Origin of the sequence: Kaistia adipata DSM 17808, from assembly GCF_000423225.1 — a bacterium.
Taxonomy (GTDB): Bacteria; Pseudomonadota; Alphaproteobacteria; order Rhizobiales; family Kaistiaceae; genus Kaistia; species Kaistia adipata.
Genome location: NZ_KE383992.1, coordinates 2,971 through 232,055, shown reverse-complemented (window position 1 = coordinate 232,055; position 229,085 = coordinate 2,971). Strand labels below are relative to the sequence as shown.

The 229,085-nt window shown below is 67.3% G+C and carries 193 protein-coding genes, 1 tRNA gene and 1 other RNA gene (1 of these 195 running past the window's edge); 82 read left to right on the top strand and 113 right to left on the bottom strand.

The window, feature by feature from the left end:
• The 4 genes from G539_RS0121290 to G539_RS0121275 all read right to left on the bottom strand — a co-directional run.
• On the bottom strand, positions 1–1,052 hold the 5' portion of the coding sequence (locus G539_RS0121290; RefSeq protein ID WP_029076999.1) for a URC4/urg3 family protein. The gene continues 172 nt to the left of window position 1, outside the view; the window shows 1,052 of its 1,224 coding nt (coding positions 1–1,052); it begins with the start codon at positions 1,050–1,052; the stop codon falls past the left edge of the window.
• Positions 1,053–1,238: 186 nt separating this feature from the next.
• A complete protein-coding gene (locus tag G539_RS0121285; protein WP_029076998.1) occupies positions 1,239–2,498 on the bottom strand; it encodes a GTP cyclohydrolase II in 1,260 nt (419 codons plus the stop codon).
• A 237-nt stretch (positions 2,499–2,735) separates the two neighbouring features.
• Complete coding sequence (locus G539_RS0121280) at positions 2,736–3,749, bottom strand: aldose epimerase family protein (RefSeq protein WP_029076997.1); 1,014 nt, start codon at positions 3,747–3,749, stop codon at positions 2,736–2,738.
• A 239-nt stretch (positions 3,750–3,988) separates the two neighbouring features.
• Entirely contained in the window at positions 3,989–5,488 is a 1,500-nt protein-coding gene (locus G539_RS0121275; RefSeq protein ID WP_029076996.1) for a phosphomannomutase/phosphoglucomutase, read from the bottom strand.
• 280 nt (positions 5,489–5,768) lie between these two features.
• Between G539_RS0121275 and G539_RS0121270 the strand changes: the two genes are divergently transcribed.
• The gene (locus G539_RS0121270) at positions 5,769–6,728 is read left to right on the top strand and encodes a nucleoside hydrolase (RefSeq protein ID WP_029076995.1); all 960 of its coding nucleotides are present in this window, start codon (positions 5,769–5,771) and stop codon (positions 6,726–6,728) included.
• Positions 6,729–7,041: 313 nt separating this feature from the next.
• Entirely contained in the window at positions 7,042–7,920 is an 879-nt protein-coding gene (locus G539_RS0121260) for an FkbM family methyltransferase (protein WP_029076994.1), read from the top strand.
• A gap of 106 nt (positions 7,921–8,026) precedes the next feature.
• On the opposite strand, the gene G539_RS25725 is transcribed toward G539_RS0121260, so the two are convergent.
• The 9 genes from G539_RS25725 to G539_RS25720 form a co-directional block, all read right to left on the bottom strand.
• The gene (locus G539_RS25725) at positions 8,027–9,697 is read right to left on the bottom strand and encodes a thiourocanate hydratase (protein ID WP_035832227.1); all 1,671 of its coding nucleotides are present in this window, start codon (positions 9,695–9,697) and stop codon (positions 8,027–8,029) included.
• A complete protein-coding gene (locus tag G539_RS0121250) occupies positions 9,697–10,833 on the bottom strand; it encodes a thiohydantoin desulfurase (protein WP_029076993.1) in 1,137 nt (378 codons plus the stop codon). Before G539_RS0121250 ends, G539_RS25725 begins: the two co-directional genes overlap by 1 nt.
• Before the next feature lie 50 nt (positions 10,834–10,883).
• Positions 10,884–12,140, bottom strand: a complete 1,257-nt coding sequence (locus tag G539_RS0121245; protein WP_029076992.1) for a Zn-dependent hydrolase — start codon at positions 12,138–12,140, stop codon at positions 10,884–10,886.
• 8 nt (positions 12,141–12,148) lie between these two features.
• A complete protein-coding gene (locus tag G539_RS0121240; protein ID WP_029076991.1) occupies positions 12,149–13,522 on the bottom strand; it encodes a dihydroorotase in 1,374 nt (457 codons plus the stop codon).
• Positions 13,523–14,036: 514 nt separating this feature from the next.
• On the bottom strand, positions 14,037–14,795 hold the full coding sequence (locus G539_RS0121235) for an ABC transporter permease (RefSeq protein WP_029076990.1): 759 nt from the start codon (positions 14,793–14,795) through the stop codon (positions 14,037–14,039).
• Complete coding sequence (locus G539_RS0121230) at positions 14,792–15,730, bottom strand: ABC transporter ATP-binding protein (protein WP_029076989.1); 939 nt, start codon at positions 15,728–15,730, stop codon at positions 14,792–14,794. Before G539_RS0121230 ends, G539_RS0121235 begins: the two co-directional genes overlap by 4 nt.
• Positions 15,727–16,917: an ABC transporter permease gene (locus G539_RS0121225; RefSeq protein ID WP_156912092.1), complete on the bottom strand. Its 1,191-nt coding sequence runs from the start codon at positions 16,915–16,917 to the stop codon at positions 15,727–15,729. The genes G539_RS0121230 and G539_RS0121225 overlap by 4 nt, the downstream gene beginning before the upstream one ends.
• 213 nt (positions 16,918–17,130) lie before the next feature.
• Positions 17,131–18,042 (bottom strand): glycine betaine ABC transporter substrate-binding protein OsmF, encoded by a 912-nt coding sequence (gene osmF, locus G539_RS0121220; RefSeq protein WP_029076987.1) that lies wholly within the window; start codon positions 18,040–18,042, stop codon positions 17,131–17,133.
• A gap of 60 nt (positions 18,043–18,102) precedes the next feature.
• Positions 18,103–19,671, bottom strand: a complete 1,569-nt coding sequence (locus tag G539_RS25720) for an aromatic amino acid lyase (protein ID WP_051231884.1) — start codon at positions 19,669–19,671, stop codon at positions 18,103–18,105.
• Between the two features lie 187 nt (positions 19,672–19,858).
• Between G539_RS25720 and G539_RS0121205 the strand changes: the two genes are divergently transcribed.
• From G539_RS0121205 to G539_RS0121190, 4 genes are all read left to right on the top strand, one after another.
• Positions 19,859–21,244 (top strand): leucyl aminopeptidase family protein, encoded by a 1,386-nt coding sequence (locus G539_RS0121205; RefSeq protein WP_084640216.1) that lies wholly within the window; start codon positions 19,859–19,861, stop codon positions 21,242–21,244.
• An 88-nt stretch (positions 21,245–21,332) separates the two neighbouring features.
• Positions 21,333–21,683 carry a MarR family winged helix-turn-helix transcriptional regulator gene (locus G539_RS0121200; RefSeq protein ID WP_029076985.1) on the top strand — a complete coding sequence of 117 codons (351 nt, stop codon included), beginning with the start codon at positions 21,333–21,335 and terminating at the stop codon, positions 21,681–21,683.
• The gene (locus G539_RS0121195) at positions 21,680–22,543 is read left to right on the top strand and encodes a C40 family peptidase (RefSeq protein ID WP_029076984.1); all 864 of its coding nucleotides are present in this window, start codon (positions 21,680–21,682) and stop codon (positions 22,541–22,543) included. The genes G539_RS0121200 and G539_RS0121195 overlap by 4 nt, the downstream gene beginning before the upstream one ends.
• A 156-nt stretch (positions 22,544–22,699) precedes the next feature.
• Positions 22,700–22,888 carry a hypothetical protein gene (locus tag G539_RS0121190; RefSeq protein ID WP_156912091.1) on the top strand — a complete coding sequence of 63 codons (189 nt, stop codon included), beginning with the start codon at positions 22,700–22,702 and terminating at the stop codon, positions 22,886–22,888.
• A 3-nt stretch (positions 22,889–22,891) separates the two neighbouring features.
• Here G539_RS0121190 and G539_RS0121185 read toward each other — a convergent pair whose 3' ends face one another.
• The 7 genes from G539_RS0121185 to G539_RS0121155 all read right to left on the bottom strand — a co-directional run bounded on the left by G539_RS0121185 (position 22,892) and on the right by G539_RS0121155 (position 32,470).
• Positions 22,892–23,851: a 2-hydroxyacid dehydrogenase gene (locus G539_RS0121185; protein WP_029076982.1), complete on the bottom strand. Its 960-nt coding sequence runs from the start codon at positions 23,849–23,851 to the stop codon at positions 22,892–22,894.
• The gene (locus G539_RS0121180; RefSeq protein WP_084640162.1) at positions 23,848–25,512 is read right to left on the bottom strand and encodes an ABC transporter ATP-binding protein; all 1,665 of its coding nucleotides are present in this window, start codon (positions 25,510–25,512) and stop codon (positions 23,848–23,850) included. The genes G539_RS0121185 and G539_RS0121180 overlap by 4 nt, the downstream gene beginning before the upstream one ends.
• Position 25,513: 1 nt before the next feature.
• On the bottom strand, positions 25,514–26,662 hold the full coding sequence (locus G539_RS0121175; RefSeq protein WP_029076980.1) for an ABC transporter permease: 1,149 nt from the start codon (positions 26,660–26,662) through the stop codon (positions 25,514–25,516).
• Positions 26,655–27,767, bottom strand: coding sequence for a microcin C ABC transporter permease YejB (locus tag G539_RS0121170; RefSeq protein WP_029076979.1), 1,113 nt, complete (start codon positions 27,765–27,767; stop codon positions 26,655–26,657). The genes G539_RS0121175 and G539_RS0121170 overlap by 8 nt, the downstream gene beginning before the upstream one ends.
• An 8-nt stretch (positions 27,768–27,775) precedes the next feature.
• The gene (locus G539_RS0121165) at positions 27,776–29,689 is read right to left on the bottom strand and encodes an extracellular solute-binding protein (RefSeq protein ID WP_342665081.1); all 1,914 of its coding nucleotides are present in this window, start codon (positions 29,687–29,689) and stop codon (positions 27,776–27,778) included.
• The gene (locus tag G539_RS0121160; RefSeq protein ID WP_084640160.1) at positions 29,686–31,569 is read right to left on the bottom strand and encodes an extracellular solute-binding protein; all 1,884 of its coding nucleotides are present in this window, start codon (positions 31,567–31,569) and stop codon (positions 29,686–29,688) included. Before G539_RS0121160 ends, G539_RS0121165 begins: the two co-directional genes overlap by 4 nt.
• 148 nt (positions 31,570–31,717) lie before the next feature.
• Positions 31,718–32,470, bottom strand: a complete 753-nt coding sequence (locus tag G539_RS0121155; RefSeq protein ID WP_029076976.1) for a c-type cytochrome — start codon at positions 32,468–32,470, stop codon at positions 31,718–31,720.
• A 183-nt stretch (positions 32,471–32,653) separates the two neighbouring features.
• Here G539_RS0121155 and G539_RS0121150 point away from each other — a divergent pair, with 183 nt between their 5' ends.
• Together G539_RS0121150 and G539_RS0121145 are read left to right on the top strand one after the other, a co-directional pair.
• Positions 32,654–33,409, top strand: a complete 756-nt coding sequence (locus G539_RS0121150) for a 3-deoxy-manno-octulosonate cytidylyltransferase (protein ID WP_029076975.1) — start codon at positions 32,654–32,656, stop codon at positions 33,407–33,409.
• Positions 33,410–33,442: 33 nt separating this feature from the next.
• Positions 33,443–34,294 carry a prephenate dehydratase gene (locus G539_RS0121145; RefSeq protein WP_029076974.1) on the top strand — a complete coding sequence of 284 codons (852 nt, stop codon included), beginning with the start codon at positions 33,443–33,445 and terminating at the stop codon, positions 34,292–34,294.
• Positions 34,295–34,383: 89 nt separating this feature from the next.
• Here G539_RS0121145 and nudC read toward each other — a convergent pair whose 3' ends face one another.
• Positions 34,384–35,349, bottom strand: coding sequence for an NAD(+) diphosphatase (nudC, locus tag G539_RS0121140; RefSeq protein ID WP_029076973.1), 966 nt, complete (start codon positions 35,347–35,349; stop codon positions 34,384–34,386).
• Positions 35,350–35,499: 150 nt separating this feature from the next.
• Here nudC and ffs point away from each other — a divergent pair.
• The 5 genes from ffs to G539_RS0121120 all read left to right on the top strand — a co-directional run bounded on the left by ffs (position 35,500) and on the right by G539_RS0121120 (position 39,169).
• Positions 35,500–35,590: signal recognition particle sRNA small type (gene ffs, locus G539_RS26835), an RNA gene on the top strand.
• 126 nt (positions 35,591–35,716) lie between these two features.
• Positions 35,717–37,534 carry a DNA polymerase III subunit gamma/tau gene (locus G539_RS0121135; protein ID WP_029076972.1) on the top strand — a complete coding sequence of 606 codons (1,818 nt, stop codon included), beginning with the start codon at positions 35,717–35,719 and terminating at the stop codon, positions 37,532–37,534.
• A 37-nt stretch (positions 37,535–37,571) separates the two neighbouring features.
• A complete protein-coding gene (locus G539_RS0121130; protein ID WP_029076971.1) occupies positions 37,572–37,895 on the top strand; it encodes a YbaB/EbfC family nucleoid-associated protein in 324 nt (107 codons plus the stop codon).
• Between the two features lie 32 nt (positions 37,896–37,927).
• The gene (recR, locus tag G539_RS0121125; protein WP_029076970.1) at positions 37,928–38,533 is read left to right on the top strand and encodes a recombination mediator RecR; all 606 of its coding nucleotides are present in this window, start codon (positions 37,928–37,930) and stop codon (positions 38,531–38,533) included.
• Between the two features lie 27 nt (positions 38,534–38,560).
• Positions 38,561–39,169: a DUF924 family protein gene (locus G539_RS0121120; protein ID WP_051231882.1), complete on the top strand. Its 609-nt coding sequence runs from the start codon at positions 38,561–38,563 to the stop codon at positions 39,167–39,169.
• On the opposite strand, the gene G539_RS26425 is transcribed toward G539_RS0121120, so the two are convergent.
• Both G539_RS26425 and G539_RS0121110 read right to left on the bottom strand, forming a co-directional pair.
• Positions 39,147–39,560 (bottom strand): hypothetical protein, encoded by a 414-nt coding sequence (locus G539_RS26425; RefSeq protein WP_051231880.1) that lies wholly within the window; start codon positions 39,558–39,560, stop codon positions 39,147–39,149. The two genes, G539_RS0121120 and G539_RS26425, sit on opposite strands and share 23 nt — an antisense overlap.
• Positions 39,561–39,565: 5 nt before the next feature.
• Positions 39,566–40,732, bottom strand: coding sequence for a DNA recombination protein RmuC (locus G539_RS0121110; RefSeq protein ID WP_029076968.1), 1,167 nt, complete (start codon positions 40,730–40,732; stop codon positions 39,566–39,568).
• 140 nt (positions 40,733–40,872) lie between these two features.
• Between G539_RS0121110 and def the strand changes: the two genes are divergently transcribed.
• The 3 genes from def to truA all read left to right on the top strand — a co-directional run bounded on the left by def (position 40,873) and on the right by truA (position 43,263).
• The gene (def, locus tag G539_RS0121105) at positions 40,873–41,427 is read left to right on the top strand and encodes a peptide deformylase (protein WP_029076967.1); all 555 of its coding nucleotides are present in this window, start codon (positions 40,873–40,875) and stop codon (positions 41,425–41,427) included.
• Positions 41,428–41,434: 7 nt separating this feature from the next.
• Entirely contained in the window at positions 41,435–42,367 is a 933-nt protein-coding gene (gene fmt / locus G539_RS0121100; RefSeq protein WP_029076966.1) for a methionyl-tRNA formyltransferase, read from the top strand.
• 110 nt (positions 42,368–42,477) lie between these two features.
• Positions 42,478–43,263, top strand: coding sequence for a tRNA pseudouridine(38-40) synthase TruA (gene truA, locus G539_RS0121095; RefSeq protein ID WP_029076965.1), 786 nt, complete (start codon positions 42,478–42,480; stop codon positions 43,261–43,263).
• Here truA and G539_RS26420 read toward each other — a convergent pair.
• The 9 genes from G539_RS26420 to rpmH form a co-directional block, all read right to left on the bottom strand.
• A complete protein-coding gene (locus G539_RS26420) occupies positions 43,216–43,800 on the bottom strand; it encodes a hypothetical protein (RefSeq protein WP_051231878.1) in 585 nt (194 codons plus the stop codon). The genes truA and G539_RS26420 overlap by 48 nt on opposite strands.
• 12 nt (positions 43,801–43,812) lie before the next feature.
• Positions 43,813–44,967 (bottom strand): succinyl-diaminopimelate desuccinylase, encoded by a 1,155-nt coding sequence (gene dapE, locus G539_RS0121085; RefSeq protein WP_029076964.1) that lies wholly within the window; start codon positions 44,965–44,967, stop codon positions 43,813–43,815.
• Between the two features lie 16 nt (positions 44,968–44,983).
• Positions 44,984–45,835 carry a 2,3,4,5-tetrahydropyridine-2,6-dicarboxylate N-succinyltransferase gene (gene dapD / locus G539_RS0121080; protein ID WP_029076963.1) on the bottom strand — a complete coding sequence of 284 codons (852 nt, stop codon included), beginning with the start codon at positions 45,833–45,835 and terminating at the stop codon, positions 44,984–44,986.
• Positions 45,836–46,101: 266 nt separating this feature from the next.
• The gene (locus G539_RS0121075; RefSeq protein ID WP_156912090.1) at positions 46,102–46,827 is read right to left on the bottom strand and encodes a pyrimidine 5'-nucleotidase; all 726 of its coding nucleotides are present in this window, start codon (positions 46,825–46,827) and stop codon (positions 46,102–46,104) included.
• Positions 46,827–47,729 (bottom strand): acetylglutamate kinase, encoded by a 903-nt coding sequence (gene argB / locus G539_RS0121070; protein ID WP_029076961.1) that lies wholly within the window; start codon positions 47,727–47,729, stop codon positions 46,827–46,829. The genes G539_RS0121075 and argB overlap by 1 nt, the downstream gene beginning before the upstream one ends.
• 101 nt (positions 47,730–47,830) lie before the next feature.
• Positions 47,831–48,472, bottom strand: coding sequence for a ribosome biogenesis GTP-binding protein YihA/YsxC (yihA, locus tag G539_RS0121065; RefSeq protein ID WP_029076960.1), 642 nt, complete (start codon positions 48,470–48,472; stop codon positions 47,831–47,833).
• 21 nt (positions 48,473–48,493) lie between these two features.
• Positions 48,494–50,317, bottom strand: a complete 1,824-nt coding sequence (gene yidC / locus G539_RS0121060; RefSeq protein ID WP_029076959.1) for a membrane protein insertase YidC — start codon at positions 50,315–50,317, stop codon at positions 48,494–48,496.
• On the bottom strand, positions 50,307–50,750 hold the full coding sequence (rnpA, locus tag G539_RS25705; RefSeq protein WP_245576934.1) for a ribonuclease P protein component: 444 nt from the start codon (positions 50,748–50,750) through the stop codon (positions 50,307–50,309). Before rnpA ends, yidC begins: the two co-directional genes overlap by 11 nt.
• Positions 50,751–50,791: 41 nt before the next feature.
• Positions 50,792–50,926 (bottom strand): 50S ribosomal protein L34, encoded by a 135-nt coding sequence (gene rpmH, locus G539_RS0121050; protein WP_018184825.1) that lies wholly within the window; start codon positions 50,924–50,926, stop codon positions 50,792–50,794.
• 323 nt (positions 50,927–51,249) lie between these two features.
• Between rpmH and G539_RS0121045 the strand changes: the two genes are divergently transcribed.
• A complete protein-coding gene (locus G539_RS0121045) occupies positions 51,250–52,770 on the top strand; it encodes a sensor histidine kinase (RefSeq protein WP_029076958.1) in 1,521 nt (506 codons plus the stop codon).
• A 140-nt stretch (positions 52,771–52,910) separates the two neighbouring features.
• Positions 52,911–52,987, top strand: a tRNA-Arg gene (locus G539_RS0121040).
• Positions 52,988–53,053: 66 nt separating this feature from the next.
• Here the strand turns inward: G539_RS0121040 and G539_RS25700 are convergent.
• Positions 53,054–53,797 carry a site-specific integrase gene (locus G539_RS25700; RefSeq protein ID WP_051231877.1) on the bottom strand — a complete coding sequence of 248 codons (744 nt, stop codon included), beginning with the start codon at positions 53,795–53,797 and terminating at the stop codon, positions 53,054–53,056.
• A gap of 473 nt (positions 53,798–54,270) precedes the next feature.
• Here G539_RS25700 and G539_RS0121030 point away from each other — a divergent pair, with 473 nt between their 5' ends.
• Positions 54,271–54,612 (top strand): DUF982 domain-containing protein, encoded by a 342-nt coding sequence (locus G539_RS0121030; RefSeq protein ID WP_035832220.1) that lies wholly within the window; start codon positions 54,271–54,273, stop codon positions 54,610–54,612.
• A gap of 278 nt (positions 54,613–54,890) precedes the next feature.
• Here G539_RS0121030 and G539_RS26830 read toward each other — a convergent pair whose 3' ends face one another.
• A complete protein-coding gene (locus G539_RS26830) occupies positions 54,891–58,190 on the bottom strand; it encodes a glycosyltransferase (RefSeq protein WP_084640158.1) in 3,300 nt (1,099 codons plus the stop codon).
• Between the two features lie 327 nt (positions 58,191–58,517).
• On the opposite strand from G539_RS26830, the gene G539_RS0121020 reads away from it, so the two are divergent.
• From G539_RS0121020 to G539_RS25690, 4 genes are all read left to right on the top strand, one after another.
• Positions 58,518–58,919, top strand: coding sequence for a hypothetical protein (locus G539_RS0121020; RefSeq protein ID WP_156912088.1), 402 nt, complete (start codon positions 58,518–58,520; stop codon positions 58,917–58,919).
• 70 nt (positions 58,920–58,989) lie between these two features.
• Positions 58,990–60,492, top strand: a complete 1,503-nt coding sequence (locus tag G539_RS0121015) for a multicopper oxidase family protein (protein WP_029076954.1) — start codon at positions 58,990–58,992, stop codon at positions 60,490–60,492.
• Complete coding sequence (locus tag G539_RS0121010; RefSeq protein WP_029076953.1) at positions 60,489–60,941, top strand: c-type cytochrome; 453 nt, start codon at positions 60,489–60,491, stop codon at positions 60,939–60,941. The genes G539_RS0121015 and G539_RS0121010 overlap by 4 nt, the downstream gene beginning before the upstream one ends.
• Before the next feature lie 109 nt (positions 60,942–61,050).
• Complete coding sequence (locus G539_RS25690) at positions 61,051–61,422, top strand: DoxX family protein (RefSeq protein WP_051231874.1); 372 nt, start codon at positions 61,051–61,053, stop codon at positions 61,420–61,422.
• A gap of 66 nt (positions 61,423–61,488) precedes the next feature.
• On the opposite strand, the gene G539_RS0121000 is transcribed toward G539_RS25690, so the two are convergent.
• The 4 genes from G539_RS0121000 to G539_RS0120985 form a co-directional block, all read right to left on the bottom strand.
• Positions 61,489–61,833 carry a DMT family transporter gene (locus tag G539_RS0121000; protein WP_029076952.1) on the bottom strand — a complete coding sequence of 115 codons (345 nt, stop codon included), beginning with the start codon at positions 61,831–61,833 and terminating at the stop codon, positions 61,489–61,491.
• Positions 61,830–62,405, bottom strand: coding sequence for a TetR/AcrR family transcriptional regulator (locus tag G539_RS0120995; protein ID WP_029076951.1), 576 nt, complete (start codon positions 62,403–62,405; stop codon positions 61,830–61,832). Before G539_RS0120995 ends, G539_RS0121000 begins: the two co-directional genes overlap by 4 nt.
• A 245-nt stretch (positions 62,406–62,650) precedes the next feature.
• The gene (locus G539_RS0120990; RefSeq protein WP_029076950.1) at positions 62,651–63,151 is read right to left on the bottom strand and encodes a DUF2165 family protein; all 501 of its coding nucleotides are present in this window, start codon (positions 63,149–63,151) and stop codon (positions 62,651–62,653) included.
• 169 nt (positions 63,152–63,320) lie between these two features.
• Positions 63,321–64,235 (bottom strand): SDR family oxidoreductase, encoded by a 915-nt coding sequence (locus G539_RS0120985; protein WP_029076949.1) that lies wholly within the window; start codon positions 64,233–64,235, stop codon positions 63,321–63,323.
• A gap of 73 nt (positions 64,236–64,308) precedes the next feature.
• On the opposite strand from G539_RS0120985, the gene G539_RS0120980 reads away from it, so the two are divergent.
• Positions 64,309–64,881, top strand: a complete 573-nt coding sequence (locus G539_RS0120980; RefSeq protein ID WP_035832218.1) for a TetR/AcrR family transcriptional regulator — start codon at positions 64,309–64,311, stop codon at positions 64,879–64,881.
• A gap of 134 nt (positions 64,882–65,015) precedes the next feature.
• Positions 65,016–65,810: an SDR family NAD(P)-dependent oxidoreductase gene (locus G539_RS0120975; RefSeq protein ID WP_029076947.1), complete on the top strand. Its 795-nt coding sequence runs from the start codon at positions 65,016–65,018 to the stop codon at positions 65,808–65,810.
• A 73-nt stretch (positions 65,811–65,883) separates the two neighbouring features.
• Here the strand turns inward: G539_RS0120975 and G539_RS0120970 are convergent, their stop codons facing one another.
• Positions 65,884–66,078 (bottom strand): hypothetical protein, encoded by a 195-nt coding sequence (locus G539_RS0120970; RefSeq protein ID WP_029076946.1) that lies wholly within the window; start codon positions 66,076–66,078, stop codon positions 65,884–65,886.
• 85 nt (positions 66,079–66,163) lie between these two features.
• Complete coding sequence (locus G539_RS0120965; RefSeq protein ID WP_035832216.1) at positions 66,164–68,212, bottom strand: M3 family metallopeptidase; 2,049 nt, start codon at positions 68,210–68,212, stop codon at positions 66,164–66,166.
• A gap of 128 nt (positions 68,213–68,340) precedes the next feature.
• Between G539_RS0120965 and G539_RS25685 the strand changes: the two genes are divergently transcribed.
• Positions 68,341–69,300, top strand: coding sequence for a carbohydrate kinase family protein (locus G539_RS25685; RefSeq protein ID WP_035832213.1), 960 nt, complete (start codon positions 68,341–68,343; stop codon positions 69,298–69,300).
• Here G539_RS25685 and G539_RS0120955 read toward each other — a convergent pair.
• From G539_RS0120955 to G539_RS0120930, 6 genes are all read right to left on the bottom strand, one after another.
• Positions 69,297–70,178 (bottom strand): N-acyl homoserine lactonase family protein, encoded by an 882-nt coding sequence (locus G539_RS0120955; protein ID WP_029076944.1) that lies wholly within the window; start codon positions 70,176–70,178, stop codon positions 69,297–69,299. The two genes, G539_RS25685 and G539_RS0120955, sit on opposite strands and share 4 nt — an antisense overlap.
• Before the next feature lie 19 nt (positions 70,179–70,197).
• A complete protein-coding gene (locus G539_RS0120950; protein ID WP_029076943.1) occupies positions 70,198–70,689 on the bottom strand; it encodes a hypothetical protein in 492 nt (163 codons plus the stop codon).
• 135 nt (positions 70,690–70,824) lie between these two features.
• Positions 70,825–73,218: an aldehyde dehydrogenase family protein gene (locus G539_RS0120945; RefSeq protein WP_029076942.1), complete on the bottom strand. Its 2,394-nt coding sequence runs from the start codon at positions 73,216–73,218 to the stop codon at positions 70,825–70,827.
• Between the two features lie 11 nt (positions 73,219–73,229).
• Positions 73,230–74,222, bottom strand: a complete 993-nt coding sequence (gene deoC, locus G539_RS0120940; RefSeq protein ID WP_029076941.1) for a deoxyribose-phosphate aldolase — start codon at positions 74,220–74,222, stop codon at positions 73,230–73,232.
• A complete protein-coding gene (locus tag G539_RS25680) occupies positions 74,212–75,216 on the bottom strand; it encodes a sugar-binding transcriptional regulator (RefSeq protein ID WP_035832211.1) in 1,005 nt (334 codons plus the stop codon). Before G539_RS25680 ends, deoC begins: the two co-directional genes overlap by 11 nt.
• Positions 75,217–75,752: 536 nt before the next feature.
• Positions 75,753–76,754 (bottom strand): nucleoside hydrolase, encoded by a 1,002-nt coding sequence (locus tag G539_RS0120930; RefSeq protein ID WP_035832208.1) that lies wholly within the window; start codon positions 76,752–76,754, stop codon positions 75,753–75,755.
• Between the two features lie 240 nt (positions 76,755–76,994).
• On the opposite strand from G539_RS0120930, the gene G539_RS0120925 reads away from it, so the two are divergent.
• The 9 genes from G539_RS0120925 (at position 76,995) to G539_RS0120885 (ending at position 86,807) form a co-directional block, all read left to right on the top strand.
• Positions 76,995–78,755, top strand: a complete 1,761-nt coding sequence (locus tag G539_RS0120925) for a substrate-binding domain-containing protein (protein WP_169516678.1) — start codon at positions 76,995–76,997, stop codon at positions 78,753–78,755.
• Positions 78,756–78,809: 54 nt separating this feature from the next.
• Positions 78,810–80,027 carry an ABC transporter substrate-binding protein gene (locus G539_RS0120920; RefSeq protein WP_029076938.1) on the top strand — a complete coding sequence of 406 codons (1,218 nt, stop codon included), beginning with the start codon at positions 78,810–78,812 and terminating at the stop codon, positions 80,025–80,027.
• A 182-nt stretch (positions 80,028–80,209) separates the two neighbouring features.
• Positions 80,210–81,091, top strand: coding sequence for a carbohydrate ABC transporter permease (locus tag G539_RS0120915; RefSeq protein WP_029076937.1), 882 nt, complete (start codon positions 80,210–80,212; stop codon positions 81,089–81,091).
• On the top strand, positions 81,088–81,915 hold the full coding sequence (locus G539_RS0120910) for a carbohydrate ABC transporter permease (RefSeq protein ID WP_029076936.1): 828 nt from the start codon (positions 81,088–81,090) through the stop codon (positions 81,913–81,915). Before G539_RS0120915 ends, G539_RS0120910 begins: the two co-directional genes overlap by 4 nt.
• A 5-nt stretch (positions 81,916–81,920) precedes the next feature.
• Positions 81,921–82,706 (top strand): enoyl-CoA hydratase/isomerase family protein, encoded by a 786-nt coding sequence (locus G539_RS0120905; protein ID WP_029076935.1) that lies wholly within the window; start codon positions 81,921–81,923, stop codon positions 82,704–82,706.
• Between the two features lie 2 nt (positions 82,707–82,708).
• A complete protein-coding gene (locus G539_RS0120900; RefSeq protein ID WP_029076934.1) occupies positions 82,709–83,485 on the top strand; it encodes an SDR family NAD(P)-dependent oxidoreductase in 777 nt (258 codons plus the stop codon).
• A 31-nt stretch (positions 83,486–83,516) separates the two neighbouring features.
• The gene (locus tag G539_RS0120895; protein ID WP_029076933.1) at positions 83,517–84,632 is read left to right on the top strand and encodes a hypothetical protein; all 1,116 of its coding nucleotides are present in this window, start codon (positions 83,517–83,519) and stop codon (positions 84,630–84,632) included.
• The gene (locus G539_RS0120890) at positions 84,629–85,543 is read left to right on the top strand and encodes an SMP-30/gluconolactonase/LRE family protein (protein ID WP_245576933.1); all 915 of its coding nucleotides are present in this window, start codon (positions 84,629–84,631) and stop codon (positions 85,541–85,543) included. Before G539_RS0120895 ends, G539_RS0120890 begins: the two co-directional genes overlap by 4 nt.
• A gap of 58 nt (positions 85,544–85,601) precedes the next feature.
• Entirely contained in the window at positions 85,602–86,807 is a 1,206-nt protein-coding gene (locus G539_RS0120885; RefSeq protein ID WP_029076931.1) for a CaiB/BaiF CoA transferase family protein, read from the top strand.
• A gap of 228 nt (positions 86,808–87,035) precedes the next feature.
• Here the strand turns inward: G539_RS0120885 and G539_RS0120880 are convergent, their stop codons facing one another.
• From G539_RS0120880 to G539_RS0120860, 5 genes are all read right to left on the bottom strand, one after another.
• The gene (locus G539_RS0120880) at positions 87,036–87,848 is read right to left on the bottom strand and encodes a carbohydrate ABC transporter permease (RefSeq protein ID WP_029076930.1); all 813 of its coding nucleotides are present in this window, start codon (positions 87,846–87,848) and stop codon (positions 87,036–87,038) included.
• 12 nt (positions 87,849–87,860) lie between these two features.
• Complete coding sequence (locus G539_RS0120875; protein WP_029076929.1) at positions 87,861–88,763, bottom strand: carbohydrate ABC transporter permease; 903 nt, start codon at positions 88,761–88,763, stop codon at positions 87,861–87,863.
• 142 nt (positions 88,764–88,905) lie between these two features.
• Positions 88,906–90,129, bottom strand: a complete 1,224-nt coding sequence (locus tag G539_RS0120870; RefSeq protein ID WP_051231964.1) for an ABC transporter substrate-binding protein — start codon at positions 90,127–90,129, stop codon at positions 88,906–88,908.
• A 115-nt stretch (positions 90,130–90,244) separates the two neighbouring features.
• Positions 90,245–91,153, bottom strand: a complete 909-nt coding sequence (locus tag G539_RS0120865) for a sugar phosphate isomerase/epimerase family protein (protein ID WP_029076927.1) — start codon at positions 91,151–91,153, stop codon at positions 90,245–90,247.
• A 12-nt stretch (positions 91,154–91,165) separates the two neighbouring features.
• Positions 91,166–92,188, bottom strand: a complete 1,023-nt coding sequence (locus tag G539_RS0120860; RefSeq protein ID WP_029076926.1) for a Gfo/Idh/MocA family protein — start codon at positions 92,186–92,188, stop codon at positions 91,166–91,168.
• Positions 92,189–92,415: 227 nt separating this feature from the next.
• Between G539_RS0120860 and G539_RS0120855 the strand changes: the two genes are divergently transcribed.
• Positions 92,416–93,450: a LacI family DNA-binding transcriptional regulator gene (locus G539_RS0120855; protein ID WP_029076925.1), complete on the top strand. Its 1,035-nt coding sequence runs from the start codon at positions 92,416–92,418 to the stop codon at positions 93,448–93,450.
• A 51-nt stretch (positions 93,451–93,501) separates the two neighbouring features.
• Here G539_RS0120855 and G539_RS0120850 read toward each other — a convergent pair whose 3' ends face one another.
• The 7 genes from G539_RS0120850 to G539_RS26405 form a co-directional block, all read right to left on the bottom strand.
• Positions 93,502–94,278: an SDR family NAD(P)-dependent oxidoreductase gene (locus G539_RS0120850; RefSeq protein WP_029076924.1), complete on the bottom strand. Its 777-nt coding sequence runs from the start codon at positions 94,276–94,278 to the stop codon at positions 93,502–93,504.
• 125 nt (positions 94,279–94,403) lie between these two features.
• Entirely contained in the window at positions 94,404–95,396 is a 993-nt protein-coding gene (locus G539_RS25675; RefSeq protein ID WP_084640154.1) for a GntR family transcriptional regulator, read from the bottom strand.
• A gap of 60 nt (positions 95,397–95,456) precedes the next feature.
• Positions 95,457–96,983 (bottom strand): sugar ABC transporter ATP-binding protein, encoded by a 1,527-nt coding sequence (locus G539_RS0120840; RefSeq protein ID WP_029076923.1) that lies wholly within the window; start codon positions 96,981–96,983, stop codon positions 95,457–95,459.
• Positions 96,984–96,985: 2 nt separating this feature from the next.
• Positions 96,986–97,951 (bottom strand): ABC transporter permease, encoded by a 966-nt coding sequence (locus G539_RS0120835; RefSeq protein WP_029076922.1) that lies wholly within the window; start codon positions 97,949–97,951, stop codon positions 96,986–96,988.
• The gene (locus G539_RS0120830; RefSeq protein WP_029076921.1) at positions 97,948–98,967 is read right to left on the bottom strand and encodes an ABC transporter permease; all 1,020 of its coding nucleotides are present in this window, start codon (positions 98,965–98,967) and stop codon (positions 97,948–97,950) included. Before G539_RS0120830 ends, G539_RS0120835 begins: the two co-directional genes overlap by 4 nt.
• Before the next feature lie 217 nt (positions 98,968–99,184).
• Complete coding sequence (locus G539_RS0120825) at positions 99,185–100,231, bottom strand: substrate-binding domain-containing protein (protein ID WP_035832204.1); 1,047 nt, start codon at positions 100,229–100,231, stop codon at positions 99,185–99,187.
• A 233-nt stretch (positions 100,232–100,464) separates the two neighbouring features.
• The gene (locus G539_RS26405) at positions 100,465–101,133 is read right to left on the bottom strand and encodes a hypothetical protein (RefSeq protein ID WP_051231868.1); all 669 of its coding nucleotides are present in this window, start codon (positions 101,131–101,133) and stop codon (positions 100,465–100,467) included.
• A 243-nt stretch (positions 101,134–101,376) separates the two neighbouring features.
• Here G539_RS26405 and G539_RS0120815 point away from each other — a divergent pair, with 243 nt between their 5' ends.
• From G539_RS0120815 to G539_RS0120805, 3 genes are all read left to right on the top strand, one after another.
• Complete coding sequence (locus G539_RS0120815; protein ID WP_029076919.1) at positions 101,377–102,102, top strand: response regulator; 726 nt, start codon at positions 101,377–101,379, stop codon at positions 102,100–102,102.
• Positions 102,099–103,391, top strand: coding sequence for an ATP-binding protein (locus tag G539_RS0120810; RefSeq protein ID WP_029076918.1), 1,293 nt, complete (start codon positions 102,099–102,101; stop codon positions 103,389–103,391). The genes G539_RS0120815 and G539_RS0120810 overlap by 4 nt, the downstream gene beginning before the upstream one ends.
• 113 nt (positions 103,392–103,504) lie before the next feature.
• Positions 103,505–104,326 carry an inositol monophosphatase family protein gene (locus tag G539_RS0120805; RefSeq protein WP_245576932.1) on the top strand — a complete coding sequence of 274 codons (822 nt, stop codon included), beginning with the start codon at positions 103,505–103,507 and terminating at the stop codon, positions 104,324–104,326.
• A gap of 393 nt (positions 104,327–104,719) precedes the next feature.
• On the opposite strand, the gene G539_RS0120800 is transcribed toward G539_RS0120805, so the two are convergent.
• The 7 genes from G539_RS0120800 to G539_RS25665 all read right to left on the bottom strand — a co-directional run bounded on the left by G539_RS0120800 (position 104,720) and on the right by G539_RS25665 (position 113,536).
• A complete protein-coding gene (locus G539_RS0120800) occupies positions 104,720–107,161 on the bottom strand; it encodes a transketolase-like TK C-terminal-containing protein (protein ID WP_029076916.1) in 2,442 nt (813 codons plus the stop codon).
• Between the two features lie 88 nt (positions 107,162–107,249).
• Positions 107,250–108,326, bottom strand: a complete 1,077-nt coding sequence (locus G539_RS0120795) for an ABC transporter ATP-binding protein (RefSeq protein WP_029076915.1) — start codon at positions 108,324–108,326, stop codon at positions 107,250–107,252.
• Positions 108,327–108,338: 12 nt separating this feature from the next.
• On the bottom strand, positions 108,339–109,172 hold the full coding sequence (locus G539_RS0120790) for a carbohydrate ABC transporter permease (RefSeq protein WP_029076914.1): 834 nt from the start codon (positions 109,170–109,172) through the stop codon (positions 108,339–108,341).
• 4 nt (positions 109,173–109,176) lie between these two features.
• Positions 109,177–110,112: a carbohydrate ABC transporter permease gene (locus tag G539_RS0120785; RefSeq protein WP_029076913.1), complete on the bottom strand. Its 936-nt coding sequence runs from the start codon at positions 110,110–110,112 to the stop codon at positions 109,177–109,179.
• Positions 110,113–110,323: 211 nt separating this feature from the next.
• Positions 110,324–111,586: an ABC transporter substrate-binding protein gene (locus G539_RS0120780; protein ID WP_029076912.1), complete on the bottom strand. Its 1,263-nt coding sequence runs from the start codon at positions 111,584–111,586 to the stop codon at positions 110,324–110,326.
• 31 nt (positions 111,587–111,617) lie between these two features.
• Entirely contained in the window at positions 111,618–112,793 is a 1,176-nt protein-coding gene (locus G539_RS0120775; RefSeq protein WP_029076911.1) for a PLP-dependent transferase, read from the bottom strand.
• On the bottom strand, positions 112,790–113,536 hold the full coding sequence (locus G539_RS25665; RefSeq protein WP_051231866.1) for a FadR/GntR family transcriptional regulator: 747 nt from the start codon (positions 113,534–113,536) through the stop codon (positions 112,790–112,792). The genes G539_RS0120775 and G539_RS25665 overlap by 4 nt, the downstream gene beginning before the upstream one ends.
• Positions 113,537–113,871: 335 nt before the next feature.
• Between G539_RS25665 and G539_RS0120765 the strand changes: the two genes are divergently transcribed.
• The 4 genes from G539_RS0120765 to G539_RS0120750 all read left to right on the top strand — a co-directional run bounded on the left by G539_RS0120765 (position 113,872) and on the right by G539_RS0120750 (position 122,012).
• On the top strand, positions 113,872–114,150 hold the full coding sequence (locus G539_RS0120765; protein WP_029076910.1) for a GNAT family N-acetyltransferase: 279 nt from the start codon (positions 113,872–113,874) through the stop codon (positions 114,148–114,150).
• 28 nt (positions 114,151–114,178) lie between these two features.
• Positions 114,179–115,561: an FAD-containing oxidoreductase gene (locus G539_RS0120760; protein ID WP_425402373.1), complete on the top strand. Its 1,383-nt coding sequence runs from the start codon at positions 114,179–114,181 to the stop codon at positions 115,559–115,561.
• Between the two features lie 257 nt (positions 115,562–115,818).
• Positions 115,819–117,699 (top strand): autotransporter assembly complex protein TamA, encoded by a 1,881-nt coding sequence (locus G539_RS0120755; RefSeq protein WP_245576931.1) that lies wholly within the window; start codon positions 115,819–115,821, stop codon positions 117,697–117,699.
• Positions 117,699–122,012, top strand: coding sequence for a translocation/assembly module TamB domain-containing protein (locus tag G539_RS0120750; protein ID WP_029076907.1), 4,314 nt, complete (start codon positions 117,699–117,701; stop codon positions 122,010–122,012). Before G539_RS0120755 ends, G539_RS0120750 begins: the two co-directional genes overlap by 1 nt.
• Positions 122,013–122,274: 262 nt before the next feature.
• Here the strand turns inward: G539_RS0120750 and G539_RS0120745 are convergent, their stop codons facing one another.
• From G539_RS0120745 to G539_RS0120715, 7 genes are all read right to left on the bottom strand, one after another.
• The gene (locus G539_RS0120745; RefSeq protein ID WP_029076906.1) at positions 122,275–123,084 is read right to left on the bottom strand and encodes an SDR family NAD(P)-dependent oxidoreductase; all 810 of its coding nucleotides are present in this window, start codon (positions 123,082–123,084) and stop codon (positions 122,275–122,277) included.
• Between the two features lie 175 nt (positions 123,085–123,259).
• The gene (locus G539_RS0120740) at positions 123,260–124,243 is read right to left on the bottom strand and encodes a sugar phosphate isomerase/epimerase family protein (RefSeq protein WP_029076905.1); all 984 of its coding nucleotides are present in this window, start codon (positions 124,241–124,243) and stop codon (positions 123,260–123,262) included.
• Between the two features lie 42 nt (positions 124,244–124,285).
• Entirely contained in the window at positions 124,286–125,050 is a 765-nt protein-coding gene (locus G539_RS0120735; RefSeq protein ID WP_029076904.1) for an SDR family NAD(P)-dependent oxidoreductase, read from the bottom strand.
• Between the two features lie 42 nt (positions 125,051–125,092).
• Positions 125,093–126,199: an ABC transporter ATP-binding protein gene (locus G539_RS0120730; protein WP_029076903.1), complete on the bottom strand. Its 1,107-nt coding sequence runs from the start codon at positions 126,197–126,199 to the stop codon at positions 125,093–125,095.
• 25 nt (positions 126,200–126,224) lie between these two features.
• Positions 126,225–127,127 (bottom strand): carbohydrate ABC transporter permease, encoded by a 903-nt coding sequence (locus G539_RS0120725; protein WP_156912087.1) that lies wholly within the window; start codon positions 127,125–127,127, stop codon positions 126,225–126,227.
• Positions 127,120–128,067, bottom strand: a complete 948-nt coding sequence (locus tag G539_RS0120720) for a carbohydrate ABC transporter permease (RefSeq protein WP_029076901.1) — start codon at positions 128,065–128,067, stop codon at positions 127,120–127,122. Before G539_RS0120720 ends, G539_RS0120725 begins: the two co-directional genes overlap by 8 nt.
• A 68-nt stretch (positions 128,068–128,135) precedes the next feature.
• Positions 128,136–129,401: an ABC transporter substrate-binding protein gene (locus G539_RS0120715; protein ID WP_029076900.1), complete on the bottom strand. Its 1,266-nt coding sequence runs from the start codon at positions 129,399–129,401 to the stop codon at positions 128,136–128,138.
• A 389-nt stretch (positions 129,402–129,790) separates the two neighbouring features.
• Here G539_RS0120715 and G539_RS0120710 point away from each other — a divergent pair, with 389 nt between their 5' ends.
• Positions 129,791–130,951: an ROK family transcriptional regulator gene (locus tag G539_RS0120710; protein WP_084640152.1), complete on the top strand. Its 1,161-nt coding sequence runs from the start codon at positions 129,791–129,793 to the stop codon at positions 130,949–130,951.
• On the opposite strand, the gene G539_RS0120705 is transcribed toward G539_RS0120710, so the two are convergent.
• From G539_RS0120705 to G539_RS25660, 6 genes are all read right to left on the bottom strand, one after another.
• Entirely contained in the window at positions 130,923–132,218 is a 1,296-nt protein-coding gene (locus G539_RS0120705) for an ROK family transcriptional regulator (RefSeq protein ID WP_051231864.1), read from the bottom strand. The two genes, G539_RS0120710 and G539_RS0120705, sit on opposite strands and share 29 nt — an antisense overlap.
• A 62-nt stretch (positions 132,219–132,280) precedes the next feature.
• Positions 132,281–135,304 (bottom strand): alpha-mannosidase, encoded by a 3,024-nt coding sequence (locus G539_RS0120700; protein WP_029076897.1) that lies wholly within the window; start codon positions 135,302–135,304, stop codon positions 132,281–132,283.
• Between the two features lie 54 nt (positions 135,305–135,358).
• Positions 135,359–136,201: a carbohydrate ABC transporter permease gene (locus tag G539_RS0120695; protein WP_029076896.1), complete on the bottom strand. Its 843-nt coding sequence runs from the start codon at positions 136,199–136,201 to the stop codon at positions 135,359–135,361.
• The gene (locus G539_RS0120690) at positions 136,198–137,115 is read right to left on the bottom strand and encodes a carbohydrate ABC transporter permease (RefSeq protein WP_035832350.1); all 918 of its coding nucleotides are present in this window, start codon (positions 137,113–137,115) and stop codon (positions 136,198–136,200) included. The genes G539_RS0120695 and G539_RS0120690 overlap by 4 nt, the downstream gene beginning before the upstream one ends.
• Before the next feature lie 105 nt (positions 137,116–137,220).
• Entirely contained in the window at positions 137,221–138,519 is a 1,299-nt protein-coding gene (locus G539_RS0120685; RefSeq protein WP_029076894.1) for a type 2 periplasmic-binding domain-containing protein, read from the bottom strand.
• A gap of 374 nt (positions 138,520–138,893) precedes the next feature.
• The gene (locus G539_RS25660) at positions 138,894–139,733 is read right to left on the bottom strand and encodes an SDR family NAD(P)-dependent oxidoreductase (RefSeq protein WP_051231862.1); all 840 of its coding nucleotides are present in this window, start codon (positions 139,731–139,733) and stop codon (positions 138,894–138,896) included.
• A 176-nt stretch (positions 139,734–139,909) separates the two neighbouring features.
• On the opposite strand from G539_RS25660, the gene G539_RS0120675 reads away from it, so the two are divergent.
• From G539_RS0120675 to G539_RS0120650, 6 genes are all read left to right on the top strand, one after another.
• Positions 139,910–140,923, top strand: a complete 1,014-nt coding sequence (locus G539_RS0120675) for a BMP family ABC transporter substrate-binding protein (RefSeq protein ID WP_051231962.1) — start codon at positions 139,910–139,912, stop codon at positions 140,921–140,923.
• A 173-nt stretch (positions 140,924–141,096) separates the two neighbouring features.
• The gene (locus G539_RS0120670) at positions 141,097–142,638 is read left to right on the top strand and encodes an ABC transporter ATP-binding protein (protein ID WP_029076892.1); all 1,542 of its coding nucleotides are present in this window, start codon (positions 141,097–141,099) and stop codon (positions 142,636–142,638) included.
• Positions 142,635–143,663, top strand: coding sequence for an ABC transporter permease (locus G539_RS0120665; protein WP_029076891.1), 1,029 nt, complete (start codon positions 142,635–142,637; stop codon positions 143,661–143,663). The genes G539_RS0120670 and G539_RS0120665 overlap by 4 nt, the downstream gene beginning before the upstream one ends.
• The gene (locus G539_RS0120660; protein ID WP_029076890.1) at positions 143,660–144,589 is read left to right on the top strand and encodes an ABC transporter permease; all 930 of its coding nucleotides are present in this window, start codon (positions 143,660–143,662) and stop codon (positions 144,587–144,589) included. Before G539_RS0120665 ends, G539_RS0120660 begins: the two co-directional genes overlap by 4 nt.
• A gap of 31 nt (positions 144,590–144,620) precedes the next feature.
• Positions 144,621–145,574: a nucleoside hydrolase gene (locus G539_RS0120655; protein WP_035832200.1), complete on the top strand. Its 954-nt coding sequence runs from the start codon at positions 144,621–144,623 to the stop codon at positions 145,572–145,574.
• Between the two features lie 172 nt (positions 145,575–145,746).
• The gene (locus tag G539_RS0120650) at positions 145,747–147,723 is read left to right on the top strand and encodes a BCCT family transporter (RefSeq protein ID WP_029076888.1); all 1,977 of its coding nucleotides are present in this window, start codon (positions 145,747–145,749) and stop codon (positions 147,721–147,723) included.
• A 105-nt stretch (positions 147,724–147,828) separates the two neighbouring features.
• On the opposite strand, the gene G539_RS0120645 is transcribed toward G539_RS0120650, so the two are convergent.
• On the bottom strand, positions 147,829–149,457 hold the full coding sequence (locus tag G539_RS0120645) for a GMC family oxidoreductase (protein WP_029076887.1): 1,629 nt from the start codon (positions 149,455–149,457) through the stop codon (positions 147,829–147,831).
• 384 nt (positions 149,458–149,841) lie between these two features.
• Between G539_RS0120645 and G539_RS0120635 the strand changes: the two genes are divergently transcribed.
• From G539_RS0120635 to G539_RS0120610, 6 genes are all read left to right on the top strand, one after another.
• Positions 149,842–150,705, top strand: coding sequence for an amidohydrolase family protein (locus G539_RS0120635; RefSeq protein ID WP_029076886.1), 864 nt, complete (start codon positions 149,842–149,844; stop codon positions 150,703–150,705).
• Entirely contained in the window at positions 150,702–152,228 is a 1,527-nt protein-coding gene (locus tag G539_RS0120630) for a sugar ABC transporter ATP-binding protein (protein WP_029076885.1), read from the top strand. The genes G539_RS0120635 and G539_RS0120630 overlap by 4 nt, the downstream gene beginning before the upstream one ends.
• Positions 152,225–153,211 carry an ABC transporter permease gene (locus tag G539_RS0120625; protein ID WP_029076884.1) on the top strand — a complete coding sequence of 329 codons (987 nt, stop codon included), beginning with the start codon at positions 152,225–152,227 and terminating at the stop codon, positions 153,209–153,211. The genes G539_RS0120630 and G539_RS0120625 overlap by 4 nt, the downstream gene beginning before the upstream one ends.
• Positions 153,208–154,227 (top strand): ABC transporter permease, encoded by a 1,020-nt coding sequence (locus G539_RS25655; protein WP_051231858.1) that lies wholly within the window; start codon positions 153,208–153,210, stop codon positions 154,225–154,227. Before G539_RS0120625 ends, G539_RS25655 begins: the two co-directional genes overlap by 4 nt.
• 134 nt (positions 154,228–154,361) lie before the next feature.
• Positions 154,362–155,363, top strand: a complete 1,002-nt coding sequence (locus G539_RS25650) for a substrate-binding domain-containing protein (RefSeq protein ID WP_084640148.1) — start codon at positions 154,362–154,364, stop codon at positions 155,361–155,363.
• A 104-nt stretch (positions 155,364–155,467) separates the two neighbouring features.
• Entirely contained in the window at positions 155,468–156,217 is a 750-nt protein-coding gene (locus tag G539_RS0120610; protein ID WP_029076883.1) for an SDR family NAD(P)-dependent oxidoreductase, read from the top strand.
• A gap of 62 nt (positions 156,218–156,279) precedes the next feature.
• On the opposite strand, the gene G539_RS0120605 is transcribed toward G539_RS0120610, so the two are convergent.
• Complete coding sequence (locus G539_RS0120605; protein ID WP_029076882.1) at positions 156,280–157,305, bottom strand: aldo/keto reductase; 1,026 nt, start codon at positions 157,303–157,305, stop codon at positions 156,280–156,282.
• Between the two features lie 272 nt (positions 157,306–157,577).
• On the opposite strand from G539_RS0120605, the gene G539_RS0120600 reads away from it, so the two are divergent.
• Together G539_RS0120600 and G539_RS0120595 are read left to right on the top strand one after the other, a co-directional pair.
• A complete protein-coding gene (locus tag G539_RS0120600; RefSeq protein WP_029076881.1) occupies positions 157,578–158,624 on the top strand; it encodes a LacI family DNA-binding transcriptional regulator in 1,047 nt (348 codons plus the stop codon).
• 76 nt (positions 158,625–158,700) lie between these two features.
• Positions 158,701–160,230, top strand: coding sequence for a glycosyltransferase (locus G539_RS0120595; protein WP_029076880.1), 1,530 nt, complete (start codon positions 158,701–158,703; stop codon positions 160,228–160,230).
• 85 nt (positions 160,231–160,315) lie between these two features.
• On the opposite strand, the gene G539_RS0120590 is transcribed toward G539_RS0120595, so the two are convergent.
• Positions 160,316–163,459, bottom strand: a complete 3,144-nt coding sequence (locus G539_RS0120590) for an efflux RND transporter permease subunit (protein WP_029076879.1) — start codon at positions 163,457–163,459, stop codon at positions 160,316–160,318.
• A complete protein-coding gene (locus G539_RS25645; RefSeq protein WP_051231852.1) occupies positions 163,456–164,619 on the bottom strand; it encodes an efflux RND transporter periplasmic adaptor subunit in 1,164 nt (387 codons plus the stop codon). The genes G539_RS0120590 and G539_RS25645 overlap by 4 nt, the downstream gene beginning before the upstream one ends.
• 88 nt (positions 164,620–164,707) lie before the next feature.
• Here G539_RS25645 and G539_RS0120580 point away from each other — a divergent pair, with 88 nt between their 5' ends.
• Positions 164,708–165,337 carry a TetR family transcriptional regulator gene (locus tag G539_RS0120580; protein ID WP_029076878.1) on the top strand — a complete coding sequence of 210 codons (630 nt, stop codon included), beginning with the start codon at positions 164,708–164,710 and terminating at the stop codon, positions 165,335–165,337.
• 374 nt (positions 165,338–165,711) lie between these two features.
• Here G539_RS0120580 and G539_RS0120575 read toward each other — a convergent pair whose 3' ends face one another.
• Positions 165,712–165,891, bottom strand: coding sequence for a hypothetical protein (locus tag G539_RS0120575; protein ID WP_156912085.1), 180 nt, complete (start codon positions 165,889–165,891; stop codon positions 165,712–165,714).
• A gap of 111 nt (positions 165,892–166,002) precedes the next feature.
• Between G539_RS0120575 and G539_RS25640 the strand changes: the two genes are divergently transcribed.
• Entirely contained in the window at positions 166,003–166,716 is a 714-nt protein-coding gene (locus G539_RS25640) for a sugar transferase (protein ID WP_210162840.1), read from the top strand.
• Here G539_RS25640 and G539_RS0120565 read toward each other — a convergent pair.
• Genes G539_RS0120565 through G539_RS0120550 form a run of 4 tightly spaced genes read right to left on the bottom strand, consistent with a single transcriptional unit; the run spans position 166,710 to position 171,194 of the window.
• Positions 166,710–167,828, bottom strand: a complete 1,119-nt coding sequence (locus tag G539_RS0120565) for a glycosyltransferase family 4 protein (RefSeq protein WP_029076876.1) — start codon at positions 167,826–167,828, stop codon at positions 166,710–166,712. The genes G539_RS25640 and G539_RS0120565 overlap by 7 nt on opposite strands.
• On the bottom strand, positions 167,825–169,132 hold the full coding sequence (locus G539_RS0120560; protein WP_029076875.1) for a lipopolysaccharide biosynthesis protein: 1,308 nt from the start codon (positions 169,130–169,132) through the stop codon (positions 167,825–167,827). The genes G539_RS0120565 and G539_RS0120560 overlap by 4 nt, the downstream gene beginning before the upstream one ends.
• A complete protein-coding gene (locus G539_RS0120555) occupies positions 169,129–170,220 on the bottom strand; it encodes a glycosyltransferase family 4 protein (protein WP_029076874.1) in 1,092 nt (363 codons plus the stop codon). The genes G539_RS0120560 and G539_RS0120555 overlap by 4 nt, the downstream gene beginning before the upstream one ends.
• On the bottom strand, positions 170,220–171,194 hold the full coding sequence (locus G539_RS0120550) for an NAD-dependent epimerase/dehydratase family protein (protein WP_029076873.1): 975 nt from the start codon (positions 171,192–171,194) through the stop codon (positions 170,220–170,222). The genes G539_RS0120555 and G539_RS0120550 overlap by 1 nt, the downstream gene beginning before the upstream one ends.
• A 591-nt stretch (positions 171,195–171,785) precedes the next feature.
• Here G539_RS0120550 and G539_RS0120545 point away from each other — a divergent pair.
• From G539_RS0120545 to G539_RS25635, 4 genes are all read left to right on the top strand, one after another.
• Complete coding sequence (locus G539_RS0120545) at positions 171,786–172,439, top strand: outer membrane protein (protein WP_029076872.1); 654 nt, start codon at positions 171,786–171,788, stop codon at positions 172,437–172,439.
• Between the two features lie 212 nt (positions 172,440–172,651).
• Positions 172,652–173,383 carry a DUF4198 domain-containing protein gene (locus G539_RS0120540; protein ID WP_029076871.1) on the top strand — a complete coding sequence of 244 codons (732 nt, stop codon included), beginning with the start codon at positions 172,652–172,654 and terminating at the stop codon, positions 173,381–173,383.
• A gap of 66 nt (positions 173,384–173,449) precedes the next feature.
• Entirely contained in the window at positions 173,450–174,673 is a 1,224-nt protein-coding gene (zigA, locus tag G539_RS0120535) for a zinc metallochaperone GTPase ZigA (protein ID WP_035832197.1), read from the top strand.
• A gap of 5 nt (positions 174,674–174,678) precedes the next feature.
• On the top strand, positions 174,679–174,966 hold the full coding sequence (locus tag G539_RS25635; protein ID WP_051231845.1) for a hypothetical protein: 288 nt from the start codon (positions 174,679–174,681) through the stop codon (positions 174,964–174,966).
• Here the strand turns inward: G539_RS25635 and G539_RS25630 are convergent.
• The 3 genes from G539_RS25630 to dsbD form a co-directional block, all read right to left on the bottom strand.
• Positions 174,963–175,727: a L,D-transpeptidase gene (locus tag G539_RS25630; protein ID WP_156912084.1), complete on the bottom strand. Its 765-nt coding sequence runs from the start codon at positions 175,725–175,727 to the stop codon at positions 174,963–174,965. The two genes, G539_RS25635 and G539_RS25630, sit on opposite strands and share 4 nt — an antisense overlap.
• A gap of 71 nt (positions 175,728–175,798) precedes the next feature.
• Positions 175,799–176,431 (bottom strand): DsbA family protein, encoded by a 633-nt coding sequence (locus G539_RS0120520; protein WP_029076869.1) that lies wholly within the window; start codon positions 176,429–176,431, stop codon positions 175,799–175,801.
• Between the two features lie 33 nt (positions 176,432–176,464).
• Positions 176,465–178,348, bottom strand: coding sequence for a protein-disulfide reductase DsbD (gene dsbD, locus G539_RS0120515; protein WP_029076868.1), 1,884 nt, complete (start codon positions 178,346–178,348; stop codon positions 176,465–176,467).
• Between the two features lie 133 nt (positions 178,349–178,481).
• Between dsbD and G539_RS0120510 the strand changes: the two genes are divergently transcribed.
• From G539_RS0120510 to G539_RS0120490, 5 genes are all read left to right on the top strand, one after another.
• Positions 178,482–179,144: a response regulator transcription factor gene (locus G539_RS0120510; protein WP_029076867.1), complete on the top strand. Its 663-nt coding sequence runs from the start codon at positions 178,482–178,484 to the stop codon at positions 179,142–179,144.
• Complete coding sequence (locus tag G539_RS0120505; RefSeq protein ID WP_029076866.1) at positions 179,141–180,475, top strand: ATP-binding protein; 1,335 nt, start codon at positions 179,141–179,143, stop codon at positions 180,473–180,475. Before G539_RS0120510 ends, G539_RS0120505 begins: the two co-directional genes overlap by 4 nt.
• Before the next feature lie 184 nt (positions 180,476–180,659).
• Positions 180,660–182,078: a GumC family protein gene (locus G539_RS0120500; protein ID WP_029076865.1), complete on the top strand. Its 1,419-nt coding sequence runs from the start codon at positions 180,660–180,662 to the stop codon at positions 182,076–182,078.
• Positions 182,078–183,547: an oligosaccharide flippase family protein gene (locus G539_RS0120495; protein WP_245576929.1), complete on the top strand. Its 1,470-nt coding sequence runs from the start codon at positions 182,078–182,080 to the stop codon at positions 183,545–183,547. Before G539_RS0120500 ends, G539_RS0120495 begins: the two co-directional genes overlap by 1 nt.
• A gap of 3 nt (positions 183,548–183,550) precedes the next feature.
• A complete protein-coding gene (locus tag G539_RS0120490; protein ID WP_029076863.1) occupies positions 183,551–184,555 on the top strand; it encodes an NAD-dependent epimerase/dehydratase family protein in 1,005 nt (334 codons plus the stop codon).
• Positions 184,556–184,561: 6 nt separating this feature from the next.
• Here G539_RS0120490 and G539_RS0120485 read toward each other — a convergent pair whose 3' ends face one another.
• Together G539_RS0120485 and G539_RS0120480 are read right to left on the bottom strand one after the other, a co-directional pair.
• Positions 184,562–186,214 carry a glycoside hydrolase family 44 protein gene (locus G539_RS0120485; RefSeq protein WP_029076862.1) on the bottom strand — a complete coding sequence of 551 codons (1,653 nt, stop codon included), beginning with the start codon at positions 186,212–186,214 and terminating at the stop codon, positions 184,562–184,564.
• A complete protein-coding gene (locus G539_RS0120480) occupies positions 186,211–187,140 on the bottom strand; it encodes a glycosyltransferase family 2 protein (protein ID WP_029076861.1) in 930 nt (309 codons plus the stop codon). The genes G539_RS0120485 and G539_RS0120480 overlap by 4 nt, the downstream gene beginning before the upstream one ends.
• A gap of 166 nt (positions 187,141–187,306) precedes the next feature.
• On the opposite strand from G539_RS0120480, the gene G539_RS0120475 reads away from it, so the two are divergent.
• Positions 187,307–188,665 (top strand): O-antigen ligase family protein, encoded by a 1,359-nt coding sequence (locus G539_RS0120475; RefSeq protein WP_245576928.1) that lies wholly within the window; start codon positions 187,307–187,309, stop codon positions 188,663–188,665.
• A 94-nt stretch (positions 188,666–188,759) separates the two neighbouring features.
• On the top strand, positions 188,760–189,797 hold the full coding sequence (locus G539_RS0120470; RefSeq protein WP_156912082.1) for a glycosyltransferase family 2 protein: 1,038 nt from the start codon (positions 188,760–188,762) through the stop codon (positions 189,795–189,797).
• Here the strand turns inward: G539_RS0120470 and G539_RS0120465 are convergent.
• The 9 genes from G539_RS0120465 to G539_RS0120425 all read right to left on the bottom strand — a co-directional run bounded on the left by G539_RS0120465 (position 189,758) and on the right by G539_RS0120425 (position 200,462).
• Positions 189,758–190,717 (bottom strand): DUF6492 family protein, encoded by a 960-nt coding sequence (locus tag G539_RS0120465; RefSeq protein ID WP_029076858.1) that lies wholly within the window; start codon positions 190,715–190,717, stop codon positions 189,758–189,760. The two genes, G539_RS0120470 and G539_RS0120465, sit on opposite strands and share 40 nt — an antisense overlap.
• On the bottom strand, positions 190,714–191,871 hold the full coding sequence (locus G539_RS0120460) for a Gfo/Idh/MocA family protein (protein ID WP_029076857.1): 1,158 nt from the start codon (positions 191,869–191,871) through the stop codon (positions 190,714–190,716). Before G539_RS0120460 ends, G539_RS0120465 begins: the two co-directional genes overlap by 4 nt.
• A 99-nt stretch (positions 191,872–191,970) precedes the next feature.
• Complete coding sequence (locus G539_RS0120455) at positions 191,971–193,023, bottom strand: lactonase family protein (RefSeq protein ID WP_029076856.1); 1,053 nt, start codon at positions 193,021–193,023, stop codon at positions 191,971–191,973.
• Between the two features lie 234 nt (positions 193,024–193,257).
• Positions 193,258–194,409: an alanine racemase gene (locus tag G539_RS0120450; RefSeq protein ID WP_051231843.1), complete on the bottom strand. Its 1,152-nt coding sequence runs from the start codon at positions 194,407–194,409 to the stop codon at positions 193,258–193,260.
• Positions 194,410–194,439: 30 nt separating this feature from the next.
• Complete coding sequence (locus G539_RS0120445; protein WP_051231841.1) at positions 194,440–196,041, bottom strand: N-acyl-D-amino-acid deacylase family protein; 1,602 nt, start codon at positions 196,039–196,041, stop codon at positions 194,440–194,442.
• Positions 196,038–197,090, bottom strand: coding sequence for a Gfo/Idh/MocA family protein (locus G539_RS26400; protein ID WP_051231839.1), 1,053 nt, complete (start codon positions 197,088–197,090; stop codon positions 196,038–196,040). Before G539_RS26400 ends, G539_RS0120445 begins: the two co-directional genes overlap by 4 nt.
• A complete protein-coding gene (locus tag G539_RS0120435) occupies positions 197,087–198,007 on the bottom strand; it encodes a carbohydrate ABC transporter permease (protein WP_029076853.1) in 921 nt (306 codons plus the stop codon). Before G539_RS0120435 ends, G539_RS26400 begins: the two co-directional genes overlap by 4 nt.
• Positions 198,004–198,918 (bottom strand): carbohydrate ABC transporter permease, encoded by a 915-nt coding sequence (locus G539_RS25620; RefSeq protein WP_245576927.1) that lies wholly within the window; start codon positions 198,916–198,918, stop codon positions 198,004–198,006. The genes G539_RS0120435 and G539_RS25620 overlap by 4 nt, the downstream gene beginning before the upstream one ends.
• 206 nt (positions 198,919–199,124) lie before the next feature.
• Positions 199,125–200,462 carry an ABC transporter substrate-binding protein gene (locus G539_RS0120425; protein ID WP_029076852.1) on the bottom strand — a complete coding sequence of 446 codons (1,338 nt, stop codon included), beginning with the start codon at positions 200,460–200,462 and terminating at the stop codon, positions 199,125–199,127.
• A 681-nt stretch (positions 200,463–201,143) separates the two neighbouring features.
• Between G539_RS0120425 and G539_RS0120420 the strand changes: the two genes are divergently transcribed.
• A complete protein-coding gene (locus tag G539_RS0120420) occupies positions 201,144–201,575 on the top strand; it encodes an SAM-dependent methyltransferase (RefSeq protein WP_029076851.1) in 432 nt (143 codons plus the stop codon).
• Between the two features lie 16 nt (positions 201,576–201,591).
• Here the strand turns inward: G539_RS0120420 and G539_RS0120415 are convergent, their stop codons facing one another.
• Positions 201,592–202,314, bottom strand: a complete 723-nt coding sequence (locus G539_RS0120415; protein ID WP_029076850.1) for a GntR family transcriptional regulator — start codon at positions 202,312–202,314, stop codon at positions 201,592–201,594.
• A gap of 196 nt (positions 202,315–202,510) precedes the next feature.
• Here G539_RS0120415 and G539_RS0120410 point away from each other — a divergent pair, with 196 nt between their 5' ends.
• From G539_RS0120410 to G539_RS0120390, 5 genes are all read left to right on the top strand, one after another.
• A complete protein-coding gene (locus tag G539_RS0120410) occupies positions 202,511–203,473 on the top strand; it encodes a dihydrodipicolinate synthase family protein (protein WP_029076849.1) in 963 nt (320 codons plus the stop codon).
• A gap of 342 nt (positions 203,474–203,815) precedes the next feature.
• Positions 203,816–205,069 (top strand): ABC transporter substrate-binding protein, encoded by a 1,254-nt coding sequence (locus tag G539_RS25615; protein ID WP_051231838.1) that lies wholly within the window; start codon positions 203,816–203,818, stop codon positions 205,067–205,069.
• Positions 205,070–205,166: 97 nt separating this feature from the next.
• Complete coding sequence (locus G539_RS0120400) at positions 205,167–206,075, top strand: carbohydrate ABC transporter permease (protein WP_051231836.1); 909 nt, start codon at positions 205,167–205,169, stop codon at positions 206,073–206,075.
• Positions 206,072–206,938: a carbohydrate ABC transporter permease gene (locus G539_RS0120395; RefSeq protein WP_051231834.1), complete on the top strand. Its 867-nt coding sequence runs from the start codon at positions 206,072–206,074 to the stop codon at positions 206,936–206,938. Before G539_RS0120400 ends, G539_RS0120395 begins: the two co-directional genes overlap by 4 nt.
• Positions 206,939–206,952: 14 nt before the next feature.
• The gene (locus G539_RS0120390; RefSeq protein WP_029076846.1) at positions 206,953–208,167 is read left to right on the top strand and encodes a trans-sulfuration enzyme family protein; all 1,215 of its coding nucleotides are present in this window, start codon (positions 206,953–206,955) and stop codon (positions 208,165–208,167) included.
• Between the two features lie 424 nt (positions 208,168–208,591).
• Here the strand turns inward: G539_RS0120390 and G539_RS0120385 are convergent, their stop codons facing one another.
• The 4 genes from G539_RS0120385 to G539_RS0120370 all read right to left on the bottom strand — a co-directional run bounded on the left by G539_RS0120385 (position 208,592) and on the right by G539_RS0120370 (position 216,676).
• Complete coding sequence (locus G539_RS0120385) at positions 208,592–210,061, bottom strand: mannitol dehydrogenase family protein (RefSeq protein ID WP_029076845.1); 1,470 nt, start codon at positions 210,059–210,061, stop codon at positions 208,592–208,594.
• Between the two features lie 257 nt (positions 210,062–210,318).
• Positions 210,319–211,449, bottom strand: coding sequence for a helix-turn-helix domain-containing protein (locus G539_RS0120380; RefSeq protein WP_029076844.1), 1,131 nt, complete (start codon positions 211,447–211,449; stop codon positions 210,319–210,321).
• Positions 211,450–211,566: 117 nt separating this feature from the next.
• Positions 211,567–215,226: an autotransporter outer membrane beta-barrel domain-containing protein gene (locus G539_RS0120375; RefSeq protein ID WP_245576926.1), complete on the bottom strand. Its 3,660-nt coding sequence runs from the start codon at positions 215,224–215,226 to the stop codon at positions 211,567–211,569.
• Between the two features lie 736 nt (positions 215,227–215,962).
• Complete coding sequence (locus tag G539_RS0120370) at positions 215,963–216,676, bottom strand: response regulator transcription factor (RefSeq protein WP_029076842.1); 714 nt, start codon at positions 216,674–216,676, stop codon at positions 215,963–215,965.
• 14 nt (positions 216,677–216,690) lie between these two features.
• On the opposite strand from G539_RS0120370, the gene G539_RS27435 reads away from it, so the two are divergent.
• Positions 216,691–216,990 carry a hypothetical protein gene (locus tag G539_RS27435; protein ID WP_156912081.1) on the top strand — a complete coding sequence of 100 codons (300 nt, stop codon included), beginning with the start codon at positions 216,691–216,693 and terminating at the stop codon, positions 216,988–216,990.
• On the top strand, positions 216,981–219,032 hold the full coding sequence (locus G539_RS26395) for a sensor histidine kinase (protein WP_245576925.1): 2,052 nt from the start codon (positions 216,981–216,983) through the stop codon (positions 219,030–219,032). Before G539_RS27435 ends, G539_RS26395 begins: the two co-directional genes overlap by 10 nt.
• A 412-nt stretch (positions 219,033–219,444) precedes the next feature.
• Here G539_RS26395 and G539_RS0120360 read toward each other — a convergent pair whose 3' ends face one another.
• The 6 genes from G539_RS0120360 to G539_RS0120340 all read right to left on the bottom strand — a co-directional run bounded on the left by G539_RS0120360 (position 219,445) and on the right by G539_RS0120340 (position 226,449).
• The gene (locus G539_RS0120360) at positions 219,445–220,161 is read right to left on the bottom strand and encodes a toll/interleukin-1 receptor domain-containing protein (RefSeq protein WP_029076841.1); all 717 of its coding nucleotides are present in this window, start codon (positions 220,159–220,161) and stop codon (positions 219,445–219,447) included.
• Between the two features lie 62 nt (positions 220,162–220,223).
• On the bottom strand, positions 220,224–221,261 hold the full coding sequence (locus G539_RS0120355) for a hypothetical protein (RefSeq protein WP_139208202.1): 1,038 nt from the start codon (positions 221,259–221,261) through the stop codon (positions 220,224–220,226).
• Positions 221,262–221,515: 254 nt separating this feature from the next.
• Complete coding sequence (locus tag G539_RS0120350) at positions 221,516–223,207, bottom strand: hypothetical protein (RefSeq protein WP_029076839.1); 1,692 nt, start codon at positions 223,205–223,207, stop codon at positions 221,516–221,518.
• Positions 223,204–223,782 carry a hypothetical protein gene (locus G539_RS27240; protein WP_156912080.1) on the bottom strand — a complete coding sequence of 193 codons (579 nt, stop codon included), beginning with the start codon at positions 223,780–223,782 and terminating at the stop codon, positions 223,204–223,206. Before G539_RS27240 ends, G539_RS0120350 begins: the two co-directional genes overlap by 4 nt.
• Positions 223,782–224,864 carry a UvrD-helicase domain-containing protein gene (locus tag G539_RS0120345; RefSeq protein ID WP_029076838.1) on the bottom strand — a complete coding sequence of 361 codons (1,083 nt, stop codon included), beginning with the start codon at positions 224,862–224,864 and terminating at the stop codon, positions 223,782–223,784. Before G539_RS0120345 ends, G539_RS27240 begins: the two co-directional genes overlap by 1 nt.
• Positions 224,851–226,449, bottom strand: a complete 1,599-nt coding sequence (locus G539_RS0120340) for an ATP-dependent nuclease (protein ID WP_029076837.1) — start codon at positions 226,447–226,449, stop codon at positions 224,851–224,853. The genes G539_RS0120345 and G539_RS0120340 overlap by 14 nt, the downstream gene beginning before the upstream one ends.
• Before the next feature lie 641 nt (positions 226,450–227,090).
• Here G539_RS0120340 and G539_RS0120335 point away from each other — a divergent pair.
• From G539_RS0120335 to G539_RS0120330, 3 genes are all read left to right on the top strand, one after another.
• Complete coding sequence (locus G539_RS0120335) at positions 227,091–227,618, top strand: antirestriction protein ArdA (RefSeq protein WP_029076836.1); 528 nt, start codon at positions 227,091–227,093, stop codon at positions 227,616–227,618.
• Positions 227,619–227,709: 91 nt separating this feature from the next.
• Positions 227,710–228,030 carry a transcriptional regulator domain-containing protein gene (locus G539_RS27635; protein ID WP_342665076.1) on the top strand — a complete coding sequence of 107 codons (321 nt, stop codon included), beginning with the start codon at positions 227,710–227,712 and terminating at the stop codon, positions 228,028–228,030.
• Between the two features lie 46 nt (positions 228,031–228,076).
• On the top strand, positions 228,077–228,598 hold the full coding sequence (locus tag G539_RS0120330; RefSeq protein WP_029076835.1) for a DUF2285 domain-containing protein: 522 nt from the start codon (positions 228,077–228,079) through the stop codon (positions 228,596–228,598).
• 18 nt (positions 228,599–228,616) lie between these two features.
• On the opposite strand, the gene G539_RS0120325 is transcribed toward G539_RS0120330, so the two are convergent.
• Positions 228,617–228,904 carry a DNA -binding domain-containing protein gene (locus G539_RS0120325; protein WP_029076834.1) on the bottom strand — a complete coding sequence of 96 codons (288 nt, stop codon included), beginning with the start codon at positions 228,902–228,904 and terminating at the stop codon, positions 228,617–228,619.
• Between the last annotated feature and the right edge of the window lie 181 nt (positions 228,905–229,085).

Sequence of the window (229,085 nt, the reverse complement as noted above, 5' to 3'; positions counted from 1 at the left end):
AGCAGGGCCACCGTCAGCGCCCGCCATTCGACGATGAACTCGTCCTCTGCCTTCCAGCGCCGCTTCGTCGCGCCAGCCTCCTTCGGCACCAGCACGCCGAGATCGAGGAAGAGCCCGCCATTGCGGTATTCCGGCAGGCCGGTCAGCCCGTCGAGGTCGACCACCTCGACGCCGGTCCAGATGAGCGGCTCGATCAGCGAATAGGTCAGCCACTGCGACAGCTTGTGGAACGGCATTAGGCCGCTGGTGGCGTCGTCGGTCGTGAGCTTCCGGTGCTCCCAGGTGTCGCCGAGCGCCACGCCGTCGCGCAGCAGCCGGCTCGGCCAGATCGGCCCGAACGCCTCCAGCACCAGCTCCAGGATCTTGGGCGCCGAGACCCGGCCGTCCTCGTCGGCGCTGGCGAGCACCGTGTCGAACAGGCCGCCGGGGCGCGCCTCCCCGGTTCCGAACAGGTCGGCGCGGTCGGCGACGACGCGGCCGAGCGCGTTCAGAAGCTTCGCGCGGCCTTCCAGCCCGACCATCGGGTTCTCGGGTGTGACCTGGAATCCCTCGGCGAGCTCGCTCGCCTCCAGCACGGCGAGCGCCGCCGCGTCGGCGCGGAGCGGGTCGGCCGGGTCCTGCGAGAACAGGCCCGAGGTGAACATGGCGAAGCTCGCCACGCCGAGCCCCTCCGAGCGCGAAAACGTCTCGCCGGTGGCCGCCTCGCGGTAGCGCCAGTCCGGCCCGGCGCCGGCGTCGAGCAGCACCGAGACGATGGCGAGGTCATAGGCCGCGCGGCCGAAGACGAGCGGGTCGGTGATGCCGGCGGCGTCCACCAGCCCGCCGAAGCGGTCGATCTGCCCCGCCTCGAAATGGCGCCAGCGCGAATGGAACGGGATCGCGAGATCCGGATAGGTTTCCCGCGCCGTCTCGATGACGTAGTCGGCCACCGCCGGCAGTTTTGTCAGATCGACGGTGAAATGGTCGAGTTTCCCGGCGATGCCGAGCTCGAGCAGCCGATCGGCGCGCTCGCGCACGGCGCTGGCGGTGAGGAGGGAGGGGATCGAGGCCAAGGGGAAGCTCCGTGGTCAGGGGGACGCGATTGCCTCGCTCCGATTCCCTCCCCCTTGTGGGGAGGCTAGGGAGGGGGTACTCGCGCCGTCCTCTCAGATGAATGCAAGGGGGGCGTTGTCGCCCGATACAGAGCCGGTACCCCCACCCCGGCCCTCCCCGCAAGGGGGAGGGGGAAGAATGAGCCCTCAGTACTTCTCCAGCGGGCGGCCGACGGTGCGGGCGAGGTCGTCGGCGGTCGGCGGCGCGTCGGCGCTGAAATAGCCGGCCGCCTTCTTCGCCTCCATCTCGACCCGTGCGTCGATCGGGATCAGCGCCTCGGGAATCGGCACGCGTTCTCCGATCGTGATGCCGGAGCCGGTGATGGCGTCGTATTTCATGTCCGACATCGACACGAAGCGGTCGATCCGGGGGATCCCGAGCCAGTGCAGCACGTCGGGCATCAATTGCTGGAAGCGGGCGTCCTGCACGCCGGCGACGCATTCGGTGCGCTCGAAATAGGTTGCCGCCTGGTCGCCGCCCTGCTGCCGCTTGCGGGCGTTGTAGACGAGGAATTTCGTCACCTCGCCGAGAGCCCTTCCTTCCTTGCGGTTGTAGACGATCAGCCCGACGCCGCCCTTCTGCGCCTCCTTCACCGCCTCCTCGATGCCGTGGATCAGATAGGGCCGGCAGGTGCAGATGTCGGAGCCGAACACGTCCGAGCCGTTGCATTCGTCATGCACGCGGCAGGCGAGCGTGCGCTTCGGGTCCGCGATCGCGTCGGCGTCGCCGAAGATGTAGAGCGTCATGCCGCCGATCGGCGGCAGGAACAGGTCGAGGTCCGGCCGCGTCACCAGCTCGGGATACATGCCGCCGGTCTGCTCGAACAGGGTGCGGCGCAATTGCTCCTCGCCGACGCCGAAGCGCGCCGCGATGCCCGGCAGGTGCCAGACCGGGTCGATCGCCGCCTTGGTGACGGCGACGTCGCCATTGTCGTGCACGACCGTTCCGTCGATCGGGATGCGCTTCAGCCGGATCGCCTCGTGTATTTCCAGCATGGTGAGCCGCGCCCGGGTGACGGCGATGGTCGGGCGGATGTCGACGCCCTCGGCGATGCGATCGGAGAAGATGTCCGCCGCCAGATGGCCGAACGGGTCGAGCGAGACGATTTTCCCGGGCTCCGACCATTGCGGATGCGGGCCGATGGTGGCCGCCGGGGCGGTGTTGCGGAAATCCGGCCGCTGGATCGGGTTCAGCGCGCCGGACGAGACGGCGAGCGCGCGATAGAGCGAATAGGAGCCGCCATGCGTGCCGATGGTGTTGCGGTCGGCCGGGTTCGAGACCGTGCCGACGACCGGGCCGCGGCGGCGGGGATCGGGATCGCCCCAGTGGATCGGGAAGCGGACCGGCGCCTGGGCGCCCGGATGCGAGGTGAGACGGATATGCGTCGAGCGGTTGATCGTCGTCATGATGCTCCAGCGAACTGGCCTTGAGCAGCAAGAATGATCCGCGACGCTACGGAAGGGAAGGGAAATCGCGTGGTTGGCCTCGCCGTCATCCCCGCGAAGGCGGGGATCCATGCATCAGCAGCTTCGGGCGCTTCGCCGACCAGCAACCCGGCTGAATGGATCCCGGGTCAAGCCCGGGATGACGGAGAGGGTGGGACGATGCCACCGCCTCTCCGGCAAGTCAGGATAGGCCCGCTATCACCCCGTGCGGCTGAAGGCGAACAGCGTCTCCTGGCGATAGGTCTCGCCGGGGCGGAGGATCGCGTTCGGGAAATCCTTCTGGTTCGGCGCGTCGGGGAAGAGCTGCGCCTCGAGGCAGAGGCCGGAATTGGCGCCGTAGACCTCGCCGTTGAGGCCGGGATCCTGCGCCTTGGTCATCTGGCCGCCATAGAACTGCACGCCCGGCTCGGTCGAGCTGACGTCGAGCGCCACGCCGCCCTTCGGCGAAACGAGGCGGGCGATCGGATGCGGCGTCGCGCTCTTCTCGCGGGCGACGACGAGGTTGTGGTCATAGGTGTCGACGACCCCCGTCACGCCCTCGCCGACGCGACGGCCGGCGCGGAAGTCGAAGGGCGTGCCCTCGACCGGACGGAACTCGCCGGTCGGGATCTTGCCGGCGTCGACCGGCAGGTAGGTCTCGGCCGGGATGGTCAGCACGTGGTCGCGGATCGTGCCGGCGCCGTCGAGGTTGAAATAGCTGTGCTGCGCCAGGTTGAGCGGCGTCGGCTTGTCGGTGGTGGCGCGGATCGAGGTCTTGAGCGTCGCCGGCGTCTCGATCGAATAGGTCAGCTCGACCTCGACCTTGCCCGGATAGCCTTCCTCGCCGTCCTCGCCCGTGATGCCGAGCGTCACGCTCGACGCATCGGCGCGGAGAAGCTTCCACACCCGCGTGCCAAAGCCCTTGAAGCCGCCATGCAGGTGGTTCGGCGCCTCGTTCGGCGAGACCTGGTAGGCGTTGCCGTCGATCTCGAAGCGGCCACCGGCGATGCGGTTGGCGAAGCGGCCGGCGACGGCGCCGAAATAGTTGGGATTGCGCAGATAGCCCTCGATCGTGTCGTAGCCGAGCACGAGCGGATGCGGCACGCCGGCGAGGCGGACGTCCTGGATCACCGCGCCATAGGTGATGATTGTCGCCGTGAGGTCGCCATTCGAGATCGTGACGGCTTCGACGGGCGTGCCGTCGGGAAGGGCGCCGAAGGAGCGGGAAGGCATGGGGGCATCTCCGGAAGTGCGTTGCGTCTGTCTCGCGATGTGTCTGGCTCTTCACCTCTCCCTGAGGGAGAGGTCGGACCGCCAGGTCCGGGTGAGGGTTTAGGGAACCCTCCGGTGAGGCCGTAAACCCTCACCCGCCGGCCTGCGGCCGTCGACCTCTCCCTCAGGGAGAGGTGCAAAGGCGTTCTGGCGCTTCAAGGATACATCCTGTTTCGGCGGAGAGGGCTCAAGCGGCATCGTCAGATCGTCTGGTTGTAGGCGCCGACCTCGGGGTTCTCGCGCAGCACACCGTCGACCGCCTTGAAGATCTCGTGCATGCGCGCCTCGGAGACCGGGCTCTCGACCACGACCACCAGCTCCGGCTTATTGGACGAGGCGCGGACGAGGCCCCAGGTGCCGTCCTCGGTGACGACGCGCACGCCGTTGACCGTGACGAGGTCGATGATCTTCTGGCCGGCGACGGGCTCGCCCCTGGCGCGCATCTCCTCGAAGCGCTTCACCACCTTGTCGATGACGCCGTATTTCTTCTCGTCGTCGCAATGCGGCGACATGGTCGGCGAGCCCCAGGTCTTGGGCAGCGCGTTCTTGAGATCCGCCATGGTCTTGCCGGGGTTGCGATCGAGCATGTCGAGGATCGCCAGCGCCGAGACGAGGCCGTCGTCATAGCCGCGGCCGATCGGCTGGTTGAAGAAATAGTGGCCCGACTTCTCGAAGCCGGCGAGCGCGTTCAGCGCGTTGACGCGGCGCTTGATGTAGGAGTGGCCGGTCTTCCAGTAATCGGCCTTGACGCCATTGGCGATCAGCACCGGATCGGTGGCGAACAGGCCGGTCGACTTCACGTCGACGACGAAGGTGGCGTTCGGGTGCAGCGCCGACAGGTCGCGCGCCAGCATTACGCCGACCTTGTCGGCGAAGATCTCCTCGCCCTCATTGTCGACCACGCCGCAGCGGTCGCCGTCGCCGTCGAAGCCGAGGCCAACCGCCGCGCCATGCTCCAGCACCGCGTCGCGGATCGCGTGCAGCATTTTGAGGTCTTCGGGGTTCGGGTTGTAGCGCGGGAAGGTGAAGTCGAGTTCGGCATCCATCGGGATGACGTCGGCGCCGATCATCTCCAGCACCTTGGGCGCGAAGGCGCCGGCCGTACCATTGCCGCAGGCGGCGATCACCTTGATCGGGTGCTTCAGCTTCGGCCGGTTGGTGATGTCGGCCATGTAGCGGGCCGGGAAATTCTCGTGGAAGACGTAGGAGCCGCCGCCGCGCAGGTCGAAGGCGGCGGTGAGCACGATCTCCTTCAGCCTGGTCATCTCGTCCGGGCCGAAGGTCAGCGGCCGCGCCGCGCCCATCTTCACGCCGGTCCAGCCATTCTCGTTGTGCGAGGCGGTGACCATGGCGACGGCCGGCACGTCGAGATCAAACTGGGCGAAATAGGCCATCGGCGTCACGGCGAGGCCGATGTCGTGCACCCTGACGCCGGATGCCATCAGGCCGGTCGTAAGCGCCAGCTTGATTGAGGCGGAATAGGAGCGGAAGTCGTGGCCGGTGACCAGCTCGCGCTTGACGCCAAGCTCGCCGAGCAGCGTGCCGAGGCCCATGCCGAGCGCCTGCACGCCCATCAGATTGATCTCGTCGCCGAACAGCCAGCGCGCGTCATATTCACGGAAGCCCGTCGGCTTCACCATCGGCTTCGACTCGAAGTCGTAGGTGTTGGGAACGAGCTTCGGAACCGGCGTCGGAAACATGGGGAACTCCCGTCAAGAATGTCGGAACGGAGATTGGCGCGGAAATCGTTGCCAAAGCAACACCATGGCCGGCGACGCCGGGGGAATGCGCGGTGGCGCGAGGCGAAACGGCCGGCGAAGCGACCCGGGCGGCAAGGGTGACCGGCCGGACAAGGGGGTAAACCCGCCCGTCCCGACACGGTTCCGTCTCGGGGCGCGGGCGCGCCGCCCACCTTGACGCTTCACCGGGCGCCCCCCTAACGTCCGGCCTCCTTATTCCCTCGCCCATGGAGTGCCGCGCGTGGCCCAGAAGCTCATTCTCGACGTCGATACCGGAACCGACGACGCCGTCGCCATCATGCTGGCGGCGCTGCATCCGGAAATCGAGCTGGTTGGCGTCACCACGGTGAACGGCAATGTCGAGGTCAAGTTCTGCACCGACAACACGCTGCGCGTGCTCGACCATATCGGCCGCTCCGACATCCCGGTCTACGAAGGCTCGAACCGGCCCTTCGTGCGCGACAATTTCCCGGTCGCCCGCGGCGTCACCGACCAGGCCTCGAAGTTTCATGTCGAGACGCTGCCCGTTCCGGCGGCGAAGTCGAAGAAGGCCGACAAGGGCGCCGTCGACTATCTCGTCGAGACCTATCGCAACGCCAAGGATCCGATCACGCTGATGCCGGTCGGCCCGCTTACCAACATCGCCGCCGCGCTCGCCGCCGATCCGGATTTCGCCAGGCGCGTGCCGGAGCTGATCATCATGGGCGGCGGCCACGAGATCGGCAACATGACGCCCTCGGCCGAGTTCAACATCTGGGCCGATCCGGAAGCGGCGGCGCGCGTGCTGAACGCCGGCTTCGAGAAGGTGACGCTGGTGACGCTCGACGCGACGCATCGGGCGCTGGTCTCTTATGCCGATTGCGACCGCCTCGCCGCGCTGGGCACTCCGGCCGGCCAGGCGACGTCGGACATCGTCCGCTTCCGCATCGAGATGCACGACATCGCCCAGAAGATGGACGTGCTCGGCACCGCGCCGGTGCATGACGCGGTCTGCGTCGCCTATCTCGTCGATCGCGCGATCCTGACCACCCGCCGCCATCACGTCGACGTCGAGACCGGCGGCGCGCTCACCGTCGGCCGCACCGTCATCGACACCCATTTCCGGGGCAATCGCGAGCCCAACGCCGACGTCGCCTTCGACGCCGATCCGAAGCGCTTCGTCGACATGCTGGCCGAGATCTTCGCCCGCCCGCACGGGTAAGGCCTGGCCACCCTCCGAATCGAGCGGCGGCGCCGTCCGCGCTGCCGCCGCTCTCCCGCGTTTCGGCGCAGGCCCGAGCTCCGGCGTACGCCCACGCTCCGCCGTCATCCCCGCGAAGGCGGGGATCCATGGATTCGCTGCCGGAGCTCCAGCCGAACCGCGCCATTGCCGTCCACGGCCTGGCGACCGGCCTCCTCCTTGCGGCGTAGCCGGCCCCCGACCTATTGCCGTGCCGGCCTCGCCTCTCGGCGGAACGACAGCCGCCGCCGGCCTGCTAATCTCGTCCTCCCCGACATCGAGGGCTGGACGGCCGATGGGTGCGCTGCGCGTTCTGAAAGGGATCCTCAATCATCCGCTCAACCGGCCGGCGCGTGGCGCGGCGCTGGCCCGGCTGATCCGCTGGCAGATCGCCGCGCGCGCGATGCCCGCCGGCATCGCCTTGCCCTTCGTCGACGATACGGTACTGCTGACGCGCCATGGCATGACCGGCGCCACCGGCAACTGGTATTGCGGGCTGCACGAACCTGCCGAGATGGCCTTCGTGCTGCACATGCTGCGGCCGGGCGCGCTGTTCGTCGATGTCGGCGCCAATATCGGTAGCTACACGATCCTGGCGGCGGCGACGGGCGCCGACGTCGTGGCGATCGAGCCGATCCCCGCCACCTTTTTCCGCCTCGCCGCCAATATCGACCTGAACGGCTTCGGCGACCGCGTCGCGCGCTTTCATGGCGGCGTCGGTGATCAGGCGGGGACGCTGCGCTTCACCGCCGCGCACGACACCATGAACCACGTCGTCGAGGACGAGGCAGGCGAGTCGTCCATCGCGGTCGAGGTGAAACCGCTCGATACCATCCTCGACGGAAGGCGGCCGCAGCTGATCAAGATCGACGTCGAGGGCTACGAATTGCCGGTGCTGCGCGGCGCGTCGGCGGCGGCCTTGGCCGACCCGGACCTGCTGGCGCTGGTGGTAGAAACCAACGGATCGGGCGCACGCTACGGCGTCGACGGGCGCGAGATCTTCGCGTTTCTCGAGCGCTTCGGCTTCGTGCCGGCCGGTTATGACCCGTTTGCGCGCCGCCTCGGCAAAGCCGGATCCGGTGGCGACAACACGATTTTCGTGCGCGACGCCGAACGGGTCGCCGCGCTCTGCGCGAGCGCGCCGCGCTACCGGCTGGTGAACGGCACGATCTAGCGCGTTTTCAAGCGAAGTGGATACCGGTTCGCGTCAAAAAAAACGCGACAACGCAAATAGTTAGAGCTTTCGTCGTTTCCATGAAACGATGAAAGGCTCTAGCGCCTCAGCCCCGGCGGACCACCGGCTCGGACGGCACGTCGAAGCGCTGGATGCCCTTCCTTTCCGCTTCGTCGAGCGCGTCCGCGTAGCCGGCATCGGCGTAGCGCATGACGCCGAGCGAGGTGTCGTTGGTGAGCGCCCGCTCCAGACGTTCGGCGGCTTCCGGCGTGCCGTCGGCGACGAGCGTGACGCCGGCCGAGGTCATGTAGCCGGCATAGCCGCCGCCGCCCGAATGCACCGTGACCAGGTCGGCGCCGGAGGCGGAGAGCGCCATGGCGTCGAGCAGCGGCCAGTCGGCGATGGCGTCGGAGCCGTCGTGGAGATTCTCCGTCATGATGTTCGGATGCGCCATCGCGCCGGCGTCGAGGTGATCGCGCGAAAACGCGATCGGCCCGGTGAGCTCGCCCGACGCCACCATTTCGTTGACGGCGAGTGCCAGTTCCGTCCGCGCGCCATGGCCGAGCCAGGCGATGCGGGCCGGCAGCCCCTCGAACGGCACGTTCTGGCGCGCCAGGCGGATCCAGTTGGCGACGATGCGGTCGTCGGGAAAGAGGTTCAGCACGCGCTCGTCGATGCGGCGGATGTCCTCGGGATCGTTGGTGAGCGCCATCCAGCGGAACGGCCCGATGGCGCGGGCGAACAGCGGCCGCAGATACGCCTCGGTGAAGATCGGGATGTCGAAGGCGTTCGCGACGCCGGCCGCCTTCGCCTGGGTGCGGATCAGGTTGCCATTGTCGAACACCACCGAGCCGTGGCGCTGGAAATCGAGCATCGCCTCGACATGCGGGACGATCGACGCGCGCGACAGCGCCATCAGCCTGGCCGGGTCCGACTGGCGCAGCGCCCGCACCTCGGCGAGCGGCAACCCGGCCGGCACATAGCCATAGACGAGGTCGTGCGCCGAGGTCTGGTCGGTGACGATGTCGGGATAGATGCCGCGCCGGACGATCTCGGGGTAGATCTCGGCGGCGTTGCCGACGAGGGCGACGGAGAGCGCCTCGCGGTGGTGGCGGGCGTGCGCAATCCGCTGCAGCGCCGTGTCGAGGTCGGGCGCGATCTCGTCGACATAGCCGATCGCCTTGCGCTTCGCCGCCCGCTCCGGATCGACGTCGACGACGAGGATGGCGGCGTTGGCCATGCGGCCGGCGAGCGGCTGCGAGCCGCCCATGCCGCCGAGCCCGGCCGAGAGGATGAAGCGCCCGGCGAGATCGCCGCCAAAGTGCCGTTCGGCGATTCGCATGAAGATCTCGTAGGTGCCCTGGATGACGCCCTGGCTGCCGATATATTGCCAGGCGCCGGCCGTCAGCCCGCCCCAGCAGATCAGCCCCTTCTTCTCCAGCTCGTAGAAATATTCCGCCTTCGCCCATTGGCCGACGATGTTGCAGTTGGCCATGATGACGATGGGCGCCTGCACCTGCGTCCTCAGCAGTCCGATCGGCTTGCCGGACTGGACGACCAGCGTCTCGTCCTCGTCCATCGTCATCAGCGCGTCGACGATCGCGTCATGCGCCGCCCAGTTGCGCGCCGCCTTGCCGAGGGCTGCGTAGACGACGAGCCCGTCCGGGTCCTCGCCGACCGAGAGCACGTTTTCCAGAAGCCGCAGCAGCCCCTCCTGCCGCCAGCCCTTGCAGCGGAGCGTCGTGCCGGAGGTGACGGGATAGCGCGGGTGCTGCATCACTTCTTGCCCTTCCGCTTCTTCTTCGTCGCTTCCTCGAAGATATAGCGGGCGATCTCGATGCCCATCGCCGCCTCGACCGGCGGGTAGACGGAGGGATCGAGCACGCCGGCCGAGAGCGGGATGATCGCCTTCGGCACATGCAGCACATGCACCGTCATGCCGACATGGAGCTGCCCGACCGAGAGCGGCTCGCCGTCCTTGTCGAGCGTGGTGATCACGTCCGGGAAGGTGGCGAGGCGGCCGCCGTCGGCGTCGTCGATCGCCATGTATTCGTTCATGACGTGCAGCGTCGTTGCCTTGGCGCCGCTGCCGATCACCACCTGACCAATGTCGAAGGCGGAGTTGGTGTAGACGACGTCCTTTTTCGCGATCCGGCCCGAGACGGCGATTGTCCCGCCCGTCACCCTGCAGATCGCGTCGATCACGGCGCTCGCCGACCCCTTGCCGGCGCCCTTGCCCTCCGCCGCGAGGATCGCCTCGCCGAGCGCCAGCGCCATCGAGATGCCGCCGAGCGCCGCGTTCTTCTTCACATAGCTGGCGCGGACCGGGTTGCGGGCCGAGGCGATGAAGCCGCCCGACATGTCGGAAGCCGTCCGGAGCACGGGCGAGACCTTGGCGGTGGCGCCGCGCACCACCAGCTCGATGTAGCGGTTCTCGGCCCTGTTTCCCCCGACCGCCGTCTGGATGGTCGCCTCCGGCGAGGCGGCGAGGCCGATCGAGCCCATGTCACCGGTCGGATGGGCGCGCACGTCGCCGACCGCGTCGAGCACCTTGGTGCCGAGGACGGCCGAGGGCAGCCAGCCGTTCAGCGTCGAGGAGCGGCCGTTCTGGCCGACCATCAGCGCCGCGATCGGCTCGCCCAGCGCCTCCTGCAGCAGCCGCACGGCGTGGACATAGTCGACGCCCTGCATCTCCCACGCCGTGGTGCCGGCCGGCGCGCCGATCGCCGCCGCCGTCGCCACCCAGTCGTCCTTTTCCAGTTCCTCGATCGAGACCAGCTCGGGCCGGCCGATGCGGACCGCGGCGAGGCCGAGCATGCGGCCATGGTCGGCCCAACCGCCGCCGCCCGCCGCATAGACCGAGCCACCCCGCACGGCGGCCTCGACGTCCCTCTCGGTCAGTATGCGGCCCATGATGGCGGTTCCTTTCAGGAGCGGTTCGAGCGAGGCATTCCGGTTCGGTCTCAGGCGAGCATCGTGTCGAGCCGCAGCAGCGCCTCGTGCAGCACGGCGGCGCCGGCGGCGATCTCGCCGGGCTCCGACCATTCCTCCGGCGTGTGGCTGCGGCCGTCCTTCGATGGAATGAAGATCATCGCCGCCGGCGCGATGCGCGAGAACCAGGCCATGTCGTGGCCGGCGCCGGACGCCATGCGCATCGCGTCGAGGCCGAGCGTGTCGCTCGCGCCTTCCAGCACGTCGAGCAGCATCGGATCGGAGAGCGCCGGCAGCGCGTCGGAGATGACGCGGAAATCGGCCAGCCGCGTGCCCGTGCCGCCGAGCGCCCGCTGCAGCAGCGGCGGCAGCTCGGTGACGAAGCCCTCGAGGAAGCCGCGCTCCTCGGCGCGCGCGTCGACGAGCATGGTGACCCGGCCCGGCACCACATTGGCCGCGTTCGGCTCGATCCGGAATTCGCCCACCGTGGCGACGAAATGGCCATGGCCGGCGGCGGCGCGGCGGCGCGCATCCTTGGCGATGGCGGTGACGACGGCGGCGCCGCCGGCGAGCGCGTCCTGGCGGAGCGTCATCGGCGTCGTGCCGGCGTGGTCGGCGCGGCCCTCGACGGTGATCTCGATCCGCGTGATGCCGGCGATCGCCGTGACGATGCCGATGTCGCGGCGCTGGTCGGCGAGCACCGGCCCCTGCTCGATATGCAGCTCCAGATAGGCGGCGATGTCGGTGCGCCGCGCCTCGCCGAGATGGTCGATGCTGCCGCCCATCCGCTCGATCGCGGCGGCCAGCCGTTCGCCGGTCGGCTCCTGCCGGTTCAGCTGTTCCGCCGACAGCGCGCCGGCGACGGCGCGGCTGCCGATGCAGGACAGGCCGAAGATCGAGACCTCCTCGGCCAGGCAGTCGATGATCTCGACGGCGTGGTCCAGTTCCCGGCCGTCCCGGGCCAGGCTGCGGGCGACGGCGATGCCGGCCATCACGCCGGCGGTGCCGTCGAAGCGGCCGCCATCCGGCACGGTGTCGCTGTGCGAGCCGATCACGATCGCCCGCGCATCCGCCCGGCGCCCCTCGCGGCGACCGATCAGGTTGCCGGCGGGATCGATGCGGACGGCGAGGCCGGCCTCGCGCATGCGCGCGGCGACGAAGGCGCGACCCTCGAGGAACATTGGCGAGAAGGCGCGCCGGGTCCAGGGCCGGTCGGGTTCGGTCCGCGCGGCGAGCGCCATCAGATCGTCCCAGAGCCCGGTCTCGTCGATGGGCAGATTGGTGCGCATGATGCGGTTCAGCGTCCGATCGGCAGGGTGACCGGCGGCCGGACGAAGCGGCCCGATCCCGGCTCGGCCAGCACGTGTCGTCCGTCGAAGGCCTTGATCCCGCGCAGGAACGTTCTGCTCACGCGCCAGGGGAGCGTCATGCCGTTATAGGGGCTCCAACCCACGACATTATGCCCACTTGCCGCTGCGTCATAGAGGAGCGGCTCCGGCGTCAGTACGACGATGTCGGCGTCCTTGCCGACCTCGAGCGCGCCCTTCTCGTGGTCGATGCGGAAATGCCTGGCCGGGTTTGCCGCCATCAGGCGCGCGGCGGCGGTGAGCGGGATGCCGCGCTCCAGCGCGCCCTTGACGAACAGCGGCACCATCACCTCGAGCCCCGGCACGCCCGAGGCATTGTCGAGCATGGCGGGCCTGGTCTTGCGGTCCTCCGACCAGGAGACATGGTCGGTCGAGACGAGGGTGACATGGCCGAGCGCGACCTGGCGCCAGAGCGCCTCGACCTCCGCGCGCGAGCGAATCGGCGGGTTTATCTTCGCCTTGCCGCCGAGACGGCGGACGTCGTTCTCCTCGTCGAGCGTCAGGTAGTGGATGCAGACCTCGACGGTCGTCGCGAAGCCCTCGGCGCGGTAGCGCGCCGCGAGCTCGGCCCCGCGCGCCAGCGACGAATGCACGACATGCGCGGGGCAGCCGGTGAGCGCGCCGGTCTCGTAGATTTCGACATCGGCGAGCAGCTCGGTCAGCGGTGGCCGCGACAGGCCATGCGCGCGCCAGTCGGTGACGCCGGAGGCGCGGAGGCGGACCATATGGGCGTCGACCGCTTCGTGGATCTCGTTGTGCACGCCGGCCGTGAGCCCGGTCGGTGCGATTGCGGCGAAGCAGTCGGCGAGCAGGGCCGGCGCGATGCGGGGAAAGCGCTTCGGATCCGTGCCGAAGGTCGAGAACTTGAACGCCGCGACGCCGGCCGCGACCATTTCGGCGATGCGTGCCGGGCCTTCCTCGGGATCGATGGTGCCGTAGAGCGCGAAGTCGACGCGCGCCTGCGGGCCGGCATGGGCCACCTTTCTCGCGACCGCCTCGGCGGAGCAGACGAGGTTGCCCTCGTCATAGGGCATGTCGACGATGGTGGTGACGCCGCCGGCGGCGGCCGAGCGGGTCGACCAGACGAAATCCTCCTGGTCCCTCTGGCTCAGCGAATGCACCTGCGCGTCGATCGCGCCGGGCAGGATCAGCGCCTCGCCCAGAAGGTGCCGCTCGCGCGCCGCCGGCGCCACACCCTGGCCGACGAGCGCGATCTTGCCGTCGCGCGCGGCGACGAAGCCGCCGGCAAGGACGCGGTCGGCGGTGACGACGGTGCCGGAGAGAACGAGGTCGAAATCGCTCATGGCGTCACCCGGGGGCTATATCGAGACGAGCGCGTGCTTCGAGACGCGGCCGTCGGCCGCTCCTCAGCATGTTGAGGTTTGTGTTTTCTGACTTCGCAAGGCCGATATGGATCCCCGCTCTCAACATCCTGAGGAGCGCCCGAAGGGCCGTCTCGAAGGACGCACGGCGCTTCCCATGCACCCGTCGCCCCGGCGAAGGCCGGGGCCCATGAACACCGTCCGAGGTGGTTGGCTTCCGGCCGATGGATCCCGGCCTTCGCCGGGATGACGGATTGTGCGTTTGGAATGGCCCTCACCCCAACCTTCTCCCGCGGGCGGGAGAGGGAGTTTGCTCCGGCTCCTTCACCTCTCCCATGGGGAGAGGTCGGAGCGAAGCTCCGGGTGAGGGGGTAGGGAACTCTCCGGTGAGGCCACAACCCCTCACCCGCCGGCCTGCGGCCGTCGACCTCTCCCCATGGGAGAGGGGAAGGGACGGCGCCTGAGACCTCCAGGGATGACGGTTCGGCGAACGAAGTCATCCCGCCACCTCCGCCAGCCGGCCGGTGCGCTTGGCGATGCGGTTCTCGAGGATGGACAGCGCGTCGTAGAGCAGCACGGCGAGCAGCGCGACGATGATGCCGCCCTGCAGGATGAAGGCGGTGTTGGAGGTCAGCAGCCCGGCGATGATCACCTCGCCAAGGCCCTTGGCCGCCACCGTCGAGCCGATCGTCGCCGTGCCCATGTTGATGACGACCGAGAGGCGGATGCCGGCGAGGATGACGGGCAGCGCCAGCGGCAGCTCGACGCGAAAGAGCTGCTGCTGCGGCGACAGGCCCATGCCGCGCGCCGCCTCGACGACGTTTTCCGGCACTTCCTTCAAACCGGTGATCGTGTTCTCGAAGATCGGCAGCAGTCCGTAGAGCACGAGCGCGATCAGGGTCGGCTTCAATCCGAAGCCAACGACCGGCACGGCGAGCGCCAGCACGGCGACCGGCGGAAAGGTCTGGCCGATATTGACGAGGCTCCTCGACAGCGGCAGGAACTCCGCCCCCATCGGTCGGGTCACGAACACGCCCATGACGAGCGCCAGCGCCGTGCCGATGACGCTCGCCACAGCGACGAGGCCGAGATGGGCGAGCGTCAGGCTGAGCAGGCTCGACTGCGTATAGATCGCCGGTGCGTTGTTCTCGGTGAACGGTTTCAGGATCGGCTCGAACCAGTCCGGCCGCAGCACGAGCGCCAGCAGCAGGGCGAGCGCCGAGAGCCGCGCCGCCGGGCCGATGAGGCGGCTCACGCCGCCCCTCCCGCATGGGCGACGAGGTTGCTGAGCGAGATCTTTCCGCGCGTGCTGCCGTCGGCGGCGGTGACGGGCAGTGCGTCGCGCCGGTGCCAGAGCAGCTCGGACAGCGCGTCGCGGAGCGTCGCCGTCTCGAGGATGGGCGGCCCCTCGGCCGTGCCCGGCTCGACGATGGACGAGACCGGCGCCAGCGACAGCAGCCGGAACGGCCGGTCGGCGCCGTCGACCAGCTTTGCGACGAAGCCGGGCGCGGGCTTGGCGAGGATCTCGGCCGGCGGCGCGTATTGCAGCAGCTTGCCGCCGTCCATCACGGCGATCCGGTCGCCGAGATGGATCGCCTCCTCCATGTCGTGCGTGACGAGGACGACGGTGATGCCGAGCCGCCGCTGCACGGCGAGCAGGTCCTCCTGCGCCTTGGCGCGGATGATCGGGTCGAGCGCGCCGAACGGTTCGTCCATCAGCAAGAGGCCGGGCTCGGCCGCGAGCGCGCGGGCCACGCCGACGCGCTGCTGCTCGCCGCCCGAGAGCTGATGCGGGAATTTTTCCCGGAAATCCTCCGGCTTCATGCTGAAGAGCGCGAGAAGCTCGTCGACGCGCCGGGCGATCTTCGCGGAATCCCAGCCGAGCAGGGTCGGCACGGTGGCGATGTTGCGGGCGACCGTCCAGTGCGGGAACAGGCCGTTGCCCTGGATGACATAGCCGATGCCGCGCCGCAGTTCCTCGCCGGAGACGGCGGTCGTGTCCTTGCCGTCGATGGTGATCGTGCCGGAAGTCGGCTCGATCAGCCGGTTGATCATCCGGAGCGTCGTCGACTTGCCGGAGCCCGACGTGCCGACGATTACCGTGATGGTGCCGCGCTCGACGGCGAACGAGACGTCGTCGACGGCGAGCTGCTCGCCGAAGCGGCGGCTGACATGGTCGAGTTCGATCAAAGCCGGCGCCTTTCGGTAAGTTCGATGACGGCGTCGAGGAGGACGGCTGCGGTGAAGGCGAGCGCGATGGTCGGCACCGCGCCGAGCAGGACGAGGTCGGTCGCCGCCTGGCCGATGCCCTGGAAGACGAAGGTGCCGAAGCCGCCGCCGCCGATCAGCGCGGCGATGGTGACGAGGCCGATATTCTGCACCAGCACGATGCGGATGCCGGTCAGGATGACGGGCAGCGCCAGCGGCAGCTCGACCTGCATCAGGCGCTGGTGCTTGGTCATGCCCATGCCCTCGGCTGCCTCGACCACCGAGCGCCGCACCTCGGCGAGGCCGACCACGGTGTTGGCGACGACGGGAAGCAGCGAATAGAGGAACAGCGCGATCAGCGCCGGCGCCGTGCCGATGCCGCGGATGCCGAGCTGGGCCGCGATCGGGAACGAGGCGGCGAACAGGCCGAGCGGCACGATCATCAGCCCGTACATCGCCATCGACGGCACGGTCTGGATGATGTTGAGGACCGGCAGCGTGACGCCGCGCAAGGTCGCGTGGCGGTGGCAGGCGATGCCGAGCGGCAGGCCGACGACGATCGCCGCGGCGAGCGAGGCGACGGCGAGCAGGATGTGCTGCCGTCCCTCGCGCCAGAACTTGTCGGCGTTGGTGGCGTATTCCTTCAGGATCGACAGCCCGTCCCAATGGCCGGAGCCGAGGATCAGCGCCGTGGCGGCGATGGCCGCCGCCAGCAGGAGCAGCCGGGCGAGGGGGCCGAGCTTCAGCTTGGCGATGGCGTCGGTGGTCAGCACCGCGAAGGCGAGCGCCATCAGCCAGAAGCCGGCGCCCGGCGAGACGCGGGCGAAGCTGTTGTCCGGCGGCACCACATGCGCCGGCACCAGGCCGATCAGCAGCGCGAGCATGAGCAGCGAGACGATTCCGGTGGCGAGCCGCAGCCGCGCGCCGGTGCGCAGCACGGCGAGGATGGTGGCGAGCGACAGGATGCCGATGCCGATCGCCGCCCAGAACGTCGGCAGCGCCGAGCCGAGGCCGAGCCCCTGGCCGGAGACCAGCCGGTTCGGCTTCAGCGTCGCGAAGGGCTGCCAGTCCATGCCGACGATGGCGATCAGCGCCACCACGACCCCGACCCGGTCGAGGCGGGCGGAGAGGGGGACCGGGGCAGCGGCGGTCTGGCTGGCGTCCGTCAAGCCGGTTGATCCCTTCTTTGGCAGGAGCCGGGGCCGCGTGGCGCGCCATCCGGGCGGTCCGGCGCGAACTCGGAGCTTAGGACGAAATTCCCCTGCCGCAAGGTGATATTGGCTAACGGGAGGTTAACGCATGGCTGCGTCGTTAACCCGGTGCGGCGACGCTGCGCCGCCGCGCCGGTTTCACGTGAAGCATGGCCGGCGGAAGGCGGCGTTCTACTTCAGGAAGCCCTTTTGGGTCAGCCAGCTCTTGGCGACCTCCTTGGCCGGCTCGCCGCCGACCTGGATGCGGCCGTTCAGGTCCTGCAGCGTCTTCAGATCAAGCTCAGCGAACACCGGCTGCAGCACCTCGGCTATCTTGGGGAACTTCTTCAACACCGCCTCGCGGACGATCGGCGCGGGCGCATAGACCGGCTGCACGGCCTTGTCGTCGTCGAGCACGACGAGGCCGGCGGCCGAGATCGCGCCGTCCGTGCCATACACCATGGCGGCGTTGACGCCGTCGGTCTGCTCCGCCGCCGCCTTGATCGTCGCGGCGGTGTCGCCGCCCGAGAGCACCAGCAGCTGCTCCGGCTTCAGCGTGAAGCCATAGGCGGTCTGGAAGGCCGGCAGCGCCGCGGCGGAGTTGACGAACTCGGCCGAGCCGGCCAGCTTCACCGTGCCGCCATCCGTCACCCACTTGCCGAAATCGGTGAGCGATTTCAGCTTGTTGGCTTCGGCCGCCTCGCCACGCAGGGCGATCGCCCAGGTGTTGTTGGCGGGCGAGGGTGCCAGCCAGACGATCTTGTTGGCGTCGTAGTCGAGCTTCTTCGCTTCCTCGTATCCCTTGGCCGCGTCCTTCCAGAGCGGATCGTCGGCCTTGTTGAAGAAGAAGGCGGCGTTGCCGGTATATTCGGGATAGATGTCGACCTCGCCGGCCGTGATCGCCTTGCGCACCACCGGCGTGCCGCCGAGCGAGATCCGGTCCTCGACGGAGATGCCGTTCGCCGCGAGCACCTGCGCGATGACGTTGCCGAGCAGCGTTCCCTCGGTGTCGATCTTCGAGGAGACGACGACATCGGCCGCCTGCGCGGCGCCGACGGATGCGAGGATCGTGGCCGCGGCCACGATGGTCTTCAAGGCTTTCATGGCTGAATTCCTCTTCAGTCGCTGGTTCAGGTCCCGATTGTTCTTAGGGTGACGCAAACGTCAACGCGAGAAAATGAGTTCGTCCGTGGTGATGGATTCGTAGAAATTCCTGACCGTTTCCAGGAGCGCCGGCTGGAAAAGGTTGCGCTCGATGGTTTCGATGTCGAGCGACAGCGCCCGGTCCTTGTCGAGGAAGGTGACTTCCGAGCGCACGCAGGCGTGCACGATGGCGACCAGCCCCGTCGGCTTCAACCCCTGCATGTCGAGCCCCTGCGCCGCCAGCAGCGCCTCGATCGCCGTCATCATCTTCAGCGCCGCGACCTGCCGGTTCAGCCGTTCGACGATCAAGGGCGCGAACATCGCCTCGTCCTCCATGCCGCCGGCGATCAGCAGCGGCATGGCGGAAACGGGCGCGAGCTCGCCCATGACGCGGCTGGCGAGATCGCCGGCGAGCTTCACCAGCGGGCCGAATCCGGTGGCGTCGGTCTCCTCCGAGACGAGGTTGGTGGGCAGCACGCCGCGGCCGCCATTGGCGATCAGCACGATGCGGTTCAAGATGTTGCGGGCGAGATGGGCGAGGCCCGGCCCGACCGATTGCAAGGTGAGCGCGAGCTCGAGCGGCAGCGAGCCGCCGGAGGTCATCGGGATGCCCTCGATGACGACCGGATTGTCGTCGGGCCGCGCCGTTGCCGCCTCGACCGCCGCGGCCGCGAAGGCGACGACGCCGGCCGAGGCGCCGAAGATCTGCGCCATCATGCGGATCGAGAGCGGGTCGTGCAGATGCGTCGCGGGAGTCCAGGGGAAGGCCTCGGCCACGGCCGTGAGCACGGTGCCGGCGGCTGCCTCGCGCGGGGAGCCGATCTTCATGGCGACGCGCCACGGTTCCGGCGACGCGCGCAGCGCGGCGGCCGCGCTCGATCCCGTGGCCATGGCGACGCGCACCATCTGCGCCGCCTCGATCAGCGTGGCGCCGGCGCTCGCCACCGTCAGCGCGTTGGTGCTGACGGCCGAGAGCGCGTCCTTGAGGCGGAAGACATGCGGCGTCAGCCCGGCCTCGCGCAGCGCTTCCTCTGCCGGCTTGAGCACGCCGCGGTGGAAGACCTGGCCCTCGCCGGCGAGGGCCGTCGCCACCTGGCTCATCAGGCCGATATCGGCGGCGCCGATCGAGCCGAGCCGGCGGACCACCGGCACGATGTCGGCGTCGAGCGCGGCCACATAGGCGCGGATCAGCTCGGGACTGCAGCCGACCAGGCCGGAAAGCGCGGTGTTGACGCGGATGGCGATGCCGGCGCGGACGATTTCCGGCGCCAGCGGCTCGCCGACGCCGAAATGATGCGCGCGCACGAGGTCGGTGCGGTCCGCAGCGGAGGCCAGCGCCACCGCGCGGTCCTTGATCGCGCCGACGCCGGTCGTCACGCCATAGAGCGGGCGGCCGCCCTCGACGGCGCCGCGTACCGCCTCATAGGCCTCGCCGACATGGACGAGGCAGGCCTCGCAGGGGGTGACGTGCAGCAGGCCGCGGCCGATCAGCGACAGCGTCGACAGGCGGAGGGCGGATCCGTTCAGCACCGCCGTGTCGCGCTGCGACCCGGCAGCATCTCCCGGCAGGATTTCGGCGGCAGGCGGCATGATGACCCTGGGCTGGGGTAGATGCTCCAGCTTAGCTCAAAAATGTGGCATCGCATCCCCGTTCAGGCGCGTGCCATCGCGCGGGCGAGGTCGCCCCGGACGTCGGTCGCCATGGAATTGATCCCGGCGAGGCGCGGGGCCATGATCGTGGACCCACTCGAATCGAGTTCCGAGGACCAACACCGTGATCGACAGCCTGATCGACAGTTCCGATGTCGCCATCCCGATTAATGCCGTCGATCCGGACGGCCTGGAGAAGCTGCTCGATTCCCTCGGCGAGACCGAGGCCGCCTGGGCGCGCTCGACCGGCTTCGACGCGGCCGCCGGCGCCGTCACGATCATCGCCGACGCGAAGGGCGTGATCGGCCGGGTGCTGTTCGGGCTTGGCCGCGCCAATGGCCGCCGCGCCGCGCTGATCACCGGCAAGTTGCCGGCGATCCTGCCGCAGGGCGACTACCAGTTCGTCACGGACCTGCCGGATCCCGCGCTCGGCGCGCTGGGCTGGGCGCTCGGCAATTATCGCTTCGAGCGCTACAAGACCAACCCGTCGCCGGTTCCCAGGCTGGTCGTTCCGGCCGGCGTCGATGCGCCGCGCGCGCGCAGCATGGCGCGGGCGATCTACATGGTGCGCGATCTCGTCAACACGCCGGCGAACGATCTCGGCCCGGCGGAAATCTCGGAAGCCATCCACACGCTCGGCGCGCGCTTCGGCGCGACGGTCAGCGAGATCGTCGGGCGCGATCTCCTCTCCGCCAGCCTGCCGATGATCCATGCTGTCGGCCGCGCCGCCGACGTTGATCGCGCGCCTCGCCTCGTCGATCTGGTCTGGGGCGACCCCGCCCATCCCAAGGTGACGCTGGTCGGCAAGGGCGTCACCTTCGATACGGGCGGCCTCGACATCAAGCCTTCGAGCAGCATGCTGCTGATGAAGAAGGACATGGGCGGCGCCGCCAATCTCATGGGGCTCGCCCACATGATCATGGAGGCGAAGCTGCCCGTGCGGCTGCGCCTGCTCGTGCCCACCGTCGAGAACGCCATTGCCGGCTCTGCCTTCCGGCCGGGCGATGTCCTGCGCTCGCGGGCCGGCGTCACGGTCGAGATCGGCAACACCGATGCCGAGGGGCGCTTGATCCTCGCCGACGCGCTGGCGCTGGCGGCGGAGGAGAATCCGGCCCTGCTCGTCGATCTCGCGACGCTGACCGGCGCCGCCCGCGTGGCGCTCGGCCCGGAGATCCCGGCCGTCTTCACCCATGACGAGGGCCTCGCCGCCGATCTCGCCCGCCATGCCGAGGAGCGCGCCGACCCGCTCTGGCGGCTGCCGCTCTGGGCGCCCTATGAATCGATGATCGATTCCAAGATCGCCGACATCAACAATGCCGGCACCGGAGGCTTCGCGGGCTCGATCACGGCGGCGCTGTTCCTCGATCGTTTCGTGCCGAAATCGATCCCCTGGATCCATGGCGACATCTATGCCTGGAACCCCTCCGGCAAGCCGGGCCGGCCGGAAGGCGGCGAGGCGCAGACCATCCGCGCCCTGTTCGCGCTGATCCAGGAGCGATTCGGCGCGGTGTGAGCCCGTTTCGGCCGATCGGCCCTTGCGGCGGGCTCGGCGCGGCGGTTAAATAAAACGGCTCCGAAACGATTAGGTCGAGGAACCGTTTATGCCCGCCGAACTGCGGCCGACCCAGGCGCTGCGCCTCTGGCATGACGTCACGCTCGATCTCGTGCGCGACGGCGAGCACGACCTGTCGGCGCGCCAGATGGCGGTGCTGCTCACGGTCTATCTGGAAATGCCGCCGCACACCGTGCGCGGCCTCGCCGCCAAGCTCGGCGTGACCAAGCCGGCGATCACACGCGCGCTCGACACGATGGGTCGGCTCGGCCTCGTCAGCCGTCACCGCGATCCCAAGGATCGCCGCAATGTGGTGGTGCAAAGGACCGTCGCCGGCGCGCTCGCCGTCGAGCGCCTGGGCGACGTCGTCATCGCCCGCCACAGGGAGCTGCCGCTGTGACGCTGGATCCACGCCTCAACGCCTTCCGCCCCGACCTCGCCGATGCGCGGCTCGCGGGCCAGGTACAGGCGGCGCGCTTCGTCGCCGGCGAGCGGCAGCGGATCGTGGCGCCGGTGGCGGCCGTTCGTCATGCCCCGCGTGCCGACGCGGCGATCGACAGCGAGGTGCTGCTGGGCGAGACGGTCCGCGTGTTCGAGGCGACCGCCGAGGGCTGGTGCTGGGTGCAGCTCGAGGCGGACGGTTATGTCGGCTTCGTCGCGGCCGAGGCGGTCGGTCCGCTCGACGGGGAGCCGATGCACCAGGTGACGGCGCTACGCACCTTCGTCTATCCAGCGGCCGACATGAAGCTGCCGCCCATCGCCACCCTGTCGTTCGGCAGTCGACTGGCGCTCGGTGACAAGGCCGAGACGCGCGGAACGCTCTATTTCCAGCTGGCGGACCGCAGCGGCGCCGTCGTCGCCCGCCATGTCGCGCCACTGGATGCGCCGCCGCAGGCCGATTTCGTCGCGGTCGCCGAACGCTTCCTGGAAACGCCCTATCTCTGGGGCGGCCGCTCGGCCTTCGGCATCGACTGTTCGGGGTTGGTGCAGCTTTCGCTCGCGACCGCCGGCATTCCGGTTCCGCGCGATACCGACCAGCAGGAGCGGGCGATCGGCACGTCCGTCGCAGACGGCATCAAGGGCAAGCTCCGGCGCGGCGACCTGCTGTTCTGGAAGGGGCATGTCGGCATTCTGTGCGACGCGGCGACGCTCCTGCATGCGAGCGGCTACCACATGGCGGTGGTTTCCGAGCCCCTCTCCGAAGCCCTGGATCGCTACGGCCGCTCGGGTCTCGACGTGACGGCCGTACGCCGGCCCTAGAGAAACGCTCCAGCCTCCCGGGGGCGTCTACTTCATTTGGGGTATGTCGGCTTCCGTCGTCCTGTCTAGTCTGCGGAGCGTAGAGGCAGTGCCTTCGTTCGATTGGAGCCAATTTCGCGCCCATCGGCGGAGAAATCGGCAAGGATGGGGGCGGTAATGCAGGAAACAGCCCGGTACATCGAAGACCTATCAGAGCAGCTGAGCGACCTCGCCGAGCAGTGCGAGTTCCATGATCTCGCCTTTCTGCTGAAGATGGCGTCGGAAGAGGCGCGGGACGCCGCTAGGGCGCATGCGCCACCGACCGTGCATCTCGAATGCTCGGTCACGTATCTGCCGTCGCCATAGCGCTCAGTATCCGCGGGAAACGTCGACCAGGTTGGGCAATGCCTCGCCGGCCTCGAAGGCGAGGATCTGGCGGTGGATGCCGTTCGCCAGCACGCTCGCCTCGCTGGAGGCCGCGACATGCGGCGTCACGACGACGCGTGGATGATCCCAGAACGGGCTGTCGGCGGAAAGCGGCTCGGGATCGAACACGTCGAGGCTGGCGCCGATCAGGCGACCGTCGTCGAGCGCCGCGAGGATGTCGGCGTCGACCTGCAGGCCGCCGCGCCCGGCATTGATGACGACCGGGCCGCCCAGCGCGCCGTCCTTGGCAAGACGATCGAACACGGAAGCATTCAGGATGCCCCGCGTGTCGGGCGTCAGCGGCACCAGGGCGACCAGGATGTCGGTGCGACCGAGGAAGGCGGTGAGTCCGTCCTCGCCATGGAAGGTCTCGATCCCCGGGATCTGCTTCGGCGAGCGGCTCCAGCCGGCAACCTGGAAGCCGAGCCGGGCGAGCACCTCGGCCGCGTCGCGGCCGAGCTCGCCGAGACCCATGATGCCGACGCGCACGTCATGGGCGACCGGCTGGCGCAGTTCGTGCCAGACATGGGTCGCCTGCTGGCGCGCATAGGCGAGGTGCTGGCGGTGATGCAGCAGCACCTGCAGCGTCACCCATTCGGTCATCCGGGTGGTGAGGTCCGGGTCGACGACGCGGACGATCGGCACGTCGGGCAGCGCCGCGTTGCCGACGACATGGTCGACGCCGGCGCCGAGCGAGAACACCGCCTTCAGGTTCGGCAGATCCGCGAACGCCTCCGCCGGCGGCCGCCAGGCGAGCACATAATGGATCGCGGCGCGGTCCGGTACATCGGGCCAGATCGCCAGCGGCCGCTCCGGTTCCGCGGCGAAGGGCACGGCCCAGGGCTCCGGCGCCCAATTGCCGGAAGCAATCAGGACGCCAGGCAGAACAGACGTGTCGGTCATTGCGAAACGATACCTTCGGGGGCCGTCTCGATCGAGAAGGCGGCTGCGATGAGGGCGCGGGTGTAGTCGGTCTCCGGCGCCGTGAAGATCTTTTCGGACGTGCCGCGCTCGACCACCTTGCCGCCGCGCATGACGATCACCTCGTTGGCGAGCGCGCGAACGACCTTTAGATCGTGGCTGATGAAGAGGTAGGCGAGGCCGTGCCGCTGCTGCAGGTCGCGCAGGAGGTCGACCACCTGCGCCTGCACCGACATGTCGAGCGCCGAGGTCGGTTCGTCGAGCATGACGAATTGCGGCTGCAGCACCATGGCGCGGGCGATCGCGATGCGCTGGCGCTGGCCGCCGGAGAATTCGTGCGGATAGCGGTGCCGCGTCGCCGGGTCGAGGCCGACTTCCTCGAGCCCCTGCGCGACGCGCTTCTCGCGTTCGGCGAAGGAAAGCTGCGGCTCGTGCACGCGCAGGCCCTCGGCGATGATCTCGCCGACCGACATGCGCGGGCTCAGCGAGCCGAACGGATCCTGGAAGACGATCTGCATGTGGCGGCGCAGCGGCCGCATCGCCTGGAAGCCGCGGCCGTCGATGCGCTCGCCCTTGAAGTCGATCGCTCCCTTGGAGCCGATCAGGCGCATGATGGCGAGGCCAAGCGTCGTCTTGCCGGAGCCGGATTCGCCGACGACGCCGAGCGTCTGCCCGCGCCGCACGGCGACGTCGATGCCGTCCACCGCCTTGACGTGGTCGACGGTCCGGCGCATCAGCCCGCGCTTGATCGGGAACCAGACCTTGAGGTCCTCGGTCTTGACGATGACGGGCGCCGTCTCGTCGGCCGGCGGCGGCGCGCCCTTCGGCTCGGCGGCGAGCAGGTGCCTGGTGTAGCTGTGCTGCGGGTGGTCGAAGATGGCCTTGGTCGGACCCTGCTCGACGATCTTGCCCTTGGTCATCACGCAGACCCGGTCGGCGATCTTGCGCACGATGCCGAGGTCGTGGGTGATGAACAGCATCGCCATGCCGGTGCGCTGCTGGATCTCCTTCAGGAGCTTCAGGATCTGCGCCTGCACGGTGACATCGAGCGCCGTGGTCGGCTCGTCGGCGATCAAGAGGTCCGGCTCGTTGGCGAGCGCCATGGCGATCATGACGCGCTGGCGCTGGCCGCCGGAAAGCTGGTGCGGATAGGCGGTGAGGCGCTTCTCCGCGTCGCGGATGCCGACTTCGGCGAGCAGCTCGAGGATGCGCTTCTCGGCCGCCTTGCCGGAGAGGCCGCGATGGATCTTCAGGATCTCGCCGATCTGCTGCTCGATCGTGTGCAGCGGATTGAGCGAGCTCATCGGCTCCTGGAAGATCATCGTCACGTCGTTGCCGCGCACCTTGCGCAGTTCGCGGTCGCTGACCTTCAGCAGGTCCTTGCCGTCGAGCAGGATTCGGCCGGTCGGGTGCTCGGCCGAGGGGTAGGGCAGGAGCTTCAGCACGGAGAGCGCCGTGACCGACTTGCCCGAGCCGGATTCGCCGACGAGGGCGACGGTCTCGCCGCGCCCGACGGAAAACGAGATCCGGTCGACGGCGACGGTGCGGTTCTCGCCCTGCAGGAAGTGGACGGACAGGTCGTCGACGGCGAGCAGCGGCTTCGCGGTCGGTTCGGCGGTCATGGTCTCAGTCTGGTCCGTCATGTCAGCCGAACGTCTTTCTGGGGTCGAAGGCGTCGCGCACCGCCTCGCCGATGAAGACGAGCAGGCTCAGGATCACCGAGATGACGACGAAGCCGGTCAGGCCCAGCCAGGGTGCCTGGAGGTTGTTCTTGCCCTGCGCCAGGAGTTCGCCGAGCGACGGCGAGCCGGGCGGCAGGCCGAAGCCGAGGAAATCGAGCGAGGTCAGCGTCGTGATCGAGCCGTTCAGGATGAAGGGCAGGAAGGTTAGCGTCGCCACCATGGCGTTGGGCAGCACGTGGCGGACGATGATGGTGCGGTTCCTGACGCCGAGCGCCCGCGCCGCGCGCACATATTCGAAGTTTCGGGCCCTGAGGAATTCGGCGCGCACCAGGCCGACCAGCCGGACCCAGGAGAAGAGCAGCAGGATGCCGAGCAGCACCCAGAAGCTCGGCACCAGGATCGAGGCCATGATCAGCAGGATGTAGAGCTCGGGCAGCGAGGTCCAGATGTCGATGAAGCGCTGGAAGATCAGGTCGAGCCAGCCGCCGAAATAGCCCTGAACGGCGCCGGCGAGGATGCCGACCGCCGAGGAGACGATGGTCAGCACCAGGCCAAAGAGGACCGAGAGGCGCACGCCGTACAGCAGGCGCGCGACCACGTCGCGGCCCTGGTCGTCGGTGCCCATCCAGTTGAAATTGCCGAGCGTGCAGTTCGGGTCTTCGTCGCCGAGCGGATAGGCGCGGCAGCGCTCCTCCTTCGGGATCATCCACCAAGGCGGCGCCGGCGCCGGCGTCGCCATCTCGTTGTTGACCGTATCGAACGAGTAGCGGATCGGCGGCCAGATCATCCAGCCATTGGCGTTGATCTCTTCCTGGATGAAGGGGTCGCGGAAATTGGTGGTCGCGAGGAAGCCGCCGAACTTCTCTTCCGGATAGTCGTTGAAGACCGGCAGCAGCAATTCGCCCTTGTAGGAGGCGACCAGCGGCCGGTCATTGGCGATGAAGTTGGAGCCGAGCGTCAGGGCGAACAGCGCCAGGAAGATCCAGAGCGACCAGTAACCGCGCTTGTGGGCGCGGAAATTTCGCCAGCGGCGCAGGTTCAGCGGCGAGAGCCAGGGGCGGCGCGGCTCGACGGTGGGGGCGTGGGCTGCGATATCGGTCACGTCAGACATCCCGCCGTTCGAAATCGATGCGCGGATCGATCCAGGTGTAGGTCAGGTCGGAGAGCAGGCCGATCACGAGGCCCATCAGCGAGAAGATGAACAGCGTCGCGAACACGACCGGATAGTCGCGGCCGACGACGGATTCGAAGCCGAGCAGGCCGAGCCCGTCGAGCGAGAAGATCGTTTCGATCAACAGCGAGCCGGCGAAGAAGGCCGAGATGAAGGCGCCGGGGAAGCCGGCGATGACGATCAGCATCGCGTTGCGGAACACGTGGCCATAGAGCACCTTGCGCTCCGACAGGCCCTTCGCCCTCGCCGTGACGACGTATTGCTTGCGGATCTCGTCGAGGAACGAGTTCTTGGTCAGAAGCGTCGTCGTCGCGAAGGCCGAGAGTGACATGGCGGTGATCGGCAGAGCGATGTGCCAGAAATAGTCGACGATCTTGCCGCCGAGCGACAGGCTGGAGAAATTGTCGGAGGTCAGCCCGCGCAAGGGGAACCAGTCGAAGAAGCTGCCGCCGGCGAACAGGACGACCAGCAGGATGGCGAACAGGAAGCCGGGGATCGCGTAGCCGACCACGATTACCGCCGAAGTCCAGATGTCGAAGCGGGCGCCGTCGCGCACGGCCTTGGCGACGCCGAGCGGAATCGAGATTCCGTAGGAGATCAGCGTCATCCAGAGCCCGAGCGAGATCGAGACCGGCATCTTCTCCTTGATCAGCTCGATGACGCTGATGTCGCGGAAATAGCTCTGGCCGAAATCGAAGCGCATGTAGTTCCAGAGCATCAGGCCGAAGCGCTCGAGCGGCGGCTTGTCGAAGCCGAACTGCTTTTCGAGCTTGGCGATGAACTCCGGGTCGAGCCCCTGCGCGCCGCGATATTTCGACGAGACCGGAGCACTTCCGAGTGTTCGGTCGGTGCCGCCCATGCCGGCATCGGCGCCGCCACCGCCGCCGATGCGGCTGGTCGCGGAGACGTCGTTGCCCTGCAACTGGGCGATGACGCGCTCGACGGGCCCGCCGGGCGCGAACTGCACGATGATGAAGCTGATCGCCATGATGCCGAAGATCGTCGGGATCATCAGCAGGATGCGTCGGAGGATATAGGCTGCCATCTCTTTCCCTAGCCGGCCTTGCCGATGGCGGCGGCGCGCGCGGCGTCCTGCCACCAGGTCATTTCCGGCGCGAAGCCGTAGTCAGGTTTGGTCTCCGGCCAGCCGAACTTGTCCCAGACCGCGACGCGGTGCGCCTCGGAAAGCCAGGCCGGAAACCAGATATGAAGGGATCGGAGCACGCGGTCGAGGCTGCGCATGACCGTGACCAGCTCGGCCCGGCTCTGCACATTGGCGGCCCTGGCGATCAGCGCGTCGACGACGGGGTTCTTCAGGCCGGCGAGGTTGGAGCCGCTCGGAATATCGGCCGCGGCCGAGCCGAAGATCTGCTCGATGCCGTCGAGCGGCGTCGCGTCGAACATGATGCGCGAGGCCATGATGTCGTAGTCGAAGTCGTTCTTGCGGCTCTGGTACTGCGCGGCGTCGACCAGCCGCATCGAGGCGTTGATGCCGATCGCCTTCAGATTGGCGATCAGCGGCGACAGCACGCGCTCGAAGGCCTGCGACTGGATCAGGAACTCGATCGTCAGCCGCTCGCCGCCCGCATTGACCAGGTCGTTGCCCTGGCGCTGCCAGCCCGCTTCGGCGAGCAGCGTCGTCGCCTGGCGCAGCAGCTTGCGGTCGCGACCGCTGCCATCGGCCTCCGGCGGCATCACCGCTTCGCCGAACGCCTCTGCGGGAAGCTGGTCGCGATAGGGCTCGAGCAGCGCCAGCTCGTCGGCGGCGGGAAGGCCACTCGCGGCGAAATCGGAGAACTGGAAGAACGAGGTCGCGCGCACATAGAGGCCGAAGAACAGGTTCTTGTTGGTCCAGGGATAGTCGAGCGCCATGCCGATCGCCTGGCGGGTGCGCGGATCGGCGAACTTGGCGCGGCGCAGGTTGAAGAACCAGCCATACATGTCCGGCCGCCGCTCGGCCGCGAAGGAGGGCTTGATCACCCGGCCGTCGCGCGCGGCGGGGAAGTCGTAGGCCGTCGCCCACATCTTGGAGGAGACTTCCTCGCGGAAGGTGAGCTCGCCCTTGGCGAAGGCCTGAAACTGCACGTCGTCGTCCTGGTAGAACTCGACGCGGATGCGGTCGAAATTGGCGGTGCCGACCGCGACCGGCAGGTCCTTGGCCCAGTAGTCCTCGACGCGCTCATATTCGATCGAACGGCCGGCGTTGACGTGGCCGACCTTGTAGGGGCCGGAGCCGAGCGGTGGTTCGAGCGTCGAGGCTTCGAAATCGCGGCCGGCGTAATAGGCCTTGGAGAAGATCGGCAGCGACGCGGCCACGAGGAGCGGCACCTTGCGGTTCTGCTTGCCGGAATAGGTCACGGTGACGGCGTGCGGCCCGTCCGCGACGACGGAGGTCATGTCCCGCAGCGGCTGCGAGATGTCCGGATGGCCCTTTTCCTTCAGGGTCTCGAAGGAGAAGACGACGTCCTCGGCGGTGAGTTGCGAGCCGTCGTGGAAGAGCGCCGAAGGCCGGAGCTGGAAGCGATAGCGGTTGCCGTCTTCCGACACGGTGACGGTTTCGGCGACGAGGCCGTAGACCGAATCCGGCTCGTCCGCCGCGCCTGTCATCAGCGTGCTGAAAGTCAGCTCGATGCGCGGCGGCGCGTCGCCGCGGAAGGTGAACCCGTTCAGCGTGTTGAAGGTGTAGGCGTTCTGGTTGTAGTACCAGCTTGGTGCCGAGAAGACGAAGCTGCCGCCCTTCGGCGCGGCCGGGTTCAGATAGGCGAAATGCTTGAAATCCGGACCGTATTTGAGGTCGCCGAACACCGAGAGCCCATGGCGCGGCTCGTCGCCGCCGGTCTCTTCGGCAGCCATCGCTGAAGGACCCGTCCCGACCAGCGGCAGCATCGCACCCGCCGCCGCACCCTTCATCAGGGCGCGACGCGTCAGGACCAGGCAATGGGGCGAGCGGGTAGCCGCGCCGCTCAAGGCTTGGCCCCCAGGGCCTTTTCCTTCGCCGGTTCGACCCACCAGGATTCGGTGTCGATGCCGACATATTCGGGCTGCTTCTCGGGAATGCCGAACTTGTTCCAGTAGGCGACGTTGATCGTGTCGCTGAACCATTGCGGCACGACGTAGTAGTTCCACAGCAGTACCCGGTCGAGCGCGTGGGTAGCGGCGACCAGTTCCTCGCGATCCCCAGCGAACACCACGCGGTCGATCAGCGTGTCGACGGCCGGATTCTTGATGCCCATCAGGTTGCGGCTGCCGGGCGTGTCGGCCGCGGCCGATCCCCACATCTCGCGCTGCTCGTTGCCGGGCGACTGCGACTGGGCGATCACCGTCGAGACGACGTCGAAGTCGAAATCGTTCACGCGCGCCACATATTGCGCCGTATCGACGACACGCAGTCGCGCGTCGATGCCGATGCGCTTCAGGTTCTGGATATAGGGGGCGACGACGCGCTCGAAGGAGGGGTCGCTCTCCAGGAACTCCATGGTGAAGGGCTCGCCGGTCTTGGCGTTCACCAGCTTGTTGCCCTTCAGCTCCCATCCGGCTTCCTGCATCAGCGCCAGCGCCTTGCGGAGGTTGTCGCGGAACGCCTGCGGGTTGCCGTTGACGGGCAGCTTGAATTCCTCGGTGAACACCTCGGGCGGCACCTGGTCGCGCACGGTCTCGAGGATTTCCAGTTCCTTGCCCTCGGGCAGGCCGCTGGAGGCGAGGTCGATGCCGGCGTAGTAGCTCTGGATGCGCTTGTACTTGTCGAAGAACAGCGTGCGGTTCATCGTCTCGAAGTCGAAGACATAGTTCAGCGCCTCGCGGACGCGCGGATCCCTGAACTTGTCGCGGCGCTGGTTGAGCACATAGCCCTGCATGCGGCCGGCGGCGGCATAGGGGAAGGAGTGCTGGATGACCTTGCCGCTCTTCACGGCGTCGAAATCATACTCCGTCATCCAGCGGCCGATGCGGTTCTCCAGCCGGTAGTCGTCGAGGCCGCCCTTCTTGAAGGCTTCCCAGGCCGAGTTCGGATCGCGGTAGTAGTCGACCTTGATGCGATCGAAATTGTGCCGGCCGACCTGGGTCGGCAGGTCCTTGGCCCAATAGTCGGGCACGCGTGACCAGATGATCTGGCGGCCGGGGCTGATCGATTCGACCTTGTAGGGACCGGAGCCGAGCGGAATCTCGAGCGTCGATTTCGAGATGTCGCGCTTCTTGCCGCTCGCATCGGTGCCTTCCCACCAGTGCTTCGGCAGCACGGCGAGGTCGCCCATGATGTTCGGCAGTTCGCGATTGCCCGGCTTGTCGAAGGTGAAGGTCACCTCGCGCTCGCCCGTCGCCTCGGCCTTGGCGACGTTGGCGTAGTACTTGTTGTACATCGGGCTCTGCGCCTTCAGCGTCTCGAACGACCAGAGCACATCCTCCGGCGTGATCGGCTTGCCGTCATGCCAGCGCGCGGCGGGGTTCAGCCGGAACTTCACCCAGGCGAAGTCCTCCGGATAGCTGATCGCCTCGGCGATGAGGCCGTAATTCGTGCCGGCCTGCTCCGTCGCCTGCTCCATCAGCGTGCCGTAGAGCAGGCCGCCGCCGAATGCCGCGAAGCCCGAGGCCGGGGTGCCCTGCACGATATAGGGATTGAGGCTGTCGAAGGTGCCGACGGCGGCGCTGTTCAGCGTGCCGCCCTTCGGCGCATCGGGGTTCACATAGTCGTAGTGCTTGAAGCCGTCCGGGTATTTCGGCTCGCCGATCAGCGAGGTGGCGTGCCGCCACGGTGCCGCGTCGGGGGCCGTCGTCGGCTCGCTCGCCATCGCGTCGGTCGCGGCGGCGAGCGCGAGCGACAGGCTGAGCAGGGCGGCGGCGGCGAGCTTCATGGACGCGATTCTCCGGCTGGGAATTCACATTACTAAGGCGGATTGCACGCAGGGCAACTCCCGCGTGATCCGCGGCAACCGACATCGCAACGAAAAAAGGCCGGAGAATGATCTCCGGCCTTTCTGAATTGTCGCAGTTTTGCGCGGCTCAGGGCGTAGCGGGCTGCTGGGCCGGGGCTTCCGGAGCCGGCGTCGCCGGAGCGGCGGGCGCCTCGGGGGCAGCGGGAGCGGCCTCGGTCGCGGCGGGCGCCGGAGCCGCCTCGGGTGCTGCGGGAGCCGGAGCTGCCTCGGCAGCCGGAGCGGCGGGGGCCTCGCCGGCGGCGGGTGCGGCCTCGGCGGGCGCGGCGGCCTCCGGTGCGGGCAGCGGAACCGGGCTGTGCGACAGCGTGCGCAGATAGGCGATCAGGTTGGCGCGATCCTCGGACTTCGAGATACCGGCGAAGCCCATGGCCGTGCCCGGCATGTCGGTCTTCGGGTTCTTCAGGAAGGTGTAGAGGTGCTCGTAGGTCCACTTCTTGCCGTCGGCATGCGCGGTCTGCATCACGCCGGAATACTTGAAGCCTTCGGCCGAGCCGATCGGACGGTCGATGATGTTGTAGAGGTCCGGACCGACCTTCGAGCCGGCGCCCTCGACGAAATTGTGGCAGGCGGCGCACTTCTTGGCGACGGCCTCGCCGGCATCGACCTTGGCGCTGGCGAGCAGGACGGCGATCGGCGTCTCCGCGGCGGCGGCGGCACCGCCTTCGCCACCGGCCGGCGCCTCGGCCACCTCGATGATGAAGCCCGGCTTCTCCGGCACCGCCGGAGCATAGATCTCGCCGGCGAAGATGCTCAGCGACATCACGACCAGGAGCGTGAACAAGACCGCGCCGAGAATCTTGTTAAGTTCGAATGAATCCATCGGTCTTGGCCCCAGGCGATTCAATTAGGCTATGGGACCGGCTGCCCCGCGGCGCCATGCCCCCCTCATGTGGCGCGGAAACTACAAGCTTTCCAGTGTGGGGCGCAATACGTATGAACGTCTGCTGATTGAGACGTTTTGACACCGTCATGTCGTCATGGTGGTGAAATCAAGGAAAATCCGATGAGTTCTGCCGCCGAGGCCCTCGTCCTTATCCCCGCCCGCATGGCCGCGACGCGGCTGCCGGGCAAGCCGCTTGCTGGCATCAACGGCGTGCCGATGATCGTGCATGTCTGGCGGCGCGCGACCGAGGCGCGGATCGGACCGGTGGTTGTGGCGACGGATGATGCCGCCATCGCGGAGGCCGTTCGCGGCGCCGGCGGCGAGGCGGTGATGACGCGCGCCGACCATGCCAATGGCTCGTCGCGCATCCACGAGGCGGTGCGGCTGCTCGATTCGGCCGGCCGCTACGACGTCATCGTCAACGTGCAGGGCGACCTGCCGACGATCGAGCCGGCCTCGGTCGCCGCCTGCTTCGCGCCGCTCGCCGATCCCGCCGTCGACATCGCGACCATCGCGGCGGTGATCGATCGCGACGAGGACCGCACCAACGAGAACGTCGTCAAGGTGGTCGGCACGCCGCTCGCGGCGGACCGGCTGCGCGCCCTCTATTTCACCCGCGCCACCGCGCCCTGGGGACCAGGGCCGCTGCTGCACCATATCGGGCTCTACGCCTATCGCCGCGCCGCTCTCGACCGCTATGTCGCCCTGCCGCCCTCGGCCCTGGAGCAGCGCGAGAAGCTCGAGCAGTTGCGCGCGCTGGAAGCCGGCATGCGAATCGACGTCGCGCTCGTTGACGCCGTGCCGCTCGGTGTCGATACTCCCGCCGACCTTGAAAGGGCGCGCAGTCTGCTCGCCGCCCCGCGTCACGCCGGCTGACCGGCGGCGAACCTGAACAGAAGTCTCAGCCCCATGAAGAAGATCGTGTTCCAGGGCGAACCTGGCGCCAATTCCCACATCGCCTGCGCCGACGTCTATCCCGAGTACGAGGCCGTCCCGGCCCCGACCTTCGAGGATTGCTTCCAGGCCATGGCGCGCGGCGAGGTCGACCTCGCCATGATCCCGATCGAGAATTCGCTCGCGGGCCGCGTCGCCGACATCCATCACCTGCTGCCGGATTCCGGCCTCAACATCATCGGCGAGTACTTCCTGCCGATTCGCTTCCAGCTGATGGCGCTGAAGGGCGCGACGCTGCAGTCGATCAAGACGGTGGAGAGCCATGTCCACGCGCTCGGCCAGTGCCGCCGCATCATGCGCGAGCATGGCTATCGGGCGATCGTCGCCGGCGACACGGCGGGCGCCGCGCGCATCATCTCCGAATCGGGCGACCTGACGCGGGCCGCGCTCGCGCCGCGCTTCGCCGCCGAGATCTACGGGCTCGACATCCTTGCCGAGAATGTCGAGGACGCCGCCCACAACACCACGCGCTTCGTCATCCTGTCGCGCGAGCCGCAGCCGGCCGCGCATGGCGCCGGGCCGGTGGTCACGACCTTCGTCTTCCGGGTGCGCAACATTCCGGCGGCGCTCTACAAGGCGCTCGGCGGCTTCGCCACCAACGGCATCAACATGACCAAGCTCGAGAGCTACCAGCTCGACGGCCGCTTCTCGGCGACGCAGTTCTATGTCGACGTCGAGGGGCATCCGCAGGATGCGGGCCTCGCGCATGCGCTCGAGGAGCTCGCCTTCTTCTCGGCAGAACTGCGGATCCTCGGCGTCTATCCCGCCGCGGCCTTCCGCGCCGGCATCGTCGAGCCGCGCGACTGAGGCAAGGGTGGCCGGCGCTGGAGCGTTTTCGAGCGAAGTGGGTACCGGTTCGCGTGAAGAAAACCCGACCAACCGAATCGCTAAATGCTCTAGCCGGCCTCCGCCCAGGCGCGGATCAGCGTGTGGGCGATCGCCATGCGCGGCGGCGTCGACAGCCCGTCCGGATGCTCGCCGTCGAGCATGGCGAGCGTCTCCTCGCGCGAGAACCAGCGGCAGTCCTCGAGTTCTTCCGTATCGGGCACGATCTCGGTCGAGGTCGCCTCGGCGATGCAGCCGATCATCAGCGACATCGGGAACGGCCAGGGCTGGCTGGCGTGATAGGCGACCCGGCCGACCTTGATGCCGGCCTCTTCCTGGATCTCGCGGCGGACCGCGTCCTCGATCGTCTCGCCCGGCTCGACGAAGCCGGCGAGGCAGGAATAGGTGCCGGGCGCGAATCGCGCCTGCCGGCCCATCAGGCAGCGATCGCCGTCGACGGCCAGCATGATCGCCACCGGATCGGTGCGCGGAAACGCCTGCATTTCGCAGTTCGGGCAATCGCGCCGATAGCCGCCCAGCGCCATGCTGGAGCGGGTGCCGCAGCGGCCGCAGAAACGGTTCGCCGCATGCCAGTGCAGGAGGGCGCGGGCCTGTGCCAGCGCGCCGAGCGCCGCGGGCTCGACCGTATCGGAGAGGATGCCGCCCGAGAAGGCGTTGATCGCCAGCGTCCGGAGCGGCACGGCGTGGAAGGCGTCGACGTCGAAGGAGGTGTCGCTGCCGACGAGGGCCGCGATACGGGGCGCCGAACCCTCCCAGCCGAGCAGGATGGCGTCGTCCATCGCCGCGCCGAGCGCCCTCGCTTCCTTCAGCGTGAACAGGCTTTCCGTTACGCCGCCCGCCCGCATCATCGCCTCGTCGCCGCGCAGCAGAAGGACGCGCGCGCTCGGATCGGCGACGGCCGCGGCAAAGGTGGATTCGTTGCGCGCCTCGCTGCGCCGGTCGAGCAGATTGCCGGAAAAGCCGACGGTCGTGCTGGGCTCGACGGATGGCAAGCGATCGAAAAAGGTACGGGCCATGGTGCTGCTGCGGTGTGCGGTGAAGGCGGCCGGCGGGCGCCGACTCGAAGGGAATCCGTTGATTACGCCACAGAGGCCCCGGTCGCGATAGCCCCGATCGCGCTTCGGGCTTGCCATTTCGATCGGGAACGACGATATGTCTCCGCGGGAGGTTGGTGGTGGACGAGCCACTCGCCAACCGGGTCAGGTCCGGAAGGAAGCAGCCCCAACGAGCCACGGCACGGGTCGCGTGCCAGCCTCCCACCTTTTCCCCAGCCCCTGGATGTCGAGCCGGGCGCGCCCCGCAGGGTGTGCTAAGGTCGCCGGGGCTTGCCCGCGAGGGCGCGGGTTGGGCGCGAAACGGTACAGGGACGGCAGCGGGATACGCATGGACGGCGGCGAAGTTTCCAGCACCCCCGGCGGCGGCGCGAACGGCGCCTACCGCGTTCTGGCGCGCAAATACCGGCCCCGGAGCTTCGACGACCTCGTCGGCCAGGAGCCGATGGTCCGTACCCTCAAGAACGCCTTCGAGACTGGCCGCATCGCGCAGGCCTACATGCTCACCGGCGTCCGCGGCGTCGGCAAGACGACGACGGCGCGCATTCTCGCGCGCGGCCTCAACTATTCGATCCCCGGCAAGATCGACCGACCGACCATCGACATGCCGGAGCTCGGCGTGCATTGCGCCGAGATCATGGAAGGGCGCCATGTCGACGTGCTCGAGATGGACGCGGCGTCGAACAACGGCATCGACAATATCCGCGAGATCATCGAGGCCGTGCGCTACAAGCCGGTTTCGGCGCGCTACAAGGTCTACATCCTCGACGAAGTGCACATGCTGTCCGGCGCGGCCTTCAACGGCCTGCTGAAGACGCTCGAGGAGCCGCCCGAGCATGTGAAGTTCATCTTCGCGACGACCGAGATCCGCAAGGTTCCGGTCACCGTGCTGTCGCGCTGCCAGCGCTTCGACCTCCGGCGCATCGAATCCGACCGGCTGATCGGCCTGTTGCGCTCGATCACTGAGCGCGAGCAGGTGGCGATCGGCGACGACGCGCTCGCCATGATCGCCCGCGCCGCCGAGGGGTCTGCGCGCGATTCGCTCTCGCTGCTCGACCAGGCGATCGCGCATGGCGCCGGCACGATCACGGCCGAGGACGTGCGCGGCATGCTGGGCCTCGCGGATCGCGCCCGCGTCATCGACCTGTTCGAGGCGGTGATGGGCGGCCGTATCGCCGACGCGCTCGCCCTGCTCAAGGAACAATACGACATCGGCGCGGATCCGGCCGTGGTGCTGCAGGATCTCGCCGCCTTCACCCATGCCGTGACCCGCTTCAAGGTCGTGCCGGATTCCGGCGAGGACGCCGCCCTGCCGCAGGACGAGCGGACGCGGGGCAGGGCGCTTGCCGAGACCGTGCCGCTCCGGGTGCTGGCGCGCGCCTGGCAGATGCTCTTGAAGGGCATCGAGGAAGTATCGAGCTCCAACCGGCCGCTCGCCGCCGCCGACATGGTGCTGATCCGTATCGCCCACACCGCCGACCTGCCGACGCCGGACGAGGCGCTGCGCCTCCTGAAGAGCGGCAATTTCGCCGGCGGATCCGCAGGCGGCGGCGCGCCGCAGATTTCCGGCCCGTCGGGTTCGTCGCAGCCCCAGGCGATTCAGGGCGCTGGCCCCGTCGGCCAGATGCGCACCACGATGAGTGCGGCCTCGGCGCCGATGATGATGGCGCAGCCGGCCGGCGTGCCGCTTGCCAAGGCAGAGCCGGCGGTCCGCTTCCAGCGTTTCGAGGATCTCGTCGCCTATGTCGGGCTGAAGCGCGACATCCCGCTGAAGCTCTCGCTCGAGCAGCAGGTGAAGCCGATCCGTTTCGAGCCCGGCGTCCTGGAGTTCGAGCCGACCTCCGATGCGCCGCGCACGCTGGCGCAGGAGCTCGGGCGCAAGCTGTCCGACTGGACCGGCGAGCGTTGGGTGGTTGCGCTCGGCAAGGGCGCGACCGAGCCGACCATTGCCGAGGCGCGCACCATGGCACGCGACAAGGCGCGCTCGGACGCAGCGGCCGATCCGCTGGTTGCCGCCGTGCTGACGCGCTTCCCCGGCGCCAAGATCGTCGACATCCAGATCCGCGGCGGCGAGGAAGACCTCGGCCTGCCGCCAGCTTCCGTGCCCGTCGAGAATCCCGACGAAGCGCCCGATCCCGACGAAGACTGATTATTCGCAACGATTTCCGAACTGAAGGAGCAATCCCATGCGCGACATTCTCGGCATGATGAGCAAGGCCAAGGAACTGCAGTCGAAGATGCAGGACATGCAGGCCGAAGTCGCCAATATCGAGGTCGAGGGTTCGTCGGGCGCGGGCCTCGTCAAGGTCGTGATGACCGCCAAGGGCGACCTGCGCAAGCTTTCCATCGATCCCTCGCTCCTGAAGCCGGAAGATGTCGAGATCCTCGAGGACCTGATCACCGCCGCCCATGCCGATGCGCGCGCCAAGGCCGAGCGCACCATGGCGGAGAAGATGCAGGAAATGACGAGCGGCCTCGGCCTGCCGGCCGGCCTGAAGCTGCCGTTCTAAAAAAGCGCGCCGCAGCAACATAGAGAGTGTCGATGGCCCGCAGCACTGCCGGTCCCGAAATCGAACGCCTGATCCAGCTGCTCGCGCGGTTGCCCGGGCTCGGGCCGCGTTCGGCCCGGCGCGCCGCGCTGGCGCTGGTCAAGAAGAAGGACCAGCTGCTGGTGCCGCTCGCCGGCGCGATGACGGTGGCGGCCGAGCGGATCCTGACCTGCTCGACCTGCGGCAACATCGATACCTCGGATCCCTGCACCATCTGCTGCGATCCGGCGCGCGACGCGAAGACGATCGTCGTCGTCGAGGACGTGTCGGATCTCTGGGCGCTGGAGCGGGCCGGCGCGATCAAGGCGCGCTACCACGTGCTCGGCGGCACGCTGTCGCCGCTCGACGGCGTCGGTCCGGAGGACCTGAACATCGACAGCCTGGTCGCGCGCTGCTCGACTGGCGAGGTGGCCGAGGTGATCCTCGCGGTCAACGCCACCGTCGATGGCCAGACCACCGCGCATGTCATCACCGACCGCTTGACCGGCACGCCGGTCAAGGTCTCGCGCCTTGCCCATGGCGTGCCCGTGGGCGGTGAACTCGATTATCTCGACGAGGGGACCTTGGCGGCCGCGATCCGCGCCCGCACGCCCTTCTGATCCAGTCCGTACGGAGAGCCTTTGTCGATGGAACAGCCAGCCGCCACGATTCTTCTGGATGCCCACCGCTTCTGGTTCCAGGAACTGATCGCCGGCATCGACGCGCCGGCGGAGCAGGTGAGGGTCTGGTTCTCGCGCCATGACGGCACTGACGAGGCCTGCCGCGTGCGCTTCGGCGATCATCTCGACGCCGTCGCCGAGACGGACTGGCCGTTCGAGACGATGCCGCCGGCGGCTGGCATCGGTATCGTCCTCTTCCTCGACCAGTTTCCGCGCAATCTGTTCCGCGAGGACGGCCGCGCCTTCGCCTATGACGCGCGGGCCCGCGCCGCCGCGCGTCGCCTGATCGAGGGCGGTGTCGAGCGCTTCACGCCGATGGAGCGTGTCTTCCTCTACCTGCCCTTCGAGCACGGCGAGGATCTCGCCGACCAGGACTATTCGGTCGCCCTCTACGAGGCGCTGCTCGCCGAGGTGCCGGAGGCGGAGAAGGCGACCTACGCCTCCTTCCTCGATTATGCCGAGAAGCATCGCGATGTGATCCGCCGCTTCGGCCGCTTTCCGCACCGCAACGCCGATCTCGGCCGCGCCTCGACGCCGGAAGAGCTCGAATTCCTCAAGGACGGGCGCGGCTACTGACGCGCCACCGGGAGCGGATCGTCGGGATCGCAGCAAAGCCGAACTGGCCGGCGAGGCCGAGCAGGCCGGGCCAGGTCGCATAAGCCGCCAGCTGATCGGCCACGGGCCGGCCGAAACCGAACCGCCCGAGCGCGAACTCGGCGGCGAAGAGCAGAAACAGGGCGACGACGCCCATGCCGATATCGGCGCCGTGTCGCGCCGTGACCTGCGAGCGCCGGAGAATTCGGCCGCATACGACCCAGGCCGCGGCAAGCATGATGGGCAGCTCCAGCGCAACCGCCGCCAAGGCGCCGATCCGGGGCTCAAGCCCCAGAACCCGGACCGCACCAAGCCCGAATCCGATCGCGAAGACGGCCAGGAAGTAGATCGCTCCGGACCGGATCGGACCCATGGACGCTATTGCCCGGCCAAAAGATCCGGCTGGCGGTCATAGGCAGGCGAGCCTTCGTCGCCGAACTCCAGCGCCTCGATCTTCGCCCCGCGCGCCGTCAGCTTGCGCGTCGAGACCAGGATGTCGTCGATATCCTTCGATGCCTGGTCGAAATGGGTCTTCAGCTTGCGGACGCGCTCGTCGACCCGGCCGACATCCTCCATCAGCTTCATCACCTCGCCCTGGATCAGATGCGCCTGCTCGCGCATGCCGGCGTCCTTGAGCACCGACTGGATCACCTGGATCGAGAGCATCAGCAGCGAGGGCGAGACGATGACGATCCTTAGCCGGTGCGCCGTCTGGACGAGATCCTCGAAGCGCTCGTGGATGTCGGCGAAGATCGATTCCGAGGGCACGAACATGAAGGCCGTGTCCTGCGTCTCGCCGGGGATCAGGTAGCGCTCGGCGATGTCCTTCAGGTGCTTGACGACGTCGCGGCGGAACTGGGCTTCCGCGGCCCGTGCGTCGCCGTCGGCGGCGCGGATCGCGTTCCAGGCCTCGAGCGGGAACTTGGCGTCGACGACGAGGCCGGCCGCGTCGTTCGGGAAGGCGATGACGCAGTCGGGCCGGTTGCCGTTCGAGAGCGTCGCCTGGAACTGGTAGCCGCCGATTGGCAGGCCATCCTGCACAATCGCCTCCATCCGAGCCTGGCCGAAGGCGCCGCGCGTCTGCTTGTTGGCGAGGATGTGCTGCAGCCCGACCACCTGGCTCGAAAGCTCGGTGAGGTTGCGCTGCGCCGTGTCGATCACCGCCAGGCGCTCGTTCAGCCGGGCGAGGTTTTCGTGCGTATGGCGGGTCGATTCGACCATGCTCTGGCCGATACGGTGGCCGAGCCCGTCCATGCGGTTTGATAGCCCCTGCAGCAGCTCAGACTGGCGCGAGCCGAATACCTCGGCCATGGTCTGCATCCGGCCTGTCATCTCGCTCTGGATGCGGACGAGCTCCGCGATGCGGCGCTCGAACTCGTCGCCCTGGATCGCCTGGTCCGTCTCCGCCAGCGCCCGCCGGCGGGCGCTGCGCATCTGCACCAGCAGCATCATGAAGAGCAGCATCAGGCCGAGCGCGATCGCTGCCAGAAGGAGCATGGCGACGGTGATCGGCCTGTCGCCGAGGATGAAGAGAGCGTCCTGCATGCGCCCTTCATAGCAGATTCGGGCGCGGAGAGGAGATCAAAACGAGAACATGCCGGCGGTGCGCGGCGGGCCGGGACATCATTCCACGTTGACCGTCTCGGCCGCATCTCTTATCTGAAACGGCTCAAACCGAGGTTTTCATGGCTCTTCTCGACATCATCACCCTGCCGGACGCGAAGCTGAGGCTCGTCAGCGAGCCGGTCGAGCGCATCGACGACGAACTTCTGCGCTTCATGGACGACATGCTGGAGACGATGTACGAGGCGCCGGGCATCGGCCTCGCGGCGATCCAGGTCGGCGTGCCGCGCCGCGTCGTCACCATCGACGTGTCCGGTCGCGAGGAGGGCAGCAAGCCCGCGCCGCTGTTCCTGATCAATCCCGAGATCCTGACCTCCTCCGACGAGCGCTCGGTCTACGAGGAAGGCTGCCTGTCGATCCCGGACTATTACGCCGAGGTCGAGCGCCCCGCTTCCGTCCGCATCCGCTATCTCGATCGCGACGGCAAGCTGCAGGAGATCGACGCGGACGACATCCTCGCCACCTGCGTGCAGCACGAGATCGACCATCTCGATGGCAAGCTTTTCATCGACTACCTGTCGCGGCTGAAGCGCGACATGGTGATCAAGAAGTTCGTCAAGGCCGCCAAGACCGGCGTCCGGCCGGAGTTCAAGTCGCACACCCCCGACGAGATGTGAGGCGGATATGAGCCTCCGCGTCGTCTTCATGGGCACGCCCGAATTCGCTGTGCCCACGCTGGTCGAGATCATCGGTCAGGGCCACGAGGTCGTTGCCGTCTACACGCAGCCGCCGCGTCCGGCCGGCCGCGGCATGGCCGAGCGCAAGTCGCCCGTGCACGAGACGGCGGAGCGCTTCGGCATTCCCGTCTTCACGCCGAAATCGCTGAAGGGCGCCGACGAGCAGGAGGCCTTCGCCGGTCTCGATGCCGACGTCGCGGTGGTGGTCGCCTATGGGCTAATCCTGCCGCAGGCGATCCTCGACGCGCCGCGCGAGGGCTGCCTCAACCTGCATGCCTCGCTGCTGCCGCGCTGGCGCGGCGCCGCGCCGATCCATCGCGCCATCATGGCCGGCGATGCGGAGACCGGCGTGATGGTCATGCGCATGGAGACCGGGCTCGACACCGGGCCCGTCGCCATGGTCGAGAAGATTGCGATCGCCCCCGACATCACCACCGGTGACCTGCACGACAAGCTGGCGCGGCTCGGCGCCGATTTGATGGTGCGGGCGCTCGCCGCCGCCTCGCGCGGCGGCCTCGACAGCGTGCCGCAGGCGGAGGAGGGCGTCACCTACGCCGCCAAGATCGACAAGGGCGAGGCGCGGATCGACTGGACGTTGCCGGCGAGCCGAGTGCACGACCACATTCGCGGCCTGTCGCCCTTTCCCGGCGCCTGGTGCGAGATGACGCTCGGCGGCAAGGCCGAGCGGGTCAAGGTGCTGCGTTCGACGCGCGCGGAAGGCTCCGGCGCTCCCGGCACGGTGCTCGACGACCAGCTGACGATTGCCTGCGGCGACGGCGCGGTCCGGCTCGTCGAGGTGCAGCGTGCCGGCGGCAAGCCGCTGCGCGCCGGCGAGTTCCTGCGCGGCGCGGCGGTTGCGCCGGGCGACGTCGTCGGCTAGAGCCGTTTCATCGTTTCGGTGAAACGAAGAACGGCTCCAGCTCTTCGTTTGATCGCGTTTTCTTCACGCGAACCGGCATTCACTTCGCTCGAAAACGCTCCAGGCCGGCCATGCCCCGCTACAAGCTCCTGATCGAATATGACGGCGTTCCCTATGCCGGCTGGCAGCGCCAGGCCAACGCGCCTTCGGTGCAGCAGTCGCTGGAGGAGGCGATCCTGCGCTTTTCCGGCGAGACGGTGTCGACGCGCGGCGCCGGCCGCACCGATGCCGGCGTGCACGCGACCGGCCAGGTGATGCATTTCGATCTGACCGGCAAATGGGCCGGCCTGCGCATCCGCGACGCGATGAACGCGCAATTGCGGCCGGAGCCGATCGCCGTGATCGAGGCCGAGCCGGTACCGGACGATTTCGACGCGCGCCGCTCGGCGGTGAAGCGACACTACATCTACCGCGTGCTCGATCGCCGCGCGCCGGCGGCGCTGGAAATCAACCGCGTCTGGGACGTGCGCAAGCGCCTCGACATCGACGCGATGCAGGAGGCGGCGAACCTTCTGCTCGGCTGGCATGATTTCACGACGTTCCGCTCGGCCGACTGCCAGGCGAAGAGCCCGATGAAGACGCTGGACCGGCTGGAGATCACCCGCGAGGGCGACCATGTGCTGTTCGGCGTCTCGGCCCGCTCCTTCCTGCACAACCAGGTCCGCTCCATGGTCGGCACGCTGAAGAAGGTCGGCGAGGGCAAGTGGCCGGCGGCGCGCGTCGGCGAGGTGCTGGAGGCGCGCGACCGCAAGGCCTGCGGCCCGGTGGCGCCGCCGGGCGGGCTCTACCTTGTCAAGGTCGACTACGGCTCAACCGCCGAACAGGCGACTGAAGACGCCGGAGAGGATGAGGCTTAACGCCAGGTCGGCGCCGACCAGTCCGGCGCGGAAGGCGGGCGAGCCGCCGAGCGTCGCGCCGACGATCTGGTAGTGATAGCGCAGCATGACGCCGATGACGGCCAGCGACAGGATCGCGGCGAATTCGAGCGGCAGCAGGCCGAGCCCGGCGAGCAGCGCGATCAGCGCCTGCGGCGCCGACATGACGACCGACGCCCAGTTGCGCACGACGATGTAGGACGCGTAGCTGCGGACGATGCCGAGGTTTTTGGCGAAGGCCGCGAGCAGCAGCGGCATCATCACCCAGTCCAGCCCGAGATCGAGCAGCCGCGACAGCACGAAGACCAAATCCGACGGCCCCGTGACCATCACGTCCGGCGGTCGCAGCCGGTGCTCGACGGCGACGTTGATGGCGAAGAACGGCAGGATGTAGAGGATCGCGCCGAAGGACCGCCAGAAGCCGTCTAGGCTGAAGTCGAAGCGCTGCAGCCCTTCGCGCCGGCCGAGAAAAAACTCCAGCGCACCGATCAGCGCGCTGGACGACTGGGGGCTGATCATCCGGCCGACGCCTTATCCGAAATACTGATCGAGAAAGCCGCGATAGATGTTCGTGAGCGCCGCGAGATCGTCAAGAGCGACGCGCTCGTCGACCTGGTGCATCGTCTGGCCGACGAGGCCGAATTCGACGACCGGGCAGTAGTCCTTGATGAAGCGCGCGTCGGACGTGCCGCCGCTGGTCGAAAGCGCCGGCTTGCGGCCGGTCACCCGTTCGATCGCCTCTGTCAGGGTGCCGATCAGCTTCTCCGAATGGGTGAGGAAGGACTCGCTGCCACCCGGCTCGAGCAGCAGTTCGAAATCGATCGAATTGCCGGCCGCTTCCTCGAGGCGGTTCATCAGCCAGGCTTCCAGCGTCGCCCGCGTCCACTGGTCGTTGAAGCGGATGTTGAAGCGGGCGCGCGCCTCGGCGGGAATCACGTTCCACGCGCTGTTGTCGACGGAGAGCCCGACGAATTCGAGGTTCGAGGCGTCGAAGCGCTCGCTGCCGGTGTCGAGCCCCTCGGCGGTCAGCCGGCGGATCAGCGTCGTCAGCTGCGGGATCGGGTTCTGCGCCAGGTGCGGGTAGGCAACGTGGCCCTGCCGGCCGTTGACGATGACCGTGCCCGAGAGACTACCGCGCCGGCCGACCTTGATGGCGTCGCCAATGCGCTCCGGATTGGTCGGTTCGCCGACGATCGACGCGTCGAAGCGATGGCCCCGCTCCGCCGCCCAGGCGAGCAGCTTGGAGGTGCCGTTGATCGAGGGGCCTTCCTCGTCGCCGGTGATCAGCAGCGAGATCGTGCCCTGCCTGTGCCCGCCTTCGGCGAGGAAATCGAGCGCCGCCGCGACGAAGGCGGCGATGCCGCCCTTCATGTCGACGGCGCCACGGCCATAGAGTTCGCCCTCGGCGATGTCGCCGTCGAACGGGCCATGGCTCCAGCGCGCGGCGTCACCGGGCGGCACCACGTCGGTGTGGCCGGCGAAGACGAAGTGCGGTGCGCCCGTGCCGATGGTGGCGAACAGGTTTTCGACGTCCGGCGTGCCCGCCTCGGAGAAGACCGGGCGCTCGACGGCGAAGCCGGCCTCGGTGAGGACGCTCTCCAGATAGGCGAGCGCCCCGCCTTCCGCAGGCGTTACCGACGGGCAGCGGATGAGGTCTTGCAGGATGCGGACGGGATCGCTGGCCATGGTGACGGGTCCCGGATCAGTCGCGCAGCAGCTCGTTCACGCTGGTCTTCGAGCGGGTCTTGGCGTCGACCTTCTTGACGATGACGGCGCAGTAGAGCGACGGGCCCGGCTGGCCGTTCGGCAGCGTCTTGCCGGGCATCGAGCCGGAGACGACGACGGAGTAGGGCGGCACGCGGCCCATGTGGACCTCGCCCGTCTCGCGGTCGACGATCTTGGTCGAGGCGCCGATGAACACGCCCATCGAGATGACCGAGCCCTCGCCGACGATGACGCCCTCGACGACCTCGGAGCGGGCGCCGATGAAGCAATTGTCCTCGATGATGGTGGGGCTCGCCTGCAGCGGCTCGAGCACGCCGCCGATGCCGGCGCCGCCCGAGAGATGCACGTTCTTGCCGATCTGGGCGCAGGAGCCGACCGTCGCCCAAGTGTCGACCATGGTACCGCTGTCGACATAGGCGCCGAGATTGACGAAGGACGGCATCAGGATGACGTTCGGCGCGATGAAGGCCGAGCGGCGGACGATCGCGCCCGGAACGGCGCGGAAGCCGGCCTGGCCGAATTCGTCCGCGCCCCAGCCCTCGAACTTGGTCGGCACCTTGTCCCACCAGGACGAGCCGCCCGGCGCGCCGGAGATGGGCGCCATGTCGTTCAGGCGGAAGGAGAGCAGCACCGCCTTCTTGAGCCAGTCATTGACGACCCAGTCGCCGTCGATCTTCTCGGCGACGCGCGCCTCGCCCTTGTCGAGCAGGGCGAGCACGGTCTCGACGGTCGAGCGGACGGCGCCCTGCGTCGCGGTGCTGATGTTGGCGCGATCCTCGAAAGCGGCTTCGACGGTGGTCCGGAGGGCGGCGAGGTCGTGCGTGGTCATCATCTATCCCTGGAATTGGATTTCGGCCGGGGGAGGCGTGGCCGTATCGGTTCGGCCGGGACGATATCGGGCACTGCCGGGAAGTCAACGCGCAAGGCGCGGCGCTGCCGGTTTTTCGCCGTGCGCTACTGCCTGCGGGTGGCTTCCGAATCACTGGGCGCCGCCGCCGCATCGGCGGTCGGGCTCGGGGCGCGGCATGGGCGGTCCTCGGGCCGGAGCCAGCCTGGCGTGGCCGACCGGCCATGGCCGGCGTGGCGAAGGGCCCGTCAGGCGCGCGGGTTGAGTCGGCCGAGGAAGGCGCCGAGATCGTCGGTGAGATGGTCGATATGCGCCGTGCTGGCTGTCGTCTCCCAGCTCTCGGCCGGGACGGTGCTCTCGCCGCGCGGCACCACCAGCACCGTCGCCATGCCGAGCGCCTTCGGCACTTCGAGGTTGCGCGGCAGGTCCTCGAACATCACCGCGCTGGTCGGGTCGATCGCGTTCTCGCCGAGGAAGCGGCGATAGGTGTCCGGATGCGGCTTGGGCAGGAAATCGGCGCGGATGATGTCGAAGATGTCTTCGAACTGATCGCCGAGGCCGATACGGGCCATGATGCGCTCGGCATGGCTGCGCGAGCCATTGGTGAGCACGAAGCGGCGGCCGGGCAGGCGCTCGATCGCCGCGACGAGCGCCGGATCGGGCGCGAGCGGCGAATGGTCGATGTCGTGCACGAAATCGAGAAAGGCGTCTGGCGAGATGCCCTGCTCGACGATCAGGCCGCGCAGGGTCGTGCCGTGGCGACGGTAGTAGTCGCGCCGAACGGCGACCGCCTCTTCGGGCGAGATCGAGAAATGGCGCTCGAGATAGAGCTGGATGCGGGCGCCGACCTGGTCGAACACGCCCGTGTGCTTCGGATAGAGCGTGTCGTCGAGATCGAAGACCCAGGAGCGAATGTCGGCGAGGCTTTCCAGCGTCGCCGGCATGGGCTTGTCCCGGGTCGTCGCGTCCGTCATCAGCGCTTGATCAGCGTGCCGGCGCCGCGCTCGGTGAAGAGCTCGAGCAGCACGGCATGCGGGGTCTTGCCATCGAGGATGACGACGCCCTCGACGCCACGGTCGAGCGCCTCGATGCAGGTCTCGACCTTCGGGATCATGCCGCCGGAGATGGTGCCGTCGGCGATCATCGCGCGGGCCTCGGCGACGGAGAGTTCCTTGATCAGCTGCTTGTTGCGGTCGAGCACGCCGGGAACGTCGGTCAGGAACAGCAGGCGGCTGGCGTCGAGCGCGCCGGCGATGGCGCCGGCGAAGGTGTCGGCGTTGACGTTGTAGGTCTCGCCGTCCTCGCCCGCGCAGACCGGCGCGAGCACGGGGATGATCTCGGACTTGGCCAGCACTTCGAGCACTTCGGTGCGGACGCGGGTCGGCTCGCCGACGAAGCCGAGGTCGACGACCTTCTCGATGTTCGAATCGGGATCGACGACGGTGCGCGACAGACGCCGCACCGTGACCATGTTGCCGTCCTTGCCGGTCAGGCCGATGGCGCGTCCGCCCGCCTCGGTGATCGTCTGCACGATCTCCTTGTTGATCGAGCCGGCCAGCACCATCTCGACGACCTCGACGGTCGCCTTGTCGGTGATGCGCATGCCGCCGGCCCATTCGGACTTGATGCCGAGCCGGTTCAGCATGGCGTTGATCTGCGGCCCGCCGCCATGCACGACGACGGGATTGATGCCGGCGAGCTTCAGCAGCGTGATGTCCTCGGCGAAGGCCTTGCCGAGCTCTTCCGAGCCCATGGCATTGCCGCCGAACTTCACGACGACCGTCTTCTCGTCATAGCGCAGCATGTAGGGCAGCGCCGTGGCAATGAGACGCGCCGTCAGCTCGGGGTCGGTGCTGTCCTCCAGCCGCATATCCATCTCAAATCTCCGCTCCGCTCAAAGGCAGGGCTCTATAGCGATTCTGGGGTGGCGGAACAATGACGACGATAGGTTCGCCGCTCGGGCCGACGAAAAGGTCGTCAGCTTGCGAGCTGGGCGATCTCGGCGCGGAGCAGATCCATGCCCTCGCCGGTTTCGGAAGAGGTGGCGATGATGGTCGGGAAGGCGGCGGGACGCTTGGCGATCGCCGCTTCCGTCGCGGCGCGGACCTTGGCCAGTTCGCCGGTCTTCAGCTTGTCGACCTTGGTCAGCACGATCTGGTACGAGACCGCGGTCTGGTCGAGCAGGTCGAGCGTCAGCTTGTCGTTCGCCTTCAGCCCATGGCGCGAATCAATCAGCACATACACGCGACGCAGGCTGACCCGGCCGCGCAGATAGTCCTTGATCAGCCGGTTCCACGCATCGACGAGCTTCTTCGGCGCCTCGGCATAGCCGTAGCCCGGCATGTCGACGATCGACAGGCCGCTGTTGGAGGTGAAGAAGTTCAGCTCCTGGGTGCGGCCCGGCGTGTTCGAGGTGCGCGCCAGCCCGATACGGTTGGTCAGCGCGTTGATCAGCGATGACTTGCCGACGTTCGAGCGGCCGGAGAAGGCGATCTCGGCCGGACCGATCGGCGGCAGGATCTCGATCGACGGGACGCTCATCACGAAGTCCCAGGGCTTGGCGAAGAAGAGCCGGCCGCGCTCGAGGCGGTCGATCTCTTCCTGGTCGATTTCGGGCATGGCTCAGCCTCGTTGCGAGCCTCAGCTCTTTGCCTTGGTGGGTTCGGACGGCTTGCCGCTGTCCTTCGGCTTCTTCTTGAAGCTCGACAGGATGTTGCCGAGCAGGTTCACGTCGACGCCCTGGCGCCGCATGATCACATATTGCTGGATGATCGACAGCGTGTTGTTCCAGGCCCAGTAGATCACCAGGCCGGCCGGGAACGTGCCGAGCATGAAGGTGAAGATCACCGGCATCCAGTTGAAGATAACCTGCTGGGCCGGGTCGGTCGGCGCCGGGTTGAGGCGCATCTGCACCCACATCGTGACGCCCATGATCAGCGGCCAGACACCGATGAGCAGCATGGCCGGCACGGTCCACGGGATCAGGCCGAACAGGTTGAAGATCGAGGTCGGATCGGGTGCGGAGAGGTCGCGAATCCAGCCGAAGAACGGCGCGTGCCGCATCTCGATGGTGACGAAGATGACCTTGTAGAGCGAGAAGAAGACGGGGATCTGGATCAGCACCGGCCAGCAGCCGGCGAGCGGATTGATCTTTTCCTTCTTGTAGAGCGCCATCAGCTCCTGCTGCTGCTTCACCTTGTCGTCGGCGAACCGCTCGCGGATCGCCTGCATCTCCGGCTGCACCTTCTTCATCGCGCTCATCGACTTGTACGACTTGTTCGCGAGCGGGAAGAACACGGCCTTGACGACGACCGTCACCAGCAGGATGGCGACGCCGAAATTGCCGACCAGACGGTAGAACCAGTCGAGCAGGTAGAACAACGGCTTGGTGAAGAAGTAGAACATGCCCCAGTCGATCAGGAGATCGAAGCGGTCGATCTTGAGGCTGTCCTGGTAGTGCTGGATGACGTTGACCTGCTTGGCGCCGGCGAACATCAGGTTCTCGGCGGTCGCGGTGCCGCCCGGCGCGATCGTGACCGGCGCGCTCTTGAAGTCGGCCTGGTAGAGCGGGTTGGCGCCGCCGACATGGGCGAAGCTGGCGTCGAAGGTCTTGGTGTCGCGCGGCACGACGGCGGCGGCCCAGTACTTGTCGGTGATGCCGAGCCAGCCGGTCGAAACGCCGGCGAAGGTGGCGGGGCCGTCCTCGCGCAGGTGCTTGTAGGTGAATTCCTGCAGGCCGTTGTCGCCGAGAACGCCGAGCGGTCCCTCATGCAGGATGTAGTAGCCCGCGACATGCGGCTCGCCGAGGCGCGTGACGCGACCATAGGGCGAGATCGTGACCGGGGCGCCGGTCGCGTTGGCGACCTCGTCCTTGACGGTGAACATGAACTCGGGATCGACCGAGATCGTGCGGGTGAAGGTCAGGCCGGCGCCGTTGTCCCAGGTGAGCACCACCGGCGTCTCGACCGTGAGCTTGGCGCCTTCGGGGGCCGTCCAGAGCGTGTCGGGGCCGGGAACCGCGGTTCCCGCCTGGCCGACCCAGCCGAACTCGCCGAAATAGCCGTTCGGGGCGTTGGAGGGCGAGAGCAGGATGATGGTGGGGCTGTTGGGCTCGACCGTCTCGCGGAAGCCGTCGAGATGCAGGTCGTCGAGCCGGGCGCCCTTCAGGTTGATCGAGCCGGTGACCGACTTCGTGTCGATGGGCACGCGCGGCGTGGTGGCGAGCGCCGCCTCGCGCGTCAGGATCGCGCCGGGCGCGGCCTGGGCCGGAGTGCCCGGCGTCGCGCTCGTGCCGGGCGCGGCGGCATCGGCGGCGGCCGAGGCGGCCTCGTGAGAGGCCTGCTGCTGTTCCTGCGCAATCCGGCTGGCCTGCTCGAGCTTCGGGCCAGCGACGAAATACTGCCATCCGAAAACCACCGCCACGGACAGGACGACGGCTAGGATCAGATTGCGGTTATCGGTCATCGTTCACGTCTTTCGGGTGAGGTCGCTTGGCCCGGTTGCCGGGCTGTTCCTTGCCACGCTCGGACCGGCGCGCGCCGGCGGCGGGACGCTGCAGGGCGTCGAAGCCGGAAATAAGGTCCGCCACGAGAAGTTCGAAGGGCTGCGACAGAGCGGCGCGGCGGCCGACAAGCACATAATCCGTCGCCGCGGCGGCGTGCGCGCCACCGGCGAGGTGGATCGCCGCCTTCAGTCGGCGCCGGATCCGATTGCGCTCGGGCGAATTGCCCATCTTCTTCGTGACCGTGTAGCCGATGCGCGCGGCACGGTCCGGTGCATCCGCGTCGGGATCGCGCTTCTGCAACACAAAACCGCGCCGGGAGGCACGAGCCCCTCCGGCGACGGCGAGAAATTCGGCGCGTTTCTTGAGACGATCCATGGTCTTCATCTGATCCATGGGAAGCCTTTCCGGGCGCCGGCCGGCCATCCCCTGCCGAATTAGGCAGTGAGCTTCTTGCGGCCCTGGGCGCGGCGGGCAGCGATGACCTTGCGGCCACCGACAGTCGCCATGCGGGCGCGGAAGCCATGACGGCGGCTGCGAACGAGCTTGCTCGGTTGATAGGTGCGCTTCATGCGTCGTCACCGCCCGGGGCGGCCCCTCGAATTCAATGTCAATCGTCGGATGAGCGAGCCTTCCCGACGGCGTGTTTCAGTTCGGACAGGTAATCCGAGCCAAGGCATGACGGGGAGCGTGCTCTCGTGTGCCCGGCTTATACGGACAAGGTCCGGCCAAGTCAACGCGACTCCGGCCGGCTGGTGAACCGACGCGTGAGCCGAATGGCGGCGGGTGTCGGCGATGGCGGCGAGGGGACTGGCCGCGCCGGGCAAGCGTTGGTTTGACGCGGTGCGTCGGCTTGGCGCATCATGCCCCGTCATCGGCCACGAAGGAGCGCCGATTGAACGACGGCAGTGTGACGGGCATCAACGTCGGAGCGGGAGACGGCGGCACGATCGAGCAGGCCGCGGTTCCGGAGGTCACGCCTGTGCGTCCGCGCGGCCATGGCTTCGGGCTTTCTCTCAAGCTGATCTGCCTCACGGTCGTCTTCGTGATGATCAGCGAGGTGGCGGCCTTCGTCCCTGCGATTTCCGGCTACCGCGTCAGCTTCCTGGAGGAGCGGCTGGCGACGGCCGAGGCGGCGAGTGTCCTGCTCGGGTCGTCGGCCTGGAGTGACGTGCCGCGCGCGGTGCAGGACGAACTGCTCGCATCGGTCGGCGCGACGGCGATCGTGCTGCGCACCGGCGACGTGACGCGACTGCTGGCGACGAACGAGATGCCGCCGAGCGTCGACGAGATCGCGGACCTCCGCCATACCGATCTGATCGGCTCCGCCGCCGCGGCCATCGCGACGCTGCTGGCCTGGCAGCCGCGCACGCTGCGCGTCATCGGCCCGGAAGTCGGCGGGCAGAGCCTCGAGCTGGTGATCAGCGACCGGCCGCTGCGGGCGGCGATGCTGAATTTCGCGTGGGCCATGCTGGTGATTTCCGCCGTGATCTCGATTCTCACGGCGGTGTTCATCTATGTCAGCCTGCAGCGCATGCTGATCCGGCCGATGCGGCGGCTGGCTCAGGCCATGGTGCTCTATTCGGAGGACCCCGAGGACCGGGCGCGGATCATCGAGCCGAGCGGACGTTCGGACGAGATCGGCATTGCCGAGGTCAAGCTGGCGGCGATGCAGGGGCACCTGACCGAGACGCTGGCGCAGAAGCGCCATCTCGCCGATCTCGGGCTCGCCGTTTCGAAGGTCAATCACGACCTGCGCAATCTGCTCGCCTCGGCGCAGCTGTTTTCGGACCGGATCGCGGCCTTGCCCGATCCCGCCGTCCAGCGGTTCGCGCCCAAGCTGATCGCCGCGCTCGGGCGGGCCATCGAGTATTGCCAGTCGACCCTCACCTATGGCCGGGCGCGCGAGCGCGAGCCGCAGCGGCGTCTGGTCGCACTGGCGCGGGTCGTGCACGACGCCGCCGAGGTGCTCGGGCTCGACAATCATCCCGACATCCGTTTCGAGAGCCGGGTGGCGTCGGGTTTCGAGGTCGATGCCGATCCCGAGCAACTGTTTCGCGTCGTGCTCAATCTCTGCCGTAACGCCGTTCAGGCGATGGAAGGCGAGGCCGATCCGGCCGTGGTCCGCCGGCTCTGGATCGAGGCGCGCCGCGAGGGATCGGTCGTGTCGATCCGGGTCGGCGACACGGGACCCGGCGTCTCGGTCAAGGCGCGCGAGCATCTGTTTCAAGCGTTCCAGGGGGGCGTTCGACCGGGGGGGACGGGGCTCGGTCTGGCCATCGCGGCGGAGATCGTGCGGGCGCATGGCGGCACGATCGGGCTGGTCGACCAGCGCGCGCCGGGAGCGGTTTTCGAGATCACCATACCCGACCGGCCGATCGCCCTGGATCTCGCCGCCCGCGCCAGGGTTGGCTAGGGGTTCCAAATTTTCCCCACAGGATCGTGAAAATCGCCGCTTGCATTCGTCGGAACGAGGCTGTAGCAATCCCCTCGTCGACGACCTGATGGTCGGCACGGCGCCCCGGAGTGTTGCTCCCCGGCGTCGAAAATCGGCAGGCGCCCGTAGCTCAGCTGGATAGAGCACCAGACTACGAATCTGGGGGTCAGAGGTTCGAATCCTTTCGGGCGCGCCATTTTCCTTCGAAAATTCAACGGCTTGACCGAAGCCGCTCTGAAGCGCGTTCCCTATGCGTTCCCCATCACCCGTTCCCCACGCGTTCCCGGTGCTCCTTTCGCTTGGTTGCGACCCGGCGCGATGATTCCAGCTCGCCGCGATCGTAGACCCTCGACGTGACTGTCGGGTCGGAATTCGCCGCATGCTTCGACACATCTTCCACGGCAGCGCCCGCATCCCGTACTTTGGTGATGCCGCCTGCGCAGCTATCCCTGTTCCAGACTTCCTTCGGGACGCCGGCTGCAGTTGCGATCTTGCGCCAGCGCTTGCTGTACTCCTTTTCGGAGTAGGGCAGCCCTGAGCGCTCGTCGATGATCATCGGCCCGATCCGATCCTCCGTCCGCACGCGGGCGATCTCGGCCGCGATGAGGGGGTAGAGCGTCGTATCGATCTTCATCTCGCGGCCAGTCTTCGGCGTCGCGAAGTCGATCAGGCCCTGGCTGTCGAGATGCGCCCATGTAAGGCCATCCGTCCAGCGCTTGCCGTTCATGCGGATCCCGCCGGTTGCGTTCTCGTCCGGCTCCCACTGACCCGTTACGCTCGACTGGCGGAACATGCCTTCGAACTGCAGCGCCTGGCCGAAGGCGATGGAATGCGCCCCGGCCTCGTGTGCTGCCGCGATGATGGCCTGCACCTGGTCGAGGCTCGGCGTCTGCTTTCTCAGCTTTGGCACCTGGAAACGTGCCTTGGCAAGAATTGCTGCCAGCCGATCGCATTCCGGCACCTCTGCCAGAACGCCGAAGTTGATCACCATGCGCAGCATGGTCATCAGTCCGTGAGCCGAGCGCAGCTGCTCGGGTTCGCCCTCCTCCTTGGGGCGGCCTCGAGGTCGTCGGGTCCATAGTGCAGGCGAGCCGTCTTCGGTTCGTATCCGCGTTTGGCGATGTCGCCACGGGCGACCCAATAGGGCACCCGAACGCCATCCGCGTGCTGGCGCCACTTGAGGCCCGGCGCATCGACAGTTTCCATCATCCCTAATTCTCTTCTCCGTCCTGGGCGGACGCGGAGATAGTGCCATGAATCGCATGGCACCTGTCCAGCCAGGCGCGCACGGCCGGCCGGTAGCGCTTGCCGATCAGTGCGTCTTTCCGGGGCAGTCCGTCGCGCTCGAGCACCGGCGCGAGGCGGCGCCATGTCTTTTCCGAGACGCCGACGCGCTGGGCGACCTCCTACTCGACCAGATACAGCTTGCCGACGGCCGCAGCGCCTCTCGCGGCCTCAGCGACGTGCAATTCAGTGGCCATGACGCCGTCTCGCGCTACTTTCCAGCGGATGTTGCACCGTTTCGAGCCTGTGCAGATCTGGGAGGGAACTAGTATGCGGCGAGCGATCGGTGATGTCGAGCGCGCGGCGGAATGGCTGTTGGAACGATGGCCGCCGGCGTTCGGGGATACCGAGGTGCATTGGGCGGCGCGGCAGGTTTGCCTCGACGCCTGGGAGGGGCGAGCGCCGGCCGAGGTCCGGATCTGGAAGCGGCGAGGCGTCGGCGCGCTCTTCGTGGCTGGGATCGCTGGCAGCTTCGTCGGCGCGGGCGTCGCTTGGATGTGGCAGGGGCTGATCGCGAAGGTGATGCGGTTGGGGTGAGGCTTGCTCGGCTCGACGACACTCTCATGCTGATCTGGAGTCGGTTTCCGCATCGGGGAGGCGTAAGAAGAGCCTTCAGAGGTTTCTTGGAGAATATTCCGGATTTATAAGTATTCTTGACCTGAGGGCTTGAGGTCGGTTGTGCGGCCGCCCTGGAACTTGAGGCGGCGATCAGGAAATCGGAGCTTTGAAAACTGAAAAGGCGGCTCCACTAGAGAGCCACCTCTATGCTGTTTCCGACCGCCCGGTCGACGACGGACTCGCACGCCCGCGGCAATCTAGGCGCTAGGCATTGGGACGTTGCTTTCCCTTGCGGCGCTGAAGATTTCGGCGTAGCTCTCCAACAATTCCTCGTGCGAATTGAGGGATCGCAGCACGGCGTTGGAGGCATTCGCCATCTGCGCACGCCGCTCATCGTCTGCGATCAGGACGGCGAGCTGGGACCCTAACTTCGCGATATCACCGCTAGCGTAGAAAAGCGCATTTTCATCCTCCCGGACCTGCTCGACTACGCCGAAAACGGGAGTTGTCACAATGGGTAAGCCCGCGTCCATCGCTTCAAGGATCACGCGTGGATAGCTTTCCATTCTTGAGGTGAAGCAAAACACGTCGGCTGCTAGCCAGTAGTCGGAGGCGTCGGTCGTCTCTGGGACAATCGTGACTTGATCCTTCCAGGGCTTCGTCGCGATCAACTGTCTCAGGGACTCGGCGTACGCGTCTTGGCGAGCGCCCACTAAGAACACCCTGCAACGTGCTCGTTGAGCATCCGCAATGAAATCGATGCCTTCAATCATTTCCCTTTGGTTTTTGCGGGAGCAAATTGTTCCCAAATTCAGAATCATAACTTGGTTGTCATCAATACCTAGACGCTGCCGCGCTGATGCCCTGCGAGCAGGTGTCTTGTCATTCGAGCTTTTCGGAAGAGCGTTTTGGATAACGACGAAGTTCCCAAGCCGATCCACGGGGGTCCACGATCGTCTGGTACTATTTGCAACGAAGACAACTCGATACGGGATAGCGAACGTGTCTATCGCCAGGTCCCGCATCGTGCTCCGGAAGCCGTCATAGTATGTCTCCCATGGCTCGCTTTCCCGAATATTCCACACGCTTGGGACTCCTGCCATTCGGGCTAGCTGTATAGCCCAAAATGCTTCTGCGGTATTCGCGTAGACAACCTGAAATCGTGCGACGCCAAGCTTTGTAAGTTGTCGTCCGATCCTCAGAAAGAACAGCTCAGGCGTTAGCTTAGCGCGTAGGGCAACTGGATGTTCGTCAAGGATTACTACTTGAATTCCTTCCGCCTCGTATTTCGCGCGAAGAGGGCCGTCTTCAGGGCTGACGACCACAGGCAATACCCTTCCCTTCCGCTTCAATCCAATTACGATCTCCGCCTGACTGTTGGGCGCCCCTGCAAGGTTAAGGTTGTGGCTAACGACAAGTACGGAGACCGGGGTTTCGGATGCAACCGGTACAACCGTAGGCTTAAGCTCGAGCCGCCCCGCTGAAAGGTGCAGGTGAGGGCTGATATAGGGGTCTTTTTGGTGCCGAAGAGCATCCCTCATCGCCGAGATTTCGTGGATGCTATTGCGCTTTCCTCGTGTGGTGCCCTCATGATGTAGGAGGGCCGCTTCGCCAGCATAAACGCAGCGATAGCCGGCGTTTCGAACGCGTAGGCAATAGTCAACATCGTTGTAGGCTACAGCGAAACTTGTCTCGTCGAACCCACCGAGCGCTTTGAATAGATGGCGGCTAGTCAACATGCATGCTGCGGTTACCGCCATGGTATTCCGAGCTACTCGAGGATCAATATAAGGGTGCTGGTGGGCTAGTCCGCGAAATAGAGTTAGCCCCTCTGAAAGCGGCCCTGCCACACTGATCCCGCCGTGTTGGATGCGGCTCTCGCTGAAGAGTAGTCTCGCGCCAACGACACCTACCCCGTATATTTGCGCCCAGCCGACCAATTGGCTGAGCCAGTTCTCTTGAATAACCTCAGTGTCATCGTTAAGAAATAACAAATAATCTTCTGAGCACCTGTCCGCCATTACGTTATTAATATTGGCGAAATTGAAAACTCCATTTTTCCTGGTTACCCTTATGACGCTAAATTTTTCTGAAAGACTTTTGAGGTAGCCCAAAGTATCCGCGTCATTGCTTTCATTATCTGCGATATATACCTTATAGTTGCGGTATTTTGTAATATTCATGCTTGTGAGCAGCCTGTTAAGCAAGCGCCACGAGTTGTAGGTTGGGATAACAATTGCGACGGATGGCCCGTCGTCCGGGAATATAGGTTCGTAAACTCCTGCGCCGGCCTTCACGGCCCAATCTGGCCGCCGGACACTGCATATTGCTTTTCTGCGCTGGAAGGCATCTTGTACCGCTCGGATGCCTGCGTCGAAGCTGTAAGGCTTTGCATTGCCGGATATGGCTGTTGATCCAGGAAGCGGGCGGCGCTCATATAGTACGTGCGGGATATGGAGCACGTCTTCCGCAAGCTCGGTGGCTCGCAAGAATAGATCGTGGTCCTGTGAGCCTTCATAGCCAGTCCTGCATCCTCCTATCTTACGATAGAGCGAGAGTTTCATTCCCTTCAGGTGAGATATATAGCAGAAAGACAATAATAGCTCGGGTGACCATCCTGGTTTAAATTTCACACGCGAGTAGTGATTGGTGTCCGAAATTACGGCGTCATCGCTATAGAATACTGACGTATGCTGGCTATTTGCCAGGAATAGGGCCAAAATTGCCAGGGCATCGGGTGCCAACCGATCGTCGTTGTCTAAAAACGTGATATATTCCTTTGTCGCCATTTCGCTGGCGTCGTTGGTGGCGGCAGATATGTGGCCGTTAACAGAGCGAAATCTTACCTTGATGCGTTCATCGAGGCGCTCAAGCGATTCTAGGTATTCGCGAACCTCTGGCTCCGTGCTGCAATCGTCAGCTATCAGTAGCTCCCAATCCTGGAAGCTCTGGCTGAGAACGCTCTCTACCGCCTCTTGCAAGGCAAATATTGGCGGATTGTAGACGGGCATTACAATGGAAATGCCAGTGAGTTTTGGCGCCCTATCGTCTAGGGCGCGCCTGATCAGTTCCGATCGCCGCGACGTCGGTGCGTTGTAGACCTGCCATGCCACCAGCGGCTCAACAAGAATCGGTGTCGATTGAATCGAATCGAGGGCTTCCCGAGATTTTGGCGGAGATGCCAGAGCGGTGTTTATTGCTGCTAACTGGTGGGGCCGGCGCGGGGCGGTGCGGGCGGAGAGAAACGCGCGCTCGTTGCCGCTGACAACGCAATGAAGCAGGGGGTTGCTACCATACGCAGCGGGAAAAGCTTCGAAATATCGATGTGACCGAAATTCGGGGCCGGGTTCCCGTCCTTCGGCGGCGCCGTGGAAATAGTAGTGTCGCGCAGGATCTGTCCCGGCTAACCTTACATCTTCATACGTCTCTGTATACCATTTGGAATCAAAGTAAACGCTGCCGCGTATTTTGGAAACTTCACGCCTCTGTCGAATCCGAGGAAGCATTCTGTAGATAAGTGTACTTAGTCTAGACAATTCTGACTCCGAATTCGGCATTCTAGGCGCCAAAAATTGGTCGCGCTAGGGGCTCGATGCTAGTTTGAAAAGTATCTAACACGCCGGTTTAAGCAAGTCTCGTTCGCCGCACTGTGACGTGGCGTCAATCGTGGCGGCGCGCGTTGGCAACTCGAAGCTGCAATCAAGTTGCTCGGCCTCTGACAATAGAAGAGGCGGCTCCCTCAGAGAGCCTACGTATCTGGGGGGCAGAGGTTCGAATCCTTTCGGGCGCGCCATTTAAGACGCCCTGTCGGGGCGTTTTTGCATTTCGGGCCTCGGTTCTCGCGCGGCGACGGCCGCCTGCGTTCCGTCGAATGGCCGGAGCGGTTGGACATCGCCACGGCGAGCCGGTATCTTGCGCGCATGTTGCGGACCCTGATGATCCTCGTCTCGGTGATGGCGCTTGCGGTCGTGTCTCTCGCGGCCTCGGCACATGAAACCGGCATGGCCATGGCGCGCGACACCGCCGCGCCGATGCAGCACATGGATCCGCACCTCGATCATGCCGCGATGTCGAAGGCGCCAGCCTGCGCCGCCGACAGCATCTGCGCCGACGAGCCGGGCCTTTGCGAGTTGGTCTGCATGGGGGCGGGCGCGATGCTCTGGCCCGCTCCCGCGCCATCGGGCGTGACGGCCCCGCAGAAATCCTATCGTCGTCACCCTGGTGAGGTGCTCGTGGCGACGGCCCCGGGCCCCGGCGATCGTCCTCCCATACCGCGTCTTCCTTGAGCCCGCGGCGGGGCGAGCCCCGCCGTGCCCCCTGGATTTCAAGCGGGACACCTGTCCCGGGATGACGCACATGAAAACCCTTTCGAGACGCGGCTTCATGGCCGCCGGCGCGGCCACGCTGGCCGCAGCCCAGTTCCCCGCCATGGCCTTCGGCCAGCCGGCCGCTCCCCTTCGGCTCGCCGCGACGCGGCGCACGCTCGACATCGACGGTCGCGCGGCCACCGTCTTCGGGCTCGCGGGCCCCGGCGGGCAGGGGCTGGTCCTCGACCCGGGCCAGCGTTTCCGGGTCGATCTCACCAATGATCTCGACATCGGCACGATCATCCATTGGCATGGTCAGATCCCGCCGAACGCGCAGGATGGCGTGCCCGACATGCCGATGCCGTTGCTCGCGCCGGGCGAGAGCCGCAGCTACGACTTCGCCCCATTGCCGGGCACCCACTGGATGCACAGCCATGTGCCGATCCAGGAAATGCAGCTGCTGGCGGCACCCCTGATCGTGCGCAGGCCTGAGGATGTCGCGGCCGACCGGCAGGAGGTCGTGCTGTTTCTGCATGATTTCTCCTTCAAGGCGCCGGAGGAGGTTCTGGAGCAAATCCTGGGTGGGCATGGCGGAGGGCACGGGGGCGGCACGGCTTCCGGCGGAATGGCCGGCATGAACCACGGCAGCATGAACGATGGCGGCATGGCCGGCATGGATCATGGCGTTTCCGCAGACGGCGCCATGGCGATGCCGATGGACATGGGCGGCATGGCGATGGATCTGAACGACTATGATTGGGATGCCTATCTCGCCAATGACCGGACCCTGTCGGATCCGGAGATCGTCAGCGTCGAACGCGGCGGCCGGGTGAGGCTTCGCGTCATCAATGCCGCCGCGGCGACGGTGTTCTGGATCGACACGGGGGCTGCCACTGGACGGCTGGTCGCCGTCGACGGTCATGATGTGCAGCCCGTCTCCGGGTCGCGCTTCGGTCTCGCCATGGGCCAGCGTCTCGACATCGAGATCGACTTGCCGAACGAGGGCGGCGCGTGGCCCATCCTGGCCCTGCGCGAGGGGGCGCGGGAACGGACCGGTATCATCCTGTCCACCCCCGGCGCCGCCATTGCCAGGCTCGAGCCCAAGGCGGAGGTCGAGGCGCCGCCCTTCGACATCGACCTAGCGCAGGAAAGCGGTCTCGCCGCCATCGAAGGCCTGTCCGATCGGGCGGTCGACCACAGCCAGATGGTCATGCTCGGCGGATCGATGCAGCCCTATGTCTGGACCATCAACGGCGCGGTCTGGGGTGAGCATCGGCCCGTCGCTGCGACCGCCGGCGAGCGGGTGGAACTGGCGTTCCACAACATGTCGATGATGGGGCATCCGATGCATCTGCATGGCCATGCCTTCCAGGTCGTCGGCATCAACGGCCGCCGCGTCGCCGGTGCCAGGCGCGACACCGTCTATGTGCCGCCGATGAGCATGGTCACCGTCGCGCTGGATGCCGGCGAGGCGGCGAGCTGGATGCTGCATTGCCATCACATGCCGCATCTGGCGACCGGCATGATGACCGAGTTCCGGGTGGCAACATGAGGGCTCGCTGGATCCTGGCCGGCGTGGCCTTCGTGGCGATTGCCGGCGTCGGCCTCTATTCCGCGAACGCGCAAAGGACCGCGATGCGTGCGGGCGCGGATCTCGAGCAGCGGATAGCTCTCGGCAAGACGGTCTATGACGCGAGTTGCGCGAGCTGCCACGGCGCCAAGCTGGAGGGGCAGCCGGACTGGCGCAACCGTCGCCCGGACGGTCGCCTTCCGGCGCCGCCGCATGATGCGAGCGGCCACACCTGGCACCATGCCGACGCGCAGCTGCTGGCGATCATCCGGCTCGGCACGGCGGCCGTCGTCGGCGACGGCTACGAGAGCGACATGCCGGGCTTCGCGGATGTCCTGACCGACGCCGAAAGCGCGGCGGTGCTTGACTACATCAAGAGCACTTGGCCACCGCGCGAAGCCGACTATCAGCGCCAGCTCTCGGGCGGCTGATCTCGGCGGCCGGCCGCGGCATGCCGTGGCTGGCCCTCGACGCGCGAACGGCATCAAGGCGCTTTTCTGTCGCGCCGGGATCCGCTAGTTCATGATGCGGGGGGAAATCATGACATTCGCAGCCTTTTTGATCCTTGTCGGCCGGATCGTCCTCGGCCTGTTCTTCGTCATCGCCGGCATCCGCAATTTTCTGCGCTATGCCGAGCGCAGCACGCCGGAGACCAACTACGGCTGGAAGCTGCCCGCGCCGGTGACGGCGCTCGGCTTCGCGTCGCAGCTCGTCGGCGGCCTGTCGGTCGTGTTCGGCATCCTGGCGCCCTGGGGCGCGGCGCTGCTGATCCTGTTCCTGATCGGCGCCACGGTGCTCTTTCACAATCCTCTTGTTTTCAAGGGCGAGGCGCGCCAGCCGCATATCTACTTCCTGCTCGTGAACTGCGCGCTCGCCGGCTACTGCCTGATGGTGATCGGCACGGCGCTCTGAAGCGTCGGCCGCCATCCAGGCTCGAGCGGGGGGCGGCGTTCAGCGCATGTCCGGCGCCGAACGGTTCTAGTGCGACACCGAATTCGAGAAGACGTTGACGATGATGACGCCGGTGATGATGAAGCCGAGGCCGATCAGCGCCGCCGTGTCGAGCGTCTGGCGGAACAGGACCAGGCCGATCGCAGAGATCAGCACGATGCCGAGGCCGCTCCAGATCGCATAGGCGATGCCGACCGGCATGGTCTTCAGCACGATCGTCAGGAAGTAGAACGCGGCGCCATAGCAGACGAGCGTGCCGAGCGTCGGCAGCAGTCGCGTGAACTGCTGCGTCTGCTGCAGGAGTGTGGTTCCCATGACCTCGCAAGCGATGGCGACGCCGAGCGACGCGTAGGTGACGAGCGGGGAACTCATGGCAGGTCTCTCTCGGGTTGGGTCATTTCGAGCAGCCGGTCGCGCAGCGCGCAGCGCTCCATGCGGAGCGCCGGATCCAGATCGCAGAGATCGGACAGCCAGATGCCGTCGGCGGCGTAGCGGACGATTTCCAGCGCCGGATCGGAATCGGTATCGGCATGTCGCAGCAGGCGCGCGCGATACCAGTCCGACCAAAGCCGCCGCAGCATCGGGTCGGTCATCATCGAAATCGACAGCGCGCCCCAGGGGCTTGGTATCTTCGATTCCATCAGGCGGATCGCCGAATCGACATAGGCGCGGGTAAAGCGGCCATAAGCGACGGGATCGTCGGCAAGCAGCGCATCGATCTCGGCGTCCAGCTGCTCCAGCAGATCGATGAACACGCCCTCGATCAGCTTCTCCTTGCTGGGGAAGTGATGGAACAGGCCGCCCTTGGTCACGTCCGCCGCATCGGCGACCGCCTGGATGGTCAGTGACGACAGGCCCGTCTCGACGGCAAGGTTCGCCGCGCAGTCGAGAAGCCTGCGGCGGACCCGTTCGGGCTGCTTCTTGCGTTCATGCGCGATCGTCATGTCCTAAACATACCATTTGGTCGGTATGTTTCAAGGGATGACGGGGACCAGGCGGGGTGGCAATGCGCGCGGTTTCGAGCGGGTCGGTTCGAGCGAAGGGAATCCGCCCGACAGAAGGTGGGTCACATCCTTCGACGAATGGCTCAGGCACCCGCCAAAACGAAGACGACCGGCGCATGGAGTCATGCGCCGGTCGCGGAAGCAGGGCGGCCGATCGTCGGGGCGACGGGCCGCGGAGAAAAGCGTCAGTCGTTCAGCTCGGTGTCCGGCATCGAGACGAAGATCAGCACGCAGATGATCGTGATGAAGAAGCGGAACGCCGATTCGATGCCGTTCCAGGTCTGCGACATCCACATGCCGAACCATTCGCCGCCGACCGACAGGAACGCGACCTGCCAGACCAGGAAGCCGAAGGCGAGGCCGCCGATGGCCCACTTCTTCGAACGGTTGAACGAGCGGGCGTCGGCGCCGAGGCGGCCGAGCATGGCGAAGGTGCCGATCCAGCACAGGATCGCCGTCAGCGTCTCGGCGGCGATGATCAGGTTGTAGGCGACATGGTGCAGGGTCGGATTGCTGATCGCGCGGTAATGGATCGTCGCGTTCGGGAAGATCGTGTCCATCAGCAGGACGTGCTGCACGAACTCGAAGTTCGAGCCGTAATCGGTGATGTTGCCGAACGCGACGAGCGTCGCGAAAAAGGCGATGGAGGCGACGAGCGCCGTCTTGCTGAGTCGGGTGATTTGCATGGTCCGTTCCTTTCGAGAGCCTTGCAGCTTTCGGAAGATGAAACAGCAAAGATTCTACAATTCGGTAAATGTCGCCGGCATCGAATTCTTGCGCACTATTGGCCGCGTCATGACGTTGCGGCGGCATGATTTCTTCGAGGGTCGTGCCTGCTTCGCGGTCCGGCCGCCGCTAGCGATAGCCGGTGGTGTCGGCCGGCTTGCCGGCTTCGTGCACCTCGAGCAGGTAGCGGAACGCGTCCGGCCGGGAGCCGTCGAGGTCGGTGAAGCCATAGACCTGCGCCAGCCCGCCGCTCGAGAGCGACTGGCCGTTCCAGCGCGCCCGCTCGGGATCGGCCGCCAGCGCCGCCACGGCGCGGCCGACGAAGCGCGGCGTCTCGGAGATGGCGAAATGCGCGTCGGTCTCGGTCGCGTCGCGCCAGTTCGCTTCCGCGACGCCGAAATGCTCCAGCATCATTTCCGAGCGCAGCCAGCCCGGCGTTAGCGACACCGACGTCGCGCCATGCGGCGCCAGATCCTTCGCATGCGCCCAACCCATGCGGTTCACCGCCGTCTTGACGAGATCATAGAAGGGCGACAGCCGGTAGTGCGTGGCGTTGTACTCCGCCGTGCCGTCGGTCATCTCGACCAGCAGGCCACCCGGACGCTCGATCATGAGCGGCAGGGCGAAATGCGCGGTGATGAGGTGCGTGTCGATGCCGAGGCGTAGCAGGCGAAGTCCGTTGTCGAGATCGTGGTCCCAGACCGGCTTGTTCCATTCGAACAGCTTCTCGCCGCCCCAGATGTCGTTGACCAGGATGTCGAGCCGTCCCTGCTCGGCGCGGATCCGCTCGACCAGAGCTCGAACCTGCTCGGGAACCAGATGGTCGGTCGGCACCGCGATGCCCCGGCCGCCTGCCGCCGTCACCAGTTCGGCCGTCTCCTCGATCGTCTCCGGCCGGTCGTATTCGGAGCGTTGCGCCCGGGTCGAGCGGCCGGTGACGTAGACCGTCGCTCCGGCGGCGCCGAGTTCGGTGGCGATGCCGCGCCCGGCGCCCCGCGTCGCGCCCGCGACGAGGGCGATCCTGCCTTGCAGATCCGTCGACATTTTCCGTTCTCCGGCTTTCCTGTCGGGCGATTTCAATATATAAATGATTATTCGTTTATAAATGAGAGTCAAGATGGCGCGCCGCAAGACACTGTCCGACGAAGCCGTGCTCGACGCGGCGCTCGGCCTCATCCACCAGCGCGGGCCGGAGGCGCTGACCTTCGAGAGCCTGTCGCGGGCTTGCGGATTGTCGGGCGCGACGCTGGTGCAGCGCTTCGGCAGCAAGGCCGCGCTGAAGCAGGCCGCGCTGCTGCGGGCCTGGGACGGTCTCGACGCGCAGACGGCGAGCCTCGTGGCGGCGGTGCCGAGGACGCCGGCGGGCGCCATCGCGCTCCTCGTCGGGCTCTCCGACTATGGCGAGATCGAAGCCTATGCGGAGGGGCTTCTCGTGTTGCGCGAGGATCTGCGCGATCCGCAGCTCCGCGCGCGCGGCGCGGCGTGGCAGGCCGCGCTGGTCGCGGCGCTCGATGCCTGCTTCGCGAATACGCCGGCCGCCCCTCGCGACATCGGCCAGTTGATGGCGGCGCAATGGCAGGGATCGCTCCTCTGGTGGAGCTTCGATCCCGAGGGCCCGATCGGCGATCATGTCCGGCGCGAACTGGCTCGCCTGGTCGCCGCACTGGTCGCGGAGAATGGCGGGGCCTGACGTGCCGAGGCCGTAGCGCGCGCGGCGCGGGAATGGCAGGGTAGCGGCCGCGCCGCGTCGGATGAGGCGTGGCGGCGGGGCCTGGCGGAGGAGACGGCCGGCCCCCCATAGAAATGACGAGGGGAGCGAGACGAATGGCGGAATTGGCGGGCAAGGTGGCGATCGTGACGGGCGGCGCCACCGGCATCGGCTTTGGCGGCGCGCGGGCGCTGGCGGCGGAGGGCGCGACGGTGGTCCTGTTCGGCCTGGACAGGGGCGCGCTGGACAAGGCCGTGGCTACATTGGAGGCCGAGGGCGGCAAGGCGCATGGCGTTGTCGGCGACGTCGCCAGCGACGCGTCGGTTTCGGCCCTCGTGGCGGAGGCGGCGGAGAAAGTCGGCCGCATCGATATCATCGTCAACAGCGCCGCCATCCAGCCCTATGGCACGGTCGAGACCATGTCGGAGGCGGATTGGGACCGCGTGCTCGGCGTCAACCTGAAGGGCACCTATCTGACCGCCCATCACGCCATTCCGGTGATGCGCAAGTCGGGCGGTGGCGCGATCGTCAACATCGCCTCGGTTCAGGGCATCGCCTGCCAGACCAATGTCGCCGCCTATGTCGCCTCCAAGGGCGGCCTGCTGGCGCTGACCCGCGCCATGGCGCTCGATCACGCCAAGGACGGCATCCGCGTCAACGCCGTCTGCCCCGGCTCGATCGATACGCCGATGCTGCGCTTCGCGGCGAGCGAGAACCTCGATGGCAAGACCGAGGACGAGGTGATCGCCTCCTGGGGCGCGGCGCATCCGATCGGCCGCGTCGGCCGGCCCGAGGATGTCGGCGCGATGATCGCCTTCCTCGCCGGTCCCCGCGCCGCCTTCTGCACCGGCGGCGAATACAAGGTCGATGGCGGCCTGCTCGCCAAGATCGGCGTCGTGCTGCCCGACTGACCGATCGAGCCCAAACGAAAAGAGCCCCCGGCGGCGATCCGCGCGGGGGCTCTTTCTTAGGTCGCCGTCGCGACTACTCGGCGTCGGCGCGCAGCAGGCCGATGCCTTCCTCGGTCAGCACATAGCCGTTGACGCGGGTCTTCACGAGGCCGAGCTCGATCAGCTTCTGCACGGCCTTGCCGTTGAGCCCGACATAGGGGCCGGGGCGCGACACGCGGGCGAGCGTCTTGAGCTCGATCTGGGTGAGGTCTGACTTGGAAACGGCCATGATGCGGATCCTCTTGATGTTTGGCCGCGGACAATAGCGATTCCTGAGCCGAAGGCCAGCGCCGCGCCGCGAATTCGCCGTCGGGCTATTCGGCCGCCTCCAGCAGGCCGCGCTTCCTGAGCAGCGCCGACGGCTCCGGATCGCGGCCGCGGAAGGCGCGATAGGCTTCCTCCGGCTTGCGCCGGTTGCCGGCGGCGTAGACGAAATCGCGCAGCTTCGTGGCGACGTCGGGCGCGAAGATGTCGCCCGCTTCCTCGAAGGCACCGAAGCCGTCGGCATCGAGCACCTCGGACCAGAGATAGGAATAATAGGCCGAGGAGTAGCCGTCGCCGGCGAAGACGTGCTGGAAATGCGGCGAGCGGTGCCGCATGACCATCGCTTCCGGCATGCCGATCTCGTCGAGAATCCGGGCCTCGAACGCCGTGGCGTCCAGCCCCTCGGTCGAGGCGAGCAGGTGGAATTCGAGATCGACCAGTGCCGACGAGACATATTCGACGGTGGCAAAACCCTGGTTGAAGGTGCGGCTCGCCATCAGCCGGTCGATCAGCGCCTGCGGCATCGGTTCGCCGGTCTTGTAGTGCAGCGCGAAGCGCTCCAGCACGTCGGGCTGCTCGAACCAGTGCTCGTAGAGCTGCGACGGGAACTCGACGAAATCGCGCGCCACGTTGGTTCCCGCGAGCAGCGGATAGGTGACGTCGGAGAGCAGGCCGTGCAGGCCGTGGCCGAACTCATGGAACAAGGTGCGGGCGTCGTCGAAGGAGAGCAGCGTCGGCTGGCCCTCGGCGCCCTTGGCGAAGTTCATGACGTTGACGATGATCGGGCGGATGTCGCCGGCGAGCCGCTCCTGGCCGCGATATTCGCTCATCCAGGCGCCGGAGCGCTTCGAGGAGCGGGCGAAATAATCGCCGAGGAACAGGCCGACCGGCTTGCCGTCGCGATCCCTGACCTCGAACACGCGCACGTCGGGGTGATAGACGGGAACGTCGAAACGCTCGGTGAAGGTGACGCCGAACAATCGCGTCGCGGTGTCGAAGGCGGCGGCGATGATCTTGTCGAGCTGCAGGTAGGGCTTCAGCTGGCTTTCATCGAGATCGAACTCGGCCTTGCGACGCTTCTCCGAATAATAGCGCCAGTCCCAGGCGGCGATGTCGAAATTGCCGCCCTCGGCGCGTGCCAGTTCCTGCAGCGCGTCGCGCTCGGTGATCGCGCGGGCGCGGGCGGGCGTCCATACGGACTGGAGCAGGCCCATCGCGGCTTCCGGCGTCTTGGCCATGGAATCATCGAGGCGGTAGTGGGCGAAGGTCTCGAAGCCGAGCAGCTTCGCCCGCTCGGCACGCAGCGCCACCGTCTCGGCGATGATGGCGCGGTTGTCGGTCTTGCCGGCCTCGCCGCGGGCGATCCAGGCGGCGAACGCCTTCTCGCGCAGGTCGCGGCGGGCGGAGAATTGCAGGAACGGCTCGATCGACGAGCGCGACAGCGTGATCACGTGCTTGCCGTCGAGGCCGCGCTCCTTCGCCGCCTGGGCGGCCGCGTCGCGCAGGAAGTCGGGCAGGCCGGCGAGGTCGTCCTCGCCCTCCAGCACCAGGCTCCAGCTCTTCTCGTCGGCGAGCACGTTCTGGCCGAAATTGGTGCCGAGCGTCGCGAGGCGTTCCGAGATCGCCGCGACCCGCGCCTTGGCCTCGGGCGCGAGCGCCGCGCCGGCGCGGACGAAGGCGGTGTGATAGCGGTCGAGCACGCGGGCCTGCTCGGCGTCGCGGCCGGCGGCGCCCGCCTTGAAGAGCGCGTCGATGCGGGCGAACAGCTTGGCGTTCTGGTAGATCGCGCTGCTATGGCGCGACAGCACCGGCGCGAGGTCGAGCTCGATCGTCTCCAGCTCGTCATTGGTATGCGCGCCGGTCAGGTTGAAGAACACGCTGGCGACGCGGTCGAGCTGGCGCCCGGCGCGCTCCATGGCGGCGATCGTATTGTCGAAGGTCGGCGCCTCGCGATTCTCAGCGATTTCAGCGATTTCGGCATTGTGGGTGGCGATGGCCGCCTCGAAGGCGGGCGTGTAGTGCGCCGGCGTGATCGATGCGAAGGGCGGGACGCCGAAAGGCGTGGTCCAGGGCGCGAGCAGCGGATTGTCGGCGGTCATGCGGGCCTCGATGAGAATGGGCAGATGCCAGACATGGAGGGTTTGGCGGCGCGGTTCAAGCTTAATGCCGGCCGCATTCCTCTCTATAGGAGAGAGATTGAGCCGCCTTTCCGATTCGAGTTTTCGCCATGACCGCCTCCGTTCCGCTCCGCCCCCGCATGCTCGTCATCGGCGACGTCATGACCGATGTCATCGTGCGCCCGGAGGGGCCGCTGGTCGTAGGCTCCGACCGCCGCGCCAAGATCGGCCTCTATCCGGGCGGCTCGGGCTGCAACCAGGCGGCCTGGCTCGCCCATCTCGGCATTCCCGTCGCCTTCGCCGGCCGGGTCGGCCGCCGCGACCTCGCCGAGCAGGAGCAGGCGCTCCGTGACGTCGGCGTCGTGCCGGTGCTCGCCGCCGACGACACGCGCGCCACCGGCATGCTGATCGTGCTCCTCTCCGAGGGCGGCGAGCGCAGCTTCCTGACCGATCGCGGCGCCAATGATGGGCTCTGCGCGGACGATCTGCCGTTTTCCATGCTGAACCAGATCGATCTGGTGCATGTCTCCGGCTACGCCCTGTTCACGCCCGGTCCGCGCGCCGCCGTCATGGCGCTGATGGCCGTGGCGCGGGCGCGCGGTATCACGGTGACGGTCGATCCCGCCTCGGTCGGCTTCCTCGAGGAGGTCGGCCCGTCGAATTTCCTCGGCTGGACCAGCGACGCGTCGATCATCTTCCCGAATGCCGAGGAAGCCGCCTGCCTGACCGGCACGCGCAACGAGGCCGAGCAGATCCGCTTCCTGACCGCGCGCTACGACCTCGCGGTCATCAAGCGCGGCGCGGCGGGGGCGGAAGCGGCCAACCAGTCGATCCGACTGAAGGCGCCGGCGCCCGTCGTCGACGTCAAGGACACCACCGGCGCGGGCGACGCGTTCCTCGCCGGCTTCCTCGCGGCACGCTTCGCCGGCAAGGCGCTCGACATCTGCCTGAACCGCGGCGTTGCCGCTGGCGCAGCCGCGACGACGACGCTCGGCGGCCGCCCAACCGAGAGCACGCCGCTGCCGCTCGGCTGGGGCGATCTCTCGAACACCGGCGGATCGCCCGTCTAGGCTCGGACCCGGCTCGTCGCACCATCGGCGAGCGCCACCTCGATGAGGTGGAGACCCCGTTCAGAGACGCGCGACGGGAATATTTCCGGAAGCCGCGCCTCGTGCGGCGGGACGACCCGGCCGAGGTCGCCGCCGGCGGCCTCCACAATCGCATCAAGCGCGAACACCATGTTGGTCTGGCTGCCGATGCCCATGCCGACCGGCCGGTAGAACGGGTCCGCCGGCTCCCCGCCATCGAGGTTCTCCATCCGGTAGACGAGGTCGCCGGTGACGACGAAGCTGTCGTCGCTTGCGCGCTGGCCGTCATTGCGGATGACGACGAATTGCGAGCCGGGCGTGTGTGTGTCGGCGGCGATCCGGAGGTCGATGCCGGGAAACACGTCCTCCCTGTCGCCGTTCACCGAAACGAGGCGGCCGTCGCGGGCGAGCTCCACGCAGCGCAGGATGTCGGCCGGGTCGGTCGTGCGCATCAGCCAGCGGAAGCGCCGGTCGAGCGACATCGCCCAGATCCAGCGCGAGAGCTCGGTCTCCTGGACGTGGAATGTCGCGTTCGGAAACAGCGCGAGGCCGCCCATGTGGTCGAAATGGGCGTGGGTGATGATGACGTGGTCGATGTCCTCGGGCGTCATCCCTACCTCGGCCAGCACGTCGCGGGGCGCGGCGAAATTCACGACGCCGGAGCGGTCGGCCAGGAACTTGCCATAGGCCGCGTCGTCATGGCCGCAATCGATCAGGATCGTGTGCTCGTCGCTCTTCAGGAGCGTGTAGGCGTAGGGAAGCTTGCAGGTTCCCTTGTTGTGCTCGCCATAGACCAGCGCGCTCAGCGGCATTTCCGGGATGTAGGCATATTCCAGCACCCAGATCGAATAGATGGACATGGGCCCTCCCGGCCGCGCTTCAGGCTTTGACGGGGCCGGGCGTATGCATCGCGCAGCAGGCGCCGGTGAGGTCGATCAGGTCGAAGCCGGGGAGCGCGCGCGAGGCGGAGCCGAGTTCCGTCCAGGCGGCGTTGAGCAGCCGCGTCGGCTCGGTGACGCCTTCGCGGTCGAGGAGAGCGGCGCGGATCCGCGCCAGCGCTTCCGTCAGCCGGGCGGCCGTGGCCAGGAGGTGCTCGTGGTGATGGCGGGCGCGAGGGGAGCGCGGTGCGAGGCGCAGCGTGGCGTCACGGGCGGTCTCGAGCAGCTCTTCGGCGACGGCGCGCATCGGGTGATCCGGCCCGGCCGAGCGGGCGCCGCTCGCCTGGAGCAGCAGCAGGCCGGCGAGCTGCGCCGTGACGACGCGCAGATCGTCGAAGCAGGGGCCCGCCGCCTCGACATAGGCGCGTGTCGCGTCGTCCGGTCCGCCGGATGTGACGCATTCGAGCGGATAGGACGTGACCGCGGCCCGCATGGCTTCCCCCGCCGGCACGACGTTCGTCTCGGTGCCGTTAGGGCAGACTGGCCCGAACGGGGGCGCCGGCTCAAGCTCAGAAGAGCGACGCTCCACCGCTTCCTTGGCGGAAGGCGGCGGAGCGGGCGGTGGGTATCACTCGCCGTACGGAACCCAGATGTTCTTGACCTGGGTAGCGCGGCGCAGGAACTCGCGGCCCTGCGCCGAGGGTTCGGCCCAGCGGCGCGGAATGCCCTGGTTGGCCCAGACCGGCTTCAGATTGCCGGACGAGGCCTTCTCGACCATGGCGCTGCCGGCCTTCGAGCCGAAATACCAGAGCGCGGCGACGTCGTCGTGCTCGGCCAGCGTCTTGGCGAGAACGTCGCGCTCGCCGGTGACGATGTTGACCACGCCGGCCGGAACATCCGACGTATCAAGGACTTGATAGAAATCCGTCGCCGCCAGCGGATGGCTGGAGGAGGGGACGACGACGACGCGGTTGCCCATCGCGATCGCCGGCATCACCAGCGACACGAAGCCGAGCAGCGGCGCCTCGTCCGGGCAGAGAATGCCCATCGTGCCGAACGGTTCGTTCATGGCGAGCGTGACGTGGCGCGACTTGGTCGCATGCACCGCGCCGTCGAACTTGTCGGCCTGCGCCGCGTACCAGAACGTCCGCCGGATCGAAACCGCGACCTCTTCCGCCGCCGCCTTGGCCGAAGCGCCGGTCATCGCGACGATCCGCGCCTCGAACTCCTTTGTCCGCGAGGAGAGGTTTTCGGCAACATAATAAAGGACTTGCGCGCGGTTGTGCGCCGTCGCGCCGCCCCAGGATCCGGCCTTGCCGGCCGCCTCGACGGCGTTGCGGATGTCCTTGCGGTTGCCGAGGCCGGCCTGGCTGATCGGCTGGCCCTTCGGGCCGAGCACCGTGTAGGAATAGCCGGAATCCGGCCGCGACTGCTTGCCGCCGACATAGAGCTTCGCGGTCCGGTCGATCGACGGCAGGCCGGAAATTTCTTCGTCCGCGACCGGCAGCGCCGACAGCTTGCCAGCGATTTTATCGTCCGCCTTCAAGGGCTTGTCGCTCGCGGGCTTCAGATATTCGGCCATGCCCTCGCGCCCGCCCTCGCGACCAAAGCCGCTCTCGCGATAGCCGCCGAAGCCGGCGGCGGCGTCGAACATGTTGGTGCCGTTGATCCAGACGACGCCGGCCTTCAGCTTGGCGGCGACGTCGAGCGACAGGTTGATGTTCTCGGACCAGACCGAGGCGGCCAGGCCGTAGCGGCTGTTGTTGGCGAGCGCCACCGCCTCGTCCGGGGTGCGGAAGGTCATGCCGGCGAGCACCGGCCCGAAGATCTCGACCTCGGCGATGGTCGACGCCGGCGCGACATTGGTGAAGAGCGACGGCGGGAAGAAGCAGCCCTTCTTTGGTAACCCTTCGTTAACCTGGAAGAGCGTCGCGCCCTCGGCTTCGCCCTTCGCGACGAGCTCGCGGATGCGCTTCAGCTGGACCGGGTCGACGATGGCGCCCATGTCGACCGACTTGTCGAGCGGATCGCCGACGCGGAGGTTGCTCATGCGGGCGCGCAGCTTGGCGTAGACGGCTTCGGCGACGCCCTCCTGCACGAGGAGCCGCGAGCCGGCGCAGCAGACCTGGCCCTGGTTGAACCAGATCGCGTCGACCACGCCCTCGACCGCGCCGTCGATGTCGGCGTCCTCGAAGACGATGAAGGGCGACTTGCCGCCGAGCTCGAGCGAGAGCTTCTTGCCAGTGCCCGCGGTCTTCTCGCGGATGATGCGGCCGACCTCGGTCGAGCCGGTGAAGGCGATCTTGTCGACGTCTGCGTGCTCGACGATGGCGTTGCCGGTGACGCCGTCGCCGGTGACGATGTTGACGACGCCGGCCGGCAGGCCGACCTCGCGGCAGATCTCGGCGAAGGCGAGCGCCGTCAGCGGCGTGTATTCCGCCGGCTTCAGCACGACCGTGTTGCCGGCGGCGAGCGCCGGCGCGATCTTCCAGGCCAGCATCAGCAGCGGGAAGTTCCACGGGATGATCTGGCCGCAGACGCCGACCGGCCCCTCGCCGGGGAACTCGCTCTCGATCAGTTCGGCCCAGCCGGCATGATGGTAGAAATGGCGGGCGACGAGCGGAATGTCGATGTCGCGTGTTTCGCGGATCGGCTTGCCGTTGTCCATCGTCTCCAGCACGGAGAGGAATCGCTCGCGCTTCTGGATGTGGCGGGCGATGGCGTAGAGATAGACGGCGCGGTCATGGCCGGAGAGCGCCGACCACGATTTGAACGCCTTGCGCGCCGCCTTCACCGCCTTGTCGACGTCGGCGGCGCTGCCCTCCGCGACCCGCGCCAGCAGGCCTTCGGTCGCCGGGTTGAACACGTCGAAGCGGCCGCCTTCCGACGGCGCGACGAACTTGCCGTCGATGAAGTGATTCAAGCCGTCCTTGTGGCCGTCGAGCCAGGCGGTGATTTGATCGTTCGCCTCGGGGGCGGGGCCGTAGTCCATGCTGACCAGGATGTCCTTGACGAGTGCCATGTTCGGTCCCCTCAGGCGAGCGCGTGACGGATGGTGGAGGAATAGCGTCCGGTGACGTAGTGCTCGATCTGCCGCTCGATGTCGGCCAGCAGCGAGCTGGCGCCGATGCGGAAGAGGTCGGGCTCGAGCCAGCGATTGCCGAGCTCTTCCTTCATCAGGATCAGCCAGGCCATGGCGTCCTTGGCGGTGCGAAGGCCGCCGGCCGGCTTGAAGCCGATCTTGAAGCCGGTCGCCGCCTCGTAGTCGCGGATGGCGCGGCACATGACGAGGCTGACCGGCAGCGTCGCGTTGACGTCTTCCTTGCCGGTCGAGGTCTTGATGAAGTCGGCGCCGGCCTGCATGGCGACCATCGACGCCTTGTAGACGTTGCGCAGCGTCTTCAGGTCGCCGGTGGCGAGGATCGCCTTCAGATGCGCCTCGCCGCAGGCTTCGCGCATCGCCGCGACCTCGTCATAGAGCGCCTGCCAGTCGGAATTCAGCACATGCGCGCGGGTGATGACGATGTCGATCTCGTGCGCGCCCTCGCCGACGGCGTAGTGGATCTCTTCCAGCCGCTGCTTGAGCGGCGTCAGGCCGGCCGGGAAGCCGGTGGCGACCGAGGCGACGGGAATGCCGGAACCCGCGAGTGCCTTGACCGCCGGGGCGACCATGGTCGGATAGACGCAGACGGCGCCGACGACAGGCGGATCGCCGGCAAGCCCCAGCGCCTCGACCAGGTCGTCGCGGAACGGCCGCCGCGCCTTCATGCAGAGCCGGTGCACGCGGCCGGGCGTGTCGTCGCCGGCGAGCGTCGTCAGGTCCATCAGCGTCACCGCCTTCACCAGCCAGGCGGCCTGGTATTCCTTCTTCACCGTGCGCCGCGTCGTCAGTGTACTCGCGCGGCGCTCGGCGGCGGAGGTGTTGACCTGCGCGCCCTCGAACCAGTCGGTCCGGAGCGGCGTGCCGTCATTGCGCGTCAGGGCATTGGAGAGCGGCGGAGCCTTGGTGGAGCCGTCAGCCGGCATGGGTCTTCTCCCGGGCTTCGGAAAGGGCGAGTTCGGATAGAGCAAATAGGGCGGTCGCCTCGTCGGTGACGAGGACGTTGACGTAACGGGCCTTGAGCGCCGCGAGGACGACGGCGTGCTTGGACTTGCCGGCGGCGACGCCGATCGCATGCGTCTTGTCGCGCAGCTTTTCCGGCGCGAGGCCGATCGTGCGGGCGTCGAGCGCCGGATCGGCGATCTTGCCTTCCGCGTCGATGAAGCGGCCGAGCAGGTCGCCCACCGCGTGTTTTTCGGCGAGGCCGTCGACGTCGCGGTCGGTCAGGTAGCCGGATTCGATATGGACGGAGCCCGCCATGCCGCCGAGGCCGAAGCAGGCGACGGGCGCCTCCTCGGCGAGCGCCAGCACGTCGGCGATGACCGGGTCGGCTTCGAGCACCTCGCGTGTCTCGGCGCGGCCGACGATCGCCGGCACGGGCAGCAGCGTCGCCGTGCCGTTGCCGCTTTCGGCGAAGCGCTCGGCGACGGTGTTGGTGGCGAGCCGCGCCGATCTCGAATTGGTCGCGCCGTTCATCAGGACGATCCGAACGCCGTCGTTCCAGCCGGGCGGCAGCCAGTGCGCGACCGCCGCCATGGTCCGGCCCCAGGATACGCCGATCAGGCCGGGACGGGGGCTCAGCGTGGCGAGATATTGCCCGGCCGCCTGGGCGACCGCGTCCTGGGCCACGGCGCCGTCGCCGATCGCCGGCACGACGATCGCCTCGCGCAGCGAGAAGGCGGTCTGCAGGCGGGCTTCGAGCGCCGGCAGGCGCTGGGCGCGCGGCACGATGGCGATGCGGACGATGCCGCTCTCGCGCGCATCGCGCAGCAGCCGCGCGACCTGCCAGCGGGTCAGGCCGAGCTCGGTCGCGATCTCGCCCTGCGTCCGCTCGAGGTCGTAATAGAGCTTCGCGACCTGCACCATCAGGTGCTCGCGCTGCTCGTCACTCGCCGTGCGGATCGGGCTGGGGCTCGCCATGATTTCACATATGTGATTGACGATCACTTATGTGAAATGAAATAGGCTGTCGTTTCGGCAGAGTCAATGCGCGGGATGGGCCCGCGCGTCCCTTCACTATTCTCCGAGGGGACTTGGGCGGAGCACCGCCCTCATCATGCTGAGGGCCCGAAGGGGCGTCTCGAAGCACGCACGGCGTCTGTGCAGCTGACGGCTACTCCGAGACGGTGCGTCCTTCGAGGCCCGAGCTGCGCTCGGACACCTCAGGATGATGGAACGCGAGCGCTGCGTGATGGCTGGGCAGGATGGTACAAAGGTCGCATGAGCCGGTGTCGGGAAGTCTCCCTCCGGCCTTTGCCCCACGCTCGCCGTCATCCGGCTCCGAGCCGGGATCCATCCAGCTGAGGTATCGGGAGGTTCACCGGCGAAGGGCGCGGTTGCATGGATCGCCGCCTTCGCGCGGGTGGCGGAGGAGGGTGGCACGGTCCCGGTGGAGAACTGGGGGCGACAAGTCTCCCGTAAAGCGGAGAAGGGCGGCCGGTGGCCGCCCTCCGATCTCACGCCCGCGCGGCGGCGCCGTCGACGATCGTCTGGAAGTAGAGGTCGAGGAAGCGCTTTCCGTCGACATCCGTGCAGATGGTGTGATCCGGCAGGCCGTCCCAGACGCCGGGCGGGAAGGAGCGGGTCGACGGCTTCTGGATGGTCTGGCCGATGGCGATGCCTTCGGTCACCACCTTGATCGGGCCGGTTCGGGTGGTGAACAGGCTCGGGTCGAGCAGATAGGCGACAGCCGAGGAATCGTGCACGAAGATGCCGTCGATGCCGGTGGCGGCGCGGTAGAAATCCTCGTAGACGCGCGAGATGTCCCAGCAGAACTGGCCCGCCTTGCCGGCCTTCTCGCGCAGTTCCTGCATGTAGGCGGTGGACATCACGCATTCCTGCGTGACGTCGAGGCCGACCACGACGATCGGCCAGCTGGCCGCGAACATCTCGTCGGCGGCGTGCGGGTCGCCGATGATGTTGGCCTCGGCGACGGGCGTGACATTGCCGGAATGGCCGGAATAGCCGAAGGCGCCGCCCATGATGACGATCTCTTTGACCAGGTCGGCGATGCCGGGGTCCTCGCGCAGCGCCAATGCCAGATTGGTCATCCGGCCGACGGCGACGATGGTGATCTCGCCGGGATGCTTGCGCACCATGTCGATGATGAAGCGATGCGCCGGGAGCTCGTGCTCGGTGACCGAGAGCGTCTCCGGAATCGGCACGTCGCCGAGGCCGTTATGGCCGTGGATGTGGTGGGGCGGCTCGTCGGCGAGCTCGAGCACCAGCGGGCGGTCGGCGCCGCGCGCCACCGGGGCCTGGATCCCGAAATACTGCTTCAGGAACAGGGCGTTGCGCGTCGTCGTCTCGATCGAGGCGTTGCCGAGCACGGTGGTAATGCCGACGAGGTCGATCGCCGGCGCATATTCGAGGAAGAGCAGCGCCATCGCGTCGTCGATGCCGGGATCGGTATCGTAGATGACCTTGATGGGGCCTGGGCTGGAAGCGGTCTTGGGCATTCTCTGTCCTGATGATGGGTCTCAAATCCGGTCGGCACAGGATCCAGCATATCGCCATGGCCGAACAGGGGCCGAGTGGTCGCTCCGGCGCTTTATTCGGTCCGCGCGGGCTTTCTCCAATTTGATCGCCGGGATCGCGTGATTTGATCAACTCGATCAATATTGCCCATACGGCAATCCGGCCTTGAATGCCGGAAAGCCTTGCCGATAATGGCTGTCAGCAAGGGAATTGTGATCAATATGATCAAATCGAAGCGCGAAGACCGGATCATCGAGATCCTCGCCCAGGCGGGCGAGGAGGTCTCCGTGCTGGAGATCGCGCAGCGCATCGGCCGCGTCTCCAGCGTGACGATTCGCCGGGACATCGTCCGCCTGGCGGAAGAGGGGCGGATTGAGCGCACCCATGGCGGCGCGCTGCTCCCGGTCGCTGGCGCCGACAAGGCCGAGGCCCCGGCGCCGCGTGAAAACGCGCTGCAGGACGAGGTCGAGGGCGTCGACGCCATCGTGCTGCCGCCGATCGGAGGGCGTGGCGCCGACACGCTCCGGATGCTGGCGAAGCGCCGGCGCATCCCCTTCCTCGCCGAATCCTCGCCGCAGGAAGGCGGCGTCTATCTCGGTCCCGACAATTTCACCGCCGGGCGCGAGCTCGGCCGCGCCGCGGGGCGGATGCTGTCGGGTGGGATCGCCGAGGCGCGCGTCCTGCTCGTCTCGCTGGAGAACCTGCCCAACACGCGCGCCCGCTGCGACGGCTTCATCAAGGGTTTCGGCGAGACGTTCCGGGGTACGGTGCGGCCGTGGCGGGTCGACGGCCAGGGCAGCTTCCGCATCGCGCTCAGGGCCAGCCTCGATGCCTTCGCCGCCTATCCGGACATCAACGTGATCTTCGGCGTCAACGACCATTCGGTGCTGGCGGCGATCGAGGCCTCCGACAAGGCCGGCGCCGACGCGGTCCGCGCGTTCTCCGTCGGCGGCGAGGGCGCGGCCCTGTTCGACGCCCTGGCCTCGCGCGGAAAGCTGAAGGCGACCGCGGCGCTCTTTCCCGAGATCGTCGGCATCCGCGCCGTCGAGACGCTGGCCGCGGCGCTGCATGGCAGCGCGATGCCGGACGAGATCCGCACGCCGCATGTCGTCGTCACGCCGGAGACGCTCGACCGCTACTACCTCAAGTCTGGAAATGGCTGGGTGCTGGCGCCGGAAGCCGAGGCGGCGATCCTCGGCGCCGCCGAGCGTCCGGCTTTCGTCCGCTCCGTCGGTCCGCGTCGCGCCATCGGCTTCGTGCCGCATTATCCGGCGCATGACTGGTACCGCAACATGGCGCGCGCCATGCGCGAGCGGGCCGAGGCGCTCGGCTTCGAGCTGAAGATCGCGGCGCCGCAATCCGGCATCGCCCGCGAGATCGCCGCGATCCGGCGGCTGATCGCGAAGAGCGCGGCGCGCCTGGTGCGTGCCGGCGACACCATCCTGATCAATGGCGGCACGCTCTCGACGCTGCTCGCCGACGAGCTGACCGGGCGCAGCGGCATCACCATCGTCACCAACGCCGTCGACGTCATGGAGCGGCTTTCCGGCCGGCCCGGGCTGAAGCTGATCATGACCAGCGGCGAATACCAGGCAAAGGATCGCTGCCTCGTCGGGCCGAGCCTCGGCGCGCTGTTCGAGACGATGCGGGTCGACCGCGCCTTTCTCTCGGTCGACGGCATCTCGCCGCATTTCGGGCCCTCCGCCACCGACGAGCGGCTGGCGCTCGCCGCCAAGCGCTTCGTCGACGCCTCGCGCGAGGTGGTGGTGATGGCCGACCATTCGCTGGTCGGCGTCGAAGCCAGTCACCGCATCGCCGGCCTCGGCGCCGTCGACGACCTGATCACGGATTCCGCCTCGCTGCCGGCGGATCGGCTCGCCTTCGCCTCGCTCGGCATGCGCATCACGCTCGCCGACGAAGAGCCGGAAGAGGGGGTGGCGACCCGGAGTGACCGGCCGGTCGGGAACCGGAAGACAGCCTAGCCTGCCGGGCGGATTGCCCGGGCAATTTTGTTGAGAAACTGGGAGGGAACCATCATGAGGAAACTGCTTCTCGCCGCGACGATGCTGGCGGGCCTGACGCCCGCGGCCATCGCGCAGGAGACCATCACGCTCAAGTTCTGGGACAACCAGCAGACCGAATCCGGCCTGAGCCAGTACCAGCAGGAGGCGGTCAAGCGCTTCGAGGCCGAGAATCCCGGCATCAAGATCGAAGTCACGACCATCCCCTATCCGGAGTTCCAGCAGCGCCTGCTGACCGCCGTGCAGGGCGGCAACGCGCCCGACGTCTCGACCGTCGACCAGATCTGGCAGGGCGCCTTCGCCGAGGCCGGCGCGATCGCCGATCTCGACGAGCAGGCCAAGGCCGCCGGCATCTCGCCCGAGACCTTCTTCAAGGGTGCCTGGGATTCGGCCAACTACAGCGGCAAGCTCTACGGCATCCCGTTCAACGTCGACGTCTGGCAGTTCTCGTTCCTGAACAAGGCGCTGTTCAAGGAAGCCGGCATCGACCCGGCCTCGATCGCCACCTGGGAAGGCCTGAAGGCGGCGGCCGAGAAGCTGACCGACCCGGCCAAGGGCAAGTATGGCGTCGGCCTGTTCGGCCACAAGGGCGAAGATACCGTCGTCGTCATGGACTCCTTCATCTTCTCGAATGGCGGCAAGGTTCTCGACGCGGACGGCAAGTGCGCGCTGACCAGCAAGGAATCGGTCGAGGCGCTCGCCTATCTGCAGTCGCTGGTGCCGTTCGCGCCGAAGGGCATCCTGAACGCCTCGTCGGGCGACATGCGCGAACTGTTCCTGAACGGCTCGCTCGGCGTCGAGTTCTGGCCGGCGCTGGAGCAGCCGACGCTGCAGAAGTCGAAGATCGACTGGGACTTCGAGAACGGCACGGCCCCCGCCGGCAAGACCCCGGTCGGCACCTATGGCGGCTGGAACCTCGTCGTCTACAAGTCGTCGCCGCATCAGGAAGCGGCCTGGAAGTTCATCCAGTTCCTGACCAAGGAAGACGTCAACGGCGCGGTCGTCGATCTGGTGCCGGCCAACGTCAAGGCGGCCAAGACCTTCCTCGAGGCGAACCGCAAGGGCGCCGACAAGATCATGACGCACCTCCAGAACGCGCAGCCGCGTCCGCTCTCGGCCCGCTATCTCGAGGTTTCCGACATCGAGGTGACGCTGGCGCAGGACATCTATTCCGGCGCCAACCCGGCCGAGGCCGCGCAGAAGGCCTGCGCCGCCATCGACGGGCTGAACTGAGGTTCCCCCTCCCGGTCCTCTCCCGTCCGCGGGAGGGGGCCGGGCAGGGGAGCTCCGCCGCGCCATCCCCGCCTTGGCGGGGATCCATCCGGGCCTGTTTCAGGCCGCCTGGATCCCGGGTTCCTGCCCGGGACGGCGCCCGCTCCGCGTCCGCTGCCCAAAAACGAGAAGAACCGAAACTCATGCTGAAACGCGATCGCTGGCTCACCTGGATCTTCGTGACGCCGGCCGTCCTGCTGGTCGCGGTGCTGATGTACTACCCGATGATCGGCACGGTCATCGAGAGCCTCTACTCGACCTCCTTCATCAATCCGACGCCGAAATTCGTCGGCCTCGCCGTCTACCAGAAGATTTTTGGTAGCGCCGATTTCGCGCAGATCGTCCGGAATTCCATTGTCTGGACGGTCGCCGTCGTGGTGCTGCAGAACGTGTTCGGCTTCCTCTGCGCGCTGCTCCTGAACCAGAAACTGCCCGGCCAGGGCCTGATGCGCTCGCTGGTGCTGCTGCCCTGGGTGCTGCCCGGCGTCGTCGCCGCCATCCTGTGGCGCTTCATGTACGACCCGCAGCTCGGGCTCATCAATTCCTTCCTGATTTCCGCCGGCTTCGGCGATCAGGGCCTCGCCTGGTTGGCCGACAGTTCGACCGCCATGGCCGCCGCCGTCATCGCCGCCGTCTGGAAGGGCTTTCCGTTCTCGACCGTCGTCTTCCTCGCGGCGCTGCAGAACGTCGAAGCCGAGCAGATCGAGGCCGCCAAGATGGACGGCGCCAGCGCGACGCGCCGGCTCTGGCACGTCGTGCTGCCGTCGATGAAGGAAGTGATCGCCATCAATTTCATCCTGACCACCATCCTGACCTTCAATTATTTCGACATGATCTGGGTACTGACCCGCGGCGGGCCGCAGAATTCGACGCACATCTTCCCGACCAAGATCTACGAGCTCGGCTTCGGCCAGTTCCGCTTCGGCGAGGCGGCCGGCTATGGCGTCGTCTCGATCGTCGTGCTGGCGCTCCTGATCACGCTCTACTTCCTCACCCAGCGCGGAAGCCGGAGGGCTGCGGCATGACCCCGTCCAGGACTCACCGCCTGCTGCTGCTCCTGCTGCAGCTCGGCCTCTGTGTCGTCATCCTGCTGCCGTTCTTCTGGATGGTCTCGGTGTCGCTGAAGCCGGCGGCCGAACCCTTCGCCATCCCCGCCCGGCTCTGGCCGGAAAACCCGACCTTCGAGAACTACCTGACGGCGTTCCGGCCGGAGTTCCGCACCTATTTCCTGAACTCGGTCGTCGTCTCGCTCTCGACTGTCGTGATCACGGTGACGCTGGCGCTCTTCGCCGCCTATTCGTTCACCCGGACCCAGATGCGGCTCCTGTCGATCCTGATGGTGCTCGTCATCGTGGCGCAGATGTTCCCGGCCAGCGCCATCATCATCCCGATCTACAAGATGATGAAGGCGGCGGATCTGCTGAACACCTACACCTCGCTGATCCTCGCCTATGTGACCGTGACGCTGCCGGTGGCGATCTGGATGCTGCGCGGCTTCCTCGCCCGGCTGCCGGTGGCGCTGGAGGAGGCGGCGGCGATCGACGGCGCCGGCCCGTTCAAGATCTTCTTCCTGATCATCCTGCCGCTCTGCAAGCCGGGCATCGTCGCCACCGCCGTGTTCGTGCTGATCGTCACCTGGCAGGAATTCCTGTTCGCGCTGTCCTTCACCTCGACCAAGGAGATGCGGACGCTGCCGGTCGGCATGAACGATTTCATCGGCCAGTACGGCATCCGCTATGGCGAGCTGATGGCGAGTTCGGTGCTGATCTCGGTCCCCGTCATCGCGATCTTCTTCCTCCTGCAGCGCCAGTTCGTGGCCGGCCTCACCGCCGGCGCCGTGAAAGGCTGATCCCGATGTCCGAACCTTTGGTTCTTCGCGATGAACTCGAACCCGGTATCGTCCGGCTCACCTTCAACCGGCCCGACAAGCTGAACGCGCTGTCGACGCCGCTGATGCGCGAGTTCGAGGCGCATCTCGACGCGATCGCCGTCGACCCGGCCGTGCGCGTGGTCATCCTGGCCGGCGCGGGCGAGAAGGCCTTCGTCGCTGGCGCCGACATCGCCGAATATCGCGGCAACCGTCGGGCCGAGTTCATCGCCTACCAATTGGAAAGCCGGCGTATTTTCGACAAGCTCGAGGCGCTTTCGAAGCCGACCATCGCGGCGATCCGTGGCTATGCGCTCGGCGGCGGCTTCGAGATCGCGCTCTGCTGCGACGTCATCCTCTGCGCGACGAGCGCCCGCCTCGGCCTGCCGGAAGGGCTGCTCGGCCTGTCGCCCGGCGGCGGCGGCACGCAGCGCCTGACCCGCGCCGTCGGCCGGATCATCGCCTCGGACGTGATGCTGGCGGCGCGCCGCATCACCGGCGAGCGCGCCTTCCAGCTTGGCCTCGCGGCCGAATGCGTCGCCGACGAGGCGCTGGTGGAAACGGTGCTCGGCCGCGCCCGCGCCATGCTCAAGGTGGCGCCGCTGGCGCAGGCCGAGATGAAGCGGCTGATCCGGCAGGGGCCCGACGCGGCGCTGCCGGTGGCGCAGGGCTTCGAGCAGGAAGTGCTGTTCCGCCTCTACGGCACGGCCGACGGCCAGGAGGGCATCGACGCCTTCCTCGACAAACGTGATCCGGTCTTCAAGGGAATATGACCATGCGTGGAACCGAACTTTCCGGACGGGTGGCCGTCGTCACCGGCGGCGCCATGGGCATCGGCCGCGCCTCCGCCGAGGCGCTGGCGCGGGAAGGGGCCGCCGTGGTGGTGGCCGACATCGACGAAGAAGCGGGCTCGGCAACCGCGGCGGGCCTCCGGGCCTCCGGCGCCGAGGCGATCTTCGTGCGCACCGACGTCGCCGTGATGGCCGACATGCAGGCGATGGCGGCGGCGGCGGTCGAGGCCTTCGGCGGCATCGACATCCTCGTCAACAACGCCGCGCGGGCGATCGGCGGCGTCGTCGACGAGATCGACGAGGAGAGCTGGAACACCGTCATCACCACCAATCTCTCCAGCGTCTGGCGCGGCATGCGCGTCTGCGTCCCCGAGATGCGCAAGCGCGGCAAGGGCGCCGTCGTCAACATGTCGTCGGTGCAGTCGCTCGCCGGCTTCAAGGGCTGGGCCGCCTATGCGGCGGCGAAGGGCGGCATCAACGCGCTGACCCAGCAGGCGGCGATCGACCTCGCCCCGCACGGCATCCGCGTCAACGCGGTGGCGCCCGGCACGATCATGACGCCGTTGAACGAGAAGATCTTCGCCACCCATCCCGACCCGCAGGGGCTGATCGCCAGCTGGAACAACGCCCATCCGCTCGGTCGCTTTGGAGAAGCGCCGGAAGTTGGCGAAGCGGTCTTGTTCCTGGCCAGCGATCGGGCTTCCTTCATCACGGGAGAGATCCTGCGCGTCGACGGAGGCCTCGTCGTTCGGGGCGAGTGACGCGCAACCGACATCACGGGAAGGAAGCGGAATGAGCGACGGGAATTTCCATACCATCGAGGCGAAGGGCGTCCGCGCGACGCTCGACCTGCGCGGCGGTCATGTCCGCGTCTTCGCGGTCACGCGGGACGGCCGCGCGGTCGAGCCGCTGCACACGGCGCCCTGGATCGACGACAAGGCGATCGTCGAGGACGAATCGATCGACGCCAATCTCCGCTTCCTTTCCGGCGACTTCTTCTGCGCGCCGTTCTCGACCAGTGACATCGAGGTGACGACGCTGCATGGCTGGCCGGCCAATTCGCCCTGGAAGCTCGTCGACGTGACGGCGCTTCCCGAGGGCGGCCAGACGGCGCGCTACGAGCTGGTGAAGCGCGTGCAGGGCGCCCGCCTCGTCAAGGAATTCACCGTCCGCGACGGCCATCCGTTCCTCTATGAGCGGCACGTCTTCATCGGCGGCGAGGGCGACATCCCCGTCGCCAACCACGCCATGACCCGCTTCGACGGCGGCGGCCGGCTCTCCTTCTCGCCGAAGCGCTACGGCACGACGCCGGCGACCGCGATCGAATCCGATCCCTCGCAGGGCCGCTCGCTGCTCGCCTATCCGGCGCGCTTCACCGATTTGACCAAGGCGCCGCGCGCCGACGGCACCACGGCGGATCTCACCACCTATCCGTTCGGCTCGAAGCACGAGGATTTCCTGTCGCTGGTCGAGGAGCCGTCGAACCCGCTCGGCTGGGCGGCTGCGGTCCGGCCGGACAAGCGCGACATCTTCCTGTCGCTGAAGAGCCCGGCCGATTACCCGATCACCATGATGTGGTTCTCGAATGGCGGCCGCGACTATCAGCCGTGGAACGGCCGCCACATCGGCGTGCTCGGCCTCGAGGAGGGCCGCACCTATGGCGGCCATGGCCACAAGGCGTCGATCGCGCCGAACCCGTGGCAGGAGGAGGGCATTCCGACCTTCCTGAGCCTCGATCCGGCCGGCGAGGTCGATGTCCGCAACGTCCTCGGCGGCCTCGCGCTGCCCGAGGGCTGGACGCGGGTCGCCTCGATCGAGGCGCGCGGCTCCGAGCTCGTCCTGACCGACGAGGGCGGCGCCAGCCTGGCGGTGCCCTATGACGCGGCGTTCCTGACGCGGGGCGCATGATGGCGGGCGCGGCGATGCATCACGGCTTCACCACGGGCGGGCCGACCCTCCTGCCGGCGGAGCGGGCCACCGTCCTGTTCGACGGCATCTTCTCGTCGCCGCGCCTGCAGCACCCCGAGGGGGTCGCGGTCGGTCCGGACGGCTGGGTCTGGGCCGGCAGCGAGAACGGCCAGATCCTGCGCATCGCGCCGGACGGGTCCGAGATCGAGGAGGTCGCCTCGACGGGCGGTTTCCTGCTCGGCCTCGCCTTCGACGGCGACCGGGCGCTGTTCGCCTGCGATTCCCGCTATTCCGCGGTGTTCCGCCTCGACCTCGCCGACCGGTCGCTGGCGCGTTTCACCGCGCCCGGCATCGAGGTGCCGAACTACGCGGTCGTCGATCGGGCGCGCGGCCGGCTCTATGTTTCCGACACGCGCGGACCGAGCGATCCCGGCCCGTCGATCTGGTCGTATGACCTCGAGACCGGTGCCGGCGAAGTCTGGCATGGCGGTCCCTTCGACTTCGCCAATGGCATGGCGCTTTCGCCGGAAGGCGACGCGCTCCTCCTCTGCGAGACCTTCGCCCGCCGGATCACCCGCATCGCGTTTCGCGCGGATGGCTCGGCCGGCGCGGCGACGACCTATTCGGATGACCTGCCAGGCCTGCCGGACGGCCTCGCCTTCGACGATGCCGGCGCGCTGTTCGTCGGCTGCTACGAGCCGTCGCGCGTGCTCCGGATTCCGGCCGGCGGAGGCGCCGCCGAGATCTATATCGAGGACGCGACCGCGCATGTGCTCGCCCATCCGACCAATATCGCCTTCGACGGCGCCGCGCTCTACACGGCCAATCTCGGCCGCTGGCACGTGACGAAGATCGACACCGACACCTCCGCCACGCCGCTCTGGCGCCGTTCGGCGGACAAGACCGACTAACCAGCCCCGGCCGTCCGCGAGGCGGGCGCGCCGACAAGACGAGTGTGAGGAACCGACCATGACCGCCGCCAAGGCCCTTCAGGACGTTACCGTCCTCGATCTGAGCCATCTTCTGCAGGGCCCCTTCGCCACCCAGCTGCTCGCGGACATGGGCGCGAACGTGATCAAGGTCGAGCGGCCGGGGCAGGGCGACCTGTTCCGCACGCTCACCTTCAACAATCGCTGGGTCGGTGGCACGGAGAGCCCCAACTTCCTCGCCTGGAACCGCAACAAGCGCTCGCTGGCGCTCGACCTGAAGGCGCCCGAGGCGAAGGAGATCCTCTACAGGATCGCCGAGACGGCCGATGTCGTGGTGCAGAATTTCCGCCCCGGCGTGCTGGAGCGGCTCGGCTTCGGCTATGCCGATTTCGCCAAGATCAACCCGCGCATCATCTACTGCTCCGGCTCCGGCTATGGCGAGAGCGGTCCGTATCTGTCGCGGCCCGGCCAGGACATGCTGATCCAGGGGCTCACCGGCATCGCGGCGGCGACCGGCCGCGGCGACGGCCCGCCGGTGCCGGTCGGTTCCGGCTTCTCCGACCAGATCGGCGCCATGAACATGGTCTATGGCATCCTCTCGGCGCTCTACTGGCGCGAGCGCTCCGGCGAGGGCCAGGAGATCAAGGTCGACCTGCTCTCGGCCATGCTGGCGCATCAGGGCCAGGAAATGCTGATGGCGATGAACTTCCAGCAGGACTTCGTGCGTCCGAAATCCGGCATCGGCCATCCCGGCATGGATGCGCCGTTCGGCGTCTATCCGACCTCGGACGGCTGGGTGACGGTGGCGATGAGCCCGTTCAAGCGCTTCGTCGGCGTGCTCGGCGACGACAGCCTGCTCGTCTATGACAACCCGAAGGACCTGTTCGACAAGCGCGACGAGATCTGGGAGAAGCTCGCCGCGCTGACCAAGGCCTGGACGACGGCGGACCTGATGCAGGCGATGCTCGCCGTCGACATCTGGTGCGGCGAGGTGAAGACGCACCTGCAGGCCGAGCAGGACCCGCAGGTGAAGCATATCGGCGCGATCACCAGCTACGAGCACCCGACGGCCGGCACGGTCAAGGTGGTGGCGCCGGCCGTGAAGATGTCGAAGACGCCGTCCGAGATCGAGCGCCCGGCGCCGCGCATCGGCGAGCATTCGCGCGAGATCCTCGAAGAGTTCGGTTTCGACGCCGCGACGGTCGACGGCTTCATCGCCAGGGGATCGGTCGCCGAGGTGAAGTAGGCACTTTCCAGCGGCTCTGCGGAACCCGGCCCCAACATCCTGAGGAGGCTTGCGTAGCAAGCCGTCTCGAAGGATGCACGGCCTTCGAGACGGCGTCGCATTCCCGTTGTGCGTCCTTCGAGATGCCCCTTCGGGGCTCCTCAGGATGTGGGCGGCGGTGCATTGCAGAGCAGAAGGAAAAAGCCCCGCCCGGTGTTCCGGGCGGGGCTTTTGCTTGGCGTGGCGGTCCTACTTCAGCGCGCCGGCGGTAAGGCCGCTGACGATCTTGCGCTGCAGCAGCATGAAGACCAGCACGATCGGCGTCACGTAGATCACGGCATAGGTCATGATGCCGTTCCAGTCCGTCGTGTTCGGGCCCATGAAGTTCATCAGGCCGACGGTGGCGGTCTGCAGCTCCTCCTGCGAGATCATCGTGCGCGAATAGACGTACTCGCCGAAGGATTGCAGGAAGATCAGCACCGAGGTGACGAGGATGCCGTTGCGGGCGAGCGGCACGATGATGCGGAAGAAGGCGGCGATGCGCGAGGCGCCGTCGACGCGGGCGGCCTCCTCGAGCTCCTTCGGGATCTGCATGAACGAGGTGCGGCAGAGCACGATGTAGAGCGGCAGCACCTTGGCCGTCTGGGCGAGCACGACCGCGAAGCGCGGCGTGGTGATCAGGCCGATCTGGTTGAACAGCACGAAGATCGGCGTCGCCATCAGCGACGGCGGCAGCACCTGCATCATCAGGATCAGGAACAGGACGATGTCCATCCAGACGTTGCGGACGCGGGCGAGCGCGTAAGCGCAGCCGGTGCCGAAGAAGGCGGCCAGCGCCGTGGTGCCCGTCGCGATCAGCAGCGAGTTCCACAGATAGGTGTCCATCTTCTTCTCGACGAACACCTTGGCGAAGTTGAACTGCGGGTCGTCCGGCCAGAACTTCGGCGGATAGGTGAAGGTCTCCGACGACGGCTTGAAGGCGGTCAGATACATCCAGTAGAGCGGGAACAGGTAGATCGCCAGGAAGCACAGCGCGATGGCGAGGAGGACGTAGCGTTTCATGGGTCTCTCTCCTCAGGCCTGATGCTCTTGGCGCGTCGAGCGCACATACAGGAAGGCGACGACGATGACGAAGCCGAGCATCAGCACCGAGACGGCGCTGCCGGTGGCGATGTCGTAGTTCTGGAACGAGAGCTGCCAGGACCAGTATTGCGCGACGTTCGAGGAATTGGCCGGGCCGCCCTGGGTCAGCGAGGCGAACAGGTCGAACTGCTGCAGCGTGAAGATGATGCCGAGCGAGAGGACGGCGCCGATGGTCGAGCGCATCATCGGCAGCGTCATGTAGAAGAAGCGCTTCCACGCGCCCGCGCCGTCGAGTGCCGCCGCCTCGTACATGTCTTTCGGGATGCCGGCGAGGCCGACCGAGAGCAGGATCATGTTGAACGGGATGCCGAGCCAGATGTTGGCGAGGACGACCGAATAGAGCGACAGCGCCGGCGTCGACAGCCAGAAGATCTTCTCGTTGATCAGGCCGGACGAGATCAGGAGGTAGTTCAGCACGCCGAAGTCACCGGCGAAGATCCACTTCCAGATCGCGCCGGCGACCAGCGCCGGGATGATCCAGGCCGCCAGGAACAGGCCGCGCAGATAGCTCGCGCCGACGAAATCCTGCTGGAAGAACAGCGCCAGGCCGAAGCCGATGGCGAGCTGGAAGGTGATGCAGAGGGCCACGAACACCGTGGTGTTCCACATGATCGGCCAGAAATCGGGATTGCTGAACAGGGTCTGGTAGTTGGCGAGGCCGACGAAGGGCCGGATCAGCGAGGCGAGACTGAACATGTCCACCTCCTGGAACGACATCGCGATGTTGTAGATCAGCGGGAAGGCCGAGAAGACGAACAGATAGGCCAGTGCCAGAAGGGCCAGCACGCCGTCGAAACCGCGGCCGTCGCGCACGCTGCGCAGAAGAGCTGACATCGGCTTGCTCCCAGAAGGACGAAATGGGGTGGAACGGGGGGACGTCGCCTGCCGCCGGTCGAGGCGATCGCGGGCGCAGGAAGGGAAGGGCCGGAGGCCCGGGAGATCGGTCCCGCGGCCTCCGGCCCCGCTGTCGGGTCGACTACTTCTTGATGACCGCGTCGATCTTCGCCTGGGCCTCGGTCAGGGCCGTCTTGGCGTCGGTCTTGTGCGTCAGCGCCTGCTGGATCGCGGTCGAGATCGGCGTCGAGATCTTGGCCCAGTCCGGCGAGGGACCGCGGGCGCGGGCGTTCTGCATCGATTCGACGAAGATCGCGTAGGCGGCCGGCCACTTCGGGTCCTTCACCTCGACCGGATAGGACGGCACGAAGCCGAACTCGTTCCAGACGCGCGGCATCTGCGAGTAGAGGTATTCGAGGAACATGAACGCCTCCTTCGGATGCTGGGTCTTCGCGAAGATGGCGTTGTTGCCCTCGCCGAGCGCGGAGGCCGGCTTGTCGCCGAGGTTCCAGACCGGCAGCGTGGCGACGCGGAAGTCGAACTTGGCGTCCTTCGACATGCGCGGCAGTTCCCACGGGCCGGAGATGCCCATGGCGGCGTTCTGCGCGTTGAAGGTGGCCATCGAATCATACTGGCCGCGGATCAGCGTGTCGGGCGAGGCGATCTTCTCGTCGATGATCTTCTGCCAGAGCTCGAGCGCCTTCACGGCGCCGTCGGCGGCGATGTTGTCATAGTCCGCGCCGGCCGACTGGGCCCAGGGCAGGAACTGGAACGTGCCCTCTTCGTTGCCGTTCGCCGAGAAGGCGAGGCCGTAGACGTTCTTGGCCGGATCCGTCAGCTTCTTGGCGGTCTCGTAGAGCTCCTGCCAGGTCTGCGGCGGCTTGTCCGGATCGAGGCCGGCGGCCTTGAACATGTCGGCGTTGTAGTAGAGCGCGAGCGTGTTGGAGCCGCGCGGCAGGCCGTAGATCTTGCCGTCCCAGGTGATGGTCGAGAGCGGGCCGGGATAGATCTTCGAGGTGTCGACGATCTTCGATTCCGCCAGGTACGGCGTGATGTCGAGCAGCGCGCCCTTCGACGACAGGAACTGCATGTTCGGATTGTCGACATAGCCGATGTCCGGCGTCGTGCCGGTGGCGACGGCGCGCATCATGTCGTTCGCCCAGTCGGCGAACTCGACGCGCTTGATGTTGATCTTGATGTCCGGATGCAGCTTCTGGAACTCGTCCGCCATCACATAGACGTAGCCGGGATCGGCCTGGCGATCGATCGTCCATACATTGAGCTCGACCGGCTCCGCCGAAGCGGCGGCGGTCATGGCCAGGGCGCCGGCAGCGCCCAGCAGAATGGTCTTTGCAAACTTCGCCATCGTTTCCTCCTTGGTGGCGAGCAATCGAACCCACGCTCCTCCTGCGTGGCGGGGCAGGGCCCCGGCAGTCCCGCCGGAAACCGGCGGGGGCAGTTCTCTACGGCCGGGCGAGGGATCAGGCCGGGTTCGGGATGAAGGCCATGCCGCCGCGGGCTTCCTTCAGATAGTTCAAGGACTTGACCTGGCCGGTCATCTCCAGCTCGTTGCGATAGACCGGGTCATGCCAACCCTCGATGTCGATGCAGCCCTTGTAGCCGGCCAGGCGCAACTCGCTGATGACACGGGTCCAGTCGCTGTCGCCAAAGCCGGGCGAGCGCATCTGCACGAAGGGATGCTTGCCGAACACGCCGCTCTCGCGGATGACGTCCCAGCGGATGGTCGCGTCCTTGCCGTGGACGTGGAAGATCTTCGGCGCCCATTTGCGAATCTGCGGGATCGGGTCGATCAGATAGACCATCTGATGGCACGGCTCCCATTCGAGGCCGATGTTCTCGTCCGGCGTCTCGTTGAACATCAGCTCCCAGGCGTCGGGATTGTGGGCGATGTTCCAGTCGCCGGTCGCCCAGTTGCCGTCCATGGCGCAGTTCTCGAAGGCGAGGCGGACGCCCTTGTCGGCGGCGCGCTTGGCGAGCTCGCTCCACACCTGCTTGTAGCGCGGCAGGCTCTCCTCGATCGACTTGCCGCGGATGCGGCCGGTGAAGCCGGCGATCGTCTTGGCGCCGAAGAGGTGGGCGTTGTCGATCAGCGTCTTCCAGCCTTCGAGCGTCTGCTGGTCGATGTCGGTGGTCTCGAGCGGGTTGCCGAACATGCCGAGCGTGTCGATCTTGACGTCGGCGTCGCCGATCGCCTCCTTCAGCTCGGCCGCCAGCTTCGGAATGTCCTTGCCGCCGAGGGTCTGCCAGAAGAACGGCTCGATCGATTCGAAGCCGAGCGGCAGGATCTGGCGCACATAGGCGGCCGGGTCGGGGAGATTCCCCTTGATCATCGTGCCGATGCGGATGTCGAGGACGGGATTGGTGGTCACGGCGTCTTTCCTTCAGATCGAAATTTCGATGCGGCGTCCGGTCTCGGCGCTCTCGATCGCGCCGAACACCATGGCGAGGCTCTTGATGTTCTGGTGGCCGACGGTCTCGGGCTCCGGCCCGCCGCGCGTCGCGGCGATGAAGTCCTGCATGACTCCGAGGTGGCCACCCGTCCGGTCGGACGTTCCGAGGGGAGGAATCCCGGTGGCGGCCACCTCGGAGAAGAGGCCGTTGACCGCTTGGCCGGCGATCTCGGCGCGAATGTCCTGGTGCCCGTCCCAGACGAGCGTGCCCTTGGTGCCGACGATGCGCCAGGCCGATTCCCAGCTCGTCATCAGCCCGTCGGCGCACCAGCTGCCGCGATAGTTGAAGATCACGCCGTCGCCGAGCTCGAAGATCGCCGCGGCCGAGGAGCCCTGCTTGTACCAGGAGTTTTTCGGGTTCCATTCGCGGCAATAGACGGCTTCCGGCGCCGTGCCCGACATGAAGCGGGCGGCGTCGAAGGTGTGGATCGCCATGTCGAGCAGCAGCACATGGTCCATCTGCTCGCGGAACCCGCCGAAATGCGGGGCGAGGAAGAAGTCGCAATGAACCGAGGTGACGTCGCCGATCGCGCCTTGTTCGATGGCGCGGCGGATGCGGCGCACGCCCTCGAGATAGCGGCGGTTCTGTACCACGACATGCAGCTTGCCGGCGGCCTTGGCGCGCTCGATCAGGTCGCGCGCCTGGTCGAGCGTCTCGGCCATCGGCTTTTCGGACAGCACATGGCAGCCGGCGGCGAGCGCGGTCGAGACGATGTGATGGCGGGCGGCGGGAATGACGACGTCGAAGACGATGTCGGGCTTCGCCTCGGCGATCAGATCCTCGATCGAGGTAGCGATGACGATGTCGGTCAGGCCGAACTCGGCGGCGCGAGCGCGCGCGGCGTCGGGGTTGATGTCGGCGAGGCCGACGATTTCGAGACCTTCGATGGTCTTGGCGGCTTCGAGCCAGGCACGGCTCATCGCTCCGCAACCGATCAAGACGGCGCGCTGCATTCCAATGCTCCTCCCACGGCCCATTTTCCTCATTTCGTTGCGCCGCAAACGTTTACGGTGCGGCGCAACAAGGCCGTAAACGTTTACGATGACATCGTATTGAGGTACGCTTGTCAAGATGCGGAATATGACGACGCCAAGCGCGCTTGCGTGAACTGATATGCCAGTGGCGTCGAAAATGATGTACGCAAGGCTGCCGGAAGGCGGTCTGAGGGGGAGACGGATCTGTGAGCATCAAGGCGCTGGCGCAGCAGCTGAACATCTCGATCGGCACGGTATCGCGGGCCCTGAACGGCCGTGCCGACGTCAATCCGGAGACGCGCAAGCGCGTGCTCGCCGCCGCCGAGGCGATGGGCTATGTCGCGAACCAGTCCGGCCGCAGCCTGCGCCAGGGCACGACCAATGTCATCGGCTTCACCATCGAGACCAACGTCGAGACCAAGACGCAGGGCGACACCTTCTTCATGAGCGTGTTCGACGGCGTGCAGACCGTCTTCGCCCGCCACAAGCTCGATCTCGTCGTGCTGCCCTGCGCCTCCGAGGACGACCCGTTCGACCACGTCCGCCGCGTCGTCTCGCGCCAGTTTGCCGACGGGCTGATCCTCTCGGCAACGCAGCGCACCGATCCGCGCATCGATTTCCTGATCGAGCGCGGCATCCCCTTCGTGACGTTGGGGCGCAGCCTGTCGGGCGGCGAGCATTCCTGGATCGACATGGACTTCGAGGGCATCGCGGCGCGGTCCGTGGCCCGGCTCGTCGCCGGCGGCCATCGCCGCATCGCGCTCGCCAACACCGAGCGCGGCATCAATCTGAGCTACATCTTCGAGGAGTCCTACCGGGCCGCGCTGGCGAGCCACGGCATCGCCTACGACCCCGACATCGTCATCCGCGGCGAGATCACCGAGCTCGGCGGCTACCGCGTCTGCGATCGGCTGCTGGCGCTGCCCGAGCCGCCGACCGCCGTCGTGCTGGTCAACGAGAACCTTGCGATCGGCTTCTATCGCCGCCTGCTCGACGCGGGCCTGACGCCCGGCCGCGACATGGCGATCATCGGGCTGCGGCAGAGCCCACAGGCGCGTTTCCTGTCGCCGGCGCTGACCTGCTACCGGCTGTCGTTGCATGATGTCGGCGTCGAGCTGGCGCAATCGCTGCTCGCCACCATGCCGGCCTATAAGGACCAGTATCCGCTCGGCGTCGTGCAGAAAATCTGGCCGATGGAGCTGGTGCCGGGCGAGAGTGACCCGCCGCTCGGCGCGGGCTGAGGCAGGAAAGCGCGCCGGGGCGCGCCTTCCCGTCGATCCGGGAACGTCCGGCTACCAGCAGGTATAGCCGCCATCGGCCGAGACGATCGAGCCGGTCATCAGGCTGGCGGCGTCGCTGGCGAGGAAGTGCACCACCGAGGCGATCTCGTCGGTCTCGCCCATGCGGCCCATCGGGGTGCCGCCGAGCCAGGCCTCGGCCATATCCGGGTTTTCCTTGAGGACGTTGGCGGCCAGCGGGGTGTTGATGTAGGTCGGCGCGACGGCGTTGACGCGGACCCCGCGAGACCCCCATTCGGCCGCCAGCGACTTGGTCAGGTGGTGCACGCCGGCCTTCGAGGCGTTGTAGGACGCCTGCTCCTGCGGCTTGTTGACGATCAGGCCGGACATCGAGCCGATGTTGACGATCGAGCCGCGGCCCGCCTTCAGCATGTGGTTGCCGAAGGCGCGGCAGCACCAGTAGGTGCCGTTCAAATTGACGTCGATGACATTGAGCCAGAGTTCGTCGGCGACGGTCTCGGCCGGGACCATGCTGCGGGCGATGCCGGCATTGTTGACGAGGATGTCAATCCTGCCGTGCTTGGCGACGACCTCGTCGGCGACCTGGTTCACCCGCGCCGAATCGGTCACGTCCATCACGACGACTTCGACGTCATGGCCCCTGGCCTTCAGGCTGGCCTGGCCGGCCTTGGCGACGGCCTCGTCGCGGTCGGCGATGATCACCGTGGCGCCGGCCTCGGCCAGCGCCTCGACGGTGGCGAGGCCGATCGACTGGCCGCCGCCGGTGACCAGCGCGACCCTGCCGTCGAGGCGGAGCTTCTCGAGATACATGCTTGTTTCCTCCAGGATGGACGTCTTCTCCCGGCGAACAAGCTAGAGAAGCGACGCCGCCCCGTCACGAGTGAAGCCGCGTCATCCCGCATGATTTGTCGCTGGTCGCAACGATCGCGCTTCGGTCAATCGACGGCGATCAGGAACGGCATGGGCCGCAGCGGCGCCAGCCGCTCTCTGGTCGCCAGGCGTTCCATGTTGGGGCCGAGCGAGCGGCGCAGGTGCCGTTCCAGCGCCTTCTGCGCCCCTTCCGGGTCCCGGCCGATCAGGCAGTCGAACACGGCGAGGTGCTCCGCCAGCATTTCCTCGGCGTCGGGCAGGATCGGGAAGGTGTCGTGCATGGCGATCAGCGGCAGCTGGCTGCGGTGGATCGCGTCGCGCAGCTGGCGGTTGGCGCAGCGCAGCACCGTGTCGACATGCAGGTCGTGCTCCAGCCGTTCCAGCCGCGCGGCGGTGCGCCGGCCCGACTGCACGGCGAGGATGCGCTCGCGCTTGGCGGCGAGGTCGCGCGGGTTCAGCCCCGGCCAGGCCTGCTCCAGCGCCAGCGGTTCCAGCAGCCAGCGCATCTCGAAATGCTCGTGCATCAGCGCCGGCGTCAGCGGCCCCGCATACCAGCGCTGGTTGCTGTCCTGGAAGATCAGGCCGGCGCGGTCGAGCGCGGTCATCACCTCGTGCGCCACGGTGCGGCTGACACGGTAATAGTCGGCGAGCAGGCTCTCGTTCAGCTGGAAGCGGCCATAGGGCAGGCAGCAGGCGACGATGTGCTCGACCTCGGGATAGAGCGTGGCGCGGCGGTTGCGGGTGCGTGGCTCCAGCATCCGCGTTTCCGGCAGCTTCAACCCGGCCTCGACCAGGTCGCGCCGGAGCGGCGTGGCCTCGGGGTCGGCGCCGATCAGCAGTCCGCGCCCGCCGAAGCGAGTGACGCGGCCCTCATCTTCCAGTCGCTTCAGCGCCGCGCCGGCCGGGATGCGGCTCGACTGGAAGGCCCGCGCCAGCGCCGTCTCGCCGATGACGAGGCCGTCCGGCAGCGCACCCTCGTCGATGTGCCGCCGCAGCACGCGGTAGATCACCTCGTAGAGGGGCAGCGCCGGATCGTCGGCTTCGTGGTCGACCATCATCGTCCCCGGTTCCCAGTCCGGACCAGTCAGACCCCGGCGCCGTCAGCCAAGCGACGCGGCTCAGCCATGCGTCGCGGCATGGCCGGCCTCGGCATCGGCATGGATGAAGCCCATGATCTCGCGGCTCATCGTCTCGTAGCGGCGCGAGTTCTCGATCGTGCCCACCAGCGTGAAGTCGTTCATCACCAGGATGCGGTCGGCGAGCGTGATCATTTCCGGCATGTCGCTGGAGATCAGCAGCACCGAGACGCCGCCCCGCGTGATCTCGCCGATCAGCTCGTGGATCGCCGTCTTGGTCTTGATGTCGATGCCGACGGTCGGCTCGTCGATGATCAGGATCTCGACGCCGGCCGCCAGCCACTTTGCGATCGACACCTTCTGCTGGTTGCCGCCGGAAAGCTTGCCGACCGCCTGCTCGATCGACGGCGTCTTGACCTCGAGCTTGGCGACCAGCGGGTCGGCGACCTTGCGCTCCGCCGCGCGGGTGATCAGGCCCAGCTTCGAGGCGATGCGCCGCCAGACCGAGATCGCGATGTTGGAGCGGATCGGATGGGTGAGGATCAGGCCCTCGGCCTTGCGGTCCTCCGAGATGTAGCCGAGCTTATGGCGGCGGATCGCCGTCGGCACGTCGGGGATCGTCACCGACTGGCCGTTCAGGCGCAGTTCGCCGGCCGTGACCTTGCCGTCGCCGATCAGCGCGCGGGCGACTTCGGTGCGGCCGGCGCCGACCAGGCCGTAGAGGCCGAGGATCTCGCCCTTGTGCAGCTCGAAGCTGACATCCTTGTGGCCGAACGAGGTGGCGAGGCTCCTGGCCTCGAGCACGGTCTTCGAGCGGTCGACGGCGCGCGTCCCCATCTCGGCGACGCGCTCCTCGCGGCCGATCATGGCCGAGACGATCTTGCCGCGGCTCATATTGGCGATCGGCTCGCCGGCGGCGGCGATGCGGCCGTCGCGCAGCACCGTGACGCGGTCGGAGATCGCCATCACCTCCTCGAGCTTGTGCGACACGAAGACGATCGCCTTGCCCTCGTCGCGCAGCCGGCGGACGACGGCGAACAGCGCGTCGGCCTCATGGCCGGTGATCGAGGCAGTCGGTTCGTCGAGCAGCAGAACCTGCGCTTCCAGCGACAGCGCCTTGGCGATCTCGACGATCTGCATCTGCGCCACCGAGAGATGGCGGACCTCGGTGCGGGTGTCGATCGACGGATCGATCATGTCGAGGAATTTTCGCGCTTCGGCGTGCACCTTGTCGAAGTCGATGACGCCGTTCCGCGTCGGCGGCCGTTCGATCATGATGTTCTCGCCGACCGTGAAGCGCGGGATCAGGTTGCGCTCCTGGTGCACGGCCGAGATGCCGGCGGCGATGGCGTCGCGTGGCGAGGTGAAGTCGACCGGCTGGCCGTCGACGAGCAGGCGGCCGCGATCCGGCCGGTAGAGGCCGGTGATGATCTTGATCAGCGTCGACTTGCCGGCGCCGTTCTCGCCCATCAGCGCGTGGGTCTCGCCGGGCAGGATCTCGAACGAGACGCTGTCGAGCGCCGTGACGCCGGGAAAGTCCTTGCCGATGCCTTCGATGGTGAGACGCATGATCAGGCGCCTCCGGCGCGGACGGCGCGCAGCCGGTTCAAGCCGACGGCGGCGAGGATCAGGGCGCCGAGCAGGAACTGCACCCAGTAGGGGTCGACCTTGGCCAGCACCATGCCGTTCTGGATGATCACGATGAGCACGACGGCGAGCGCGGTGGCGGCGACCGAGATGTGGCCGCCGGTCAGCGCCGCGCCGCCGATGATCGGCGCGGCGAAGGACATCAGCAGCCAGTCGACGCCGATCGAAGGCTGGGCCGAGCCGAGCTGCGCCACGGCGAGGATGGCGGCGGCGCCGGCGAGCAGGCCGGACAGCGTGTGGGCCATGACGATGACGCGGTCGCGCGGGATGCCGGAAAGCTCGGCCGCATGCGGGTTGCCGCCGACGGCGAGAAGTTGCCGTCCGGGCACGGTGCGAGCCAGGAAGAAGGCGAGCGCGATGGCGATCAGCACCGGCGGCAGCAGCAGGTAGGGGAGCGCATAGAAGCGCTCGGTGCCGAAGGCGACGAAGCTCGCCGGCAGATTGTAGAACGGGATCGATTCGGTGATGCCGAGATTGATGCCGGTGAAGGCCGAGGCGGTGGCGAGCGTGATGATGAAGCCGTTGATGCCCGTCCGCACGGTGAGCAGGCCGTTGATCAGGCCGCCGGCGGCGCCGATGACGAGGCCGCAGAGGACAGCGACGGGAACCGGGAAGCCCCATTTCTCCATCATGCCGCCGACGGCGATCGCGACCAGGCCGCCGAGCGCGCCGACCGACAGGTTCATCTGACCGACGGCAAGCGTGAGCATCTGCGCGAAGGCGACGATCAGCACGACGCAGAAGGAGCGCAGCATCACATAGATGTTGAACTCGGTCAGGAAAGCCGGCGACAGCACGGCGAGGGTGACGAGGCCGATCGCGATGGCGACGGCGAGCGCCGACCATTCATTGGCGAGAAAGCGTTGTCCGAGGGTCATGTTGTTGGTCATGCGCGGCGTCCAGCGTTCTTGCGGCCCAGGCTGCGGCGTTCGGCATAGACGCTGCGGTAGCGGTCGAGCATGACCGCGAACAGAAGGATCAGGCCGAGGAACAGCTGCAGCCAGAAATTGCCGATCTGCATGACGAGAAGGCCGGAGCGGATGGTGGTGACGAGCAGCGCGCCGAGCATGGTGCCGACGACCGAGACATAGCCGCCGGCGAGCAGCGTGCCGCCGAGCACCGGGGCGAGGAAGGACGGCAGCAGCCAGTCCTGGCCGATCGACGGCATGGCGGCGCCGAGGCGGAACACCAGCATCAGTCCGGCCGAGGCGGCGAGCGCGCCGGAGAGCGTGTGGGCGATGATGATGGCGCGGCCGACCGGCACGCCGGAGAGCTCGGCGGCGCGGGCATTGGCGCCGGCGGCGAGGATCTCGCGGCCGAGCGCGGTGAAGCGGAACAGGATGATCAGCGCCACGCCGAGCCCGATCGCCACGAATAGCAGCGGCGAGACGAAGCCCCACCAGCGCATGCGGCCGAAGGCGGCGATCTCCGGCGGTAGCGCGTTGAAGGTCTGCGCCTTGGAGAGGATCAGCATGCCGCCCAGGAACAGGCTGGCGCTGGCGAGCGTGATGATGAAGGAATTGACGCCCGAGCGGACGATGACGAAGCCGTTCAGCCAGCCGAGGAAGGCGCCGAGCAGCAGCGCCAGCGCCAGGGCGACGGGGATCGGCAGGCCGATCGTCTGCATCAGGAAGCCGGACGCCATCACCGCGCAGACGCCGATCGAGCCGATGGCGAGGTTCATGCCGCCGGTCGCCAGCACGACCATGGTCGAGAAGCCGATGACGATGTCGACGGCGAGCGAGCGCGACAGGGCGAACAGGTTGAACGACGAGACAAAGCCGGGGGCGAGGCTCGTGAACAGGACCCAGAACAGGATGATGATGGCCGCGAGGCCGATCAGATTCGCCTGTTCCGCCAGCCAGGACGGCCGCGCGCGGGTTTCGGAGGAAACGGATAGGGTCATGGTGAAGCCATGTGTGAGCGACCACTTCACCTCTCCCAGAGGGAGAGGTCGACGGCGCAGCCGGCGGGTGAGGGGTTCGGGACCTCTCCGGAAAGGGCGCAACCCCTCACCCGGACCTTCGGCCCGACCTCTCCCTCTGGGAGAGGTGAAGCACCCCGGCAACGGCCGTTAAGCCGGCAAGGTGCGGATCGGCCCGGAGGCCGACCCGCCGAACCGCTTACTTGCAGTCCAGGTACTTGTCCTTGAAGGAGGCCTGGATCTCCGAGGTGATCTTCTTCAGGTCGTCCTTGTAGGTCGCCGCATTGGCGCTCGAGATCAGCAGCGTGCCCGAATCGATGAAGCGCTCGGTCTGCGGCGTCTTCACGAAGGGAGCCTCGGCCTTGACCGTGCAGGTGCCGCTGGCGAGCAGGTCGAGCACATAGGCGCCGACATAGCCCTGGCCATAGGGGTTCTGCGCCATCGTGCCGGCGGCGAAGCCGTCCTTGATGGCGTCGAGCACGATCTGGTCGTCGTCGATGCCGACCAGTTTGATGCGCTTGTCGCCGAGATTGCGCAGCGACTTGGCGGCGACCACCGACGGGATGTAGGCGGTCGAGATCAGGCCGTCGATCTCGTCCTTCTGGGCGCCGAGCAGGGCGTTGATCTTCTGGTCGGCGGCTTCCTGCGCATCGGTGTCGGTGATGTGCTGGACGACCGTCACGGCGCCGTTGGTCTCGGAAGCGGCCTTCTCGACGGCATCCATGCGGAGCTTGGTGTTCGGGTCGACGAGCAGGCCGGCGAGATGCACGATCTTGCCCTTGCCGCCGAGCGCCTCGATCAGCGCCTTGGTGCCGAGATAGGCGGAGTTGTAGACGTCGGTGCCGAAGCAGAACGAGACCTTGGTCGGATCCTGCGCGCAGCCGGCGAGCGCCAGCGACGGGATGCTGTTGGCCGAAAGCTCCTCGACGGTCGAGTTGATGCCGACGGCATCGCCCGGGAAGATGCCGAAGGCGTTGTAGCCCTGGGTCACCAGGCTCTCGACCAGCTCGGTCTGCAGGTTGAGCTTCCACTCGGCCGGGACCTTGAAGTCGACCGCGGCGATGCCGAAGTCCTTCGCCGCGTCCTTGCCGGCCTGTTCCCAGGGGGCGAAATAGGGATGCGGGCCGCCCGGGATCAGAGCGATCTTGTTGTCGGAAGCGTGCGCCGCGCCGGCGGCCAGGCCCATCAGGGCGGCAGCGAGCATCGGCAGGGCGCGCGAGCGCGCGCCGCGTTGGCGTTTCGTCATGGTGTCCTCCCTCGGCGATACGCGGTGCTGCTCCTCCAGCCCGCATTCGCAGTCCCGATGTAAGCACGATCGTATATCGCGTGCAATATGCGCTGCATCGGCGCCGGCGCGGGACGTGAAAAAGGCCCCGTCCCTCGGGGTTCAGGGACAGGGCCTCGGTCGAGAAAGGTCAGGTTTCTCTGGAATTCGGGGCGTCCGCACACTGGGGGGCGGCGGTGCGGACGCCCACCGGACTACTCCGCTTGCGGCGCGGCGTCGTCCGGCATGTCGGGCGCGTCGGCGCCGTCGGGGGCGGCCTGCGGGGCCTCGCCGCGCGGGCCGCGGTCGGGGCCATGGCCGTGACCACCCCGCATCGGCGGACCGAAGCGCAGCTCGGCGTCGGCGAGCTTCTGCAACTGCTCCGGTGTCAGCTTGGCCTTGAGCGCGTCGATCGCCTTCTGCAGCTCGCCCGCCTTGGCGGCGCGCTCGGTGCTGTTCTGGATCAGGCGCTCCTCGCGGGCGAAGGGCACCTTGGCGGCGTCGGCCTTGTCGCCGGGCTTCACGTCCGGGCGGGCCGGGCGCTCGAACATGGCGAGCAGCGCGTTGGTATAGCCGCGCCAGGCGTCCTGCTGGTCGGCGGTGATGCCGATCAGCGTCTCGGTGGCGCTGAGATTGTTGGCGAGCCACATCTGCATCTTGCGCGGACCGTGCGCGCCATGGCCGCGCCTGTCGTGATCGCCGCGGCCTTCATGCTTGCCGGCGTGCCGGTCGCCATGCGGCCCGCGCCGCATCTCGCCGCGCTCGCCATCCTTGGCCATCTCGGCGGCGGCGGGAGCGTCGGGCTTGGCGAAGGCCGGCGCAATGGCGATGGCCGACACGGAGGCGAGGGTGACGATGGAAAGGGCTGCGAGAGTACGCTTCATCGAAGATCTCCAATTGCTACGCTGGATGAGCCCAAGCTAGGGAGCGGCCGTTTCCCCGTTAGGTCGTTTCGTTTCCGGGCATGTCCGCCGGCGGCAAATCTGTTTCGAAGTGTTTCTCGCCGTGCCGTGGAGACGCTCGGTTACGAAAAACCTGCCCCTCGCGCGCGTGGACGCGATAGAGGGAAGGCAACACAGCACGCACCGCGCGCACGGATTGATTGAGGGGCCGAGGCGACCGAACCGATGTCCACCACACCGCATATCCTCGTCGTCGACGACGATCTCGAAATCCGCAAGCTGCTCGGCCGCTATCTGGACGGCCAGGGCCTGCGCGTCACGCTCGCCGCCGACAAGCGCGAGCTCGACGAGAAGCTGGCGACGCAGCAGATCGACCTGATCGTCCTCGACGTCATGCTGCCCGACGCGTCCGGGCTCGACATCTGCCGGCAGCTGCGCGAGCGGCGGCCGCACATTCCGGTCATCCTGCTGACGGCGCTGAAGGAGGATGTCGATCGCATCATCGGGCTCGAGATCGGCGCCGACGACTATCTCGGCAAGCCGTTCAACCCGCGCGAGCTGCTGGCCCGCATCCGCGCCGTGCTGCGCCGCACCGGCGACATCCACGAGGCGGCGCCGGCGGCGATCGCGCAGTACCGCTTCGCCGGCTTCGTCGCCTCGCCCGAGACCCGCGCGGTCATCGATCCCGTGGGCGCCGAAGTCGCGCTGACCGGCGCCGAGTTCGACCTGCTGCGCGTCTTCCTCGACCGGCCCGGCCGCGTGCTGTCGCGCGAGCAGCTGCTCGACCTGACGCAGGGCCGCGAGGCCGATCCGCTCGATCGCTCGATCGATGTCCTGATGAGCCGGCTTCGCCGCAAGCTCGGCGACGACGGCAAGTTCCTGATCTTCAAGACGGTCCGCAACGGCGGCTACCAGCTCGCCGTCAAGGTCGAGACGGAGGGCGCGGCGTGAACTCGCTTCGCCTTCGCATCGCGCTGCTCGTCGTCGTCGCGATCGTCTCTGTCGTCGGGCTCGCCACGCTGGTCGCCGTCAGCGTCATCGGCGGCCCGGGCCCCGGGCGCGCGCTCGGCCCGGCGGCGATCCAGATCGATCTGATCGCGCGGCTGGTCGAGCGTCATCCCGAGGATTTCCAGGAGGGCCAGGTGGCGCGCGGCTCGCTGCGCGGCAAGGATCTCGGCATCCGGCTGCGGCCGCGGCCGGCGCGTGGGCCGGTGCAGGAGGAGCTGACCGAGTCGCTGCGCGAGATGCTGGCGCATATCGGCCATCCCCGCGACGTCGTCGTCACCCAGCCGCGGGCGCATGGGCCGACCCAGGTCTCGATCCCGATCGCCGATCTCGGCTATATCGCCGTACCGCTCTCCAACACGCCGCCGCAGCGCGCCGGCTGGACGGTACTGATCGGATGGATGGTGGCGATCGTGCTCGGCGCCGCGGCGATCGCGCTCGTGATCGCCAACCGGCTGACCAAGCCGTTGCAGATGATCGAATCGGCGATCGCCTCGGTCGGCGTCGACGGCGTGCTGCCGCCGCTGCCCGAAACCGGCTCGGCCGAGGTGCGGGCGACGGCCGGCGCGCTGAACCGCCTGTCGGCCCGGCTGAAGAACGCCATGGAGAGCCGCATGCGCCTCGTCGCGGCGGCCGGCCACGACCTGCGCACGCCGATGACGCGGATGCGGCTTAGGGCCGAGTTCCTCGACGAGGACGAGCGCCAGAACTGGCTGAACGATCTCGACGAGCTCGACCGCATCGCCGACAGCGCCATCCGCCTCGTGCGCGAGGAGGTCGACGAGAGCGAGCGCGAGCCGGTGCGGCTCGACGAGCTGGTGCGGCGTCTGGCGACCGAGCTCGCGGTACAGGGGCGCGCCGTCACCGTCGGCTCGCTGGAGCCGGCGCTGGTCTCCGCCGCGCCGCTGGCGCTGACGCGGGCGCTGCGCAATCTGATGATCAACGCGGCCACCCATGGCGGTGGCGGCGTCGTCACGCTCAACCGCGAGGGCGGCATGGCGGTGCTCCGCATCACCGACCAGGGGCCCGGCATTCCGGAGGGGCTGATTGAGCGCGCCTTCGAGCCGTTCTTCCGCGTCGATCCGGCCAGGCGGCAGTCGGTGCCCGGCGCCGGCCTCGGCCTGGCCATTTCCAAGGAGATCGTTGAGCGATTCGGCGGCGGCATCGTCATGCGCAACGGCGCCACCGGCGGGCTGGTGCAGGAGATCAGCCTGCCGCTGGCGGCCGCGGCCTGACCGGCGGGGCCTCCGGGGCAAGGGGGCCGGCGCGCTCAATATTGGCTGTTGTCGGGTCTTCATCCGGCCGTGCTAGGTTCCCGGCGGAACCCACGCCTGCATGGATGATGAAATTGGCTCTCTCCCCGGAACAACGCGCCGCCCGCCTCGCCCTCGCCAGGGAGGTCGCGCGCGAAGCCGGCGCGCTGGCGCTCGGCTATTTCGAGCGGCTCGCCACCCTCGCCGTCGAATTCAAGCAGGGTGGCCAGGACGTCGTCAGCATCGCCGACCGCGAGGTCGAGGTGCTGATCCGCGCCCGCATCGCGGCCGCCTTTCCGGACGACGGCGTGCTCGGCGAGGAAGACGGTCTGGCGGAGGGCTCGTCCGGCGTGCTCTGGGTGGTCGATCCGATCGACGGCACCAGCCCGTTCCTGAACGGCCTGTCGCACTGGTGCGTCTCGATCGCCGTCGCCGTCGACGGCGAGGCCGAGATCGGCGTCATCTATGCACCGGTCAGCAACGAGTTCTTCTCGGCCGCCAAGGACATGGGTGCTTTCCTGAACGACGCGCCGATCGAGGTCGCTCCGAGCCGCTCGATCGAGGACGGGCTGCTCGGCTTCGGCAGCAACCACCGCATCCCGCCCGCCGATGTCGGCCGCTTCGTCACGGCGCTGCTCGACGCCGGCGGCATGTTCTACCGCAACGGCTCCGGCGCGCTGATGCTCGCCTATGTCGCCTGCGGCCGGCTCGTCGGCTATTACGAGCAGCACATCAATTCGTGGGATTGCCTGGCGGGCCTCTGCCTGATCCGGGAGGCCGGCGGCTGGCACAACGATTTCCTCGCCGGCGAGGGCATGCTTAGGGGTAACCGCATCGCCGGCGGCGCGCCGCAGATGAAGGCGGGCCTGATCGCGCTGCTCGAACGCGTCGGCGCCTCGACCGAGACGATCGCCTGAGGCGGGCGATCGGACCTTCCTAGGCCACTGAACCGCTCCACCATCATCCTGAGGTGCTTCGCTTGCGCGAAGCGCCTCAGTGTCTGGCCCGTAATTGGACAAGGCCCGCCACGCCGCCTTCGCTTCACCTCTCCCTGAGGGAGAGGTCGGAGCGAAGCTCCGGGTGAGGGTTTAGGAAACCATCCGGTGAGGCCGTAAACCCTCACCCGCCGGCCTTCGGCCGTCGACCTCTCCCTCAGGGAGAGGTGAAAGTAGAGTGTCCCCTGCATTTCGGGCCAGACACCCAGGATGATGGTCGCGTTCTGAACATGCAGTCCGGGTAGTTCGCGCCGCTGTGGCTTTGATGTCTTCCCTTCACCTCTCCCAAGAGAGGCAAAGGGAAGGCTCTGCCTCCTACACCCCCGGGCCCGAGGCCTCGCGCAGGTAGCGGACCGGCTTTTCCGGGGCCAGTCCCATCGCGGCGCGGACGATCGCCTGGGCGTCGATGCCGTGGTGGCGGTAGAGGTCGGCGATCGTGCCGGTCTGGCCGAAATGCTCGACGCCGAGCGAGCGGGTGCGGTGGCCGCCGACCGCGCCGAGCCAGCCCAGCGTCGCCGGATGGCCGTCCAGCACGGTGACGATGCCGCAATGGCGCGGCAGCTCGGCGAACAGCCGTTCGACATGCGACTGGGCATGGACGAGGCCGCGCTCGCGGGCGCGGCCCGCCGCCGTCCAGCCGGCGTTCAGCCGGTCGGCCGAGGTGATGGCGAGCAGGCCGATGTCGCGCCGGTCCTCGGCGAGCAGGCCGGTCGCCTCGATCGCCTCGGGCGCGACGGCGCCGGTATAGGCGATGATCATCTCGGCGTTGGGGCCGGGCTTGCGGAGCCAGTAGGCGCCGTCGACGATGGCGCGCGCGAGCTCGTCGTCGATCGTGCGGGTCGGCTGCTCGACGGGGCGCGTCGACAGGCGGAGATAGATCGAGCCGCCGGTCTGGTCGCGCAGCCAGGTGCGCTCGTCCGGGTCGCCGTCGCCGTTCCGCTGCATGTAGTCGAAGCCGAAGCGCATGATCGTCGCGAGTTCGTCGACGAAGGCCGGCTCGAAGGCGGCGAGCCCGTCCTGCGCCATGCCGATCAGCGGCGTGCCGATCGACTGGTGCGCGCCGCCCTCCGGCGCCAGCGTGATGCCGGACGGCGTTGCGACCAGCATGAAGCGCGCATCCTGGTAGCAGGCATAGTTCAGCGCGTCGGCGCCGCGATAGATGAACGGGTCGTAGAGCGTGCCGACCGGCAGCAGCCGTTCGCCATTGATCGAATGGCTGAGTCCCAGCGCCGAGAGCATGAGAAACAGGTTCATCTCGGCGATGCCGAGCTCCAGATGCTGGCCGGACGGCGAGAATTCCCAGTTGAAGGTCGAGGGAATCCGCTCCGACTTGAACGTGTCCGCCATATTTTCGAGCGCGAACAGGCCGCGCCGGTTCACCCAGGGACCGAGATTGGTCGAGACGGTGACGTCGGGCGAGGTGGTGACGATGCGGTTGGCGAAGTCCGAGTTCTCGCGCGAGATCTCGTTCATGACCTGGCCGAAGCCGGCCTGGGTCGAAAGCTCCTTGCCGCCGACGCCGGGGGCGGGCAGCACGGCCGGCACGTCGATATGCGGCGCGACCGAGGCCTTTTCGCGCTGGTTGAACGGCGTCGCGTCGAGGAAGGCGCGCAGCTCCGCCGGGTCGGCGGCAAGGCCCTCGAATAGCTCCCATTCATGGCCCGGGCGCACGTTCATCGCGGCGCGGAAGGCATCCATCTGGGTCGGGTTCATCAGGCCCGCATGATTGTCCTTGTGGCCGGCGAGCGGCAGGCCGAAGCCCTTGATCGAATAGGCGATGAAGCAGGTCGGCCGGTCGTGCGTGCCCGCCTTGGCGAAGGCCTCGAGCAGGGTCGGCAGATCATGGCCGGCGAGGTTGGTCATCAGCGTCGCGAGCTCGGCGTCGGAACGCGACTCGATCAGCTTGGTGACAGGCCCCTGGTCGCCGATCTCGTCGAGCAGGCGCTTGCGCCACGCCGCGCCGCCCTGGAAGCAGAGCGCCGAATAGAGCTGGTTCGGGCAGTTGTCGATCCAGTCGCGCAGGCGCTCGCCGCCCGGCTCCTGGAACGCCGCCTCGAGCAGCACACCATATTTCAGGACGACGACGTCCCAGCCGAAATTCTGGAAGATCGCCTCGAAACGCTGCCAGAGGCCCTCGCGCACCACGGCGTCGAGGCTCTGGCGGTTGTAGTCGACGATCCACCAGGTGTTGCGCAGGCCATGCTTCCAGCCTTCGAGCAGGGCTTCAAAAATGTTGCCCTCGTCCATCTCGGCGTCGCCGACCAGCGCGATCATCCGCCCTTCCGGGCGATCCTTGGCGCTCCAGTCCTTGGCGCGGACATAGTCCTGCACCAGCGACGAGAACAGCGTCTGCGCCACGCCGAGGCCGACCGAGCCGGTCGAGAAGTCGACGCCGTCGACGTCCTTTGTCCGCGACGGATAGCTCTGGGCGCCCTTGTAGCCGCGGAAATTCTCCAGCTTCTCAAGCGTCTGGCGGCCGAGCAGATACTGGATAGCATGGAAGATCGGGCTCGCATGCGGCTTGACCGCAACGCGGTCCTGCGGCCGCAGCACGTCGAGATAGAGCGCCGTCATGATCGTCGCGAGCGAGGCGGAAGACGCCTGGTGGCCGCCGATCTTCAGCCCGTCCCCATTGTCGCGCAGGTGGTTGGCGTTGTGGATGGTCCACGCCGCGAGCCAGAGGATCTTCTTCTCCAGCTCCGCCAGAAGGGCCAGGCGGTTTTCGGCGGAATGGGTGGTGGTGGGCACGCTCGACATCGACGATCCTCCCGCGATCTCTGTGGAAGCATGAACCGCGCGGGGGACGCGGTCCAGCCTGGTTTGGTTGTCAGGCGGTGGGGTCGGGTCAGCCGATCCGGGCGCCGGTCGCGGTGTCGAACACGTGGATGCGCTCGACCGGGAAGGCGACATGGACGGTGTCGCCGCGCTCGGCGAGGCCGCGCTCCAGCGAGAACGCCTTGACGTCGCTGCCGAAGGCGCTGGCGTGCAGGATCGTGCCGAAGCCGGTCGGTTCGACGAGGTCGATCCGGGCCTCGAAACCGCCGGGAAGCTCCCGGCCGACCAGCACGTGCTCGGGGCGGATGCCGAGCGTCACCTTGGTGCCCTCGGCGGTCGGCGCCGGGCCGGCGAGCGGCACGGAGATGCCCTGGCCGAGTTCGATGCGCGGCGCGCCGTCCGTGGCGCGGTAGGTGCCCTCGAACATGTTCATGGCCGGCGAGCCCATGAAGCCGGCGACGAACAGGTTGGCCGGCCGGTCATAGAGATCGAGCGGGCTGCCGACCTGCTGCACGACGCCGGCGTTCATCGCGACGATGCGGTCGGCCAGCGTCATCGCCTCGATCTGGTCATGCGTGACGTAGATCGAGGTGGCGCCGAGGTCCTGGTGCAGCTTCTTGATCTCGCCGCGCATGTGCTCGCGCAGCCGCGCGTCGAGATTGGAGAGCGGCTCGTCGAACAGGAAGGCCTTCGGCTTGCGCACGATGGCGCGGCCCATGGCGACGCGCTGGCGCTGGCCGCCGGAGAGCGCCTTGGGACGACGCTCCATCAGGGGCGTCAGGCTGAGCTTCTCCGCCGCGCCGGAGATGGCGGCGGCGATCTTCTCCTTCGCCGTCTTCCGCAGGCGCAGGCTGTAGCTCATGTTGCCGGCGACGGTCATGTGCGGATAGAGCGCGTAGGACTGGAACACCATGGCGATGTCGCGGTCCTTAGGGTCGAGCTCGTTGACGCGCTTGCCGCCGATCTTGATCTCGCCGGCGGAGATGTCCTCGAGGCCGGCGATCATCCGCAGCAGGGTCGACTTTCCGCAGCCCGACGGGCCGACCAGCACGACGAACTCGCCGTCCTGGATGGTGAGGTCGACCCCGTGCAGGATCTTGACGGCGCCATAGGCCTTGCGGACGTCGGTGATATCGATGGATGCCATTGCGATGCTCCCTCAGCCCTTGACCGCGCCGGCCGTCAGGCCCTGCACGAGGTAGCGCTGGATAAAGAAGAAGAAGAGACAGGCGGGGATCAGGGCGAGCACGCCCGCGGCCATCATCTGTCCGAAATCGACCGAGAACTTCGAGACGAAGCTGAGCAGCCCGACCGGGAAGGTGCTGGCGTCGACGCCGGAGATCAGCATCAGCGCGAACAGGAGCTCGCTCCAGGCGGCGGTGAAGACGAAGCCGAGGGTCGCCGCCATGCCGGGCAGGGTCAGCGGCAGGATGATCTGGCGGAACGCCGTGAAGCGGGTCGCGCCATCGATCATCGCGGCCTCTTCCAGGTCCTTCGGGATGCCGTCGAAGAAGGACTGCATCAGGAAGGTCGCGAACGGCACGTTGAAGGCGACGTAGACGAGGATCAGGCCCGACAGGCTGTTGGTCAGCCCGAGCGGCGACAGGATCTTGAAGATCGGCGCGATCAGCATGACGAGCGGGAACATCTGCGTCAGCAGCATCAGCCCGACGATCCAGAACTTGCCGCGGAAGGAGAAGCGCGACATCGCGTAGCCGCCGAGCGACGACAGGATGGTGACGATGACGGCGGTCGACAGCGACACGATCATCGAGTTGCGGAAGAACAGCGGGAAGTCGCTGTGCCGGATGACGAAATCGAAATGGTCGAACACCGTCCGCGACGGCCAGAGGCGGACGCCCTCGGAATAGAGCAGGTCGTTCGGCGTGACCGAGATCTTCAGCACCCAGAACAGCGGGAACAGGGCGAACAGCACGTAAGCGAGGATGGCGACGCGGTGGGCGACGGTGGCGACGATGCGCTTGCGGGTCATGGTCTCAGCGCTCCCTGAGCAGGGTCTGGCGCAGCAGGACGATCAGCATCGAATAGACGAGCAGCAGCGCGAGCAGCACCATCGCGATCGCCGAGGCGTAGCCGAAGTCGAGCCTGCGGAAGGCCTGGGTGAAGATGTAGCTGGCGACGATCTGGGTCCGGTCGGCCGGGCCGCCATTGGTCATGACGACGATCAGATCGGCGAAATTGGCGATCCAGACGGTGCGCAGCATGACGGTGATGGCGATGGTCGGCGCCAGGAAGGGCAGGGTGATCGAGCGGAAGCGCTGGAACGGCGTGGCGCCGTCGATGGCGGCGGCCTCGTAGAGATCGCGCGGGATCGACTGCAGCGCCGCCAGCAGCGTGATGGCGAAGAAGGGGATGCCCCACCAGACATTGGCGATGATCGGGCCCCACATGGCGTGGTCGGGGCTCGACAGCAGGTTGTCCGGGGCGCTCATCAGGCCGAGGCCATAGAGCCAGTGCGGGATCGGGCCGACGATCGGATTGAACAGCATCGCCCAGTTGAGGCCGGACAGGAAGCTCGGCACAGCCCAGGGCAGGAAGCAGAGCGCCTGCGCCAGGCCGCGGCCGCGGAACGGCTTGTCGAGCAGGAGCGCCAGGATCAGGCCGAAGCAGAACTGCAGCGCCACCGAATAGCCGGTCCAGTAGACCGTGTTCTTCAGCGCCTGCCAGAACGTCTTGTCCTTGGCGAGCGCGCGGAAATGGTCGAGGCCGATGAAGCCGCCCGAGAACGGGTCGAGCAGCGTCATGTCGCGGAAGGCGTAGGAGATGCCGATCACCAGCGGCACCAGCATCACGGTGACGATCAGGATCAGGGCCGGGGCGGAATAGAGATAGGGCTCGCTCGCCGAGGCGAGGCGCCGCAGGAACGGTCGTCGGTCGCGCCCGTAGGGGGCGGCGTTCACGGCCTCTGTCATCGAAAGTCGATCCCTTTGGTCTCGTCGCAACCTGGCGGAGCCTCTCTTCGGCGGAGGTCGCAGTCGCGAAAACTCGTTTCGGCAGCGTGTGTCACATGGAGGCGGGACTTCCGATCCCGCAGCGTCCCTGCCGGGGTCCGGCCCTCCCGAAAAGGAGGGCCGGACGGGTACTGGTGCCGGCCGGCATCGGCTCAGCCGGCGAGAAGCGGCCTCACTTGGAAGCGAGGAACTTCTGCTGGGCCTTGGTCATGTACTCGGCCCACTGCTGGCCGAGCTCCTCCGGCGTGATCTCGCCGAGCAGCGCCTGCTGGCTGGTCTTGATCACGAGCGAGTCCTTGAAGAAGGCGAACTCGGGCAGGTAGGTCGGCATGACGGTCGGGACGACGTCCTTGTCCGAGAGCTCGGCGAACCAGCCCTTGAACTGCTCGCTGGCGTAGAAGGGGTCGGTCTCGGCCGACTTGCGCGCCGGCAGGGCGCCCGTCTTCTTGTTCCAGGCGATGTTGCCTTCCTTGCCTTCCAGAGTCGCCAGCAGCTTCCAGGCGGCGTCCTTGTTCTCGCTCGTCGAGAACATCGACCAGCCGGCATAGCCGATGGTCGGGAAGGTCTTGCCGTTCTCGCCCTTCGGCATGGTCATGATGCCGTAGTCTTCCGGCTTCATCCGCTCGGCGATGGCGATCAGCGCGTCCGGGTCCTGGTCGAGCATCGCGCAGGTGCCGGAATAGAAGCCGGCGACGATCTCGTTGAAGCCCCAGTTGACGCTGTCCTTCGGGGCGTAGCCCTTCTTGTACAGGTCGGTGAAGTAGGTGAGGCCCTTGACCCAGCCCGGATCGGCGAAGGTCGAGGTGCCGTCTTCCTTGAAGAAGGCGTTGTCGCCGTTGGCGGTGGCGCCGAACATGACCCAGCCGTTCAGGCCGCCGGGGCCGCCGCGCATGCAGTAGCCCGACTTGCCCGGCAGCGCCGAAACCTTCTTCGCGGCTTCCTCGAACTCGGCCAGCGTCTTCGGCACTTCGGTGACGCCGGCTTCCTTGAACAGGTTCTTGTTGTAGAACATCGCGCGCAGATAGAAGCCGTAGGGCAGCATGTAGGCGGTGTTCTTGACCGAGCGGCCGAGTTCGAGCGCGCGGTCGTTCAGGTCGGAAGCCTCGTCCCACTTGGCGAGATAGGGCTCGAGGTCCTCGAGCATGCCGCGGTTGGCGTAGAGCGACAACCAGGTATCCGGCATCTCCATGACGTCGGGCGTCTCGCCGGACGCGACCATGGTCGCGAACTTCTCGAAGGCCTGACCCCAGGGCAGCGAGATGATCTCGACCGTCGTGCCGGGATTGGCCTCCTCGAAGGTCTTGACGATGCCCTTCAGCGTCTCGGTGCGCTCGGGGCTGGTGATCACCTCCACCAGCTTCAGCTTGGTGTCGGCGAGCGCCGATCCGGCGAGCAGCGCCGTCATCACGGCGGCTGCGGCGATCTTCTTGAACATTGTTGGTCTCCCTCTTCGTTGATTGCAGTGCTTATGGACGCCGGGCGGCGTCGATCGCCGCGGCGAGATCGTTCCAGAGCGCATCGGCCCCCTCGAGGCCGACATGCAGGCGGACCATGTTGGGATCGACGCCGAAGTCGATCGCCGAATTGGGTCCGGCCGCCTGCACCAGCACCACCTGCGCCGGAACGACGAGGCTTTCGTGGCCGCCCCAGCTCACGCCGAGCTTGAACAGCTGAAGCCTGTCCGCGAAGGCGGGGATGTCGACGACGCCCTCGCGGAAAGTGAATGAGAACAGGCCCGACGTGCCCGAGAGACCCGGCGGCAGCTGGTTGCCGAGGCCGGGATGCGACACCGAGGCGACGGCGTCGTGGTCGGCGAGGCGGCGGGCCACGCTGAGGCCGGCGGCTTCATGCGCCTTCATGCGGATCGGCAGCGTGCGCAGGCCGCGCACCAGCAGCCAGGCGTCGAAGGGCGACAGCTTGCCGCCGAGATAGGGCAGGGTCTGGCCGCGGATCTTGCCGATCAGCGCCTTCGAGCCGACAACGACGCCTGCGACGACGTCGCTGTGGCCGGAGAGGTATTTCGAGGCCGAATGCAGCACCAGGTCGACGCCGAGCTTGATCGGCTGCTGGAACACGGGCGACGCCCAGCTGTTGTCGATCGCCGTGATCACGCCGTGGCTCTTTGCCAGCGCGGCGAGCGCCTTGACGTCGTGCGCCTCCATCGTCCAGCTGGTCGGGCTCTCCATGTAGAAGAGCGCCGCACCCGGCAGCGCCGCCGCCACGGCGGCCTCGTCGCGGCCGTCGACATAGGTGACGGTGACGCCGTAGCGGGAAAGCAGCGTCTCGAACAGGCGGTAGGCGTCGGGATAGACGTGGCGCACGCAGACGATGCGGTCGCCCGGCTTGACGAAGGTGATGACGGTCGAGGAGATCGCCGCCATGCCGCTGCCGAAGGCGAGGCCGTCCTCGGCGCCTTCCATGCCCGCCACCTTCTCCTCGAAGATGCGGACGGTCGGGTTCAGGCCGCGGCTGTAGACCGGGCGGACCTTGTTGCCCTTATACGTCTCTTCCATCTCGGCATAGGACGAGAAGGTGAAGAGCGAGGTCTGCACGATCGGCGGCACGACCGCGTCATAGGCGTTCGACTCGTCATGCGCGGCGAGAAGGGATGCGTGCTCGAAGGACTCGACGCTGTCGTTCATTTCAATGCCTTGTCGGATTGGTGGGCGATGTCCTGCGACATCTCCCGGATGTCTTCCTCGACGATCTCGAGGATCGCGAGGGTCTCGTGGCGGGCGCGCTCGGGGTCCTGCGCGGCGATCGCGTCGAACAGCTTGCGGTGAAACGGGAAGGAGCGGCCGGCGAAGTCCGGCCGGTCGAACGGCGTCGACCAGAAGCGTTCGAACGCCTCGCGCATCTGCTCCAGCAACTGCCCGAACATCGGATTGTGCGAGGCGTCATAGACGGCGAGGTGGAAATCGAGGTCGTACTTGCCCGAGGTGCCCTCGGCGAGGTGGACCTTCTCCATCGCCTCCAGCCGCTGCTCGATGATGGCGAGATCGGCGCTGGTGCGGCGCACCGCCGCCAGCGCGCCGGCCTCGGCCTCGAGCCCGCGGCGGATGTCGAGCGTCGCCAGCAGGCCCTCGCGCAGCGTGCTCGCATCGATCGAAAGCGGCATGTGGATCGTGTCGGGCGAGACGCCGCGCAGCAGATAGGTGCCGCTGCCCTTGCGGGATTCGACGACGCCGAGCGCCTGGAACTGGCGGATCACCTCGCGCACGGTCGAACGGCCGACGGCCAGCGCCTGCATCAGCTCGCGCTCGGTCGGCAGGCGCTCGCCCGGCTTGACGCCGGACTGGGCGATGAAGTCGGCCAGCGCCTTCATGACGATGGCAGCGCGGTCGGAGGAGGGGAGCGGGGTCAGGCCCGGAAAGGCGGGGCTCATGGCTGCGCCATCCGCCGCGCGGGGCGATGCCCGCGCTGTTGCAGGACGGTCCAGATCTCCGTGCCGGTCCAGATCACGTTGCGATCCCCACTGGCCGCCTGTCGCGGCTCTGAATTGGTCTGACATCTGATCATTTCTACAGCTTCGGCCTTTCGTCAAGTGTCAGATTTCCGTCACGGCCCGCCTCCATTCGCGGCCGTCGACCTGCCGTTGTGGCGCGGCGCCGATACGCGCGGGCCAAAAAAGTGGAGGCGCCGCGAAACAGGACGATTCTGCCGCTTCTGGACGGGGCCATGACCTGCTAGCCTGATGTCGGAAATCGGGGGCGCGCGACGATGAGCGACAAGCCGGACCTTCACATCACGCCGACACGTTTCGAGATGGAGGTCGACGGCCATGTCGCCTTCATCCTCTACCGACTGCAGGGCGACGTCGTGGAACTGATCCACACGGAGGTGCCGTCCGAGCTCGCCGGCCGCGGCGTCGGCACCCGGCTGGTCCGCGCCGTGCTGGACCGGCTGCGCGACAAGGGCGCGAAGATCCATCCGCTCTGCCCCTTCGTCGCGGCCTATATCGCCCGGCACAGCGAGTATGCCGACCTCGTCAGCGACTGAACGCGGCCCCGCTCCCGGCCCTACGGAGATGCCGATGCCTGCCTATGACGCCATCATCATCGGCACCGGACAGGCCGGACCGCCGCTCGCCGGCCGCCTCGGCGCCGCCGGCCAGAAGGTCGCCATCATCGAGCGCAACCTCGTCGGCGGCACCTGCGTCAACACCGGCTGCACGCCGACCAAGACGCTGGTCGCCAGCGCCAAGGCGGCCCAGATGGCGCGCCGCGCCGCCGAATATGGCGTCGTCCTCGAGGGGGCGGTCGGCGTCGACATGCGCAAGGTGAAGGCCCGCGCCGACGCGGTTTCCGGCGCCTCGCGCGAGGGCGTCACCGCCTGGATCGAGCGGATGGAGAACTGCACGTTCCATCGCGGCCATGCCCGTTTCGCCGACCACCGCAGCGTCCGCGTCGGCGGCGACGTCCTCACCGCCGACCGCATCTTCATCAATGTCGGCGGCCGCGCCGTGATCCCGGACATTCCCGGCATCGCCGACGTGCCGGTCCTGACCAACAGCACGATGATGGACCTCGACGTCGTGCCGGAGCACCTCCTGGTCATCGGCGGCAGCTATGTCGGGCTGGAATTCGCGCAGGCCTATCGCCGGTTCGGCGCCAGGGTGACGGTGTTCGAGACCGGGCCCCGCCTGATCCGGCGCGAGGACGAGGACGTCTCGCGCGCGGTGTCGGAAATCCTGGCGGCGGAGGGGATCGAGATCGTCGTCGGCGCGGTCAACCTGACGGTCGGGCGGGCGCCGGGAGGCGGGATCGCGGTCAGCCATGACGGGCCGAACGGGCTCCGGACCGTGTCCGGCTCGCATCTCCTGGTCGCCACGGGGCGTCGCCCCAACACCGACGACCTCGACATCGAGAAGGCTGGCATCGCCGTCGACGCGCATGGCTATGTCATCGTCGACGACGCGCTGAGAACGAATGTGGACGGCATCTGGGCGCTGGGCGACTGCAACGGCCGCGGTGCCTTCACCCATACTTCCTACAACGACTTCGAGATCGTCGCCGCCAACCTGCTCGACGGCGATCCGCGTCGCGTCACCGACCGCATTCCCGTCTACGCGCTCTACATCGATCCGCCGCTCGGCCGCGTCGGCATGAGCCAGGCCGAGGCGGAGCAGAGCGGCCGCCGCATCCTGGTCTCGAAGCGGCCGATGACCCGTGTCAGCCGGGCGATCGAGAAGGGCGAGACGCAGGGTTTCATGAAGCTGGTCGCCGACGCCGACAGCGGCGAACTGCTGGGTGCGGCCCTGCTCGGCACCGGCTGCGACGAGGCGGTGCATTCGCTGATCGACGTCATGTATGCCCGCCGGCCCTACGCGCTCGTCAGGCGGGGAATGCACATCCATCCGACCGTCTCGGAACTGCTGCCGACCATGATGGGCGATTTCCAGCCCGCGTGACGGCCAAAATGTCGCAGTCGCCGGGGTACCGATCGGTTGTGCGCGTCGCCTTTTGCCGACGGGCGGTGGTGGCGCGAAGAGGTGTGTATGGTAAATGTTAAGGATAGTCTCATAGAGACAGGAGCGTGACTTGCCGATGTAGCGTTCCGGCGACGTGTATGGGTGTTGTGCTGTTGAAAGTCCCTGTCCTCAAACCGCGCGGCATCCGCTCTCGGCGCGGGATCCGCCGTACCGTCGCCTCGGCGATGGTCGTCGTAATGGCTGGATCGACGGCAACCTACGCGCAGGATGGCGGCTTTTTCAGCGGCTTTCGCTCGCTCTTCGGCAAGGAAAAGGTCGAGCCCGTCGCCGACGCCGTTTCCTACAAGCCGACCGTCAACGTCCCCGACGCGCCGCGCGCGCTGCGCAAGGCGATCACCGCCGCCTCCAAGCTGCAGTCGATGCGCAAGTCGCCGCCTTCCGGCGCCGCCGGACTGCTGCGTCGCGCCCGCGCCGACGTCGACGAGATCACCGCCGCGCTCTATTCGAACGGCTATTACGCCGGCACGATCCGCATCACCATCGCCGGCCGCGATCTCGACGCGCCGGACATCCTGCAGGCAATCGAGGCGGCGCGGCCGGCAGGCCCGGTTCCCGTCCAGGTCGACGTGACGCCCGGGCCGCTGTTCCATTTCGGCGAGATCAAGCTGGTCGACACGCGCAACCGGCCCCTGCCGATGGCGCCGACCCTGCGCCAGCTCGGCATCGAGCCCGGCGCCGACGCGAAGTCGAGCGTGATCCTCGACGCCGAGGGTCGCATCAGTGATTTCTACCGCGACGAGGGCCACGCCTTCGCGAAGGTCGTCGACAAGGACGTCGTCGCCGACCACGCGTCGAACCTCGTCAACGTCACCTACATGGTCGATCCCGGCCCGGCGGTCGCCTTCGGTCAGGTCTCCGTCTCCGGCATGGAAGGCGTGAAGCCCTCCTTCGTCGCCGAGCGGGTGCGCATCATTCCGGGCGAGATGTTCTCGCCGAAGCGCTTGGCCGACACGCGCAAGTCGTTGCTGCGCTACGAGATCTTCTCCGGCGTCCGTATCCGCGAGGGCGACAAGCTCGACGCCGACGGCCGCCTGCCGATCGATGTCGAGGTCACCGAGCGCAAGCCGCGCTATATCGGCTTCGGCGCCAAGTATTCCTCGACCGACGGCTCGTCGATCAACGCCTTCTGGGGCCATCGCAACCTGTTCGGCGGTGCCGAGACGCTGCGCCTAGACGGCCAGGTCTCCTGGTTCGGCCAGTCGTCCGAGGCGGTGCCCGATTCGAATCCGCTCGGCTATCGCTTCGCCGCCACCTTCGGCAAGCCGGGCGTGCTGACGCCGATCGACGATCTCGTCGCCCAGGCGGCGGTGCTGCGCGAGGTCACCGACGCCTATGTGCGCGAGGCGGTGACCGTCACGGCCGGCGTCCGGCGCAATTATTCCGACCAGTTCTCCGTGCAGGTCGGGCTCGATTTCGAGCAGGCGCATGTCCAGGACGCCACCGGCTCGCGCGACGATCTCATCATCGGCGTGCCGATCGAGGTCGCCTACGACACCACCGACAACGCGCTCGATCCGTCGAAGGGCATTCGTGCCTCGGGCACCTTCGAGCCCTTCGCCTATCTCGGCCAGGCCAGCGCCGGGCCGATGATGTTCAAGGGCTCGCTGTCGTCCTACAAGGCGCTCGACGAGGAGAAGCGCTACATCCTCGCCGGCCGCGTCTCCGCCGGCACGATCTTCGGCGCCGACCTGCTCGACGTGCCGCCACAGCGGCGCTTCTATGTCGGCGGCGGCGGTTCGCTGCGCGGTTACGACTACCAGTCGGCCAGCCCGCGCAACGCGCAGGGCGACATCATCGGCGGCCTCAGCTTCCTGACCGCCTCGGCCGAGGCGCGCATCAAGGTCACCGACACGATCGGCCTGGTGCCGTTCTTCGATCTCGGCGCGGCCTCGGAAGATTCCGTGCCAGATTTCGGCGATCTCAAATATGCGGCCGGCCTCGGCCTGCGCTATTATACCGGCATCGGTCCGGTCCGGCTCGATGTCGCCGTGCCGCTCAATCCGGAGCCCGACGACAAGGGTTACGGCATCTATATCAGCCTTGGACAAGCGTTCTGATGACCCGCGCTCTCAAGATCCTGCGCTGGCTCGGCGTCGGCTTCATCGTTCTCCTGATCGCGCTCGTCGGCGCTTTCGGCTTCCTGCAGACCGGCCCGGGCCAGAGCATGCTCGCCGGCCTCGCCAGCCGGCTCGCCAGCAGCAACGGCCTGACCGTCCGCATCGAGGGTATCTCCGGCTTCGTGCCGTCCGACATGACGATCGACAGGATCGACGCCGCCGACGCCATGGGCCCGTTCGCCTCGGTCGAGAAGCTGCATCTCGCCTGGCATCCGCTGTCACTCCTCACCGGCAAGGTGGCGATCACGGATCTTTCGGCCGATCGCGTGGCCGTGGCGCGCCAGCCGGTGCTGCCGCCGGCGGCCCCGGACACATCCTCGGGCGGCGGCATTCCGTTCATTCGCGTCGCGCTCGACAAGCTGGACATCGCCAGGATCGAGCTCGGCGAGCCCGTGCTCGGCATGGCCGCGGTGCTGAACCTGCAGGCCTCGGCCCGCCTGGTCGATCCGGCCGAGGGGCTGTCGCTCGATTTCGCGCTTCTGCGCGAGGATGCGCCGGGCGAGATCAAGGGCCGCGTCCGCTATGCGCCGGGTGACGGCGCCACCACGGACACGCTCGCCCTCGACGTCACGGCCTCGGAGCCGGCCGGCGGGCTGGTTGCGCGCCTCGCCCAGATCGAGGGCCTTCCGGCGCTGTCGCTCTCCGTCAAGGGTGATGCGCCGCTCGACAACTGGGACGGCCAGATCGCGCTGGATGCGGGGGCCGCCGGTCATCTCGGCGGCACCGCCGCCGTCAAGGAGGTCGAGACCGGCCGCCGGATCATGCTCGATCTCGCCGGCGAGATCGCGGGCCTGGTTCCCGCCACCGTCCGTCCGCTCTTCGCGGCCGAGACGACGCTGATCGGTTCGGCGGTCGTCGAGCCCGAGGGCCGCATCGCCATCGAGGGCCTGAACGCGACCGCCTCCGGCTTCGGCCTGGCGCTGGTCGGCTCGCTCGACACCAAGGCCAAGACGGCCGACGTCAAGCTCGACCTGGTCGGTGGTGACCCGTCGCATTTCGCCGCCTTCGCGCCCGGCGTCACCTGGGCGAACTGGCGGCTCAACGCCGCCGTCAACGGCGCCTTCGCCACCCCCAATGTCGACGCGACGCTGACGGCCAAGTCGCTCGCCGGTTTCGGCTATGACGTGGCCGACCTTCAGGTCGTTGCCAAGACCACGCCGGCCACTGCCGGCGGTCTCGATTTCACCGTCGACGGCACCGCGAGCGGCCTTGCCGCCGCGGATCCGCAGGTCGCCGCGGCGCTCGGCAAGACGGCCCGGCTGCAGGCGGCGGGCGCCGTTGGCGATGCCGGCGCCGCGCTTACCTCCGCCAAGGTCGCGCTGGAACCGCTCGATCTCACCTTCGCCGGCTCCGCCGCCGCCAACGACGTCAAGGGCACGCTCCGGCTCGAGCGATTGAACCTCGCCGCCTTCTCCGGCCTCGCCGGCCGCCCGCTTTCCGGCAGCGCCGTGCTCGAGGCGAAGATCGACGCCGATCCGTCGAAGCGCCGCGTCGCTGTCGATCTCGACGGCACGTCGCAGGGGATCGCCACCGGCATCGCCCAGGTCGACGATTTCTTCGCCGGCGAGAGCCGGGTCAAGGGCGCCGTCTCGCTCGCCGAGGACGGCCGCATCGCCGTCCGCGACCTGACGCTCGCCGCCAAGGGCCTCGACGTCGCCGTCGACGGCGCCATCGAGAAGGCGAGCGCCGATCTCGCCGCGCGCATCAAGCTCGCCGATCTGAAGCAGCTCGATCCGCGCGTCTCCGGCGCCGCCAATGCCGATCTGCGCTTCACCGGCGGCCTCGACGCGCTCGGCCTCACCGGCAAGGTGGCGATTCCGGCCGGCATGGCCATGGATCAGAAGATCGAGAACCTCGCGCTCACCGTCGACCTGACCGACCTGACGGGCCTGCCCGGCGGCACGGTGGCGCTCGACGGCAAGCTCGCCGGGAAGCCGGCCACGGGCGGCGCCCGGCTGACCTCGCTCGCCGATGGCGGCCGACGCCTCGACGACCTCGACCTCGCGGTCGGCGCCGTCCGCGCCAAGGGCGCGGCGAGCCTCGCGGCTTCCGGCCTCGTCGACGGCAAGATCACCGTTGCCGCCTCCAACCTCGCCGACCTCTCGGCGCTGGTGCTGACCGAACTCGCCGGCCGCCTCGACGCCACGATCGTGCTCGATGCCCCGAACGGCGCCCAGCGCGTCGCCGTCGATGCCTCGGCCGCGGGCCTCCGCGTCGCCGGCAACCGCGTCGACAAGGCCGACATCAATGCCCGCATCGCCGACCTGACCGGCACGCCGGTCATCGACGGCAAGGCGGTTCTCTCCGGCGTCGTCGCCGGCGGCCAGACCATCGAGAAGGCGACCGTGACGGCGAAGAGCGCCGGCTCGGACACCGACGTCACCCTCGACACGGCGCTGCTCGGCGCCAGCGTCAACGGCAAGGCGCGCATCTCGCCCGCCGGCGCCGCGACGAATATCCGCCTCGACGCGCTGAAGATCGCCCGCACCGGCGCCAATGTGACGCTCGCCTCGCCGGCCAACATCGCCATCGCCAAGGGCGGGGTCACCATCGACCGACTGGTGCTCGCGACCGGCGACGGCCGCACCACGATCAGCGGCCGCGCCGGCGAGACGCTCGACCTCAATGTCGACCTGCGCAACCTGCCGCTGGCGCTGGCTTCGCTCGCCTCGCCGACGCTCGACATGAAGGGCACGCTGAGCGGCACGGCCCGCGTCACCGGATCGGCCTCCGCGCCGGCCGGCGACTATGACCTCCGCATCGCCAAGCTCAGCAATGCCGACATCGCCAAGGCCGGCCTCGGCCCGTTCGACATCACCGCCAAGGGCAAGCTCGGCGGCGGCCGGGTCGGCGTCGACGCGACGATCAAGGCGCCTTCGGTTTCCGGGCTGACGATCAACGGCTCGGTGTCGATCGCCGGCGGCGACATGGACCTCAGGATCAAGGGCGCGATCGACCTCGCCATCGCCAATACGGCGCTCGCCACCTCGGGCGGCAATGTGCGCGGCAAGGCCGTCATCGACGCGGCGCTGGGCGGCCCGACCTCGGCGCCGCGCGCCTCGGGCACGGTGAAGGTCTCGGGCGCCAGCTACAACGATTCCTTGAACGGCATCGCGCTCTCGAACATCCAGGCGGTGCTGACCGGCACCGACCGCGCCATCCAGGTCTCGTCCTTCTCGGCCCAGACGGTCCAGGGCGGCCGCATCGTCGGCAAGGGCAATATCGGCCTCGATCCGGCGCAGGGCTTTCCCGCCGCCATCGAGGTGACGCTGCAGAAGGCGACGCTCGTCTCGAGCGACCTGATGCGGCTCGTCGCCGACGGCACGATCAACGTCCAGGGCCCCGTCGCGACGCGGCCGAAGATCGCCGGCCAGATCCGCGTCCGTAGCCTCGACATCAACATCGCCGACGTGCCGTCGGGCGGTCTCGACCCGCTCGCCGTGCGCCACGTCAACACCGGCAAGCAGCCGGCGGCGAAGGCCGGCATCCGTGCCCATGCCCAGGCGCGCGCCGCCGCCACCGCCAAGAAGAAGAGCCAGCCGGCCAGCCCCTTCGTCGCCGACCTCGACCTTCGCGTCTCGGCCCCCAACGGCGTGTTCGTGCGCGGCATGGGCATGGACGCCGAGTTCGGCGGCGACCTGACGCTGCGCGGCACGACGGCCGACATGATCACGCTGGGCGGCTTCGAGCTGAAGCGCGGCCGGTTCAACGTGGTCGGCCGTCAGCTCGACTTCACCCAGGGCAAGATCACCTTCAATGGCAGCCTCGATCCGGAGCTCGACTTCAAGGCCGACACCACCGGCGGCGACGTCACCGCCAGCATCATCATCACCGGCAACGCCTCGTCGCCGGAGGTAAGCTTCGCCTCGGTGCCGACCCTGCCGCAGGACGAGGTGATCGCCAGGCTGCTGTTCGGACGCGCGATCAGCACGCTGACGCCGGGCCAGGCGCTGCAGGTGGCGCAGACGGTGGCGCAGTTCTCGGGCAAGGGGCCGGGCGTGCTCGATTCCGTGCGCAAGTCGCTCGGCGTCGACTCGCTGTCCATCGGTACCGACGCCTCCGGCAAGGGTGGCCAGGTCGGCATCGGCAAGCGGCTGAACGACAAGGTCTATATCGGCGTGCAGCAGGGCACGACGCCGGATTCGAGCAAGGTCACCGTCGACGTCGACTTGACCCGCAACATCCGCATCCAGGGCGCCGCCGGCGCCGACGGCTCCAACGAGGTCGGCATCGGCGCGCAGTGGGATTATTGAGGGGCACGCCCAAGCTCGCTTCGGCGTGAGGGGCATGGGTGGCTGGCCGCCCGCTCAAGGCGGCCTACAATGCGTTGTTTCCAGTGGCTCCGCCATCATCCTGAGGTGCTTCGCGTGAGCGAAGCCTCGAAGGAGGGTCCAGCGGAGCTCCTTTGAAGCACGTCGCGGGCGCTCCCTGAATCCTCCTTCGAGGCCCGGCTGCGCCGGGCAACTCGGGATGACGGTCGAGTTTCGGAATTGCGGTCTGGAGACGGAATCTTCCTTACCCCGGGAACAGCGTCAGGCCGCCGTCGACGCGGATGACCTGGCCGTTGATGAACTTCGAGCCGTTGCCGGCGAGGAAGGCGACGGCGTCGGCGATCTCGGACGGTTCGGCATAGCGGTTGAACGATTTTCCCGACGAATCCATCTTGGCTGGATCGACGATGCGGGTCGCCTGGAAGCGGGCCGACTTGGTCGGGCCGGGGCTGACGGCATTGATCCGCACGCCCTGCTCGTAGAGCTCCTTGGCGAGACAGCGCGTGTAGTGCACGACGGCCGCCTTCAGCGTCGAATAGACGACCTCCGGCGAGCAGCCCATATGCGCCGCGGCCGAGGCGATGTTGATCACCGAGCCGTTGCCGGCCGCCACCATCGGCGGCACGAAGGCCTGGCAGACCAGCATGGTGCCGATCAGATTGTTGTTGGTCAGGACCTGGATGTCCTCGAACGAGATGTGGAGCGCGTCGTTTGGCTTTGGCTTGTTGCCGGACGCGCCGATGTCGCCGCCGGCGCAATTGACCAGCACGTTGACCGTGCCGAGCTTCGCCTCGATCTCTTCCTTCATCTTCTGCACGGCGGCCGGGTCGCCGATATTGCCAGTGACGGCGACGGTGCGGACGCCATGCTTGGCGATCTCGGCCGCCACTTCGCCGAGGTCCTTGGCCTCGCCATATTTCGCCGGGCCGGTCCATTCGAGATCGTGGATCGCGACATCGGCGCCGAGGCTCGCCAGCTTTTCGGCCATGGTGCGGCCGAGACCGCGGCCCGAGCCGGTGACGAAGATGACCTTGCCGGAGAGTTCCTTGCTCATTTGCGAGCTCCTTTGGGTGCGGGGTTCTTGATCTTCACCTCTCCCTGGGGGAGAGGTCGGCTCGAAGAGCCGGGTGAGGGGGTAGGGAATTCTCCGGTGAGGCCGTAAACCCTCACCCGCCGCCCTGCGGGCGTCGACCTCTCCCTCAGGGAGAGGTGAAAGGTCTCCCGATGTTTCAGCTCATGACGCCGATCGCCTTCATGTTGGCGACGCTGCGCCGGATCATGTCGAGCTCGTAGGAGACGAGCGCGCCGTCCTCGCCGCGCTCCCAGGGGGTGCGGTAGTCGGCGTCGTCGGCGAGGCGGTTGCGGCGGGCGGTCTGCAGGCAGGCGGCGAGCGAGCGCGCCGAGCGCGGCGGATAGCCGTTCCACCAGTCCTGCGTCAGCAGGCGGACATGCCGCACGTCGAGCGCGCCCGGCTCCAGAACGGCGGTCAGGTGGTCATGGTGCTCCTTGAGGATGCCCAGCACTTCCTGGAACGGCACGAAACCGTCGCCGATGGCGCAGCGGACGAGACGAAAGCCCTCGTCGGTGAACTGGACGTTGTAGTCCTTCAGGTGCACGTGCCGGACCCAGGGCGCGATGCGGCGGGTGAAGTCGAGCGGTGCCTCGCCGACCGGCAGCGTGTTGCCGGTGTCGTAGCAGATGCCGACGCCGCCCTCCGCCTCCTCGCAGAGGCCGACCAACTCGTCGGAGGTGAAATCCTGGTGGTTCTCGATCACCAGCGTCCGTCCTTCCGCGACCGCGCGCGGCGCATAGTCGGCAAGCGCCTTGTGCACGCCGCGCACCAGCTCATGCCATTTTTCGCCTACGGCGTTGCGATCGCCGCAGAGCACCGGCGTCAGGCAGACGCGGATCAGTCTGGCGTCGAGCCGCGCGGCGGAGCGAAAAGCGCCGTCGAGCGGCCCGTGGTTCAGCCCGCTGCTCACCACCGGCGTCATGCCGAGCGCGGCGAGTCTTGCCTTCAGCGCGGCCACCGCGTCGTCGTCGAGTGCCGCGATCCACGGCTCGAAGATCTCGATCGTCTTCGCGCCGAGTTCCGTGGCCAGTTCGATGAAGCCCTCGAGCCCGCGCCCGTCCGGATTGGCGCGCGGCGTGCCGTGCCCCTGCAGGCCGAGATAGTAGGTCAGTCCATAGGGGTTCAGTCCGACTTGCAGCATGGCGTGTCCCGATCTGGCGAGGGGATTGCGGGGCGGGCGGCGCTAGCTCAATCCGCCGTCGACGATGATGGATTGCTTGGTGATCATCCGGCTGTCGTCGGCGCCGAGGAATAGTGCCGTGCGGGCAATCTCCTCGCCCTGCAGCACCGTGCGGATGCATTGCCGGCTGACCAGCGCATCGACGCTCTCCGGCGTCTTGTACCAGAGCGCGTACTGCTTCTCGGTCATGACGGCGCCGGGCTCGATCGCGTTGACGCGGATGTTGTCGGCGCCGAAGGCGCGCGCCAGGCTGCGCGTCAGCCCGAGCACGGCCGCCTTGGCGGTGGTGTAGGCCGGCATGTTGGGGGCGCCGCCGCGCCAGGCGATCGACGAGAAATTGATGATCGAGCCATAGCCGAGCTCGCGCATCTGCGGCCGCACCGCCTGGGCGGTGAAGAATTGCGGCCGCAGGTTCACCGCCTGCGCCCAGTCCCAGTAGTCGGGCGTCACGGCGTCGACCTCGTGCCGGTCGTCATTGGCCGCGTTGTTGACGAGGACGCCGATCGGCCCGAGTTCCCGGCCGATCTCGGCGATCACTGCCTGGGTCGCCTCGATGTCGGTCAGGTCGCAGCGGCGGAAGAGGGGCCGGTGTTGCGCGCCGCCAAGCTCGTCGGCGAGCGCCTTGCCGGCTTCCTCCTGGATGTCGACGAAGGCCACTTTCGAACCGGTTCCGGCGAAAGCGCGGACGATGTCGGCGCCGATGCCCGAGGCGCCTCCGGTCACGAAGACGACGCGCCCGGAAAGGCTGGGGTAGGATGCGAAGGTCATGGACTGCGGCCTGTTGGAGGGATGCGCCGGTGCCTGCCGGGTTCAGAGGAGCTTGCGGGTAGTGGGGTCGAACAGGCAGGCATGCGACATGTCGATGCCGAGCGTGATGGTCTCGCCCATGCGCGGCGCCTCGTCCGGGTCGAAGCGGCCCGTGACCTCGAGGTCGCCGAAGCGCATCAGCCCGATCGTCTCGGCCCCGGTGGGCTCGACCATCTCGACCGGCGCCTCGACCGTGGCGAGGCTCTTCTTGCTGGCCTTCAGTTCCGGCGAGTAGCGGAAGATGTGCTCCGGCCGGACGCCGAGGATGACGTCGCGCCCGGTAGTGCCGGGTACGGCTCCCTCGGCGAGCGCCAGCACGGCGCCGTCGCCGACCTTCAGCGACACCGCCGGGCGGCCCTCCGCATCGGTCGTCAGCGTCGCCGGAATGAAGTTCATCGCCGGCGATCCCATGAAGCCGGCGACGAACATGTTGGCCGGCCGGTCATAGACGGTCTGCGGCTCGTCGAACTGCTGAACCTCGCCCTGGTGCATCACGGCGATGCGGGAGGCGAGCGTCATCGCCTCGACCTGGTCATGCGTGACATAGACGGTCGTCTTGCCCACGCGGTGGTGCAGCTTCTTGATCTCCGTGCGCATGTCGACGCGCAGCTTGGCGTCGAGATTGGACAGCGGCTCGTCGAACAGGAACAGCTTCGGGTCGCGCACCAGGGCGCGGCCCATGGCGACGCGCTGGCGCTGGCCGCCGGAGAGCTGGCCGGGCTTGCGGGCGAGCAGCGGCTCGATCTGCAGCAGTGCCGCGACGCGCTTCACCGCCTCGTCGCGCTGCGGCTTCGGCACGCCGCGGCTCTCCATGCCGAAGGTGATGTTCTCGCGCACGGTCATGGTCGGATAGAGCGCGTAGGACTGGAACACCATGGCGATGTCGCGATCCTTCGGCGCCACCGAATTGACCAGCCGGTCGCCGATCCGGATCTCGCCGGAAGTGACGCTTTCGAGCCCGGCGATCATGGCGAGCAGGGTCGACTTTCCGCAGCCCGACGGGCCGACCAGCGCGATGAACTCGCCGGTGCGCGCCTCGATGTTGATGCCCTTCAGGACCTCGACGGATCCGAAGCTCTTGCGCAGGTTGCGAATGGTCAGCGAAGACATGCAGGCCTCATCCTTGGATCGCGTCTCACTTGATGGCGCCCTGGGTGAGGCCCCGGACGAAATACTTGCCGCCGAAGAAGTAGACGAGCAGCGGCGGCAGCGCGCCGATCAGCACGGCGGCGCTCATCACGTCGTAGTTGCGGACATTGGTGCCGCTCGCCGTCAGCGCCACCAGCGCGGCGGTGATCGGCTGCTCGCGGCCCGAGGTGAACACCACGCCGAACAGGTATTCGTTCCAGATGCCGGTGAACTGCCAGATCACCGTGACGATCAGGATCGGCGGCGACAGCGGCAGGATGATCCGGCGGAAGATGCGCCAGAGGCCGGCGCCGTCGATGCGCGCCGCCTTGATCAGGTCGTCCGGGATCGAGACGTAGTAGTTGCGGCAGAACAGCGTCGTGAACGAGATGCCCTGGATGACATGGACGAGGATCAGTCCGTAGGTCGAGTTGGTCAGGCCGAGCTTGCCGAGGATGAAGGCCCAGGGCATCAGCGCGATCTGCCCCGGCATGAACACGCCGAGCAGCATCAGCGTGAACAGCACTTCGGAGCCCTTGAAGCGCCATTTCGACAGCACGTAGCCGTTCAGCGCGCCGAGCAAAGTGGAGAGGATCGTCGCCGGGATCGCCATCCAGAGCGAGTTCATGAAGTTGCGCTTCATGCCCTCGCAGGTGCCGCCGATGCAGTAGCTGCTCCAGGCGTCGGCCCAGGCATGGAAGGCGAAGCTGCGCGGGAAGGCGATCAGGCCGTTCTGGGCGATCTCCGCCTGGTCGCGGAACGAGTTGAACACGACCACCAGCAGCGGCACCAGATAGATGATCGCGAAGATCGAAAGCAGGCCATAGATCGCCAACCGGCTCAGGTAATGCCGGCGGAAGGCGGCGGCGGCCTCCCGATCATGGACGCGGGCGAGCGCGGCATCAGCCATGGCGGCTCTCCCTGCGATGACGCCAGACGATGAAGAAGGAGTAGGGCACCAGCACGACGGCGAGGGCCGCCAGCATCATGATCGCGGCGGCGGCGCCTTCGCCGATCTGGCCGCGCTGGAACATCAGGTCGTAGACATAGATCGCCGGGAAGGTTGTCGAGATGCCCGGGCCGCCGCGCGTCAGCGCCGCGACGAGATCGAAGGTCTTGATGGCGAACTGGATCTGCACGACCGCGACGGCCAGGAAGATCGGCGCGATCACCGGCAGGATCACCCTGCGATAGGTTCGGAAGGTGGAGGCGCCGTCGATCTGCGCCGCCTTGACGAGGTCGGGGTCGACCGATCGGAGCCCGGCGAGGAACAGCGCCATGGCGAAGCCCGAGCTCTGCCAGATGCCGGTGATGATGATGGCATAGATCGCCGTGTTGCGGTCGGAGGCGAGGGCGAAGTTGAAATCCGTCCAGCCGAGGCCGCGGACCAGCATCTGGATGCCGTCGGTCGGGTTGTAGAGCCAGCTCCAGACCGTGCCGGTGACGATGAACGAGACGGCGAGCGGATAGAGGAAGATCGTTCGCCAGATCGCTTCGCCGCGGACCTTCTGGTCGATCAGGATGGCGAGGGCCAGGCCGATCGCCATGGCGCCGACGATGTAGAAGGCGGAGAACAGGAACAAATTGCTGTAGGCGATGTTCCAGCGCCGGTTGCTCCACAGCGAGGCGTAGTTGTCGAGGCCGACAAAGCCGTAGCTGGGCAGGAGCGACGAGTTGGACAGCGAGATGTAGAGCGTCCAGATCGTGAAGACGAAGACGTAGATGAACGAGGCCGCCAGCGACGGCGCCAGGATCAGGATGGGCGAGATCCGGACGAGGCGCTCCCGCCACGTTGGCCTCGGATTGTCCGCTCCGGAAATCCGGCCGGCATCCGCATCGATGGTCGACATGGCTGGCCCTGTCATGAGAACGAAGGATCGGGCGCGGCGCGGGGCACCGCGCCCGACAAGGCGGTTCGTTACATCTGGGCCTCGACGGCATCCGCGATCGCGGTGGCCGCCTGTTCCGGCGTCATGGCGGGCGTGTTCACGAACTCGGTGACCGTATCCATGATCGCGCCGCGGTATTTCTGCGGGATGGTCATGTTGTGGGCCATCGAGCGGACCAGCGTGCCGGCCTCGATCGAGGCCTGCAGGTCCTTCTGCGACAGCTGCTGGCAGGGGTTGAAGCCCTGCGACAGGTCGACGTCCAGGCGCGCCGGGATCGAGCCCTTGGCCTGGTTGAACACCGTCTGGAACTCCGGCGACAGGATCGTCTTGGCGAGCAGCTGCTGGCCTTCGATAAAGTCCGGATCCTTCTGCTTGAAGAAGACGACGGAGTCGGCGTTCAGGATGAAGCCGGGCTTGCCCCAGTCGGTTGGCGCCTGGCTGCAGGTGTAGTCGGTGCCTTCCTTGAAGCCGGCCGCGGTCAGGAGGCCGATGGTCCAGTCGCCCATGATGTGGAAGGCGGCGTCGCCGCGGCCGACCATCGCCGACATCGTATCCCAGTCCCGGCCGACCATGCCGGGATCCATGTATTTCGAGGTCATCAGGCGCAGCTGCGTCAGCGCCTTGACCATGCCGTCGCTGCGCAGCGCGTCGACGTCGCCCTCGACGAAGGCCTTGCGATAGAGGTCGATGTCCTGGCCATAGACGACGACCTCGAACACGGTCGAATCCGTCCAGTCGGCGGTCGAGTGGGCGATGCAGATCTTGCCGGCGGCGACGACCTTCTCGCAGGCGGCGTTGAACTCTTCCCAGGTCTTCGGCACGGCCTCGACGCCGGCTTCCTTCATGACCTTGGGCGACGACCACAGCCAGTTGATGCGGTGGATGTTCATCGGCGCGGCGACCCAGCTGCCGGTCGGCTTCATCACCGGCAGCAGCTCGGGCGCGACGACCTTCTCCCAGCCCTCGGCGGTTGCGAGCTCGTCGAGATTGGCGGTCATGCCCGTCTCGTTCCACTCGGCGATCTCGGGACCCTTGAGCTGGACGGCGGGCGGCGCGTTGCCGGCGATGACGTCGGCGCGCAGCTTGGCCAGCGTGTTGGCCGTGTGGCCGGCGATCGAGGTCTGCTCCCACTTGCCGCCGGCGGCGGTGTACATTTCGCCCAGCTTGGCGATCGCCGCGGCGTCGGAGCCGGTGGCCCACTGGTGCAGCAGGTTCGTCCTCGGCTCGGCAAGGGCCGTGCCGCTCAGGAGAGCGAAGGTCAAAAGACCAGCGCTCGCCTTCCACGTGAAGGTCATGGTTTCTCTCCCTGGGTGTACCGCTCGATACTGGCGACCGTTTGGCGCGGTTACTTGTTCTTGTTGGTGTTCAGCGCGTCTCCCCGTATTTTGGCGCTGCTTTTTTTCTAGGATGAAGATATTAACCTGTCAACGAGCTGGACAATTACGAAGGGTTACGTTGCGGTGCAGAAAGAAAGCCTGCCTCCGACTCGTCGTGAATACTTAAGCGGTTGGACCGTCAGCGGGATTGGCGATGTTGCGGCGCATGATGGCCGGCAGCGTCGCCGCATGGGCGGCGTCGGCGGGAACGACAGGGGCGGGCTTGACCGGTCCCGCTAGATGGGCTTTTCCGGAAGGGCTGCGCCCGTGCGGTTTTCCCCGTGGGAAGGAAGCAAGGACACCGAACCATGAGTCGCGACCGCCCCTTTGACCGTCCGCAGGACCGAGCTGCGTCGGCGCGCCGGCCGGGCTCCGCCGATCCGACGATGGCGCGGACGGCGCATCAGCCGGCCGGACAGAATCTCGTCCACGCGGCCGATCACAATCTGCGCGTCACGCTGGAGGCTTTGCGCCGGAACGGCCCGATGAGCCGGCTGGATCTCGCCCGCGTTACCGGCCTCACCGTGCCGGGGATCACCAACATCGTGCGTCGTCTCGAGGCGGACGGGCTGGTGGCCGAGGAAGCCGGCCAGGCCGGTGCACGCGCCAACCGCTTTGCCATCGTGCCGGATGGCGCCGTGTCGCTCGGCGTCGACATCGCCGGCGGCCGCGCGAGCCTGGTGGCGATCGATCTCGCCGGCCGCGTGGTGCTCCGGGATGCCGTCGCCGTCGATGGGGACGACCCGGTGCCCGCGGTGGTCGCGCTCGCTTCCCGGGCGTTGGAGACGCTCGCCAGGCGCGAGGGCAGCCGCGTCCTCGGCGTCGGCCTGACGGCGGCCGGCGGCATCGAGGCCGTGCGCGCGGCGCTGGCGCCGCTTCCCGTCATCGTCGAGGCGGACACGATCGCGGCGGCGCTCGGCGAGCGGCAGTTCGGGGTGGCGGCGGCGGACGACAGCTTCGTCTATGTGCTGCTCGGACCGTCGACGCGCGCCGGCATGATCATCGGCGGCGCGGTTTTCAACGGCGCGGAACACCAGGCCGGCCGGCTCGGCGCGATGCGGACCGGCGAGGACGGCCGGCCGCTCGACGAGGTTCTGGCGACGGCCGCCCTCGACGGGCGCGACCCCGCCGACCCGGCGGTGGAACGCTGGCTCGAGGATGCGAGCGCGCATCTCATGGATTCGCTGATCGCGATCTCCGCCTTCCTGGCGCCGCGCGTCATCTTCGTCGGCGGCCGCCTGCCGGCGGCGCTGCTCGACGCGCTGGTCGAGAGGCTGGGCGCGCGCCGGCTGGAGCGGATGATCGAGCCGACGCAGCCCTACTGGCTGCCGGAGCTTCGGCGCGGCACGCTGGACGAGGATGCGGTCCTGCTCGGCATCGCCGCCATGCCCTTCCTGGAATTCCTGCTGCCGGACCCGCGCCGGCCGTTCCGCCCGCCGTCTATGGCGGTGTCGGGCTCGGCAGCCTGAGCGGCCGGGTCGGAGGGCGGTCGGCGCTGCCGCGCAGCGGCGACCGGGTCAATTGCGCCGGGTCGGCCGATTCCAGCCGCAGCGCGTGCGAGAGCGGCATGGTCGCGGCGCCCAGCGCTGCCGCGTCCTCGGAACCGGCGGCGCGATGGATGCGCGGCGTCGGGCGCGGATCGCGCGCCAGCGCCTCGCGCACATAGGCCAGCAATTCGTCGAGGATGGTCACCGGGATGCGGCCGCCGATCAGCACCGCGTCGGGATTGATCAGGAGACCGATGTCGATCGCCGCCTCGGCGATGTGGCCGGCGGCGAGCCGCAGCCATTCGCTGAGCAGCGCCTTGCCGCGCGCGTCGAGCCCGAGCAGGTCCTGCGGGCGCGCCACATGGATGCCGTGGCCGGCGAGGAAATCGTACAGGATGAACAGCGACACGACCTGGCCGAGCGGCTGCACGCGCTCGCCGGCCGGCGCCTCGGGAAGCGTCACCGGCAGCCAGCCGATCTCGCCGCTGATGCCGGTGGTGCCGTGATAGCAGGCGCCGTCCAGCACCAGGCCGCCGCCGAGGCCGGAGCCGAAGAAGATATAGAAGAAGCTGCGGATCTCGCCGCCGAGGCCATAGGTCAGCTCGCCGATCGCCGCCGCCGTGGCGTCGTTGTCGATCAGGATCGGATGGTCGGTGAAGCGGGCGAAGCGCTCGCGCACATCGACGCTGCGCCACAGGCGATATTCATCGGGCATGCCGATGAAGGGGATTTCGCCGAGCCAGTCGGGGATGGCGACGCCGATGCCGGCCAGCCGCGTCTCGTCGATGGCGCGCCGCCGGCGAAAGGTCTTCAGCGCCTCCTTCATCTCCGCGAAGAAGGCGTCCGGCAGCATGAAGCGCTCTTCGCGGTGGATGCGGTCGCGCACCGTGCCGAGCGCGTCGACGGCGACGATGGTCAGGTGGTCGCGGCCGATGCCGGCGCCGATGGCGAAACAGCCCTCCGGGTTGATCTCCAGCTCGATCGCCGGCTGGCCGCGCATGCCGTAGCGCCGCCGCGCCTCGACGACGAGGCCGTCGTCGATGAGCTTCTCGGTGATGCGCGCCACGGCCTGCTTGCTCAGCCCGGAGCGGGCGGCGAGCTCGGTGCGCGAGATCGGCGCGTTCCAGCGGATCGAGCGCAGGATGACGGCCTGATTGTGGCTTGCCGCGAGACCGGAATTGGAGCCGGAAAGGTCGCTCGCTGCCTTCTGGGATTTGATCAAGATGTCGTTGCCGCCGGGGGAGATCATGGAGGATCGTCCGCCGGCGGATAGAGGGCATGGGGGGCTAGCTTGTCAAGGATGACCGGGGCCTACCTCTGCTTGAGCAGCCAGCTTCGGACCTCGAAGGGTCGGAGATCCGGTCCGGCGGCGCGGTCCGCGGGCTCCTCGAGGATGTTGACCGGACCCGACAGCAGCCAGCCGTCCCTCGGCACCACCTCGAAGCGGCCGCGGCCGCCGGCCGGCTCGTAGACGCGCAGCACGAGCGCCTTGCCGTCCTCGCTGCCCTTGAGGCCGCCGATGCCGGCCGGGATGCCGGAGATCGCGATCGGCGTCTCGGTGCCGGCGGCGAGGCCGGAAGCGCTCGTCGCGAGCAGCGGCTGGTTCAGGTCCAGCGCCTCCTCGCGCACGCCGCCCTCGTGCCAGGCGCCCTGATGCGGCATCAGCGCGTAGACGAAGCTCTGCTCGCCCTCGTCGGCGAGCGGGTCCGGATAGATCGGCGCGCGCAGCAGGCTGAGGCCGAGCACGTTGTCCTTGATGCTGTGGCCGTATTTGCCGTTGTTGAGCAGCGCCACGCCGAAGCCGGGCTCCGACAGATCGGCGAAGCGATGCGCCGGCACCTCGAACTTCGCGGCATCCCACGAGGTGTTGGTGTGGGTGGTGCGGCGGACGACGCCGAAGGCGCATTCGAAGGTGGCGAGGTCGGAGCGCACGTCGACCGGCGTCTGCGTCCGGAGCAGGACGCGGCGATCGTGCCAATCGAGATCCGTCTTGATGTCGAGGCGCGGCGCGTTGGCGAGAAGCTGCAGCGTCTGCGTGATGGTCGAATCGCGGAACTTGCGCACGATCCGGATACCGACCCGGTGCGGCGTGTCCTCGACCACATCGAAGCTCTCGAACGAGGTCAGTTCCTGGCCGTTGGCGGTGTAGTCGTCCTCCAGGTCCCAGGCGTCCCAGTTGCGCGGCTTGTCCATGGGATAGACCCAGAGCTGGTTGCCGCGGCCGGCGAGCGCCTCGCGGCCGGCCCGCTTGTCGAAGAGGCTGGCGAGCGTGCCGTCCGGGTTGAGCGTGACGCGGATCAGGCTGTTCTCGAGCTTGGTCTTCGAGACGCTGAGGCCGGATGCCGGGGCGAGATCCTGCTTGTCCAGCACGACGATGCCGAGCGGCGGCACGGTGACGTCGAGCGCCAGCGGCTTGCCATCGATCTCGGCGCGCACGGGTCGGGCATGCAGGTCCGGATTGACGACGACGATCGCGTCGTCGAGGTCGCCCTTGGGAAGCTGGGCCACCAGCTTGGCGAGCCCGTCCTGCTGCGCGGCGAGGCCGGTTTCGAGCGCCTCGCCGAGCTCGCGCTCGGCGTCGTCATAGATCTCGCGGATGCCGGAGCCCGGCAGGATGTCGTGGAACTCGTTCTTGAGCACCTTGCGCCAGGCCGGCTCCAGGCTCTCCGGTTTCGCCGCGCCCAGCAGGGTCGCGAGCGAGGCGACCGTCTCGGCGGTGATCAGCGCCCGTTCGGCATGACGGTGCAGGCGCTTGGTGTGGCTCTGCGTCGTCAGCGTCGCACGGTGCAGTTCGAGATAGATCTCGCCCGACCAGACGGGAACCTGCGAGGCCGGGATCTCGTGCATGCGGGCGAAGACGTCCTCGACGCGCACAGGCTGAAGCGCCGGCACGGCCGGGAAGTCGGCAAGCTGCGCCTGGCGCTCCAGCATTTCCGGCGTCACGCCGCCGCCACCATCGCCATAGCCGACGGCGAGCAGGCTCTCGTCATGGAGGGTCTTGCCGCGGAAATTGCCCCAGGTGCCGAGGATCGCCTCGGGCTCGGTCGAGCCGTTATAGCCGCGCACCGGATTGTCGAAGGTGTGGGCCAGCACGCGGCTGCCGTCGAGGCCTTCCCACTGGAACAGGTCATAGGGGAAGCGGTTGGTCTCCGACCAGTTCACCTTGATGGTGAAGAACGAGTCCATGCCGCCCTGGCGCAGCAATTGCGGCATGGCCGGCGAGAAGCCGAAGCAATCGGGAAGCCAGCAGACACGGTGGCGGACGCCGAACTTCTCCTCGAAATAGCGCTGGCCGTAGAGGATCTGGCGCACGAAGCTCTCGCCGGTCGGCATGTTGGTATCGGGTTCGACCCACATGCCGCCGATCGTCTCCCACTGGCCGCTCTTCACGGCCGCGCGGATCTCCTCGAACAGCGCCGGGTCGTCCTCCTCGATCTGCGCGTAATAGGCGGCGGTCGACTGGTTGAAGACGAAATCGGGGAAGCGCTCCATCAGGCGGAGCGCGGTGTTGAAGGTGCGCCGCGCCTTGCGGCGGGTCTCGTCATAGGGCCAGAGCCAGGCGAGATCGATATGGGCGTGGCCGGTGATGCCGAGCTTGCCCTGCTGCGGATAGCGCGCCTTCAGGCCCTTCAGCGTCTCGCGCAGGTCTTCGAGCGCGCGCTTCACGCTGGCGCGGTGGTCCTGGCGCAGGCCCTCCGGATCGGCCTTGAGCGGCGGCAATTGCCAGATCTTCTGCTGGCCGCGCTGCGGCGCCGTGCGGGCGACGTAATCCTGCGTCGCCGAGGGCCAGTCGAGGGCGGCGAAGGTGTGCTCGGCGGCGGTGGCGAGATGCGGCACCACTTCGTGGTCGCCGAGCATCCGCGCCGTCTCGAGCACCTGCTGCAGCAGCAGCGCGAGGTCGTGCACCGGCTGGTCGATCCAGGCGAGGTGGGCGCGAGTCAGGCGCGGCTCGCGCACCGGCTCGCCGAAGGGCAGGCGGGCGACGGCGTCGACATGGATCTGGAAGCGCTGGCCGGGGACGGGGAATTCCTGGTGATAGGGGTCGAGGCCGAAGCGGGTCTCGGTTCCCTTGCCCTCGGGGGTGAGCGTGATCAGGCTCTCGCCGCCGACGTCGATCAGGAGGCGCGTGTCAGCCAGCGTCCAGTGCGCCGGCACCGTCGCCTCGGCGTCGAGGGCGATGGCGCCGTCCCGCTTGGGCCAGAAGCCGCCCAGCGCGATCGGCGCGCCGTTGAACCGCCAGCCCTCGACCGCCACGGTCTCGCGCTCGCGCCAGAACCCCAGTTCCTCGACGCGGACGCCGATGCGGTCGAGCCGCTGCTGGAGGGTCAGGGACATTCCAATTCTCCGTATCAAAAAGAAGCTCGATGAAAGCGATGGATGGATTCGGGATCAGCCCTTCACGGCGCCGGCGGTCAGGGCTCCGACGATCATGCGCTGCAGAAGGAGGAAGGCGACGATGGCCGGCACCACCGCGACGAGGCAGGCGGCCGCGAGCACCTGGGTGGTGGACGCGTTGGAAGTGCCGGAGAAGTTGAAGATCGCCACCGAGATCGGCAGCTGCGCGTCCTTGTTCAGGAGCAGGAACGGGATCAGGAACTGCGACCAGTTCAGGATCAGGATCAGGATGAAGGCCGAGGCGAGGCCAGGCGCGGCGAGCGGCAGCGTGATGCGCCAGAACGTGCCGAAACGGCTGCAGCCGTCGATGGCCGCGGCCTCCTCCAGCGACTTCGGGATGTTGTCGATGGCGCCCTTCACCAGCCAGACGCACATCGGCACGCTGACGGCGATGTAGACCATGGTGACGCCGAAATGGCTGTTGATGAGGCCGAGCGCGCTCATGTAGCGGTAGAGCGGCACCAGGATGACGAGCGGCGAGATCATCTGGAAGGCGAGGATCGCCATCATCAGCGCCGATTTGCCGGAGAACCAGAAGCGCGAGAAGGCGTAGGCGGCCGGCGCCGCCACCAACAGGCAGCCGAGGCCGCCGAGCGCCGAGAGCTTCAGCCCGTTCCAGAGGTAGAGCAGGAAGGTCGGGTCCGAGAGGATCTGGGCGAAATTGTCGAGGGTGGGCCGCTTCGGGATGAAGCGGCTGGCGCCGAGGAAGACTTCCTGCCGGGCCCGGAGCGATAGCGACAGCAGCCAGGCGAGCGGCGTCAGGAAGAAGGCGGCGATGACGATCGCGGCCAGGTAGGTGAGGGCGTCGCCCCATTTCTCGCGCTGTTCGATGGTCATTCGGACACCTCCCTGCGCGGCAGGAACGACGCGTAGCCGAGTGCCAGCACCAGGCTGATCACCAGCATCAGCACCGACAGCACGCTGCCGCCGGCGAGGTCGTAGTTGCGGAACACGGTGTTGAAGGTGAAGAGCGACAGCACCTCGGTGGCGCGGCCGGGGCCGCCGCCGGTCAGTGAGATGATCGCGTCGAAGGTGTTGAGCGTCTGGATGGTGACGAGGATCGAGTTGACGAGGATGGCGGCGCGCAGCTGCGGCAGCGTGATGAAGCGCAGCTTCTGCGTGCCGCTGGCGCCGTCGACGCTGGCGGCCTCATAGAGCGTCGGGTCGATCGCCTTCAGCGCCGCGTAGAACACGATCATCGAGAAGGCGGTGCCGCGCCAGACATTCGAGATGACGGCGGACAGCATGGCGTTGTGCGGGTCGGAGAGCCAGGCGACCGGCGAGATGTGCATCAGCCGCAGCACGGAATTGATGGCGCCGAACGGGGCTTCGCTGAACAGCATCTGCCAGATCAGGCCGTTGGCGATGCCGGGGATGACCCAGGCGATCAGCACGATGGTGCGGAGCGCCACCATGCCCTTGAGTTTGCGCCGCTCGCCGCGCATGACGATCAGCGCGATGGCGAGGCCGAAGAGCTGCTGGCCGACGACGCTGCCGAAGGTGAAGACGAAGGTGGTCCAGAGGATGCCGCCCAGCGCCGGGTTTTCGAGCATCGCCCTGAGTGTGGCGAGCGTGTACTGCTCGCCGGTGCCGACCAGGCTGGCATTGGTCAGCCCGAGCCGGAACACGTCGAAGATCGGATAGAGATAGAAGATGCCGAGCATGACCGCGACGGGCACGAGCCATGTGAAGGGGTTGGCCTCGAGGCGCCGCCCCAGGCTGGGGCCGGCCACGCGCCGGCTCACGGCCATGGTGGCCGCCTGTGTCGTCTGCATGTTTCGCTCCTGCCCAAACGCGGCGCCCGGTGGTCCCGGCCGGCGAGAGTGTCGCCGGCCGGGATGGTCGCGTCGGATCCGTCAGGGCCGGGCGTAGGCGGCCTGGACGGCGGCGTTGGCGGCGTCGAGCGCGGCCTCGGGCGTCTTGGTGCCGGCGAGCACCTCGCCCATCATCACCTGGATCTGGTTCGAGATCTCCGGATAGATCGGCACGCCGGGGCGGGCCTGGCCATTCTCGAGCGCCTTGGCGAAGGTCTCGTTGGCCGGGGTCTTGAAGACGTCGTACTTGCCGTAGAGCGCCTTGGCGGTCGGCAGCTGCTGCTGCAGCGCGTTGCCGGGGCCGGCATAGATCTCCTTCACGATCGCCGCGCACATGGCGACCTTCTCGGGGTCCTTCGAGAAGGCGCCGAAGGTCCAGCCGCCGGTGCCGGTCGAGCGCTGGTCCTTGGTCGGGCCGGGGATCTCCGAGAAGGTCCACTTCTCGAACTCTTCCGGCTCCAGCGTGTTCTTGAGCTGGCCATACTGCCAGTTGCCGCCGATGAAGAGGGCGGTCGAGCCGGCCGCGGCGGCGGCATTGAACTCGTCATAATTGACGATGGTGGCGACGCGCTTCGGTGCCGCGCCGGAATCGACGAGATCCTTGAAGTAGTTGACCGCCTTCAGGAACTTCTCGCGGTTCTCGCCCTCGGCGAAGACCGGCTTGCCGCTGTCGTCGACGAGCTTGCCGCCCTGCGCCCAGAAATTCGCCAGCCAGTCGAAGGTGGTGCCTTCCCAGCGGCCGCCGTTGAACAGCACGCCTTCCATGCCCTTGTCCTTGGAGGCGATGGCGGCGGCCTTCAGATCTTCCCAGGTCTGCGGCGCGTCCGGCACGATGTCCTTGTTGCGGTAGAGGACGCGCAGGTCGGTGTTCCACCACCAGGCGTAGATCTTGCCGTCCGCGCCGGTGATGCCGTCGCGGATGAACGGGAAGAGGTCGGCCACTTCTTCCTTGGTGAAGTATTCGTCGAGCGGCTGCAGCACGTTGGCGCCCTTGAACAGGGCGAGCACGAAGCTGTCGACCGCGGCGCAGTCCGGACCCTGGCCCGACTTCGCCTGCTCCAGCATGCGAGCCTGTTCCTGACCGATATTGTCGGACATGCGCTCGAGGTCGATGCGCCAGCCCGGATGGCGCTGGATGAACTCGCCAAAGAGCTTCTTGTAGCCTTCGGCCCAGACCGGGTCGGTGCTGGTCGGGCCGTCGCCGGTGAGGCGGAGGGTCAAGGATTTCGGGGCGTCGGCCGGACCGACGCGGTCCTTGGTGACGAGATCCTGGGCTTGGGCGGATACGGCGACAAGCGCGGCGGCGGAAGCCAGCAACGCGGTGACGAGACGCAAGCGCATCATGAAATCTCCCGTGGGGTGTTTCCTCGATCGAACGGCTCTGGCGGCCGTCTCTTGCATTCCTGCGGCCCATTCTTGCGGGGCCTCAGGGAAATAAATCACATTGATTTTGTCTCGGCGGGGGGGGGGGGGGGGGACGCGACGTGGTGGGGTTTGCCATGGCGCCGCCCGGCTTTGCGCGATCCCGCGCGGCCGGCCAGAGGTCGGCGGCGTTCAGCGGGGAGGGTGGGGCGGTCGGGAAGGGCGCGCGAACGCCGGCGCGCCGCCGGTGGCGATGGCCGCGGGCAGCGGGCGCGGGATGCGCTGGGGCGCCGGCCGCCAAGGGCGCGGCCGGTCCGTTTCGGTGCGTGGATCCGCCGTGGCGGTGATCGGGATCAGTACGGCGTTTCGCCGGCGTCGGCGTTGACGGCCTGGCCGCGCACTAGCATGGCGTCGTCGCCGAGCAGGAACGAGGTCAGCCGCGCCACCTCGACCGGCTGGATGTGGCGCACGAGCTGCGCCGCCAGCATCTTGTCGAAGATCGCCGGCGCCGGTTCGGAGGTGAAGGAGGAATAGGCCTCGGAGACCTCGCGCAGCATCGGCGTCGCGACGCCGCCGGGGCAGACGCAGTTGACGTTGATGTCGTAGGCCGCCAGCGCTTCCGACAGCATGCGCGTCATCGAGATCAGGCCGGCCTTGGAGGCGCTGTAGGCGAGCGACTCGACATGGCCCTTCTTGCCGGATTCCGACGCGATCGAGACGATGGCGCCGGGGATCGAATGCTCGATCATGTGCTCGGCCACCAGCCGCGACACGTCATAGGCGCCGAACAGGTTGATCTCGAACTGCTTCTGCCAGTCGGCGCGCGAGACCGCGAGCGGATCGGCGTGCAGCACGATGGCGGCGGAATTGACGAGGCCGTCGATCCGGCCGAGCAGCTCGATCGAGCGCGCGACGCCGGCCGTCACCGCCGCTTCCGAGGCGACGTCCATCACCACGCCGAAGCAGCCGCCGGCCGCGCCGCCGAGCGCCTCGACCGTCGCGTCGACCGCTTCCGGCTTCAGGTCGGCGATGACGACCCGCGCCTCCTGGGCAATCAGCAGCTCGGCGATCGCGCGGCCGATGCCGCCCGTGCCGCCGGTGACGAGAAATCCCTTGCCGGCATGCACCGGAAACGCGCGGCTCTTGCGGAGCGGCAGCGGCTTGTCGGGGCGGCGGGTTTCATATTTCGACATCGGAAATCCAATCGCCGGCGCGCCGCCGGTCCTTCCAGATCAAGGCTCGTGGTGACGGCGATCGGGGAGCCATCGCCTGCGCGCAGAATAGGCAGGATCGATAGGCGGTCAATCGCAGTTGTGGCGTCATCGCTGACTCGGTATCTTCCGGCCATCCAACACCCAGGAGAATGCAGATGAGGCTTCGGAGTCTTTTGGCTGGCGCGGCGGCGCTGATGGCGGTGACGGCGGCTCAGGCTCAGGATGCGAAGCCGCTGATCGTCTTCGTCTCGCCCAACCCGGTCGGCGTGAACGACTTTCTGAAGCTCGCCAAGGCCGGCACGGAGAAGGCGGCGGAAGCCGTCGGCGCCACTGCCAAGGTCTATGAGAGCACCGACCCGACCACCATCCGCCAGAACCTCGACGCCGCCGCCAAGGAAGGTGCCAAGGTGGTGATCGCCGTCGGCTTCGAGTTCAACGACGTGCTGCCGGAGGTCGCCAAGGCTTATCCGGAGACCAGGTTCCTGCTCGTCGACAGCTGCCCGCAGACGCCGGTCGACAACATCCACTGCTCGGTGTTCCGCGAATACGAGGCGAGCTTCCTCGCCGGCGCGGCGGCGGCCTTGACCAGCGAGACCGGCAAGGTCGGTGCCATCGGCGCGCTCGATATCCCCTTCATCCACCGCTACACGGATCCCTTCGCCGAGGGCGCCAAGCACGTGAAGCCGGAGATCGAGATCGCCCCGACGCTCTGGATCGGCGGCAACAATCCGTTCTCCGATCCGGCCCGTGGCCAGCAGCGCGCCAGCATCATGGTCTCCGACAATACCGACCGCGTCATGGCCGGTGGCGCCGGCTCGAACGGCGGCATCTTCAAGGCGATGGAAGACCTGCCGGGCGCGGCGGCTTTCGGCGTCGATTCGAACCAGTGCCCGCAGGCGCCGGGCCTCGTCATGGACAACGTCCAGAAGCGCACCGACACGGTGATCGAGAAGGGCGTCGCCGGCCTGTTCAAGGGCGACCAGCCGCCGTTTGCCACCTATGGCCTCGCCGAGGGCGGCATGACGCTGACCAGCCTGGAGCCGGGCCTCGCCGAGTCGGGCTGCCTGATCGCCAAGTTCCCAGATGTCGTCGAGAAGGTGAAGGCTCTGCGCGACGAGATCGTCGCCGGCACGATCAAGGTCGCCGACCCGATGCAGGCCGCGAAGTAACGACGGACGACACGACACGGGGGATCGCGCGCATCGGTCGCGCGATCCTTTTTCGATCCGGGCTTGACCTGGACGGGCTAGGGCCCGATAGGCTCCGCCCCGACGTTCCCCGCGCGGCGGGGCAGAGGCGCTTCCCTCGGTGGAGCGCGCTTTTCCAACAGATCGAAGCTGGGATGACGATCGAGCTCGAAGCCACCGGCATCGTCAAGCGCTATGGCCCGCTCCTGGCCAATGACCATGTCGACCTTTCCGTGCTGCGCGGCGAGGTTCATGCCGTGATGGGCGAGAACGGCGCCGGCAAGTCGACGCTGATGTCGATCCTCTACGGCATGCAGGCGCCGGATGCCGGCCGCATCGTCCTGCGCGGCACCGAGATGCACTATCGCTCGGCGCTGGACGCCATCGGCGCCGGCATGGGCATGGTCCATCAGGCCTTCAAGCTGTTCAATTCGCTGACCGTCTGGGAAAATGTCGTCTACGGCATGGAGCCGGCTCGCGGCGTCTTCATCGACCGCCGCGCCGCCGCGGCCAAGGTCGCGGCGCTGGCCGAGCGCTATCGCCTGCAGGTCGAGCCCAACGCCGTCGTCGGCAAGCTTTCGGTCGGCGTGCGCCAGCGCGTCGAGATCCTGAAGGCGCTCTATCGCGACGCCCGCGTGCTTATCCTCGACGAGCCGACCGCCGTGCTGACGCCGCAGGAGCGCGACGGCCTGTTCGACATCATCCGCCACCTGACCGCGGACGACCGCACCATCCTGTTCGTGACGCACAAGCTGCACGAGGTGATGGCGATCACCGATCGCGTCACCGTGCTGCGCGACGGCAAGGTGGTCGACCGGATGGTGACTTCAGAGACCTCGCCGCGCGAGATCATCCGCGCCATGACGGGCAGGGCGGTCAATCTGACGGTCGAGAAGGGGGCCGCCAAACCCGGTGCCGTCGTGCTCCAGGCGCGCGGGCTGACGGTCGCGGCCGATGGCGGCAAGCCGGTGGTCGATCACGTCGATCTCTCCATCCGCGCCGGCGAGATCGTCGGCATCGCCGGCGTCGCCGGCAATGGCCAGACCGAGTTGATCGAGGCGCTGACCGGTCTGCGCATCCCCGATGGCGGCAGCGTCGCGATCCACGGCGTCGACGTTACCGGTGTCGATGTCGAGCGGCACCGCGACGCCGGCCTCGCCTATATCCCCGAGGACCGCGCCACCACCGGTACGGCGCTCACCGCCTCCGCCGCCGACAATCTGGCAATGGGCTTCCAGCGCAAGCCTCCGCTCGCGAAGGGGCGGCTGCTCGACGGCGCCGCCGTCACGGCGCATGCGAAGAAGCTGATCGCGCGCTTCGGGGTGAAGATCGGCTCCGAACAGCTTCCCGTCGGCACGCTGTCGGGCGGCAATCTGCAGAAGGTGGTGGTCGCGCGCGAGCTTTCGCACGCCGCACAACTGCTGATCGCCGAGCAGCCGACGCGCGGCGTCGATGTCGGCGCGATCGAGTTCATTCACGGTCAGCTCGTCGCCGAGCGCGACCGGGGCGGGGCCGTGCTTCTGGTCTCGGCCGAGCTGACCGAGATCCTGGCGCTGTCGGACCGCGTCCTCGTCATGTTCGATGGCCGAATCCTCGCGGAGCTGCCGGTCGCCGAGGCCGACGAGGAGACGCTCGGCCTGCTGATGGCCGGCCGCGTCGGTGAGGCGCACCTCAAAGACGGAACGGAGGCCGCATGAGCGAACAGAGCGTGCGCGCGTCGCGGTTGCCGCGTATTCCGGCCGTGCCGCTGGCGATCGGCATCGGCATTCTCATCGGCGGGCTGCTGGTTCTTGCCTCGGGCGGGGATCCCGTCGCCGCCTATCGCGCCATCCTGGTCGGCGCGCTGGCGCCATCGAACTGGCCGAACACGCTGAACTGGGCCGTGCCGCTGGTCGGCATGACGCTGGTCGCGGCGCTGCCGCTTCGGGGTGGCATGGTCAATCTCGGCGGTGACGGCCAGCTCGTCATTGGCGGCCTCGTCGCGGCGCTGGCGGCGCTCTATCTGCCGCTGCCGGGGCCGCTCCTGATCGCCGCCGCGATCCTCTGCGCCATGATCGCGTCGGGCCTCTATGCCTCGCTCGCCGCCTGGGGCGAGACCCGCTTCGGCATCCCGATGCTGATCTCGACGCTGCTGCTCTCCTATCCGGCGATCGGCATCGCTTCCTATCTCGTCGGCTTCCCGCTGCGCGACCTGACCACCGGACTCGCCCAGACCCGGATGATCCCGGAAGCGGCGCGCCTGCCCGTCATCGCCGGCCCGCTCAATATCGGCCTGATCCTGATGGTCGTCGTCGCCGCGGCCGTCGTCTTCTTCGATCGCCGCACCGTCGCCGGCTATGAGCTCCGCATGCGCGGGCAGAACGCGAAATTCGCCGGCTATGGCGGCGTCCGCCTCGCTTCGCAGCAGGTGCGTGTGATGTTCGCCAGCGGCGCCATCGCCGGCCTCGTCGGTGCCATTCTCGTGCTCGGCTCGCTCTATCGCTACCAGGACGGCGCGCTGCTGACGCCGGGCTACACCTGGTCCGGCCTGATGGCGGCGCTGCTCGCCGGCGGCGCGCCGCTCGGCGCCATCGCGGCGGGCCTGTTCTTCGCCGGGCTGCAGACGGGCGGCTTCGCCATGCAGCGCGAGACCGAGATCCCCCGCGTCCTCACCATGGTGCTGCAGGCGGTGATCATTCTCTTCCTCGCCATACGCCACGGCGTCGGGAGGAAGTCGTCATGAGCCTGATGAGCTTCATCACCCCGTCGCTGGTCAATTCCGCCGTCCAGTCGATCACGCCGATCCTGCTCGCCGCGCTCGCCGGCACCCTCTGCGGCCGGGTCGGCGTCTTCAACATGGCGATGGAAGGCCAGCTGCTGGTCGGCGCGTTTGCCGCCGTCGTCGGCTCCTACGCCACCGGCAGCGCGCTCGGCGGCGTACTGTTCGCCATTGTCTTCACCGTGCTGTTCTCGCTGATCCTCGCCTATGGCGCGACGGTGTTCAAAGGCGACGCGGTGGTGATCTGCATCGGCATGAACCTGCTCGCCTCGGGCCTCACCGCCTATCTGCTCCGGCAGATGTTCGGCGTCTCCGGCACCTTCTCCGACCCGGCCATCGTCGGGCTCTCCAAGATCCGCATCGACGCGATCAACACCATCCCCTGGATCGGCTGGATCTTCTCTCGCCAGACCGTGATCACCTGGCTTGCCTGGATCCTCACCGCCGCCGTGACGATCATGATGTTCCGCACGCCGGTGGGCCTCCGGATGCGCGGCGTCGGCGAGGATGCCAGCGCTGCCGGTACCATGGGCGTCGATGTGCTGCGCTATCGCGTGCTGACGGTCCTGTTCGCCGGCGGCCTGACCGGCCTCGGCGGCGCGCAGCTCTCGCTCGGCACGGTCAGCATCTTCTCCGAGGACATGAGCGCCGGCCGCGGCTGGATCGCCGTCGTCGCCGTCATGCTCGGCCGCAACCACCCGCTCTGGGCGGCGCTCGCCTGCGTGCTGTTCGGCGTCGCAGACGCCCTCTCCGTCCGCCTGCAGAGCCAGGGCCTGCCCAACCAGCTCACCGACGTCGTGCCCTATGTCGTGACGCTGCTGGCGCTGGCGCTCAGCCATCGCAAGCGGCTGAAGCGCCGCGCCGCCGAAACGCTCACCGCGCACGCCTGACGCGCGCGCCCTGCCATCAAGGATATCCGCCATGACCGCACCCTGCCGCATGATCCTCGACGTCGACACCGGCGTCGACGACGCCATGGCGATCTTCTACGCGGTACGCCGCCCGGGTATCCGGCTCGAGGCGCTGACCACCACCTTTGGCAACACCGACACGGTGATCGCCACCGAGAACACGCTCAAGATTCTGGAACTGCTCGGCCGGCCGGAAATCCCGGTGGCGCAGGGCGTGGCGCGCTCGCTGATCCGCCCCTACAAGCGCCTGGCCGACCACATCCACGGCTCCAACGCGCTCGGCGACGTCGAGCTGCCGGCACCGAAGATCAAGGCCGTCGACGAGCACGCGATCGACCTGATGATCCGCGTCATCAAGGAAAATCCCGGCGAGATCACGCTCTGCCCTGTCGGCCCGATCACCAACGTCGCGCTCGCCATCACCAAGGCGCCCGAGATCGCCAAGCTGGTGAAGGAGATCGTCGTGATGGGTTCGACGATCCTGCATCCGGGCATCCATGGCCCGATCGCGCCGATGGTGGACGCCAATTTCGCGAATGACCCGGAAGCCGCGCATATCGTGCTGCAGTCCGGCGCCAACGTGACGCTGGTCGGCATGGACGTCACCATGACGACCCTGCTCTCGACCGACATGATGGCCGAGATTTCGCGGGAGGGTGATCACGCGGCCCGGACGCTGATGCAGATCACGCAGTTCTACGTCGACGCCTACAAGACGATGTATCCGGGCATCCAGGGCTGCGGCCTGCACGATCCGCTCGCCGTCGCCGTCGCCGAGGATCCGACTCTGGTCGGCCTGGAGCGCATGTATGTCGACGTCGAGCTGCATGGCGAGCTGACGCGCGGCCAGACCGTCGCCGACCGCCGCCGCACGGCGATCCCCTTCCACAACGCCAATGTCGCCATGACGGTCGATCGTCCCCGCTTCGAGGACGACTTCATGGCGCTGATGAAGGGGCGCTGAGCCGCTTCGCGCTAGGAAGCGCAACCCGTCGATCCCGACCGGCGTCGCCGGTCGGCAAGGCTCTTGCGGGGCGAATGGCGCCGGCGGAAACTCCGGCATCTTCCGATCGTCTCGACGGCGAAATCGTCTTGGTTTGCGCCGAACGGAGTCGCTGCAATCCGGAGGGCCGAGCGTGCCGAGTTTTGTGGTCAATCCGCCGGTGTTCTTCGGATCCGTCGCGATCGTTCTCCTGTTTGTCGGCATCGGCGCCGCCTTTCCGCAGCGAGCCGACGAGATCTTCAGCGGCATGCAGGCCGCCATCCTGTCGGGATTTGGCTGGCTCTACCTGCTGGCCGTCGGCATCTTCCTCATCGCCATGATCCTGCTCTCGTTCGGTCGCTATGGCGATCTGAAGCTGGGGCCGGATGACGCCGTGCCGGACTTCCGCTTCCTGTCCTGGCTGTCGATGCTGTTCGCCGCCGGCATGGGCATCGGCATGATGTATTTCGCCGTCGGCGAGCCAATGACCCATTTCGCGGCGCCGCCGGAAGCCGCGCCGCTGACAATCGCCGCCAAGCGCGAGGCGATGAGCGTGACCTTCTTCCACTGGGGCATGCACGCCTGGGCGATCTATGCCGTGGTCGGACTGTCGCTCGCCTATTTCGGCTATCGCTACAACCTGCCGCTCACCATCCGCTCCGGGCTCTATCCGATCCTGAAGGAGCGCATCCATGGCCCGATCGGCCATGTCGTCGATATCTTCGCGGTCTGCGGCACCATGTTCGGGCTCGCCACCTCGCTCGGCTTCGGCGTGCTGCAGATCAATGCCGGGTTGAACTACCTGCTCGGTGTGCCGGTGTCGCTGTCGATCCAGATTCTCCTGGTGGCCGTCGTCACGGCGATCGCCACCCTGTCCGTGATGTCCGGGCTCGACAGGGGCGTTCGCGTCCTGAGCGAGCTCAATCTGTCGGTCGCCGTTCTGCTCATGCTGTTCGTCTTGCTGGTCGGGCCAACCCGTCTGCTGATGCGAGACTTCGTTCAGAATATCGGGCTGTATCTCGACAGCATCCTGCTGCGAACGTTCAACATCTATGCCTACGAGCCCCGTCCCTGGATCGACAAGTGGACGCTGTTCTACTGGGCCTGGTGGATCTCCTGGTCCCCCTTCGTGGGCATGTTCATCGCGCGCATCTCGCGCGGGCGCACCGTGCGCGAGTTCGTGGTCGCCGTCCTGTTCATCCCGGCAGGGTTCACGTTCTTCTGGATGACCGTCTTCGGCAATACGGCCATGGAGATCGACACCACCCTGGCCAGCGGCGCGCTGGCGAAGGCCGTGCAGGCGGATCTGTCCGTCGCGCTGTTCCAGTTCTTCCAGTATCTGCCCTTCTCCGCGGTGACATCGGCCCTGGCGGTGGTGCTGATTGTCATCTTCTTCGTCACGTCGGCGGATTCCGGCTCGCTCGTCATGGACACGATCGCGGCCGGGGGGCGCACCGATACGCCCTATCTCCAGCGTGTGTTCTGGTGCGTGCTGAGTGGCGCCGTCGCAGCCGTGCTTCTCGCCGCCGGCGGCCTGTCGGCCCTGCAATCCGCCACGATCTCGACGGCGCTGCCGTTCTCGATCGTGATGCTGATCCTCGTCTGGTCGCTGTTCCTCGGCATGAAGGCCGACGTCGCCAGCCGGCAGGCCCAGGGGGCGGTCATGCCCCAGGCCTATCCCGCGTCGGGGATGACCTGGCAAAAAAGGCTGGCCCAGCTTCTGCGCGCGCCGGATGCCAGGGATATCGACCGGTTTCTGGAGGAGGCGGTGAGCCCGGCGCTCAAGGCCGTGGCGAGGGAGTTGCAAGCGCGGTCGCGGGCGGCGGAGGTCGAAACGGACCGGGAGGCCGGCACGGTCACGCTGACGGCCCCAGCCGACGACGTGCGCAACTTCGTCTACGGCGTGCGGCGGGTCGAGCACCAGCTCCCCGCGTTCACCGCTTACGAGGCGGCCAGGGCCAAGTATCGCTATGAGGCCTACACCTTCTTCTCGGACGGGAGCCGAGGCTACGACATCATGGGCATGTCGCAGGAACAGATCATCAACGACGTTCTCGTGAAGTTCGAGCATTACATCGCCCAGTTGCAGTCCCCGGCGGTGTCCCTCGTCGTCGCGGCGCCGGAGCACTGACGCGCTTTCGGGCGAAGGGGCGGCCGGATCGCGCAAGGAAGACGCGCCCGGCCGGGATCCGGAACCTTCAGCGTCGTTCCGGACCGGGCTGCGCCCCGGCCAGGCTCAACCCCGCGCGTCCTCCAGGATCATGTCGGCGGCCTTCTCGGCGATCATGATCACCGGCGAATTGGTGTTGCCCGACGTGATGGTCGGCATGACAGAGGCGTCGACGACGCGCAGGCCCTGGAGCCCGTGTACGCGGAGGCGGGCGTCGACGACCGCCTCTTCGTCCTCGCCCATCTTGCAGGTGCCGACCGGGTGGAAGATCGTCGTCGCGATGTCGCCGGCCTTCCGAGCGAGGTCCTCTTCGGTGTGGAACTGCGGACCCGGCAGGAATTCCTCCGGCCGGAAGCGGGCGATGGCGCGCGTGCGCATCAGCGCTCGGGCATGTTCGATTGAGCGCGCCGCGACCTGGCGGTCGCCCTCCGTCGCCAGGTAGTTCGGCCGGATCTTTGGCGCCGCGCCGGCGTCGGCGCTTTCCATGTGCACGCTGCCACGGCTCTCCGGCCGCAGGTTGCAGACCGAGACCGTGACCGCCGGGAAGCGGTGCAGCGGCTCGCCGAGCCGGTCGGTCGAAAGCGGCTGCACGTGATATTCGAGGTCCGGCGTCGCGAGCCGCGGATCGCTCTTCGCGAAGATACCGAGCTGGCTCGGCGCCATGGAAAGTGGCCCCGAACGGCGGAGCGCATATTCGAGCCCCATCCCGGCGCGGCTGAACAGATTGTGGTAGCGCTGGTTCAGCGTGGTCGCGCCGGACACCTTGAAGACGGTGCGGATCTGCAGATGGTCCTGCAAATTCTCGCCGACGCCGGGAAGCGCGTGGCGGACATCGACGCCGATCCTGCCGAGCATGTCCGGGCGGCCGATGCCGGAGAGTTCCAGCAGCTTCGGTGAATGCACGGCGCCGGCGGCGAGGATGACCTCGCGCCCGGCCGTGGCGGTGCGGATACGGCCCTCGTGGCGAAAACGCAGTCCCGTGGCGCGACGGCCGTCGAAGAGCAGGCTTTCAGCCTCCGCGCCCGTCAGCACGGTGAGGTTGGGGCGCTTCTCGATCGGGCGCAGGAAGGCCTTCGAGGTGTTCCAGCGCACGCCGCGCTTCTGGTTGACCTCGAAATAGCCGGAGCCTTCATTGTCGCCGGTGTTGAAATCGTCCGTCTTCGCGATGCCGAGCTCCTCCGCCGCGTCGCGAAAGGCGTCGAGCAACGGCCAGCTCAGGCGCTGCTTCTCCACCCGCCATTCGCCACCGCTGCCATGCAGCGGCGAGGCGCCGGCGTGGTGGTCCTCGGATTTCAGGAAATAGGGCAGCACGTCGGCCCAGCCCCAGCCCGGATTGCCCTGCTGGCGCCAGCCGTCATAGTCAGCCGCCTGGCCGCGCATGTAGATCATGCCGTTGATCGAGGAGCAGCCGCCGAGCAGCTTTCCGCGCGGGTAGGGGAGGCTGCGGCCGTTGAGGCCCGGCTCGGCCTCCGTCGTCATCAGCCAGTCGGTGCGCGGGTTTCCCATGCAGAAGAGGTAGCCGATCGGGATGTCGACCCAGCGGTAGCGGTCGTTGCCGCCGGCCTCGAGCAGCAGGACCTTGTGGCGCGCATCGGCGCTCAGCCGATTGGCCAGCACGCAGCCGGCCGAGCCGGCGCCGATGACGATGAAGTCGAAGCTGCCGAGGCTGTCCGACGAAGCAAGGCTGTCCGGCATGAGGGGTCCCGCGTTTGAACGTCGGGCGCAGTAGAGCCGAAGCCCCCTCATTGCACAACGGCGTCGCTGGCCTTGGTCGAAATGAGTATCGTTTTCATGACCTGGCCATTGACCAGCCCGGGAGTTGTTTCTTCCCGCATTCGCGAATTTGTCCCGCCAAATCGCAATTTATCGCCCGCCTGGAGTTGGAGAAACCTCGAAGATTGGGTGCGAAAGGCAAATCGAGCTTGACGCCATGGGGCAGATAATGTTGACGTTTACACGAATGGAACGGGGCGCGGGGAGGCGCCCCGGCGGCGCCATGCGCGCCGCGCAGCGGGAGGGTAGGCGCGTGCGCGACATCGGTGTGGCTTCGATCGTGGCTTGCGGCGGGGAGGGCGTGTGATGGCGCGGCCGCCGATCGTCGATACCCATCTCCATCTCTGGGATCCGAAGAAGCTGCGCTATGCCTGGCTCGACGGCAATCCCGTGCTCGACCAGGCTTATGAGCTCGACCGCTACAATGCGGCGACCGAAGGGCTCGGCGTCGAGGCGATGGTGTTCCTGCAATGCGAGGTCGATACCGCGCAGTACCAGGACGAGGCGGACTGGATCGCGCAGCTCGCGAAGGTCGATCCTCGTATCCGGGGCATGGTTGCCTGGGCGCCGCTGGAGAAGGGGCGGGCCGTCGCCGCCGATCTCGAGCGCCTCGCCAGGCATGACATCCTGCGCGGCATCCGCCGCATCATCCAGTTCGAGCCGGACGTCGATTTCTGCCTGCGCCCCGACTTCATCGAGGGCGTGCGCACGCTGGCCGATTTCGACCTCTCCTTCGACATCTGCGTCGATCAGCGCACCATGGCGAATGCCCTGAAATTCGCGGCGCAGGTGCCGGAAGTGCCGATGATCCTCGATCACATCGGCAAGCCGCGCATCAAGGCCGGCGAGATGGAGCCATGGGCGAGCGAGATGCGCGAGCTGGCGGCGATGCCGCATGTCGTCTGCAAGATCTCCGGCGTAGCCACCGAGGCCGATCACGCCAACTGGACCGATGATCAGCTGAAGCGCTACGTCGAGGTCGCCATCGACGCCTTCGGTTTCGACCGCGTGATGTTCGGCGGCGACTGGCCGGTGGCCGTGCAGGCGATCGAGTATCGCCGCTGGGTCGAGATGCTCGACGGCATCCTCGCTTCGGCCTCCGACGTCGAGCGTCAAAAATTCTGGCACGACAACGCCGTCCGCTTCTATCGCCTGGAGACGGCGCGATGACAGAGCTGAAGCCGCTCGTTTCGGCGCGCGGCATCTCGAAATCGTTCGGTGGGGTCGAGGTTCTGAGGAATGTCGACCTCGACCTGATGCCGGGCGAGGTTCATGCGCTGCTCGGCGAGAACGGCGCGGGCAAGTCGACCTTCGCCAAGATCCTCGCCGGCGTGCACCGGCCGACGCGCGGCACCATCGAACTCGGCGGCAAGGCCGTCGAGATCGGCTCGCCGATCGGCGCGCAGCGGCTCGGCATCACGCTGATCCACCAGGAGCCGATCTCGTTCCCGGACCTGTCGGTGGCGGAGAACCTCGTCATCGGCCAGGTCGGCGGCAAGCCGCTCGGGCGCGTGCGCTGGGCCGAGCTCGCCAAGGAGGCGCGCCGGCTGATGGGCCTCCTGAACGTGCCGATCGACGTCACCGTGCCGATGCGGGGCCTGTCGATCGCCGATCAGCAGATGGTCGAGATCGCCCGCGCGCTCGCCTCCGACAGCCGTCTCATCATCATGGACGAGCCCACCGCCGCGCTGACGCCGAAGGAGGTCGAGACGCTGTTCACCATCGTCCGCCGGCTGCGCGAAGAGGGCCGGACGATCATCTTCATCTCGCATCGCCTGGAAGAGGTGCGTGCGATCTGCGACCGCGTCACCATCTTCCGCGATGGCGACAAGATCGAGACCGCCGAGACCGCGAGCCTGACCGACGCCGACATCATTCGCCGCATGATCGGCCGCCCGGTCGCCGACTATCTGCATCGCGGCGTAGGTCATGTCGGCGCCGTGGCGCTCTCGGTGCGCGGCCTGACCCTGCCGGGCCGGTTCGAGAACATCTCCTTCGACGTCCGCAAGGGCGAGATCGTCGGCCTAGGCGGCCTGGTCGGCGCCGGCCGCACCGACGTGGCGCGCGCCATCTTCGGCGTCGCGCCCGCCGCCTCCGGCACGATCGAGATCGACGGCAAGCCGGCCGAGATCCGCGAACCGACCGACGCGATCGCGCGCGGCGTCGCCTTCGTCTCCGAGGATCGCGCCATCGCCGGCATCTTCCGCTCGCTCTCGGTCGAGACCAACATCACCGCCGCCGTGCCGGAGCGGATCGCGCCGAAGGGCATCATCCGCCGCGCCGTCGAGAAGGCGCTGGCGAAGGAATCGGTCGAGAAGCTCCGGATCCGCCTCGCCACGGTGCGCCAGCCGATCGGCGAGCTCTCCGGCGGCAACCAGCAGAAGGCGATCCTCGCCCGTTGGCTGCTGGCCGAGCCCGACATCCTCATCCTCGACGAGCCGACGCGAGGCATCGACATCGGCGTCAAGGCCGAGTTCTACGACAGGATCGGCGAGCTCGCCGCGGCCGGCCGCGCCATCCTGCTGATCTCCTCCGAACTGCCCGAGCTTCTCGCCTTGTCCGATCGCATCCTCGTCATGTCCGAAGGCAAGCTGACGGCCGACATTCCGCGCGCCGAGGCGAGCCAGGAGACCATCATGCACGCCGCCGTTCCGCGCTCCGGCCGCCATACCGTTTCGGGAGCCGCGGCATGAGCGCGATCGCCCGTTTGTTGCGCGCCCGCGAGGCCGGCATCCTCGTCATGCTGGTGCTGTTCGTCGCCGTCGTCAGCCTGATCCAGCCCCGCTTCTTCTCGGCCGAGACCCTGCGGATTGTCCTGCTCGCCGTGCCGCTGATCCTGGTCGCGGCTATGGGCCAGATGATGGTGCTGGTCGCCCGTCACGTCGACCTCTCGATCGGCTCGATCCTTGGCTTCTCGGCCATCGCCGCCGGCATGATTTTTCGCGATTATCCCGAGCTGCCGCTCTATGTCGGCTTCGCGGTCGGCGTGCTGTCGGGCGCCGCCCTCGGCTTCGTCAACGGCCTCGTCGTCACGATCTTCAAGCTGCCGTCGATCATCGTCACGCTCGGCACGCTCAGCCTCTATCGCGGCCTGCTGTTCATCCTGTCCGGCTCGAAGCAGATCGACCCGAACGACATCCCCGAGCCGTTGATCCGCATGGCGCAGACCTCGCCGATCGACATTCCGTGGATCGTCATCATCGCCTATGCCGTCGCCTTCGCCACCTGGCTGTTCCTGACCTACACGCAGGTCGGCCGCCAGATCTACGCGATCGGCTCCAACCCGTCGGCGGCGCCGCTGCGCGGCATCCGCGTGATGCCGGTGACGATCCTCGTCTTCACGCTGTCCGGCGCGCTCGCCGGCCTCGCCGGCCTGATCTACGCGGCGCGCTTCGGCTATGTGAACCCCGGCATCACCGGCGTTGGCTTCGAGTTCACCGTCATCGCGGCGGTGGTCATCGGCGGCGTCTCGATCAATGGCGGCGTCGGCTCGGTGCTGGGAACGGTGCTGGGCGTGCTGCTGCTCGGCTCCGTCCAGGTGGCGCTGCCGATCCTCGGCGTCTCCGGCTTCTGGCAGAACGCCATCTATGGCGGCATCATCCTGATCGCCCTCGTCATCGACCGCACCGTCCGCCAGGGCGGGCTGCGCGGCCTGCTCGCCCGAGGTGGCGCATGAACTCCATCGACAAGCCCACGCCGTCCACGACCACGCCGACCATCGTCGTGCGCGAGGCTGCCGCGCCGCGGCCACGCTGGCAGGTGCTGCTGATCCGGCCCGAGACCGTCACGCTGGTGCTGCTCGTCGTCGCGACGATCGTCGCCAGCCGGCTGTCGCCCTTCTTCGCCGATCTCGGCTTCATCCTGGAGAGTTCGACCTATTACATCGAGTTCGCCATCGTCGCGCTGGTGCTGACGCTGGTCATCATCTCGGGCGAGATCGACCTGTCGCCCGCCGCCCAGATGGCGCTTTCCGCCTGCCTGTTCGGCACCGCCTTCAAGGCGGGCCTGCCGATGCCGGTCGCGATCGGGGTCAGCCTGCTGGCCGGTCTCGTCATGGGCGCCTTCAACGGGTTTCTCGTCACCGTGCTGCGGCTGCCGTCGATCATCGTCACCATTGGCACGCTCATTCTCTTCCGGGGATTGGCGCAGGTTCTGGCGGGCGACAAGTCGATCGGTGGCTTCCCAAGCTGGTTCGTCGGCATCGACTACCGCATGGTCGGTATCGTGCCGGTGCCCGTTGTGGTCTTCGTCGCCGCCTCGGTTCTGCTCGGCCTGTTCCTCGGCATCACCATCTATGGCCGCCAGATCTACCAGATCGGCACCAGCGAGATCGCCGCCATTCATGCCGGCATCCGCGTGCGGCGGATCAAGATGGGTCTGTTCATCGCCTCGGGGCTCGTCAGTTCGATCGCCGGCCTGATGGTCGCCTCGCGGCTCGGCTCGGTCCGCTACGACCTCGCCTCGGGCGCCGAGCTCACCATGGTGCTGATCGTCATGCTCGGCGGCACCTACATCTTCGGCGGCCGCGGCTCGATCCTCGGCACGTTCCTCGCCGCCTGGCTGCTGGTCATCATCGCCACCGGCATGACCGTCGCCAACATCGCCATCAACGCGCAGCTCACCGTCATGGGCCTGCTGCTCATCGTCTCGATCATCATGACCAACGCCATCTATGCCCGCAGCCAGAGGTAGCGTTTTCAAGCGAAGTGGACACCGGTTCGCGTGAAGAAAACGCGACCAATCAAGGAGTTGGGCATTTCATCGCACCCTGGGAGCGGTGAAATGCCGAGCGGGATCCGTCTGTCAGCAACTGGGAGGAACTGACTATGCTGAGAAGAAATCTGATGCTCGCCGCCGCCTTCGGCGCCGCGCTGTTCGCCGGCGCGGCCCAGGCGGCCGATCCGGTCTCGATCGTCTATATCCCGAAGAACACGGGCAACCCGTACTTCGATTCGATCATCAAGGGCTTCGAGGACGGCTGCAAGAAGCTCGGCTGCGAGTTCACCACCGTGGCGCCGGCCTCGGCCGAAGCCACCTCGCAGATCCCGTTCGTCACCGCGCAGATCCAGCGCGGCGTCAACGTCGTCGCGATCTCGCCGAACAGCCCCGACGCGCTGAACCAGGTGTTCGACCGCGCCCGTTCCAAGGGAACGATCATCCTGTCGGTCAATTCCGACATGCCGGGCAACGAGACGCACCGCGACGCGGCCATCCTGCCGGTCGATTTCACCAAGACCGGCCCGTCGCAGGTCGAGCTGCTCGGCAAGCAGATCGGCTATGAGGGCGAGATCGCCATCCTCTCGGCCACCACCGACGCGCCGGACCAGAATGTCTGGATCGCGGCGATGAAGGACAGCCTCGAGAAGGATCCGAAATACGCCAAGATGAAGCTGGTCACGATTGCCTATGGCGATGACGACCCGCAGAAGTCGACCACCGAGACGGAAGCCCTGCTCGCCAACTACCCGAACCTGAAGGGCATCATCTCGCCGACCACCGTCGGCGTCGCGGCGGCCGCCCAGGTCGTCGAGACGGCGAAGAAGGCCGACCAGGTCAAGGTCGTCGGCCTCGGCACGCCGAACCAGATGCGCCGCTTCATCGAGAACGGCACGGTCGAGGCGTTCCAGCTCTGGAGCCCCTACAACCAGGGCCTGCTCGCCGCCCATTTCGCGGTTGGCGTCAAGGATGGCAAGATCAAGAATGAAGCCGGCACGACCTTCGAGGTCGAAGGCCTCGGCACCGTCACCGTCGGCGAGAACAGCGTGATCAAGACGCAGGCGGATCTCACCACCTTCGACAAGGCGAACATCGGCGAATTCAACTTCTGATCCATCGCCGTTATTCTTGTGGCCCGCGACGCGCTTCGGCGCGTCGCGGGCTTTTTCATAGCTTGGCCACGGCGCCGTCCGGCCCGTCGGCAGGGGACATCGGGATGATCCAATACGACTTCAACGATCGCGTCGCCGTGGTGACCGGCGGCGCCCAGGGTATCGGCCGCACCGTCGTCGAGCGCCTCTTGGCCTCCGGCGGCAAGGTCGCGATCTGGGACCGCGACGCCGCCCTGCTGGCGCGCGCCGTCGCGGAGATCGGCGTCGATAAGGTCGCGGGCTTAACCGTCGATATCGGCGATCTCGCCTCGGTCGAGCGCGGCGTCGAGGAGACGCTCGCGGCCTTCGGCCAGATCGACGTGCTGATCAACAATGCCGCGATCGTCGGTCCCAACATGCCGACCTGGGAATATCCGCCGGAGGTCTTCAGCGACGTCGTGCATGTCGGCCTGACCGGAACGTTCCATTGCTGCCGCGCGGTGGTGCCGCACATGATCGCGCGCAACTACGGCCGCATCGTCAATCTGAGCTCGATCGCCGGCAAGGAAGGCAACCCGAACGCGGTCGCCTATTCGGCCACCAAGGCGGGCGTGCTGGCGCTGACCAAGTCGCTCGGCAAGGAACTGGCGGGCCACAACATCGCCGTCAACGCGGTGACGCCGGCGGTCGCCAGGACGGCGGGCGCGATGGCGCAGGCGCCCGAGCATATCGCTTACATCCTCGGCAAGATTCCGCGCGGCCGCATGCTGGAACTCGCCGAGGCGGCGACGATGATCTGCTTCCTGGCGTCGGAGGAAAACTCCTTCACCACCGGCGCCACCTTCGACCTGTCGGGCGGCCGCGCGACCTATTGAGGTGCGGCTCCGGGATTTCCCTCTCCCGCGAGCGGGAGAGGGGGATGCCGCGAACCGGACGCCTACGGCGTCGGCGCGTCGGCGCGGATCAGGCCTTCATGCTTCAGCTCGGCCCAGAGGTCGGTCGGGATTTCCATCCGGACCAGATCGAGATTGGTCGTCACCTGCTCGGGCTTGAAGGCGCCGGGGATGACGGAGGCGACGGCTGGGTGGTGCAGCGGGAACTGCAGGGCCGCGGCCGGCAGCGGTACGTTGTGGCGCTTGCAGACCTCGGCCACGCGCCGCGCCTTCTCCAGCACCTCCGGCGTCGGCTCGAAATAATTGTACTTCGCGCCCGGCACCGGGCCGGTGGCGTAGAGGCCGGACGAGAACACGCCGCCGATGATGATGCCGACGCCGCGCTCGACGCAGAGCGGCAGTTCCTCGGTCAGCGTCTCCTGCTCGCCGAGCGTATAGCGCAGCGCCAGCAGGAAGAAGTCCATGTCGAACATCTCGAGGAAGCGCGGGATCAGCTTGAGCTCGTTGATGCCGGCGCCGATGGCGCGGATGCGGCCCGCCGCCTTCAGCTCGGCGAGCGCGCGCCAGCCGCCATTGGCGAGCTGGGTGAAGCCGGCCTGCACCATGGCTTCCGAACCGCGATGCCACCAGTCGAGGTCGTGGATGATCAGCGTGTCGATGCGGTTCATGCCGAGGCGCTGCAGGCTGTCCTCATAGGCGCGCATCACGCCGTCATAGCTGTAGTCGAAATAGTGATCGAAATGCAGGCCGCCGGACCAGAAGCCGGTGTCGAACTCGTCGGGCTTCTGGATCGGCGCGCGCAGGATGCGGCCGATCTTGGTCGACAGGATGGCGTCGGCGCGGGGTTTCTTGTAGAGAAAGCGGCCGACCCGGTGCTCGCTCTGGCCGCGACCGTACCAGGGGGCGGTGTCGTAGTAGCGCACGCCCGCGTCCCAGGCCGTCTGCAGCGTCGCCTCGGCGTCGGCATCCGTCACCTTGGTGAACAGCTCGCCGAGCGGCGCCGCGCCGAAACCGATCTGCGGCAGCATCACATCGGTCCGGCCGAGCTGCCGGAGCTTGAAAGGATCCATGGTCATCTCCCTGTCTTCGGCCCGCCGGCGCGAAACCCGGGACGTGAATCAAGCGCCCTCCCGCAGGCCCATGCCCGCATAGAACGGGATCGTCGTGTAAACGTCAACACGATCTCGGTGGTTTTGCCGGGGATGTCCGGCGCGCCGGGCGCCATGGCTAATTTCCTTGATTTATGGCGGTATGAATGGCAGGCTGCGGGGAATTTTTCTCGGCTTCTTGCTCGGTCTGGCGGGGCTTTCTCGCCCGAAATCCGGTTAAGGATGTAAACGTTATGTCAGCCAAGATGCCGACCGGCGGCCGGCGCCAGCCGACCATCCACGAAGTGGCGGCGGCCGCGGGCGTCTCGATCGGCACCGTGTCGCGCGTCGCCAGCGACAGCCCGCGCGTCGCGCCGGAGACGCGGGCCCGCGTGCAGGCGGCGATGGCCGAGCTCGGCTACCAGCCAAACGCCGCGGCGCGCGCCATGCGCACCAACCAGACCAAGACGATCGGCTTCCTGATCCCGGACATGACCAACCAGGTCTTCGCCCGCGTGGCGCAGGGGGCCGAGGCCGTGCTGGCGCCGGAAGGCTACATGCTGTTCGCCTTCTCGTCGAACCGCTCGCCGGCGCGCGAGATCGAGTTCCTGCAGGCGGCCCGCCAGCGCCGCATGGATGGGCTGATCGTCACGTTGTCGGACGAGACGGCGACCGGCACGGTCGAGGAGCTTCGCCGCATGGGCGTGCCCGTCGTCGTGCTCGACCGCGACATCCCGGTCGAGGCCGACATCGTCTACAGCGAGCACATCCAGCCGATCGAGACCGTGGTCGGGCAATTGCTGCTGCTCGGCCATCGCCGCATCGGCCTGATCACCGCCTCGCACAATATCCGCCCCGGCCGCGACCGCGTCACCGGCTTCCGCCGCGCGCTGGAGCGGGCCGGCATCCCGGTCGACGAATGGCTGGTCCGCGCCCGCATCCAGAGCGCCGAGCACGGCGCCGCCGAGGCGCATGACCTCTTGACCGGACCGAACCCGCCGACCGCGATCCTCGCCGCCGGCAGCGACATCTTCTACGGCGCGCTGAAGGCGGTCCGCCTGCTCGGCCTGTCGATCCCGGACGATCTCTCCTTTGTCGGCGCCGACGACGCGCTGCTCGGCGAGCTCGTCTATCCGCCGATCACGGTGATCGATCGCGACATGGTCGAGGTTGGCCGGCAGGCGGCGGGCCTGCTGATCGACCGGCTGAAGGGGCTCGACATGCCGCCCCGCCGCATCATGCTCGGCAGCAGCGTCATCCTGCGCAGCTCGATGGCGGCGCCGCGCCCGCGCACGGGGTGAAGCTTGCCACTGTACAATGGCGGTAGGTGTTGGCTATTGGTGTTCCCTTACGGAATCCCTCTCGCCGGAGCCAGTCTTGATCCCGCCCGTCCTGCACCAGATCTGCCCGGTTGGGGCGCCGCCGGAGATTCGGGACAGTGCGACGCGGAGCTGGATGGAGCATAATCCGGGCTGGACGCACAAGCTCTGGACCGAGCGGGATCTCCTTTCCTTCCTCGATGGCGCCTATCCGGGCTTCCTGCGGACCTATTGCGGGCTTGGCCGGCCGGAGATGCGCCGGGGCGCGGTCCGCTATTTCCTGCTCGATCATTTCGGCGGCGTGTTCGCGGATCACGGTTCGGCCTGCGTCGCGCCCTTCGATCCGATCCTGGCGGAGACGCGCGTCGTCCTCTGCCGCGATCGCGCCGGCGGCGATGGCGCTCCAGCGTCGATCTTCTCGGGAACGATGGCCGGCCCGGCGGGGCATCCGTTCTGGCGGCATGCGCAGCGGCGCCTGACGGGGGCGGAAGGGGCCGTCGCGGCACTTCACGACTTCGAGGGCGGCTTCCTGGACGAGACGGTCGCGCAATTTGCCGATCCCGCTGGTGTCGTGGTGCACGACGCCAGCCTGTTCGCGAGCTCGGCTGATGATGCCGGCGCCGCGGCGGTCCGGCTCTCCGTGCGACCGCCGTTCCGGACCGTGCGGCGGCGCCGGCTGCAGGGCGTCCTGAACGGCCTGCGGCGGCGCTATTATCTGACCCGCCACCATCTGACCCGTGGCCCGACCGTGCCGGAGGCGGCGCAGCGCGCGCGGGTCGACCGGGCCGCGGTGCAGCGTCCCGCCTCGACCGGCGACGCGCTGGTGATCCTGGTGCCGATGCGCGACGCGGCGGAGCATATCGAGCCGTTTCTCGAGGCGATCGCGCGGCTCGACTATCCGAGGCATCGCATCAAGCTCGCCTTCTGCGAGGGCGACAGCCAGGACGGCAGCTGGCAACGGATCCAGGCGGCGGCGGAGAGGCTTCGCCCCCATTATCGCGACGTCGTGCTGACGCAGAAGCACATCCGGCTCGAGATCGATCGCTCGGCGCGGGCGCTGCCGGGACTGCAGCGGCGGCGCCGTTCGGCGCTGGCGAGGGTGCGCAACCACCTGATCGACTCCGCCGTCGACGAGACGGACGACTGGGCGCTCTGGGTCGACATCGATGTCTGGCGGTTCGCGCCGGACATCGTGTCCCGCCTGCGCGCCACCGGCCATCGCATCGTCGTGCCGAACTGCGTGATCGTGCCGGGCGGGCGGAGCTTCGATCTGAACAGCTTCGTCGCCTGTCACCGCGACGACTATCGCTACTATCGGGCCATGCGCGACGGGCTGCACCAGCCCCGGCTCGACGGTCCGGATCGGCTCTATCTCAGCGATTTCACGCATTGCGACGCCGTCGCCCTCGATGCGGTTGGCGGCACCATGCTGCTGGTCGACGCGGCGCTGCATCGCGGCGGGCTCCGCTTCCCCGAGATGCCCTATGAGAACCTTGTCGAGACCGAGGGCTTCGGGGCCCTGGCGCGGGACGTCGGGGTGCGGCCGGTCGGTCTTCCCCGGCTTGAGATCCAGCACGTCCCCTGGTGAGGCCCTTCGCGGTGGCCTGAAATGAAGAAGCCCGGGCGATGCGTCGGCATCGCCCGGGCTTTTGTCTGGCTTCCGAAGCGGCGGATCAGGCCGGCTCGTGCTTGGCCTCGACCGCCGGGCCAGCCGGTGTCGCCACCTTCTTGTCCTTGCCGCCGCCGATCAGCTTGTAGAACAGCGGGATGAAGAAGATGGCGATGAAGGTCGCCGCCAGCATGCCGCCGATCACGCCCGTGCCGATCGAGTGGCGGCTGGCCGAACCGGCGCCGGTCGAGATCGCCAGCGGCACCACGCCCAGGATGAAGGCGAGCGAGGTCATGACGATCGGACGGAAGCGCAGCCGCGCCGCCTCCAGCGCCGCGTCGAAGGCGCTCATCCCTTCCTCGCGCTTGATCACCGCGAACTCGACGATCAGGATCGCGTTCTTCGCGGCGAGGCCGATCAGCGTCACCAGGCCGATCTGGAAGTACACGTCGTTGCTCAGCCCGCGCAGCCAGATGGCCAGGAACGCGCCGAACAGGGCGAACGGCACCGCCAGGATGACGGCGAAGGGCAGCGACCAGCGCTCATACTGGGCGGCGAGGATCAGGAACACCATGATGATGCCGAAGATCAGCGCCTGCGAGCCCGTGCCGCCGGTGGCGATTTCCTGGTAGGCCGAACCGGTCCAGGCGACCGTGTAGTCGGCCGGCAGGACCTCCGCCGCGACCTCGCGGATGGCGGTAAGCGCCTGGCCCGACGAATAGCCGGGAGCGGGGTTGCCCATCACCTTGGCGGCCGGGAAGTTGTTGAACCGCTCCAGCAGGTCGGGGCCGATGATGCGCTCGACGGTGACGAGCGTGTCCATCGGGATCATGTTGCCGCTTTCGGCGCGGACGAAGACCTGCCGCAGATCGTCCGGCTTCTCGCGGAAGTTCGCCTCCGACTGCAGCTTGACCTGGAAATTACGGCCATAGAGCGTGAAGTCGTTGACGTAGAGGCTGCCGAAGGTCGACTGCATCGTGGCGAAGATCGAGGTCAGCGGCACGCCGAGCGCCTTGGCCTTGTCGCGGTCGACGTTGAACTTGTACTGCGGCACGTTGGTCGACAGCGTGGTGCGGACACCGGCGAGTTCGGGCCGCTTCGCCGCGGCGTCGATCAGCGCCTGGGTGGCGGCGGCCAGCTTTTCGGTGCCCGAGCCGCCACGATCCTGGACGTAGAGCTCGAAGCCGCCGGTGGTGCTGAGGCCCTGGATCGGCGGCGGGTTGAAGGCGAGCACCATGCCGTCCTGGATGCCGGCGTTGATGCCCATGATCTGGCCGGGCATGGCGCGGGCGTCGAGTTCCGGCGACTTGCGCTCGGACCAGTCCTTCAGCTTGATGAAGCCGGCGCCGGCGCTGGGCGACTGCGAGCCAGCCAGCAGGTCGAAGCCCGAGAAGGCGAGCACGCTTTCGACGCCGGGCAGCTTCGAGACGTTGTCGTTCACCGCCGACATGACGTCGTTGGTGCGCGTCAGCGCGGCGGCGGGCGGCAGGATGCCGACGACCATCAGCACGCCCTGATCCTCGTCGGGCACAAGCGCGCCGGGGATCTTGTTGGCGAGATGGACGGTGGCGCCGATCAGGACCGCGAACAGGGCGATCGCGACGAAGGCGCGCTTCAGGAAGAAGCGGACGCCGGCGGCGTAGCCGTCCGTGATCTTGTCGAAGGCGCGGTTGAACCAGCGGAAGGGCGCCCAGGGCTCGTGATGGCCCGGCTTCAGGATCGACGCGCAGAGCGCCGGGGTCAGCGTCAGCGCGACGATGCCGGAGATGGTCACCGACACGGCGATGGTGATGGCGAACTGCCGGTACATCTCGCCGGCCAGGCCGCCCATGAAGGCGACCGGCACGAACACCGAGACGAGCACCAGCACGATGGCGATGACGGGGCCCGTCACTTCGCTCATCGCCTTGATGGTCGCCTCGCGCGGCGGCAGCTTCTCCGTCGACATGATGCGTTCGACGTTCTCGAGCACGACGATGGCGTCGTCGACGACGATGCCGATCGCCAGCACCAGGCCGAACAGCGTCAGCAGGTTGATCGAGAAGCCGAGCAGATACATGCCGGCGAAGGTTCCGAGGATCGAGACCGGCACCGCGATCAACGGAATCAGCGTCGCCCGCCAGTTCTGCAGGAACAGGAAGACGACGATGACGACGAGGATCAGCGCCTCGATGAAGGTCTTGACCACCTCGTGGATTGACTGGTCGACGAACAGCGTCGTGTCGTAGGGGATCGAGTAGCTGACGCCTTCCGGCATCCGGGTGGCGATTTCGTCCAGCTTGGCCTTGACCAGCTCGATCGTGTTGAGCGCGTTGGCGCCGGGCTGGAGATAGATGCCGATCGGGACGGTCGGCTGGCCGTTGAGGATGGCGCGGAAGCCATAGTCCTGGGCGCCGAGATCGATCCGCGCGACGTCGCGCAGGCGCAGCGTCGCGCCGTTCGGATCGGAGCGCAGGATGATGTTGCCGAACGCCTCGGGGTCGGGCAGGCGGCCATCGGTCGTGACGGCGTAGGAGAAGACGAGCTCGCCCGCGGTCGGCGGATCGCCGACGCGGCCGGCCGCGTATTGCTGGTTCTGCTCGCGAATGGCGGTGGCGACGTCGTCGGTCGTCAGGCCGAACTGCGCCAGCTTGTCCGGCCGGAGCCAGACGCGCATCGCGTAGTTCTCGCGGCTGAACAGATTGGCCTCGCCGACGCCCGGCGTGCGCTTCAGCTCGTCGATGACGTTCAGCAGCGCGTAATTGGCGAGATAGACGGAATCATATTGCGGGTTGTCGGAGGTCAGTGCCACGACCGCGAGGATCGAGCTCGACTGCTTGTTGACGGTGACGCCGAGGCGCTGCACTTCCGTCGGCAGCGACGACACGGCGCGCTGCACGCGGTTGTTGACGTTGATGGTCGCCTGGTCGGCGTCCGTCCCGGTGGCGAAGGTGACGATCAATCGCGTCGAGCCGGAGCCCGAGTTGATCGACTGCATGTAGAGCATGTCCTCGACGCCGTTGATCTGCTCTTCGAGCGGCGCGGCGACGGTCTGCGTCAGCACTTCCGCGCTGGCGCCGGGATAGGTGGCGGTGACCACCACCTGCGGCGGCGTCAGTTCGGGATATTGGGCGATCGGCAGCGCGCGCATGGCGAGGAGGCCCGCCAGCACGATGACGATCGAGATGACGGCCGCGAAGACCGGCCTGTCGACGAAAAAGCGGTTCATTTCGGCTGCGCCTGCTCGTTCTGTGCCGTCGCCTTGCTGGGCGCGACCGGGGCGCCTGAGCGCACCTTGATGACGCCGGAGGTGACGATCTGGTCGCCGGACTTCAGGCCGTCGAGCACGACCCAGCCGCCCTCGACGGCCTGGCCGAGCGTCACCGGCGTGATCGCGGCGACATTCTGCTCGTCGACCGTGTAGACGAACTTGCCCTGCGGGCCCTGCATCACGGCGATCTCGGGCACGACGATGGCGGAATCAAGCTTCATGCCGGTGATGGTGACGCGGACGAACTGGCCGGGGATCAGCGCGAAGTCCGGATTGTTGAAGACGGCGCGCGATCGGATCGTGCCGGTCTGCACGTCGATGCTGGCCGAGGTGAAGTCGATCTCGCCCGTCCGGTCGTATTTGGTGCCGTCGCCGAAGGTGAGGCTGGCCGTCAGCTTGACGTCGCTGTTGGCCTTTTCGCCACCGGCGATCTGGCGCATCGCCGAGGCGCTGGCGTCGGCGACGGAGAAGTTCACATAGACCGGATCGAGCTGGGTGATCGTCGTCAGCAGGCTGTCGGCGCTGCCGACGCCGACGAGGCTGCCTTCCGGCACGACGTCGAGGCTGGTGACGCCGTCGATCGGCGCGCGGACGGTGGCGTAGTCGAGGTTGATCTGCGCGGATTTGAGCTGCGCCTTGGCGGCGGCGACCGCCGCTTCGGCGAGTTCGACCGCCGAGACGGCGTCGTCGCGGCTCTTGGCCGAGCCGACCTTGCGCTCGTAGAGCTCGACCGCGCGGGTCTGGTCGCGGGTGGCCTGGGCGAGTTGCGCCTCGGCCGTCTGTACCTGGGCCTTGGCCTTGGCGACCTCGGCCTCATAGGTGGTCGGATCGACTCGGAACAGCACGTCACCGGCGTTGACGCGAGCGCCCTCGACATAGGCGCGCTCCTGCAGGATGCCGCCGACCTGGGCCCGGACCTGGACCTCGCGGAACGCGGAAATCCGCCCGGCATAGGTGAAGCTCAGCGGCACTTCGCGAGCTGCCATCGTCATCACCTCGACGCTTGGCGGCGGCGGCGCGGCAGGAGCCTGGGCGGACGCGGCCACCGGAAGGGCGACGAGGCTGACGCCGACGAGGAGCGCGGATAGGGAGGAACGGACGACGAAGGGCAATCGCATAATATTGCACCGCAAAATGACTGGAGACTGGACCTATTGCAGCACAACATATATACAGACAGTGTTGTATGTAAAGGGAGCTCCTGCCATGCGGCGCACAAAATCGGAATCTGAGGAAACTCGGCAACGCATCCTGGATGCCGCCGAAACCGTCTTTCTCGATATCGGTGTCTCGCGTGCCTCGCTCGATCGCATCGCCACCGAAGCGGGCGTGACGCGGGGCGCGATCTATTGGCATTTCGCCAACAAGCAGGAGCTGTTCTCCGCGATGATCGAGCGGGTGCACGGCCTGCACCAGACCGTGCTCACGCGCAGCCTCCTGGGAGCGGTCGACCCGCTGCAGGGCGTGCTCGACTGGGCGCTCGACGTCATCGAGCTGTTCGCCGCCGAGGCGCATACCCGCCAAGTCTACCGGATCATCGTGACGCGCTGCGAGTATGTCGGCGAGATGCAGGATGCGCTCGAATGGCAAAGCGACCTGCACGAGCGCATGGCGACCAACTTCCAGAACGCGTTCGAGGCGGCGGCCGCGGCGAAGCAGCTGGCGCCGGACTGGAGCGTCAAGTCGGCCGCGACCACGCTGGAGTGCTTCATGTCCGGCATGCTGCACAACTGGCTGCGCTATGATTTCGACGCCGAGGTGGCGGAGGCGCTGCGGGCGGGCTTGCGCAGCCTGGTCGGGAGCTTCCGTGTCCGCGAGGCGGCGGCTGGCGCCTGACCGCGATCGGAGCGGGGCATTGCACGTTTGGCGTGCTATCCGCCATCTTGACGTAACGTAACATACGAGATATTTAGAATTTCAAAATATCGCTGGCCAAAGGTATGAAGGTCTTCCTGTAGATCCCGGTTGACTTGCGCCGGGAAGTCGATTTGCCGGAGGGATGGTCCGCCAATTCTGGCTGTTCTTCACGAATCGCCGGGGGAGGAATGTCTTCGTCTTTGCCGAGACTTGCGAAGTGCCGGGGCGTTTCGTGATTGGCGCGCGAATTGCCAGGTCGTGATCGTTTCGAGGAAGGGCGGCTCGGCCCCCCGAGGCGCGCGGACGGTCCGGGCGCGAGGTCGGATCGGCAATTCCAGGTTGCGATGGCCGGGCTAGCCGCCGAGGACCGCGCGGGCGATGATCCACCAGAGCATGATGCTGAGCGTGATCAGGCCGGCATAGACGGCGGTGCGCAGGAGCGCCCTGCGCATCAGGCCGGCATCGTCCCGCTCGACCTCGAGGCTGCGCCGCTCCGAGGATTTCTGCCCGAGGGCCGGCTTGTCGACGGTCATCACGCGCATTCCGGTTGAAAGAGCGATTCGGACGGAACTTCAGACGCCGCAGACAATCAGACGCTGGTCGGGGGCCATGTCAATTCATCTCTGTGCAGGGGGGGGCGCATGATGAGATCATCGTCAATCCGCGTTCTGGACCAGGATGCCGGCCGGCGTGGCGTGGCCGACCCGGCGGGCGGCGCGACCCTCATCGCGGCGCCGCGTGGCTACCCGCTCAAGCGCGGCATCGACGTGGTCCTGGCGGCCGCCCTTCTCATCCTGATGCTGCCGGTCGGCGGGCTGATCGCGTTGATGATAGCGAGCGGCGGCGGTCCCGTCTTCTACATGGCGCCGCGGCGCGGCGTCGGCGGCCGCGTGTTCCGGATGTACAAGTTCAGGACGATGGTACCCGGCGCCGACGCGGTGCTGGAAGCGCAGTTCGAAGGCGATCGTGACGCCCTGGCGCGCTATTGCCGCTGCTTCAAGATCGAGCGGGATCCGCGCGTCACGCCGATCGGCCGCTTCCTGCGCCGCTTCAGCCTGGATGAACTCCCGCAGCTGCTGAACGTGCTGCGCGGCGAGATGAGCCTGGTCGGCCCGCGGCCGCGCGTCGAGCGCGAGTTCATCGAGGAGGCCGGGCGGGGCGATCGTCTGTTCGAGGCCTATTATCTCTGCCGGCCCGGCATGACCGGCCTCTGGCAGGTGTCCGGTCGTTCGAGCACGAAGTATCAGACGCGTCTGCGGCTCGATGCCGATTACGCCCGCGACATCAGCCTCAAGGGCGACCTCGTGATCCTCGCGCTAACCATTCCCGTGGTGCTGGTCGGAACCGGCGCCTACTGAGCGTCCGGCCGCGCGGCGAGCAGGCGGCGATAGAGCGCCGCGTGGGCCTCGGCGTTGAGTTGGCGCAGATGGCGCGTGGCGACGAGCCGGCGGCCATTGGCGGCGAGTCGGGCGAGGCGCGGCGGGTCGCCGAGCAATTCTCGGATCGCCGCCGCGTATCGGTCGGCCGAGAAGCCGTCAATCAGGCAGGCATCGACCCCGTCGGTCAGGAGTTCGCTCGTGCCGTCGACATTCGAGGCGAGTATTGGCAGGCCGAGATGCAGCGCCTCGAGCGGCGTGATCGGCAGTCCTTCCCAGAGCGATGGCATGACGAGAAGCCGCGCGGCGCGGAAGGCGGCGAGGATGTCGCGTCGCGGCCGCGCGCCGACATGGGTGATGGCGGCGCGCGCCGGGCTCTTGGCGATCCGGGCCTCAAGCGCCGTTTCCAGGGGGCCGCCGCTAATCATCAGCAGCGTCAGGCCCGAGCCGGCGAGCCTTTCCATGATCTCGACCAGGAGGAGCGGGTTCTTCTGCGGATGCGCCCGGCCGGCGAAGATCAGGTCGAAGCGCGCTTCGGCCGGGGGAAGCGCGACGAAATCGGCGGGGTCGATGCCGTTCGGGATGACCCGGCCCCTGGCATCGTCGCGGGGGAGGATGGCCTCGCGGTCGGCGCGGGCGCGGTCGCCTTCCGAGACGAAGATCACGGCATCGGCCCGCCGCGCGATGCGCCGCTCCGCCGCTCGTCCGAGCCAGCGCCATGGTAGCGTCTTGTTAGCATGGTGGTAGCCGTGCACGGTGTAGGCGAGCGGCCCGACAGGCTGTAGCCCCGGCATCGCCAGCGGAAGCGCCGCGCGGGCGCCGTGGGCGTGGACGAGGTCGGGTCGGATCCGCGCGATCAGCCGGCGCAAGCGGACGGGCAGGCGCGGGTCGAGCCGGGCGGTGAAGAAGTCGAGCGTGGCGACCGGGATTCCGGCCGCCGCCGCGCTGGCGGCGACAGGCGATCCCGGCTGCGTCAGCAGCGTCGGCTCGAAGGCGCCGGAGCGCATCAGATCCTCGCAGAGGCCGAGCACGGCGGTGGCGCCGCCGCCGGCGCTGCCGTCCGGGAGGATCTGCAGGATGCGGGGCGGGCTCATGGAACGGGCTCGGGCCGGGCGAGGTCGGGGCGGAGCGCCGTCGCGCGCAGGGCGAGTAGCAGGGTCGCCGTCGCCAGCATGGAGAAAGCCGCGCCGACAAGGCCCCAGGCCGCGATCAGCGCCAGCCCGAGCGGGGCCGAGGCGAGGGCGGCGCCGAGATTGATCCGCGCCAGCGCCCGGTCGCGTCCGAGGCTGTAGAGCCCGTAGTTGAGCGCGTCGGCGACGAGGCGGACCAGCATGGCGGCGAGCATCAGCGCCAGCAGGCGGCCATCGACGGGCGCGGCGGCGCCGAGCAGGGCCGGCAGGACGAGCAGCGCCGCGGCGTACAGGAGGAGCGCCAGGCCGAGCGCCGTGGCGAGGACGCGGGCGGCCATGCGCCGCAAGGCCCGTCGCCAGGCTGCCATGCCGCCGTCGCGCCGGGCGAGGACGAGGCCCGGCAGCGAGACCTGCACGATCGAGGCCGAGACGAGGACGTGCAGCGCGTTGGCGATCGCCCAGTGCAGCACGAACACGCCGGTCGCCGCGGCGCCGGCGCGGTCGTCGAGGATGTAGCGGTCGAGATAGGCCATGCCGACCAGGGCGAGGTCGTTCAGGTAGATCAGAAAGCCGCCGCGCAGGCGGGCGGCGATCCAGCCGAGATCCACCGGCGAACCGGCGACGGTGCCACGTAACACCGGCAGCAGCGCCGCCAGGTTGACGGCCAGCGCCGCGGTCCAGCAGGCGAGCACGACGTCGAGGCTGCGCAGGGCCGGCGCGAGCAGGCCGAGGCCGATCGCCGGCAACACCCAGGCGCCGCCGCGGAGGAACAGCAGCAGATTGGCGGCGAGCGGCCGGCCCATGCCGATCAGCGCGACATGCGAATCGAAGGCGATCGCCTCCATCAGCAGGATCGCCGCGACGAGAAGCGGCGCGGCCGGCGGCGTCAGCAGGCCGGCCTGGACGAGCATCGCGCCGATCGCGCCGGCCGCGAGCAGGCTCGCCACGGTGAGGACCAGGCGGTCGCGCAGCAGGCGACCCGCCTTCGCTAGCGGCTGGCCGACGACCTCGCGGCCGAGGAAATAGGTGACGCCCCAGCCGAGCGCCACCGGCGCGATCGCGGCGGCGCCCTGGATCAGCCCGAAGCGGCCGAGCGCGTCGAGGCCGAGCGCACGCGCGAGATAGAGGACGAGGAGGAAGCGCATGCCGAGGCCGGCGGCGCGGATCGAGAGATTGGCGGCCGGCGTGAAGAGCGCGTGCCGGAGCAGGCGGGGGCGGTCGGGGTCGGCGCCGGCGACGATGCCGTCCGGCAGCGGGGCCGGCCTCATGGCGGCGCCGCGCCGAACCGGCGCTCCAGCGTGGCGGCGATCGCCGACCAGTCGAGACCGGCGGCGTAGCGCAGGCCGGCTTCGGCGTAGCGCGCGTGCTCGGCGATCGCCCGTTCCGCCGCGATGGCGAGCGCCGCCGGATCGGCCGACGCGACGATCCCGCAGCCGGCGGCGACGACGATGTCGCGGGTTCCATTGCCGGGATCGTCGCTGGTGACGACGGGGAGGCCGCTCGCCATCGCCTCGGCGACGACGCGCGGAAACCCCTCGCGCCGGCTGGTCAGCAGCAGCAGGGCGCTGGTGGCGAGCAGGTCGAGCTTCCGGGCATCGGTGACGGCGCCGAGGAGGTCGATGTCGGCGCGGGCGGGTGAGGCGGCGATCCGGTCGCGGAGCGCTTCCATCGCCGGTCCGTCGCCGGCGATCCGCAACCGCCCGGCATAGCCGCGCGCTTGGAGCTGCTCGAAGGCCGCGACGAGCAGTGGCAGGTTCTTGTGCGCGGCGATCCGGCCAAGGGCGAGGATCCCGTCGCGCGGCCTCGTCGGATCGGTGCGGTATCGGGAAAGCTCCAGTCCGCTCGGGAGCACGACGAAAGGTCGTCCGGAGGCGGTGCTGATCGCGGTCGCGACGGCGCCGCTGACGCCGGCATTCCGGGCCACGGCACGTGGCAGGAAGCGCTGGATCGCGCTGTGGAACGGGTCGGTCCGCACCTCGCACCAATGCAGCATGGCGCGGCGACGCAATCGGCGCGGCAGGAGGGCGGCGTGCAGCAGCGGCCACTGGTTGAGGACGACCAGGTCCGGCGCGGCGGCAGCGAGCGCCTGGCGGGTCCAGAGCGCGTAACGCAGCATGACGTCCCAGCGTCGCCGCATCCAGGCGAAGGGCGGCGTCCGGTAGGCCGGCGCGATCGGATGGCGACGGATGCGGATGTCATCGATGGTCTCGTCCGGCGCGAGGCCGGCGGCATGGCCGATGCAGAGCACCTCGACGGCATGGCCGCGATCGCGCAGCGCCGCGCCGAGGCCGGCGAAGAACAGTTCCTGACCGCCGATGCTGGGCGGGTAGAGCTCGGTCAGGAGGACGACGCGCATCAGCCTGCCCCGATCGTCGCGGCGAGGCGCGGGCTGAAATCCGGCCTGGCCCAGAGGTCGCGCAGTGCGTCGTCGAGGCTTCGCGCCGGGCGCCAGCCGAACTCCCGGCCGATGCGACCGATGTCGGCGGCGAGAAACGGGCGATCGACCGGCCGCATCCGGCCGGCGTCCGGGATGATCTCGCAATCGAGGCCGCAGAGTGCGCCGAGCCGCGCCACGATCTCGGCCACCGAATGGGACCGCGCGCTGCCGAGATTGACGGGCAGGAAGTCGCCGGCCGGGACGGCGCCGCCGAGCGCCAGCGCGGCGAAGCCGGCCGCGGCATCCTCGACATGCAGATAATCGCGCTTCGGCCAGAGATTGCCGAGCTCGATGCGGCGACGGCCGGCGCGCAATTGCCCGATGATCGCGGGCAGGAGGTGCGGATTGGTCTCGCCGGGGCCGATGACGTTGAACAGGCGCACCGCGAGGCCGGCGAGGCCGCGCGACCGGGCGAAATGGGCGAGGTGCTGCTCGGCATGGAGCTTGGTCAGCCCGTAGATGTCGGCCGGCTCCAGCGCGGAGGTGTCCTCGACATGCGGTCGTTCGTCGGGACGGTAGACGGCGGCGCTGCTGGCGAGCACGAAGCGGCAGCCGACAGGAGCGGCGCAAAGCAGGTTGACGGTGCCGAGGAGGTTGACGGCGATCGTCGTCGCCGGATCGCGCTCGCATTCGGGAATGAAATGCAGGGCGGCGAGATGGATGATGATTTCGGGCGCGGCGCGCGACATCGCGCGGGCGACGGTGGTCGCGTCGCGGATGTCGCCCTCGACCAGCTCGATATGCGCCAGGTCGGCCGGCGAAAGGCGATCCGTGCCACGCTGGAGCGTGTCGAGAACGACGACGTCGTGCCGGGCGGCGAGGCGGCGTACAAGCGGTCGGCCGACGAAGCCGGCGCCACCCGTGACCAGAATCCGGCTGCGATGGCTTGCCATGAGCTCCCCCCGGAGGCTCGTGCGGCCGGATCCCCGGCCTGGCTATCCATTCCGTTCCCGCCGCATCGCCCCGGGCTCCCGCCTCGGGTCGCGCGCCGCCTGGAACCGGCATCCGCTTTCTCTCTGCGTTTTCCTAGCATGAAGCGCGGTGGCATTCCATGCGAGCATCATCGATTCCTGCAACCATTGCGGGTTGGCGCGGGCGAGGCGGAACCCCGGGCCGACGGCGGCTTTGGCGGATCCCGGCGGTTCCGGTTGATCGGGCGGCGGCTTGGGTCGCCGGAAAGATAGGGTTCCGCAGAGTTAAGTCGGATGTCTTACTTTACCAAAGGGAAGTCGCAGCATCTCGGCCATGCACCGACCGTGGTTGCCTCTGGTCTGAGAAGGGCGCCAATTCCGGCTGGAGCGGGATGGAAAATGGCGGGAAAATGGCAAAACCCTGATGTTTTCGGGATTTGGGAGACCCGAGATGGCGCGGCGCCGCCATTCCGGCCGGGTCCGCCGGATTCAAGCTCTGCCTGTGTCTCGGTCGCAACAGCAATTCGGACGGCATGTGATATACCTAACTCACGTTACTAAAGGAGCCCCCCAATGAACTTCCTTCGCGTTTCTGTTCTTGCGTCTGCTTCGCTGCTCGCTCTGGGCGCTGCCGCCCAGGCCGCCGACCTGACCTACGAGCCCGCCCCCGCCCCGGTCGTCGAGGCCGCCCCGGCCTTCAACTGGACCGGCTTCTACCTCGGCGTGCACGCCGGCGCCGCCATCGTCGATGGCGAGCTGAATTACGGTGCTGCCACGTTCAGCGACACCACCACCGGCTTCATCGGTGGCGTGCAGGCCGGCTACAACTGGCAGTTCGACAGCCTGGTGATCGGCGCGCAGACCGACTTCGCCTACACCTCGGCCAAGTTCTCGGACGACGCGTTCGACGCCGAGGCCAAGCTCGACTGGCTCGGCACCACGACCGCTCGCGTCGGTTACGCCGTCGACAACTTCCTGCTCTACGGCAAGGGCGGTGTCGCCTACGGCCAGTCGAAGGTCGATGACTACCTCGTCGGCGCGGACGACTCGAAGTGGCATGTCGGCTGGACCCTCGGCGCCGGCGCCGAGTACGCCTTCACGCAGAACATCACCGGCCTGGTCGAGTACAACTACGTCGACCTCGGCAACGAGGACTACTTCGACGGCGCCATCAATGCGGACCTGTCGACCCACGTCATCAAGGCTGGTCTGAACTACAAGTTCTGATCCTTCCGAGCGATCGGATACGGAAAGGCGGCCCATCGGGCCGCCTTTTTCGTTTCGGGGCGACACTGCCTCGTCGCCCGTTCCGGGCCGCCTCGTGGCGGCCTTCTTCGTTTTGGCCGGGATATCGCCGAGCGGCGTCGGCGCGCGGGCTTGCCAGCGGTCGAATCGCCTCCTATGAATGTTATGTTATAACATAACATATGGAGCATTCGATGCGGATCCGACCTCTTCTCCTCGCCCCGGCCATCCTTCTCGCCGGCGTCGCCACCGCCGCGGCGCATGGCATCTGGACCGCCGAGCGCTGGGGCGAGACCGGCATCGTCTATGGCCACGGCGCCGAGGACGGCGCCTATGATCCGGCCAAGGTCAAGACGGTGACCGCCATCGACAAGGCCGGCAAGCCGGTGGCGGCGAAGGCTGTCGCCCGCGAGCGCGGCGCGGTGATCGAGGCGGATGACGGGGCGGCGATCCTGCTCGTCGACTTCGCCAACGGCATCTATTCCAAGGACCCGGACGGCAAGTGGGTGAACAAGCCGAAGCGCGAGGTCCCGGGCGCTACCGAGGCCGGCGACAACTGGAAGCACAACCTCACCATCCTGCACCTGCATGGCGACGTGCTGCCGGAACTGCCGGCGCAGAAGCTGCAGATCGTGCCGCTTTCAAACCCGACCGAGCTCGCCCCCGGCGCGCTGCTCAAGGTGCGTGTTCTCTTTGACGGCAAGCCGCTGCCGGACGCCGCCATCACCCCGGACTACGTCAACGCCTCGGAGGCGACGCTGGGCAAGACGGGCGCCGACGGCGTCGCCGAGGTGCTGGTGAGGAACCAGGGACTCAATGTCGTCGCGGTCTCGCATTCCGTGCTGCTCGCCGACACGCGCGATGCCGACAAGGCGAGCCATTTCGCGACGCTCTCCTTCGTCAACGAGCCGCACCACGAGCATTGAAGCCGCGCGGCCGGGGCGGGGAATCCCCGGCCGCATATTTACCTCTGCCCGAAAACGGAAGCTTTGATGCCCCCCATTGATCGCGACAATCGCCTGCCCGTCACCGTGCTTTCCGGCTTTCTCGGCGCCGGCAAGACCACGCTGCTGAACCACATCCTTGGCAATCGCGAGGGCCGCCGCGTCGCCGTCATCGTCAACGACATGAGCGAGGTGAACATCGACGCGGCGCTTGTGCGCGATGGCGACGCCGGCCTGTCGCGTACCGAGGAGCGGCTGGTCGAGATGTCGAATGGCTGCATCTGCTGCACGCTGCGCGACGACCTGCTCGCCGAGGTGCGGCAACTGGCCGAAGCCGGGCGCTTCGACTACCTGCTGATCGAGGGGACGGGCATCGCCGAGCCGCTGCCGATCGCGGCGACCTTCGATTTCCGCGACGAGGACGGCGCCTCGCTCGCCGACATCGCCCGTATCGACACCATGGTCACGGTCGTCGACGCCGTGAATCTGCTGAAGGATTATTCGAGCCGCGATTTCCTGCGCGATCGCGGCGAGGCCGCCGGCGAGGGCGATGCCCGCACGCTGGTCGACCTTCTGGTCGAGCAGATCGAGTTCGCCGACGTCGTCGTCGTCAACAAGGCCGACGACGTCACGATGGAGCAGCGCAATCTCGTCGCCCGCATCGTCAAGGCGCTCAACCCGGACGCGCGCATCCATTTCGCCGCCTTCGGCCGCGTGCCGATCGACGCCGTGATGGGGACGGGCCTGTTCGATCCGGACAAGGCGGAGGAGCATCCGCTCTGGTTCAAGGAGCTGAACGGGTTTCGCGACCATGTGCCGGAGACGGAGGAATATGGCGTTGCGAGCTTCGTCTACCGCGCGCGGAGGCCGTTTCACCCCGCCCGATTTCAGGCGTTCCTCGACCAGGCGTGGCCGGGCCTCATCCGGGCGAAGGGGTTTTTTTGGCTGGCGACGCGACCCGAATGGGTCGGCGAGATGAGCCTCGCCGGGGCCGTCTGCAGGACCGGGCCGATGGGATTCTGGTGGGCGGCCGTGCCGCGCGAGCGCTGGCCGGACGACGCCGAATGGACGGCGCGGCTCCGGTCGAACTGGGCGCCGGTGTTCGGCGACCGACGGCAGGAGCTGGTCTTCATCGGCACGGGAATGGACGAGGCGTCGATCCGCGCGGCGCTCGATTTGTGCCTCGTCGGTGTCTCCGATCCGGCCCGCTTCGACATCGACGCGCATCGTTCGCTGCCGGATCCGTTCCCGCGCTGGGGCAGGGCGGCCTGACGGCGATGCGTTTTCGCAATCCGTTCGCGCCGCGCGACAGGGCGGGCCGCGCCGAGGCGGCGTCGCGGATCAAGGACTGGACGCGCGTCGCGCTCGGTCTCGATGCGGCGGCCGAGGTGCTGGTGCAGGAACTCGCCTGCACGCGCCCCGGCTGCGCGCCGCGCGAGACCGTGATCCTGGTCGTGCCGGCGGGCGCGGCGCCGTTCCGCCTCGCGCTGCACAAGCCGATGGCGGAGCTGACGGAGGCCGAGATCGTCTCCGTCTGGCGCGCCCGGCCTCCGGAGCCGGGCTAGATGCTCTCCGGCGGCAGGCGGCCGGCCATCCGGTCGCCGCGATAGTCGGAGCCGTAGTCCGGGGCATAGTCGCGATCGCCGCCGCCGCCGCTGCCGAGCACGACCACCTTCGAGCCCGACGGCACGCGGTTATAGAGGTCGACGATGTCCTGGTTCATCATGCGGATACAGCCGGACGAAACCGCCTGGCCGATCGACCAGGGCTGGTTGGTGCCGTGGATGCGGTAGAGCGTGTCCTGGCCGTTGTTGAACAGGTAGAGCGCGCGGGCGCCGAGCGGGTTCTGCGGGCCGCCCTCCATGCCGTTCGCCCATTTCTGGTTGGTCTCGGGATCGCGCTTGATCATGTCCTGCGTCGGCGTCCAGCGCGGCCATTGCCGCTTGTACTGCACCGTCGCGTTGCCGGTGAACTCGAGGCCGGCCTTGCCGACGCCGACGCCGTAGCGCATCGCCTGGCCGCCTTCCTGGACCAGGTAGAGGTAGCGGTTCTGCGGGTCGACGACGATCGTGCCGGGCTGCTCGCCGGTCGGATCCGGGACGACCTTGCGCATGTATTGCGGCTTCATGCGATTGAGGTCGACGGCGGGGATCGGGAACTTGTCGTCCTCGATCGCCGCATAGCGGCTGACGGCGGCCGGGTCGAGGCGCGGCTGCTCGGCGACCGGACCCGTCGTCGCGCAGGCCGCCATCAGCGGCAGCAGCGTGAGCAGGGCGGGGACGGTCAGTCGGCGCGCCATGCGGGGCGGCTGGGTGGAGAGCGGCATGGCGCTTCTTTCTGTCAGGGTTGGCATGGGTGGCTTGGCGTCGTGGCTTGGCGTGGTGGCTTGGCGGGTTGCTAGTTGGCCTGGCGGTCGCGGGCGTCGGCGACGACCTGCTTGAAGCCGGCATAGTCGAGCGTACCGGTCCGGAACGGCCCGACCAGGTAGGTCGGCGTGCCGGTCAGGCCCAGCGAATCGGCCTGGGCGAGGTTGCGCTGGAGCAGCGCGGAAATCTTCGGGCCGTGCTTGTCGAGGTCGGCCTGCAGGCGCTTCATGTCGACGCCGGCATCCTTCAGCGCCTTCAGGATGGCATCCTGGTCGGCCTGGCGGCCGGAAATGCCCATCAGCGCCTTGTGCGCCTTCTCATAGGCGCCCTGGAACTTGGTGCCGATGGCGAGCTGCGCGGCGACGACGGAGGATTCAGAAAGGATCGGCCAGTCCTTGTAGACGAGCCGGATCTTGCCATCCTCCTTGACCAGGCGCTCCAGGTCGGGGGCCGACTTCTTGCAGTAGATGCAGTTGTAGTCGAGATAGGCGACGATGGTGACGTCGCCCTTCGGATTGCCGCCGACCGGCGCCTCGGGATCGTTCAGGATCGCCTCGACATCGACCGACTGCGCGCGCGCGGCATCGGCCAGCAACGGGGCGGCCAATGGCGCGGCGATCAGGGTGGCGGCCCCGAGGGCGAGAAAGTTACGACGTTTGATCATGGGGCCTCCTTATAACGGGGTTTGTGGCGATGTTCAGATGCCGGCCGCCCGCAGAGTCTTTTCAAAGGCCGCTGTGGCAATCGTGCCGATGCTGCGCGTGCCGTCGATCTCGCGGCCGCTGTCCGGATCGATGAGGAGCAGCGTCGGCGGGCCGACGACGTCGAAGCGCCGCATCAGCGCCTCGGTCTCCGCATTGGTCTCCGTGACGTCGGCGACCACGATCGAGGCGCGCTCGAGGCGGGCGGAGATCGCGGGGTCGCGCAGCACGGTGCGCTCGTTGCTCTTGCAGACCGTGCACCAGTCGGCGGTGAACGAGACGAGCACCGGCCGGCCCTGCGCGCGCGCGGCGGAAAGCGCGCTGTCGAAGGCGGCCGGCGAGGCGACGCGCGTCGCCGTCTGGTAGGGCGTCGCCGTGGGCGCCGCCGTTCCGCTCAGGAAGGCGAGCGGGCGCAGCGGATCGTCGCTGCCGGCGCTGGCGCCGATGATCAGCACCACGCCATAGACGAGCGCGGCGAAGCCGATCGTCCGGCGCGGATGGTCGACGAGCGGCCGCTGGCTGCCGCCGCGCGACGCCGTCAGCGCCACGCCGGTGCCGATCGCCAGCAGGGCCCAGAGCGCCAGCGTCAGCGGGCCCGGCAGCACGCGGCCGGCCATCTCGATGGCGAGGCCGAGGAAGACGACGCCGAACAGCGCCTTGACCTGGCCGAGCCACGGCCCCGAGCGCGGCAGGATGCCGGCGCCGAACGTGCCGACGGCGATCAGCGGCAGGCCCATGCCGAGCCCGAGCGCGAACAGCGCGCCGGCGCCGCGCGCGACGTCACCGGTTTGCGAGACATAGAGCAGGGCCGCGGCGAGCGGCGGCGTGACGCAGGGGCCGACGATCAGCGCCGAGCCGAAGCCGAGCACCGCCGCGCCCGCCAGCGATCCGCCGGTGCCGGCCGGGATGAGGCGCGTGAGCGCAGCCGGGGCCTGCAGATCGAAGAGGCCGAACATGGAGAGCGCGAGCGCCACCAGCACGAGGCTCATCAGCCCGAGCGCCAGCGGCGTCTGCAACGCCGCCTGCAGGTTCTGGCCCGACCAGGACGCGACGACGCCGAGCAGGCCATAGGCGGCCGCCATGGCGAGCACATAGGCGAGCGACAGGGCGAAGCCGCGCCGCGCCGAGGCCGTGCCGCCCGACCGCGCGATGATGCCGGTCAGGATCGGGATCATCGGGAAGACGCAGGGCGTCAGCGCGAGCAGCAGGCCGAAGCCGAGAAAGGCGGCGAGCATCACGACCGGGTTGCCGGCGAGCAGCGCGCCGGTTCCGGCCCCGGCGGCGGCCGGGAGCGGGGCCGCGTCGCTCGCCGAAGCCGGCGCCGCGACGGGCTCGGCGACCTCGGGGGCGGGGATGCGCGCCGGCGTCGCCGCCGGGGTGGACGTGTCGCCGGTGTCGAGGGCGGCGAAATCGATCTTCGGCGACGAGAGGCCGAAGCCGGACCCGGTGTCGCGGATCGCCAGCGTCTGGGGATCGATCGTCTTGCGGGTCGGCGGGTAGCAGATGCCCTCGTCGGCGCAGCCCTGGTATGTCAGCGCGAGCGGGCCGGCGGCGCCGAGCGCGGCGGCGGCGATCCGGGCGCTAGCTCGCTCGTGATAGACCTCGGTGGGGCCGAAATTCGGATCGTCCTTCATTTCGCCGGCCGGCGTCGTGACGGCGATCGCGTTGCCGCCGGCGTCGAGCACGGCGATCTTGTCGCGATAGAGGTAGTTGCCGCCGATGATCGTCCAGTCGAGCTTCAGGTCGCCATTGTCGGCGCGGCTCGCCTCGAGCTGGAAGACGGCGTCGGCCGGCGGCGGCATCCCGGCCTTCGCCGGCGCCGGGCCGAGCAGGGCGAGGAAGCCGGCCAGCAGCAGGGCCGCGACCGTGGCGAGGCGCATCGACGCGGCGCGGCGGAGGGCGGATGATCGCGGGGATCCGGGGGCTTTCGTTTTTGACATTCCTTGTCCATCCGCATTCCAGCTTAAGGCAGCCTTAAGCTAAACCAGCTGGATGAGGCACAAAGGAGACAGGATGCGCATTCTGGTTGTCGAGGACGACCCGATCCTGGCCGATGGGCTCAGGGTCGGGCTGGGATTGGCGGGGGCCACGGCCGACATCACCGGCACGTGCGGCGACGCGCGCGCCGCATTGGCGACGCATGAGTTCGACGCCGTCGTGCTCGACGTCATGCTGCCCGACGGCTCCGGCCTCGACGTGCTGAGGGAAATGCGCGCCGCCGGCGACGCGACGCCGGTCCTGCTGCTGACCGCGCTCGACGAGGTCTCGGACCGCATCCGCGGCCTCGATGGCGGCGCGGACGATTATCTGAGCAAGCCCTTCGATCTCGACGAACTGGCGGCCCGCATCCGCGCCATTGCGCGCCGGGCCGGCGGCCGCGCCACGCCGCTGCTCGTCGCGGGCGGGTTGGTGCTGGATCCGGCCGGGCTCACGGCGGCGCTCGACGGCCGCGACGTGTCGCTGTCGCGGCGCGAGTTCGCGGTGCTGTCGCTGCTGATGGAGCGCCCCGGCATCATCCGCTCGAAGGGCGAGATCGAGGAGCGGCTCTATGGCTGGCAGGAGGAGGTGGAGAGCAATGCCGTCGAGGTGCATGTCCACAATCTCCGCGCCAAGATCGGCCGCCATGTGATCGAGACGGTGCGCGGCCTCGGCTACCGGATGAGAAGCGGAACATGACCTCGCTGCGTCGCCGCCTGTTCCTGATCCTCCTGTTCGCGACCGGCGTGATCTGGTTCACCGCCGTCGTCTGGATCTACCAGGTCAGCCGTCTCGAGGTGGAGCACGTCCTCGATTCGCGCCTGCAGGAAGCGGCGCGCATGGTCGATTCGCTCGTCGCCGGCCACATGCCGGCTTCGCCGGCCGAGCCGCTGACGATTCCAAGCCACGAGACGGTCGGTTACGAGCGCCAGCTCTCCTGCCAGATCTGGTCGCTCGACGGACGACTGATCGCGCGCTCGTCCGGCGCGCCGGACGAGCAGCTCGCCGGGCCGGCGCCCGGCTTCACGGAACGGGTGATCGATGGCGAGCGCTGGCGCATCTTCACCGTCGACGACGCGGAGAAGGGCGTCCGCGTCATGGTCGGCGACCGGCTCGGCCTGCGCGACCAGCTGATCGCCGACCTGATCAAGGGCCTGCTCTGGCCGACCCTGCTGATCGCGCCGCTGCTCGGCCTGATCACCTGGGTCAGCATCGGACGCGGGCTGCGGCCGCTCGACGACATCACCGCGGCGCTGAAGGGCCGCAACGCCGAGGACATGCGCCCGATCGATGTCGGTCACGCGCCGACCGAGATCCGGCCCGTGGCCGACGCCCTCAACGCGCTTCTCGCCAAGGTCGAGGCGGCGCGCCAGCAGGAGCGCGACGTGACGGCGTTCGCCGCGCATGAGTTGAAGACGCCGCTCGCCGGGCTGAAAACGCAGACCCAGATCGCGCTGGCGACCGACGATCCGGCGATCCGCGACGGCGCCCTGCGCCAGATCCTGTTCTCGGTCGATCGCACCACCCGGCTGGTCCGCCAGCTGCTGGTGCTGGCCAGGCTCGATGCCGCGCCGGTCGCGGCGCCGGCCGCGGCGGTCAGCGTCGGCGAGATCCTCGACGAGATCGGCGCCACCGGCGGCGGCTGCGTCGTCGTCGATCCGGCGCTTCATGCCCATCGCGTCGTCGCGGACCGCGAGATCCTCGGCGTGGCGCTGCGCAACCTGCATGAGAACGCCGTCCAGCACGGCCCGACGGGCGGCGCGGTGCGCTGGTCGCTGTCATCCGATGGCAAGGGCATCGTCGTCGAGGACGAGGGGCCGGGCATCGATGTCGACGAGCTGCCGCTCGTGCGCCAGCGCTTCTATCGCGGCCGCAGCCGCAGCCCGGTCGGCAGCGGCCTCGGCCTCGCCATCGTCGAGGTCGCCACCGCCCGGATCGGCTGGAGCCTGTATCTCGGCCCGCGGGCGGCCGGACCGGGGCTCCGCGCCGAGCTGCGCGCGCTCGGCGACGGCGACGCCATCGCATCCTGATCGTCAGGCCGACAATAGCTACAATGTTTGCCGCCGCCGGAACCGAATGTTAATCGGAGCCGGGCTATCCCTGTGGCTCGGATGGCCCGGCGCAGTCGTGTCCGCGGACCGTGTCTCGTCATGAACTCCGGTCGAGGCTCCCGCGTGGAGCCTGTCCGGACAGGAAAGAGGAAGTCGGGCGTCCATGGACGACGTTTCCCGCGACATCGGAAGAGCGACCGAGCAAGCCGGCCCCTGGCCTCAGGCGCTGGATGCCCTCGGCGCTGCGTTGCGCCGCTGGCTCTGGGCGATCGTCATCGCCGGCATCGCCTTCGGCGCATTGGGCATGGCCGCCAAGACGCTGCTGCCGAAGCGCTACAGCGCGACGGCGCAGTTCCTCATCGATCCCAGGGGAAACCCCGTTTTCCCTGGCGATCTGTCGAGCCCGCAATACGACGCCAACAGCCAGATCGGCATCGTCGAGAGCCAGATGCGGGTGATCACCTCGGAACGCGTGCTGTCGCGCGTTCTGGACGACACGTCGCTGATGGCGGACCTCGCGGAAGTCTCCGAGACGGCGGAAGCGCCGCTTGAGCCGATGCCGCAGCGTCCGGAGGTCGACGCGACCGGCGGCAAGGCGCGGGCCCTGGCGGCGCTGCAGCGGTCGCTCAGCGTCCAGCGCGCCGAACGCAGCTATGTCGTCGACGTGACCGCCACGGCGCGGACGCCGGCGCTCGCGGCGCGCCTCGCCAATGCCGTGGTCGAGGCCTATGTCGCGGAGGACGCGGCGAACCGCGCCGAGACGGCGAAGCGCCTGACCGACGAGCTGACGAGCCGGCTGGCGTCGCTGCGCCAGCGTCTCAGCGACGCGCAGCAGCGCGCCGAGCAGTACCGGCTGGCGCAGGGGCTGGTCAGCACCGGCGACCGGCTCGTGGTCGAGCAGAAGCTGGCCGAGGCGATCAGCGAACTGGGCATGGCGCAGCTGAAGCTCGACCAGGCCACCTCGCGTGCCGCGCAGCTCGACAGCTCGAGCCACGACGTCGGTATGCTCGGCTCCAATGAGGACACGCGTTCGCTCCTCGTGCTGATCGAGCGGCAGAATACCGCCCAGGAAGAGCTGGCGGCGCTCACCATGCGGCTCGGCGCCCGTCACCCGGCGCTGGCCGAGGCGCGTGAGCGCGTCGAGGCGATCAACCGCCGCATCGACGTCGAGCTCGGCCGCATCAAGGCCGCCGCGGCGGCCGAGATGGAGCGGGCGCGGACGACGCAGCAGGCGCTGGCGCGCTCGGTGGAGACGCTTTCCGCCGCCGTCGCCAAGACGCAGCAGGCCAAGATCGAGATGCGGACGCTGGAGCAGGAGGTCGAATCGAACCGCGCCCTGCTCGAGAGCTTCCAGACCCGAGCGCTGCAACTCGGCGAGTTCGGCCGCATCGATCCCGGCGCCGTGCGGATCGTCTCGGTGGCGCAGCCGCCGCCGGAGAGCCGCGGCCTGAAGGGCATGCTCGTCTGGGGCGTGTTCAGCGGGCTGCTCGGCGTGATCCTGGCGACCGTTCTCGTCACCTTCCGCGCCATGCTGACCCTCGGCGTTGCCCTGGCGCGCGGCGGACTGGCGCAGCCGGGCTGATGCCGGCCGGCTCCTCCCGGCTGCTCGGCTGGATCGGCTGGGCCGGAGCCGACGCGATCGGTCGGCTGGCCCTGCTGACGGGCAGCACGATCATCCTCTCGCGCATGCTGACGCCGCATGATTTCGGCGTCAGCGCGCTGGTTCTCATCCTCGTGGCCGTGGCCGCGGTCTGCGTCGGGGCGCCGTTCGAGGAGGCGCTGGCGCAGCGCCGGGCGCTGCGGCGCGCCCATCTCGGCGCCGCGCTCGCCCTGTCGTGGCTGGTGGCGCTCGGCCTGCTCCTGGTCTCCATCCCCGGCGGCATCTGGCTCGCCGACCTCTATGGCGCGCCGGAGATGCGGCTGCTGCTGCCGGTCGCCATGCTTTCCATCTTTTTCAGCGGCCATTCCGACATCGCCACCGCGCTGGCGCGGCGGCTCAAGCGCTTCAACGACGTCGCCATGGCGACGCTGGTCGGCCATGTCGTCGGCATCGCGCTGTCGCTCGCCATCGCGTTCGCCGGCGGCGGCGTCTGGGCGCTGATCGCGCAGCGCCTGCTGGTGGTGGTCGCCCGCGCCCTGATCCTGCAATGGCGGCTCGGCTACTGGATCCTGCCGCGCTGGTCGCGCGCCCATCTCGGCCATCTCGGTCGCTTCGCGCGCATCTCCTTCCTCGATCGCCTCGCCGACAACCTGACCTATCTCGCCTTCAACAACGTCGTCGGCCTGCTCTACGGCGTCGCGGTGCTCGGCTATGTCAACATGGCGATGCGGCTGATCGAGCCGATCCGCGGCGCCATCATCGCCACCTCGCACAATCTCGCCTTCTCCTATTTCGCCGCCGCCGCCGGACAGCCGGCGCGGCTGCGCGACCGCGTCGAGCCGGTCGTCGGCAACGCCGCCTTTGTGATCGCGCCGCTCTTCGTCGGCCTCGCCGCCGTGACGCCGATCCTGTTGCCGATCGTCGCCGGCCCGGGCTGGGAGGGGGCGATCGACATCGCCGTCTGCCTCGCCGTCGGCGCCGCCATCATCCTGCCGGCGCGGCTGGTCTATACGGCGCTGTCGGCGAGCGCCCGGCCCGAATTCAGCCTGATCGGCGCGCTGGCGAGCTTTGGCGCCACGCTGGTCGTGCTGGTCGCCGCGAGCCCGCTCGGGCCGATCAGCGTCGGCCTCTCGCGCCTCGTCGGCGATAGCGTGCAGGCGGCGCTTGCCATCGCCCTGCCGCCGCGCCACCTCGCCTGGTCGCGCCTCGAGCGCTTTCGGACGCTGGCGCCGGCCTGGGTGATCTCCGCCGCGATGGGGCTGGTGGTCGCCGGTGTCGGCGTGCTGGAGGCGGGATTGAACCGGCCGCTGGCGCTCATCCTCTCGATTTTGCTCGGCGTCATCGTCTATGTCGTGTTGCTGGCGGTCTTCGCCCGTCCCGCCCTGCGCAACCTGCTCGCCGTCGTCCGGCCCGGCCGGCGCCGCGCGGCGACCCTCGAGGTGGAAACCTAGCCCATGTTCGACCCGTCCCTGCGTGATCGCGCCGTCCTCGTCACCGGTGCCGCCGGTTTCATCGGCCAGGTGGTGGCACGCGATCTCGCGGCCGTCGGCTTCCCGGTCCGGGCCGGCATGCGGCGGAGCGCCGTCTCCCTGCCCGAAGGGGCGGTGGCGGTGCGCTGCGATCTCGCCAACGCGGCGGCGACGCGGGCCGCCGTGGCCGGGACCAGCGCCGTGGTGCACGCGGCCTATGGCGACAGCGCCACCATGGTCGCCGAATGCCGCACGCTGCTCGCGGCGATGACCGCGGCCAGGGTGCCGTGCCTCGTCTATTTCAGCTCGGTCGCGGTCTATGGCGACCGGACCGGCAGCGTCGACGAGGAGGTGGCGACGCCCGGCCCGGCCGGCGCCTATGGCGACGCCAAGATCGCCTGCGAGGCCTTCGTGCGGGCCTGGGCGCGCGATCCCGCCGCGCCGGACCGGCGCGTGCTGATCCTGCGGCCCGGCATCGTCTATGGCACCGGCAGCACCTTCTGGGTCGACAAGCTGGCCGAGCGCATCCGCGCCCGCGCCTGGGGCGATTTCGGCGCCGCCGGGGCGGGGCCCGCCGCGCTGGTGCATGTCGACGACATCGGTGCGCTGGTCGCTGGCGCCGTGCGCTGGCTGACGCTGGCGCCGTCGGAATGGCCGCAGGTCAGCGTGTTCAACGTGGTCGGACCTGAGACGCCGCGCTGGAACGACTATTTCGCCGCGCTGGCGGCGCGGATCGGCGCGCCGCCGCTCCGCCCGCTCGGCGGCCTGCGGCTGTCGCTGCGCCAGGGGCTGGCCGTGCCGGCCAAGGTCGCGCGCAAGCTCGGCCTGCCGCTGTTCCGCCGCGCGGCGCTGGCGCCGACCGGTCCAGAGATGGCGATCTTCGGCCGCGACGTCCGCTACGACACGGCGGCAATCCGGGCGCGTGGCCTGGCGCCGCGCATCGGCGTGGCGGAAGGGCTTTCGCGCACCGCCTTCAAGCCGCCGCGCTGATCTCGTTCAAGCGAAACTGTAGCGCCGGGCCGAGCGCGCCGGCAGCGTCAGTCGCACGCCGCCCTCGACCGGCTCGGCGGCGATGTCGAGCGCGGTGACGTGCCGGTGCCCCGCGTCGAAGCCGAGGGCAGCCACGGGAAGCGGCGCGCGCGCGCTCTCGAAGGCGAGTTCGACCGTCGCCGGCTGCTCCGCCTTGTTGATCACCACCAGCTGCAGGCCGCCGCCCTCGCTGGTCGCGGCATAGGCGACGAGCGCCGGCCCGCCCTCGATCGTGACGGCGTGCCCCTGTTCGCCGAAGCGCGCTCCGGCCGCATCCGGGTCGCGATAGAGCCGGTAGGCCTGGCCGAGCCAGCCATCGAGGCTGCCCCAATGGCTGGCGAAGACGATGTCGTGGCGGCCGAACCGGCCGAGCACGTCGGCGAGCGCCAGGCCAGAGGCGAGTTGGCCGGCGCCGCCATAGTTGAATTCGGTGACGGCGATCGCCGTGCCGGGATAGTTGGCGGCGATGATCGCCTCGAGGCTCGGCAGCAGCGGCAGGCCGAGCTCAGCCCCGCCCGTGAATTCCGGCAGGGCGCGCGGCACCCAGCTGTCCTCCCGGAAGCCGGGCTCGGTCAGCGAGCGGGGGGCGTCGAGCAGCGCCGCCGCCAGCGCCGGGTCCTCGGTGCGGAACAGGTCGCCGGAATTGCTGTAGGGGTACCAGTGCACGTCGAGCGCATCGAGCAGGCGGATGCCGTCCTGTTCGGAAGCCCGGCGGAAGGCGTCGAGATAGGCGGCGACGAAGCTGCCGTGATGGCGGTAGTCGTTCCAGTCCGGTGCATCCTGGAAGCTCGCCATCTCGGTCGCGCCCCAGCTGGCCGGGCCGAAGACGAGGGCGGCCGGGTCGGCGCGCTTGATCGCCCGCGCCGCCGCCAGCGAGCGTTCGATGAAGGCGCGGATGGTCGGCTTGCCGGCGACGACGCGGGGATGCGTCTCGAACCAGAGCCCCGGCTCGTTGTCGAGCGCATAGGCGTAGATGCCGCGCTCGCTGTCGGCGCCGCCATAGGTCTCGACCAGGCGGGCGAGCAATTGCGGGATGTCGGCGACCGCCGGCACGATCGGGTCGCCGGCCTTGGCGCCCGGTGTCCACCGGATCGGCACGAAGCGCGGAGAGGGCGCCGCCTGCTCCGGCGGCACCGGCCCGTCGAAATCGGCGGCGACCGATCCGGCCAGCGGCACGGTGACGAGGCTCTTCGCACCCATGCCGAGCGAAGCCTCGTGCATCGTCTCGATCAGCAGGGCGGGCTTCGTCCATTCCTCCCGCGGCAGGCCGAGCGCGTCGAGCAGGAACGGCCCGTTCGCCTGCTGGTAGTCCTTGCCGGCATGGGCGGCATTGTTGACCCAGTTGTAGGTCGTCATCAGATTGCCGCCGAGGCGTCGCGCCGTGACGCCGGCGGCGCGGTCCAGCGTCGCCGAAGGGGCGCCGCCGTCCATCGTGCCGATCTCGTTCGAGCCGTAGATCAGCGGGCTGATCGGCCGCCCGGGACCGCCATCCGCCACGCGGATCGTGAATTTCGCGCCGGCTTGCGCGGCTGCGGGAAGGGCGCCGAGGCGCGCGATGCCGAGCCCGCCCGCCGCGAGGCCGCCGGCGAGCACGGTGCGGCGCGTCGGGCGGCGCTTCACGAAACGAGGCCCGAGCCGTAGAGCGCGGGCCGGCTGCGCAGCCAGAGCAGCTTGCCGAGGCCGCCATTCATCTTGACCCGCGCCACCTCGGCGCGAACCGGGTCGATCGGCGCGAGGACGAGCGCCGCGATCCCGTGCAGCACCGTCTGGATCGATCCGGCCGCCATCCAGAAGGCGATGCGGGTCCATTCGACCGGCTGCGCCTTCCAGTGGGTGAGAACGCGGATCTGGCCGGAGAGGAACTTGCGCTTGCGCACATAGGCCCAGTTGAGCCGCCGCTCGGGCACCCATTCGGTGACGCCGCCGCGCGCCGACCAGGCGAAGCGCTTGCCTTCCTCGACGAGACGCTTCAGCAGCAGCGTGTCCTCGCCGCCGATCTCGTTCATGCTGGTGTCGAAGGGCCTGTCGCCGGCGAGGCAGGTGGCGCGTTCGAACATCGAGTTGTTGGTGCCGAGATAGGCGGCCCGGCCCGTCACGTCCGCGCCGTCCGGCAGGTCGAGGGAGCGCGAGAAATAGGGCGCGAGCGGGCCGATAGGCCTGTCGTCCTCGGCCTCGGCGCCGACCGGGCCGAACACGGCCGCCGCGCCCGTCCGCCGCGCCGTCGCGACATGGCTGGCGAGCCAGTCCGGAGCGGCTTCCTCGTCGTCGTCGAGAAAGGCGATCCAGTCGCCCGTCGCGGCCGCGACACCGGCGTTTCGGGCATTGGCGACGCCGGGAACCGGGGCGGAGACATAATGGATCGCATGGCCGGGCGCCGCCGCGATCGCCGCGACGCCGGCGCGCGCATTGCCATCGGCCGAATTGTCGACGACGAGGATCTCGATGTCGAGGTCATCGACGCCGGTCTGGGCGCGGGCGCTGGTGAGCGCGCGGGCAAGGGCCTTGGGCCGGTTCAGGGTCGGAATGACGATGGAAACGCTGGCCACCGAACGTCTCCCGTCGTGGATGATCGTCAGGGACGTCCGAATGCGTACCCGCGGGACGACTGTTTCGCTTAGCCTTTGATTCTACAATTCCATGCTAGGAAGGCAAGCCGGCGCGGAGGTTTCCCCGAGACCATGCGCCGATGTCCAGACGCCGGAGCCGATGACGATGACCGATGCCCCGATGCCTGCCCTGCTGCCCGCGTCGGCTCGCGAGCGCCCGGGTTTCCTTGCCGGAATCGGCCTCAACGGCGTGCTGCTGGCGGGCTTCCTGGTCTATACCTTCGTCGGAACGCGTCCCTTCGCCGAGGCCTCCGTTGCGGAGCGGCTCGACGGCAATCCGCTCGACCGGCTGATGGTGCTCGGGCTATTCGGCCTGGCGGTCCTGACCCTGGCGATCCACTGGCGCGCCGCGCTGGTGATGGCGCTGAAGAACATCCCGCTGCTGGCGCTGACCGGGTTCTGCTTCCTCAGCCTGCTGTGGTCGGATTATCCGGGCCTGACGCTGCGCCGCGCGCTGCTGCTCATCTTCCTGACCGTGATCGCCGCCGGCATCGCGGCGAGCCTCCGGGACCTCCGGCGTTTCCATACCTGGTGGTTCCTGGGCCTGACCGGCGTGATCCTGTTCAATCTGGCCGGCACGGTTCTCTTTCCCGGCACGGCCATCACCGAGATCGGCGTGCGCGGCCTCTACACGCAGAAGAACGTCGCCGGCCTCGTCGCCATGATCACCGTGATCTCGGGCGCCACGTGGATGCTCGGCGCGCGCGGCGCCCGGCCGGTGGTCCTGGCGCTCCTCGCCCTGCTGCCGACCCTGTTCTTCCTCGTCATCACCAAGAGCAAGACCTCGATCGGCCTGACGGGCCTCGCGCTCGTTGTCATCGCCGGCATGGCGCTGGCCGAGCGGCTCGGCCCGCGCTTCATCCTGCTGATGATCGGGCTCGTCCTCGTCGGCCTGGCGGCGCTGCTGGTGGCCTTCGCCGCCTATGATTTCGATCTCGACCTGTTCCTGACGGCGACGATGGGCGATTCCTCCTTCACGGGGCGCGACGAGCTCTGGGCCTTCGCGCTGCGGGCGGCGCAGGAGCGCTTCTGGTTCGGCCACGGCTACGGCGCCTTCTGGGATGTCGGCCTCGCGGCCGATCCGCTCAACCGGCTGGAGCCGGGCACCTGGCTCGGCGACATCGAGATCGGCACGATCAACCAGGCGCATAACGGCTATCTGGAGCTTTGGCTGCATATCGGCCTGCCGGCGACGATCGTCGCGACGCTGATCGTCATCGGCGGCGCGATTTCCGGCATCATGCAGACCGTCTCGACGGCGCTCACCGTGCCGGCGCGGGCCGCGATCGGCTTCATGACGATGTTCCTGCTGGTCTATCTCTTCCACAACCTGACCGAGGCGTCGCTGTTCATGCGCGGCGCGGTGCTATCGAACGTGGCGGTGCTGTTCCTGTTCGCCCTGTCGCGCAGTCGCGGGCTCGGCAGGGCGGAGCATCGGGTCGGCGGCGCGGCGGCGGCCGGCTAGTCCTTTCCTTCGTGGCGACGGGGGCGGCGGCGGGGCGCGAAACGCCGCCCGGCTCGCTTGAAATCGCGCGGGAACCGGGCCAGAGAGAATCGCGATGATCGAAACAGGGGGCGAAGCGGTCTTGGATACGGAATATCAGGGTGCCGTCGCAGCGTCGGGCGAACTGGCTCCGATCGACCTCGTCATCGTGATCTGCACCTTCCGGCGCGAGAAGCTTCTGTCGCTCGTGCTCGACAGCATCCGCGCGCAGACGGTCCCGCCGGGAACCCGGATTTCCGTGGTCGTCTCCGACAACAGCGACGAAGGCTCGGCGGCGGCGGTCGTGGCGGCCGAGGCGGCCAAGAGCCCGTTCGAGATCCGCTATGTCGAGGCGCATCCGCCCAACATCTCGGTGGCCCGCAACGCCGGCATCCGCGCCAGCGACGCGCCCTTCGTCGCCTTCGTCGACGATGACGAGGAACTGGCGCCGGGCTGGCTCGAGGCGGTCGTCAACGGGCTCCGCACCTATCCGCACGACGTCCTGTTCGGCCATGTCGACACCGTGTTCGAGACGACCGAGCGGGTGACGCCGGCGATCCGCCAGCTGTTCTCGCGCTTCATGCAGGCCCCGTCGGGCCAGGAGGTCGTCGCGATCGGCGCGCCCAAGGGGCGCGGGCTGACGGTCGGGACGTCCAATTCGATTCTCCGCCGCGCCACCACCCTGACCGACGCGACGCCGTTCGATCCGGATTTTGGCAATGTCGGCGGCGAGGATCTCGATTTCTATTGCCGCCTGCAGATGCGCGGCCGCCGCTTCGCCTGGCTGCCGGAAGCGCGGGCCTCGGAGTTCGTGCCGGCCTCCCGTTGCGACCCGGCCTATCTGCGCCGCCGCTTCTATGCCGGCGGCCAGGCCTATGCCGAGGCGGTGGCGCGCAACAGCGCCGCGCCGGTGGCGGTGCGCTGGTGGCTGCGCGCCAAGGCGCTCGTCCAGCTCTGCCTGCTCGCGCTCCGCTATCCCTCGGCGCGGCGCCAGGGCGGTGCCGTGCTCACCGATTTCGGGTTCCGCTGGGCCGGCGTGCGCGGCAAGCTCTCGCTGGCGCAGCTCTACCCCGTCTATCGCGAGGCGGACGGGGCCAGGCGGCCGGCTTCCTGATCCTGCGCCGCGGCGCGCGCCGCGAGCCGCTCGAAGATCGCCTGGCGCTCGGCCATCGACGTGCTCATGGTCGACTGGATCAGGCTCGCGACATGCTCGGGGCGCAACGCGTCGATGAAGGCCTGCACGCCCGCCGCGCCGTCGAACTCGTCGCTCCAGCGCGCGTGGCTGAGGGAGAAATCCTCCGCCATCAGGCCGGCCTCCTCGAGGCCCAGCACCTGGTCGGCGTAGACGCCATGGAGCACGTATTCGGCGAAATGCGGCGTGCGGGCGAGGGTGACGCGCCAGTCCCGCCCCGAGATCTCCTCGATCCGCGCCGTCATGCGGCGGATCACCGAGCGACGCCAGACGACGAGCTGGTCGATGTACTCGGCGCCGTAGTAGCGCGAGGGCGGCAGGCCGAGCAGCCGTCCGGCCACCTCCTGCCAGACGCGATGCGTCTCCAGCTCGACCCTCTCGGGATTGCGGTAGAGGCGCACCTTGCCGTCGCGCGTGAGATGTTCGAGCGTCAGCGGACGGATGAAGGCGTTGTCGCTGTCGACATGGACCGTGATCTCGGACACGGCGCGCGCCGTCGCGGCGATCTTCATGATCTGCTGCGCGATCCAGCCGCGCACCAGCGGGCTGTAGGGCGTCACATACATGTTGCGGCGGGGGAGATGCAGCCGGCGGCGCCATTCCGGGCTCGGCAGCGGCAGCTTGATGAACCAGCGCGGCAGCAGGTCCTCCTGCGCGCCGATGGTGCGGCGCGGCGAGGCGAGATCGGCGAAAAGCGGGATGTCGGCGCGCGGCACGTAGAGGCTGTGCGGGATCGTCTCGGGCACGAAGCGGTCGATGCTCTCGCAGAGCATGCGGCAGACGTCGAGATCGCCCCGGAACGAGCAGGTGATCAGGTTGGCTTCGGGTTCCGGCCGGCTCATCGTGCCCACTCCATCGGTTCGATCGGCGCGAAGCGGGACTGCACGCGGGCCGGGCGGTCGAAGCGCTCGGGGTGTTGCAGCATTTCGGTCACCTCCGTCACATGCACGGCGAAGTCCTCGTCGAGGCGCGCGCGGCGCCCGGTCGCGATCGCGTCGGCGAGCTCCGCCGGTCCGCGCATGAAATCCATGGTCGGCTTGCCGCGCCCGCCCTTGAACGGCACCGGCCGCGCCATCGGCAGGCGCTTGCCGAAGGCACCGAAATGGCGCTCGATCACGCGGGCGATCCGGCCTTCGCCCGGGCGGCGCAGGATGACCGGCGAGGCATAGTCCCACGGCTCCTTGATCTCGAGCGTGCCGGTCTCGCCGATGATCCGCATGCGGTGGTCATAGGGCGCGACAATCGAATTGGTCAGCCGCGCGACGACGCCGGTCTCGTATTCGATGCAGCCGACGGAGAAATCCGGCGCCGGATGGGCGAGCGGCGGCGTGGTCTGCTTGTCCGGCACGATGAGCGCGGCGAAGGAGGTGACCTGCACGGCCGGCCCGAACATCGCCCCGAACAGGCCGAGCGCGTAGCCGGCGTGCTCGTAGGTGCAGCCGGTCTCGAACTCGCCGCGCGCCGGCCAGGGCTTGCCGCTGCGGCTGAGCCATGAACCGTATTGGGTGCGGTGGATCATGCCGTCGTCCATCTCGGCATAGGCGAGCAGCACCTTGCCGATGGTGCCGGCGCGCACCGCCGCCCAGATCGTCTGCATGCTCTCGCCGAGAAAATTGCACGGCGCCGAGGCAAGGCGGACGCCGGCCGCGCGGGCGCGCTCGCGCAGTTCGGCCGCGGTGGTCGCCGTCATCGCGAGCGGCTTCTCGGAATAGACATGCTTGCCGGCGGCGATCGCGGCTTCCGTGACGGCGGCGTGGCTCTCGGGATCGGTCAGGTTCAGGACGATCGAGCAGCGGTCGTCGGCGAGCAGCGCGTCGAGGCTCTCATAAGCGGGGTCGCCCCAGGTCGCCGTGAAGGCGGCGCGCCGCTCGGCGACGCGGTCATAGATGCCGGTGAGCTTCAGACGGCCCGCATGCAGCGGCAGGCAGTGGCGGTAGGAATCGGCGACATAGCCGCAGCCGATGATGGCGATGCCGGTTTCCGTCGTCGTCGCCATGCCGCCTGCTTCCCTGCGCCGTCCTCATGGTCGCGCCGCAAACAGCGCGCCGCGACCATAGCGGTAGGATCTTAATGGCGCCTGACCAAATCGGCCTAGTCAGGCCGGCCGGTTCTGCATCAGGAGCCAGCCCGGGCCGGCGCATTCGAAGATCGTCTCGGCCGCGCCGGGCACGCCGTCCTGAAGCTTCATCGCGACGACGCGCGAGGAATCCCAGCCGGCGACGAGCAGGTGGTCGCCATGGACGAGCAGATGCTGCGGCCAGAACACGGTGGAATCGAGCTCCGAGACCAGCACCGGCTTGGCGCCGGAGACGTCGAAGGTCGCGATCGTGTCGTTGCCGCGATTGGCGAAATAGACGAAGCGGCCGTCGACCGAGCGCTGGATGTCACCCGGATAGTTGCGGCGGTGGCGGGTGCGGGCCGGTCCAGGCCGGGTCGTGCTCGGCACGTCCTGCCAGGCGCCTTCCGGCGCGCCGGGATGGCCGACGAGCAGGTTGGAGCCGAGCTCGCCGGAGATCGCGAGCCGTCCGTCCGGCAGCACCACGGCATGGCGCGGGCCGCAGCCGGCGGGAAGCTTGGTCAGGCGCGTCTGGGTCAGCGCTGCCGCGCCGCGCTTCGCCGGATCGATCGCGAACTCGCGCACGCTGTCATCGCCGAGGTCGATGACGAAGAGCGTCTCGCCGACGAAGAAGGCCTGGTGCGGGTGGGCGTCGTCCTGCCGTTCGATCTCCGGGCCGCCGCCCGAAAGCTTGATCGTCTCGATCTCGCCGTCGAAGGATCCGTCGGTGGCGAGCCCTTGGATGCCGAGCGTCGAGGTCGTGTAGTTGGTGAAGATCAGCATGCGGCCGGCCGGGTCGACGACCAGATGGCAGGGCTCGGCGCCGCCGCTCTTCTTCTCGCCGATCGTCTCGGCGGTATCGCCCTCGATCCGCCAGGCGTGGATCTCGCCATCCATGCCCGCGCGCGACGTGCCGTAGATCACCGGCAGGGCCGGGTGCCAGCAGAGCGCCGAGAGCTGCTCGGCGCGCGCCAGCGTCTTGCCTTCCCACGCGCCGTCCTTCTGCACCCAGCGGGTGAGGCCGTGCAGCTCGAAGACGCCGCGCGAGGCGACGAACAGCGCTTCGCCCTTGGCGAGATTGAAGTCGGACATCTGCGATTCCCCCGGATTGAATTTCAGCGTTGGCCGAAGCCTAGATCGATTCTTCGCGCCCAGAAACCGGGGCTCCCCTCTCACCTCTCCCACAGGGAGAGGTCGACGGCCGCAGGCCGGCGGGTGAGGGGTACAGTCCCTTCCGGATAGTCCCCAACCCCTCACCCGGAGCTTTGCTCCGACCTCTCCCTATGGGAGAGGTGAGAAGCTGCGCCGCCATGCGTCCCGGTCCCCTTACTCCGACGAGCCGGGCCCGAATCCTTCCCAGGTCTCGGCTACCGTACCGTCCTTGAGGACGGCGGCGCGGCGGAGCATGGCGAAGGCCATGCAGACATGGTTCGGCACGATCTCGAGTCGCGTGCCGACCGGCAGCGGCGTCGGCTCGCCGGCGCCGTGCCAGCGCAGCCAGCCATGTTCCTCGGACATCTTCTCGATGACCCAGCCGGGCGCGTTCACGATCAGCCCCATGCCGGGATATTCGTCGCGATGGGCGGCGGCCGGCACGAGATCGGTCGAGAGCGACTTCGAGCCGGCGTCGATGCAGGCGCGGTCGGGATCGGGATGGCTGACCACCGTGCCGATGACGCGGACGGCGACTGTGTCGAGCGTGGCGTTGCCGAGCGCGACCTGGCCGACATCGTTGAAGGCGTAGATGCCGGGGCGGATCTGGGTGACGCCCGGCACATGGGCGACGGCGCGCGCCGAGGCCGAGGCGCCGAGCGAGACGATCGGCAGCGGAATGCCCTCGGCGCGGATCGCCTCGGCGACGGCGACCATCGCCTCGCCGGCGGCGACGGCGCGGGCTTCGAGGTCGGCGCGATCCTTGGCGCCGTAGGTGCTGCCCTCATGCGTGTAGATGCCGACCAGCTCGACGCCGGGCGCCGCGGCGATCGCCTTGGCGACTTCGGGCGCCTTGGCCGGCGAGACGCCCTCGCGGCCGAGGCCGGAATCGATCGCCAGCATCATGCGCGCCGTGGCGCCGGCGGCGGCGAAGACCGCGCCGATGCTGGCGGCCGCATCGACGCTGTCGGTCGCGAGCAGCAGGTCGGCCCGGCGCGACAGCGCCAGCGCGCGGGCCCCGTTCTCGGCGCCGAAGATCGGGTTGGCGACGAAGAGCCGCTCGATGCCGGCGTCGGCGAAGGCCTCGGCCTCGCCGAGCTTGGCGACGCAGAGGCCGTGCGCGCCGCGTTCGATCTGGCGCCTGCCGGCATCGGCCATGCGGTGCGTCTTGGCGTGCGGGAAGAGCTCGACGCCGGCGGAGCGGGCGATCGCCGCCATCTCGTCGAGATTGCGGTCGAGGACGTCGCGGTCGAGCACGAGGCCGGGCGTCGCGACCGGGATGTCGGTCCAGCGCGAGGCGGCGGGGGCGGAGGATACAGCGGACATGGTTGTTCTCGAATTCTCAGGAGGAAGCGGTCAGGACGGCATGCGGATGACGCGGCCGGCGCGGCTGCCGGTCATCTGGCCATCCCTAAGCGCCAGTTCGCCATTCACCATCACGTGGAAGATGCCGGAGGCGGCCTGGCGCGGCACCTCATAGGTGGCGTGCGCCTTCACCGTCATGTGGTCGAACACCACGAGGTCGGCCTTGGCGCCCTCGGCGATACGGCCGCGATCGGGCTGGCGCAGGCGGTTCGCCGCCGTGCTGGTCATGTGGCGCACGCATTCGGCGAGCGTCAGGACCTTCTCCTCGCGCACATAGGTTTCCAGCATGCGCGGGAAGGTGCCCCAGGAGCGCGGATGCGGCCGGTCGCCGACGAGGATGCCGTCGCTGCCGACGGTGTGCTCGTCGCGCTGCATCAGCGCGCGCACATGTTCCTCATGGCCGATGAAGAAGACGCAAGGGGCGCTGCGCTCGGTGGCGACCAGGATGTCGAGCGCGAATTCGGCCGGCTTCTTGCCGACCTTGGCCGCGGCGGCGGCGAGGTCCGTCTCCATCACCCATTCGAGGCCGGGCGCGCCGGGCGTGCCGACGACATGCACGGTCGACCAGTTGACGGTCAGGCCCTGGTGGCCGTCCGAGCCGGTGACGTCGAGCGCCTCGATGATCTTGGCGCGCTGCTCGGGAGAGCGCAGGCGGGCCATCTGCTCCTCGCCGGTGCCGGCGAGCGCCCAGCCCGGCAGCTGCGACAGCAGCGTCGTCATGCCGGCGAGATAGGGATAGCTGTCGAAGGTCAGGTCGACGCCGTCGGCGATGGCGTCATCGAGCATTTTCAGGAGTTCCGGCAGCTTGCCGCGGTTGCACTCGAAGGAGAGATGCGTGTGCGCGAGATGCAGCGCGACGCCGGAGCGGCGGGCGATCTCGAAGCATTCGCGATAGCCGCCGAGCGCGTCGAGGCCGTAATTGCGGTGGTGCGGGCAATAGAAGCCGCCATATTCGGCCACGACCTCGCAGAGCGCGACCAGCTCGTCGGTGTCGGAATACATCGCCGGCACATAGGTGAGGCCGGTCGAGAGGCCGACGCCACCTTCCTCGAGCGCGGTGCGCAGCAGCGCCTTCATCTGCTCCAGCTCGTCCGGCGTGGCGAGTCGGGGGGCGTTGCCCATCACCAGCATGCGCAGATTGCCGTGCGGCACGAGATAGGCGGTGTTGACGGCCGTGTTGCCGTCGAGCCGCTTCAGATATTCGGCGACCGAGCGCCAGTTCCAGTCGAAGCCCGGCGGGTCGTCGTTCCAGCCCTTCAGCTGGGCGCGCAGCTCGGCCAGCGTCGCCTCGTCGATCGGCGCGTAGCTCAGGCCGTCCTGGCCCAGCACCTCGGTGGTCACGCCCTGCGTGATCTTCGAGGTGTGGTCCGGCTGGACCAGCACCTGCAGATCGGAATGGGTGTGCATGTCGATGAAGCCGGGGGCGATGATCAGCCCGTCGATGGCGATCTCCCGGTCGGCTTCGAGCTTTTCGCTGCCGTCGGTGACGCGGAGGATACGGTCGCCGGCGACGAGCACGTCGCCGCGCACGGGTTCCGAGCCGAGGCCGTCGACGATGATGCCGCCGGAGAAGAGCGTGGTCTCAGAAGTCATTCTGTGGGGATCCGTATTCTCTGCCCGGTGCGGGCGCTTTCGTAGATGCCGTCGGTGACGGCGACGACATGCGCCGCGAGCCGGGCCGTCAGGCCGGCGGGGGCGGGCGAACCTTGCGCGCAGGCGATCAGCGCCTTGGTCGGCGCCCCCGCGTCGTACAGGCCCGACGCTTCGTCGGGGCCGTATTCGACGACGTCGCCATTCGCCCGCACCAGACGGACATGGTCGGCGATCGAATCGAGCCAGATCTGGCCCTTGGATCCGTAGAGCGCCATGTGCCATTGCGGCCGCGCCAGATAGGCATGCGTCGAGGCGCTGCTGATCGCCGCCGAGCCGCCGCCGGCGAAATCGGCGTTGACGGTGGTGTGCAGGTCGATCTCGCGGCCGGGTGGGTAGGTGCTGGCGCCGACGGCGACGATCGGTTCGCCCGCCAGCCATTCGATCAGGCCGAGCTGGTGCGACATCGAGACGGCGGCCGAACCGCCGCCCGAGACCTTGCGGTCGGTGTAGGTCGAGGCATCGGACGAACCGTCGCCGCCCCAGCCGCCATCGGTGCCGCCCATCAAGAGCGCGCGCGTATTGACGGCGAGATGCATGGTCATCTGCTCGACCGCGCCGATCTCGCCGGCGTCGATCAGCGCCTTCGAGAGCGCGAAGCCGGGCGCCGCCGGCCAGCCGAAGCCGACCAGCAACACGCGGCCGACCCGCTCGGCGGTGTCGCGCATGCGCCGGGCGGCGCCGGCCTCGAGCGCGAAGGGCTTTTCGACCAGCACATGCGCGCCGGCCTCGAGCGCCGCGATCACCTGCTCCTCATGCGCCACAGGCGGGCTCGACACGACGACGATGTCGGGCCGCTCCGCCAGCACGTCGCGCCAGTCGGCGAAGGCCAGCGGCACGTCGAAGTCGGCGGCGAGCTTCTTCGCCGTCTCGCCGTTCGGGCTGGAGAGCGCGACGAGCTCGACGTCGGGATGGGCGGCGAGCGCCGGCAGATGGCTCGATTGCGACCAGGCGCCGGCGCTGATGACGCCTGCGCGGATGGACTTCGTCATTTCACGGCTCCGGCGGTCAGCGCGCCGACGACGTGGCGCTGGAAGATGACGACCAGCACGACGGGCGGGATCATCGACATGACGGTGGCGGCGGCGAGTGAGTTCCAGTTGAACTGCTGCACCGACTGGAAGCCGGCGAGGAGCGGCGGCACCGTCAGCTGGTTGGTCAGCACGAGCGAATAGAAGAACTCGCTCCAGGACTCGAGGAAGATCAGCACGCCGGCGGCGACGAGGCCGGGGCGGGCGATCGGCACGATGATGATCCAGAGCGTCTGCAGCCGCGAGGCGCCGTCGATCTTGGCGGCTTCCTCGATCTCGCGCGGCATCTGGTCGAAGTAGTTCTTCAAGATCATGATCGCCAGCGGCAGCGTGAACACGTTGTAGCTGATGATCAGCGCCCACGGCGTGTTCAGGATGCCGACGACGCGGAAGGCGACGAAGAACGGGCCGATGATGGCGATCGCCGGGACGACTCGCGAGACGATGATCGCCAGTTCGAACCCGCGCGATCCCGTGAACGGATAGCGCGACAGGCCGTAGGCGGCGATACCGGCGATGAAGAGGTTCAGGATCACCAGAACCGAGCTGACGAAGAAGCTCTGGCCGATCGCCGGGATCAGGCGGGCGCCCATGTCGGTGCTGCCGAAGCCCTTCGATCCGGTCGCCCCGGTCAGCACCGACAGGTAGTTGTCGAAGGTGATGCTGGAGGGGATCATCGGGAAGGGTTTCACGCCGAGCTGGGTGGGCGTGATCAGGCTGGAGACGACGAGGTACCAGACCGGCAGCAGGATCCAGACGGCGAATACGGCGACGCAGAGATAGAGGATGACCGTCGCCGTCGTGCTGCGCTGCAGGCCGGCCGCGGTGGCGGCCTTGCCGCGGCGACGCGAGGTGCGGGTGAGGGCGATGTCGCTCATGCCGATTGCCTTTCCGCACGATAGAGCAGCTTGACGGTGAGGAGGCCGCCGGCGAGCGCGATGAAGCCGAGGATGACGGCGAGCGCCGAGCCGAGGCCGATCTGGGTGACGCCGAAGAGCTGGCGGTAGATCAGGATCGACAGCACCTGCGTCGCGTCGCCGGGGCCGCCCTGGGTCATGGCGAAGATCACGTCGAACTGCAGGAAGGCGTAGATGATGTTGAGCACGGTCACCGTGACCAGCGCCGGCTTCAGCCAGGGCAGGGTGATGTTGCGGAAGCGCTGGAAGACGCCGGCGCCGTCGAGCGAGGCGGCCTCGTTCAGGTCTTCCGGTAGGGTCTGCAGGCCGGCGAGCAGCAGGATGCCGGCGAAGCTCGCCTGGCGCCAGACGGCGGCGATGATGGTGAGCACCAGCGCCGAGTTCGGGTCGGCCATGAAGTCGTAGTAGTCGGTGGTGGCGCCGAGCATCAGCAGCACCGCGTTCAGTCCGCCGACGCTGCCGTCGGCGAACCACTTCCACAGGATGCCGATCACCAGCCACGGCGTCGCCCACGGAATGATGAGCAGGGCGCGGGCGAGGCCGCGTCCGACGAAGCGTTGGTTGAGCAGGATCGCCATGCCGAGGCCGAATAGCGTCGAGAAGATGACGAAGCCAACCGAGAAGACGAAGGTCACCCAGGCCGAGCGCCAGAACACCGAACTGCCGAGCACGATGGTGTAGTTCTCGAGCCCGACGAACGGGCCGAGGCTGCGGCCGTTCGCCGGCACGTCGTGCAGGCTGTAGAGGATGGTCAGGACGGTCGGTATTAGGAGCAGGACCGCCAGGATGACGCCGGCCGGCGCCGTCAGCTTGACGCCGAACAGCCTGTCGCCCCGGTTCAGGGCGCCGCTGGATGTAGGTGAGGCCGCCACGGTCACTCCCTTCAGGCATTGTCTGGGGATCTTGGGCGCCGGAGGGCAGGGTCGGTCGGACCATGCCTCCCGGCGCGTATTTCCACGCATCTCGTCCCTTAAGGCGAGGCGCAGGACTTTCTCCGGCGAGGGCGCGAACCCTCACCCGCCGGCCTGCGGCCGTCGGCCTCTCCCCTCGGGGAGAGGCGAAGAACGGCGCGCGAGCCTTAGAGGCTGCGGCCCTTCTGGGCGGAGTTCGCCGCGGCGGTCAGGTCCTCGACCGTCTTCTTCGGCGTCGCCTGGCCGAGCAGCAGGGCGTGGACGATGTCGCCGACCTTGGCCTGGAAGTCCGGATACCAGGGCAGCGTGCGGGCCGGGATGACCTTGGAGCCGGTCTCGAAGGTCTTCGAGATCAGCGGCAGGTCGTAATAGTCCGGGAAGGCGGCGATGACGTCCGGATCCTTGAAGAAGCCCGGATAGGGCGCGGCGAGGCCGGCGGCCTTGGCCCACTGGTTGAAGACCGTGAACTTGCCGGCCGAATCCTTCCAGCCGTAGAACTTCATCAGGTCCCAGGCGGCGTTGCGGCGCTCCTCGTCCTCGATCTGGCCGAGCTGCAGCACTTCGCCGATCTGGAAGGTGTGGTTGGAGCCGCCGATCGGGCTCTGCATCACATTGGCCGATTCCGGGCCGTTGAGGCTGCGGATCGAGGTCAGGAAGTAGTGGTGCAGCACGAAGAAGGCGGCGTCGCCCTGCGCCATCACGTTGGAGAGCTTGCCCGGATCGTCGTTCAGCACCGACTTCGGGGCGAGGCCGTCCTGGTACATGGTCTGCCACCAGGCGAAGACGCCCTCGGTCTTCGGGTCGTCGGCGAAGACCGGCTTGCCGGCCGTGTCGAACGCGGTGATGCCCTCGTTCAAGAGGTAGGTGTGCAGGTATTCCTCGCAGAATTCCTTCACCCAGTAGGCGACGTAGGGGCTATCGACGATCTTCTTGTCCTTGAGCGCCTTCGACGCGTCATGGATCTCCTGCAGCGTCTGCGGCGGCGCGGCGATGCCGGCTTCCTTCAGCATGCGGTCGTTGTAGTGCATCATGTGCACGGCCGAGAAATAGGGCGCGCTGATGATGTCGCCGGCCGCGTTGACATAGGCGGGGCGGGCGCTCTCGAACATGTCGGCGACCATGTCGTCGACGCCGGGAAGATCGTTCAGCTTGGCCGCCCAGCCCTGGTCGATGAACTTCTGCGAGTTGTAGGCGAAGTTATAGAAGAGATCGATGGCGTCGCCGCCGCGCAGGCGGGTCTGCAGGGCCGGCGAGAAGCCGAGATTGGGGATGACGGCGACGTTGACGGCGGGGTTGCCCTTGGCGGTCCATTCGCCGACCAGCGTCTTGATCGTGTCGGGCTGGAAATCCCAGGCGAGCATGTCGAGCGTGCCGGAGAACGCCGCCTCGGCGCGGCCCGCGAGGCCCGGCGCCAGGATGGCTGCCAGCGCCGTGGCGCCGCCGGCCTTCAGAAAGGCGCGCCGATCGAGGCCGCCCGGGCGCTTCGTCGAATTGTTGGATGTCATTCTGAACCCCTTCCCGTGGATGGTGTTGAAGCCGTTTGGGTAGTCGCCAGGGTCCGGGCCCGAGCCCTCGCCGCCGCCGTTCCCGGCCTCGCGGGCGTGTGATCCGCCCTTCGAAGCCCGGTCGTTCCTGATCCGGAGCCTTGTTCCGGCCCTGTCCGGCGCGTTGGCGCCGACCGGGCGATGGATGCCGTCCCCGTTTCCTTCGGTCCCCGTGGCCGAGGGCCCCTCTGCCCTCGCGCGCTCCGGTCTTCGGACCGACCCGTCATGTCGAGCTGTATCACGCAATGACGAGCGTTATCAAATATCAACGTATAATATTGCTCGTAAAATAATCGCGATCACGGGTTCGTGCACGGTTTTCGGAAACCCAGCCGCCGCTTGCCGTCGGCACCGCCCGCCGGCTGGCTGCCGGATCGGTGAAAGCCAGGACTGCGATGTCCGGGGGGGCGTTGGTTTGGGATGTAAAGTTCATCTGGTGAATTTTGAATTTGTTATGTGAACCAGACTAAAAAGACCGGCGTCGACCTGTCAAGCGCGGCGGCGGCGATGGCGGGTCGCGGCGGGCGGCCGCGGCATCCGGGGCTCCGCAATATCGGCCCGTCTCGGCGGCCCGGCGCGGCGATGGTGCGCGCGCAAAATCGCGGATATCGTGGGGCGAGGAGCAATTGGTGGGGGGTACGCATGGCGTCGGAGCTGTCTCCCAGGCTGGCCGGGATCGTCGCGGCGCTGCCGCTGAAGCCGGGCCTGCGCGTGCTCGAGATCGGCTGCGGCCCCGGCGCGATGGCGCGCGCCATCGCCCGCCGCATCGGTCCCGGGCAGGTCCTCGCCATCGATCGCTCCGCCACGGCGATCGCCCAGGCCATGGCCGCGTCGGCGGCCGAGCGGGCCGCCGGAACCCTCGTGCTGCGTCGGGTCGCGATCGAGGATTTTGTGCGCGCGCCCGAGGAGGCGCCCTTCGATCTCGCCGTCGCCGTCCGGGTCGGAGCGCTTGACGGGCGGCATCCGGAACTCGAGCGCCAGGCGCTGGAGCGTCTCCGGGCTGCCCTCACGCCTGCCGGCCGTTTCTTCATCGACGGCGGCGAGCCGTTGCGCGAGATTTCCCTGCGCGCCTAGGCGCGAGGAGGCGCCCTCAGAGCGCGATCCCGGCGTTGGCGCGGCCCTCGGCGGTGATCGCGGCCTGGATGTGGCGGACGATCTGCGCGGCATGGGCGCTCGCGAGCGCATCGGCCCGCTCGACATCGCGGGCGACGATCGCGGCGATCATCGCCGCGTGCTCGTCGACATATTCCCGCGGCAGCACGTCGCGGAACGAAGAATAGTAGAGCCGCAGGATTCGCCGGCCCTCGTCGAGCAGCTGGGTGAACAGCTCCGTGTAGTAGCGGTTGCGGCCGGCGCGGGCGATCTCGAGATGGAAGTCGCGGTTGGTGGCGATCATCGCCAGAGCGTCCCGCGCCTCCACCGCGCGAGTGAAGGTCTCCTGCAACGCCCCGATCCGCTCGATGTCGTCGTCGCGGTGATGCAGGGCCGCCAGGCGGGTGGTGACGCGATACATCAGCGTCAGCGCGTCGAAGAACTGCGGCAGGCTCAAAAAGTCGATGTTGGCGACGATCGTCGCCCGGTTCGGCAGCGTGGTGATCAGCCCCTCGGCCGCCAGGCGGACCAGCGCCTCGCGGATCGGCGTGCGCGACATCGCGAAGCGCTGCGCCAGCTGCACCTCGTCGATCGGGCTCCCCGGCGGCAGGACGAGCTCGATGATGTCGTTCCTCAGCGCCTCGTAGACATGTCCGACGCCGGATCCGCGCCGGTGTCCGGCCGGATTGTCGACGCCCTCAGCGCCGCGCTGCTTGTTCATCGTGACGGCCACCCTTCGCGTTCCCGTGTCACTTCTTAGCCAAGGATGCGGCCCGCGTCACGGCCTCGCCGGCGCGGCGCGCCCGCCGGACGCGCGACTCCGAAATTTGTCGACACAGAAAATACAAATGCTAGAATGGCCGGGATCCAAGCTGTTTCGGGATGCGCGCTCGCGCGCGGCTCACAGGGAGACCACCATGAAGTCCACGATCTTCTCAGGCTGCATTCCGGCATTGATGACGCCGTGCAAGGCTGATCGCACGCCCGATTTCGATGCGCTGGTGCGCAAGGCGAAAGAGCTGGTCGCCGCCGGCATGTCGGCCGTCGTCTATTGCGGCTCGATGGGCGACTGGCCGCTGCTCTCCGACGCGCAGCGCATGGAGGGCGTCGAGCGCCTGGTGAAGGCCGGCGTGCCGGTCATCGTCGGCACCGGGGCCGTCAACACCGCCAGCGCCGTGGCCCATGCCGCGCACGCCCAGAAGGTCGGTGCCAGGGGCCTGATGGTCATTCCGCGCCTGCTGTCGCGCGGTTCGTCGGCCGCCGCCCAGCGCGGCCATTTCAAGGCGGTCCTCGCCGCCGCGCCGGACCTGCCGGCCGTGATCTACAACAGCCCCTATTACGGCTTCGCCACCCGCGCCGATCTCTTCTTCGCGCTGCGCGCCGAGCATCCGAACCTGGTCGGCTTCAAGGAGTTCGGCGGCCCCGCCGACATGACCTACGCGGCCGAGAACATCACCAGCCGCGACGACGACGTCACGCTGATGGTCGGCGTCGACACGGCGGTCTTCCATGGCTTCGTCAAGTGCGGCGCGACCGGCGCGATCACCGGCATCGGCAACGTGCTGCCGAAGGAGGTGCTCCACCTCGTCGCGCTCAGCGCCGCCGCCGCGAAGGGTGATGTCGCGGCGCGTGTCCGCGCGCAGGAGCTGGAGGAGGCGCTCGCCGTGCTGTCCTCCTTCGACGAGGGCCCGGACCTGGTGCTTTATTTCAAGCACCTGATGGTGCTGAAGGGCGACGCCGAATACACCCTCAACTTCAACGAGGCCGACGCGCTCAGCGACAGCCAGCGCGGCTATGCCGAGGCGCAGCTCGCCCTGTTCGACGCGTGGTATGCCGGCTGGAGCCATCAGCTCGAAGCGGCGCTGAAGATCGCGGCCTGACCGCTGTGAAACGACAAGGCCCTCTCGCGAGGGCCTTTTTCTTTCGCGAGGCGTCCCGGGCGGCGGGAAGGGACGCGCCTCGCGGGGAAGATCCCCAGGAATCCGCGCTTCCGCGCCGGCCCCGGCCTTGCCGGGCAGGATCGCGCGAGGCGGTCGGATGCCGCCGCTTCCTTCCGTAGCGTCCGTCTTGGATTCTGCCCGACGGCGCGCGCAACTCCGGCCGCCGGCGTTGGAAACGGCAAAACACCGCGCCGTCGCGCCGGTCGCGGGTGATCTGGAAACGGGAAGCGTTGTGTGACACGACTACGCGATCACACCAAGACAAAGTCGGGGAGAAGGGTAATGCGACTGAAGGGGCTTCTGGCCATGGGCGTGGCCGTCATGCTGGGCGCGGCGCCCGCGGCGGCCGGTGAACTCAGCTTCTGGCACGCCTATGCCGGCCAGCAGGACAAGACCGATTTCATCAATTTCGCGCTCGATGCCTTCGCCAAGGCGCATCCCGACATCAAGCTCGACGTCGTGCCGGCGGAACAGTCCGCCTACAAGACCAAGCTGAATACCGCCATGGCCTCCGGCAATCCGCCGGACGTGTTCTATACGCTGCCGGGCGGCTTCCTCGGCGCCTTCGTCGATGGCGGCCAGATGTACGCGCTCGACGAGGACCTCGCCAAGGATGGCTGGGGCGCCAGCTTCCTGGAGAGCGCGCTCGCCCAGACCACCAAGAACGGCAAGGTCTACGCCGCGCCGGTCGACGTCGACGCCGCCGTGTTCTGGTACAACAAGGCGCTGTTCGCCGAGCATGGCTGGGAAGTCCCCAAGACCTATGACGAGCTCGTCGCGCTCGCCGAGAAGATCAAGGGCGAGGGCCTGATCCCGTTCGCGCTCGGCAACAAGGATTCCTGGCCGGCCACCTTCTGGTTCCAGTATCTCGAGATGCGTCTGAAGGGCTCCGGCGCCGTCGCCGCCTTCGTCAACAAGGACGCCGACGCGACGCTGCAGCCGGAAGCCGCCGACGCCTTCGCGCGCATCGCCGACCTCGCCCAGAAGGGCTATTTCCCGATCGGCTTCAACGGCATGAGCGACCAGGAAGCCAACATGCTCTTCCTGAACGGCCAGGCCGCCATGCTGCTGAACGGCACCTGGCAGATCGGCGCCTCGAAGGACGCGCCGGAGGGCTTCGAGCTCGCCTCCTTCGCCTTCCCGGAAGTGGCCGGTGGCAAGGGCGACCAGACCGACGTGCTCGCCGGTGTTGCGGCGGCGTTCGGCATCTCCGAGAAGGCCGCCAACAAGGCCGACGCGGTGACGCTGCTGCGCTTCCTGACCTCGCCCGAGGTGATGACCAAGTATGTCGACCTGCGCAAGACGATGGTCACCGTCAAGGACGCAACCACCGAGGCGGCCGCCGGCCCGGTCCTCTACGGCATCAGCAACGGCCTGATGAAGTCGGCCGGCCATCTCGATCCGTTCTACGACACGGCGATGCAGCCCAAGGCCACCAACGCCTACTACACCAGCCTGCAGGGCGTGCTCGACGGCTCGGTGAAGCCGGAAGACGCCGCCAAGAAGCTCGAAGACGCGCTCAAGGCCGGCCAGTAGTCCTCCCAGTTCACGACCATGCGGCGGGGGCGACCCCGCCGCCTGCGTTTCCGAGGAAGCTCCCGCGGAAAGCCCAAGGAAGACCCAAGGAAAATCCATGACATCGACTTCGCGCGACGTGGCGCCAAAAGAGCAGACCCGGGCGGCGCTGCTGTTCCTGCTGCCGGCCTTTGTCCTCATCGCGGTCTTCGTCGCCTATCCGATCGTCTATGCCGGCTGGCTGTCCTTCTTCCAGTGGGACGGCGCCTCGGCCCCGGCCTTCGTCGGACTGGACAATTTCCTGCGCCTCGCCACCGACGCTATCTTCTGGAAATCGCTCGGCCGCAACCTCCTGATCGCCGCGACCGCGATCGTGCTGCAGGTGTTCCTGGCGCTGCTGATCGCCTATTGCCTGGTCCGCATCGTTCCATTCGTCAGCCGGCTGTTCCTGTTCTTCTACCTGGTGCCGGTGATGGTCAGCGAGATCTGCATCGGCCTGCTCTGGCGCTTCCTGTACAATCCCTATTTCGGGCTGGTGAACGCGAGCCTGAAGGCGCTCGGCCTCGGCTCGCTGCAGCGCGGCTGGCTCGGCGATTCCGCCACCGCCTTCCCGGCGGTCGTGGTGGTGATGAGCTTCACCTATCTCGGCCTCTATGTGCTGCTGTTCGTCGCCGCCGTGCGCAACGTGCCCGAGACGCTCTACGAGACGGCCGAGATCGACGGCGCCGGCCATTTCACCAAGTTCTTCTCGATCACCGTGCCGATGGTCTGGGACGCGGTGCGCGCCAACACGCTGCTCGCCATCATCGGCTCGCTGAAGACCTTCTCGCTCGTCTTCGTGCTCACCAATGGCGGCCCCAACCACGCCAGCGAGGTGGTCTCGACCTATCTCTACAAGGCCGGCTTCAGCAGCTTCGAGATGGGCTACGCCGCGACGATCGGCTTCGCCCAGATGGTGCTGACGGCGGCGGGCGCCTTCATCATCTTCCGCTATCTGAAGCGGGCGCGCGGCGGGAGCGAACGATGAGCAAGCGCGCCGCAACCCTCGCCGCGTCCGGCCCCGTCACCCGCGTCACGCCGACGACGATCGTCGTGCTCGCCGTGCTGACCGCGCATGTGCTGATGGTGATCTTCCCGTTCGTCTGGATGGGCTATAGCACCTTCAAGACCAACAAGGAGTTCATGCGCTCCGTCTGGTCGCTGCCGACCACCTTCTCCTTCGACGCCTATATCGGCGCCTGGAGCGGCGGCGCGCTCGGCACCTACGCGATGAACTCGCTCTGGATCATGGCCGGCGCGACCTTGCTCACCGTGATCGTCGCGACGCTCGCCGGCTATGCGCTCGCCGTCTACAAGCCGCGCTGGATGGCCGGCGTCGAGCTGAGCCTGATGGCGGCGATGGCGATCCCCGCTTATGTCGCGCTGGTGCCGCTGGTCGTGCTCTTGCGCAATGCCGGGCTGCTCGACACCCATCTCGGCGTCATCCTGCCGACGGCGGCGTTCAACATCCCGGTCTCGATCTTCATCATGCGGGCCTTCTTCGTCACGCTGCCGCGCGAGCTCTTCGACGCGGCGCGGCTCGACGGCACCGGCGAGTTCGGCATCTTCCGCCACATCGCCATGCCGATCGCCTGGCCGGCCATGTTCACGGTCGCCGTCGTCAACATGATCTGGGTCTGGAACGACTTCCTGTTCCCGGTCGTGTTCATCAACAGCCCGGCCCGCAAGACGCTGCCGGTCGGCCTGACGGATTTCGTCGGCGAGCACATCACCAACTACCCGGTGATGCTGGCCGCGATCCTGATCGCCGCCATCGCCCCCTTGGTCCTTTTCGTCTTCTTCGAACGCCAGATCACGTCCGCCCTCCTGGGCGGCGCCGTGAAGGAATAATCAGGAGCTCCCCCATGTCGTCCAAGCCCCCGCTTCCGGACCTGAAATTCGCCAGCCAGGCGGTGTTCTACGAGCCCGAGGAACACTCGCAGTCGATCAGCTACCCGATCTACATGTCGGCCAACTTCCAGTATGGCGGCGACATCTACGACCAGATCGTGGCCGGCGCGCGCAAGGAAGTGAACATCTACTCGCGCTGCGGCAACCCGACCGAGTACGCGCTCGAGGACCATGTCGCCAAGCTGACCGGCGGCACCGCCTGCCTCGCCACCGCCTCCGGCATGGCGGCGATCTCGCATGCGCTGTTCGGCATCCTGAAGGCGGGCGACCACCTCGTCGCCGACCTCACGACCTATTCCAGCACGCACGAGTTCTTCGATCACCGCGCCCAGGATTTCGGCCTGTCGGTCAATCTCGTCGACTGCACCAACGTGAAGGCCGTCGAGGCGGCGTTCACCGACAAGACCAAGGTGCTCTACGTCGAGTCGATCGCCAACCCGACCATGAAGGTGCCGCCGCTCAAGGCGCTGGTCGAACTCGCTCATTCGCGCGGCATCGTCGTCATCTGCGACAACACCTTCGCTTCGCCCGCCGTCTGCCGGCCGCATGATTTCGGCGTCGACGTCGTCGTCGAGAGCGCGACCAAGTTCATCGGCGGCCACAACGACGCCGTCGGCGGCGTGATCACGCTGAAGTCGGACATCCTGCCGGCCGACTGGCTCGAGGACGTGCGCTGGAACACGCTGAACAAGCTCGGCGCGCCGCTGTCGCCCTTCAACGCCTGGCTGCTTTTGCGCGGCGCGCAGACGCTGGCGCTGCGGGTCGAGAAGCAGTGCTCCAACGCGCGCAAGCTGGCGGAATATCTGGAGAAGCACCCGAAGGTGATGCGGGTGTTCTATCCGGGCCTCGAGTCGCACCCGAACTACGCCTCGGCCAAGGAGCAGCTGAAGGATGGCGGCGCCATGCTGTCGTTCCGCGTCGCGGACGAGATCTCCGGCGTGCGCCTCCTGAAGCGGCTGAGGCTCTGCTCCTTCGCTGCGAGCCTCGGCGGCCTGCGCACCACGACCCAGATGCCCGCCACCATGGCGTTCCTCGACATTCCGAGCCAGGAGCGCGAGGCGATGGGCGTCGTCGACGGCCTGGTCCGCTTCTCGGTCGGCATCGAGCACATCGACGACATCATCGCCGACGTCGACCAGGCGATCGCGCAGATGCACATCGACGTCTGACGTCGCGCTCTACGTCCATTCAAGGAGGGCGCGTCCGCGCGCCCTCCGCGCTCGCAGCCGTCAGGCGTGGAGATCGGGGCGCCACGGTTGAGCCGGGCCGGAGGGGCTGCTACGACGGCGATATCCGCAGCCGCCGCTGCTTCGCCGCGGCCAACGAGGACAACGCTCTGCCCCGCGCCGACGAACTCAAGGCCGCCCTGATCGCCGACGGCGTCGATATCGACGCCGCCGAAGCGCTGGCGCGGGCCGCGGCCGATCTGCCGCCGCCGCATGTCAGCACGCCGGAAGAGATCGAGGCTCGCCGCGCCGTGCGCCGCGCCCGCATCGCCCGCGAGAAGGCCGAAACCGGAAAATCCGAGAACTGACGCCGCCAGGGTCCTGGCGGCGGACGAAGCGGGGGGCGCCGCTCGACGCCCCCGTATGACTACAGGGTGCCGGCGAGGTAGCGTTCGAGCGTCGCCCGGACGCCATTCGTCCAGAGGCTGTCCAGCGCGCGCGCAAAGCCGGCCGAGAAGCGCTCGTTGCCGCCGAGATCGCCATAGATGTCGCGCATCGCCAGCCAGGCCCGCGGGTCGTCCTTCGCCTGCCTGGCGGTGGCGTTCAGGCGCTCCCAGCTCGGATCGTTGGGTTCGACCGGGGCGCCGGCGTCGGTCGTGCCGAAGCAGTAACGGCACCAGAGCGCGCTGACGAGCGCGAGGCCGAGGGCGTCGCGGCCGGCGGCGAGGCTGTCCGCCGCCGAGGGGATGATGAACTTCGGCTGGCGGTTGGCGCCGTCATGGGCGAGTCGCCGGTTGGTGTCGCCGATCTTCGGATTGCCGAAGCGGCTCTGGCAGAGCGCGAAATAGGCGGCGAGATCCGTGTCCGGCACGGGCGGCACGATCGGGATGATGTCGTCGGTCTCCACCTTGGTCAGGAAGCGCGCGATCTGCTCGTCTTCCATCGCCTCGTGCACGAAGTGGATGCCGAGCAGGCTCGCCGGATAGGCGATGGTGGCATGGCCGCCATTCAGGATGCGGATCTTCATGTGCTCGTAGGGCGCCACGTCGGGCACGAACTGCACGCCGACCGCTTCGAGCGCCGGCCGCCCGGCGGGGAAGTGGTCTTCCAGAACCCATTGCCGGAAGCTCTCGCAGAACACCGGCCAGGCGTCGTCGATGTCGAAGTCGCGGGCGAGGATGTCGCGCTCGCGCTGCGATGTGGCCGGGGTGATGCGGTCGACCATGCTGTTCGGAAAGGCGACGGTCCCGCGCACCCAGCGCGCCAGCGCCGGATCGATCTTCTCGGCCAGTCCGGCGACGGCGTTGGCGGTGACATGGCCATTGCCGGGGATGTTGTCGCAGCTCATCACGGTGAACGGCGCGATGCCGGTGTCACGGCGGTGGACGAGGCCGGCCAGGATCAGCCCGAAAGGGGTGCGCGGCGCCTCGGGATGGGCGGCGTCGTGGATGATGTCCGGATGCGTGGCGTCGAAGGCCTGCGTCGCCGGATCGATGTAGTAGCCGCCCTCGGTGATGGTCAGCGAGACGATGCGGATCGACGGGTCGCGCAGGCGCGCGAGGATCGCTTCGGTGTCGCCGGGCGCGATGTAGTCGATCATCGAGCCGGTGATGGTGGCGCTGGCGTGGTCGGCTTCCTGCTCGACCACGGTGCTGAGCCAGTCCTGGCCCTTCAGTTTCTCCTGGATCGGCTTGTCCGCCTCGCGCACGCTGGCGCCGACGATGGCCCAGTCGTGGCCTTCGCCGCGCTGGAACAGGTCGTTCAGATAGACCGCCTGGTGCGCGCGATGGAAATTGCCGAGGCCGAAATGCAGGATGCCGGCGCGGAGCGCGGCGCGGTCATAGCCGGGGACCGTGGCGGTGGTGATCTCGGACAGGGAAGGAAGCTTGTGGGTCAACTCGGCCGCCCTGATGGCTGATGGAACGGGGTTTTCGCGCATCGGCGCGGGGCCGCCCAGCCTGATCAGATCGGTATCGAAATGCAAGCGGCACTAGCCGGTTGAGCGTGGATTGGACCGGCAGGGCCACGGCCGGGAATGGCAGAGGGCGCATGCCCGGCGAACGAGGCGCCGGTTCTGAACCGCGCTGATGGCGCCCCCCTTCCGTCGATGGGGCTCGATGGCCAGATGGCGGAGGGGGTGCGAGTTCGCGGGCGTCATGCATTCCCGAGCATGATCAGCAATTTTTCGAAGCTGATTTTGGCTCTTTCCGCCGATGCTGCATCGGGTTGGCCGTTCCGCGGCTGCATATGCTTGCGCACATTGCTTGGGCTGTATCCGAATTGCTGCGTGAACGCCCGGCTGAAATTGGCCGCGGACTCGAAGCCGAAGGCATAGGCCACTTCCGCAATTCTCTGCGAGTTGCTTGGGTCGAACAGGATCGCATGAACCGTCGACAGACGCCGCCTGCGGATATAGTTGGCAACGCCACCCGAACTGGCGAAGAGCTCGTAAAGCCGGGTGCGCGAAATGCCAAGCTCGCGACAGAGCGTGTCCGGCGTCAATTCGGCGGAAGCCAGGTTACCCTGAATGAAGCGGCGGGCTCGCGCCATCAGGCCGATTTGGGTGGTGCGGTCATCATCCCGGTCGCGCGTCACGAGGGGCGCGACGGTCTCGAATACCATCTCGCGCAACCGGTCCTTGACGGAGGGCAGGTCTTCGCAGGTGATGTGGTCTAGCTTGGCCGCAAGGCTGGCCAGGTAGTTGATCAGCAATTCGGCTCGCAGGCCGCCAAGGATCGCGTTGTTGCTGGTTGCGGGCAGGCCTCCGCAATCCGCGAACTCATCGACGGGGACGATCAGCGAAACCGCTTCCGTGGCCAAGGCGCGGCCGCGGAACGGCGTGCCCAGCGAACGGATTTCCAGGGTGCCCGGCGTATTCATGGCGACGCGCCCGTCGACACCCGTCCAGGTGCTGCCCTTGCGCAGGAACGTGATGGTCCAGTGATCGACGGGGCTGAACTGCAACTTCTCCTGTGTCCGCTCGAAGCGATAGGCAGGGGCGGTCTGCTGCAGGAGCACCATGCCGCCCAGGTCCCACGCGGTCTGGCTGACTTCGAATCCGTTATCGGGGTCAGTTTCGTCCGGCAGCCGCGTCTCGACCAGGATGGACATGTGAGCCCGCCAGGCGGCGAACTGTTCCTGCCTGGGGAGGGGGTTCGTCGCAAACCGCAATGGAACAAGGCATGGCCGCCGCGCCATGGCGTCACCCAGCGGAGCCTGTTCCATACGGGGCCAGTGCCGTCGTTCGACAAATGGCAACCGGGCCGTTTCTTCTTTGTCGGACATCGTGATTTTTCGAGACATGCCTCTCGGTCGGGCTGGTCCACGTTTCTCGACGTTTCGGGGAGGCGCGGGCCTTGCCGGCCCGCGCCTCCCCGCAATTGCTCCCGCTTCAGGAGGCGGCTACCACTTCACGCGGAAGCCGGCGGTCCCCCTGAGGTCATAGCTGTCGGCGACGTTCTCGAGGCTGGTGTTGATCAGACCCTCGCCGTAGATCGAATACTTGTCGTCGTTCCAGTCATAGGATCCGCCGAGGCCGACGCCGCCCCACAGACGGTCGGGCCGGCTGGAGAGGGTGGCACCGGACACATCGACGGAGGTGCCGTCTAGGAACTCGTAGTAGAGGTTGGCAATCCCGTAGACATGGCTGCGAGACACCAGGCCGTCGTCGGCGCGCCAGGATTTGTTCTGGTCGAGCGACAGGCCGAGACGACCACGCAGGCTGTCATTGTTCAGCAGCGAGATCGAGGCAATGTCCCGGTCATCATAGGTCTGCGTGAACGAGTCGAAGTCGACGGAGGAATAGACCAGCTGGGCCTGCGGGGTGAGCGACAGGCCGTTGTCGAGGCTGATCCGCTTGCCGGTTTCCAGCGACAGGGCATAGCCCGTGGCGTCATTGCCGGAAGCGAGGTTGCCGAGCACGTCCGAGCCGAGATCGCTGTCGTACCAGCTCACCTGCGCCTGGCCGTCGACATAGAAGCCGCTATTGCCATACCAGGTCAGCGTGCCGCCGAAGCCGGCGCCATCCGTGCTGATCGAGCCATTGCCGAACGAGGACGAGATGTCGGCTGACGCGTGGCCGTAATGCGCCGTCACGGCGCCGACCAGCTTGCCGGATTCGTTCTCGAGGACCGGGAAGTCCACGCCGGCCTGGAACTTCAGCGTGTCGAAGTCATAGTCGGAACCCGTGGTCGAGGCATTGGGATCGATCGCGGTGTGCGCCGCCTCGATGCGACCCCAGATGCCGCGGCCCTCGATCCCCGACAGGGGCTCGCCGGCCAGCTTGGAATCGCTGGCGGGCGTTCCGCTCCAAGACCGGTTGCCGACGCGCTGCTGCAGGGTGGACAGGCCGTTCAGGCCGAGCAGGACACCCGCATAGGCCTCGAAGACCGGCGCGCCAGGCTGGTAGAGAAGGCCGCCATTTCCCGAACCAGACGGAGCGACCTGCGAACGCAGATACCAGTCGCCGTCATTCGGGGTCGAGAGGCCGTCCTTCCACAGCGTATAGCCATAGGCGCCGCCCAGCACGGCCTGCTGGCCGGCGATCTTGTAGTCGCCGATCAGCGAGAACGTGCCGTCGGAAGCACCGCTGACGTCGATGATCTTGATGCCCTCGACCGTCGGTGCGCCCAGTCCGCCGGTATTGTTCACCGCGACGCGGGTGGTGCCTTCGGCCGTGCCACCCTGGAAACGGAGCTGGTCTGTCACGGAGGTGTCGTCGCCGAGCACCGTGTCGATCAGCAGGGCGCCGCCATCGCCCGAGTACTGGCCCTGGATGGTCAGCGTATCGCCGGCAACGCCGACGCCTGCGGGCGTGGCGAGCGAGACGAGGCCGTCATTGTGGAGGCCGCCGACGATCAGGACGCCGTTCCCCACCGCGTCGCCGCGGGAATAGAACGCGCTCGTCGCGTCGATCGACAGGTTGCCCCACGAGTCGTAGTCGGTGTTTTCACTGACATCGAGCACGGAATTGTGCAGGAAGATGCCGTTCGACATGTCCGTCGCCGCGCCGACGTCCGTATCCGTGCCGGTCGACAGCTTCAGCGTGGTGTTGACGAGGTTGATCGTGTCCCACGGGCCGAGCGCGTCGGCATCATAGCTGCTGTTGGCGTCATACACGTTCAATGTGTCGCCGACAGTCTTGCCGCCATACAGCGAGGTGATGCCGGAGAAGCCGCCATGCAGGTTCAGGACGTCGACGCCCGCGCCGAGCTCGATCCGACCGACGATGCTGTTCGAGGCCTCGGAGGCGTCCTCGATGGTCACCACGCTGTCGCCATCGTCGTTGAAGATCGCCAGGTTGCTGTTCGCCCGGACGGTCGAACCGTCCTTGACGTGGATCCGGGTCATCACGCCGGCATCCGTTGCCGTGTAGATGCCCCAGCCGCTGCCGGCTTCGATATTGCCCCGGGTGGTGATGGTGAGGTCGTTGTTGGCGTCGGGATCGGTCGGGTCGACGGCGTCGGAATGGTCGACGACATAGATGCCGTAGTCGGCGCCCTTGGCGTTGTTGATGTCGAGGTTGACGTCCTTGACGGCCCCATTGTCGAGATAGAGCTCGATGGCGTCGTCGCCGGAGACGATGGAATCGCGCACCGTGATGTTGACCGAGCCGTCGCCGCTGTGGACGGCATTGATGCCGTCGTCAGCGGCCGTGATGTTGTTCACGTCGATGGTCAGGTCCTTGGTGGTCCAATCCGTGTCGAGCCAGACGCCGATGAAGCCTGCGTCGATATCGTTGGCGGTGACCTTGACGTCGCCGGAACCCCAGGTGTTGAACCGAATGCCACTGGCGCCCGACGTGACATCGTTCACCTTGATCGTGAGGTCGGTCGTGTTCGCATTCGCCTCGAGATTGATGCCTTCGTTGCCGGCGTAGATGTCGCCGACATCGATGGTCGTGGCGCCGGCGGCAGAGCTCGGATCCACATCGATCCAGATGCCGTTGGTGCCGGCCGTGATGGAGTCGCGCACCGTGATGTTGGTGTCCCCGGTACCGCTGGAGTAGCCGAAGATGCCGTTGGCATTGGCGGATGTGATCTTGTTGACGTCGACGGTGAAGTCGTGCGTCTGCGGACCATTGTCGACATAGATGCCGTTGTTGACCGAGTCGATGTTGTTGGCCGTGATCGAAACATCGCCCGTGCCCTGATTGCCAGTCGCCAGGACGCCGTAGAGCCCGGCGTTGATATCATGGACATCGATGGTCAGGCCGTCGGTGTTCGCCCCCATATCGGCAACGATACCCGAGTAGCCCGCGCCCGACGTGACATCGTTCGCGGTGATGGAAAGGGTGCCGGAACCATTGTGGATGGCGTTGATGCCCCGCCACGCCCCTTCGACGTCATTGACGTCGATCGTCAGGTCGGTGTTCGCGCCCGCGGTGGAGACAAAGACCCCGTCGTTGCCCGAGCCGGTAACATCATTCGCGGTTATGTTGACCGCGTCAGAACCGTCATAGTCGATGATATTTATGCCGTACCCGCCACCATTTACGTCGTTGACGTCAATGGTCAGCCCCATCTGATTGCCGGTGCCTTGGTAATAGATGCCCGCGCCGGTGTTGCCTGTGATGGTTCCGTTCGACTCTACGGTAACCGTGCCGGTGTTCGTGGCGTTCAGATGAATGCCAGCATTGGCTCCCGTGATCGAAGACGCATTCGTATCCGAGAAGGTCACATCACCAACGCCGCTGCTGTCGATACGGATGGCCGTGTCGTTGGCGTCGATCCCGAATCCCGGAGCGGTCGTCACCGTTGTCGTCCCGGAATTGTTGATCACAATTGGCGCGTCGGCGCCGGGCGCGCCCGCGGCGCCCGAGCATTCAAAGTTGATGTTGTCGGACGTGCTGCAAGAGCCGGCATAGGCGGCGGAACCCGAAAACGCGACGACACCCAGCGCGACCAGTCCGGCCGAGGCGAGCTGCGGCGCGACGCCACCGACGACGCCCTTGTACTTGGTCGCACGGCCCCCTCTCACAAGGAACGAGCGCCAGCCGGACTCCTGCTTCGAGCACGCATTGCTCTCTTCGCCAGCGGATTTCATGAGATTTACTTTGCGCATGGTTCGTTCCTGATGGTGCTGGTGGCTGTTCGAGGTCATGGGAGGCAATCGGGGCCGGGGGGGCGGGCGATCCGAGGGCTCATGGGGCTGGGCGACGTCCGGAGCGGATGACGCGGCGCGCCAGGGCGCGGCAGGCGGCGGAAGGCGGCCGTCCGGTCGCAGGCGGACTGGTCGCGCGCGACGAGCCGCCCGGGGCGGCGCAGAGGCGCGCGGGCGGGATCGGCGATCCGGCTTGGATCGCCCGGGTTCGCGGAAGCTTCGTTACGGGGATCGGGAGCCGCGATGCGCGGGAGCGTTCCGGCGAGGACCGGGACCGCGCAAGGAGGGCGGTCGGAGCGAACCGACGAAAGGAGCTGGCGGGATTTCGGGTGGCCAGGGCGCGGCGATCATCGGGCAAGTCCCCCGCCGCTTCCCGGATAGGCTCAACGGATATGGATGGCCGCACGCGCCCCGGTTCGGCTGGTCTTTCGAGCAGAACCCGATCCATGTCATCCCCGCCTGCATGCGGTGCCGGGATCGTTGCCGATCTTGCGATGCGCCCGCCTGCATTTCTCAATGGAGCGCGCCGAACGCGAGCTCTTCCCCTCCCTTCAAATAATTGCCGGAACGACCAGTCTCAATTTCAGTAACTTTCAGATCCTGTCACTTCCTGACACTTGGAAGAGCTTTAGGCGAAAGTTTTACTGGTCGGAATCCTGCGAAAATACCTTGCGGAATCTGGATTAAGCGGGTCACTCTATTCGGTGAAGGCGAAGCCTTGACCACGGATCGCATGCAGAGGGAGCAGCATGTCGCACTTCTGGGCTCTACGACGCAGGCGGCTCGCTATGGTGTCCAGATGGGCGTAGTTGAAGTCATAGACGTCCGCGCCGAGCGCCTCGACGAGCGCGCGGCGTTCGACCGTCTGGCCGCGCTCGAGGAACAGGCGATCGAGGAAGCGCTGCTCCGACGTGGTGAGGCGGAGACGATGGCCCAGGCCGTCGGTCAGCACCCATCCCCCCTCCACCAAGGCCCATTGCGGGACCGGCGGCGGCGCGGAAGCGCGGCTCCTGTCGAGGCGGTCGTTGAGCGCCACCACCGTGGCGGCGAGCTCCCGGACATCGATCGGCTTGACGAGATAGGCGTCCGCGCCCGTGCTGAGGCCGCCGACCCGGTCATCGATCGAGCCCCGCGCCGTTGCCATGATGATGCCGACCGATTGCGAGCTCCGCAGATGGCTCGCGATCGACAGGCCGTCTTCGCCCTCCAGGCCAATGTCGAGGATGACGATGTCGGATGGCGTGGCGGCGTAGGCCCGGTAGAGGGCGGCGGCATCGTGGAACCCGCGGACGTTCACGCCGAGCCTGGATAGGCCAAACACCATCTCCTCGCGAAAATCCTCGTCATCATCCACGATATAGACGAGGGGACCGATCGCGGCGTCGCTCTCCCTACCCACTTCCCCGGTCATCCCCCAAGCTCCCGATGCAGCACTTCGACAGTCTTCGATTTCATCTATTGGTTGCGTTGTCCATCCCGCCCGGATGCCTGCCGCCGCAAGTCGCCTGGGTCCGCCCGGCGTGGCCGGCGGGCTCGCGCGGGGGGCCGCCTTCCGGCGGCGACTGCCACGCCGTTGCCGATGATTCCGCCGGCACGCTCATCACCAACAATATCGCTTCCGGACAATCCGACATGCCGCTTGAGCTCCATCCCGAACGCATTGGCCGCCCGAGAGGCAAGCAAGGCCAATGGATGGATGCGGACCGGATGGAGGCATGTCGATGACGGGCACGGCGATGGAGGAGGCCGTTTCGGGCGTTCGCTCTCTCGGCGGGGAGGGAGAGAACCATGGGCTGCCGCGCAATGGCCAGCGCAAGCGGCAGATGCGGATCGTGCGCCGGGTGACGCTGATCGTTGCCGTCGCCTGGCTGGCGCTGGTCGCCGGCACGGGCTGGTGGATGTCGCAGCGCATCCTGACAGAGCAGCTCGACAGCCTGGCAGCGAGCGCCGAATACGAGGCCACCACCACCGCCCGCGTCATGGACCGGTTGTTCACCGAAATGGTCAGCGTCGCCAACATGGTGGCGAACCAGGCCCAGGTGGTTCAGCTCGCGGCCCGCTACCGCACCGATCCGCCCGGCGCCATCGACCTGACGCGGCAGCAGCGCGCCGCCCAATTCACGCGCGACCCGCTGGTGCGGGCGGTCGGCGACTTCATGAACGGGCTGGCAAGCGATCTGGACTATGCCCGCATCTACATGAACAACATGTCGGACGATACGGTGACTGCCAGCAACTGGGCCGAGCCGGACAGCATCGTCGGCATGATCTATTCGGGCCGGCCCTATCTCCTCGAGGCGCTGCGCAACGGCACGGGCTCCTCCTTTGGCATCGCACGCCTGAACAAAACTCCATCCTATTTCGTAGCCAGCCGCATCGATGACGACAGTGGTGTTCCGCTGGGCTCAGTCACGGTGAAGTTCGATGCGCCGGACGTGGCGCACTACCTGACAGGGCGCCACGTGGCGTTGATCGTGAACCGCCAGGGGCGCGTGATCACCACCTCGTCCGAGCCCTTCATGCTGCGCAACGTCGCGGCGCTTCTGCCGCCAGGCACGATCGCGCCGCCTGACGGCGAGGAAGAACTCGGTGAGCCCATGGCCGTGCGGGCGTTGGCCGAGGCCGGGCAAACCGACCAATGGCTCATCGAAGGCAGGCCCTATCTCCTGAGGCGTCAGGCGCTAATGAATACGCCTTACCGACTGCTCACGCTGGCTGCGCTGGATGAGTTGGCCCCGATGCGCACGCAGCATCTGGTGACGGCGGGGTTGGCGGCGGGGCTCGGCCTCGCCCTGATCCTGCTCGGCGGCCGCATCGCGACCCAGCTTGCCGAGCGTCGTCTGCGCGCGGAACAGGATCGCGTGATCGCGATCTCGAAGGCGGCCGAGCGCGACCTCACGATCAAGGTCCGCGAGCGGACGTCGGAGCTTGCCGAAAGCAACGCCTCGCTCAAGGCGGAGATGGATCGGCGCCATGGGCTTGAGGCGAAGCTCAGGCAGTCGCTCGATTCCGTCAACGACGCCCTGGCCCAGCAGCGCGACTTCGTGGCGGTGGTATCGCACGAGTTTCGCGGACCGCTGGCGGTGATCGCGGCGGCGGCCGACAATCTCTCGCATTTCGGGGCCGAGGGCGCCGACAACATCAGGTTGCGCGCGACCAAGATCCGCCAGACGGTCAAGCGGATGTCGATCCTGATCGAGAATGTGCTCGCCGGCGACCGGCTCGATGCCGGCGAGGCCCCGCACGCGATGATCGAGACGCTGGACCTGAACGATATCCTCGAGGTCGCCAGGGCCGGGCTCGATGATGATTCCGCCGAGCGCGTGCGCGTCCTGCACGGCCGCGAAGTCCTGGTCCGTGGCGACCGCTACCTGCTGGAGATCACGCTGCAGAACCTGATCCAGAACGCGCTGAAATACTCGCCGGCCGGAAGCCCGGTCACGGTTCGCCTGAGCGTCGATCCGGAGGTCGCGTTCGTGGACGTGGAGGACCGCGGCACCGGCGTGCGGCCAGAGGACCGGGAGATGGTCTTCGCGAAATACTATCGCGCCGCGGGCCAGCGGACGAACGGATCGGGCCTGGGTCTCTACATTTCGCGCGAGATCGCCCGGCAGCATGGCGGCGACCTCACCCTCGTCGCCAGCCGTGCCGACGGGTCGACATTCCGTCTCTCCCTGCCTCTCGTCGAGGCGGCAGGCCGGGACGATCCTGTTTCGGGCCGGACGACGCCTCTCCGCAACGAATTCGCCGACCTGGGCGAGGATTGAGAATCCGGGGATTCGATTTGCGACAGCGGATGGGCATGGGCCATCCGGCCGACGCGACAGCGGAAGCGCTCGGCTTGAATCGCGTCGTCCGCGCACGCTGACGAGCGCGGCGGCGAGCAGGCTGCATCGGCGGCGGTGAAGGTCCGGACAGATGCCTGTCCAGCGACCCGTTGCCAGGCAGTTTCAAAGCTATCGGCTTGGATGAATGGCGGGCCGAAGCCGACGAAACGGAGAACTACACCTACGCTATAGCCCTCTAAATTGAAGCAAGAACGAATGGCTAAAATGGGGTGCGAAGCGGAGTAGCGGGTTCCAGCGGACATTCCATGAAACCCGCCTTTCAGGCACAATCGCGATCTGGTGGCACCTAGTCCCGAGTTCGGACGCTCAACCCGCTTATCACCCGATTTTCCTAAGCCGCGACCAACTCGGCAATCTTAGCCGCAACTGCCGCCATAGATTCTTCGGCAGTGTTCAACCCAGCCCGAGACGCTAGTAGAAGGCTGACCTTCTCAAGTTCCTCGTACGTCGTTCCGTGTACAACTGGCACGAGCCGCTCACGTCGAAGAAGCGCTGAAAGCTCTTTGTCCGCGACACCTTCTGCCGGTAGGCGACGCAACATGGCCGGCGTAACCAGCACGATACCTACGCGAGAGTTCACCAAGCCCTTGTCAATCGCCCGCATCATTGGCACCCCAAGGCCGAGGTCCTTTTCGCTAAACCACACGCGAACACCGCGCGCTTCGAGAAGGTCATGAAGGTCTTTCGCGGCCCCCTGTCGGTCATCCCACGCGTGGCACAGGAAAACGTCTCGGAGATCAGGCTGCGAAACTGCGAGGCTTTCGACAGATTCACGGACAGGAGTAAGTGTCCTCACTTCTTCAGTCGTGTACCACACCCCGGAACTCGATGGGGACCAGCGCGGCTTTGAGCTGCGCTGCCCCGAACTGCCACCGCCCCGGTTAACCGACGAAGAAGGGGTGGGAGATGGCCGATAGCTACTATAATCACTGTAACTGCCGTAGCTGCCATACCCCCCCGAGCGACCATAACGCCCTCCGCATGCGGGGCAGTCGGCTGCCGCCGCCGCCGAGCGGTGTCCCCTTACTGGTGCAGTACATCTAGCCATATGCTCTCCCCCTCCTGCTCATCCACTGTTCTGTCGGAACGTTGAAGTTGTTTTCCAGCAAGTCAGCGGCCGCTACGTTTTGACCGGTAGCCACTCCGCCGCCGCCGTAGGCCGCGTTCAAAGAGCTTATCGTGCAACAGTGATACAAGCCTATCTTGCCATCCATCAGTATGCACTACGCGATCAAAGTGTGCGTCCTGATCGCGGAGAAGATCGAGCCGCGACCGTTGCGATGCTTCATTCCAATCTTGATACAGCAAATAGACCGCGTTGCCGTATCTAAGGTTCTCGAACACGACTAAATCGTCAGCAAACTGTGCTCCGAAATATGAGCCGAAGCCGCCCTGACCGCGTATGTAGGCCCTCGGCTCGAAACCCTCGAACAGTCGCACCCGCTCGCGAACATGCTTCTCAAAGTCGGCGGCGTTCGTCGGATCGGCCGATCCCAACAAGCGAGCAACAACTTCGTCAGCGTTGCCCGGCGGGAAAATTTGCCAGTCCAGCGCGACGGTTGAAATGTATTCTTCGCGCGTCGCGTCGCTCGCGAACACGCCCGTGACGCCCGTATTCTCTTGCAGGACGTTGATCGCCCAAAGCAGCATTAAGTCGAACTCGGCTGCGCTTCGGCTAAGCATGGGCGCGAGAGCAAATTTGACTACCACCTGCTCGCCGCCTCTATCTTCAAGTACACTCGCTTCGATGGTCATGCCCTGCGGTTCAAAAATTTGGTGCTGGTAAACGTCTTTTGTCCAAGAACGCATTGTCCAGCCGTTGCGCGCGCCGTCCCCGAAGTTGGGTGACTCGAAGGTCCATGTCTTCTGGACCATCGGCCAATCCTCACGCTTACGGTCCCAGCCATAAGCGTTCCGCTCAGACCACTTTCCTGCATCGGCAGGGGGGTGGGTTGGACCAACGGCGATGATGAAGGAGCCGTCTATGCTTAATCCAGCGTGACTATACTGCCCCGCTTCAATATCTTCACGTTTGATTTTCTTTGTCGCAGCGACAGCGATGAAGTCGCCGTCAATGTCATTAAGTGCGCTCTGCACAAACGGCGGAATTATAAGGTAATTTCTTTTCCATGGAAAACGCTTTGCCATTGTTCAGCCCCCCGCTGCGACGAAGAGCGTACGGGGCCGAGAATGATCAAGCAAGAACCGAAATGGAAGTATTCCAAGTAGAGGTGACAATCAGTGGTAGTTTTGTCGGGAATGGAGTGGGAAGCTGCCGTGTGCCGCTACCAGAATATCGGGTCATAGCTTAGAATCGGCGGCTTTCTAAAATAGTCGCACGTGACCTAAAGCATGACATTGCCGCGCGCATTCAACGTTTGGATGGACTTCGCCCCTGCCATTTACGTCTGCGGCTTGGAGCCTAGAATTTTGAACGCGGAAAGATCAGCCCCGAAAGCCTTTCTGAAACTGTCATTTGCCCAGCCTCTGAAAGACTGTTCATCGTAATTGTCAGACATCCAGCTAAAATCACAATTGAACGGCCCATCGCGCAAAATCCATTGCTCGGTTAATTCATAGAGCGCCATCGTGCCATAAAAGCGATTGAAGGTTTCCATCACAGCCTTTTCAGAGCGGTCGGGCCATTTTCGGGGGTATACCCCGTCCTTGTCGGCCTTGTCGCTAAACAGCGACAAGTGGCGCAACCATACTTGTCGGAAATCCACCTCGCTCGGATGACCTGCCATATATGCCCCCGGCCAGCAGAAAAAGTGCGGATGTTCATACTTGTCTTTACACATCGAAATGTAGTGCGAAAGAAAGACTCTGATATTCAGGTTCTCAGGGTTGAATTTGAATGTCCGGTGCTCCTCCATAAGCCGCTGAACAAGCGGATATTCCTCCGCCCATCGCACTACCTCTTCCAAAGCTGCCATTGGATGGTCGTAATGGCGCGCTTTACAAAGCTCGCTTGAAACCTCAACATATTCCTCTAAAGATAATTTCTTTATCGCGGATTTCAAATTCGGTGCGTCTTTGATCGCGAAGCAAAATTCGGCAAACCGTATTCCTACATCGACGTGGTGGATCAAGTTTTCCAAATGGCCGAAATCAAACGGGAGCCCGCGCGTAGGATTGATCGCGAGATCGCACACCAAAAGGAAAAGCGGGACAATCGGGTCGGAAAGAGAAGAGGGCCATTCCGTTTCCGTATGCTTCAGGAAGCTTTCAAAAGCCTCAACGTATATGCCTGAGAGATAGCCCTCGGTTCGCCACTCCTCGCAGGTCAACGGCTCGTCCCGCGCGCGATTAAGAAAATCAAGCTGAATGAAACGTGCCTGCCCTTCGTAAATCGCGTGAAGTCCAACATAAGGAAGATGCACGTTTGAGTTTTTTACAAACCCCTCATGGCCTTCTGTATGTAAGCGAAGAGTTTCTTCGCTGAGGCGCTCTAGGCTTGGCAAAAATTGGAATTCTGGATCGATAGCACCTGAAACCAAGCCGATAAGCTGTCCGTAAACGATGCTATACATATATCCAATGTCTTCGAAATGATTATCTTTAATCATCCATTGTATTGCCTGCCTTGGGCGAAGAGCGTATGATTTATAGTAGAATATATCGAGCGCATTATTTACAGCAAAGTTTGCTGGAGCGAGCTTTTCCTGAGCCTCCCATCCTTCGTCCAGCAACACCTCATCGGTATATCGTTTCAGCGATTTGATCGGGCCAAACCTTTTCAGGCATTCCCGAAGCTCGTCCATTGTCGAATGTAGCTGCGAGAAATAGCTCAGGCTCAGCAGCAGTCCTGACGTCGAGCCCACATGCTGCCACCAGTGTATGGTCTCGTGAATGTAGGTCGAGTAAGCCTGTATCGCTTCCCAAGGGATGGGACCGTCGCCGTATGCGTTTACCTCAAGCTTATCCACCAGCTCATGATTTTTCGGGCTGAGGCGCAGCACGAAGCGCGTGGTCTCATATGAACCGTGCGCACGCAGCGTCGCGGCGAATGTCAAAGGCACCTCATAGTGGTCCGCTTGTGGATCAAGCAGGTCGTGACGCAGCTCAGAAAACTTACGGCCGCCATCTGTCATAGCGTATCGCTCGACGAGGTTTCGCAAGCCTTGGCAAGGTCTTGCCGATAAGGCGTGGCTATCTGAGACGGCGCATTCGCTATGTAGATTTTGGCTTTTGAGAGAGCTGAGCCTTCCAGCTTTGCGAGGTGGACGGTTAATTCGTCCAGGGTTGGAATCGAACCCCTATTTCCCTTCATTCCCGGCAGCAGCGCGGTCCATACAACTGCCTGCACTCCATTCGCTGTTGCCCACTCGGCTATAGCATCGCTCGATAGATATTCTTTTTGAGTATCGTTAGGCCAACGGCCGATTGAACTTTCATAGGGCACGCCCTCCCTTACCCTGAGCGCCTCAACGGCTTGAGCGACGGTCTCCACATTCAACTCGGCCCACAGCGTGGGAACGCGATGATCGCTTTCAACTATGACGAGTGTGATATGATCTGCGGAGGATTGCCGAGCAAACTCCACCGGAAGGCTAGGCCCGTTAGAATGCCAATCGCCAATTATAGGCAAATCACGCGGCTCCCATATGAGCGAACCCCAGCCGATACAGGCGATTTTAGGTGCTGAGTTGGTTTTGATGTTGCCCATCAGACGACTGCCATCCACCGAGTGGCGGGGATAGCACAGGTCGCGCCGTCATAGACAAACGCGACACTATACCGCGCGCGTGTTGATGCAACATACATCTTCGCCACCGACTTAGCTACATGAGTGAGGTCTCCGGTTTTCAGCCATTTCTTAGCAAGTCCGTGCGGGTAGATCATGACGCGGTCGAACGTGAGCCCTTTCGATTCTCCAAAATTCATGACTCCGGGAAGCTCGCAGTTCGTTGCTGCGGAGTAGCGTAGAGCCTGCGGCGCGAACTGATGCATGTAGGCGTCCACGTCGGCACTTTTGACGAGGAACACGCCGTCGTGTCCTGTGATCGTGCCATTGAGTGATTTCGTTTTCGGCTCGTTCGGGAAGAAGCTGTCGCCAAGATTAGCAAGCGCCTGATTGCAGCGGTAAGTTTCGCTCTCGTAGTCAATCGAGACTAGTCCTGCCTTCTTCCATGCTTCGAACTTATTGATGATAGCCGGGCCTCGGAAAGCCTTGTTCTTCGGAGCATTGTTGGTGGCAAAGGTGGCTTGGCGGTGATCGCCGACGAACGTCACCCTGACGTTCGACCTGAGCATCAGCTCCAGCAAATCTAGGTCGTAGCCCGCCATGTCCTGAATTTCGTCGATGATGATATGGGCAAACCGCTGCCGCAACCTTCGCATCACCGAACCGCCGGATTTGGCGTCGCACGCGCAGATGAACTTCGAGATTTTATCGGAGTAGATTAGGCGGCCATCGGAAAAATAATGTGCTGCCGTGTTGGCCTCCGGCGCATAAATGACCGACTTTCCTTCGGTCCAAAAAAATCCATCGATCCTGCGGGAGTGCATTGCTGACTGGTAGGGGCGGGCCAGTTCATGCAAGAGGAACGTGTACCACGAAATCACCTCGACATGCGGAGGGATCGCCCTTGAGCGTTCATGCATCTTGAGCCCGATCTCGCGGATATTATTCCGCGTGTATGTCACAAGCGCCGTAATGCCTGTGTCAGCACCTAGCGCCTGATCGACGACGCGGGTGGTCTTGCCGCCGCCGGCGGCGGCTATAACGATGCGGCTAGCGGATGGCATCGGCTATATAGTCCGGCACGGACCAATCCACGGTGGTCTCGAAGAACCTCAAGGCTACATCTGCCTTGTTCTTGACCATGTATTCGATGGCGCTCGCTTCGTCGGTGAAAGTCTTGCCGAGTACCGCATTTATGGTTGTCAGCCCGTTCTTTTTGACGAGCTGTGGCTCAAGGGTCTTGGCCGTCTCGTCCGTGTCGTACCGGATTTTGACAACATCCGAGGTGAGGTAATTAGCATATTTCGCCAGCAGCCCGGCCACGCTGCCATCATTGTCGGTCACGACATCGGTCTCGGTTTTTAGCAGAACCGCAATTTCGAGAAAGCGTTTAAAGGCGAGGGAGTTGACGGAAATCACGTCGACTCCATCTTCCAGTGGCATCTTTCCGTGCTTTTTTTGGTAGCCGCGCTGCACAATCAGCTCGTCGGATGGGCCTTCGACCAAAATGGACCGCTTAGCGAGAATAAGACGCAGCGTGTCGTGGCCCGGCAGCTTCATGAAATAGTCTTGTGTTGACGTATTTGCTAAATCAGAAAGCCGAACGCCGCTGCCTCGCTGGAACAGGAGCACCGACTCTACGCCCAGTTTGTTCAGCACAAAGCTGCTATGGGTCGTAATAAAAATCTGTCTCGTGCCCGCGTTCGCGGAAATATGCCCGATCAACTCGTTGAGGCTGGCGTAGGAGAGATGGTTTTCCGCCTCTTCGATCAGGATGATGTGGGACTTGGCGGACGTCTCCATCGCGAGCTTGATCTTGACGGCGTTCTGCTCACCCTTGCCGACAAGCGTGAGCGGAATGTCGTCGAGGTGGGGCATTACCCCTGCCTCCCAACTCGCACGGGCCGACGTGTCGAGCGAAACAGATATGGTTTTCTCGCTGATCTTCCCTTTTTTTAGAGCAAGCGCGTCATTGATTGTTTTGACCTTGGGCTGCTCCAGAAAGCGGTCCTTCATCAGACGATAAGTGAGAGCAAGATCGACTTTTTCTTGTGCCGACAGGCTCTCTTTAACAATGTCCACGACATACCTGCTTGCGGCAGCATTGTTCTTGAGCGTGCTGGCGTCGATGAGGCTCGCGTGAAGTGGAATGTCGCGAGAGTGGGCAATGTCGTTGCCTGCAAAGTTGCGCCATACGATACGATAATATTCAATCGGAACGGTGCGAATTTCTGCGGGATCGCTGACATACTGAATGAAGTCTTCGGCATGTGATGGATTAAGCTCAATGCTGAGCGATACGCCGGGGCGGTCTATTTTAAGCGAATTGTGATCGCCCTTGAGCTTAGTCAGGTTCGGGTCGTCGGCGAGATAAACCTCAAGGAGGATGTGCGGGGGGTGTGGTTTCTCGCCTGCTGCTAGACTATCGATGTATTTGCGTACAAGGTCGAGATTGAACAGATACGGGTGCATCTCCACCACAAGCGGTCGGCCATTGAGCTGACCGGACAACGCGAGGTGAACGGCTTCAAGAAGCGTAGATTTTCCGCATTCGTTGTTTCCGACGATCACGTTTAGATTGTCGTTCATTATGACATCCGCTGCTTTTAGGCAGCGGTAATTTTGAATAACGACGCGATGTATGAACACTTTGACACTCCCCCTGTGTCCTAGAATAGCATCGAGACTCCCTGAAGCAAAAGGTCAATATCCGCCTGTTGGTTGCTCGGCCATGGTTCAGAGCGCGAAACTCCTGAAGGCATCCAATCCGCTCAGGGTTGACCGGGAGTGTCCAGAGGAGCTCGAAAGCTCCTCGGTTATGGGTCAATGGGAGCAGGAACGCTTCCTTGTCGATGGGATTTGGGGAGGGCCGAAGTCTCCCCATTGGCGCGGAACTGGCTCGATGCCGTTTGAACCGCTGAAATATCCTTTCTGTTCAGTCTGTTGCAGGATGTTTGCGACGGAGAAAAGGTGGTGGCGTGGCTTTGCCACTCGCTGCCCTCCGGCTCTCTACAGCGCAATGTGGAAGCGCGTTCGCCTCCGGGCCGGCACGGCCGCCGCCGCGCGATCCTCAACAATTTTGCTAAGGGCCTTGCCCTCGCGCCAGCAAGGTAAGTGGAACCGTCCGGGGCGGCATCCCCAGCCTTCCGCACCCCGAGGGGCTTGTGCATGCCGGGTGATCCCCCTCCACCCCGGTCGCCCTTGCTCGTTGCTACCCCAGTCTCGGCGACGGCCAGAAGGTCAGGCGCGGCGTTCCGCTTCGCTGACCTTCAGACCCGAGGATCAGAGACATGACCAACATATCCGAGAGCAGCCCCCGCATCTATGTGGCCTGCCTTGCCGCCTACAATAGCGGCTATCTGCATGGGGCTTGGATCGACGCGGATCAGGACGCGGACCAAATCAGGGATAAGATTGTGACCATGCTGGCACGGTCCCCCATCGCGCACGCAGAGGAATACGCCATCCACGACTTTGAAGGCTTCGAGGGCATCACGATCAGCGAATATGCCGGCATCGACACCGTGGCGCGTATAGGCGCTTTCATCTCAGAGCATGGCGCACTCGGCGCGGGCTTGCTGGAGCAGTTCATCGGCGACATGGACCAAGCCGAAACCGCCTTGCAGGACTGCTATCATGGTCAGTTTGGCAGTCTCGCCGATTACATGGAGGAACTGACCACCGAGAGCATCACGATTCCCGAGGCGCTACGCTACTATGTCGATTGGCAGGCAATGGCGCGAGACGCTGAAATGAGTGGCGACCTTTTCACCGTAGAGACCGCACATGATGAGGTCCATGTGTTTTCCAGCAGATGAAGGCCGGTCGCTTGCTCGCACATGCGGGCGACGACTGTAAAACTCAACGAGATAGTGTTAAGAAGAAAATAACCAATATTGATCGCGTTAGATGATCAATATATCTGCTTTGAGCATCTTATATTACTTGAATAGATACTTGAATCTCTCTTGTCCGGGCGCAGCCTCGCGCGCCCCGGCTTTGAGAGGTGACGCCATGCTAAGCATCGACTGGCGTTTGCCGGCGGCATACAGACACGCGAAGCAAATTCCGGCCGCCGGTTTCGCTTGGGAATACCTGCGCCGGAATGACGATTATCGTCAGGACTTCGAGACCATCGCTAGGACCGGGGAACCGACCGGCAGTGACCTCGAAATGTTTGCACATCGCTGGGGCTTGCGATTTCCCGTGCGATCCCGACGCGCAGCATGACCCGCAATCGCCGATCTGGAATCCGAATCTTCACCCGCAAGCGGTGATGTTGTCGCCGGTCGATCACAAGAACGGCGATACCGAACCAATATTGACGCTGGCGCATCTCGATGGCCTTGACTTGCGCCGCGCCGCCGATGGTTGGCACGGCATCTGGCAGGTGGATGGCGTCGCGCATCAATTCTGGCTGCCCGATGCCGTGCCCGATGCCGCCGCATTCTACGCCGTCACGTTGCCGATGGATTCGTTTCTGGAACTGCGTGCTCACGCGGCCCGCCGATTTTGGCGGTCCCTCAACGGTCGCGCGCCCGGTCCTGATTTCCGAGCCGTGCCTGCCCAACTCCGGCAATGGCATATCTTGACCCTGCGCGCGCTTGACGCGCGGTTGCGCGGCGAAAGCTATCGCACCATCGCTGAAGTCCTGCTCGGCTTTCGCGGCACGAAGGAGGATTTCGAGAGCGATCCGCGCAAGAACAAAGCCCGCCGCCTGGTCGCGCACGGCATCAAGATGATGCGCGGGGGCTATCGCCTTCTGCTCCACTATCCGATCAAGCCCGACAAGCGTTGATGGGCACGGCCATCGACCTCACGCCCTATTGGCTGCCGCCTGCTCCAGAATCTTCCGATAGCCTTCACGCGATAGCCATTGCGCGCGTTCGAGATGGCTTTGCCAGCAACGGCGGGTCAGCAGTTCCTCAGCGGCCGGATCACGGTGCAGCACGATCCGCGCGACTTCCTTCCAGTCCGCGCCCTCGGCCTTCGCATCCAGCAAACGCAGATATGTGACGTAATGTTGTTCGTCATAGACGGTTATGGTGTCGCCGGTCGGCGCTTCATCGTCCACATCTGGATCGAGTTCGACGGGAACCCGCATAGTCATTCCCCGTATCCGAGAGAGCTTTGTCTGCGGTGCGCCCCCGCAAACGATTCTCTCTGACTCTTGGTGATCGGGGAGTTAGTAACCGTCACGAAACGGCCCCATGGCCTTTAGCTCGGAAAGCCTGTTGTATACGCCACAGGCTCCCCGACCATAGGTCAAGGAGTTGGTGCCGTTC

Coding starts and splice junctions, on each gene's coding strand:
- G539_RS0120495 (WP_245576929.1), top strand. CDS start 182,078: ATGCCGGCCGGCTCCTCCCGGCTGCTCGGCTGGATCGGCTGGGCCGGA.
- G539_RS0120500 (WP_029076865.1), top strand. CDS start 180,660: ATGGACGACGTTTCCCGCGACATCGGAAGAGCGACCGAGCAAGCCGGC.
- G539_RS0121185 (WP_029076982.1), bottom strand. CDS start 23,851: ATGACCGACACGTCTGTTCTGCCTGGCGTCCTGATTGCTTCCGGCAAT.
- G539_RS0120605 (WP_029076882.1), bottom strand. CDS start 157,305: ATGGATCCTTTCAAGCTCCGGCAGCTCGGCCGGACCGATGTGATGCTG.
- G539_RS0121245 (WP_029076992.1), bottom strand. CDS start 12,140: ATGCGCACCAATCTGCCCATCGACGAGACCGGGCTCTGGGACGATCTG.
- G539_RS0120885 (WP_029076931.1), top strand. CDS start 85,602: ATGACCGCCGCCAAGGCCCTTCAGGACGTTACCGTCCTCGATCTGAGC.
- zigA (WP_035832197.1), top strand. CDS start 173,450: ATGCCCCCCATTGATCGCGACAATCGCCTGCCCGTCACCGTGCTTTCC.
- G539_RS0121180 (WP_084640162.1), bottom strand. CDS start 25,512: ATGACGGACCAGACTGAGACCATGACCGCCGAACCGACCGCGAAGCCG.
- G539_RS0120555 (WP_029076874.1), bottom strand. CDS start 170,220: ATGCGCGTCGTCCTCCTGACCGAGCTCTACCCGCCCAGCATCGGCGGT.
- G539_RS0120350 (WP_029076839.1), bottom strand. CDS start 223,207: ATGACAGATGGCGGCCGTAAGTTTTCTGAGCTGCGTCACGACCTGCTT.
- G539_RS0120580 (WP_029076878.1), top strand. CDS start 164,708: ATGCGGCGCACAAAATCGGAATCTGAGGAAACTCGGCAACGCATCCTG.
- G539_RS0120720 (WP_029076901.1), bottom strand. CDS start 128,067: ATGTCGACCATCGATGCGGATGCCGGCCGGATTTCCGGAGCGGACAAT.
- G539_RS0121280 (WP_029076997.1), bottom strand. CDS start 3,749: ATGCCTTCCCGCTCCTTCGGCGCCCTTCCCGACGGCACGCCCGTCGAA.
- G539_RS0120330 (WP_029076835.1), top strand. CDS start 228,077: ATGTTGTCGCCGGTCGATCACAAGAACGGCGATACCGAACCAATATTG.
- G539_RS0120390 (WP_029076846.1), top strand. CDS start 206,953: ATGTCGTCCAAGCCCCCGCTTCCGGACCTGAAATTCGCCAGCCAGGCG.
- G539_RS0120780 (WP_029076912.1), bottom strand. CDS start 111,586: ATGTTCAAGAAGATCGCCGCAGCCGCCGTGATGACGGCGCTGCTCGCC.
- G539_RS0120815 (WP_029076919.1), top strand. CDS start 101,377: ATGTCCACCACACCGCATATCCTCGTCGTCGACGACGATCTCGAAATC.
- G539_RS25660 (WP_051231862.1), bottom strand. CDS start 139,733: ATGTCGAAATATGAAACCCGCCGCCCCGACAAGCCGCTGCCGCTCCGC.
- G539_RS0121145 (WP_029076974.1), top strand. CDS start 33,443: ATGAAGAAGATCGTGTTCCAGGGCGAACCTGGCGCCAATTCCCACATC.
- G539_RS25685 (WP_035832213.1), top strand. CDS start 68,341: ATGACCGCCTCCGTTCCGCTCCGCCCCCGCATGCTCGTCATCGGCGAC.
- nudC (WP_029076973.1), bottom strand. CDS start 35,349: ATGGCCCGTACCTTTTTCGATCGCTTGCCATCCGTCGAGCCCAGCACG.
- G539_RS0120905 (WP_029076935.1), top strand. CDS start 81,921: ATGTCCGAACCTTTGGTTCTTCGCGATGAACTCGAACCCGGTATCGTC.
- G539_RS25635 (WP_051231845.1), top strand. CDS start 174,679: ATGCGTTTTCGCAATCCGTTCGCGCCGCGCGACAGGGCGGGCCGCGCC.
- G539_RS25645 (WP_051231852.1), bottom strand. CDS start 164,619: ATGCGATTGCCCTTCGTCGTCCGTTCCTCCCTATCCGCGCTCCTCGTC.
- G539_RS0120395 (WP_051231834.1), top strand. CDS start 206,072: ATGAGCAAGCGCGCCGCAACCCTCGCCGCGTCCGGCCCCGTCACCCGC.
- G539_RS26420 (WP_051231878.1), bottom strand. CDS start 43,800: ATGATCAGCCCCCAGTCGTCCAGCGCGCTGATCGGTGCGCTGGAGTTT.
- G539_RS0120900 (WP_029076934.1), top strand. CDS start 82,709: ATGCGTGGAACCGAACTTTCCGGACGGGTGGCCGTCGTCACCGGCGGC.
- G539_RS0120560 (WP_029076875.1), bottom strand. CDS start 169,132: ATGAGGCCGGCCCCGCTGCCGGACGGCATCGTCGCCGGCGCCGACCCC.
- G539_RS0120715 (WP_029076900.1), bottom strand. CDS start 129,401: ATGACCTTCACGTGGAAGGCGAGCGCTGGTCTTTTGACCTTCGCTCTC.
- G539_RS0120915 (WP_029076937.1), top strand. CDS start 80,210: ATGCTGAAACGCGATCGCTGGCTCACCTGGATCTTCGTGACGCCGGCC.
- G539_RS0120825 (WP_035832204.1), bottom strand. CDS start 100,231: ATGACGAAACGCCAACGCGGCGCGCGCTCGCGCGCCCTGCCGATGCTC.
- G539_RS0120995 (WP_029076951.1), bottom strand. CDS start 62,405: ATGACGATCGCGCATGAACGCAAGAAGCAGCCCGAACGGGTCCGCCGC.
- G539_RS0120875 (WP_029076929.1), bottom strand. CDS start 88,763: ATGTCAGCTCTTCTGCGCAGCGTGCGCGACGGCCGCGGTTTCGACGGC.
- G539_RS0120375 (WP_245576926.1), bottom strand. CDS start 215,226: ATGCGCAAAGTAAATCTCATGAAATCCGCTGGCGAAGAGAGCAATGCG.
- G539_RS0120785 (WP_029076913.1), bottom strand. CDS start 110,112: ATGACAGAGGCCGTGAACGCCGCCCCCTACGGGCGCGACCGACGACCG.
- G539_RS0120370 (WP_029076842.1), bottom strand. CDS start 216,676: ATGACCGGGGAAGTGGGTAGGGAGAGCGACGCCGCGATCGGTCCCCTC.
- G539_RS25630 (WP_156912084.1), bottom strand. CDS start 175,727: ATGCCGCTCTCCACCCAGCCGCCCCGCATGGCGCGCCGACTGACCGTC.
- G539_RS0120625 (WP_029076884.1), top strand. CDS start 152,225: ATGAGCGCGATCGCCCGTTTGTTGCGCGCCCGCGAGGCCGGCATCCTC.
- deoC (WP_029076941.1), bottom strand. CDS start 74,222: ATGCCGGCTGACGGCTCCACCAAGGCTCCGCCGCTCTCCAATGCCCTG.
- argB (WP_029076961.1), bottom strand. CDS start 47,729: ATGGATATGCGGCTGGAGGACAGCACCGACCCCGAGCTGACGGCGCGT.
- G539_RS25615 (WP_051231838.1), top strand. CDS start 203,816: ATGCGACTGAAGGGGCTTCTGGCCATGGGCGTGGCCGTCATGCTGGGC.
- G539_RS0120505 (WP_029076866.1), top strand. CDS start 179,141: ATGACCTCGCTGCGTCGCCGCCTGTTCCTGATCCTCCTGTTCGCGACC.
- G539_RS0120980 (WP_035832218.1), top strand. CDS start 64,309: ATGGCGCGCCGCAAGACACTGTCCGACGAAGCCGTGCTCGACGCGGCG.
- G539_RS0120800 (WP_029076916.1), bottom strand. CDS start 107,161: ATGTCGAGCGTGCCCACCACCACCCATTCCGCCGAAAACCGCCTGGCC.
- rnpA (WP_245576934.1), bottom strand. CDS start 50,750: ATGGATCAGATGAAGACCATGGATCGTCTCAAGAAACGCGCCGAATTT.
- G539_RS25680 (WP_035832211.1), bottom strand. CDS start 75,216: ATGGCGAGCCCCAGCCCGATCCGCACGGCGAGTGACGAGCAGCGCGAG.
- G539_RS0120685 (WP_029076894.1), bottom strand. CDS start 138,519: ATGCGCTTGCGTCTCGTCACCGCGTTGCTGGCTTCCGCCGCCGCGCTT.
- G539_RS0120870 (WP_051231964.1), bottom strand. CDS start 90,129: ATGGCGAAGTTTGCAAAGACCATTCTGCTGGGCGCTGCCGGCGCCCTG.
- G539_RS0121130 (WP_029076971.1), top strand. CDS start 37,572: ATGCGCGACATTCTCGGCATGATGAGCAAGGCCAAGGAACTGCAGTCG.
- G539_RS0120990 (WP_029076950.1), bottom strand. CDS start 63,151: ATGCAAATCACCCGACTCAGCAAGACGGCGCTCGTCGCCTCCATCGCC.
- G539_RS0121240 (WP_029076991.1), bottom strand. CDS start 13,522: ATGAGCGATTTCGACCTCGTTCTCTCCGGCACCGTCGTCACCGCCGAC.
- G539_RS0121200 (WP_029076985.1), top strand. CDS start 21,333: ATGCCCGCCGAACTGCGGCCGACCCAGGCGCTGCGCCTCTGGCATGAC.
- G539_RS0121135 (WP_029076972.1), top strand. CDS start 35,717: ATGGACGGCGGCGAAGTTTCCAGCACCCCCGGCGGCGGCGCGAACGGC.
- G539_RS0121150 (WP_029076975.1), top strand. CDS start 32,654: ATGAGTTCTGCCGCCGAGGCCCTCGTCCTTATCCCCGCCCGCATGGCC.
- G539_RS0121120 (WP_051231882.1), top strand. CDS start 38,561: ATGGAACAGCCAGCCGCCACGATTCTTCTGGATGCCCACCGCTTCTGG.
- G539_RS0120665 (WP_029076891.1), top strand. CDS start 142,635: ATGAGCGAACAGAGCGTGCGCGCGTCGCGGTTGCCGCGTATTCCGGCC.
- G539_RS25675 (WP_084640154.1), bottom strand. CDS start 95,396: ATGATGGTCGACCACGAAGCCGACGATCCGGCGCTGCCCCTCTACGAG.
- G539_RS0120465 (WP_029076858.1), bottom strand. CDS start 190,717: ATGAGCCGGCCGGAACCCGAAGCCAACCTGATCACCTGCTCGTTCCGG.
- G539_RS27635 (WP_342665076.1), top strand. CDS start 227,710: ATGATCAATATATCTGCTTTGAGCATCTTATATTACTTGAATAGATAC.
- G539_RS0120765 (WP_029076910.1), top strand. CDS start 113,872: ATGAGCGACAAGCCGGACCTTCACATCACGCCGACACGTTTCGAGATG.
- G539_RS26830 (WP_084640158.1), bottom strand. CDS start 58,190: ATGCCGAATTCGGAGTCAGAATTGTCTAGACTAAGTACACTTATCTAC.
- G539_RS0120920 (WP_029076938.1), top strand. CDS start 78,810: ATGAGGAAACTGCTTCTCGCCGCGACGATGCTGGCGGGCCTGACGCCC.
- G539_RS0120755 (WP_245576931.1), top strand. CDS start 115,819: ATGGCTGGATCGACGGCAACCTACGCGCAGGATGGCGGCTTTTTCAGC.
- G539_RS0120540 (WP_029076871.1), top strand. CDS start 172,652: ATGCGGATCCGACCTCTTCTCCTCGCCCCGGCCATCCTTCTCGCCGGC.
- G539_RS26405 (WP_051231868.1), bottom strand. CDS start 101,133: ATGAAGCGTACTCTCGCAGCCCTTTCCATCGTCACCCTCGCCTCCGTG.
- G539_RS0120490 (WP_029076863.1), top strand. CDS start 183,551: ATGTTCGACCCGTCCCTGCGTGATCGCGCCGTCCTCGTCACCGGTGCC.
- G539_RS0120425 (WP_029076852.1), bottom strand. CDS start 200,462: ATGACATCCAACAATTCGACGAAGCGCCCGGGCGGCCTCGATCGGCGC.
- G539_RS0120965 (WP_035832216.1), bottom strand. CDS start 68,212: ATGACCGCCGACAATCCGCTGCTCGCGCCCTGGACCACGCCTTTCGGC.
- G539_RS0120610 (WP_029076883.1), top strand. CDS start 155,468: ATGATCCAATACGACTTCAACGATCGCGTCGCCGTGGTGACCGGCGGC.
- rpmH (WP_018184825.1), bottom strand. CDS start 50,926: ATGAAGCGCACCTATCAACCGAGCAAGCTCGTTCGCAGCCGCCGTCAT.
- G539_RS0120655 (WP_035832200.1), top strand. CDS start 144,621: ATGACCGCACCCTGCCGCATGATCCTCGACGTCGACACCGGCGTCGAC.
- G539_RS0120745 (WP_029076906.1), bottom strand. CDS start 123,084: ATGAGCAAGGAACTCTCCGGCAAGGTCATCTTCGTCACCGGCTCGGGC.
- G539_RS0120890 (WP_245576933.1), top strand. CDS start 84,629: ATGATGGCGGGCGCGGCGATGCATCACGGCTTCACCACGGGCGGGCCG.
- G539_RS0120705 (WP_051231864.1), bottom strand. CDS start 132,218: ATGATCTCCCCCGGCGGCAACGACATCTTGATCAAATCCCAGAAGGCA.
- G539_RS0120955 (WP_029076944.1), bottom strand. CDS start 70,178: ATGTCCATCTATTCGATCTGGGTGCTGGAATATGCCTACATCCCGGAA.
- G539_RS0120475 (WP_245576928.1), top strand. CDS start 187,307: ATGACCGATGCCCCGATGCCTGCCCTGCTGCCCGCGTCGGCTCGCGAG.
- G539_RS0121250 (WP_029076993.1), bottom strand. CDS start 10,833: ATGGGCCGCATACTGACCGAGAGGGACGTCGAGGCCGCCGTGCGGGGT.
- dsbD (WP_029076868.1), bottom strand. CDS start 178,348: ATGCGCCTCGCCACGGTCGCGGCCCTGCTGCTGGCCGGCTTCCTCGCC.
- G539_RS0120450 (WP_051231843.1), bottom strand. CDS start 194,409: ATGTCCGCTGTATCCTCCGCCCCCGCCGCCTCGCGCTGGACCGACATC.
- G539_RS0120850 (WP_029076924.1), bottom strand. CDS start 94,278: ATGTATCTCGAGAAGCTCCGCCTCGACGGCAGGGTCGCGCTGGTCACC.
- G539_RS25640 (WP_210162840.1), top strand. CDS start 166,003: ATGAGATCATCGTCAATCCGCGTTCTGGACCAGGATGCCGGCCGGCGT.
- G539_RS0120545 (WP_029076872.1), top strand. CDS start 171,786: ATGAACTTCCTTCGCGTTTCTGTTCTTGCGTCTGCTTCGCTGCTCGCT.
- G539_RS0120335 (WP_029076836.1), top strand. CDS start 227,091: ATGACCAACATATCCGAGAGCAGCCCCCGCATCTATGTGGCCTGCCTT.
- G539_RS0120750 (WP_029076907.1), top strand. CDS start 117,699: ATGACCCGCGCTCTCAAGATCCTGCGCTGGCTCGGCGTCGGCTTCATC.
- G539_RS0120520 (WP_029076869.1), bottom strand. CDS start 176,431: ATGATCAAACGTCGTAACTTTCTCGCCCTCGGGGCCGCCACCCTGATC.
- G539_RS0120975 (WP_029076947.1), top strand. CDS start 65,016: ATGGCGGAATTGGCGGGCAAGGTGGCGATCGTGACGGGCGGCGCCACC.
- G539_RS0120360 (WP_029076841.1), bottom strand. CDS start 220,161: ATGGCTAGATGTACTGCACCAGTAAGGGGACACCGCTCGGCGGCGGCG.
- G539_RS0120445 (WP_051231841.1), bottom strand. CDS start 196,041: ATGACTTCTGAGACCACGCTCTTCTCCGGCGGCATCATCGTCGACGGC.
- G539_RS0120675 (WP_051231962.1), top strand. CDS start 139,910: ATGAGGCTTCGGAGTCTTTTGGCTGGCGCGGCGGCGCTGATGGCGGTG.
- G539_RS0120600 (WP_029076881.1), top strand. CDS start 157,578: ATGTCAGCCAAGATGCCGACCGGCGGCCGGCGCCAGCCGACCATCCAC.
- G539_RS0120420 (WP_029076851.1), top strand. CDS start 201,144: ATGGCGTCGGAGCTGTCTCCCAGGCTGGCCGGGATCGTCGCGGCGCTG.
- G539_RS0121155 (WP_029076976.1), bottom strand. CDS start 32,470: ATGGATTCATTCGAACTTAACAAGATTCTCGGCGCGGTCTTGTTCACG.
- G539_RS0120835 (WP_029076922.1), bottom strand. CDS start 97,951: ATGACCAACAACATGACCCTCGGACAACGCTTTCTCGCCAATGAATGG.
- fmt (WP_029076966.1), top strand. CDS start 41,435: ATGAGCCTCCGCGTCGTCTTCATGGGCACGCCCGAATTCGCTGTGCCC.
- G539_RS0121190 (WP_156912091.1), top strand. CDS start 22,700: ATGCAGGAAACAGCCCGGTACATCGAAGACCTATCAGAGCAGCTGAGC.
- G539_RS0120635 (WP_029076886.1), top strand. CDS start 149,842: ATGGCGCGGCCGCCGATCGTCGATACCCATCTCCATCTCTGGGATCCG.
- truA (WP_029076965.1), top strand. CDS start 42,478: ATGCCCCGCTACAAGCTCCTGATCGAATATGACGGCGTTCCCTATGCC.
- G539_RS0120690 (WP_035832350.1), bottom strand. CDS start 137,115: ATGGCCGTGAGCCGGCGCGTGGCCGGCCCCAGCCTGGGGCGGCGCCTC.
- G539_RS0121000 (WP_029076952.1), bottom strand. CDS start 61,833: ATGAGTTCCCCGCTCGTCACCTACGCGTCGCTCGGCGTCGCCATCGCT.
- G539_RS27435 (WP_156912081.1), top strand. CDS start 216,691: ATGCAGCACTTCGACAGTCTTCGATTTCATCTATTGGTTGCGTTGTCC.
- G539_RS0121010 (WP_029076953.1), top strand. CDS start 60,489: ATGAGGGCTCGCTGGATCCTGGCCGGCGTGGCCTTCGTGGCGATTGCC.
- G539_RS0120345 (WP_029076838.1), bottom strand. CDS start 224,864: ATGCCATCCGCTAGCCGCATCGTTATAGCCGCCGCCGGCGGCGGCAAG.
- G539_RS0120970 (WP_029076946.1), bottom strand. CDS start 66,078: ATGGCCGTTTCCAAGTCAGACCTCACCCAGATCGAGCTCAAGACGCTC.
- recR (WP_029076970.1), top strand. CDS start 37,928: ATGGCCCGCAGCACTGCCGGTCCCGAAATCGAACGCCTGATCCAGCTG.
- G539_RS0120710 (WP_084640152.1), top strand. CDS start 129,791: ATGAGTCGCGACCGCCCCTTTGACCGTCCGCAGGACCGAGCTGCGTCG.
- G539_RS0120985 (WP_029076949.1), bottom strand. CDS start 64,235: ATGTCGACGGATCTGCAAGGCAGGATCGCCCTCGTCGCGGGCGCGACG.
- def (WP_029076967.1), top strand. CDS start 40,873: ATGGCTCTTCTCGACATCATCACCCTGCCGGACGCGAAGCTGAGGCTC.
- G539_RS0120895 (WP_029076933.1), top strand. CDS start 83,517: ATGAGCGACGGGAATTTCCATACCATCGAGGCGAAGGGCGTCCGCGCG.
- G539_RS0120790 (WP_029076914.1), bottom strand. CDS start 109,172: ATGACCCGCAAGCGCATCGTCGCCACCGTCGCCCACCGCGTCGCCATC.
- G539_RS0120860 (WP_029076926.1), bottom strand. CDS start 92,188: ATGCAGCGCGCCGTCTTGATCGGTTGCGGAGCGATGAGCCGTGCCTGG.
- G539_RS0121075 (WP_156912090.1), bottom strand. CDS start 46,827: ATGACGGACGCGACGACCCGGGACAAGCCCATGCCGGCGACGCTGGAA.
- yidC (WP_029076959.1), bottom strand. CDS start 50,317: ATGACCGATAACCGCAATCTGATCCTAGCCGTCGTCCTGTCCGTGGCG.
- G539_RS0120670 (WP_029076892.1), top strand. CDS start 141,097: ATGACGATCGAGCTCGAAGCCACCGGCATCGTCAAGCGCTATGGCCCG.
- G539_RS0120760 (WP_425402373.1), top strand. CDS start 114,179: ATGCCGATGCCTGCCTATGACGCCATCATCATCGGCACCGGACAGGCC.
- G539_RS0120460 (WP_029076857.1), bottom strand. CDS start 191,871: ATGGCGACGACGACGGAAACCGGCATCGCCATCATCGGCTGCGGCTAT.
- G539_RS0121015 (WP_029076954.1), top strand. CDS start 58,990: ATGAAAACCCTTTCGAGACGCGGCTTCATGGCCGCCGGCGCGGCCACG.
- osmF (WP_029076987.1), bottom strand. CDS start 18,042: ATGAAAGCCTTGAAGACCATCGTGGCCGCGGCCACGATCCTCGCATCC.
- G539_RS0120645 (WP_029076887.1), bottom strand. CDS start 149,457: ATGCCGGACAGCCTTGCTTCGTCGGACAGCCTCGGCAGCTTCGACTTC.
- G539_RS25725 (WP_035832227.1), bottom strand. CDS start 9,697: ATGCAGCACCCGCGCTATCCCGTCACCTCCGGCACGACGCTCCGCTGC.
- G539_RS0121175 (WP_029076980.1), bottom strand. CDS start 26,662: ATGTCTGACGTGACCGATATCGCAGCCCACGCCCCCACCGTCGAGCCG.
- G539_RS0120550 (WP_029076873.1), bottom strand. CDS start 171,194: ATGGCAAGCCATCGCAGCCGGATTCTGGTCACGGGTGGCGCCGGCTTC.
- dapD (WP_029076963.1), bottom strand. CDS start 45,835: ATGACCACGCACGACCTCGCCGCCCTCCGGACCACCGTCGAAGCCGCT.
- G539_RS0120590 (WP_029076879.1), bottom strand. CDS start 163,459: ATGAACCGCTTTTTCGTCGACAGGCCGGTCTTCGCGGCCGTCATCTCG.
- G539_RS0120945 (WP_029076942.1), bottom strand. CDS start 73,218: ATGGCACTCGTCAAGGACATCCTGGTCAGCATGGACTACGGCCCCGCC.
- G539_RS0121285 (WP_029076998.1), bottom strand. CDS start 2,498: ATGACGACGATCAACCGCTCGACGCATATCCGTCTCACCTCGCATCCG.
- G539_RS0120925 (WP_169516678.1), top strand. CDS start 76,995: ATGATCAAATCGAAGCGCGAAGACCGGATCATCGAGATCCTCGCCCAG.
- G539_RS0120735 (WP_029076904.1), bottom strand. CDS start 125,050: ATGACCTTCGCATCCTACCCCAGCCTTTCCGGGCGCGTCGTCTTCGTG.
- G539_RS27240 (WP_156912080.1), bottom strand. CDS start 223,782: ATGGGCAACATCAAAACCAACTCAGCACCTAAAATCGCCTGTATCGGC.
- G539_RS0121030 (WP_035832220.1), top strand. CDS start 54,271: ATGACGCCGTCTCGCGCTACTTTCCAGCGGATGTTGCACCGTTTCGAG.
- G539_RS0120830 (WP_029076921.1), bottom strand. CDS start 98,967: ATGACCCTATCCGTTTCCTCCGAAACCCGCGCGCGGCCGTCCTGGCTG.
- G539_RS25700 (WP_051231877.1), bottom strand. CDS start 53,797: ATGACCATGCTGCGCATGGTGATCAACTTCGGCGTTCTGGCAGAGGTG.
- G539_RS0120380 (WP_029076844.1), bottom strand. CDS start 211,449: ATGTCCGACAAAGAAGAAACGGCCCGGTTGCCATTTGTCGAACGACGG.
- G539_RS0120930 (WP_035832208.1), bottom strand. CDS start 76,754: ATGCCCAAGACCGCTTCCAGCCCAGGCCCCATCAAGGTCATCTACGAT.
- G539_RS0120950 (WP_029076943.1), bottom strand. CDS start 70,689: ATGCGGGCCGCGGTCACGTCCTATCCGCTCGAATGCGTCACATCCGGC.
- G539_RS0120410 (WP_029076849.1), top strand. CDS start 202,511: ATGAAGTCCACGATCTTCTCAGGCTGCATTCCGGCATTGATGACGCCG.
- G539_RS26400 (WP_051231839.1), bottom strand. CDS start 197,090: ATGACGAAGTCCATCCGCGCAGGCGTCATCAGCGCCGGCGCCTGGTCG.
- G539_RS0120795 (WP_029076915.1), bottom strand. CDS start 108,326: ATGGCATCCATCGATATCACCGACGTCCGCAAGGCCTATGGCGCCGTC.
- G539_RS0120415 (WP_029076850.1), bottom strand. CDS start 202,314: ATGAACAAGCAGCGCGGCGCTGAGGGCGTCGACAATCCGGCCGGACAC.
- G539_RS25655 (WP_051231858.1), top strand. CDS start 153,208: ATGAACTCCATCGACAAGCCCACGCCGTCCACGACCACGCCGACCATC.
- G539_RS25720 (WP_051231884.1), bottom strand. CDS start 19,671: ATGCCGCCTGCCGCCGAAATCCTGCCGGGAGATGCTGCCGGGTCGCAG.
- G539_RS0120775 (WP_029076911.1), bottom strand. CDS start 112,793: ATGAACGACAGCGTCGAGTCCTTCGAGCACGCATCCCTTCTCGCCGCG.
- G539_RS0120575 (WP_156912085.1), bottom strand. CDS start 165,891: ATGACCGTCGACAAGCCGGCCCTCGGGCAGAAATCCTCGGAGCGGCGC.
- G539_RS0120840 (WP_029076923.1), bottom strand. CDS start 96,983: ATGCGTCTCACCATCGAAGGCATCGGCAAGGACTTTCCCGGCGTCACG.
- G539_RS0121160 (WP_084640160.1), bottom strand. CDS start 31,569: ATGAAGCTCGCCGCCGCCGCCCTGCTCAGCCTGTCGCTCGCGCTCGCC.
- G539_RS26395 (WP_245576925.1), top strand. CDS start 216,981: ATGTCGATGACGGGCACGGCGATGGAGGAGGCCGTTTCGGGCGTTCGC.
- G539_RS26425 (WP_051231880.1), bottom strand. CDS start 39,560: ATGGGTCCGATCCGGTCCGGAGCGATCTACTTCCTGGCCGTCTTCGCG.
- G539_RS0120325 (WP_029076834.1), bottom strand. CDS start 228,904: ATGCGGGTTCCCGTCGAACTCGATCCAGATGTGGACGATGAAGCGCCG.
- G539_RS0120725 (WP_156912087.1), bottom strand. CDS start 127,127: ATGGCTGATGCCGCGCTCGCCCGCGTCCATGATCGGGAGGCCGCCGCC.
- G539_RS0121275 (WP_029076996.1), bottom strand. CDS start 5,488: ATGTTTCCGACGCCGGTTCCGAAGCTCGTTCCCAACACCTACGACTTC.
- G539_RS25650 (WP_084640148.1), top strand. CDS start 154,362: ATGCTGAGAAGAAATCTGATGCTCGCCGCCGCCTTCGGCGCCGCGCTG.
- G539_RS0120470 (WP_156912082.1), top strand. CDS start 188,760: ATGATCGAAACAGGGGGCGAAGCGGTCTTGGATACGGAATATCAGGGT.
- G539_RS0120700 (WP_029076897.1), bottom strand. CDS start 135,304: ATGTCCCTGACCCTCCAGCAGCGGCTCGACCGCATCGGCGTCCGCGTC.
- G539_RS0120455 (WP_029076856.1), bottom strand. CDS start 193,023: ATGTCCGACTTCAATCTCGCCAAGGGCGAAGCGCTGTTCGTCGCCTCG.
- G539_RS0120630 (WP_029076885.1), top strand. CDS start 150,702: ATGACAGAGCTGAAGCCGCTCGTTTCGGCGCGCGGCATCTCGAAATCG.
- G539_RS0120910 (WP_029076936.1), top strand. CDS start 81,088: ATGACCCCGTCCAGGACTCACCGCCTGCTGCTGCTCCTGCTGCAGCTC.
- G539_RS0121110 (WP_029076968.1), bottom strand. CDS start 40,732: ATGCAGGACGCTCTCTTCATCCTCGGCGACAGGCCGATCACCGTCGCC.
- G539_RS0120730 (WP_029076903.1), bottom strand. CDS start 126,199: ATGTCTTCGCTGACCATTCGCAACCTGCGCAAGAGCTTCGGATCCGTC.
- G539_RS0120695 (WP_029076896.1), bottom strand. CDS start 136,201: ATGACCATCGAACAGCGCGAGAAATGGGGCGACGCCCTCACCTACCTG.
- yihA (WP_029076960.1), bottom strand. CDS start 48,472: ATGCCCGAAATCGACCAGGAAGAGATCGACCGCCTCGAGCGCGGCCGG.
- G539_RS0120565 (WP_029076876.1), bottom strand. CDS start 167,828: ATGAGCCCGCCCCGCATCCTGCAGATCCTCCCGGACGGCAGCGCCGGC.
- G539_RS0120510 (WP_029076867.1), top strand. CDS start 178,482: ATGCGCATTCTGGTTGTCGAGGACGACCCGATCCTGGCCGATGGGCTC.
- dapE (WP_029076964.1), bottom strand. CDS start 44,967: ATGGCCAGCGATCCCGTCCGCATCCTGCAAGACCTCATCCGCTGCCCG.
- G539_RS25690 (WP_051231874.1), top strand. CDS start 61,051: ATGACATTCGCAGCCTTTTTGATCCTTGTCGGCCGGATCGTCCTCGGC.
- G539_RS0120435 (WP_029076853.1), bottom strand. CDS start 198,007: ATGAGCGACATCGCCCTCACCCGCACCTCGCGTCGCCGCGGCAAGGCC.
- G539_RS0120400 (WP_051231836.1), top strand. CDS start 205,167: ATGACATCGACTTCGCGCGACGTGGCGCCAAAAGAGCAGACCCGGGCG.
- G539_RS0121170 (WP_029076979.1), bottom strand. CDS start 27,767: ATGGCAGCCTATATCCTCCGACGCATCCTGCTGATGATCCCGACGATC.
- G539_RS0120660 (WP_029076890.1), top strand. CDS start 143,660: ATGAGCCTGATGAGCTTCATCACCCCGTCGCTGGTCAATTCCGCCGTC.
- G539_RS0120355 (WP_139208202.1), bottom strand. CDS start 221,261: ATGGCAAAGCGTTTTCCATGGAAAAGAAATTACCTTATAATTCCGCCG.
- G539_RS25665 (WP_051231866.1), bottom strand. CDS start 113,536: ATGAGCCCCGCCTTTCCGGGCCTGACCCCGCTCCCCTCCTCCGACCGC.
- G539_RS0121260 (WP_029076994.1), top strand. CDS start 7,042: ATGGGTGCGCTGCGCGTTCTGAAAGGGATCCTCAATCATCCGCTCAAC.
- G539_RS0120740 (WP_029076905.1), bottom strand. CDS start 124,243: ATGCTGCAAGTCGGACTGAACCCCTATGGACTGACCTACTATCTCGGC.
- G539_RS0120880 (WP_029076930.1), bottom strand. CDS start 87,848: ATGAAACGCTACGTCCTCCTCGCCATCGCGCTGTGCTTCCTGGCGATC.